This is a genomic window from Pseudarthrobacter sp. CCNWLW207, assembly GCF_037203945.1.
In the GTDB taxonomy this organism is placed as follows: Bacteria; Actinomycetota; Actinomycetes; order Actinomycetales; family Micrococcaceae; genus Arthrobacter.
The window spans coordinates 1-230,686 of record NZ_JBBCBS010000001.1 but is presented as its reverse complement, the minus strand read 5'-3'; the positions used below and the strand labels follow the sequence as shown (position 1 = coordinate 230,686).

The 230,686-nt window shown below is 64.6% G+C and carries 180 protein-coding genes, 2 tRNA genes, 1 pseudogene and 1 riboswitch (1 of these 184 cut by a window edge); of the genes and pseudogenes, 111 read left to right on the top strand and 72 right to left on the bottom strand.

What is annotated here, in order from left to right; all coding sequences use genetic code 11:
• On the bottom strand, positions 1-841 hold the 5' portion of the coding sequence (locus V9L17_RS00915) for an ROK family transcriptional regulator (protein ID WP_337346697.1). It extends 359 nt beyond the left edge of the window; only the first 841 of its 1,200 coding nucleotides appear in the window; its start codon is at positions 839-841; its stop codon lies beyond the left edge, outside the window.
• A gap of 207 nt (positions 842-1,048) precedes the next feature.
• Here V9L17_RS00915 and V9L17_RS00910 point away from each other — a divergent pair, with 207 nt between their 5' ends.
• On the top strand, positions 1,049-1,843 hold the full coding sequence (locus V9L17_RS00910) for a nitrilase-related carbon-nitrogen hydrolase (RefSeq protein WP_337346696.1): 795 nt from the start codon (positions 1,049-1,051) through the stop codon (positions 1,841-1,843).
• Here the strand turns inward: V9L17_RS00910 and V9L17_RS00905 are convergent.
• A complete protein-coding gene (locus V9L17_RS00905) occupies positions 1,822-3,504 on the bottom strand; it encodes a PucR family transcriptional regulator (RefSeq protein ID WP_337346695.1) in 1,683 nt (560 codons plus the stop codon). The genes V9L17_RS00910 and V9L17_RS00905 overlap by 22 nt on opposite strands.
• 111 nt (positions 3,505-3,615) lie before the next feature.
• Here V9L17_RS00905 and V9L17_RS00900 point away from each other — a divergent pair, with 111 nt between their 5' ends.
• Together V9L17_RS00900 and V9L17_RS00895 are read left to right on the top strand one after the other, a co-directional pair.
• Positions 3,616-5,154: an amino acid permease gene (locus tag V9L17_RS00900; protein WP_337346694.1), complete on the top strand. Its 1,539-nt coding sequence runs from the start codon at positions 3,616-3,618 to the stop codon at positions 5,152-5,154.
• Positions 5,151-6,845, top strand: coding sequence for a flavin monoamine oxidase family protein (locus tag V9L17_RS00895; RefSeq protein ID WP_337346693.1), 1,695 nt, complete (start codon positions 5,151-5,153; stop codon positions 6,843-6,845). The genes V9L17_RS00900 and V9L17_RS00895 overlap by 4 nt, the downstream gene beginning before the upstream one ends.
• A gap of 98 nt (positions 6,846-6,943) precedes the next feature.
• Here the strand turns inward: V9L17_RS00895 and V9L17_RS00890 are convergent, their stop codons facing one another.
• The 3 genes from V9L17_RS00890 to purU form a co-directional block, all read right to left on the bottom strand.
• The gene (locus V9L17_RS00890; protein ID WP_337346692.1) at positions 6,944-7,462 is read right to left on the bottom strand and encodes a gamma carbonic anhydrase family protein; all 519 of its coding nucleotides are present in this window, start codon (positions 7,460-7,462) and stop codon (positions 6,944-6,946) included.
• 78 nt (positions 7,463-7,540) lie between these two features.
• A complete protein-coding gene (locus V9L17_RS00885) occupies positions 7,541-8,215 on the bottom strand; it encodes a class I SAM-dependent methyltransferase (RefSeq protein ID WP_337350074.1) in 675 nt (224 codons plus the stop codon).
• A 29-nt stretch (positions 8,216-8,244) separates the two neighbouring features.
• Positions 8,245-9,138: a formyltetrahydrofolate deformylase gene (gene purU / locus V9L17_RS00880; RefSeq protein WP_443197995.1), complete on the bottom strand. Its 894-nt coding sequence runs from the start codon at positions 9,136-9,138 to the stop codon at positions 8,245-8,247.
• Between the two features lie 9 nt (positions 9,139-9,147).
• A riboswitch (ZMP/ZTP riboswitch) is annotated at positions 9,148-9,233 on the top strand.
• A gap of 137 nt (positions 9,234-9,370) precedes the next feature.
• On the opposite strand from purU, the gene glyA reads away from it, so the two are divergent.
• Complete coding sequence (glyA, locus tag V9L17_RS00875; RefSeq protein WP_337350072.1) at positions 9,371-10,669, top strand: serine hydroxymethyltransferase; 1,299 nt, start codon at positions 9,371-9,373, stop codon at positions 10,667-10,669.
• Between the two features lie 8 nt (positions 10,670-10,677).
• Positions 10,678-11,589, top strand: a complete 912-nt coding sequence (locus V9L17_RS00870) for a bifunctional methylenetetrahydrofolate dehydrogenase/methenyltetrahydrofolate cyclohydrolase (RefSeq protein WP_337346688.1) — start codon at positions 10,678-10,680, stop codon at positions 11,587-11,589.
• A gap of 87 nt (positions 11,590-11,676) precedes the next feature.
• Here V9L17_RS00870 and V9L17_RS00865 read toward each other — a convergent pair whose 3' ends face one another.
• Complete coding sequence (locus V9L17_RS00865; RefSeq protein WP_337346687.1) at positions 11,677-12,117, bottom strand: CHRD domain-containing protein; 441 nt, start codon at positions 12,115-12,117, stop codon at positions 11,677-11,679.
• A 225-nt stretch (positions 12,118-12,342) separates the two neighbouring features.
• Here V9L17_RS00865 and V9L17_RS00860 point away from each other — a divergent pair, with 225 nt between their 5' ends.
• From V9L17_RS00860 to V9L17_RS00825, 8 genes are all read left to right on the top strand, one after another.
• A complete protein-coding gene (locus tag V9L17_RS00860; protein ID WP_337346753.1) occupies positions 12,343-13,272 on the top strand; it encodes an ABC transporter ATP-binding protein in 930 nt (309 codons plus the stop codon).
• Positions 13,273-13,291: 19 nt separating this feature from the next.
• Entirely contained in the window at positions 13,292-14,116 is an 825-nt protein-coding gene (locus V9L17_RS00855) for an ABC transporter permease (protein WP_337346752.1), read from the top strand.
• Positions 14,113-14,946 (top strand): ABC transporter permease, encoded by an 834-nt coding sequence (locus tag V9L17_RS00850; RefSeq protein WP_337350071.1) that lies wholly within the window; start codon positions 14,113-14,115, stop codon positions 14,944-14,946. The genes V9L17_RS00855 and V9L17_RS00850 overlap by 4 nt, the downstream gene beginning before the upstream one ends.
• Before the next feature lie 132 nt (positions 14,947-15,078).
• On the top strand, positions 15,079-15,642 hold the full coding sequence (locus V9L17_RS00845; protein WP_337346685.1) for a hypothetical protein: 564 nt from the start codon (positions 15,079-15,081) through the stop codon (positions 15,640-15,642).
• 10 nt (positions 15,643-15,652) lie between these two features.
• The gene (locus V9L17_RS00840) at positions 15,653-16,486 is read left to right on the top strand and encodes an exodeoxyribonuclease III (RefSeq protein ID WP_337350070.1); all 834 of its coding nucleotides are present in this window, start codon (positions 15,653-15,655) and stop codon (positions 16,484-16,486) included.
• Positions 16,487-16,503: 17 nt separating this feature from the next.
• Complete coding sequence (gene trpS, locus V9L17_RS00835) at positions 16,504-17,616, top strand: tryptophan--tRNA ligase (protein WP_337350069.1); 1,113 nt, start codon at positions 16,504-16,506, stop codon at positions 17,614-17,616.
• 4 nt (positions 17,617-17,620) lie between these two features.
• Positions 17,621-18,226 carry a 2'-5' RNA ligase family protein gene (locus V9L17_RS00830; protein ID WP_337346682.1) on the top strand — a complete coding sequence of 202 codons (606 nt, stop codon included), beginning with the start codon at positions 17,621-17,623 and terminating at the stop codon, positions 18,224-18,226.
• Between the two features lie 37 nt (positions 18,227-18,263).
• Positions 18,264-19,319 carry a YihY/virulence factor BrkB family protein gene (locus tag V9L17_RS00825; protein WP_337346681.1) on the top strand — a complete coding sequence of 352 codons (1,056 nt, stop codon included), beginning with the start codon at positions 18,264-18,266 and terminating at the stop codon, positions 19,317-19,319.
• On the opposite strand, the gene V9L17_RS00820 is transcribed toward V9L17_RS00825, so the two are convergent.
• The 5 genes from V9L17_RS00820 to sdhC all read right to left on the bottom strand — a co-directional run bounded on the left by V9L17_RS00820 (position 19,276) and on the right by sdhC (position 23,681).
• Positions 19,276-20,046 carry an alpha/beta hydrolase family protein gene (locus V9L17_RS00820; protein WP_337346680.1) on the bottom strand — a complete coding sequence of 257 codons (771 nt, stop codon included), beginning with the start codon at positions 20,044-20,046 and terminating at the stop codon, positions 19,276-19,278. The genes V9L17_RS00825 and V9L17_RS00820 overlap by 44 nt on opposite strands.
• Before the next feature lie 95 nt (positions 20,047-20,141).
• Complete coding sequence (locus V9L17_RS00815) at positions 20,142-20,924, bottom strand: succinate dehydrogenase iron-sulfur subunit (RefSeq protein ID WP_307051608.1); 783 nt, start codon at positions 20,922-20,924, stop codon at positions 20,142-20,144.
• A 1-nt stretch (position 20,925) separates the two neighbouring features.
• A complete protein-coding gene (sdhA, locus tag V9L17_RS00810) occupies positions 20,926-22,725 on the bottom strand; it encodes a succinate dehydrogenase flavoprotein subunit (RefSeq protein WP_337346679.1) in 1,800 nt (599 codons plus the stop codon).
• A gap of 101 nt (positions 22,726-22,826) precedes the next feature.
• On the bottom strand, positions 22,827-23,297 hold the full coding sequence (locus V9L17_RS00805; protein ID WP_337346678.1) for a succinate dehydrogenase hydrophobic membrane anchor subunit: 471 nt from the start codon (positions 23,295-23,297) through the stop codon (positions 22,827-22,829).
• 3 nt (positions 23,298-23,300) lie between these two features.
• On the bottom strand, positions 23,301-23,681 hold the full coding sequence (gene sdhC, locus V9L17_RS00800; protein WP_082576094.1) for a succinate dehydrogenase, cytochrome b556 subunit: 381 nt from the start codon (positions 23,679-23,681) through the stop codon (positions 23,301-23,303).
• 257 nt (positions 23,682-23,938) lie between these two features.
• Here sdhC and V9L17_RS00795 point away from each other — a divergent pair, with 257 nt between their 5' ends.
• From V9L17_RS00795 to V9L17_RS00680, 24 genes are all read left to right on the top strand, one after another.
• Positions 23,939-25,072 carry a mannose-1-phosphate guanylyltransferase gene (locus V9L17_RS00795; protein ID WP_337346677.1) on the top strand — a complete coding sequence of 378 codons (1,134 nt, stop codon included), beginning with the start codon at positions 23,939-23,941 and terminating at the stop codon, positions 25,070-25,072.
• Positions 25,073-25,161: 89 nt separating this feature from the next.
• On the top strand, positions 25,162-26,370 hold the full coding sequence (locus V9L17_RS00790; RefSeq protein WP_337346676.1) for an amidohydrolase: 1,209 nt from the start codon (positions 25,162-25,164) through the stop codon (positions 26,368-26,370).
• 124 nt (positions 26,371-26,494) lie between these two features.
• The gene (locus V9L17_RS00785) at positions 26,495-26,929 is read left to right on the top strand and encodes a MarR family winged helix-turn-helix transcriptional regulator (RefSeq protein WP_337346675.1); all 435 of its coding nucleotides are present in this window, start codon (positions 26,495-26,497) and stop codon (positions 26,927-26,929) included.
• Positions 26,930-26,972: 43 nt separating this feature from the next.
• A complete protein-coding gene (locus tag V9L17_RS00780; protein ID WP_337346674.1) occupies positions 26,973-27,404 on the top strand; it encodes an organic hydroperoxide resistance protein in 432 nt (143 codons plus the stop codon).
• Positions 27,401-28,423 carry an NADP-dependent oxidoreductase gene (locus V9L17_RS00775; protein ID WP_337350068.1) on the top strand — a complete coding sequence of 341 codons (1,023 nt, stop codon included), beginning with the start codon at positions 27,401-27,403 and terminating at the stop codon, positions 28,421-28,423. Before V9L17_RS00780 ends, V9L17_RS00775 begins: the two co-directional genes overlap by 4 nt.
• 288 nt (positions 28,424-28,711) lie before the next feature.
• Complete coding sequence (locus V9L17_RS00770; RefSeq protein ID WP_337346672.1) at positions 28,712-29,818, top strand: BMP family lipoprotein; 1,107 nt, start codon at positions 28,712-28,714, stop codon at positions 29,816-29,818.
• Positions 29,819-29,996: 178 nt separating this feature from the next.
• Positions 29,997-31,622 (top strand): ABC transporter ATP-binding protein, encoded by a 1,626-nt coding sequence (locus tag V9L17_RS00765; protein WP_337350067.1) that lies wholly within the window; start codon positions 29,997-29,999, stop codon positions 31,620-31,622.
• Positions 31,615-32,988: an ABC transporter permease gene (locus tag V9L17_RS00760; RefSeq protein WP_337350066.1), complete on the top strand. Its 1,374-nt coding sequence runs from the start codon at positions 31,615-31,617 to the stop codon at positions 32,986-32,988. Before V9L17_RS00765 ends, V9L17_RS00760 begins: the two co-directional genes overlap by 8 nt.
• The gene (locus tag V9L17_RS00755) at positions 32,985-34,310 is read left to right on the top strand and encodes an ABC transporter permease (protein ID WP_337350065.1); all 1,326 of its coding nucleotides are present in this window, start codon (positions 32,985-32,987) and stop codon (positions 34,308-34,310) included. Before V9L17_RS00760 ends, V9L17_RS00755 begins: the two co-directional genes overlap by 4 nt.
• 5 nt (positions 34,311-34,315) lie before the next feature.
• On the top strand, positions 34,316-34,735 hold the full coding sequence (locus V9L17_RS00750; protein ID WP_337346668.1) for a cytidine deaminase: 420 nt from the start codon (positions 34,316-34,318) through the stop codon (positions 34,733-34,735).
• Complete coding sequence (locus tag V9L17_RS00745; RefSeq protein WP_337350064.1) at positions 34,732-36,045, top strand: thymidine phosphorylase; 1,314 nt, start codon at positions 34,732-34,734, stop codon at positions 36,043-36,045. The genes V9L17_RS00750 and V9L17_RS00745 overlap by 4 nt, the downstream gene beginning before the upstream one ends.
• 5 nt (positions 36,046-36,050) lie before the next feature.
• A complete protein-coding gene (locus V9L17_RS00740; RefSeq protein WP_337346666.1) occupies positions 36,051-36,710 on the top strand; it encodes a DedA family protein in 660 nt (219 codons plus the stop codon).
• Positions 36,711-36,889: 179 nt separating this feature from the next.
• Entirely contained in the window at positions 36,890-37,618 is a 729-nt protein-coding gene (locus tag V9L17_RS00735; protein ID WP_337350063.1) for a DedA family protein, read from the top strand.
• Between the two features lie 39 nt (positions 37,619-37,657).
• Entirely contained in the window at positions 37,658-38,803 is a 1,146-nt protein-coding gene (locus V9L17_RS00730) for an adenosine deaminase (protein WP_337346664.1), read from the top strand.
• A gap of 61 nt (positions 38,804-38,864) precedes the next feature.
• Complete coding sequence (locus V9L17_RS00725; protein ID WP_337350417.1) at positions 38,865-39,461, top strand: MazG nucleotide pyrophosphohydrolase domain-containing protein; 597 nt, start codon at positions 38,865-38,867, stop codon at positions 39,459-39,461.
• A 130-nt stretch (positions 39,462-39,591) separates the two neighbouring features.
• Positions 39,592-40,872 carry a phosphopyruvate hydratase gene (eno, locus tag V9L17_RS00720; RefSeq protein ID WP_337346663.1) on the top strand — a complete coding sequence of 427 codons (1,281 nt, stop codon included), beginning with the start codon at positions 39,592-39,594 and terminating at the stop codon, positions 40,870-40,872.
• Between the two features lie 156 nt (positions 40,873-41,028).
• Positions 41,029-41,691: an FtsB family cell division protein gene (locus tag V9L17_RS00715; RefSeq protein ID WP_337346662.1), complete on the top strand. Its 663-nt coding sequence runs from the start codon at positions 41,029-41,031 to the stop codon at positions 41,689-41,691.
• A gap of 27 nt (positions 41,692-41,718) precedes the next feature.
• Positions 41,719-42,390: a DUF501 domain-containing protein gene (locus tag V9L17_RS00710; RefSeq protein ID WP_337350062.1), complete on the top strand. Its 672-nt coding sequence runs from the start codon at positions 41,719-41,721 to the stop codon at positions 42,388-42,390.
• Positions 42,387-43,334: a Ppx/GppA phosphatase family protein gene (locus V9L17_RS00705; RefSeq protein WP_337350061.1), complete on the top strand. Its 948-nt coding sequence runs from the start codon at positions 42,387-42,389 to the stop codon at positions 43,332-43,334. Before V9L17_RS00710 ends, V9L17_RS00705 begins: the two co-directional genes overlap by 4 nt.
• A 74-nt stretch (positions 43,335-43,408) precedes the next feature.
• Positions 43,409-44,782 carry a S8 family serine peptidase gene (locus V9L17_RS00700; RefSeq protein ID WP_337350060.1) on the top strand — a complete coding sequence of 458 codons (1,374 nt, stop codon included), beginning with the start codon at positions 43,409-43,411 and terminating at the stop codon, positions 44,780-44,782.
• 49 nt (positions 44,783-44,831) lie between these two features.
• Positions 44,832-46,328 carry an NAD(P)/FAD-dependent oxidoreductase gene (locus tag V9L17_RS00695; RefSeq protein WP_337350059.1) on the top strand — a complete coding sequence of 499 codons (1,497 nt, stop codon included), beginning with the start codon at positions 44,832-44,834 and terminating at the stop codon, positions 46,326-46,328.
• Positions 46,329-46,464: 136 nt separating this feature from the next.
• Positions 46,465-47,409, top strand: coding sequence for an N-acetyltransferase (locus tag V9L17_RS00690; protein ID WP_337350058.1), 945 nt, complete (start codon positions 46,465-46,467; stop codon positions 47,407-47,409).
• Between the two features lie 20 nt (positions 47,410-47,429).
• A tRNA-Leu gene (locus tag V9L17_RS00685) sits at positions 47,430-47,503 on the top strand.
• Positions 47,504-47,727: 224 nt separating this feature from the next.
• Positions 47,728-49,080, top strand: coding sequence for an ABC transporter substrate-binding protein (locus V9L17_RS00680; RefSeq protein ID WP_337346656.1), 1,353 nt, complete (start codon positions 47,728-47,730; stop codon positions 49,078-49,080).
• A gap of 136 nt (positions 49,081-49,216) precedes the next feature.
• Here the strand turns inward: V9L17_RS00680 and V9L17_RS00675 are convergent, their stop codons facing one another.
• The 4 genes from V9L17_RS00675 to V9L17_RS00660 are packed head-to-tail and all read right to left on the bottom strand — an operon-like array spanning position 49,217 to position 53,438.
• On the bottom strand, positions 49,217-49,990 hold the full coding sequence (locus V9L17_RS00675; RefSeq protein WP_337346655.1) for an ABC transporter ATP-binding protein: 774 nt from the start codon (positions 49,988-49,990) through the stop codon (positions 49,217-49,219).
• Positions 49,987-51,102, bottom strand: coding sequence for an ABC transporter ATP-binding protein (locus V9L17_RS00670; protein WP_337350057.1), 1,116 nt, complete (start codon positions 51,100-51,102; stop codon positions 49,987-49,989). Before V9L17_RS00670 ends, V9L17_RS00675 begins: the two co-directional genes overlap by 4 nt.
• A 17-nt stretch (positions 51,103-51,119) precedes the next feature.
• Positions 51,120-52,088 (bottom strand): branched-chain amino acid ABC transporter permease, encoded by a 969-nt coding sequence (locus tag V9L17_RS00665; protein ID WP_337346653.1) that lies wholly within the window; start codon positions 52,086-52,088, stop codon positions 51,120-51,122.
• Positions 52,089-52,097: 9 nt separating this feature from the next.
• A complete protein-coding gene (locus V9L17_RS00660; protein WP_337346652.1) occupies positions 52,098-53,438 on the bottom strand; it encodes a branched-chain amino acid ABC transporter permease in 1,341 nt (446 codons plus the stop codon).
• Positions 53,439-53,882: 444 nt separating this feature from the next.
• On the opposite strand from V9L17_RS00660, the gene V9L17_RS00655 reads away from it, so the two are divergent.
• Positions 53,883-54,803 (top strand): Bax inhibitor-1/YccA family protein, encoded by a 921-nt coding sequence (locus V9L17_RS00655; RefSeq protein WP_337350056.1) that lies wholly within the window; start codon positions 53,883-53,885, stop codon positions 54,801-54,803.
• A 107-nt stretch (positions 54,804-54,910) separates the two neighbouring features.
• On the opposite strand, the gene galK is transcribed toward V9L17_RS00655, so the two are convergent.
• Genes galK through V9L17_RS00640 form a run of 3 tightly spaced genes read right to left on the bottom strand, consistent with a single transcriptional unit; the run spans position 54,911 to position 58,151 of the window.
• Positions 54,911-56,098 (bottom strand): galactokinase, encoded by a 1,188-nt coding sequence (gene galK, locus V9L17_RS00650; protein ID WP_337350055.1) that lies wholly within the window; start codon positions 56,096-56,098, stop codon positions 54,911-54,913.
• Positions 56,095-57,267 (bottom strand): galactose-1-phosphate uridylyltransferase, encoded by a 1,173-nt coding sequence (galT, locus tag V9L17_RS00645; protein WP_337350054.1) that lies wholly within the window; start codon positions 57,265-57,267, stop codon positions 56,095-56,097. Before galT ends, galK begins: the two co-directional genes overlap by 4 nt.
• Positions 57,264-58,151, bottom strand: coding sequence for a DeoR/GlpR family DNA-binding transcription regulator (locus tag V9L17_RS00640; RefSeq protein ID WP_337350053.1), 888 nt, complete (start codon positions 58,149-58,151; stop codon positions 57,264-57,266). The genes galT and V9L17_RS00640 overlap by 4 nt, the downstream gene beginning before the upstream one ends.
• A gap of 137 nt (positions 58,152-58,288) precedes the next feature.
• On the opposite strand from V9L17_RS00640, the gene V9L17_RS00635 reads away from it, so the two are divergent.
• The 4 genes from V9L17_RS00635 to V9L17_RS00620 are packed head-to-tail and all read left to right on the top strand — an operon-like array spanning position 58,289 to position 62,506.
• A complete protein-coding gene (locus V9L17_RS00635; protein ID WP_337350052.1) occupies positions 58,289-59,248 on the top strand; it encodes an aldose 1-epimerase family protein in 960 nt (319 codons plus the stop codon).
• A gap of 39 nt (positions 59,249-59,287) precedes the next feature.
• A complete protein-coding gene (locus V9L17_RS00630) occupies positions 59,288-60,652 on the top strand; it encodes an AI-2E family transporter (RefSeq protein ID WP_337350051.1) in 1,365 nt (454 codons plus the stop codon).
• Between the two features lie 3 nt (positions 60,653-60,655).
• The gene (ilvA, locus tag V9L17_RS00625) at positions 60,656-61,894 is read left to right on the top strand and encodes a threonine ammonia-lyase (protein ID WP_337346645.1); all 1,239 of its coding nucleotides are present in this window, start codon (positions 60,656-60,658) and stop codon (positions 61,892-61,894) included.
• A gap of 6 nt (positions 61,895-61,900) precedes the next feature.
• Positions 61,901-62,506, top strand: coding sequence for a rhomboid family intramembrane serine protease (locus V9L17_RS00620; protein WP_337346644.1), 606 nt, complete (start codon positions 61,901-61,903; stop codon positions 62,504-62,506).
• Positions 62,507-62,571: 65 nt separating this feature from the next.
• On the opposite strand, the gene greA is transcribed toward V9L17_RS00620, so the two are convergent.
• Positions 62,572-63,066 (bottom strand): transcription elongation factor GreA, encoded by a 495-nt coding sequence (gene greA / locus V9L17_RS00615; protein WP_337346643.1) that lies wholly within the window; start codon positions 63,064-63,066, stop codon positions 62,572-62,574.
• A gap of 153 nt (positions 63,067-63,219) precedes the next feature.
• Entirely contained in the window at positions 63,220-63,678 is a 459-nt protein-coding gene (locus V9L17_RS00610) for a DUF4307 domain-containing protein (protein ID WP_337346642.1), read from the bottom strand.
• Positions 63,679-63,787: 109 nt separating this feature from the next.
• Between V9L17_RS00610 and mca the strand changes: the two genes are divergently transcribed.
• Both mca and V9L17_RS00600 read left to right on the top strand, forming a co-directional pair.
• Complete coding sequence (mca, locus tag V9L17_RS00605) at positions 63,788-64,693, top strand: mycothiol conjugate amidase Mca (RefSeq protein WP_337346641.1); 906 nt, start codon at positions 63,788-63,790, stop codon at positions 64,691-64,693.
• A 102-nt stretch (positions 64,694-64,795) separates the two neighbouring features.
• Positions 64,796-65,137: a hypothetical protein gene (locus V9L17_RS00600; RefSeq protein WP_337346640.1), complete on the top strand. Its 342-nt coding sequence runs from the start codon at positions 64,796-64,798 to the stop codon at positions 65,135-65,137.
• Between the two features lie 9 nt (positions 65,138-65,146).
• Here V9L17_RS00600 and trhA read toward each other — a convergent pair whose 3' ends face one another.
• Positions 65,147-65,869: a PAQR family membrane homeostasis protein TrhA gene (gene trhA / locus V9L17_RS00595; RefSeq protein ID WP_443197994.1), complete on the bottom strand. Its 723-nt coding sequence runs from the start codon at positions 65,867-65,869 to the stop codon at positions 65,147-65,149.
• A 152-nt stretch (positions 65,870-66,021) separates the two neighbouring features.
• On the opposite strand from trhA, the gene V9L17_RS00590 reads away from it, so the two are divergent.
• Positions 66,022-66,783, top strand: a complete 762-nt coding sequence (locus tag V9L17_RS00590; RefSeq protein ID WP_337346749.1) for an isoprenyl transferase — start codon at positions 66,022-66,024, stop codon at positions 66,781-66,783.
• Between the two features lie 248 nt (positions 66,784-67,031).
• Positions 67,032-68,462, top strand: a complete 1,431-nt coding sequence (locus V9L17_RS00585) for a PhoH family protein (RefSeq protein ID WP_337350050.1) — start codon at positions 67,032-67,034, stop codon at positions 68,460-68,462.
• Positions 68,463-69,769: 1,307 nt separating this feature from the next.
• Here V9L17_RS00585 and V9L17_RS00580 read toward each other — a convergent pair.
• Positions 69,770-70,417, bottom strand: a complete 648-nt coding sequence (locus V9L17_RS00580) for a GNAT family N-acetyltransferase (RefSeq protein ID WP_337350049.1) — start codon at positions 70,415-70,417, stop codon at positions 69,770-69,772.
• Positions 70,418-70,487: 70 nt separating this feature from the next.
• Positions 70,488-71,282 (bottom strand): hypothetical protein, encoded by a 795-nt coding sequence (locus V9L17_RS00575; RefSeq protein WP_337350048.1) that lies wholly within the window; start codon positions 71,280-71,282, stop codon positions 70,488-70,490.
• Between the two features lie 59 nt (positions 71,283-71,341).
• Between V9L17_RS00575 and V9L17_RS00570 the strand changes: the two genes are divergently transcribed.
• Together V9L17_RS00570 and V9L17_RS00565 are read left to right on the top strand one after the other, a co-directional pair.
• Positions 71,342-71,899, top strand: coding sequence for a prepilin peptidase (locus V9L17_RS00570; RefSeq protein WP_337350047.1), 558 nt, complete (start codon positions 71,342-71,344; stop codon positions 71,897-71,899).
• A gap of 94 nt (positions 71,900-71,993) precedes the next feature.
• Positions 71,994-72,464 (top strand): NUDIX hydrolase, encoded by a 471-nt coding sequence (locus V9L17_RS00565; protein WP_337346635.1) that lies wholly within the window; start codon positions 71,994-71,996, stop codon positions 72,462-72,464.
• Between the two features lie 271 nt (positions 72,465-72,735).
• On the opposite strand, the gene V9L17_RS00560 is transcribed toward V9L17_RS00565, so the two are convergent.
• The 3 genes from V9L17_RS00560 to V9L17_RS00550 all read right to left on the bottom strand — a co-directional run bounded on the left by V9L17_RS00560 (position 72,736) and on the right by V9L17_RS00550 (position 75,548).
• A complete protein-coding gene (locus tag V9L17_RS00560; protein ID WP_337346634.1) occupies positions 72,736-74,157 on the bottom strand; it encodes a class II fumarate hydratase in 1,422 nt (473 codons plus the stop codon).
• Between the two features lie 86 nt (positions 74,158-74,243).
• Positions 74,244-74,858 carry a carbonic anhydrase gene (locus V9L17_RS00555; RefSeq protein WP_337346633.1) on the bottom strand — a complete coding sequence of 205 codons (615 nt, stop codon included), beginning with the start codon at positions 74,856-74,858 and terminating at the stop codon, positions 74,244-74,246.
• Between the two features lie 9 nt (positions 74,859-74,867).
• Positions 74,868-75,548: a DUF4245 domain-containing protein gene (locus tag V9L17_RS00550; protein WP_337350415.1), complete on the bottom strand. Its 681-nt coding sequence runs from the start codon at positions 75,546-75,548 to the stop codon at positions 74,868-74,870.
• Between the two features lie 228 nt (positions 75,549-75,776).
• Between V9L17_RS00550 and glpX the strand changes: the two genes are divergently transcribed.
• A complete protein-coding gene (gene glpX / locus V9L17_RS00545) occupies positions 75,777-76,799 on the top strand; it encodes a class II fructose-bisphosphatase (protein ID WP_337346747.1) in 1,023 nt (340 codons plus the stop codon).
• Between the two features lie 101 nt (positions 76,800-76,900).
• Here glpX and V9L17_RS00540 read toward each other — a convergent pair whose 3' ends face one another.
• From V9L17_RS00540 to V9L17_RS00520, 5 genes are all read right to left on the bottom strand, one after another.
• A complete protein-coding gene (locus tag V9L17_RS00540; RefSeq protein WP_337350046.1) occupies positions 76,901-77,869 on the bottom strand; it encodes a lipid II:glycine glycyltransferase FemX in 969 nt (322 codons plus the stop codon).
• 3 nt (positions 77,870-77,872) lie between these two features.
• A complete protein-coding gene (gene manA / locus V9L17_RS00535; RefSeq protein ID WP_337350045.1) occupies positions 77,873-79,123 on the bottom strand; it encodes a mannose-6-phosphate isomerase, class I in 1,251 nt (416 codons plus the stop codon).
• 63 nt (positions 79,124-79,186) lie between these two features.
• Entirely contained in the window at positions 79,187-80,833 is a 1,647-nt protein-coding gene (locus V9L17_RS00530) for an LCP family protein (protein WP_337350044.1), read from the bottom strand.
• An 11-nt stretch (positions 80,834-80,844) separates the two neighbouring features.
• Positions 80,845-81,432 carry a 5-(carboxyamino)imidazole ribonucleotide mutase gene (gene purE / locus V9L17_RS00525; RefSeq protein WP_337346629.1) on the bottom strand — a complete coding sequence of 196 codons (588 nt, stop codon included), beginning with the start codon at positions 81,430-81,432 and terminating at the stop codon, positions 80,845-80,847.
• Positions 81,429-82,625, bottom strand: coding sequence for a 5-(carboxyamino)imidazole ribonucleotide synthase (locus V9L17_RS00520; RefSeq protein ID WP_337346628.1), 1,197 nt, complete (start codon positions 82,623-82,625; stop codon positions 81,429-81,431). Before V9L17_RS00520 ends, purE begins: the two co-directional genes overlap by 4 nt.
• A 174-nt stretch (positions 82,626-82,799) precedes the next feature.
• Between V9L17_RS00520 and V9L17_RS00515 the strand changes: the two genes are divergently transcribed.
• Positions 82,800-83,372: a GtrA family protein gene (locus V9L17_RS00515; protein WP_337350043.1), complete on the top strand. Its 573-nt coding sequence runs from the start codon at positions 82,800-82,802 to the stop codon at positions 83,370-83,372.
• 43 nt (positions 83,373-83,415) lie between these two features.
• Here V9L17_RS00515 and V9L17_RS00510 read toward each other — a convergent pair whose 3' ends face one another.
• A complete protein-coding gene (locus V9L17_RS00510) occupies positions 83,416-84,111 on the bottom strand; it encodes a TIGR03089 family protein (protein WP_337350042.1) in 696 nt (231 codons plus the stop codon).
• A gap of 410 nt (positions 84,112-84,521) precedes the next feature.
• Here V9L17_RS00510 and V9L17_RS00505 point away from each other — a divergent pair, with 410 nt between their 5' ends.
• The 3 genes from V9L17_RS00505 to V9L17_RS00495 are packed head-to-tail and all read left to right on the top strand — an operon-like array spanning position 84,522 to position 90,020.
• A complete protein-coding gene (locus V9L17_RS00505) occupies positions 84,522-85,067 on the top strand; it encodes a WhiB family transcriptional regulator (protein WP_337350041.1) in 546 nt (181 codons plus the stop codon).
• An 11-nt stretch (positions 85,068-85,078) separates the two neighbouring features.
• Positions 85,079-88,426: a glycosyltransferase family 2 protein gene (locus tag V9L17_RS00500; RefSeq protein WP_337350040.1), complete on the top strand. Its 3,348-nt coding sequence runs from the start codon at positions 85,079-85,081 to the stop codon at positions 88,424-88,426.
• On the top strand, positions 88,419-90,020 hold the full coding sequence (locus V9L17_RS00495; protein ID WP_337350039.1) for a DUF5719 family protein: 1,602 nt from the start codon (positions 88,419-88,421) through the stop codon (positions 90,018-90,020). The genes V9L17_RS00500 and V9L17_RS00495 overlap by 8 nt, the downstream gene beginning before the upstream one ends.
• A 34-nt stretch (positions 90,021-90,054) precedes the next feature.
• Here V9L17_RS00495 and V9L17_RS00490 read toward each other — a convergent pair whose 3' ends face one another.
• Positions 90,055-90,570, bottom strand: a complete 516-nt coding sequence (locus V9L17_RS00490; RefSeq protein WP_337346622.1) for a metallopeptidase family protein — start codon at positions 90,568-90,570, stop codon at positions 90,055-90,057.
• A gap of 117 nt (positions 90,571-90,687) precedes the next feature.
• On the opposite strand from V9L17_RS00490, the gene V9L17_RS00485 reads away from it, so the two are divergent.
• The 4 genes from V9L17_RS00485 (at position 90,688) to V9L17_RS00470 (ending at position 94,255) form a co-directional block, all read left to right on the top strand.
• Complete coding sequence (locus V9L17_RS00485) at positions 90,688-91,077, top strand: DUF3499 domain-containing protein (RefSeq protein WP_337346621.1); 390 nt, start codon at positions 90,688-90,690, stop codon at positions 91,075-91,077.
• Positions 91,078-91,154: 77 nt separating this feature from the next.
• Positions 91,155-91,400: a Trm112 family protein gene (locus V9L17_RS00480; RefSeq protein WP_337346620.1), complete on the top strand. Its 246-nt coding sequence runs from the start codon at positions 91,155-91,157 to the stop codon at positions 91,398-91,400.
• Positions 91,401-91,474: 74 nt separating this feature from the next.
• Complete coding sequence (gene ahcY, locus V9L17_RS00475; RefSeq protein WP_337350038.1) at positions 91,475-92,953, top strand: adenosylhomocysteinase; 1,479 nt, start codon at positions 91,475-91,477, stop codon at positions 92,951-92,953.
• 63 nt (positions 92,954-93,016) lie between these two features.
• Positions 93,017-94,255, top strand: a complete 1,239-nt coding sequence (locus tag V9L17_RS00470) for a L,D-transpeptidase (protein WP_337346618.1) — start codon at positions 93,017-93,019, stop codon at positions 94,253-94,255.
• A 3-nt stretch (positions 94,256-94,258) separates the two neighbouring features.
• Here the strand turns inward: V9L17_RS00470 and V9L17_RS00465 are convergent, their stop codons facing one another.
• A complete protein-coding gene (locus V9L17_RS00465) occupies positions 94,259-95,059 on the bottom strand; it encodes an RDD family protein (protein ID WP_337350414.1) in 801 nt (266 codons plus the stop codon).
• Positions 95,060-95,131: 72 nt separating this feature from the next.
• Between V9L17_RS00465 and V9L17_RS00460 the strand changes: the two genes are divergently transcribed.
• Positions 95,132-96,124, top strand: a complete 993-nt coding sequence (locus tag V9L17_RS00460; RefSeq protein WP_337350037.1) for a stage II sporulation protein M — start codon at positions 95,132-95,134, stop codon at positions 96,122-96,124.
• A gap of 123 nt (positions 96,125-96,247) precedes the next feature.
• Positions 96,248-97,333 (top strand): TIGR01906 family membrane protein, encoded by a 1,086-nt coding sequence (locus V9L17_RS00455; protein ID WP_337350036.1) that lies wholly within the window; start codon positions 96,248-96,250, stop codon positions 97,331-97,333.
• 34 nt (positions 97,334-97,367) lie between these two features.
• Here V9L17_RS00455 and V9L17_RS00450 read toward each other — a convergent pair whose 3' ends face one another.
• Both V9L17_RS00450 and V9L17_RS00445 read right to left on the bottom strand, forming a co-directional pair.
• A complete protein-coding gene (locus V9L17_RS00450; RefSeq protein WP_337346615.1) occupies positions 97,368-99,194 on the bottom strand; it encodes an AMP-dependent synthetase/ligase in 1,827 nt (608 codons plus the stop codon).
• Positions 99,195-99,262: 68 nt separating this feature from the next.
• On the bottom strand, positions 99,263-100,993 hold the full coding sequence (locus tag V9L17_RS00445; protein ID WP_337346614.1) for a dolichyl-phosphate-mannose--protein mannosyltransferase: 1,731 nt from the start codon (positions 100,991-100,993) through the stop codon (positions 99,263-99,265).
• Between the two features lie 46 nt (positions 100,994-101,039).
• Here V9L17_RS00445 and rsmI point away from each other — a divergent pair, with 46 nt between their 5' ends.
• Together rsmI and V9L17_RS00435 are read left to right on the top strand one after the other, a co-directional pair.
• The gene (gene rsmI / locus V9L17_RS00440) at positions 101,040-101,945 is read left to right on the top strand and encodes a 16S rRNA (cytidine(1402)-2'-O)-methyltransferase (protein ID WP_443197935.1); all 906 of its coding nucleotides are present in this window, start codon (positions 101,040-101,042) and stop codon (positions 101,943-101,945) included.
• Between the two features lie 215 nt (positions 101,946-102,160).
• Entirely contained in the window at positions 102,161-103,660 is a 1,500-nt protein-coding gene (locus tag V9L17_RS00435; RefSeq protein WP_337346613.1) for an NAD-dependent succinate-semialdehyde dehydrogenase, read from the top strand.
• Positions 103,661-103,697: 37 nt separating this feature from the next.
• Here V9L17_RS00435 and V9L17_RS00430 read toward each other — a convergent pair whose 3' ends face one another.
• From V9L17_RS00430 to V9L17_RS00420, 3 genes and pseudogenes are all read right to left on the bottom strand, one after another.
• Positions 103,698-106,190, bottom strand: coding sequence for a transglutaminase family protein (locus V9L17_RS00430; protein ID WP_337346612.1), 2,493 nt, complete (start codon positions 106,188-106,190; stop codon positions 103,698-103,700).
• On the bottom strand, positions 106,187-107,692 hold the full coding sequence (locus V9L17_RS00425; RefSeq protein ID WP_337346611.1) for a DUF58 domain-containing protein: 1,506 nt from the start codon (positions 107,690-107,692) through the stop codon (positions 106,187-106,189). Before V9L17_RS00425 ends, V9L17_RS00430 begins: the two co-directional genes overlap by 4 nt.
• A 90-nt stretch (positions 107,693-107,782) precedes the next feature.
• Positions 107,783-108,832, bottom strand: a pseudogene (locus tag V9L17_RS00420) (AAA family ATPase); the annotation flags it as partial.
• Positions 108,833-108,995: 163 nt separating this feature from the next.
• Between V9L17_RS00420 and V9L17_RS00415 the strand changes: the two are divergent.
• The 5 genes from V9L17_RS00415 to V9L17_RS00395 all read left to right on the top strand — a co-directional run bounded on the left by V9L17_RS00415 (position 108,996) and on the right by V9L17_RS00395 (position 115,199).
• Positions 108,996-109,901 (top strand): TatD family hydrolase, encoded by a 906-nt coding sequence (locus V9L17_RS00415; protein WP_337350035.1) that lies wholly within the window; start codon positions 108,996-108,998, stop codon positions 109,899-109,901.
• A 282-nt stretch (positions 109,902-110,183) separates the two neighbouring features.
• Complete coding sequence (locus V9L17_RS00410) at positions 110,184-111,341, top strand: transglycosylase family protein (RefSeq protein WP_337350034.1); 1,158 nt, start codon at positions 110,184-110,186, stop codon at positions 111,339-111,341.
• Positions 111,342-111,503: 162 nt separating this feature from the next.
• Positions 111,504-112,376, top strand: a complete 873-nt coding sequence (rsmA, locus tag V9L17_RS00405; RefSeq protein WP_337346607.1) for a 16S rRNA (adenine(1518)-N(6)/adenine(1519)-N(6))-dimethyltransferase RsmA — start codon at positions 111,504-111,506, stop codon at positions 112,374-112,376.
• Entirely contained in the window at positions 112,373-113,335 is a 963-nt protein-coding gene (locus tag V9L17_RS00400; RefSeq protein ID WP_337346606.1) for a 4-(cytidine 5'-diphospho)-2-C-methyl-D-erythritol kinase, read from the top strand. Before rsmA ends, V9L17_RS00400 begins: the two co-directional genes overlap by 4 nt.
• A 37-nt stretch (positions 113,336-113,372) precedes the next feature.
• Complete coding sequence (locus tag V9L17_RS00395) at positions 113,373-115,199, top strand: ABC-F family ATP-binding cassette domain-containing protein (protein ID WP_337346605.1); 1,827 nt, start codon at positions 113,373-113,375, stop codon at positions 115,197-115,199.
• 314 nt (positions 115,200-115,513) lie between these two features.
• On the opposite strand, the gene V9L17_RS00390 is transcribed toward V9L17_RS00395, so the two are convergent.
• Positions 115,514-116,140, bottom strand: coding sequence for a TetR/AcrR family transcriptional regulator (locus V9L17_RS00390; protein ID WP_337350033.1), 627 nt, complete (start codon positions 116,138-116,140; stop codon positions 115,514-115,516).
• A 124-nt stretch (positions 116,141-116,264) separates the two neighbouring features.
• Here V9L17_RS00390 and V9L17_RS00385 point away from each other — a divergent pair.
• From V9L17_RS00385 to sufU, 9 genes are all read left to right on the top strand, one after another.
• Positions 116,265-116,336 (top strand) — tRNA-Gln (locus V9L17_RS00385).
• 124 nt (positions 116,337-116,460) lie between these two features.
• Positions 116,461-117,942, top strand: coding sequence for a bifunctional UDP-N-acetylglucosamine diphosphorylase/glucosamine-1-phosphate N-acetyltransferase GlmU (glmU, locus tag V9L17_RS00380; protein ID WP_337346603.1), 1,482 nt, complete (start codon positions 116,461-116,463; stop codon positions 117,940-117,942).
• Positions 117,942-118,922 (top strand): ribose-phosphate diphosphokinase, encoded by a 981-nt coding sequence (locus tag V9L17_RS00375; RefSeq protein WP_337346602.1) that lies wholly within the window; start codon positions 117,942-117,944, stop codon positions 118,920-118,922. Before glmU ends, V9L17_RS00375 begins: the two co-directional genes overlap by 1 nt.
• A 283-nt stretch (positions 118,923-119,205) precedes the next feature.
• Complete coding sequence (locus V9L17_RS00370; protein WP_337346601.1) at positions 119,206-119,802, top strand: 50S ribosomal protein L25/general stress protein Ctc; 597 nt, start codon at positions 119,206-119,208, stop codon at positions 119,800-119,802.
• A gap of 76 nt (positions 119,803-119,878) precedes the next feature.
• Positions 119,879-120,469, top strand: a complete 591-nt coding sequence (pth, locus tag V9L17_RS00365) for an aminoacyl-tRNA hydrolase (protein WP_337346600.1) — start codon at positions 119,879-119,881, stop codon at positions 120,467-120,469.
• Between the two features lie 120 nt (positions 120,470-120,589).
• Positions 120,590-123,328 carry a helix-turn-helix transcriptional regulator gene (locus V9L17_RS00360; protein WP_337350032.1) on the top strand — a complete coding sequence of 913 codons (2,739 nt, stop codon included), beginning with the start codon at positions 120,590-120,592 and terminating at the stop codon, positions 123,326-123,328.
• Positions 123,329-123,365: 37 nt separating this feature from the next.
• The gene (locus V9L17_RS00355) at positions 123,366-126,053 is read left to right on the top strand and encodes a LuxR family transcriptional regulator (protein ID WP_337350031.1); all 2,688 of its coding nucleotides are present in this window, start codon (positions 123,366-123,368) and stop codon (positions 126,051-126,053) included.
• A 462-nt stretch (positions 126,054-126,515) separates the two neighbouring features.
• On the top strand, positions 126,516-127,841 hold the full coding sequence (locus V9L17_RS00350; protein ID WP_337350030.1) for a SufS family cysteine desulfurase: 1,326 nt from the start codon (positions 126,516-126,518) through the stop codon (positions 127,839-127,841).
• Positions 127,842-127,865: 24 nt separating this feature from the next.
• Positions 127,866-128,315, top strand: coding sequence for a Fe-S cluster assembly sulfur transfer protein SufU (gene sufU, locus V9L17_RS00345; protein ID WP_337350029.1), 450 nt, complete (start codon positions 127,866-127,868; stop codon positions 128,313-128,315).
• 158 nt (positions 128,316-128,473) lie between these two features.
• On the opposite strand, the gene nhaA is transcribed toward sufU, so the two are convergent.
• Positions 128,474-129,817, bottom strand: a complete 1,344-nt coding sequence (nhaA, locus tag V9L17_RS00340; protein ID WP_337350028.1) for a Na+/H+ antiporter NhaA — start codon at positions 129,815-129,817, stop codon at positions 128,474-128,476.
• A 510-nt stretch (positions 129,818-130,327) separates the two neighbouring features.
• On the opposite strand from nhaA, the gene V9L17_RS00335 reads away from it, so the two are divergent.
• The 8 genes from V9L17_RS00335 (at position 130,328) to V9L17_RS00300 (ending at position 143,948) form a co-directional block, all read left to right on the top strand.
• Positions 130,328-130,789 carry an adenylyltransferase/cytidyltransferase family protein gene (locus V9L17_RS00335; protein ID WP_337350027.1) on the top strand — a complete coding sequence of 154 codons (462 nt, stop codon included), beginning with the start codon at positions 130,328-130,330 and terminating at the stop codon, positions 130,787-130,789.
• Positions 130,786-131,976: a DUF1972 domain-containing protein gene (locus V9L17_RS00330; protein ID WP_337350026.1), complete on the top strand. Its 1,191-nt coding sequence runs from the start codon at positions 130,786-130,788 to the stop codon at positions 131,974-131,976. The genes V9L17_RS00335 and V9L17_RS00330 overlap by 4 nt, the downstream gene beginning before the upstream one ends.
• Positions 131,976-132,818, top strand: coding sequence for a CDP-alcohol phosphatidyltransferase family protein (locus V9L17_RS00325; RefSeq protein ID WP_337350025.1), 843 nt, complete (start codon positions 131,976-131,978; stop codon positions 132,816-132,818). The genes V9L17_RS00330 and V9L17_RS00325 overlap by 1 nt, the downstream gene beginning before the upstream one ends.
• Before the next feature lie 42 nt (positions 132,819-132,860).
• Positions 132,861-133,604, top strand: coding sequence for a hypothetical protein (locus V9L17_RS00320; protein ID WP_337350024.1), 744 nt, complete (start codon positions 132,861-132,863; stop codon positions 133,602-133,604).
• Positions 133,601-134,515 (top strand): hypothetical protein, encoded by a 915-nt coding sequence (locus V9L17_RS00315; protein WP_337350023.1) that lies wholly within the window; start codon positions 133,601-133,603, stop codon positions 134,513-134,515. The genes V9L17_RS00320 and V9L17_RS00315 overlap by 4 nt, the downstream gene beginning before the upstream one ends.
• Before the next feature lie 52 nt (positions 134,516-134,567).
• Complete coding sequence (locus V9L17_RS00310; RefSeq protein WP_337350022.1) at positions 134,568-139,001, top strand: PKD domain-containing protein; 4,434 nt, start codon at positions 134,568-134,570, stop codon at positions 138,999-139,001.
• A 56-nt stretch (positions 139,002-139,057) separates the two neighbouring features.
• Positions 139,058-140,725: a hypothetical protein gene (locus V9L17_RS00305; RefSeq protein ID WP_337350021.1), complete on the top strand. Its 1,668-nt coding sequence runs from the start codon at positions 139,058-139,060 to the stop codon at positions 140,723-140,725.
• 469 nt (positions 140,726-141,194) lie between these two features.
• Positions 141,195-143,948 carry a PKD domain-containing protein gene (locus V9L17_RS00300; RefSeq protein ID WP_337350020.1) on the top strand — a complete coding sequence of 918 codons (2,754 nt, stop codon included), beginning with the start codon at positions 141,195-141,197 and terminating at the stop codon, positions 143,946-143,948.
• A gap of 98 nt (positions 143,949-144,046) precedes the next feature.
• Here the strand turns inward: V9L17_RS00300 and V9L17_RS00295 are convergent, their stop codons facing one another.
• The 4 genes from V9L17_RS00295 to V9L17_RS00280 all read right to left on the bottom strand — a co-directional run bounded on the left by V9L17_RS00295 (position 144,047) and on the right by V9L17_RS00280 (position 149,936).
• On the bottom strand, positions 144,047-145,084 hold the full coding sequence (locus tag V9L17_RS00295) for a hypothetical protein (RefSeq protein ID WP_337346586.1): 1,038 nt from the start codon (positions 145,082-145,084) through the stop codon (positions 144,047-144,049).
• Between the two features lie 96 nt (positions 145,085-145,180).
• The gene (locus V9L17_RS00290; RefSeq protein ID WP_337350019.1) at positions 145,181-146,437 is read right to left on the bottom strand and encodes a hypothetical protein; all 1,257 of its coding nucleotides are present in this window, start codon (positions 146,435-146,437) and stop codon (positions 145,181-145,183) included.
• A gap of 800 nt (positions 146,438-147,237) precedes the next feature.
• Positions 147,238-148,779, bottom strand: a complete 1,542-nt coding sequence (locus V9L17_RS00285; RefSeq protein WP_337350018.1) for a lipopolysaccharide biosynthesis protein — start codon at positions 148,777-148,779, stop codon at positions 147,238-147,240.
• Positions 148,776-149,936 carry a glycosyltransferase gene (locus tag V9L17_RS00280; protein ID WP_337350017.1) on the bottom strand — a complete coding sequence of 387 codons (1,161 nt, stop codon included), beginning with the start codon at positions 149,934-149,936 and terminating at the stop codon, positions 148,776-148,778. The genes V9L17_RS00285 and V9L17_RS00280 overlap by 4 nt, the downstream gene beginning before the upstream one ends.
• 305 nt (positions 149,937-150,241) lie before the next feature.
• Between V9L17_RS00280 and V9L17_RS00275 the strand changes: the two genes are divergently transcribed.
• Genes V9L17_RS00275 through V9L17_RS00265 form a run of 3 tightly spaced genes read left to right on the top strand, consistent with a single transcriptional unit; the run spans position 150,242 to position 154,587 of the window.
• Complete coding sequence (locus V9L17_RS00275) at positions 150,242-151,708, top strand: polysaccharide biosynthesis tyrosine autokinase (RefSeq protein WP_337350016.1); 1,467 nt, start codon at positions 150,242-150,244, stop codon at positions 151,706-151,708.
• Positions 151,709-151,741: 33 nt separating this feature from the next.
• Positions 151,742-153,022, top strand: coding sequence for a hypothetical protein (locus tag V9L17_RS00270; RefSeq protein ID WP_337350015.1), 1,281 nt, complete (start codon positions 151,742-151,744; stop codon positions 153,020-153,022).
• Positions 153,022-154,587 (top strand): glycerophosphodiester phosphodiesterase family protein, encoded by a 1,566-nt coding sequence (locus V9L17_RS00265; protein ID WP_337350014.1) that lies wholly within the window; start codon positions 153,022-153,024, stop codon positions 154,585-154,587. Before V9L17_RS00270 ends, V9L17_RS00265 begins: the two co-directional genes overlap by 1 nt.
• A gap of 169 nt (positions 154,588-154,756) precedes the next feature.
• Here the strand turns inward: V9L17_RS00265 and V9L17_RS00260 are convergent, their stop codons facing one another.
• The 3 genes from V9L17_RS00260 to V9L17_RS00250 are packed head-to-tail and all read right to left on the bottom strand — an operon-like array spanning position 154,757 to position 157,052.
• The gene (locus V9L17_RS00260; protein WP_337346579.1) at positions 154,757-154,978 is read right to left on the bottom strand and encodes an SCO4848 family membrane protein; all 222 of its coding nucleotides are present in this window, start codon (positions 154,976-154,978) and stop codon (positions 154,757-154,759) included.
• Between the two features lie 4 nt (positions 154,979-154,982).
• Complete coding sequence (locus V9L17_RS00255) at positions 154,983-155,480, bottom strand: DUF2505 domain-containing protein (protein WP_337346578.1); 498 nt, start codon at positions 155,478-155,480, stop codon at positions 154,983-154,985.
• A gap of 45 nt (positions 155,481-155,525) precedes the next feature.
• Complete coding sequence (locus V9L17_RS00250) at positions 155,526-157,052, bottom strand: SDR family oxidoreductase (protein WP_337350013.1); 1,527 nt, start codon at positions 157,050-157,052, stop codon at positions 155,526-155,528.
• A gap of 174 nt (positions 157,053-157,226) precedes the next feature.
• On the opposite strand from V9L17_RS00250, the gene mfd reads away from it, so the two are divergent.
• Positions 157,227-160,907, top strand: coding sequence for a transcription-repair coupling factor (gene mfd / locus V9L17_RS00245; RefSeq protein WP_337346576.1), 3,681 nt, complete (start codon positions 157,227-157,229; stop codon positions 160,905-160,907).
• 6 nt (positions 160,908-160,913) lie between these two features.
• The gene (locus V9L17_RS00240; RefSeq protein WP_337346575.1) at positions 160,914-161,735 is read left to right on the top strand and encodes a metal-dependent hydrolase; all 822 of its coding nucleotides are present in this window, start codon (positions 160,914-160,916) and stop codon (positions 161,733-161,735) included.
• Positions 161,736-161,814: 79 nt separating this feature from the next.
• Here the strand turns inward: V9L17_RS00240 and V9L17_RS00235 are convergent, their stop codons facing one another.
• The 6 genes from V9L17_RS00235 to nirB all read right to left on the bottom strand — a co-directional run bounded on the left by V9L17_RS00235 (position 161,815) and on the right by nirB (position 168,830).
• A complete protein-coding gene (locus V9L17_RS00235) occupies positions 161,815-162,060 on the bottom strand; it encodes a hypothetical protein (RefSeq protein ID WP_337350012.1) in 246 nt (81 codons plus the stop codon).
• A gap of 53 nt (positions 162,061-162,113) precedes the next feature.
• Positions 162,114-162,839, bottom strand: coding sequence for a deoxyribose-phosphate aldolase (deoC, locus tag V9L17_RS00230; RefSeq protein ID WP_337346744.1), 726 nt, complete (start codon positions 162,837-162,839; stop codon positions 162,114-162,116).
• An 83-nt stretch (positions 162,840-162,922) separates the two neighbouring features.
• Positions 162,923-163,789 carry an FAD-dependent oxidoreductase gene (locus V9L17_RS00225; RefSeq protein ID WP_337346573.1) on the bottom strand — a complete coding sequence of 289 codons (867 nt, stop codon included), beginning with the start codon at positions 163,787-163,789 and terminating at the stop codon, positions 162,923-162,925.
• A gap of 207 nt (positions 163,790-163,996) precedes the next feature.
• Positions 163,997-165,148 carry a uroporphyrinogen-III synthase gene (locus V9L17_RS00220; RefSeq protein ID WP_337346572.1) on the bottom strand — a complete coding sequence of 384 codons (1,152 nt, stop codon included), beginning with the start codon at positions 165,146-165,148 and terminating at the stop codon, positions 163,997-163,999.
• Between the two features lie 14 nt (positions 165,149-165,162).
• A complete protein-coding gene (cobA, locus tag V9L17_RS00215) occupies positions 165,163-166,197 on the bottom strand; it encodes a uroporphyrinogen-III C-methyltransferase (RefSeq protein ID WP_337350011.1) in 1,035 nt (344 codons plus the stop codon).
• Positions 166,198-166,199: 2 nt separating this feature from the next.
• Positions 166,200-168,830, bottom strand: a complete 2,631-nt coding sequence (gene nirB / locus V9L17_RS00210) for a nitrite reductase large subunit NirB (protein ID WP_337350010.1) — start codon at positions 168,828-168,830, stop codon at positions 166,200-166,202.
• Positions 168,831-169,078: 248 nt separating this feature from the next.
• Between nirB and nirD the strand changes: the two genes are divergently transcribed.
• Positions 169,079-169,450, top strand: coding sequence for a nitrite reductase small subunit NirD (gene nirD, locus V9L17_RS00205; RefSeq protein WP_337346569.1), 372 nt, complete (start codon positions 169,079-169,081; stop codon positions 169,448-169,450).
• A 7-nt stretch (positions 169,451-169,457) separates the two neighbouring features.
• Here nirD and V9L17_RS00200 read toward each other — a convergent pair whose 3' ends face one another.
• On the bottom strand, positions 169,458-171,197 hold the full coding sequence (locus V9L17_RS00200; protein ID WP_337350009.1) for a phospho-sugar mutase: 1,740 nt from the start codon (positions 171,195-171,197) through the stop codon (positions 169,458-169,460).
• Positions 171,198-171,320: 123 nt separating this feature from the next.
• Here V9L17_RS00200 and V9L17_RS00195 point away from each other — a divergent pair, with 123 nt between their 5' ends.
• Entirely contained in the window at positions 171,321-171,830 is a 510-nt protein-coding gene (locus tag V9L17_RS00195; RefSeq protein WP_337350008.1) for an RrF2 family transcriptional regulator, read from the top strand.
• Here the strand turns inward: V9L17_RS00195 and V9L17_RS00190 are convergent.
• The gene (locus V9L17_RS00190; protein WP_337350007.1) at positions 171,814-172,632 is read right to left on the bottom strand and encodes a purine-nucleoside phosphorylase; all 819 of its coding nucleotides are present in this window, start codon (positions 172,630-172,632) and stop codon (positions 171,814-171,816) included. The two genes, V9L17_RS00195 and V9L17_RS00190, sit on opposite strands and share 17 nt — an antisense overlap.
• A gap of 117 nt (positions 172,633-172,749) precedes the next feature.
• Here V9L17_RS00190 and V9L17_RS00185 point away from each other — a divergent pair, with 117 nt between their 5' ends.
• Positions 172,750-174,165, top strand: a complete 1,416-nt coding sequence (locus V9L17_RS00185) for an NAD(P)H-quinone dehydrogenase (RefSeq protein ID WP_337346565.1) — start codon at positions 172,750-172,752, stop codon at positions 174,163-174,165.
• A 31-nt stretch (positions 174,166-174,196) separates the two neighbouring features.
• Here the strand turns inward: V9L17_RS00185 and V9L17_RS00180 are convergent, their stop codons facing one another.
• Positions 174,197-174,616, bottom strand: a complete 420-nt coding sequence (locus V9L17_RS00180; RefSeq protein ID WP_337350006.1) for a hypothetical protein — start codon at positions 174,614-174,616, stop codon at positions 174,197-174,199.
• 197 nt (positions 174,617-174,813) lie between these two features.
• Between V9L17_RS00180 and V9L17_RS00175 the strand changes: the two genes are divergently transcribed.
• Positions 174,814-174,999: a PspC domain-containing protein gene (locus V9L17_RS00175; RefSeq protein ID WP_267278308.1), complete on the top strand. Its 186-nt coding sequence runs from the start codon at positions 174,814-174,816 to the stop codon at positions 174,997-174,999.
• A gap of 68 nt (positions 175,000-175,067) precedes the next feature.
• Here V9L17_RS00175 and V9L17_RS00170 read toward each other — a convergent pair whose 3' ends face one another.
• The 4 genes from V9L17_RS00170 to V9L17_RS00155 form a co-directional block, all read right to left on the bottom strand.
• Entirely contained in the window at positions 175,068-175,400 is a 333-nt protein-coding gene (locus V9L17_RS00170; RefSeq protein ID WP_337350005.1) for a hypothetical protein, read from the bottom strand.
• Positions 175,401-175,619: 219 nt separating this feature from the next.
• Positions 175,620-177,182 carry an FAD-dependent oxidoreductase gene (locus V9L17_RS00165; RefSeq protein ID WP_337350004.1) on the bottom strand — a complete coding sequence of 521 codons (1,563 nt, stop codon included), beginning with the start codon at positions 177,180-177,182 and terminating at the stop codon, positions 175,620-175,622.
• Positions 177,179-179,416: a molybdopterin oxidoreductase family protein gene (locus V9L17_RS00160; RefSeq protein ID WP_337350003.1), complete on the bottom strand. Its 2,238-nt coding sequence runs from the start codon at positions 179,414-179,416 to the stop codon at positions 177,179-177,181. Before V9L17_RS00160 ends, V9L17_RS00165 begins: the two co-directional genes overlap by 4 nt.
• A 1-nt stretch (position 179,417) precedes the next feature.
• Complete coding sequence (locus tag V9L17_RS00155; protein WP_337346560.1) at positions 179,418-180,893, bottom strand: MFS transporter; 1,476 nt, start codon at positions 180,891-180,893, stop codon at positions 179,418-179,420.
• 265 nt (positions 180,894-181,158) lie between these two features.
• Here V9L17_RS00155 and V9L17_RS00150 point away from each other — a divergent pair, with 265 nt between their 5' ends.
• Complete coding sequence (locus V9L17_RS00150) at positions 181,159-182,571, top strand: MFS transporter (protein ID WP_337346559.1); 1,413 nt, start codon at positions 181,159-181,161, stop codon at positions 182,569-182,571.
• Positions 182,572-182,699: 128 nt separating this feature from the next.
• Here the strand turns inward: V9L17_RS00150 and V9L17_RS00145 are convergent, their stop codons facing one another.
• The 7 genes from V9L17_RS00145 to V9L17_RS00115 form a co-directional block, all read right to left on the bottom strand.
• On the bottom strand, positions 182,700-183,431 hold the full coding sequence (locus tag V9L17_RS00145; RefSeq protein WP_337350002.1) for a glutamine amidotransferase: 732 nt from the start codon (positions 183,429-183,431) through the stop codon (positions 182,700-182,702).
• A 64-nt stretch (positions 183,432-183,495) separates the two neighbouring features.
• Entirely contained in the window at positions 183,496-183,948 is a 453-nt protein-coding gene (locus V9L17_RS00140) for a YybH family protein (protein ID WP_337346557.1), read from the bottom strand.
• 20 nt (positions 183,949-183,968) lie between these two features.
• Entirely contained in the window at positions 183,969-185,780 is a 1,812-nt protein-coding gene (locus tag V9L17_RS00135; protein WP_337350001.1) for an acetyl/propionyl/methylcrotonyl-CoA carboxylase subunit alpha, read from the bottom strand.
• A gap of 130 nt (positions 185,781-185,910) precedes the next feature.
• A complete protein-coding gene (locus V9L17_RS00130) occupies positions 185,911-186,558 on the bottom strand; it encodes a Maf family protein (protein WP_337346555.1) in 648 nt (215 codons plus the stop codon).
• Between the two features lie 9 nt (positions 186,559-186,567).
• Positions 186,568-189,093, bottom strand: a complete 2,526-nt coding sequence (locus V9L17_RS00125; protein WP_337350000.1) for an MMPL family transporter — start codon at positions 189,091-189,093, stop codon at positions 186,568-186,570.
• 1 nt (position 189,094) lies between these two features.
• Positions 189,095-189,784 carry a TetR/AcrR family transcriptional regulator gene (locus tag V9L17_RS00120; RefSeq protein ID WP_337346553.1) on the bottom strand — a complete coding sequence of 230 codons (690 nt, stop codon included), beginning with the start codon at positions 189,782-189,784 and terminating at the stop codon, positions 189,095-189,097.
• A gap of 66 nt (positions 189,785-189,850) precedes the next feature.
• Positions 189,851-190,225: a YbjQ family protein gene (locus tag V9L17_RS00115; RefSeq protein WP_337349999.1), complete on the bottom strand. Its 375-nt coding sequence runs from the start codon at positions 190,223-190,225 to the stop codon at positions 189,851-189,853.
• A gap of 164 nt (positions 190,226-190,389) precedes the next feature.
• Here V9L17_RS00115 and V9L17_RS00110 point away from each other — a divergent pair, with 164 nt between their 5' ends.
• The gene (locus V9L17_RS00110; RefSeq protein ID WP_337349998.1) at positions 190,390-190,947 is read left to right on the top strand and encodes a hypothetical protein; all 558 of its coding nucleotides are present in this window, start codon (positions 190,390-190,392) and stop codon (positions 190,945-190,947) included.
• Between the two features lie 83 nt (positions 190,948-191,030).
• On the opposite strand, the gene V9L17_RS00105 is transcribed toward V9L17_RS00110, so the two are convergent.
• The 4 genes from V9L17_RS00105 to V9L17_RS00090 all read right to left on the bottom strand — a co-directional run bounded on the left by V9L17_RS00105 (position 191,031) and on the right by V9L17_RS00090 (position 196,221).
• Complete coding sequence (locus V9L17_RS00105; protein WP_337349997.1) at positions 191,031-192,479, bottom strand: dicarboxylate/amino acid:cation symporter; 1,449 nt, start codon at positions 192,477-192,479, stop codon at positions 191,031-191,033.
• 210 nt (positions 192,480-192,689) lie between these two features.
• Positions 192,690-194,375, bottom strand: a complete 1,686-nt coding sequence (locus V9L17_RS00100) for a DUF885 domain-containing protein (protein ID WP_337349996.1) — start codon at positions 194,373-194,375, stop codon at positions 192,690-192,692.
• A 38-nt stretch (positions 194,376-194,413) separates the two neighbouring features.
• Entirely contained in the window at positions 194,414-194,641 is a 228-nt protein-coding gene (locus tag V9L17_RS00095) for an acyl-CoA carboxylase subunit epsilon (protein WP_337349995.1), read from the bottom strand.
• Positions 194,638-196,221: an acyl-CoA carboxylase subunit beta gene (locus tag V9L17_RS00090; RefSeq protein WP_337346547.1), complete on the bottom strand. Its 1,584-nt coding sequence runs from the start codon at positions 196,219-196,221 to the stop codon at positions 194,638-194,640. The genes V9L17_RS00095 and V9L17_RS00090 overlap by 4 nt, the downstream gene beginning before the upstream one ends.
• Before the next feature lie 207 nt (positions 196,222-196,428).
• Between V9L17_RS00090 and V9L17_RS00085 the strand changes: the two genes are divergently transcribed.
• From V9L17_RS00085 to V9L17_RS00005, 17 genes are all read left to right on the top strand, one after another.
• Positions 196,429-197,316 (top strand): SDR family oxidoreductase, encoded by an 888-nt coding sequence (locus V9L17_RS00085; protein WP_337349994.1) that lies wholly within the window; start codon positions 196,429-196,431, stop codon positions 197,314-197,316.
• Between the two features lie 50 nt (positions 197,317-197,366).
• On the top strand, positions 197,367-198,287 hold the full coding sequence (locus tag V9L17_RS00080; RefSeq protein ID WP_337349993.1) for a biotin--[acetyl-CoA-carboxylase] ligase: 921 nt from the start codon (positions 197,367-197,369) through the stop codon (positions 198,285-198,287).
• Positions 198,280-198,876 (top strand): PH domain-containing protein, encoded by a 597-nt coding sequence (locus V9L17_RS00075; protein ID WP_337349992.1) that lies wholly within the window; start codon positions 198,280-198,282, stop codon positions 198,874-198,876. The genes V9L17_RS00080 and V9L17_RS00075 overlap by 8 nt, the downstream gene beginning before the upstream one ends.
• On the top strand, positions 198,866-199,990 hold the full coding sequence (locus V9L17_RS00070; protein WP_337346543.1) for an adenylate/guanylate cyclase domain-containing protein: 1,125 nt from the start codon (positions 198,866-198,868) through the stop codon (positions 199,988-199,990). Before V9L17_RS00075 ends, V9L17_RS00070 begins: the two co-directional genes overlap by 11 nt.
• A gap of 622 nt (positions 199,991-200,612) precedes the next feature.
• Complete coding sequence (locus tag V9L17_RS00065) at positions 200,613-206,276, top strand: Ig-like domain-containing protein (protein ID WP_337350413.1); 5,664 nt, start codon at positions 200,613-200,615, stop codon at positions 206,274-206,276.
• Between the two features lie 163 nt (positions 206,277-206,439).
• Positions 206,440-212,574, top strand: coding sequence for an Ig-like domain-containing protein (locus V9L17_RS00060; RefSeq protein ID WP_337349991.1), 6,135 nt, complete (start codon positions 206,440-206,442; stop codon positions 212,572-212,574).
• Positions 212,575-212,653: 79 nt separating this feature from the next.
• A complete protein-coding gene (locus V9L17_RS00055; RefSeq protein ID WP_337349143.1) occupies positions 212,654-213,625 on the top strand; it encodes an AAA family ATPase in 972 nt (323 codons plus the stop codon).
• Between the two features lie 49 nt (positions 213,626-213,674).
• Positions 213,675-215,006, top strand: a complete 1,332-nt coding sequence (locus V9L17_RS00050) for a DUF58 domain-containing protein (RefSeq protein ID WP_337349990.1) — start codon at positions 213,675-213,677, stop codon at positions 215,004-215,006.
• The gene (locus V9L17_RS00045; RefSeq protein ID WP_337349989.1) at positions 215,003-217,633 is read left to right on the top strand and encodes a transglutaminase domain-containing protein; all 2,631 of its coding nucleotides are present in this window, start codon (positions 215,003-215,005) and stop codon (positions 217,631-217,633) included. Before V9L17_RS00050 ends, V9L17_RS00045 begins: the two co-directional genes overlap by 4 nt.
• The gene (locus V9L17_RS00040) at positions 217,630-219,321 is read left to right on the top strand and encodes an RDD family protein (RefSeq protein ID WP_337349988.1); all 1,692 of its coding nucleotides are present in this window, start codon (positions 217,630-217,632) and stop codon (positions 219,319-219,321) included. The genes V9L17_RS00045 and V9L17_RS00040 overlap by 4 nt, the downstream gene beginning before the upstream one ends.
• A complete protein-coding gene (locus V9L17_RS00035; RefSeq protein WP_337349987.1) occupies positions 219,318-220,238 on the top strand; it encodes a PP2C family protein-serine/threonine phosphatase in 921 nt (306 codons plus the stop codon). Before V9L17_RS00040 ends, V9L17_RS00035 begins: the two co-directional genes overlap by 4 nt.
• Positions 220,225-222,060: an FHA domain-containing protein gene (locus tag V9L17_RS00030; RefSeq protein WP_337349986.1), complete on the top strand. Its 1,836-nt coding sequence runs from the start codon at positions 220,225-220,227 to the stop codon at positions 222,058-222,060. The genes V9L17_RS00035 and V9L17_RS00030 overlap by 14 nt, the downstream gene beginning before the upstream one ends.
• Positions 222,057-223,934, top strand: a complete 1,878-nt coding sequence (locus V9L17_RS00025; protein WP_337349985.1) for a protein kinase domain-containing protein — start codon at positions 222,057-222,059, stop codon at positions 223,932-223,934. The genes V9L17_RS00030 and V9L17_RS00025 overlap by 4 nt, the downstream gene beginning before the upstream one ends.
• Before the next feature lie 62 nt (positions 223,935-223,996).
• The gene (locus tag V9L17_RS00020; protein WP_337349153.1) at positions 223,997-224,701 is read left to right on the top strand and encodes a hypothetical protein; all 705 of its coding nucleotides are present in this window, start codon (positions 223,997-223,999) and stop codon (positions 224,699-224,701) included.
• A complete protein-coding gene (locus V9L17_RS00015; RefSeq protein WP_337349984.1) occupies positions 224,698-229,143 on the top strand; it encodes an FtsK/SpoIIIE domain-containing protein in 4,446 nt (1,481 codons plus the stop codon). Before V9L17_RS00020 ends, V9L17_RS00015 begins: the two co-directional genes overlap by 4 nt.
• A gap of 155 nt (positions 229,144-229,298) precedes the next feature.
• Positions 229,299-229,871, top strand: coding sequence for a hypothetical protein (locus V9L17_RS00010; protein ID WP_337349983.1), 573 nt, complete (start codon positions 229,299-229,301; stop codon positions 229,869-229,871).
• 369 nt (positions 229,872-230,240) lie between these two features.
• Positions 230,241-230,591: a hypothetical protein gene (locus V9L17_RS00005; RefSeq protein WP_337349982.1), complete on the top strand. Its 351-nt coding sequence runs from the start codon at positions 230,241-230,243 to the stop codon at positions 230,589-230,591.
• Positions 230,592-230,686: the final 95 nt, after the last annotated feature.

The window sequence follows — 230,686 nt, the reverse complement described above, 5'->3', positions numbered from 1 at the left end:
CGATCATGGTGGTGGTGGATGCGATGGTTTCGAGGCATCCGCGGTTCCCGCACCGGCACACGAGGCCCTGCTCATGGATGGTGGCATGGCCGATTTCACCAGTGATTCCGACGTTGCCGTAATAGGGCGCGCCGTTGAGGATCAGGCCCGCACCGATGCCCGATCCGATCTTCAGGAACATCAGGTTTTCGACCCCCGTGTGAGGCCCCCAGGTCACTTCAGACCAGGCGCCGAGATTGGCGTCGTTGTCAACATACACGGGGAATTTCAGGGTGTCCTCGAGGTGCTGGAGAATGTTGATTCCCACCCATTCGGGGAGGATGGCACCCTGCGCCACGGTTCCGGTCCGGCGGTCGATCGGCCCGGGAATTCCGACGCCGGCACCCACGATTGCGCTCCGGTCCACTCCGCTTTCCCGCATCAGTTTTTCAAGGAGGACCACCGCCGCTTGGATGCCTTCCTCGGCCTGGTGGCCGAGTGGCAGCATCACGGATTCCTCCGCGATGACGTGGTAGCTGAGCGATGCCAGGACCACCCTGAGGTGCCGGCGGCCGAAGTCGATTCCGACGGCGACGGCACCGTTGCTGTTCAATCTGACATTCAGCGCCCGGCGCCCGGAACTGGTGATGGGCTCGGTCGATGCCAGCCCCGAATCCTGCATGATTTTGACGATGTTTGAGACGGTGGCCGTGGACAGGCCTGTCTGCCTGGCGAGCTCGGCCTGGGTGGCGGGTCCGCCCATCAGGGTCTCGATGATCCGCTGTTGGTTCAACTGCCTCAGGGCGGATTGGGATCCTGGGTTTTTGGGGTTGCTCCTCGTCGAGCGCGGTGTTGCGGACATGCAAAGAAGATTGCCCTATGGTGACTGTTGTAGTCAAGAAGTTAACGCAAGCGGTCCGCCGGCGGGGCCGCAAGTACGGGACGATCCGCCCGTCCGAAGGCCCCCACCGGTGCAATTGGCCCCAAAGGGCACTGCGGCCGATGGCTAGGCTGGAAAAAGCGGACGCACTCCTTCATGTGGCCGTCCCGATCTTGTGAGGTGGTAAAGGTGCTGCTGGCCCTGATGCAGGCAAACGCCCGCGTACTCGACATTGAGGCAAATTGCGCCGCCCTGGATGCGGCCGCGGCGGAGGCCGCCACGGCCGGCGCAGCCGTGCTGGTGACCCCCGAACTGTTTCCCGTGGGCTACGCGCCGCTGCGGGTTCGTGCGGAGCTGGACCCCGCGAGGCTTCCCGCAATCAAGGAAGTGCTGAGCGGCATCGCGCGGCGGCACGGAATTGCCCTGGTGTACAGCCTGCCGTCAGTTACGGACGAGGGCAGCTGGCACATCACCTCCACACTGCTGGACGCCGCAGGGTCTGAGCTGCTCAGCTACGCCAAGGTGCACCTCTTTGGTGAGGACGAGCGCACGGCGTTCAGCCCGGCGGAGGCGGGTCCCGCCGTCGTGGATTTCAACGGCTTCCAGACCTCCATGGTGATCTGTTACGACGTGGAATTTCCGGAAACGGTCAGGGCTGCCGCGCTGGGTGGGGCAGAGCTGCTCCTGGTGCCTACCGCACTGGCGCACGGCTTCGACACGGTTCCGCAGGTCCTGTTGCGGGCCCGAGCGCTCGAAAGCCAGCTGACCATCGCCTATGCCAACCATTCCGGAACCGAGGAAGGCTGCGACTTCCTCGGCGGCAGCGTCATCGCCGGGCCGGACGGATCGCTGCTGGCCACGGCGGGACCTGAGGCCGGTCTCCTGTATGCCGAAGTGGATCCGGACGCCGCACGGAAAGCCCGCAACGTGGTGCCCTACCTCCGTGAACGCCGACCGGAGCTCTACCGGTCCTGGGGTGTTTGAGGCGTCCCGGCCTCGAGTGCGTCAACGTACTGAAGGGCAATCCAGAGTTCAGCCCGCACCTGGGCGGAGCTAAGGTCCATGGCCAGCAGCTCGGCCAGGGCGTTGATCTGGCGCCGCACACTGTTCCGGTGCAAGCCGAGGACCTTGGCTGTGGCATCCCAGTTGCCGTTTTCACCCAGCCATGACTTCAGGACATTGAGCTGGGAGCTGCGGCGGTCAGGCTCCTGTGCCAGAACCGGTTCCAGCAGCCGTGCGGCGAGCATGCTGCCGGCGCTGCGGCCCAACAGTCCCGTGACTGACCACGTCACCTCATCCACGCGCACGCTTTCTCCGCTGGCCTTGACGCGGGGCCGCACTGACGCGGCACGCTGGTAGGCAGCCGGAAGGCCCGCCATGTCCGTAGGATCGCCCACTACCAGGCGCCAGCCCAGTCCCTCCACCTCATGCATCAGGGCGTCGTCCACTTTGAACCGGGTCACGGCGGCAAATCCGTAGTCCGTCAGCTCCACCATCTTCGTGTCGAACAGCCTTCGCCATTGCAGCAGCTCCCTGACAGGGCCATCCGCCGAAGCCGGCGCTGAGCCGTCCGCCCGCACGCCCTGGATCACGCGGACAGCTCCGGACCTGGTTCCCGAAACGCTCTGCGCCAGGAGGTCCCGCAGTACGTTCAGCTGCCGGGCTGAACCGGCGGTCAGGCTTTCCGGATGCAGCAGCAGGGCTGTTGCCAGCTGGCTGGGAGCGAGCGATCCGCTGGTCCGCTGGCGCACGAGTAGTTCCAGCAGCCCCACCACCGAGGAGACCACGCTGTTCTGCGCCGGTGTCAGTGGCTTGTCCGTCCCCAGGATGAGGGCTCCGAGGGTGGCGTCCTTGGTGCTCCGGAGGGGATGGCCGAAGACGAGGGCCGGACCGTCTGCCGGAAACGAATCCGTCTCTACCCGCGGGCCCGTGCCGGCCAGCAGGCGCTTCAGCAATGGTTGCAGTGCAGAATGTTCGACGGCGGCCGCAGGGCTGGTCCCGCCGGTCCCGGTTGCTGCCGCCCGGGCCCGCACCCGGCCATCGGCCCCGAAAAGCTGGGCCCACACCGGGACCCGTTGGGCCAGTGCAGCAAGGAGTTCATGCTCGGGCCTGGCAGAGAGCACGGCCCGCATCAGTTGCCGGTTGGTGTCAGCCAGTTGACGGAAGACCCGTGCATTTCCGGATTCCAGGAGCTGGGAGAATTCCAGGCCGATGGCAGCGAAGGGTACGCTGCTGGGGATCTGCACCAGGGTGAGCTGGTGCTTTTGGCACGCTGAGCGCACCCGCTCCGGGACGGCGTCGAAATACGGCTCCAGCCCGAACCCCAGGGCTGCGACTCCCGCGGCGACCAGCCGCCGGACGTAGGCTTCCGCACTCTCCTTCGTTCCGCCGTCGTCAAGGAACGGCCGCCCCGCCGTCAGGACGAACTCCCCATCCAGCAAATATGGCGTGGGATCCTCCAGTTCGCTGGGCTCCACCCAGCGCAAAGGCGCACCGCCATTGCCGGCATCGTGAAGGACCGCGAGGTCCGCCGGGAGTGCGGCCAGAAACTCTCCCAGCGTTACGGCATCCAGGCGTTCCGCCGCCTCAGGCTGCACGAACGGACCCCTGGCCACAGTATCCACCGCTTCTTTGGTTTGGTGCATTACGTCTCATGATTGAAAACTATAGGTCACTTTGCACATCCCTGAGATGCGGCTCACACCCCTACGCTGGGTGAGGGAAACCCACCAACTACTCACGAACGGACGTCAACGATGACTGTGCCAACACTCTCCGGACAGGCCACGGGCCGCGCAGCCGGCCGTCCCGGGCTGGGCGCGCAACTGCTGCGCCGGAAACCGATCGGCCAAATGGTCAGTGAAGCCGAAAGTGGCCAGGGCGGACCGAAACTGGTCCGCAGTTTCGGGGTCCTGCAGCTGACCATGATCAGTGTCGGCGCAACCCTGGGAACCGGCATCCTGGTGATCCTGGGCGAATCCGTTCCACTGGCTGGGCCTGCGATCTGGATCTCGTTCGCCATTGCCGGGTTCGCCGCACTCCTCTCCGCCGTCTCATACGCAGAAATGGCCGGCATGGTCCCCGTGGCCGGCTCCAGCTACTCCTACACCTACGCCACCATGGGCGAGGGCATGGCATGGATCTGCGGCTGGTGCCTGGTCCTTGAGTACGCCGTCTCGGTCGCGGCCGTGGCGGTCGGGGCAGGCCAGTACGTGAACGAGACCCTGGCCGTGTTCGGGCAGGTCCTGCCCGACGCCGTTTCCCAGCCCCCGGGCGACGGCGGCCTGGTCAACATCCCTGCCATGGTCATCGTGGTGCTGGCAACCATCCTGCTGGTTCGCGGCGCAAAGGAAAGCGCCTGGATCAACACGTCCATCGTGGTGGTCAAGGTGGGTATCCTCCTCTTCTTCTGCGCCGTGGCCTTCACCGCCTTCAATGCGGGCAACTTCGAACCGCTCCTGCCGATGGGTGCCGCAGGAGTCTCAGCCGCCGCGTCCCGTGTGTTCTTCTCCTACATCGGCTTCGACGCCGCGTCCACCGCCGGCGAGGAGGCCCGGAACCCGAAGCGGGACCTGCCCCGCGCCATCATGCTCTCCATGGTCATCGTCACCACCATCTACGTCCTCGTGGCCGTCGCAGCTATCGGCGCCCGGCCGTGGGGATGGTTCGACGGCACCGAGGCGGCCCTGGTGAAAATCCTGGAGGAAACAACCGGCCAGCCCTGGATCGCACTGGTCTTTGCGGTGGGTGCCGTCCTGGCTATCGCCAGCATCGTCCTGACCGTCCTCTACGGCCAGACACGCATCCTGCTCTCCATGTCACGCGACGGCCTCATCCCGAAGGTGTTCGGCCGCGTCTCCCGCCGGACCGGCACCCCCGCGGCCGGCACGCTCCTGGTGGGCATCGCCGTCGCCCTCACCGCCGGGCTGGTCCCGCTCGGTGCCCTCGCCGACGCCACCAGCATCGGAACACTGTTTGCCTTTGCCCTGGTCAACGTTGCCGTGATCTACCTGCGACGCACCCGGCCCGAACTGGAGCGCACCTTCCGCGTCCCGCTGTTCCCGCTGACCCCGATCCTCGGCGCCCTGATGTGCGCCTACCTCATGGCCAACCTCGGAGCCGACACCTGGGTGACCTTTGGAATCTGGATGCTGGTGGGCGTGGCGGCCTACTTCGGTTACGGCCGCCGGAACTCCAGAGTGGCGGCGCTGAGCCAGGAGGAATACCGTGAGCGAAGCCGCCCGGAATCTTCAACGCTGTCCACCCCCGAACCTAAGAAGGCAGAGCTTTCATGACCGTCGCCACCGAACTCCCGGCCTCTGACCCGTCCAGCACCCAGGCCGGCCCTATCACCATGCTGAACCCGGATTTTCCGTTCAGCTACGACCACTATCTCGCCCACCCCGCAGGCCTCGGCGCGGTTCCGCCGGAGCTCCATGGCACCGAAGTGGCAGTTGTGGGCGCGGGGCTCTCGGGCCTCGTCACTGCCTACGAGCTCATGAAGCTGGGGTTGCGCCCTGTTGTCTACGAAGCGGACAGGATCGGCGGGCGCCTGCGCACAGCCAGCTTCCCGTCCGCCCCGAGCGTGGTGGCCGACCTCGGAGGGATGCGGTTCCCCGTGTCCGGCAAGGCGTTTTACCACTACGTGGACCTGCTGGGGCTGGAAACCCAGGACTTCCCCAACCCGCTGGCGCCCGTCACCTCGAGCACGGTCATCGAACTGGCCGGCCAGAAGCACTACGCCGAGACCGCCCAGGACCTGCCGCCGTTCTTCCGCGAGGTGGCGGATGCCTGGAAGGCCGCGGTAAACGACGGCGCCAAGTTCGTTGAAATGCAGGAAGCCATCCGGGCGCGGGACACCGGCCGGATCAAGGACCTGTGGAACGAGCTGCTGCCGCTCATGGACGAGCAGACCTTCTATGGCTTCATCGCCGGGAGCGAGTCCTTCAAGGAAGCCGGTTTTGCGCACCGTGAAGCCTTTGGCCAGGTGGGCTTCGGCACCGGCGGCTGGGACACAGACTTCCCCAACTCCATCCTGGAAATCCTCCGTGTGGTCTACACGGATGCCGATGACCAGCACCGGCTCATCAGCGGGGGAGCGCAACGGCTGCCCGAGGCACTATGGCAGCACGCGCCGTCGGGCATGGCCCACTGGCCGGACGGCACGTCCTTGGCTTCCCTTCACTCCGGCTCGCCCCGCGGGGCTGTGGGCAGGATCAGCCGCGATTCCGACGGCGGCCTCCGGATCCGGGAGCGCTGGGGCCGGGAGGCCAGCTACCCGGCTGTGGTGACCACGTGCCAGTCCTGGCTGCTCTCCACGCGCATCCACACGGAGGAGGCACTGTTCCCCGCCGAGCTGTGGACCGCGATCGAGCGCTCCCATTACATGCAGTCGTCCAAGACGTTTGTGATGGTGGACCGGCCGTTCTGGAAGGACGTGGATCCGGACACAGGCCGTGAGGTGCTGTCGATGACCCTGACGGACCGGCTGAACAGGGCCACCTACCTCCTGGATGACGGTCCGGACAAGCCAGCCGTGATCCTGCTGTCCTACACCTGGAATGATGACGCGCTGAAATGGCTGGCTCTGGATGCGGACGAGCGCGTTGAACTGATGCTGCATTCACTGGAGCAGATCTACCCGGGAGTGGACATCGCCAGCCACATCGTTGGCCAGCCCATCACGGTTTCCTGGGAGGCCGATCCCAACTTCATGGGTGCCTTCAAAGCAAACCTGCCCGGGCACTACCGTTACCAGCAGCGGCTGTTCACGCATTTCAAGCAGGACAAGCTGCCCGAAAGCCAGCGCGGGATCTTCCTCGCCGGTGACGATGTGTCCTTCACAGCGGGCTGGGCCGAAGGCGCCGTGACCACCGGCTTGAACGCCGTGTGGGGAGTGGTGAACCACTTGGGCGGTTCATCGGCTCCGGGGAACCCGGGTCCGGGTGAGCTCCTGGACGCCATGGGGCCGATCAGCCTGGACTGAGGACGCAGAAACAGCCTGAGGACGCAGAATCGGTGTGGGGACACCCGTTTTTGGGCGTCCCCACACCGATTGCGTGTCCTGGGGCGGGCGGGTGGAGATTAGCCGTGCAGTTCCCGGTGCGCCCGTGCCAGTTCGACGTAGCGGGCGGCGTTTTGCTTCACGCCGTCGAACTCCTCGTCGGTGAGTTCCCGCCGCACCTTGGCGGGAACCCCGGCCACGAGTGACCGCGGCGGCACTACAGTGCCTTCCAGCACGACGGCGCCGGCCGCCACGAGCGAGCCGGTGCCGATCACCGCGCCATTGAGCACGGTTGCCCCCATGCCGATCAGGCAGTCGTCCTCCACGGTGCAGCCATGGACGACGGCGGCGTGCCCCACGCTGACTCCTGCTCCAACGCTGCAAGGAAATCCCGGGTCAGCGTGCAGCACCACGTTGTCCTGAAGGTTACTTCCGGCCCCCACGCTGATGGTTGCGGTGTCCGCCCGGACGGAGACACCGTAGAACGCGCTGGAGTCCTCGGCGAGGGTGGCCTGGCCAATGATCGATGCGGTGGGGGCGATGAAGGCGGAGTCGTGGACGGCCGGTGACGCGCCGGCGAAATCGTATAGGGGAGCCATGGCCCAAGCCTAGGACATCCCCCACCCCAACTAGGTAGCAGCAGATGTCGTTTTCAGCGCTCAAAACGACATCTGCTGCTACTTAGTTGGGGCGGGTGGGGTGCGGAGGATGAGGAACTGGTAGTGCTGCGTCCAGTTCCCCGCGCCGGGGCCGGATTCCTCGCCCGTGCCCTCCGGCCAGGTGACAAAGTCCTCGATGGTTCCGTGCCGTCCGAAAACCTTCCGAACCGTTTCGTCGCTGCGCCGGCTGAAGAACCGCCGGGATTCAAGGTCGTCCTCGGGGTTCAGCACCTCCTCGTCAGCACCGGACCAGAGGCCGACGGCGATCGGAGCGTTGGGTGCCGCGATGCGCACCAGTTCACGCAGGACGCCGTCGATGTCAGCAGCGGGGATGTGCAGGAGCGTGCTCATGGACCAGACAGCAGGAAAGGCGCCATCGGCGAAGGGCAGCCGCCGGGCGCTTGCGACAGAGACGTCCAAGCCTTTGGAGCGGGCCTGACGGACGTGCTCCTCGGCGAGGTCAACACCGGTGTAACGGATACCGGCCTGGACAAATTTCAGGCCGTCCTGGCCTGGGCCAGTGCCGATTTCGAGGACGTCGTGGCGACCTTCGGACTTAAGCAGGCCAATGAATCGTTCGCGTGCCTCCACACGCCGTGGAGACAGGGGATGATCCCAGCCGGACGCGGCACGGCGGTTGTAGAACTCGGCGAGGCGCTGCTCGCTGCCGGGGTCCTCCCTGCCAGGCACCATGGCTGCCTCCGCTCCGCTAGTTTAATCCCCTAGTTAAAGACAACGGTCCTGTTGCCGTCCAGCAGCACCCGGTGCTCAGCATGCCACTGGACTGCCTGGGCCAGCGTGCGGCCTTCGACGTCCCGGCCCATCTGCACGAACTGTTCCGGTGTGCGGGCATGGTCCACCCGGATCACTTCCTGCTCGATGATCGGCCCCTCGTCCAGCGCGGCCGTGACGTAGTGGGCCGTGGCTCCGATCAGCTTCACGCCGCGGGCATGGGCCTGGTGGTATGGCCGCGCGCCCTTGAAGGAGGGCAGGAATGAGTGGTGGATGTTGATAGCCTTGCCGGTCAGTTCGGCACAAAGGTCGTCCGAAAGGATCTGCATGTAGCGGGCCAGCACCGTCAGTTCGATGTCGTGTTCGGCCATGATGGCCCGCAGCTTGTCCTCGGCCTGGGCCTTGGTGTCAGGCGTGACGGGAATGTAGTGGAACGGAATGCCGTAGAACTCGGCCAGCCCGGCGAGGTCCTGGTGGTTTGAGACGATGGCGGGGATGTCGATGGGGAGGGTGCCGGAACGCTGCTGGAAGAGGATGTCGTTGAGGCAGTGGGCTGACGTGCTGGCCATCAGCAGGGTCCGCACCTTCTGGTCCACGGCGTTGAGGCTCCACTGCATCCCGAAAGCCTCGACCACCGGCTCAAGCGCTGACTGGAGCTCGGACTTGGCGGCCGTCGTCGTGACTTCCACCCGCATGAAGAAGTTTCCGGTGGCCGGACTGCCATACTGCTGCGAGTCCGTAATATTGCAGCCTGCCACCAGAAGGGCACCGGCCACGGCGTGCACGATTCCGGGGCGGTCCGGGCAGGACAGGGTTACTACATACGCTTGGTTCAGCTGCTCATTACTCACGCCTACCAGCCTACCCGCGCCCACGTGCTGCATTTGGTAGTCTTGTTCAGTCGCAACTGGCGTTGGGTGGCTAACCACCAGGGAGCGGCAATCACGAAGACCACGGATCGTACGCCTGGGCCGAGGGTCATGTTTTGCCGGACAAGTGCTGCAACCCTGCCGGGAAACAGCACGCACTTTCACGCCCTGTCATCAAGCGGCGGCGGCGTGCGCCAGCCGGTAGCCTGACCTTAGCAGTGCCCGTATCCCTAGCCAGGAGTTTTTCGTGACTACTACCGCCACCACAACAGCCGCAGTCAGCAACCAGTCGCTGGCCGAGCTCGATCCCGAAATCGCCGCAGTCCTCGACCAGGAACTTGGCCGCCAGCGCGGCACCCTGGAAATGATCGCGTCGGAAAACTTCGCCCCGCGCGCCGTGATGGAAGCCCAGGGCTCCGTCCTGACCAACAAGTACGCCGAGGGCTACCCGGGCCGCCGCTACTACGGCGGTTGTGAATACGTGGACGTCGCCGAGCAGTTGGCGATCGACCGCGTCAAGGCACTGTTCGGCGCCGAGTACGCCAATGTCCAGCCGCACTCCGGCGCGCAGGCCAACGCCGCAGCACTCTCCGCCATGATCACCCCCGGTGACAAGATCCTGGGCCTGTCCCTGGCGCACGGCGGCCACCTGACCCACGGCATGAAGCTGAACTTCTCCGGCAAGCTGTACAACGTCGCCGCCTATCAGGTGGAGGAGGACAACTTCCGCGTGGACATGGACAAGCTGCGCGAGCAGGCCATCGCCGAAAAGCCGCAGGTCATCATTGCCGGCTGGTCCGCCTACCCGCGCCACCTGGACTTCGCTGCCTTCCGCTCCATCGCCGATGAAGTGGGTGCGCTGCTCTGGACCGACATGGCACACTTCGCCGGGCTGGTTGCCGCAGGCCTGCACCCTAGCCCGGTGCCTTACTCCGACGTCGTCACTTCCACCGTGCACAAGACGCTCGCCGGTCCCCGCTCCGGCGTGATCCTGGCAAAGCAGGAGTGGGCCAAGAAGCTCAACTCCAACGTCTTCCCGGGCCAGCAGGGCGGTCCGCTCATGCACGTCATCGCTGCCAAGGCCGTCGCCTTCAAGATCGCCGGCACCGAGGAATTCAAAGAGCGCCAGGAGCGCGTCCTTGAAGGCGCCAAGATCATCGCCGACCGCCTCAACCAGGCCGACGTCGCCGAAGCCGGCGTCTCGGTCCTTACTGGCGGCACCGACGTCCACCTGGTCCTCGTTGACCTGCGCAACTCCCAGCTGGACGGCCAGCAGGCCGAGGACCTCCTCCACTCCGTGGGCATCACCGTGAACCGCAACGCCGTTCCGTTCGACCCCCGCCCGCCGATGGTCACCTCCGGGCTGCGCATCGGCACCCCGGCACTGGCCACCCGCGGCTTCGGCGCCGAGGAGTTCACTGAGGTGGCCGAGATCATCGCCACCGCACTGAAGGCCGGCACGGCTACCGACGTCGAGGCCCTGCAGTCCCGCGTGGACAAGCTCGCCGCCGACTTCCCGCTCTACCCGCAGCACGAGCAGTGGTAACCCCGTCCATGGTGCAGACCGCGAAGATCCTTGACGGCAGGGCAGCCGCGTCCGCCATCAAATCCGAGCTGACTGAGCGTGTAGCGGCCCTCAAAGCCCACGGCGTCACTCCAGGCATTGCCACGGTGCTCGTGGGAGCGGACCCGGCCTCGCAGCTGTACGTGTCCATGAAGCACAAGCAGTCTGTGGAAATCGGGATGAACTCGATCCAGCGTGAGCTTCCGGCAGATGCCACCCAGGCGCAGGTCGAGGCCCTCATTGATGATCTCAATGCGGATCCCGCCTGCCACGGTTACATCGTGCAGCTGCCGCTGCCCAAGCACCTGGACACCGACGCCATCCTCGAGCGGATCGACCCCGCCAAGGATGCCGACGGCCTGCACCCGACCAACCTCGGCCGGCTTGTGCTCAACGTCAATGGCGAGATCACTTCGCCGCTGCCGTGCACGCCCCGCGGCGTCATCGAGCTCCTGGAGCGCAACGGCTACAGCCTCGCCGGCAAACACGTGGTGGTGGTGGGCCGCGGCGTTACCATCGGACGCTCAATCGGCCTCCTGCTCACCCGGCGGGCCGTCAACGCCACCGTGACCCTGACGCACACTGGCACCGAGAACCTTTCGGAGCTGCTGCGGCAGGCGGACGTCATTGTGGGTGCGGCGGGTGTCAAGCACATCGTCAAGGCTGCGGACGTGAAGCCGGGAGCGGCCCTGCTCGATGTCGGTGTCACCCGTGAAAGTGACCCTGAGACGGGCAAGAGCAAGGTCCACGGCGATATCGATCCCGCCGCTGCCGAGGTAGCTGGCTGGATTTCTCCGAACCCCGGGGGAGTTGGCCCGATGACCGTCGCGCTGCTGATGACCAACGTAGTGGAAGCCGCCGAACGCCAATTGGCAGCGAAAAGCGGCTCGGGGATCGCCTAGCACCAAGCCAGGACAGCAACCAACAAAGCCCGACGTCGGCACCTTACGCAGGTGCCGACGTCGGGCTTTGTTGTGGAAGCCGCAGCCCTACTTCAGTTGCCCGCGGATCTCGCCGCCCGGGAAGGTAGGTGTGTGGACGTTGACGTAGTAGCTGCGCGGACTGGCCTCAATGGCTGCCAGGAGTGCGGGGTCCGCTGTGGTGCAGGTGTCGACGGTCCAGCTGGTTCCGCTGCCCACAGTCAGCGGTACCACGACGGGACCGGCCACATTCCGGGGTGCCACGTGGATGTGCGCGGCGGTCGCCGGTTCGGAAAGGTTGCGAGCGGTGAGCGTGTAGCAGAGTTCTGAGCCGTCAATGGAGTAGGTGAAGAAGCCGCTGGCGCCGGTGTTGGAGCCGGTGACCTCCTGCTCGGTGTTCAACGGGATGGCCGGAGAGCCGCCGGCCTTTGCGGTGGCAGGGCCGGCGGTTCCTGCCAGGGAAAGGATAGCGGCCGCTACTGCCGCGGTCCGCAGCGCGTGACTTTTCATGATGCGTCCTCAGATAGATGGTTTTGTTCCGGCCCCTAGCGGAAATCACGCTACGCCGGGGTCCCGGTGCGTGCAATAGCTCATTGCCGGGCACGAGGGCGGTGCCGCCGTCGGCCGTTCCGGAACCAAGTGCAAGTCCTCTTTCACATTCCGGGGGGCTCCACTAGTCTGCGGAGGGTGCACAATAAAGCCATCGTGTCCTCCACCGCCCCCGCTGGCCCTCCGATGAAGCAGCAGACAGTTATCGCCGCGGAAAACCTGCGCAAGACCTACGCCGACGTGGCCGCCGTCGACGGAGTTACCTTCAGCGTTCCGGCCGGGGAGTCGTTCGGCCTGCTTGGACCGAATGGGGCGGGGAAATCCACCACCATGAAGATGATCGGCGCGGTCACGCAACGCACCTCCGGCGATCTCAGCATCATGGGACTGGACCCGGACAGCCACGGGCCGGAGGTCCGCGCGCACTTGGGCGTGGTGCCTCAGCAGGACAATTTGGATGAGGAACTGAGGGTCCGGGACAACCTCTTGGTCTACGGCCGCTATTTCGGTCTGCCCATGAGCTACCTCAAGCCGAAGGCCGACGAATTGCTGGAGTTCGCCCAGCTCACCGACAAAGCAAAATCGAAGGTCGATGCCCTGTCCGGCGGGATGAAGCGGCGCCTCACCATCGCCCGCTCCCTCATCAATGAACCGCGCATCCTCCTGCTGGATGAGCCCACCACCGGCCTCGATCCGCAGGCGCGGCACATCCTGTGGGACCGGCTGTTCCGGCTCAAAGAGCAGGGCGTGACCCTGATCCTCACTACGCACTATATGGATGAAGCGGAGCAACTGTGCGACCGGCTCATCGTGGTGGACAAGGGCAGGATCATGGCCGAAGGATCGCCGGCGCAGCTGATCCGGGAGCACTCCACCCGCGAGGTGCTGGAGCTGCGGTTTGGGTCGGAGCGCAATGGCACTATTGGCGGGGAACTGCAGGGGATCGGCGAACGCCTCGAAGCGCTTCCGGACCGGGTGCTCATTTACGCGAACGACGGCGAGGCTGCCCTTGAGCAGGTTTCTTCCCGTGGACTGCGGCCGCTGACATCCCTGGTGCGGCGGTCTTCGCTGGAGGACGTCTTCCTGCGCCTGACCGGCAGGAGCCTCGTTGACTGACGATGCTGCCCTGACCGCCATGGCCCCACGTGCCCATCCGCCCGAGGTATCCGCCGCCCGGGCACGCAGGTGGGGTGCCTTCTACTATGCGGAGCAGGTCCTCCGGGTCATGAAGGGCTACGGCTGGTCCATCCTGATGTATAGCGTGGGGCAGCCGGTGGCCTACCTTTTTGCGATGGGTGTGGGGCTTGCCACCCTGGTGGACGCCGACGATGCAGCCGCCTTCGGCGGAGTCAGCTACCTGGCGTTCATAGCCCCGGCGCTGCTTGTGTCCGCCGCCGTCATGACCGCTGCCAACGAGTTCACCTTCCCCGTGATGGACGGGTTCAAATGGCGCCGGATTTATTACGGCCCGCACGCCTCCCCGTTGACACCGGAGCAGATCGCCGCCGGTCAGATCATCGCCGTTACCCTGAGGCTGCTGCTGCAGTCCGCCATCTACTTCGCCGCCGTGGCATTGTTCGGTGCCTCGCCCTCCGGCTGGGGCTGGGCGGGAATCGTCGTAGCGACTCTGGCCGGACTGTCCTTTGGCCTGCCGCTCATGGCGTATTCGGCATCCATCAAGGAGGACAAAGGGCAGTTCGCCTTGGTGATGCGGTTCATCGTCATGCCGCTGTTCCTCTTCTCCGGAACGTTCTTCCCGCTTGATACGCTGCCGTGGGCCGTCCGGTGGATTGGCTGGATCTCACCCATCTGGCACGGCACCGAACTGGGCAGGGTCTTCAGCTACGGGTACGAGGAACCGCCGGTTCTCACCATGGTCCATATCGTGGTGCTGGTGGTACTCGCAGCGGTGGGCTGGGTCCTTACCAGACGCCAGTTCGTCCAAAGGCTGGGGCAATGAGCATCGTCACCGGCGGCCACAGCGTGGCGGACGCGGCCCGAAACAGGACCTTCGGACCGCTGTATTCACGCAACGCCAAAGCCGTCATTTCGCGCGGGCTGATGGCCACTAAGAGCACCAACTGGCTGGTCATGCTGTCCGGGTTCTTTGAGCCGGTACTGTTCCTGATCTCCATGGGTGTCGGGCTGGGTGCCATTGTGGGTTCAGTGCAGGGACCCGATGGGACCGAGATCAGCTACGCGGCCTACATCGCACCGGCACTGCTGGCCGTCTCCGCCATGAACGGCGCCGTGTACGACTCCACCTGGAACGTCTTTTTCAAGATGAACTTCGCAAAGCTCTACCAAGGCATGCTTTACACGTCATTGGGGCCCTTGGACGTTGCCTTGGGCGAGATCTTCCTGGCCTTGTTGCGCGGCCTGTTGTATGCCACCGGGTTCACAGCCGTGATGGGCCTGATGGGACTGATCACCACTCCCTGGGCCATCCTGATGATTCCGGCCTCAGTGTTGATCGCCTTCGGATTCGCCAGCATGGGGATGGGCATCACCAGTTTCCTGAAGACCTTTCAGCAGATGGACTGGATCAACTTCATCATGCTGCCGATGTTCCTGTTCAGCGCTACGTTCTACCCGCTCAGCGTCTACCCCCAGTACATCCAGTGGCTCATCCAGGCCATGCCCCTTTGGCATGGGGTGGAACTGCTGCGCCAGATCAGCGTCGGAACCTTCACTCCGGCCACCGCCATCCATATCGGCTATTACGTAGCGATGACGGCGCTGGGGATGCTGCTCACCACGGTCCGCCTCCGCAAGCTGTTCCTGAAGTAGGCCTTCCCAACTAGGTAGCAGCAGATGTCGTTATGAGCGCTCAAAACGACATCTGCTGCTACCTAGTTGGGGTGGTGTTCGCCGGGGGTGGAAGGTACCGTAGCCCGCCGCAGCGTTTGAGACAATGTAGGAATGCGATCTCTGGGTAACCCTCACTCTGCGTCCAAACCAGCCAAGGGCGGCTTCTCCATGCTCCGGATCAGTGGGCCGGGAATGATGATTTTTGTCGTCGCCTTTGTGGTCGCGGTCATCTTCGCAGCCAACCAGAACGACGTCGTGGGTTGGGTTGTGGCCATTATCGCCGCCTTCTGGCTCGCATTGGCAGCCTTTGTGGTCTTCAGCATCCAAAAGGCCGCCAAGAAGGCCGGCGCCAAGCTGACGGAAGCCCAGAATGCCTTTAACACTGCAGCTGGCCGCGCGCCGTCGTCGTCCTCTGCGGACCATGGCGGCACCCGCGTGGTCTACGAGCGCTCCGAAGCGGACGAAGTCCGCGACCTCAAGCTTGACCACTCCTTCAAGATCGTCCAGGTTCAGGTCCGGGTGGTGGAGCAGGAGCGCGCCAAGGGTGAGGCCGCCGACCAGGACACCATCCGCCGCGCGCTGGAGACTATCGAAATCACCGCCACAAATGCCCGGGACATGATCCGCTCCTCGGGCGGCACGGAGGACCCGGTCACCGGAACGGTCATCGACTAGAGTGGAGCGGGTGAGCTCGGCATTGAAGAAGGACCACCTTCGCATCGCATCAGTCAACGTTAACGGCCTCCGCGCTGCCTTCAGGAATGGCATGGCGGCGTGGCTGGAGCCCCGCGAGGTGGACATCCTTTGCCTCCAGGAAGTCCGGGCCCCTGACGCGATCGTTCGGGAGCTCCTCGGCGATGGCTGGCACATCCTGCACGCTGAAGCCGAAGCCAAGGGCCGGGCCGGCGTCGCAATCGCCTCCCGCGAAGAGCCGCTGGAGACCCGCAACGGCATCGGGGACGACTACTTCGCCACCGCCGGCCGGTGGGTGGAAGCAGATTTCAGGCTGACCGATACTGCCGGGGAACCGGTGCAGCTGACCGTTGCCAGTGCCTACGTGCACTCCGGTGAAGCCGGAACCCCCAAGCAGGCGGACAAGTACCGTTTCCTGGATGCCATGAGCACGCGCCTGCCGGAACTGACCAAGCACAGCGACCACGGCCTGGTGGTGGGTGACCTGAACGTGGGCCATACGGAATTGGACATCCGTAACTGGAAGGGCAATGTGAAAAAGGCCGGCTTCCTGCCTGAGGAACGCGCGTACTTTGACCGGTTCTTCGGCGAGGACATCGGCTGGAAGGATGTCCACCGGGGCCTGGCCGGCAGTGTGGACGGCCCTTACACGTGGTGGTCGCAGCGGGGTCAGGCCTTTGACAATGACACTGGCTGGCGGATCGACTACCACCTGGCCACCCCGGAACTGGCTGCAGCCGCATTCTCCGCAGTCGTTGACAGGGCGCCGTCATGGGACACCCGTTTCTCTGACCATGCACCGCTGGTAGTGGACTACCGGCTCTAGATTTAAGGCCACAACGAATGACCACCTCTTCAACAGTCACCGGCCCCGCCGCGTCGCCGGCACCTGACGCCGTGACCGCCCACGCGCAAGCTGACCTGCCCGCCACCGGTGTGCGGCACCGCATCCTGTCCGGCATGCAGCCGTCGGCAGATTCGCTGCACCTCGGCAATTATCTCGGCGCCCTCGTTAACTGGGTCCGGATGCAGGACGAATACGACGCCGTCTTCTTCATCCCGGACCTGCACGCGATCACCGTCCCCCAGGATCCCGCCGAGCTGGCACGGCGTACGCGGATCACTGCGGCCCAATACATCGCCGGCGGCGTGGACGTCCACAAGTGCACCCTGTTCGTCCAGTCACAGGTGCCCGAACACGCACAGCTCGCGTGGGTCCTGAATTGCATTACCGGCTTCGGTGAAGCGTCCCGGATGACCCAGTTCAAGGACAAGGCGCAGAAACAGGGCACTGATTTCGCCAGTGTTGGGCTGTTTACCTACCCCATCCTGCAAGCGGCCGACATCCTCCTGTACCAGCCGGAGGGCGTCCCGGTAGGGGAGGACCAGCGCCAGCATGTGGAGCTGAGCCGTGACCTCGCCACACGCTTCAACTCGCGCTTCGGGGAAACGTTCACGGTGCCGCAGCCCTTCATCCAGAAGGAGTCCGCGAAAATCTACGACCTGCAGAACCCCACGGCGAAGATGTCCAAATCCGCCGAATCGCCGGCCGGCCTGATCAACCTCCTTGACGAGCCCAAGATCACGGCTAAGCGCATCAAATCCGCGGTCACGGACACGGAAACGGAAATCCGCTTCGACCGCGAAACCAAGCCTGGCGTCTCCAACCTGCTCACCATCTTCTCCGGGGTGACCGGCCAGAGCGTGGAGCAGCTGGTGGAGAGCTACCAGGGAAAGATGTACGGACACCTCAAAGTGGACCTGGCGGAAGCGGTCGTGGGCCACCTGACCCCCATCCGGGACCGCGCCAACGAGCTCCTGTCGGACCCTGCCGAGCTGGACCGGCTCCTGGCCCATGGCGCAGACAAGGCCCGGGAGATCGCGTCCGTCACTCTCAGCGACGTCTATGCCAAGGTGGGATTCCTTCCCTATGGCGGCGCACCGGGAGTCCGCTAACCCGATGTCGGTCTCAAGCAATGTCAGTGAAGGAATGAGCGTAGGCGTCATTCTGGGATTCCCCCCTGCCATCGCGAAAGAACTTCAACGGTGGCGCGCTTCGTTCGGTGATCCCATGGCGGCGGTGATCCCTGCCCACATCACACTGATCACCACCACGCCCACCCAGGACTGGGAGGCTACGCGGGAGCACGTCCGCGAGGTGGCGCGGAGGCAGGAACCGTTCATGGTGACCATAGCGGGCACCGGCACTTTCCGGCCTGTATCCCCGGTGGTGTACATCAACGTTGAGGACGGATTCGAGTCCTGCGTGGAGCTGCACGAGAAACTCCAGACCGGACCGCTCCAGCGTGACCTGCCGTTCTCGTACCATCCCCACGTGACGATCGCCCACGACGTCGCTCCCGAAAGCCTCGACGAAGCTGAAACGGTCCTGAAGGACTATAGGGCGACGTTCCCTGTGGTTAGCATGGGACTTTACGAGCACGATGCTGACGGCATCTGGCAGCTACGGGAAGAGCTGGACTTTGGGACCGAAACTGACAACGACGCCGGGGCCTGGGCCGCGGACGCAGCCGCCAACTCCGGGGGACCCGCCTCTTCCCACTGAACGCTCGCGCCTGAGGCTTGCCGTCATCCAGAAACGGATGGAATGGGGCAAAGCCAAGAGGTCCGACGGCGGCCCGGTGGCCAGTGCTGTGGCTATGTTCCAGTGGCTTCTGGCGCGGCTTAACGCTTTCCGGCCAATGCGCGCCTGGCAGCACTACAACCTCCAGCACGGCCCGCTGATGAGCGCCGGCATCGGCTTCCGGATGTTCTTCTCCATCACCGGCCTGTTGGCCACTGGCTTTTCGATCGCCGGGCTGGTGCTGCGGGGCCAGCCGGCCCTCCTGGACACGATTATCGCCAGCGTGGCCCAGAGTGCTCCGGGACTGCTTAAAGTGGACGGCGGGGAAGGCCTTGTGGATCCCCGGGACCTGTTGAACCCCGACGGCCTTGGCTGGACCGCGGTGATTGCGGCAGTGGTCACGGTGGTGACGTCGCTGGGCTGGATCGCTGCCCTGCGGGACGGACTCCGCGGCGTATTGCAGCTCCCGCCCCTGAAGGTCAACCCCATTGTCCTCAAACTGCGCGACGCCGGGACCCTCCTCCTCTTGGGTGTCGCCTTGGTCATCAGCGCCGGAGCTTCGCTTGTGTTTGGGACCGCGGCAGGTTGGGTCACGGATTTCCTGCAGTTGGAAGACGCCGTGGCGGGGCCGCTCACTACGGTGATCAAGATCGGCGTTCCGCTGACACTGAACTGGGTTACCGCGGTGATCATGTTCCGCCTTGCCGGAGGACTCAAGCTGTCCAAGCGGGCACTACTGGAGGGCACTATCCTGGCCGGAGTCGGGACGGCCGCGCTGCAGGTCTTCAGCACCGAACTGCTGGCCGGTGCCGGCCGCAATCCCATCCTGGCGCCGTTTGCCATCATTATCGGCCTGCTGATCTGGTTCAACCTGGTCAGTCAGGTCTACCTCGTATGCGCCAGCTGGTCCGCCATCCGCGACGTGGACCTGCGGAGCGTTCCCTCGGAGCACGAGAAAGCCGGGTGGGGCTCGCGCCACGTGCAACCCGGCAAGGTGCCCGTGGTGGGGCGTGCCAAGGACAGGCCGGGCGCTACTTCCCGGCGTCCAGGTACTGGTCGGCCCAGGCAGAAATAATCCTCGCCGCCCGCGCTGCCTGACCCTTGCCGGTGAGCAGGTGGTCGCTGCCCTCGAGGGAGACGAAGTTCCGGGGGTGGCGGGCGGTTTGGAAAATGGAGCTGGCATTCTCGATGCCCACCGTGTTGTCCGTGGGGGAGTGGAGCACCATCAGCGGCTTGTGCAACTGGCGGATGCAGTCCGTGAGGTCGGCGTTTTCCAGGTCCTCCACAAAGTGCTTGCGGATCTCCACGCGCTTCCCACCGAGGTCCACTTCGGCACTGCCCTCGCTGAGGATCTTATCCAGGGCAGCGTCGAAGACGTGCGCCACGTGCTTGGGTGAGAAGGGGGCGCCTACTGTTGCAACGGCGTCGAGCTCTGGAATCTGGCGGGCGGCAGACAGTACGGCGGCCCCGCCGAAGGAGTGGCCTACCAGCAGCGAGATGGCCTTGCCCTCTTCCCGCATGAATTCGGCAGCCTTGACGGTGTCGGCCACCTTATGGCTGAAGGAACCCTCCGACCAGTGGCCGGCGGATTCGCCCAGGCCCAGGTTGTCGAAGCGGAGCATGCCGATGCCTGTGTCAGCCAGGGCCTTGCACATCCGTGAAGCGGACGGGCTATCCTTGCCCAGCGTGAAGCCGTGGGAGAACACGCCCCAGCCGCGCACTGGACCCTCCGGGACGTCGATGATGCCCGACAGGAGTTCCCCGGTGGAACCTGCGAAGCTGACTTTTTCGGAGCGGGACATGGCGTGCCCTTTCGTTATGGCCGTCGTGTGTTAAAACAGACGACGGCGCCATTAACACTTTCAGTGCATGACGCCGTCGTTCGGTAAGACGTGAACTAGATCTTGCGGGAGAGGATTGCCTGCTTGACCTCGGCGATGGCCTGGGTCACCTGGATGCCGCGGGGGCACGCTTCGGAGCAGTTGAAGGTGGTGCGGCAACGCCACACGCCTTCCTTGTCGTTCAGGATCTCCAGGCGCATGTCGCCGGCATCATCACGTGAATCGAAGATGAAGCGGTGGGCGTTCACGATGGCGGCCGGGCCGAAGTACTGCCCGTCCGTCCAGAACACGGGGCACGAGGACGTGCACGCAGCGCAGAGGATGCACTTGGTGGTGTCGTCGAAGCGCTCACGGTCCTCGGCGGACTGCAGCCGTTCCTTGGTGGGCTCGTGGCCCTTGTTGATGAGGAAGGGCATGACTTCACGGAACGACTGGAAGAACGGCTCCATGTCCACGATCAGGTCCTTCTCGACCGGCAGGCCCTTGATCGGCTCAACCGTGATGGGCTTGGACGTGTCCAGGTCCTTCAGGAGTGTCTTGCAGGCGAGGCGGTTGCGGCCGTTGATGCGCATGGCATCGGAGCCGCAGACGCCGTGGGCGCAGGAGCGGCGGAACGAAACGCTGCCGTCGATCTCCCACTTGACCTTGTGCAGGGCATCCAGCACGCGGTCGGTGCCGTACATGGTCACCTTGAAGTCGTCCCATGTGGCGTCCTCGGACACCTCGGGGTTGTAACGGCGCACGCGGAGCGTGACATCGAATGTGGGGATCTCGCCGCCGCCTCCGATGTGGGCGGGCAGTTCGATCTTTGAGGCTGGCTCAGCAAGTTCGGCGGACATCTTAGTACTTCCTCACCATCGGCTCGTAGCGGGTAAAGACAACCGGTTTGGTGGCCAGGCGGATGCCGGCAATTGCTTCTGCAGAGCCGTCGGCCGGGGCGTGGTCGTCCTTGTACGCCATGGAGTGCTTCATGAATTTTTCGTCGTCACGGTCCGGGAAATCCTCGCGGAAGTGTCCACCGCGGGATTCCTCACGATGCAGGGCTGCCACGGTCATGACCTTGGCCAACTCCAGCAGGAAGCCGAGTTCAACGGCTTCCAGAAGGTCCAGGTTGAAGCGCTTGCCCTTGTCCTGGACGCTGATGTTCTTGTAGCGGGCCTCGAAGGACTCGATGTCCCGAAGGACCTGGTTCAGCGTGTCGGCCGTACGGAACACCTGCATGTTGGCGTCCATGGTGTCCTGGAGTTCCTTGCGGATCACGGCCACCTTCTCGTCGCCGTTGCCGTTCCGGGCAATGTCCAGCAGTTCGATGGTGTAAGCCTCGGGATCCTCCGGGAGGTCCACGAAGTCGGCCGTCTTGGCGTATTCAGCCGCCGCAATGCCGGCGCGCTTGCCGAACACGTTGATGTCCAGGAGGGAGTTGGTGCCGAGGCGGTTGGAGCCGTGGACGGAAACGCATGCCACTTCACCGGCGGCGTACAGGCCCGGCACCACGGTGTCATTGTCCTGCAGGACCTCGGTGGTGATGTTCGTGGGGATGCCGCCCATGGCGTAGTGGGCCGTCGGGAACACCGGGACAGGCTCCGTGTAAGGCTCCACGCCCAGATAGGTCCGTGCAAATTCAGTGATGTCCGGGAGTTTGGCATCGATGTGCGCAGGCTCCAGGTGGGTCAGGTCCAGGAGGACGTAGTCCTTGTTCGGACCACAGCCGCGGCCTTCACGGACTTCGTTGGCCATGGAGCGGGCCACGATGTCACGGGGTGCGAGGTCCTTGATGGTGGGGGCGTAGCGCTCCATGAAGCGCTCACCCTCGGAGTTACGAAGGATGGCACCTTCACCGCGGGCTGCCTCGGAAAGCAGGATGCCCAGGCCGGCGAGGCCTGTCGGGTGGAACTGGAAGAACTCCATGTCCTCCAGGGGGATGCCGCGGCGGAACGCGATGCCCATGCCGTCGCCGGTCAGGGTGTGGGCGTTGGAGGTGGTCTTGAAGACTTTGCCAGCACCGCCGGAGGCGAACACCACGGACTTGGCCTGGAATACGTGCAGTTCACCGGAGGCGAGGTCATAGGATACGACGCCGGCAACACGCTTCTGCTTGTACGGCGTGCCGTCCTCGCGGACCGCGTCCTCTTCGACCGTCAGGAGATCCAGGACGTAGTACTCGTTGTAGAACTCCACATTGTGCTTGACGCAGTTTTGGTAGAGAGTCTGCAGGATCATGTGGCCCGTGCGGTCTGCGGCGTAGCAGGCGCGGCGGACCGGTGCCTTGCCGTGGTCGCGGGTGTGGCCGCCGAAGCGGCGCTGGTCGATGCGGCCTTCAGGCGTGCGGTTGAACGGCAGGCCCATTTTCTCAAGGTCCAGCACGGCGTCGATGGCTTCCTTCGCCATGACTTCGGCGGCGTCCTGGTCAACCAGGTAGTCGCCGCCCTTAATGGTGTCGAAGGTGTGCCACTCCCAGTTGTCTTCCTCGACGTTGGCAAGTGCCGCGCACATGCCACCCTGCGCCGCACCGGTGTGCGAGCGGGTGGGGTAGAGCTTGGTCAGTACTGCTGTGCGGGCGCGCTGACCGGATTCGATCGCGGCGCGCATGCCAGCGCCACCGGCACCGACGATGACGACGTCGTACTTATGGACCTGCATACCAGACGCTCTTTCTCTCAAAATTCTGTGTAAAACAACGGGCAGGCGTTGCCTGCTCCGCAAAACGCGGCCCGCGGTTAATCGCGGGCTCCAGATGGTCGCTACGCAGCGGGGCAGAAACCACCCGGCAGCGGCACGCCGTTGACGTCCAACGGGCACGGGTTGAAGGTGAAGATCACCAAGGTGCCGAGGATGATGATGACGGCGGTGGCAGCATAGAGCACTGCCTTGAGCCAGAAGCGGCTGGAGTCCTTCTCGGCGTAGTCGTTAATAATGGTGCGGACGCCGTTGGTGCCGTGCAGCATGGCGAGCCACAGCATGGCCAGGTCCCAGAACTGCCAGAACGGATCGGCCCATTTGCCGGCCACGAAACCGAAGTCGATGGCGTGGATGCCTTCGCCCACGAGCAGGTTCACAAAGAGGTGCCCGAAAATCAGGACAACCAGGACCACGCCTGAGAGCCGCATGAACAGCCAAGCGGCCATCTCGAAGTTCCCCCTCGATGCGCCGCTGCGGCGGTACTGCGGGGCGATCTTGCCGCTGCGCGGACTCTGGATCTGAGTTGCAGTCATGGCTTAGTGACCTCCGAGGGCGAGGGAAAGGTGGCGGATGGAGAAGCCGACCATAACGACTACCCAAAGGGCCAGGACCGTCCACAGCATTTGGCGCTGGTACTTCGCGCCCTTCTTCCAGAAATCGACGGCGATGATCCGCAGGCCGTTAAAGGCGTGGAAGACAATCGCGGCGACAAGGCCCGTTTCACCCAGGGCCATCAGGGGATTCTTGTAGGCACCGATCACAGCCGTGTAGGCCTCGGGGGACACACGCACCAATGAGGTGTCCAGCACATGGACCAACAAGAAGAAAAAGATCACAACACCGGTAATACGGTGTCCTACCCAGGACCACATGCCTTCACGGCCGCGGTACAAGGTGCCAGCTGGTTTTGTCGGCACTGATTAAACCTCCCTGCAACACAGCGGCGCTGGCATGAGATCCACGCGGGGGGAACGCCTGCTGCGAGAGCACTCGTAGCTCAGGCCTAAATCTAGGCTTCGCTCACAGCTTATTCAATTTAGGAACTCCTTGGTGACTCCTGCTGCCGCGGTTTTGCGCCTGTTTTGAGACGAACGCCACATGATCGGGCGGTTCGGGGCGTGCCAGCTGCCCTTTGGGGAGGCCTCCGCGGGCGGGTCCGCTAAAGTAAGCGGTGATGAGTACAAACAAAGTGACAAGCCCGGCTTCACCCCTTAACCGCTTTATTGCGGTGATTCCGGCAGGCGGAGTGGGGACCCGTCTATGGCCCCTGTCACGCGCAGCAGCTCCCAAGTTCCTCCACGACCTCACGGGGTCTGGCAGCACTTTGCTTCGTGCCACGTACGACCGACTAGAGCCCTTGGCGGGCCGGCGGGTCCTCGTGGTCACGGGCACGGCACACCGTGCGGCCGTCTGCCGCCAGTTGCCCGAGGTCCAGGACGCCGACCTCGTGCTCGAAAGCGAGCCGAAGGATTCCGGCGCAGCCATCGGCCTCGCCGCTGCCATCCTGCACGAACGGGACCCGGATACCATCATGGGTTCCTTTGCCGCAGACCAGGTGATCAGCCCGGACCACCTTTTCCAGGAAGCCGTCCGGGAGGCCATCCATACGGCAGCCGCGGGAAAGATCGTGACGATCGGCATTAAGCCGACCCACCCGTCCACCGGTTTCGGCTACATCCGGGCCGGGCAGGAACTCCACATCGAAGGAGCCCCCAGTGCCCAGGCGGTGGTGGAGTTCGTGGAGAAGCCGGACGAGGACGTTGCCCAGCAGTATGTGGACAGCGGCGAGTACGTCTGGAATGCGGGTATGTTCGTGGCTCCCGTTGCCCTGATGCTTAAGCACCTTGAAGCCAACCAACCGGAACTCTTCAAGGGCCTGCAGGAGATTGCCCAGGCGTGGGACACTCCCGAACGGGATGCAGTCACGGCACGGGTCTGGCCCACACTGCCCAAGATCGCCATTGACTACGCGGTGGCCGAACCTGCTGCCGCTGCAGGCGACGTCGCAGTGGTCCCCGGCACTTTCGGCTGGGACGACGTCGGAGACTTCGCATCGGTGGGCCGGCTCAACAGCGCCCGTGAGGTGGATGACGTCACGGTTATTGGCGAGGGAGCCCGCGTCTTCACCGAGAACGCCAGCGGCGTGGTGGTCTCTGACACGAAGCGCGTCATTGCCCTTATCGGCATCAAGGACGTTGTCATCGTTGACACCGGGGACGCCCTTCTGGTGACCACCAAGCAGCACGCCCAGCGGGTCAAGGGTGCTGTTGATGCGCTGAAGGCAAGCGGCGACACCGACGTCCTGTAGTTCAATGGTCCGAGTCGCTCCGGGACGAGTAATCCGTAACGCGCCGCCTGTGATGCCGCTATTCCGTGGACGCTCGCTAGAGTAAATCTGTGCGCAATTACACTACTGAAGCTGAGCCCACCGCGTTGGTGGGGCCATGGCTGGAGCCGCTCCTTCCGGAACTGATCGATTTCCGCCGGGACCTTCACGCGCACCCTGAGCTGTCGTTCAAGGAATTCCGAACCACTGACAGGCTCGTGGAACGGCTTGAGGCTGCCGGCCTGCAACCCAAGCGGCTTGACGGAACCGGGCTGACGGTGGACGTCGGTGAGGGCCCCATTGCCACTGCCCTGCGCGGTGATATCGATGCCCTCCCCATCATCGAAGAGACAGGCCTGCCGTTCGCGTCCAAGAACCACGGCGTGACCCATGCCTGCGGCCATGATGTCCACACCACCACCATGCTGGGCATCGCCTTGGTGCTTGACCGGATGCACCAGGAAGCGCCGCTGGGTGGCACTGTCCGTATTATCTTCCAGCCCGCAGAAGAGACCATGCCCGGCGGTGCGCATTCGTGCATCGAGCAAGGCGTCCTGGACGGCGTCCCGCGGATCCTTGCGCTGCACTGTGACCCGCGTATCGACGTCGGCAAGATCGGAACGCGCATCGGCGCCATCACCTCGGCGTCGGACACCATTCGGATTGAGCTGTCAGGCCGGGGTGGCCACACCTCCCGCCCGCACCTGACCGAAGACCTCGTGTTTGCCCTGTCGCAGATAGCCGTGAACGTTCCGGCCGTGTTGTCCCGCCGCGTGGATGTCCGCAGCGGGGTGTCCGTGGTCTGGGGGCAGATCTCCGCCGGGTCCGCTCCCAACGCCATTCCGGGCAGCGGATACATGGCCGGCACCATGCGCTGCCTGGACCGGGACGCTTGGCACAGCGCCGGGGAACTCCTGGATGAGGTGGTCCACCAAGTGGCCGCGCCGTATGGCGTGGACGTGCGGCTGGAGCACACCAGGGGAGTCCCGCCAGTAGTTAACTCCGAGCACGAAACCGCCCTCATCGAAGCTGCTGCTCGCGCTGAAATCGGCGAAGGCGCGGTAGTGCTGACCCCGCAGTCCATGGGCGGGGAGGACTTCGCCTGGTTCCTGGCAGAACTGCCCGGCGCCATGATGCGGCTTGGCACTAAGACTCCCGGCGGCGAAGAGTACGATCTCCACCGCGGCGATTACATCCTGGACGAGCGGGCCCTCGGCTTCGGCATCCAGGTCCTGACCGCCGCCGCCCTGAGGACCATCCGCGACCTCCGGGCCGTCTGACTCCCTGGCGCGAACTGGCAGCTAACGCCCTTAATTCCACAATTTGGGCGCATTACCTGCGAGTTCGCGCCTTTTCCAATCCGGTAAGTTGTGCACAATTGAATTGTGCACTATCGTTTAGGTCATGACTGAAGCTCCCCGCCTCGACCGCCAGGTGTGCTTTGCCCTCTACGCCGCCTCCCGTGCGGCAACCGCCGTGTACCGGCCCATCCTTGAAGACCTCGGCCTGACCTACCCGCAGTATCTGGTGATGCTGGTCCTGTGGGAATCCGATGCGAAGGGAGTCAAGGAATTGGGGGAGGAGCTGGGGCTCGACTCGGGCACACTGTCGCCGCTGCTCAAGCGCCTGGAAGCGCTGGGCTTCGTGGAGCGGCGCCGATCCGGCGAAGACGAACGCCGTGTAGCCATCCACCTGACCACAGCCGGGCGGGCGCTCAGCAGCAAGGCCAGCGGGATTCCCCAGCATCTTGCCGATGCTGCCGGACTTTCGGACCAAGAACTCGAACAGCTCCGCGCCACTCTCGGCAGGCTCACGGAAGCACTCCACCGCTCGCACTGACCACCACTTTTTCCGCCATCCATATCCAACAGGACGGACACACATGAAGACTCTCTACACGGCCGAGGCCCTGGCTTCCGGCGAAGGCCGGGACGGAAACGCACGCACCAAGGACGGGAAGCTGGATGTCAGCCTGGCGAGCCCCGTGGAACTGGGCGGAGACGGCTTGGGCACCAATCCGGAGCAGCTTTTCGCCGCCGGCTACGCTGCGTGCTTCCATTCGGCACTCCGCCTCGTAGGGCGCAAGGAGCGTGCTGATCTCACCGATTCGGCGGTGGCTGCCAAGATCCACTTCGGGGCACTGGAGGACGGCGTTGGTTACGGCCTCGCCGCGGAACTGGAAATTGCTGTCCCTGCCGTTGACCTCGCCACGGCCGAAAGCCTGGTAGCCAAAGCGCACCAGATCTGCCCCTACTCCAACGCCACCCGCGGAAACATGACGGTGGACATCAAAATCCTGGAGTTCGCAGCATGAGCACAACAACTGCACTACCCACATCCACCCGTGAAATCCACCTGGCATCGCGCCCCGCCGGACGCCCCGTTCCGGAGAACTTCCGCTTGGCCGAGGCGCCGCTGCCGGCGCTCAAGGAGGGCCAAATCCTGGTCCGGAACCTCTACATTTCGGTGGATCCCTACATGCGCGGACGCATGAATGACGTCAAGTCCTACTCCGCGCCTTTCGCACTGGATGCGGCGCTCGACGGCGGTGCCGTTGGTGAGGTCATCGCGTCCAGGGCCGAGGGACGGAAGGTGGGTGACGCCGTCGTCCATCAGCTGGGCTGGCGCGAGTACGCTGTCCTGGACGCAGACAAAACATCTGTTGCCCGCACCGACCTCGCGCCGGCGTCGGCGTTCCTCGGGGCCCTGGGCATGACCGGCCTGACGGCGTATGCCGGACTCCTTAAGGTGGCGGACTTCAAAGCCGGGGATGCCGTGTTCGTTTCCGGTGCCGCTGGTGCTGTGGGGTCGCTCGTGGGTCAGATTGCCAAGGCGATGGGCGCTTCCCGGGTCATCGGCAGTGCGGGAACCCCCGAAAAGGTTGCACGGCTCCTGGAGCTGGGCTTCGATGCTGCGTTCAACTACCACGACGGGCCCGTGCGGGAGCAGCTCGAAATGGCCGCCGGAACTGCAGGCATCGACGTGTATTTCGATAACGTGGGCGGTGAGCACCTGGAGGCAGCGCTGGCGGTCCTGAATGTCGGCGGCCGCGTGGCCATGTGCGGCGCCATCGCCCAGTACAACTCCACCGAGCCCACACCGGCTCCGCGCAACCTCATGCTCGCCATCGGCAAGCAGCTCACCTTGCGCGGGTTCCTGGTGGGCGGACAGCGCCAGCACGGACCGGAGTTCTTCGAGAAGATGTCGGCCTGGCTGGCGGACGGTTCGGTCCGCTACGACGAGACGGTGGTGGACGGACTGGAGAACGCTCCGCGGGCCTTCATGGACCTCCTGGGCGGCGCGAACACCGGGAAGATGCTGGTTCGCCTCTAGCGCCGTCCTCCAGGACAGACGAACACTTGTGGCCCCGTTTCGACGGGGCCACAAGTGTTTCATCCGCCCCATATATGCGTGGTACCTACTGCTTGGTAACAAAATCTCAACAATCTTCGGGATCGGCCCGGGATGTGTTACCGGTAGTGGCGCAGGCCACTAAAGTAGCTTTCATCAGAGCGCTTCGGCGCAGTGCTGCGGACCGTCAGTGAAAACAGAATTTCAGGGTTGAAACAGACACTCATTGAATTCCCGTCGTAGCGCATCTCTCTTCATCCTGGAGGAATCTTGAAGACATCACTGCGTGCACACCTCAAACGCGGTTCAGTCGCAGGCGTGGCCACTGTGGGTGCTACCGCACTCCTCTTGACCGGCTGCGGTGCGCCTCCCGAAGCCGGCAGCCCCACCGCGACGGCCAGTGACTACACCGGCTGCATCGTCTCGGACTCCGGCGGATTCGATGACCAGTCGTTCAACCAGTCCTCGTACGAGGGCTTGAAGAAGGCACAAGCCGATCTGGGCATCAAGATCAACCAGGTCGAGTCCAAGACCAATAACGACTTCGAGCCGAACCTGCGGGCGATGGTTGCAGCCAACTGCGACCTCACCTTGACGGTCGGATTCCTGCTCGGCGATGCCACCAAGGCCCAGGCCGCGGCCAACCCGAACAGCCACTTCGCCATCATCGACTTCGGCTACGACCCGCCCATCAGCAACGTCAAGCCGATCATCTACGACACCGCCCAGGCAGCGTTCCTGTCCGGTTACTTGGCCGCAGGAACCACCAAGACCGGAAGCGTAGCCACTTTCGGGGGCCGGAAGATCCCCACCGTGACCATCTTTATGGACGGCTTTGCCGATGGCGTGAAGTACTACAACGAAAAGAAGGGCGCGGACGTCAAGGTCCTTGGCTGGGACAAAGCCACCCAGGACGGCAGCTTCACCGGCGACTTCGAAAAGCAGGACAAGGGCAAGCAGCTCACCCAGAACTTCCTGGACCAGGGAGCTGACATCGTTATGCCTGTCGCCGGTCCGGTGGGCAAGGGTGCGGGCGCGGCTCTCATGGAGGCGAAGGCTGCGGGCAAGGACGTCAAGCTTATCTGGGTTGACTCCGACGGCTTCCTGACCGCACCGGAATACAAGGACATCATGCTTTCCTCGGTCATGAAGCTGATGGGCGACGCCGTTGAAACCGTGGTTAAGGACGACAAGGACGGTAAGTTCACCAACACCCCCTATGTTGGCACCTTGGCGAACGACGGCGTCCAGCTGGCACCTTTCCACAACTTCGACGCCGAGGTCCCGGCTGAGCTGAAGTCCGAGCTGGACCAGCTCAAGAAGGACATCATCGACGGCAAGCTGAAGGTCGAGTCGGCGGCAAGCCCCAAGGCTTAGCCACCTTCACTGAGCGCCACCCCCGGATGGTCATCGACTGGCCGGGCGGTGGCGCTTTTTGTTGGAGTTCGCTGGTCCGCGAGACCGCCCACGCAGGACTGCACGCACTAGGCTGGTGCTGCAGCCACATATCCCGTCCGGTGGGGATTCACCGGACGCTTCGAGATTGGTCAGAGTTTTGAAACTTGAACTCAGAGGGATCACCAAACGTTTCGGCTCCCTGCTCGCCAACGATCACATCGACGTGGTGGTTGAACCCGGACAGATCCATTGTCTGCTGGGCGAGAACGGGGCCGGCAAGTCCACCCTGATGAATGTGCTGTACGGGCTCTACGAGCCCACCGAGGGCGAAATCCTCATTGACGACAAACCAGTTTCCTTCCGCGGCCCCGGCGACGCCATGGCTGCCGGCATCGGCATGGTGCACCAGCACTTTATGCTCGTTCCTGTCTTCACGGTTGCCGAGAATGTAGCCCTTGGCGCGGAATCCACCAAGGCGGGCGGCTTCCTTAACCTGGACGACACCCGGCGCAAGATCAGGGAGATCTCGGACCGCTACGGATTCGACGTCGACCCCGATGCCCTGGTGGAGGACCTCCCGGTGGGCGTGCAGCAGCGCGTGGAAATCATCAAGGCGCTCGTCCGCGACGCCAGGGTCCTCATCCTCGACGAACCGACGGCGGTGCTGACGCCACAGGACACCGATGAGCTGCTGGACATCATGCGCCAGCTCAAAAGCAGCGGAACCTCGATTGTCTTCATCTCGCACAAACTCCGTGAGGTCAAGGCGGTGTCCGACACCATCACCGTGATCCGGCGCGGCAAAGTTGTGGGCAGCGCTGACCCTGCGGCCCCCACGGCGGAATTGGCATCGATGATGGTCGGCCGGGCTGTCAGCCTCACCCTGGACAAGGCTCCCGCCAAGCCCCAGGAGAAGACCTTCCAGGTCAAGGACCTCACCGTCATTGCCCCGAGTGGCCAACACGTAGTAGACGGCATCAGCTTCGACATCGCCCGGGGCGAGATCCTGGCGCTGGCAGGGGTCCAGGGAAACGGGCAGACGGAACTGACCGAGGCCATCCTTGGCCTGCAAGATCGGGTTCACGGCTCGATCATGCTCGACGGTGAAGAACTCCTGGGCCGCAGCGTCAAAGATGTCCTCAACTCCGGCGTCGGTTTTGTTCCGGAGGACCGCTCGGTGGACGGCCTGATCGGAACGTTCTCCATCGCAGAGAACCTCGTCCTGGACCGTTACGACCAGCCCCCGTTCGCCAAGGGGATCAGCATGAGCCCGGCGAAAGTCCTGGAGAATGCGAAGGCGCGGATTGGCGAGTTCGATGTCCGCACCGAGTCAGGGTCCCTGGCTGCAGGGACGCTGTCCGGAGGCAACCAGCAAAAAGTAGTCATGGCCAGGGAACTCTCCCGGCCCTTGCGATTGTTTATCGCCTCCCAACCCACACGCGGTGTTGACGTTGGTTCGATCGAGTTCCTGCACAAACGGATCGTTGCCGAACGCGACCACGGAACGCCTGTGCTGATCGTTTCCACGGAGCTGGACGAGGTCATGGAACTCGCCGACCGGATTGCGGTCGTTTATAAGGGCAAGCTCGTGGGCATAGTCCCTTCGGGCACAGGCAGGGACGTCCTCGGCCTCATGATGGCCGGGATATCGCCGGAGGACGCTACACCAACGGACACTGCGCTCGCAGGGAAGCTGCCCGCAGAAAACGGGCGCCGGGAAACAGGCACCACTGAGACCCCACCAACCTCCACCGCCAGCGCCGAAGGAGGCGACCATGTCTGAGAAGCACCCCCGCAAACACGCGGCTGACCGGCCTGCTGAGAAACCCCATGAGGACAGTCCCGCTGCCGAGGAAACTGCCGCGGTTGTCGCCCTGGATACTGCCGGGGGAGCCATGGAACCTTCGGCGGTTCCGGCCACGGCGCAGAGCGGCAAGCTGCCTGGCGGTCCCGAGACACTGGCCCGGCGGATCTTCACCGGCAGCGGCATGGTTTCCCTGCTGGCTGTGCTGCTTGCCCTCGTCATCGGCGGCCTGCTGATAGCAAGCACCGATGAGCGGGTGGGCGCGACCTCCACGTACCTGTTTGCCCGCCCCACGGATTTCCTCTCCGCTGTCTGGACCGCGGCCACTGGCTCCTATGTAGCCCTGTTCCAGGGTGCGATCTTCAACCCGATGGCTTCCAGCGTGGCTGTCCAGTTTGCCCCGCTGATGGAGACCCTCACCATTGCGACGCCCTTGATCACCGCTGGCCTGGGTGTAGCCCTGGCATTCCGCGCGGGCCTCTTTAACATCGGTGCCCAAGGCCAGATCGTCATGGCAGGCATCCTTGCCGCGTGGGTTGGCTTCGCGCTGCACCTCCCGGTGGGACTGCACCTGCTGCTGGTCCTCGTAGCCGGCATCGTGGGCGGCGCACTGTGGGGCGGGCTGGTGGGGCTCCTCAAGGCCCGGACAGGCGCCCACGAGGTCATCGTGACCATCATGTTCAACTATGTGGCGCTGTACTTTCTGGGATATCTGCTGAACACGCCGGCCTTCCAGCGACCGGGCGAATCCAACCCCATCTCGCCCATCCTGGACGCCACCGCGGTATACCCTCAAATCCTCGGCTCACAGTACCGGCTGCACCTGGGCTTCATCCTGGCCATCGCCGCAACCATCCTGGTCTGGTGGCTCCTCAACCGTTCCACGGTCGGCTTTGAATTCCGGGCCGTGGGGGCAAACCCCAAGGCGGCCCAGACAGCCGGCATCAACGTGTCGCGCTCCACCATCCTGGTGATGGCAATCGCGGGAGCCCTGGCCGGCATGTCAGGGGTCGCCCAGGTAGCAGGGACGGAAAAGGTCCTGACCGACGGGGTGGCTGCCACTTACGGCTTCGACGCGATCACCGTTGCGCTGCTGGGACGTTCGACGCCGTGGGGCACCTTCGCGGCGGGCTTGCTGTTCGGCGCCTTCCGCGCCGGCGCCGTGCAGATGCAGATCCAGACCGGAACCCCCATCGACATCGTCCTGGTGGTCCAGTCCCTGATCGTCCTCTTCATCGCGGCCCCGCCGCTGGTGCGGGCCGTCTTCGGGCTGAATCCACGGCGCAGGAAGCCGGCTAAAGCCGGCAGGTCCCAGCAGGCAGCAACCACCGGAGGCGCAGCATGAGCACAACAGCAACCTCGCCCCTGCCAGGAAAACGCGAGCCTGGAACCCCGCAGGCCGCCAACCGGTCCCAGGGAGTCTCGGCTAAGCCAGTGACATGGAAGACCCCCGTGATGCTGGCGCTCCTGGCACTCGTCGCCTTTGTCTTCTTTGGCCTCTTGGGACCCAACCAGACTGCCGAGTTTGGCATTTCCACCGGCAGTGACTTCTTCCAGCTACCGGCCCTCGAAGTGCCCGCGTTCCTTGGCGGCTTGGTGCTTTCGGTGATCCTGCTGGGGCTCGCGGCGTATGCGGTCTTCCTCAAAACGAAGGACCAGGCAGCACCGGCCTGGCTGCCCATCACCTTCACCGTACTCTTCGTGGCAGCCTTCCTGATCTGGGTGGTGGGCGGAGCCCGTACGCCCAGCATTTCGCTTGCGGGCCTGATCGCCGGATCCGTCACCCTTGCAGTACCGCTGGTGTTCGGATCCTTGTCGGGGGTCCTGTGCGAACGCGTCGGCGTGGTCAACATAGCAATCGAAGGGCAACTCCTCGGCGGTGCGTTCACGGCCGCCATGGTGGCGACGATGACCAGGAACCCCTTCCTGGGCCTACTGGCCGCAGCAGTGGCGGGTGCCGTCGTCTCCATGGTCCTGGCGCTCTTCAGCATCAAGTACCTGGTCAACCAGATCATTGTGGGTGTTGTCCTCAACGTCCTGGTGTCCGGCCTCACCGGTTTCCTGTTCAGTACCGTCATGCAGGCCAACAAGGCCCAGTTCAATTCGCCCGTGGGCCTGGACAACATCGAAATTCCGGTGCTGTCCGGTATCCCGATCATTGGGCCCATCCTGTTCAAGCAGACGCTGGTGGGCTACCTGATGTACGTCGCGGTCATCGTCGTCTGGCTTGGCCTCTTCAAGACCAAATGGGGGCTAAGGGTCCGTGCCGTGGGCGAACACCCGCAGGCGGCGGACACCCTGGGCATCAAGGTCAACGCCACGCGTTTCTGGAACGTCACCATCGGCGGCGCCATCGCAGGCATCGGCGGATCGTTCTTCACCCTGGTGGCGATCGACAGCTTCACTAAGGAGATCTCCGGCGGTCGCGGATTCATCGCCCTGGCCGCGTTGATCTTTGGCCGGTGGAACCCCATTGGAGCTTTCTTTGCCGCCCTGCTGTTCGGCTTCGCGGACAACCTCCAGAGCATCGTGACTATTATCGGGACCCCCGTGCCCAGCCAGTTCATGGCCATGCTGCCCTACCTGGTGACCGTCTTCGCCGTCGCCGGACTGGTGGGACGTTCCAGGCCGCCGGCGGCCAGCGGCATCCCGTACGTCAAGGGTTGACGGCCATGGAGACCCCTGCGAAGGGCACGAACCCCGTTGACTGGCCGGCGCTTGAAGCGGCCGCAGTAGCCGCCATGCACAACGCCTACGCGCCGTACTCGAAGTTCCATGTCGGGGCCGCGGCCCTTACCGACGACGGACGCATCGTCAGCGGCTGCAACGTGGAGAATGCCAGCTACGGACTGTCACTCTGCGCCGAATGCGCGCTGGTAGGCAACCTGCACATGACGGGAGGCGGTTTGCTCCGCGCCTTCTATTGCGTGGATGCCTCCGGCCACGTGCTGATGCCGTGTGGCCGCTGCCGCCAGTTGCTCTATGAGTTCCGCGCTCCCGGCATGGAGCTGATGACCACCCAAGGCATCAAGACGATGGACCAGGTGCTGCCCGATGCATTTGGCCCCCAAAACCTGGAGGACTGGACGTGACCCAAAGAACTGACGCGTTCGACGCCGTCGACATCATCCGCACCAAGCGGGATAAAGGCGTACTGAGTCCCGAGCAGATCGACTGGACGATCGACGCCTACACCCGCGGTGCAATAGCCGACGAACAGATGGCGGCACTGAACATGGCCATCCTGCTGAACGGCATGAACCGGGCGGAGATATCCCGCTGGACCGCTGCCATGATTGCCTCGGGGGAGCGGATGGACTTCTCCGGCCTGCGGCGGCCCGACGGCGGTGTGAAGGCTACGTCCGACAAGCACTCTACCGGCGGCGTGGGCGACAAGATCACCCTCCCGCTGGCGCCGCTCGTAGCCGTTTTTGGCGTGGCGGTACCACAGCTGTCCGGCCGCGGCCTGGGCCACACTGGCGGCACGCTGGACAAGCTGGAGTCGATTCCCGGCTGGCGGGCAGACCTGAGTAACGACGAGATGATGGCCCAGCTCCAGGATGTAGGCGCCGTGATTTGCGCCGCAGGTGCCGGGCTGGCGCCTGCGGACAAAAAGCTCTACGCCCTCCGCGACGTCACGGGCACCGTCGAAGCCATCCCGCTGATCGCCTCCTCGATCATGAGCAAGAAGATCGCCGAAGGCACGGGCTCGTTGGTCCTCGACGTCAAGGTGGGAAGCGGCGCGTTTATGAAGGACGAGGCCCAAGCCCGGGAACTGGCAGAGACCATGGTGGCCCTCGGGAAGGATGCCGGCGTCAATACCGTGGCGCTGCTCACCAACATGGGCACGCCCCTGGGCCTCACCGCCGGCAACGCCATCGAGGTGGAAGAATCCGTGGAGGTGCTGGCCGGCGGCGGGCCGGAAGACGTCGTCGAACTCACAGTCCGGCTGGCGGAGGAGATGCTGGCTTGCGCCGGCGTCCACGACGCCGACCCCCGGGCCGCGCTGAAGGATGGCCGGGCCATGGACGTCTGGGACCGCATGGTCCAGGCCCAAGGAGGGGATCCCCGGGCCAAGCTGCCGGTGGCCAAGGAATCGGAAGTCATCTACGCACCCGCGGACGGCGTGCTCGTTGAACTCGACGCACTGTCGGTGGGTGTTGCGGCCTGGCGCCTTGGCGCCGGACGTGCCCGCAAGGAGGACCTCGTCCAGGCCGGTGCCGGCGTCCGGATGCATGCCAAGCCGGGAGCCGTGGTGCGCGCAGGCGAACCGCTGATGACGCTGCTCACGGACACTCCGGAGAAGTTCGCGCGCGCCAAGGAAGCACTGGAGCACGCGGTGGTGATCGCTCCGGAGGGTTCCCGTCCGGCCCAACAGCTCATCATCGACCGAATAGCATAGGGACAATGCAGGCCATCAATGATTTCATCCTCGCCGCCGCCGGGCAGCCCTGGGTGCTGTTCCTCGTTCTGGCCTGCTGCGTCATTGATGGTTTCTTTCCCCCGATACCCAGTGAATCCGTAGTGGTGGGACTGGCAGCAGTGGCCGCCACCGCGGATGTCCCCAACCCCTGGCTGCTGATGCTGGTTGCAGGCCTCGGCGCCTTCTCGGGCGACAACATCGCCTACGCCATCGGGCGGAGGGTCGGGACACACCGCTGGTCCTGGATGCGCGGCCCCCGCATGCAAAGCGCCTTCCGCTGGGCAGGTGGGGAACTGCGGAAACGGCCTGCGTCGCTGATCCTGGTAGCCCGGTTCGTGCCGATCGGCCGCGTGGCAGTGAACCTCACCGCCGGCGTGACGCACTATCCGCGGCTGCGGTTCATCAGCCTGACCGTACTCTCGGCTACCCTGTGGGCCAGTTATTCGGTGGGCATCGGGCTGTTCTTCGGGCAGTGGTTCGAGGATAACCACCTGCTGGGCGCCGTCATCGCCATCGTCTGTGCCGTAGCACTCGGCATCGTTGTAGACCTCGTTATCAACCGCATCCGCGGGAGGGTGCCGGTGGTGGAACGGATGAAGGACCCCGAAGCCTCGGCCGACGGCGGGACTCCACCCAAGGACTGACGCGGCACCTTGCCGATATCAGCCCGCAGGACGACGACGGAACGGCCCGCCTGCCGCTAGGTTTGGAAGCGTACTTCCACGGCCGGGACGTAGCGAACGACGCCCTGGCCGTGGGACACTGAAGAGCGATTTCCGTCACTTTTGGCTGCGTCATTTTTTCGTCTAGGAGCAAGACCCGCGTGGAGTTTATCAATGAGGCCGTGCTCCATGCAGCGGGCCAGTGGTGGATTTACCCAGTTCTGCTGGTTTTCTTTTTTGTGGACGGCTTCGCGATGGTGGTCCCCAGTGAGACCCTCATCGTTGCGTTGGCAGCTTTTTCCCGCCACAGTGGGGAGCCCAACCTGTGGATCTTGGGCGTCACCGCACTGATCGGTGCCATCGCGGGGGACAACATGGCTTTCCTCCTGGGCCGCAGGATCGGCCTGGACCGCTGGAAATGGATGCGCCGCCCGAAGGTGCAGAAGGCTTTCGGCTGGGCGAGGTATGAACTCGAAAAGCGCGGGGCGGTCCTCATCTTCACGGCCCGGTACATCCCCTGGGGCCGTGTAGCCGTGAACTATGTGGCCGGGAGCACCGGTTTTGGGCACCGCCGGTTCTTCCTGCTGGATGCCTTCGCCTGCGTTACGTGGGTGGGCTATTCGATCGGCATCGGCCTCCTTGCCAGTTCGTTCCCGTGGCTCCACCACAACCCGCTGCTGAGTGCAGGCATTGCCGTGGTGTTCGCGATCGTCCTGGGCATCGTGATCGACCACGCCCTGCGCTGGTGGCACAAGCACCTTGCCCGCAACGACGCCGAAGTCGTGGATGAATGGCTCGACGGCGGACCGGACGGGGCCCAACCCCTGCCTGCAGGGTCTGCCCCGATCCTGGCCTCCTCGTCCGGGGACCCTGAGCCTGGCACCCAGTAGCGGCTGGCGTTGCGCGTCCGCCGACCCTAAGGTTGGTACGTGACTGAGCCCATTGTTGACGCTGCCCCTGCCATCGATTTCGACCTGAAGAGCCTGCCCAAGGTTTCCCTTCACGATCACCTGGACGGCGGCCTCCGCCCCGCCACCATCATCGAGCTTGCCGAGGCCGTTGGCCACACGCTTCCCTCCGATGACCCTGTGGCACTGGGCCAATGGTTCCGTGAGTCCGCCGACTCCGGCTCGCTGGTCCGCTACCTGGAGACGTTCGACCACACGGTGGCGGTGATGCAGACCAAGGAAGGCCTGTTCCGCGTCGCCAAGGAGTTCGTTGAAGACTTGGCCGACGACGGCGTGGTCTACGGCGAGGTCCGGTGGGCTCCCGAACAGCATCTTCAGAAGGGCCTATCCCTGGACGAAGCGGTAGAGGCTGTGCAGGAAGGCCTCGAAGCGGGCGTCGACGCCGTGGCCGAAACCGGCCGGGAGATCCAGGTTGGCCAGCTGATCACGGCAATGCGGCACGCGGACCGCGGCCAGGAAATTGCCGAGCTCGCTGTGCGCCACCGCAATAAGGGAGCGGTCGGCTTCGACATCGCCGGCGCCGAGGACGGCTTCCTGCCTTCCCGTTTCAAGGACGCGTTCACCTACCTGGCAGAGCACAACTTCCCCGCGACGGTGCACGCCGGCGAGGCCGCCGGACTGGAGAGCATCCAGTCCGCCCTGGTCGATGGCCGGGCTCTGCGCCTTGGCCACGGCGTCCGCATCGCTGAGGACATCATGGTGGAGTTCGACGACGAAGATGACGCTGAGAGCGATGAAGACAGCATCGGCCTGGTCACCCTGGGTGACCTCTCCAGCTGGATCCGGGACCGCGGCATCGCCTTGGAGATCTGCCCCTCCTCCAACCTCCAGACCGGGGCGATTGCCGGCTTCGGCGACGGCATCGAGAGCCACCCGCTGGACATGCTCTACCAGCTCGGGTTCAACGTGACCATCAACACCGACAACCGGCTGATGAGCGGCGTCACCCTGACTGACGAGTTCGAGCTCCTGGTGGAGACCTTCGACTACGACCTCGACGACCTCCTCGAGCTCACCCTCAACGCGGCGGAGGCGTCCTTCCTGCCCCTTGAGGAGAAGGAAGCGCTAGTGGAGTACATCAACGACGCCTACGCAAACCTTGGCTGACCAGACTCCCGTTGAACGGCTGCTGATTGTCATAGCCCAGCTGCGGGAACACTGCCCGTGGATGGGCGCGCTCACCCACAGGTCCCTGGTGGAGTACCTCCTGGAGGAGTCGTTCGAGGTCGCCGAGACCATCGAGACCGGCGCAGACGACTCCGAACTCCAAGGCGAGCTCGGCGATGTGCTGCTCCAGGTGGTGCTGCACGCCCGGCTCGCCCAGGAGCGGGGAAGCTTTTCGTTCGACGACGTTGCCCGCGGGCTGACGGCCAAAATGGTCCGGCGCAACCCGCACGTATTCCGGCCCGACGGCTCCCTGCAGGACAGCTTTCCGGCAACTGTCGAGGAGATTGTGCAGAAATGGGATGCCGTCAAGAGGGCTGAACGGCCAGAACGCAAGGACCCCTTCGAGGGTATTCCGCACGCGCTGCCGGCCTTGGCCAAGGCGCAGAAAGCGCTGGACCGGGCAGCCCGCTCCGGGTCCCCACATGCTCGGTCCCCGGAAGTCGAAACCCCCTCCGTGCAAACAGAAGAGGAGCTGGGCGAGTTGCTGCTCGCCGTTGTCGGCTCCGCACGCAGTCAGGGATTCGACGCCGAACGTGCCCTTCGGGGCGCTGTCCGGCGCTACCAGGCCGCTTATGAGGGCAGCAACGCGCCTTCATGACGTCCGGGGGTTGGATAGGTTTCCGTAACCTCCACCACTCTCGACTACTCTTGTCCCTGACGAGGACGTCGAGTTTTCCGCTAATTTTCCGCTGTCAGACTCCCAGTTATCGCCCATAAGGAGCATATTCATGGCGCTTATCGATGCCATCCACGCCCGCGAGATCCTCGATTCCCGTGGCAACCCGACCGTAGAAGTTGAAGTCCTGCTTTCCGATGGCCAGATCGGCCGCGCGGCAGTTCCCTCCGGTGCCTCCACCGGTGAGCACGAGGCTGTTGAGCTCCGTGACGGAGACAAAGGCCGTTACCTCGGCAAGGGTGTCCAGAAGGCCGTTGACGCCGTTATCGACCAGATCGCTCCGGCCCTGACCGGCTTCGACGCCACTGACCAGCGCAGCATCGACCAGGCCATGATCGACCTGGACGGCACCGCCAACAAGGGCAAGCTGGGCGCCAACGCCATCCTCGGCGTCTCCCTCGCCGTCGCGAACGCAGCTGCAGCCTCCGCTGACCTGCCGCTGTACAAGTACCTGGGCGGTCCGAACGCCCACGTGCTGCCCGTGCCGCTGATGAACATCCTCAACGGTGGCTCACACGCCGACTCCGACGTCGACATCCAGGAATTCATGGTTGTCCCGCTGGGTGCCGAAACCTTCTCCGAGGGGCTCCGCTGGGGCGTTGAGGTCTACCACGCCCTCAAGGCCGTCCTGCAGGAAAAGGGCCTCTCCACCGGCCTCGGCGACGAGGGTGGCTTCGCACCGAACCTGCCGTCCAACCGTGCAGCGCTGGACCTGATCCAGGAAGCCATCAAGAACGCCGGCTACACCCCGGGCCAGGACATCGCCCTGGCACTGGACGTCGCCTCCTCCGAGTTCTTCACCGACGGTGCTTACCAGTTCGAAGGCAAGGCACTGTCCGCCACCGAGATGAGCGCCTACTACGCCGAGCTCGTCGCCGACTACCCGTTGGTTTCCATCGAGGACCCGCTTGACGAGAACGACTGGGAAGGCTGGAAGACCCTCACCGACACCATCGGTGACAAGGTCCAGCTCGTTGGCGATGACCTCTTCGTCACCAACCCGTCCATCCTGCAGCGTGGCATCGACACCAAGACGGCTAACTCGCTGCTGGTGAAGGTCAACCAGATCGGTTCACTGACCGAGACGCTGGACGCCGTCAGCCTGGCCCAGCGCGCCGGTTACACCACCATCACCTCGCACCGCTCCGGCGAGACCGAGGACACCACCATCGCTGACATCTCGGTGGCCACCAATGCAGGCCAGATCAAGACCGGCGCTCCGGCCCGCTCCGAGCGTGTGGCCAAGTACAACCAGCTGCTGCGCATCGAAGAAGAACTCGACGACGCTGCCCGCTACGCCGGCCGCAGCGCGTTCCCGCGTTTCAAGGGCTAGTAGCCGCATAAACAACTGACCGGTGGTTATGGTTGAAAGACCATAGCCACCGGTTTTTGTTTCGCCGGGCTGTCCACCCGGCATAGTTTTGTTCAGCCGCGGGTTGTCCCGCGCAGACAGTTGCTGCCGCAGCAGGCCGCACGTTTCAGGAGTGTCATGGCTACCCGCCGTCCCAAAGTTCCCAGGGCCGCCACTCGGCCGCCAGCCACCACGGAGCCAGCCAAGGAAGCCGCGGGGAAAGCTGAGGTCATCCGGGCCGATTTCGGCGGGACCAAGGACAAAGTGGCCTCTGCCAAAAGCGCCGCCCCAGCAAACAGGGACACTCAGGCGCCGGCGACGAAGACGCGGGGGAGCGGCGTCCACCTTCCTGGCAAAGGCGGAACGCGGAAGGGCGGCCCCGCCAGGGATGCGGCACACGACGACGGCCATCCGGTCCCGGCCAAGGCCTTCTCCGGGCGGATGCTCGCGCTGGCCGTGGTCATGATTGCGATCACCATCATGCTGGCGCCCACGGTGAAGATCTTCTTCGACAAAAGGGCCGAAATCGCCGCCCTGAATGCCGACATTGCGGCCAGCCAGGCACAGCAGGACACCCTCCGGCAACAGGTTTCGCGGTGGCAGGACCCCAACTACGTGAAACAACAGGCCCGCGACCGCATTAACATGGTTATGCCGGGTGAGACCGGCTACTGGGTATTCGGCAGCGACTTGCCGGCCGGTAGCAGCAGCAGCCAGTCCGCTGCTGCAGCACAAGACCCCGCCGATCTGCCGTGGGTGGATTCCCTGTGGGAGTCCATCAGGCGTGCGGCCACAGACTGAACCAATAGAGGAAGGATGGCCGCGCCAGTGGAAGAAAACACGGCAACTGCGCCGGAGAAGTCCCGCCAGCCATCAGCGCACGATCTCGAAGTGCTTAGCCGCCAGCTGGGCAGGCCCGTCCGCGATGTTGTGGAGATCCCGGCGCGCTGCGTCTGCGGGAACCCGCTCGTGGCCGCCACCGCCCCACGGCTGGGCAACGGCACACCGTTCCCCACCACTTTCTACCTGACGCATCCCGTGATCACCTCAGCGGTCTCCCGGCTGGAGGCCGCCGGACTGATGAACGACATGAATGAGCGGCTGGCTGCCGATGAGTCGCTTGCCGCTGCCTACCGGTCGGCGCACGAAGAGTACCTGGTATCCAGGGCCGCAATTGGGGAACGCTCAGGAGTGGGCGCAGTCCCGGAGATTGACGGTATCTCCGCCGGAGGCATGCCCACCCGCGTCAAATGCCTGCACGTCCTCGTGGGGCACTCGCTGGCGGCCGGTCCGGGAGTCAACCCTCTCGGTGATGAGGCCATCGCGGACATTAGCGAATGGTGGACAGCGGACCGTTGCTATTGCGACGGCGCCTGGGACACCGCGGGCGAGGCCCCGGCCAAGGACCTGAGCAGGCACGGACCCCAAGGTCTGCCCGATATCGTTGGCCGTCCCGCACCGGTCCGCAAGTCCGCCAGCACTACGGAGGCAACACCATGAGCCGCGTCGCAGCCATCGACTGCGGGACGAATTCCATCCGCTTGCTGATCGCTGACATCGACCGCAGCAACGGGGACGTGAAACTGACCGATGTGGTCCGCGAGATGCGCGTTGTCCGACTGGGTGAAGGCGTGGACGCCACCGGTGAGCTCGCTCCCGCAGCCCTGGAACGCACCTTCGCGGCCACAGCTGACTATGCCCGGCTGATCCGCGACCACGGCGCCGGGAAAGTCCGCTTCGTCGCCACCTCCGCCAGCCGGGACGCGCGTAACCGCCAGGTCTTTGTGGACGGAATCCGTGACCTCCTCGGAGTCGAACCCGAGGTGATCACCGGCGATGAGGAAGCGGCGCTCTCCTTCGCCGGTGCCAGCAGTGTCCTGCCCATCCTCGACGGGGCCCAGGTATTGGTGGTTGATCTTGGCGGCGGAAGCACCGAATTCGTGCTCGGCACCGCCGACGGCGTCACCGCCGCCAAATCGGTGGATATCGGCTGCGTCAGGCTGACTGAACGCCACCTGAGGGAAGACCCGCCCACTGCTGAACAGATCGTCGCCGCGGAAGCCGACGTTGATGCCGCCATTACCAAGGCGGGACTGGACGTTCCGCTGGAACGTGCCACCGCCGTCGTCGGGGTGGCCGGATCGATCACCACCATCACAGCCCACGCGATGCGCCTGCCGGAATATTCGCCGGACGCGATCCACGGCACCGAACTGCCCATCGACGACATCCGCGGGGCGGCTACCGACCTGTTGGAGATGCCCAGGGCGCAGCGTGCCGCACTGCCGTACATGCATCCGGGCCGGGTGGACGTCATCGGCGCCGGCGGCCTTGTCTGGCGGCGCATCCTGGAACGGCTTCGCGGGCTCAGCGGCGGCCGGATCGTCACGGCCACTGCCAGCGAACACGATATTCTTGACGGTATTGCCCTGAGCATCAGCTGAGCGGCAGCAGCCAGGCAGTGTCAGTCCGACGCAGCCAGCCGCCCGAGTTCATGTCACCGACCATGGGACCCCAAATGACCAGAGCAACAGCCCGGCTCCGCCGGACCGCCTCCGCTCTCCTGGCGATGACCGTGGCAGGAGCCAGCCTGGCTGCAGGACTTGCGGTTGCGCCTGCAGCGCAGGCCGACGCCGAGCGCGACAAACAATACTGGCTGGCCGAGTCCGGCATCACGAAGGCCTGGGAGGTCTCGAAGGGTTCCGGCGTGAAGGTCGCTGTGATCGACAGCGGCGTGGACGGCCAACATCCCGACCTCAAGGGAGCCGTCGCCGGGGGCTACGATGCATCGGGGGCCGGAAATCCGGACGGGCAGAAGAGCATCGGCGCCAAGCCGGAACACGGGACGCTGGTAGCCACGATGCTGGCCGGCCGCGGCCATCAGCCGGCAGGCTCCACCGCCAGTCCAAGCCCTGCCCCCTCCGGTGCCGGACCGGCCGGAATCGTGGGCGTTGCCCCTGAGGCGCAGATCCTGTCAGTGTCCACCTGGCTGGGTTCCGCCAACCCTGCCGGGAAGAGCGATCAGGACCAGATCCCCGAAGCCGTCCGCTGGGCCGTGGACAACGGCGCCAAGGTCATCAATATTTCCCTGGGCAGCACCACGCCCCAGTGGCCACAGAGCTGGGATGCGGCGTTCCTGTATGCGGAGCAGAAGGATGTCGTTATCGTGGCCGCCGCCGGAAACCGGGTGGGCGGTAACCTCCAGGTCGGTGCACCGGCAACTATTCCGGGCGTGCTAACGGTGGCCGGGCTGGACCGCAAGGGTGTGGCAAGCGTCGACTCGTCCTCGCAGGGGATCAGCATCGGTGTGGCGGCCCCGGCGGAAAACCTGCTCGGGGGGATGCCCGGCGGCGGCTACGCCGAATGGGCAGGCACCTCCGGCGCGACTCCCATTGTGGCCGGAGTCGCTGCCCTGATCCGGTCGAAGTGGCCGGAGATGAGCGCAAAACAAGTCATCAACCGGATCGTCACCACCGCGAAGGACGCCGGCGCACCGGGCAAGGACCCGCTGTACGGGTTCGGCGTCCTCAACGCCGAGGCCGCGTTGAAGGATTCAGTTCCCGAAGCCGCCAGCAACCCGCTGGGCTCCATCTCGGACTGGATCCGCGTGCATCGCCGCGGCAACCTGTCAACGCCCGCGCCAGTGCCCACCACCGACGTCCCCAGCGCAGTACCCACCTTGCCCGAGGCCACAGTGCCCGCCGCAGAGGCTCCGTCGCAGCGTGACTCCGCCCTCGGCGCCGCCGTCGTTATTGGGTTCGCCGTTCTTTTTGTGGTCATCATCGCGGCAGCCGCGATCCAGCTGCGGAGGGCCGCCCGCAATCCCCGCCTGGCCCATGAAGAACCCGATACCGGGGTCCTGGACGCCGTCGATTCGGGAGGCAAGCCATAGCCGGGCAGTAGTTAGTGAAGATTTTCACAAAGTACTGTATTCTTAAACCATGGCAACCACCCCAGAGCTCCAGGACCGTCCCAGGGTACTCGTCGTCGGCGGCGGGTACGTCGGCCTGTACGTAGCACTCAAACTGCAGAAGAAGATCGCGAATGCCGGTGGCATCGTCACCCTCGTTGATCCACTGCCCTACATGACCTACCAGCCGTTCCTCCCCGAGGTAGCAGGCGGCAACATCGAAGCCCGCCACGCCGTGGTCTCCCACCGCCAGCACCTCAAGCAGACTGAACTGATCCAGGGCCGCGTCACCTCGATCGACCACGCCAACCGCACCGCCGTTGTGGCTCCCACGGACGGCGGCGAGAACTTCGAGGTTCCCTACTTCGACGTCGTCATGGCCGCAGGCGCCATCACCCGCACCTTCCCCATCAAGGGCCTCGCGGACAAGGGCATCGGCCTGAAGACCATCGAAGAGGCTGTGGCCCTTCGCAACAAGGTGCTGGAGCGCATTGAAGCAGCATCCACCATCACCGATCCCGCAGCACGCGCCAAGGCACTGACCTTCGTGGTGGTGGGCGGCGGCTTTGCCGGTATCGAGTGCATCACCGAGATGGAAGACCTCGCCCGCGCGGCGGTCAGGAACAACCCCCGCATCAAGCAGGAGGAAATCCGCTTCGTCCTGGTCGAGGCCATGGGACGCATCATGCCCGAGGTAACGGCCAAGCAGGCCGAATGGGTTGTGGAGCACCTCCGCAGCCGCGGCATCGAGGTCCTGCTGAACACCTCCCTGGACAATGCCGAGGGCTCCATCAAGCTCATCAACCTCCCGGACAAGACGCCAGCGCAGGACTTCGAAGCAGACACCCTGGTCTGGACTGCCGGCGTGCAGGCCAACCCGATGGTGCGCTCCACCGACTTCCCGCTCGAGCCGCGCGGCCGCGTCCGCACCCTTCCTGACCTGCGCATCGGTGGGGACGAGGGAATCGTCGAGAACGCCTGGGCCGCCGGCGACATCGCAGCCGTACCGGACCTCACGGGCAGTGGCCTGCCGGACGGTACGTGCGTTCCGAACGCCCAGCACGCCCTTCGCCAGGCCAAGCGACTCGCGAAGAACCTGTGGGCTTCCCGCTGGGACAAGCCGCTGAAGGACTACAAGCACAAGAACCTCGGTGCCGTGGCCGGCTTCGGCGAATGGAAGGGTGTTGCGAACATCAACCTCGTCGGCAGCATCGGCCTCAAGGGCGGCCTGGCCTGGCTCGCCCACCGTGGATACCATGGCATGGCAATGCCCACGTTCGAGCGCAAGTTCCGGGTGATCTTCAACTGGATCATCAGCTTCTTCGCGGGCCGCGACACCACGCAGCTGATCGACCTCGACAACCCCCGTGGCGCCTTCGTCGCAGCGGCCACACCGGCCCCCAAACCAGCCGCAGCCCCTGCTGCGCCTGCTGGTTCGGCGGCCGACGCGCCGCTGCCCGGTGCCCCAGGATCTGCGGAGAAGACCAAGGTCGACCCCCAGAAACCAGTCACCGCTGACGCCAAGTAGCTCGCGCGTCCCGGGCCACACGGTCCAACGCCCGACGGCGGCTGTCCCCTGCGAGGGGATGGCCGCCGTTTGCGTTGGTGGGCACTCCCGGAGTGCCCTGGCCGTCCGGACGGTCCGTCCTCATAGACTGGGCACCATGACTGGTGAAATGAACCTCCAGACCCTGTTGGCCTCCCTTCACCCGGTGGTACGCCAGGGGGAGTATGTCTACGTCCTGTGGCCCCACGGCAGGCCACTCGCCGCCGGAATCGAAGCCGCGGTGCGTGAGGCTGAAGGACTCACAGTGGTCCTTCCCCGGGAAGAGGCGGACCGCCTGGGCCTGGCCTATGACTTCGTGGCGGCGTGGATCACCCTGGAGGTGCATTCAGAGCTCGAGGCAGTGGGCCTGACTGCCGCCGTCGGAAAGGCACTGACCGAGGCGCGGATCAGCTGCAACGTGCTCGCCGGGTTCCATCATGACCACCTGCTGGTACCGGTCGCCGACGCGGCCCGTGCTCTCGAAGTCGTGGCCGAGCTGTCTGCAGAGAGCCGCCACCAGCCCAGACCGGAGCTTGTGCTGCGCAACGAAACGGAGGCTGACCGGGCCGCGATCCTGGCATTGACGGCAGAGGCCTTCGCCGTCTCGCCGGCCACCGGCCTGCCTGCGGAGGGAGAACCTGTTGAAGTGGAACTGCTCCGCCAGTTGTTCAAATGCGAGGAGTACCTGCCGGAATTCAGCATTGTGGGCGTCTTGGACGGCGAGGTTGTTGGCCACGTTATCAGTACGCGTGGATGGGTGGCCGGGCATGAGCTGCTGGGGCTCGGGCCGATTGGGGTGACGCCCAGGCTTCAGCGGCACGGCATTGGGAGCGCACTGATGAATGAGACCATCGCGCGGGCCAACGCTGCGGGGGAGAGCGGCATCGCGCTGCTTGGCAGCACCGAGTACTACCCACGCTTCGGCTTTGTGCCGGCTGCTTCCCTCGGTGTCCTGCCTCCCGAAGAGGCTTGGGCGGACAACTTCCAGCTCCTGCCGCTGGCGGTGTGGCCGGGGGGAGTTCATGGCACGTTCCGGTATGCCGCGCCGTTCGACCGGATGTGACGAGATACCATTGACCGGGCGCCCCAGTAGCCCAATTGGCAGAGGCAGCGGACTTAAAATCCGCGTGTTGCGAGTTCGAGTCTCGCCTGGGGCACAACTTCTCCCAATATCGCCGTCATTCTGCGCTGCGTAGCGTGTCTTCCTTGACCTCTGCGGACTGCCCGGTCCGGAGATTTCGCATATGCAACGACTGTTATAAGGATGTGACCTCAGTCACTTATATCCGCCTTGGATATGCACTAGCTTGAAAGTTAAATCAGGAACACCTGATCATCCGCATCAAAGGCCGTTCGCACCTTTCGATCCAGGAGATTGTCAATGATTTCACTTTCCCCGGCGGCACCCCGTATCGCAAAGCTCACAGCGCTTAGCGTCGGCGTCGCCTTTCTGGCTACAGCTTGTGGTGGTACCTCCACGCCGAGCTCGACGGAAACCACCACCGCACCTCAGGGCGCAATCTCTTGCCCGGCGGGTTCCGGTGCTGGCGCCAGCACCTCAGCCGCGGCAGCTCCCACGGGCGCTGTTCCGCCTTCCACAACCACCACGGACGCGCCGTTGAAGCTCGGCTCGCTCTTGCCCACGACCGGCAACCTGGCATACCTTGGCCCACCCGAAATCGCTGGTGTTAACCTCGGCGTTCAGGAGGTCAACGCAGCAGGCGGTGTTCTGGGTAAGCCAGTGGAAGTTATCCATCGTGACTCCGGCGACACCAAAACCGACATCGCCACGCAGTCCACTACGGCGCTGCTTGGTCAGGGAGTCAGCGCGGTTATTGGCGCAGCTTCCTCTTCTGTATCCAAGACCGTGATCGGCCAGATCACCGGGGCCGGCGTGCTCCACTTCTCCCCGGCAAACACCTCGCCGGACTTCACCACCTGGGATGACAAGGGCCTGTACTGGCGCACCGCACCCTCAGACGTGGTGCAGGGCAAGGTCCTGGGCAACTACATCGCTGCCTGTGGAGCACAGACAGTCGGAATGATCGTCCTGAACGACGCCTATGGAACAGGTCTCCAGAAGAACGTCAAGGAGGCCTTCGAAGGTGCTGGCGGCAAGGTCGTTGAAGAGCAGCTGTATAACACCGGCGACTCCCAGTTCAGCGCCCAGGTGGACAAAGTCATTGCTGCCAAGCCGGACGCTATCGCCCTGATCACCTTTGACGAGGCCAAGAGCATCATTCCATTGCTGACGGGCAAGGGGATCAAGCCAACGCAGCTGTTCCTGGTGGACGGCAACACATCCGACTACAGCAAGGACTTCCAGCCCGGCACCTTGAAGGGCGCGCAGGGCACCCAGCCCGGAACGTTCGCCAAGGCGGACTTCAAGAAGTCACTTCAGGCCATCGATCCGGCGCTGAAGGACTACAACTACGCCGGCGAGTCCTACGACGCCGTCAACCTGATTGCCCTGGCCTCGGAAGCGGCTAAGAGCACCAAGGGTGCCGACATTGCCAAGCAACTGAAGGGTGTCTCCGAGGTCGGTGAGAAGTGCAACACCTTCGCTTCGTGCGTCACGTTGCTCCGCAACGGCAAGGATATTGACTACGACGGCCAGTCGGGTCCGGTAACCTTCTCCGATGCCGGTGATCCGACCGAAGCCTACATCGGTATCTACCAGTACGATGACACGAACAAGCCGCAGCCAGTCAAGGAAGAATTCGGCAAGCTGTAAGCCGAGCCTTAACTGACGCTACAACGAAGGCCCCCGTCCACGGACGGGGGCCTTCGTTGTAGCCGGGCTGAGTCGGTCACAAAGAGGAGGGCCCTCGTTCAGAAAGCTCTGAACGAGGGCCCTCCGCTGTGCGGCTTTACTCCACCGTGTCGGCGAGGGTGCCCAGGTAGAGTTGGATGACCTTGGGATCCTTCATGAGCTCCCGTCCAGTGCCCGTGTAGGCATCCCTGCCCTGGTCCAGGACGTAGCCCCGGTCGCAGATCTGAAGGCATCGCCGGGCGTTCTGTTCCACCATAATGACGGAGACGCCTGCCCTGTTGATCTCATGGACCCGCAGGAACGTCTCATCCTGCTTGACGGGGGAGAGGCCGGCGGATGGCTCGTCGAGCAGCAGGACGGCCGGTTCCATCATCAGTGCCCGTCCCATGGCCACCATTTGGCGTTCACCACCGGAGAGGGACCCTGCACGCTGGGCCCGCCGCTTGCCAAGCTCCGGAAACAGGCTGACGACGAACTCAAACCGTTTGGAGAAGTCCTTGGGCCGCTGGAACATCCCCATCTGCATGTTTTCCTCGATGGTGAGGGTGGCAAAGACGTTGTTGTTCTGCGGCACGAAGCCCACGCCCTGGGTGACCAGCTTGTTGGCTTTTAGCCCTGTGATGTCCTTCCCGCGGACAACTACGTTGCCGGAATGGACTTTCACCAAGCCGAACATGGCCTTGAGCAGCGTCGACTTGCCTGCCCCGTTGGGTCCGATGATGCCGATCAGTTCGCCCTTCCGGGCTTCGATGCTGCAACCATTGAGGATGTTCACACCCGGAAGGTAACCGGCCACAAGGTCGGTTACCCTGACGACGACGTCATCCGCCGGCGCTGTCGTGGTGGAAGGGGCAGCGCTGGTGGCACTCATTCTTTGTCCTTGTCTGTGGTGCCAGCTTCTCTCAGGCCGGACTCGGGCGAAAGGGGTTCATCGGCGGCCGGAGCCTGGTGGGCTTCCGGGCTGAGGTCGGGTTGCTTAAGGTCTGCGTCTTTGGCCTCGGTGGTCACTGCATCAACAGCGATGATGCCAGCGTTTTCCGTACCCACAATCGATTCCTCGTCGGCTTCAAGTACTGCTTCGAGTTCCCTGATGCCTTCAGTGTCACCAAGATCGACGTCGTGGTGGGCTCCCAGGTAAGCGTCAATAACAGCAGGGTTCTTCATAACATCGGCAGGGGGACCCTCCGCCACAATCTTCCCCTCGGCCATGACAACAACCCAGTCGGCAATGTGCCTGACCATGTTCATATCGTGTTCCACGAACAACACGGTCATACCTTCAGCCTTGAGGTTCTTGATGTGGTCCAGCAGCGACTGCGTCAAAGCCGGGTTGACGCCGGCCATCGGTTCGTCCAGCATCACCAGCTTGGGCCGGACCATCAGGGCACGCGCCATTTCGAGCAGCTTGCGCTGGCCGCCTGACAGTGAAGCCGCGTAGTCATCTTTCTTGACGTCGAGCTTGAACTTCTCCAGCAGGACGTCCGCCTGGGCCGTAATTTCCTTCTCCCGGCCGCCCCAAATCCCCTTGAACAGTGCCTTCGACAGCCGTTCGCCGGGCTGGCTGGAGCCGCCAAGGCGCATGTTTTCCATAACGGTGAGCTTGCCCATGACCTTGGTGAGCTGGAAAGTGCGCACCATGCCCATGCGGGCCAGCTTGTACGAGGAGACACCCTCGATGTTCTTTCCTTCAAACTGCCATTTGCCGGAGTTGGGCGTATCGAAGCCGGTAAGGAGGTTAAAGAGGGTCGTTTTGCCTGCCCCGTTGGGGCCGATCAGCGCGGTGATTTTGTGCCGTGGGATCTCCAGGTACTGGACGTCGACGGCGTTGATGCCGCCGAAGGTTCGGGTGACGTTCTCGGCCACCACGATGGGGTCCCTCTTCTTGCAGCCCGGGGCGATGTCCCCGGCGGCAATCGGACTGGTGTCAGTCATATAGTCGATGGCTGCGTCGTTGTGTGCTGTGCTGTGTACATTTTCATTCATTGAATGTGCACCGTGACTCATGCGAATGCCAGCTCCTTCTTATTGCCAAAGACGCCCTGCGGCCTGAAGATCATCAACAGCATCAGGGCGATGCCAACAAGGATAAAGCGCAGCTGGCCCGCCTGGACTGTGGTCAGCCAGGTCACCGCGCCGGATTCAATAAGGCCGGACAGGATGCCCTGTGTCAGGGACAAGACCACCCAGAAGATCATGGCGCCGATAACAGGCCCCAGGACGGTGGCCATGCCGCCCAGCAGGAGGCATGTCCAGAGGAAAAACGTCAGCTCGGTGCCATAGTTCGCGGGCTGGACTGCGCCGCGCGGAAGTGTGAACACCATGCCGGCGAGGGCGCCGAGGACACCGCCGATGATCAGCGCCTGCATCTTGTAGGCATAGACGTTCTTGCCAAGGGAACGGACAGCGTTCTCGTCTTCCCGGATGCCCTTGAGCACACGCCCCCAGGGGCTGCGCATCAACAGCCAGATGACAAGGCAGCATACGACCACCAAGGTCCAGGCCACGACCCGGATGAAGAAGTCGCGGTTATTCATGCCCAGGTAGGACCCTTCGGGGAAAGGGTTCATGGAATAGAACCCACCCTCAAAGGCACCCAGGCCGTCTGCCGAACCTGTCACTGCATCCATCTGGTTGGTGGTTACGACGTAGCGGACAATTTCGGCTGCGGCGATAGTAACGATGGCCAAGTAGTCAGCCCTTAGCCGCAGGGTGGGGATCCCCAGCAGCAGGGCAAACAGGCAGGAACTGACGACCGCGATGAGCAGACCAACAAAGAATGGCACCCCGAAAGACAACGTCGAGATGGCAAAGCCATAGGCGCCCACTGCCATGAAGCCGGCCTGCCCAAAGTTCAGCAGGCCGGAGTAGCCGAAGTGAACGGCCAGTCCGAGGGCTGCAAGGGCATAGGCAGCCGTTGTCGGGCTGAATATTTCGCTGGCAGCGCTGGAGAAAACGAATCCGTAGTCCATGGCGGCCTCCTAACCCACACGCTCACGACGGCCCAGGATGCCCTGGGGACGAAACAAGAGGACAACAATCATGATGAACAGTGCTCCCACGAATTTCAGATCGGCGGCGAGGCCGAAGACGGTGGTCAGTTCCACGAAAATACCGACGATGAGTGACCCGATCAGGGCCCCGAATACAGTCCCGAGGCCACCCAGGGTGACGCCGGCGAAGATCAACAGCAGGATTTGCGAGCCCATGTCGAACGTCACGCCGGGCCGGTAGTACGCCCACAGGATGCCGCCAAGCGACGCCAGCATTCCGCCTGCTACCCAGACGATGCGGATCACGGAGTCGACGTCGATGCCCGATGCCGCCGCCAACGCCGGGTTATCTGCCACCGCGCGCGTGGCCTTTCCCAAGCGGGTTTTGAGCAGGATGACGCCGATCAAACCTATGACAATGGCGCTGATGACGAGGGACCACAGGTTATTGGGCGAGATGGACACAGGCCCAAGCTGGATCTCGCTCGACTGGGCGAATGGCAGTTGCTGGGTGGCACCACCGAAGTAGAACTGGATGACATAGCGGGCGGCCAACGCAAGGCCGATGCTGACGATCATCATGGGGACAAGGCCCGTCCCGCGGGCGCGCAGTGGCTTCCACAGGCCTGCGTCCTGGATAAAGCCGGACAGGCCACCGATCAAGAGCGCCAGGATTCCGGCGAGCCAGAAGGGCAAGTTCATCGCGCTGAGGCCAAACATAGCTACGGCGCCCAGCGTGACCATTTCACCGTGGGCAAAGTTCGTCAGGCCTGTAGTACCGAAAATTAGTGATAGTCCCACGGACGCCAACGCCAGCAGGAGGCCGAAGCTCAGGCCAGCCACCAGGCGGTTGAGCAGGTTCTGGGCGAAGTTCTGCTCCTGGACCACAATTCCCTCGCCAAAAGTGAAGATCACCGAGAGATTGGAAGTCTGGCTGAACGAGACGTTGCGGGGGTTCTCCTGGCCCTCGGCCAGCTTGATTCCCTCGGGAAGCGTGGACTCATCCAGCTCTATTTCATAGGTGCCTTGGACGGGCACTCCGATAGTCCACGCGCCATTGGCGCCGGATTTTGTGGTTCCGGTGAAATCTCCGCTTTTGGCAGTGATGGTGACATCTGCGATGGGTGCACGTTCGTCATCCCGAAGGAATCCGCTGATGCTGTTCTGGAATACCGTCGGTGACGGGGATGGTGTCGGTGACGGTGTAGTGGCTTGCGACGCGGGCGCGACGACGAGCAGGATTGTGACAATGGCCGCGAAGATCGCGCCCACAGCCTTGAGCAATCTGCCCCGCCGCTGGTGCAACAGGCCTCTCGGTGTGCTTTTCAAAATAGAAAACCTCCGCTTGGGGGTGGTCTCGGCTGCGCCTTTGCAACCGCTGCGAACGAAGCCGGGCAGACGATGATGCGGTGCTGATATCAGCAATCGCTGCAAATCTGTGATTTTCGTCACCCGGCTTGGCCTTATGTTACAGCGCTGCAGGGGCGAAAAATGCCGCCCGAAGCGGCCTTCGGGTAGCGATCAGATAACAACTGTGTAGCAGGACCTGCCTCTATCGTTAGGCTGACTAAAGAAACTTTTGTTGATCCCCGGTATTTCTTAACATTCGGTCCGCCCTGCCGGGATTGTCGTCACCGGCTTCGGACAACGTCCCATGTCACAGTTAGGTTGCTTCCCTCAAGGGCGGGGAACTTTCGGCGGCGGTGAGGCGTGGAAATTGGTAACGTGAATCATAAGGTTCAGCACCCACCCCTTACTTGGAGGACACCAGCAATGGCACTTGGCGGAAACCCGATCTTCAACGGAAAGAATTTCCGTGAAGCGACGCAGGCGCCGCCTGTCCCGCAGGCGCCTTACGGGCAGGCACCTTACGGCCAGCAGCCCTACGGCCAGCCTTATGGACAGCAGGCGTACGGCCGCGCACCCGGCCAGGTCATGGACGGCCAGGGCGGCTACGCTGCTCAAAACATGACCAACGAGCAGCTGCAGCAGATGTACAACCAGCCGGCCGCGGGTCCCGCGGACACTGGCCGGATGACCTACGACGACGTCATCGTCAAGACGGCCGCCTGCCTTGGAGTGCTTCTCGTCGGCGCAGCGGTGACAATGTTCGTCAGCATGGGCCTCGCGAGCATGCTGATGATCGTTGGTGCCCTCGGCGGCTTCGTTCTGGCACTCGTCAACACCTTCAAGAAGCAGCCGTCACCTGCGCTGATTCTCGCTTATGCCGGCCTTGAGGGACTCTTCCTCGGCGGTCTCACCCGCGTACTGGACACCATGTACCCGGGGGTTGGTCTCCAGGCTGTCATCGGCACCTTGTCCGTCTTCACCGTGACGCTGCTCCTGTTCAAGAGCGGCAAGGTACGGGCCACACCCAAGGCCATGAAGTTCTTCATGATCGCCCTGGTTGGCTACGCACTGTTCTCGCTGGTCAACCTCGTCATGATGATGACCGGTCTGACGACTGAGCCCTTCGGTCTGCGCAGCGGTATCATTGGTGTCGTCATCGGCATCCTGGCCATCGGCCTGGCTGCGTTCTCCCTGGTTATGGACTTCACCAGCATCGAGGCAGGGGTCCAGAGCGGCGCTCCGCAGCGCTTCTCCTGGACGGCAGCGTTCGGCCTCACGGTCACGCTGGTGTGGCTTTACGTGGAAATCATCCGCTTGCTCGCTATCCTCCGGGGCGACGACTAGCACCCAAGCCGGCAGCCGCCGTCGTACGTTAAACCTAAAAGGAGAGGGTCCCCGCCTGGTGCGCATAGCACTGGCGGGGACCCTCTCCTGTTGTGTCTCTGAGCGCCTTACGAAAGGCGCATCGCTCCGGCGGCCGGGGTGACGGTAAAGATGTCGGGAGCCTTGTGCCCGGCCTCGGAAAAGGCGCGTTCGACGGCGGCGCGCACCTGCTGCTCCACCTCTGCCGGGGTGAGGGCAATGGCGGCCCCGCCGAAACCGCCGCCGGTCATCCGGGCTCCGATAGCCCCGTTGGCGCGGGAGATGTCCACAGCCAGATCCAGTTCCGGGCAAGAGATCTCGAAATCGTCCCGCATGGAGGCGTGGCTGGCGTCCAGCAGGGCGCCGATGGAACCCGGGCCCTCGCTGGCCAGCAGCTCGACGGTCTGCAGCACACGGTCGTTCTCGGTGACCACGTGGCGCACGCGCCGGTAGGTGACCTCGTCCAGGAGCCCGGCTGCTTCCTCAAGGTCCGCCACGCGGACGTCCCGGAGCGCTTTGACGCCCAAGACCTGAGCACCCAATTCGCAGGAGGCCCGGCGTGAGGCGTAACCGCCGTCGGCGTGGGAGTGGGAAACCTTGGTGTCGATCACCAGCATCACCAGCCCGGATTGCTCGGCTTCAAAAGGAACCAGCTGGACGCTTTGGTCGCGGCAGTCCAGAAAGACGGCGTGGCCCTTGGATCCGCGCAGGGACGCAGACTGGTCCATGATGCCCGTGGGGGCGCCCACAAAGTCGTTCTCTGCGCGCTGGGTGGCGAGGACCATCTCCTCCGGTTCCAGTCCGGCTCCCGTGATGTCGTTGAGCGCTGAGATGACTGCGCACTCGATCGCGTGCGACGAGGACAGGCCTGCGCCGAGCGGAACGTTGGAATCGAGGAGCAGGTCCAGTCCCGGAACCGCGATGCCGCGCTGCTGAAGGGCCCAGATGACCCCGAGGGGATACTTCGTCCAGCCCTTGGCCGAGGCGGCTGCGATGGTGCCAAGATCGGCATTGACTACGCCCTGGTCACCGTACGTGGACAGGAGCCGGATGGCGCTGTCCGGCCGGACTGCCACGGCCACCCGGGCAGTCTTGTCGATGGCGAACGGAAGCACAAAGCCCTCGTTGTAGTCGGTGTGCTCGCCGATCAGGTTGACGCGGCCCGGCGCCTGCCAGACGCCGTCGGGAAGCCTGCCGAACTCCCGCTCAAAGCGGGCGGCAAGGTCCGCGGCAGTGGGCGGTGCCTGGGTGGTCAGCGGGTCAGGGGCGGCGCTCACGCATGTGCTCCTTCAGGTAGGGCCCCCAGAGGGACGGCGGTAGTGGCTGCGGGCGAGGGGGTGGACTCCGGGACGCTAACGGCGCGGAGCCGCTCCGCCACGCTTTCGGGCGTGGTGTCGTTGATGAACGCGCCCATCGCGGCTTCGGAGCCTGCCAAGTACTTGAGTTTGTCGGCTGCCCTGCGCGGTGACGTCAACTGCAGGTGCAGGTAGCTGGCCGGCCGCAAAAGGTCGTCCAGGGGGGCTTGGTGCCAGGCGGAAATGTACGGGGTGGGCGTGGGGTAGAGGGCGTCGAGCCGTTTGAGCAGGTCCAGGTAAACATGCGCCAGCTCATCCTTTTCCTCGCCGCTCAAAGCTGCCAGGTCGGGTACCTGCCGGTGCGGTACCAGATGGATCTCCAGCGGCCAGCGGGCAGCGAAAGGCACGTAAGCGCTGAAGTTCTCGCCCTCCATCACCATCCTGCTTCCGTCCTCCCGTTCAGCCCGAAGCAGCGACCCGGTGAGGGTCTGCCGGCCGTCGGACCCATCGTAGAACTTGCGTGCCGCCGCGCCCAGGACCCCGGCCCTCGGAGTGATGTACGGGTAGGCATAGATCTGTCCGTGCGGATGGTGGAGGGTGACGCCGATGTCGGCCCCCCGGTTCTCGAACGGGAAAACCTGTTTGATTCCCGCCATCTTGCTGAGCGCCTCAGTTCGGTGCGCCCAGGCCTCCACGACTGTGCGGGCCCGCTCCTCGCCCAACCCGCTGAACGACCCCGTGTGCTCAGGGGTGAAGGACACCACCTCACAGCGTCCATACGCCGGGCCGGTGGTTCCCCATTCCGGGGCGGCCGGTATGGGACCCAGGTCCGGGCCCAGTGACGGGAAGCGGTTTTCAAACACCACCACGTCGTAGTCCGGCGCGGGGATCTCGGAGGGGTTATTCGGTGTGGTGGGGCAGATGGGGCACTGATCTGCCGGGGGCAGGTGCGTACGCGACTGCCGGTGGGCCGCAACGGCGACCCACTCGTCCGTGAGGGCATCGAACCGTACTTCGCCTGGCTCGCCCCGCTCCGGCAGCGGCCGGTGGTCCGTGGTCGTTTCCGCCGTGCGCGGCTTCGGTGTTGCGGCGTCGTCGAAATAGATCAGCTCCCGGCCGTCGGCGAGTTTCGTACTGGTGATACCTGTCATGGGGCTTTTCCTTTGGGTACTGGTGGCTGGTACTGCCGGGGATCAGGGCTGATAACGCTGGCCGGTTCCGCATGGCCGTTACGGCTGTTCGGAAGCCGTACTGTCCGAACCTCGGAAACGGCTTTTCGGAGGGCGGCAAGGGCTCCGGTGGATGCGGCGCGGATTCCGCTGTCGGTGACCAGGATGTGCACCGCGGACAAGGGGCAGATGCCAGCCAGGCCGACGACGCCGTACTTGCTTGAGTCTGCGAGGACCACCAGGCGCGAGGACGCCCTGACCATGGCGGCATTGACCTCGGCTTCGAGAAGGTTGGGCGAGGTGATCCCCGCCTGGAGATCCAGTCCGTGCGCGCCCATAAAACAGAGATCGGCGGCAATGGTGCTGACGGCCTGAACGGTCAGCGGACCAACGAGGGCCTCTGACGGTGTCCGCTCTCCGCCCAGCACGAGGGTCCGGATGCCGCTGTCCTCTCCCGTTCCTTCCCGGGCAGCAAGCGAACTGGCCACCATAACCGAGTTGGTGGCAACGGTGAGATCGAAGTTCCGGGGCAGCATCCTTGCCAGCTCAAACGTTGTGGTTCCGCCCGAAATGAGCAGCGTCATGCCGGGCCGGACCAACTTGAGTGCCTCGGCCGCGATGGCTGCCTTAGCAGGCTGGGCGAGGGCGGACTTGTTGGCGAACCCGGGTTCGAGCGCGCTGAAGCTGTCCGTTCGAGCGGCTCCTCCGTGGACCCGCAGGACCAGGCCGCCGGCATCGAGGGCGTCGATGTCGCGGCGGATGGTCATTTCCGAAACGTCGAAACGTGCGGCGAGGGTGGCCACCCGCACGGTTCCCTCGTTGTGGACCTCTTGGAGGATCAGATGCTGCCGTTGTGCTGCAAGCATCACATCCCCTTCCCGCGTGGCCCGCTCAATGTCATCATCATTGTCGCATATTTAGCTCAAAAAAGAATAGTTTCAAACAAAATATAACATGTGGCGCTGTTGGGACGGCTGGCGCCATGCAATGTACGGTGGTGCCCATGACTTCACCTTCTCTGCCGGAAACCAGCGTCCCTTCCGGCTTCCGGTCCTACGCCAGCGGGCGGCAGTACGAACTCCGGCGGGGGGATGCGCTCGCAGTTGTTACAGAGCTGGCCGCAGGCCTTCGCCTCTACAGCCGGGGCGGCGTGCAACTCACCGAGACTTACGGCGATGCTGAAATTTCTCCCGGTGCGGCAGGTATCACCCTGGCGCCTTGGGCGAACAGGGTGGAGGACGGCGTCTGGTACCTCGATGGCAAGAAGCAGCAACTGGACATCACCGAAGTGTCCCGGAACAACGCCAGCCACGGACTGCTGCGGAACGCCTCCTACAGCTTGGTGGACGAGTCGCAGTTCTCCGTCACCCTCGAAGCGACCGTTTTCCCCCAGCATGGATACCCGTTCCTGCTGCGCCACCGGGTGCAGTATCTGCTGGCGGAGGACCTGGGCCTTGAGGTCCGGCAGACCCTGGTCAACGACTCCAAGGCGCCGGCACCGTTTGTCCTGGGCGCACACCCGTACCTGCGGCTCGGCGATACGGAGCTCGACGACCTGCTACTGACCGTCTCCGCCGACACCCGGCTCGTTGCCGACAAGCGGCTGATTCCGCGCAGCTCTGAACCGGTTGGTGGCGATACGGACCTCCGCTCGGGCCGGCGTGTGGGAAGCCTGGACATCGACGTCGCACTGACGGACATAACGTTCGACGGCGGCACGGCCCGCCATACTCTGTCGGCTCCGGACGGCCGCAGCGTCAGCCTGTGGCAGGACGAGGCATGCGCCTACGTCCATGTGTTCGTCACCACCGAATTTCCCGGCAGGGCGAGGGCGGTGGCCATCGAGCCAATGACGGGACCAGCCAATGCCTTCAACTCCGGGGACGGGCTCCGCTGGCTTTCGCCGGGGGACAGCTTCACCATGACCTGGGGGATCGACGCCACCCTTAACGAAGCCGGGTAGCGGTTTCCCATAAGCCCGCAGCTGGTGAAGTATTAGGCTATGACGCCAGCTGAGGACGCCAAACCGACCGACCCTTCCACCCTCTCGCAACTAAGCGGGCGGGCGGACGACACTGCAGGCCGCGCTGCCCCGCCACTGCGGGTCCTGGCGGACCGTGAACTGGACCGCGACATCCCCTACGGTGTCCGCATCGCGGCGTCATGGGCTTGGCGTCTGGGACTCATCCTGTTGGTGGGAGGCGCCCTGATCTGGCTCCTCAGCCGGATTAGCTTCCTTATCATTCCCGTCATGGTGGCAGCGCTGCTGGCTGGCCTGCTCAGCCCCATCGTGGGCTGGCTCAGGAATCATCGGCTGCCCAACGGCGCCGCCGTGGCGGTCACCGTGCTGGGGTTCCTCGGCCTGATTGGCGGTTCCCTGGCGCTCGTGGGACGGCAGCTTGTTGCGGGTTTCAGCGAGCTGTGGAGCGAGGCGCTGGCCGGGATACAGCAAATCCAGGGCTGGCTGGCGGAAGGGCCGCTTCACTTGTCGGCGGCCCAGATCGACCAGTACCTGCAGGAGGCAACAGCCGCGCTGCAGAACAACAGCAGCAGCATCCTGAGCGGAGCCCTTTCTTTTGGAAGTACAGCAGGGCATTTTGCCGCGGGACTTGTCCTCGCGCTGTTTGTCCTGATTTTCTTCCTCCTGGAAGGTGACCGCATTTGGGCGTTCCTGGTCCGGCTGCTGCCAAAAAAGGCCCGCGCCGCCACGTTCGGGGCAGGCCGCAAGGGCTGGGCATCCATGGTCAGCTACGCCCGCATCCAAATGTTCGTGGCTTTTGTGGACGCCGTGGGAATCGGCGTGGGTGCCGCCATTATCGGAGTCCCACTTGCGCTTCCGCTGGGCGTGCTGGTCTTCATGGGTTCCTTCATCCCCATCGTCGGCGCACTCGTCACCGGGGCTGTGGCTGTGCTGCTGGCGCTCGTGGCAAATGGTTGGGTCAACGCGCTCATCATGTTGGGGATCGTGCTGCTGGTCCAGCAGCTGGAAAGCCACATCCTGCAGCCACTCGTGATGGGAAAGGCAGTCGCGCTGCACCCGGTGGCGGTGATCCTGGCTGTGGCGGCCGGTTCATACCTTGCCGGAATTCCCGGCGCGCTGTTTTCTGTTCCCATCCTCGCTGTAGCAAACTCGGCGATTCGCTACATCGCCGGCAGAACATGGGAACATGAACAGGTGCTGGCTACCCCCGGAGGGCCGGTGATGGTTGGCTCAGGCCAGGATGACACGATTAAGGACGTCAGACTGCCCGGCTGGAAACCCAGGGACAGCAAGGAAGCTGTGACCAGCACAAACGCACACAATCCGGAAACCCCGGCCGGCACCGCAGGCCAGGGCACCGGAGCAGAATCTGCCAAAGGAGAATAGTCCGTGAACATCCTCGAAACCCTTCCCGTGTCGCTGGACGATGTCCTGGAGGCGCAGAAGCTGCTTGAGGGGATTATTGCCCGGACACCAGTGGAGTCGTCGCGGGCCCTCGGCAGCATGGTGGGCGGGGACGTCTTCTTCAAGTGCGAGAACCTGCAGCGGGCAGGATCATTCAAGGTCCGGGGCGCCTATGTCCGGATGGCCCGGCTATCGCCAGAGGAAAAGAAGCGCGGCGTTGTTGCCGCGTCCGCCGGAAACCACGCGCAGGGTGTGGCTGTTGCCGCGAAGAGCCTCGGCATCAAGGCACGCATCTACATGCCCCTGGGCGTGGCCCTTCCCAAACTGGCAGCCACCCGCAGCCATGGAGCGGAGGTGGTCCTCCACGGACACAACGTTGACGAGGCGCTGGCTGAAGCGCAGCGCTACGCCAACGAGTCCGGAACCGTTTTTGTCCACCCCTTTGACAACGTGGACGTGGTGGCCGGCCAAGGCACCATCGGCCTCGAGATACTCGAGCAGATCCCCAATGTCGACACCATCCTGATGGGTGTTGGCGGCGGCGGCCTCCTGGCAGGGGTTGCGGTGGCCGTCAAGGCCCGTGCACGTGAGTTGGGACGGGAAATCCGCATCATCGGCGTCCAGGCGGAGAACGCGGCCGCCTACCCGCCTTCACTCGCCGCAGATGCACTGGTTCCCTTGAAGAAGGTATCAACCATGGCCGACGGCATCGCCGTGGGCCGCCCTGGCCAGCTGCCATTCAGCATCATCCGTGAGCTCGTGGACGATGTTGTTACCGTCAGCGAGGATTCCTTGGCCCGTGCGCTGATCTTCCTGCTGGAACGGGCCAAGCTGGTAGTGGAGCCCGCCGGTGCCGTGGGCGTTGCCGCACTCATGGACGGAAAGATTGAGAATCCCGGCACCACAGCGGTGATCCTGTCCGGCGGCAACATCGATCCCATGCTGATGCTCAAAGTCATCCAGCGTGGCCTGTCCGCCGCCGGGCGCTACATGACCGTGCGCATGATGCTGGATGACCGGCCGGGCTCCCTTGCCACTATTGCCCGGATCATTGCCGAGAACGATGCCAACGTGACTGGGCTGGACCACACAAGGGTGGGCGGTTCCATTAGCATGGGAGACGTGTCCATCACCGTGAATCTTGAAACCAAGGGACATGAGCACTGCGAGCAAGTGCTTGGGGCCCTCCGTGCTGAGGGCTTCCAGCCCATAGTGGTGCACTAGGCAGCCATGCTGGACGCGCTGGGGGACGGGCAGCCGCGGAGCCGGGAAACAACCGCCTCCCGCGCTAAAGGCGGGTTGCTGGTGGTGGGCGGGTTCGCCGTCGTCCTCTTTGTTATCGAGATCGTCAACATGCTCACCCTCCATTCATTGAACAGGACCTTTGGCCTGCGGCCACGGAGCTTGGACGGGCTCCTGGACATCTTCACTTTCCCACTGCTCCATGCGAGCCTGAACCACCTGCTCTCGAACGCCCTGCCTCTGATCATTTTCGGATTTCTGGTGTTCCTGTCCGGGCTCCGGGTGTTCCTGACGGCGCTGGCGTTCAGTTGGCTGGGTTCCGGGCTGACAGTGTGGCTCATCGGTAACGGCGGCGTGACCGTGGGCGCGTCCGGACTGGTCTTTGGACTCTTCGCGTTCCTGCTGGTGCGGGGCTTCTTCAATCACAGTTGGCGCCAAATCCTGCTGGCCGTCGTACTGTTCATGGCCTACGGCAGCCTCCTGCTCGGCGTGCTGCCCTTTGTGGCGGGATACATTTCCTGGCAGGCGCACCTGGGCGGTGCGGTGGGTGGAGTCGCCGCTGCCCTGCTGATGCGGCCCCGGCAAGGGACCTAGGCACCGATCACAGGCACAAAAGAGCCGGCCACCTGCTGGTGGCCGGCTCTTTCCTTCAAAAACTATTACGCGGCGTAAGGCTTGGCAGAGAGGATCTCCACCGTGATGTCCTTGCCGTTAGGCGCCGTGTAGCTCAGGGTGTCGCCCTCTTTGTGGCCAACAATTGCTGCACCCAGCGGTGACTTTTCGCTGAAGACATCAATATCGGAGTCGCCGGCGATTTCGCGGGAGCCGAGCAGGAAGGTCTCTTCGTCACCGGCGATCTTGGCAACAACGATCATGCCGGGTTCGACGATTCCGTCGTCGGCGGGAGCTTCCCCCACATGGGCATCACGCAGCAGCGCCGTGAGCTGGCGGATGCGGGCTTCGATCTTGCCCTGTTCTTCCTTGGCTGCATGGTAGCCGCCGTTTTCCTTCAGGTCACCCTCCTGGCGGGCAGCTTCAATCTTCTGGACAATTTCTGCCCGGCCAGCGCCGGAAAGGTGGTCCAGCTCTGCCTTCAGGCGGTCATAAGCTTCCTGTGTGAGCCAGGCTGCAGGCGCGCTGTTGGTGGTCGACACGGACTTCTCCTCTTCGGTCATACATGCAAAAGACCCCGCCACGGTGGCCACTTGTGGAACTCAGTAACCAGCTCAGCGGGGTAAAGGTATTGCTCCATTGTAGTCAATCCTCTGGACATAACCCAATAAGCAAGCGGCGTAGATCACATTCTGCTAATTGCCGCCGTCCGGAATCCAGCAGCTGTCCACTACTCCGGACACGGACAGTGACTCGGTCTTCACCACGATGCGCTGGGAAATGGTCCGCCCGCCGTCGGCTGTCTGGTCAGCCTCACCGGGCGGGATGTCCACCACTTTCCAACCCACCACGGCAAACTTTGAATCCAATGCTTTGACGGCACATTTCACGGCTGTCCCAGGCTCCCGGGTGACCTGGAAATCCACTTCTGCCTGGGTGGCGTCGGTGGTGCTGTAACCGATGTCCTTGAACGTCACGCTGGAGACGGCTGAGGACGTGGAAACCCAGGCCATGAAGCCGATTCCGCCCGCCAGCGCCCCCGCGCCGATGATTCGCTTCGCCATGGGGGAGAGCCCGCGCTTTTGACGGCCATAACGATTGGCTAGGCTAGTGTCTGCTGGCGCGGAAACGGCGGGCTGATCCTGGGAAGTCACCAGTCCAGTTTAGTGCGGATCCGGGCCCCGGATTTCCGGAACCAGCCAGCCTCACCCCAGTTCAAGCGGCCAGCACAACGGCTACAGAAGATGAAGGAGCCGTCCACCCATGACAGCGTCCAGCTCCACCCCGGCCACGCTCCGCCTGCTCGCCGTCCATGCCCACCCGGATGACGAGTCCAGCAAGGGCGCTGCAACCATGGCCATGTACGCGGCCTCAGGCGTGGACGTCATGGTGGCCACGTGCACGGACGGGTCAAGGGGAGATATCCAGAACCCGGCAGTGGAAGGCGAACCCCACCCGAAAAGGGACATGGCGGGGGCGCGGCGCCTTGAGATGGAGCGCGCGGCCAAGGTACTGGGCATCCGTCAACGTTGGCTGGGTTTCGTGGACTCCGGCCTCCCCGAGGGTGATCCGCTTCCGCCCCTCCCGCCTGGCTCGTTTGCCACGCAACCGTTGGAGCGCGCTGCTGCGCCACTGGTGCGGCTGGTCCGGGAATTCAAGCCCCAGGTAATCATCAGCTACGACGAAAACGGCGGTTATCCCCACCCGGACCACATCATGGCGCACAAGGTGGCTGTGGAAGCCTTCGAAGCTGCCGGTGATCCTGACCGCTACCCGGACACCGGCGAGGCCTGGGTGCCCAGCAAGCTTTACTACGACCGGGCGTTCAGCCCTGAGCGGTTCCGGGCGCTGCATTTTGCCTTGGAGGAAGCTGGCCTGCAGTCTCCCTATGCCGAACGGCTCGCCGCCTGGCTGGAAACGGACGCAGAAGGCCACACTCCGCCGCCTGCAGGACATCCCACCACCACGCAGATTGACTGCGGTGACTACTTCGAAGCCCGCGACGACGCCCTCCGGGCCCACAGGACGCAGGTGGACCCGCTGGGCTTCTTCTTCGCCGTCGCCCCTGAGATGCAGCGACGCGCCTGGCCGTGGGAAGACTACTCGCTGATCCAGTCCCGGATCCCCGCGAAGCTGCCGGAGAAGGATCTTTTCGCGGGGCTAAGATAGAGGCAGCAGGCAATTTCTATGCCGCGTAGAAGAGCGCCCCGCCGTGGCTGGATCCTCAGTCCACGGCCGGACGCCTGTCAGTTTCCATAGAAGGTTTATACCGTGCACCACTTGCTCCTGGCCCTGGCCACCACACCGTCCCCGCTGCCCACACCTTCTTTGCGTGAGGGCGTGTCGGAGGACCAAATCACCCCGGGCCTGTGGGGCTTCATCATGACTGCCTTCTTTGTGCTGGCAACCACCTTGCTCATCGTGGACATGGTGCGCCGTATCCGCCGGGTCCGCTACCGGGCGCAGGTGGAGGAGGAACGCATGGCGGCTGCAGCAGCAGCGGACGTCGACGCTGCCGATGCCCATGACGGTACGGGTACGCCGGATTATGATGCCGAAAGTGAAGGAAACGGGACGGGCGCCGCTCCTGACCGTTCCCAGCCTCGGGATTAGGGCGGGCCGTCAGCCGAGGACGGCGATAGCGATCGCCGCAAAGTGGGAGGCAAAGGCCAGCACGGTGAGGGCGTGGAACAGTTCGTGGAAGCCGAAGTGCTCATAGCTGAAGTTGGGCTTCTTGAGGGCGTAGAAGACGGCACCGGTAATGTACAGGATGCCGCCGACGCAGATCAGGACGGCGGCCGGGACACTGGCGGCGAAGAACTCGGGCAGGTAGAACAGCGCACCGCAGCCCAGGGCGATGTAGATCGGCACGTATAACCAGCGCGGGGCATGCGTCCATAGCAGCCGGAAAAGTACACCCAGGATGGCCCCGGTCCAGATGACCCAAAGCAGCAGCACGGCCTTCGGGCGTTCCAGGAGGGACCATGCCAGCGGCGTGTAGCTGCCCGCGATGACCAGCATGATGTTGGTGTGGTCCAGCCGCTTCAGGACAATCCTTACTCCGGGAGACCAGTTGCCGCGGTGGTAGACGGCGCTGATGCCGAAGAGCAGAACTCCGGTAGCCGCGTAGATGGCGGAGGCGATTCTCAGGTCCGCCGCAGGGGCGAGCAGTACAAGGACAACCCCTGCAATGAGGGCCAGCGGCGCCGTGACGGTGTGGATCCAGCCGCGCCACTTGGGTTTGATCATGAGCAGTTCCGCCAGCCGGACGGCGGCATCATCGACGGGACCCGAATTTCCCTCCGTCCCCTTGCCTGGCTGGCCGTTTGAAGTCTCGCTGTTCATTGCTCCAGAATAACCTACGCTCCAGTAAGTTACCCATCGGTAACATGTGGCATGTCCTCTGCATGGAGTCCCGGCTCCATCCTCCCGCCTGCGGACGGTAGCCTAGGATGTGCAAGGCGTCGTACAGCAAGGGAAGTCAGGTGAGTCTCCGCGTGGAATTGCCCGGGTTCCTCTATGGCTTCTATGAGCGCAGGCTACTTAGGGACCTCGCCGGGGACCGTATCCCGAGGCATATCGGTGTGATGGTGGATGGCAACCGGCGTTGGGCGAAACAGTTCAATGCGCCCACCAGCCAGGGCCACCAGGCAGGAGCGGATAAGATTCACGAGTTCCTCGGCTGGTGCCAGGAACTCGGTGTCAAAGTAGTCACCCTTTACATGCTTTCCACCGACAATATGAGCCGGTCCAGCGAAGAATTGGACCTGCTGATGGGGATTATCGCCAACACCTTGGACCGCCTGGATGAGGACGCGAACATCTCGGTCCATGCGATGGGCGCGCCGGAACTGCTACCTGATTACCTCGCTGAACGGCTAAACAAACTAACAGCACGGACGCCCGTACGTGAAAAGATCCACGTTAACGTGGCAGTGGGTTATGGCGGACGCAGGGAGATTGTGGATGCCGTCCGTGAGTTGCTCCATGATGCAGTTGCGAACGGCGCGGACATCTCGAAGCTGGCCGACAGCCTGAGCGTTGATGACATTTCGCGTTTTCTGTACACCCGCGGCCAGCCCGACCCCGACCTCGTGATCAGGACCTCCGGGGAACAGCGTTTGTCCGGGTTCCTGATGTGGCAGAGCGCCTACAGCGAGTTCTATTTCTGTGAAGCGCTATGGCCGGCCTTCCGAAAAGTGGACTTCCTCCGCGCACTTCGCGACTACGCAGGCAGGCAGCGGCGCTTCGGCACCTGACCGTTGCGGCAGCGGCGCCGTTCACGCGGAATTCACATGGCCGCAACAGGAATCGCCGACGGATGAAGCCGGAAATTACTGGCGATGGAATTACGTTGTAACCATCAGCAGGCAAAACCGCCGGCTGATCGGGGAGGCCAGTACATGGAGCGATGTTTCGCACCGGTTGTATGGGAGGCCGAGTCCGGCCTCCAGGCCGAGCCGCCTCACCAATAACAATTCCGGGCACGCCCGGGGCTGGAGTCGATGTGGCTATTTCTGAACAACTGCCCGAGGTCGTTTTTGATCAGGGACAGAAAGCTACCTCTCGCGCCACGCGAGCAACCTCAACAACCGGTGCAGCAGACGAAAAGCCTGCGGCCGGTTTTGCTGTCTCCGGAAGGGATGCCACCATCAGCAGCTTCGTCATTGACACGTCCGTCCTGCTCTCCGACCCCCGCGCACTGCTGCGTTTCGCTGAGCACGAGGTCATTGTTCCGATCGTGGTCATCAGCGAGCTGGAGGCCAAGCGGCACGATCCCGAACTCGGATACTTTGCCCGCAAAGCCCTACGGCTGCTCGACGACCTCCGCGTCAAACACGGGGGCCTCAGCCGGCCCATTCCGATAGGCGACGACGGCGGGACGCTCATGGTGGAAATGAACCACATTTCCGCTGAGGTGCTTCCCATGGGCTTCCGCAGTGGTGACAACGACAGCAGGATCCTGGCCGTAGCCAAGAACCTCGCCAACGAAGGCCGGAACGTCACGGTGGTCTCAAAGGACCTTCCCATGCGCGTCAAAGCCTCCGCCATGGGGCTGACCGCAGACGAGTACCGCAACGAATTGGTGAAGGACTCCGGCTGGACCGGCGTTGCGGAGGTGGAGGCCAGCGAAGAGGAAATCTCCACCCTGTATGGCCACGAACCCGTCTTCATCCCCGCGGCCGCTGAAATGCCGGTCAACACCGGCCTGGTGCTTCTGTCGAACAGGGGCTCGGCCCTGGGCCGCGTGGGCTCCGACAAACAGGTTCGGCTCGTCAAGGGGGACCGCGACGTCTTCGGGCTCCACGGACGCTCGGCGGAGCAGCGGCTGGCCATCGACATGCTGATGGATCCCGCCGTCGGGATTGTATCCATCGGTGGGCGGGCCGGAACCGGCAAGTCGGCGCTGGCCCTGTGCGCAGGCCTGGAAGCGGTCCTGGAACGACGAGAGCACCGGAAAGTCATTGTGTTCCGGCCTCTCTACGCGGTGGGCGGGCAGGAGCTCGGTTACTTGCCCGGCTCCGAGTCGGAAAAGATGAACCCGTGGGCGCAGGCCGTCTTTGACACCTTGGGCGCTTTGGTCAGCCAGGAAGTCGTGGAAGAGGTCATGGACCGGGGAATGCTGGAAGTCATGCCCCTGACCCACATCCGGGGTCGCTCCCTGCATGACGCCTTCGTGATCGTCGACGAGGCCCAGTCCCTGGAGAAGAACGTGCTCCTCACAGTGATGAGCCGCATCGGCCAGAACTCCAAGATTGTCCTCACCCACGACATCGCCCAGCGCGACAACCTGCGTGTTGGCCGGCACGACGGCATCGCTGCCGTCGTCGAAACCTTGAAAGGCCATCCACTGTTCGGCCACATCACCCTCACCCGCTCCGAACGCTCACCGATCGCAGCCCTGGTCACAGAGCTCCTCGAAGGGGCAGAGATCTAGCCACTAACGGTAAGTGCGGGGCCGTGGTCCAGTTCATCGGGCCACGGCCCTTCTTCGGTCAGCCTTGAGTGATTTTGTTATGGTATGCGCCGGGACCCAAGCCAATGCCTCGCAAAGTCAAAAAGACTCACGAGACCCAATGAAAGGGCAAAAGCCAGTACTACCACCAGTATCTCTCGAACCAGATTTCTGCCAGTCCACCAGTTGTAGTTGGCGATCATCACAACGATGGTCAAGAGCGCCGCCCGTCCAATTTGCGATTTCCGTACTGTTTTGTCTGGGCCTTTCGAGTTTTCCAACATCTACCTCTTCGGGCCCAGTTGAACGATCACCCAACAAAACGGCCCCGACAAGCTCATTTTGGGCCCGTTGTGCAATGGGCTTGAGAAACGGGGGGAAAACAGATCTGATGCATCCCCCCACCAAGGCATATACCCGGCTTTGAGCGTCGGCTTGCTTGCCCTGAAGCGTGCCAAGACGGCAACAAAGGGAGCGAGGGCAATTGGAAGCGCACGGGGATGGATGTCCGTTCGAGCGCCTGCTGCCTGTAGGTCGACGGCGACGGCTTGACTGATGAAGGCGAACTGCATCTTCGGTTCAGCCGGAAAAAGCACTCGCGCCTGATCCGCCAGAGTCATGGTCGGACCTATCGCCCCGAGCTTTGTTTCGACAGTTCTGGGACGATCGCGCTGCCACTGGATGTCCCATTCGACACTGCTAATCCGGGCATACGCCGGTCAACAACAGGGCAATCGTCAATGTCCCGACAAGGGCAATTCTCAAAGTTCTCATTTCTCCGCTCCACTCTATGTTGGAAGGACAGGACGAGAGGCCTCTTCTCGTAGCTGCTTCGGTTACCCTGAGTCCGCTCGATTCTCGAAGCCTAGAGGGTCTCCTCAAGCGCGAGTGGTGTTGTAGGCCAAATTGAGTGGCCGGAACTAGGGAAGTTGAGTGTTTCAAATACTCAGAATGAGTGTTCATCTCAGTTACACAAAGTGGCCTACTTCAACATCAACGGCGTCATTGAAACCCTGAAAGGCCATTTACCGTTCGGCCACATCACCCTCACCCGCTCCGAACGCTCACCGCTCGCTGCCCTGGTAACAGAGCTCCTCCACGGGCCTTTTCCTCGTTCACCCATGAGGCGGCAAGACGACTGGCTCACATCGGCCCCCGGTCCTTCTCGTAGGAGCGCATCGCGGCGCATCGGGCCTTGGAGGTCGCGCCGCGACCGGAGAGGCCCTTTTGCACCGTGTCTAAGCGACGGAGAAGTGCTGGGGGCGGACGAATCCAGCCGCTGCCCGGCACTAACCGATGCCGAGGAACTTTGCGGCGGGCTCGTGGCCCTCTACTTTCAGGGTCCAATCGGGGCGTTTGAAGGTCGCCGGGGTGAGACGGACTTTTTGGACTTCCTCCATTTTGCTGCCCCAGGACATCCGTGCGACGCCGTTGAGTTCGTAGCCGAGCGCGCGGGACACGCCCAGGGAGGCTGCGTTCCAGGCTGCGGCCTCGGACTCTGCCACCTCGGCGTTGAGCCAGTCGAAGGCGTAGAGTGCGACGGCGGCGCGCATCTCCTTGCCGAGCCCGCGCCCGTGGACGGACTGCTTGAGCCAGGAGCCGGTGCTGACGGTCTTGAGGGCGGCGAAGTCCTTGGCGCCGATGTCCTGGCATCCGATGAACTCGCCTTCGTGCCAGATGCCCAGGAGCAAGGTCCAGGACTCTATGGTGGCCTCGCTCCGGCACCGCCAATAGAACTGCGCCATTTTCGGCCCCAGTTCCTCCGCAGGGAGCTCGGCCCAGGGGGTGCTGAACGGATTCCTGCCTGGTTCGTGCACGCCGCTGCGGGCCGCCGCTACCGCGGCTGGAATGTCATCATCCGTGATGGGACGCAACATCAGGCGTGGTGTGCTCAGCGTGAGGCCGAAAAGAGGCCAGAGGGAAGAAAGCGCGGTCATCAGCGAAGCCTAGCCCAAGGCCCGCCGTGGGGCGTGTCAAGCAGTGGCCTGGCGCGGTGTCCCGCCCCGATCAGGCGGAGATATCCCAAGTGATGTGTCGACGGACATCTGTAAGGTTCATGGACTCCGCGAGGAACAGATCATCGAGCATGTACTCGTCAACTGCGATGATCCGAAGCCAGTGCCCGTAGTCAGGGGTGGCGGCTTCCAATGACTGGCTGGACACGCAGACGCCTGTTTCCAGGTCTATCCGCACCCGGTTGCTGCCGGGCATGCACAGCGGTGCGGCAGGATCTGCGGCGTGATAGGCGGCGGATGGGGTGACAATGGCCTCAAGGGCCGCTCGCCCGTCGTGGTCGACCCGGCGTATGTCAGTGACGTCTACGGCGTTACTGCCCGGAAATTCCAGGGGTACCGGGGCGTTGCCTGCCAGCTCAACGGGATCAAGGGCGGCGGAAAAGCGGCCGTTGCCAAAGCCGGGTTCACCGTAGGCGGCCTCCGGCCGGCGCCGCACCAGGCCGCCGTCGTCGTAAACGGGCGCCACGAGGTGCGGCGGCAGGAGCCAGGACTTCCGGGTGGCACTGACGTAGAACCCGTCCTTGGAGTCGTTGATCCCTGTTGTGCTGTGGAGGACCAGTCCGTCGGCGGTCTCGAGGCGAAGGGCACCGGGCCGGCGCAGCCAGGCTCGCACGAACGGCGCCGCAGGGTCCGGGGCCTCGGCAAAGGGCTCGTCCCAGTACTCAAAGCGCAGGCTCTGCCATTTCCAGGGTGAAGACCTGCAGAGGTTCCGGAACACCGTGGTCAGGTCAGCGGGAGAATCGCCGCGGTCCGGATTTGGCCGGCGCCTGGTGTCCCATGTCGACATATCCACAGTTTACGCGTGGGCCCTCCGGCAGGAAGCGAAAATCCAGTAGCATCCGAGGGGTGATCCGACGACTGGACGAACTTTGGGAAGCAGCCCCGCTGGCCTTCTGGCTGGTCCTGGCGGCGTGCGCGTATTTCGTGGTGATGGCGGTACGCCTGACAGTGATCGACGTGCGCCACCATCTGTTGCCTAACCGTATTGTCTTTCCGTCCTATGCCGTGGCAGGCGTCCTTCTGGCCGCGGCTGCGGTGGTCCCCGTAGTCTCCGGTGCCTGGGCGCTGCCGGAAGGGCCCGACGGCGCTGCGGCCTTGTTCGGGCTGCCGGCCCTCCGGATCCTGGCCGGGGGTGCAGTTCTTTGGTGCTTCTATTTTGTGTTGCGGCTGGTCTATCCGCCCGGGATGGGATTCGGAGATGTAAAGCTCGCGGGCGTCCTGGGGATGTACCTGGGGTATCTGGGATGGGCACACATTTTCGCCGGGACTTTTGGGGCGTTCCTGCTGGGCGGACTCTGGAGCCTGGCCCTGCTGGCCGCCCGCCGGGGCACATTGAAATCCTCCATCCCATTCGGCCCGTTCATGCTGGCAGGCGCTGCCGCCGCCATGCTTTTGCCTGCCTGACCCAATCCCGCCTGACCCCGGTTCCGGGTGTCCCACTACACCCAAGCGCCGCAGCCTCCGCCTGCCGCCCGCCGTTGGCCGTTAGGCTGGCAGCATGCCTGCACCTGACTACATCCTCAAGCTCCGCGAGAAGGTCGGCCACGACTCCCTATGGGTACCCGGTGTCCGCGGCGTTGTCCTTGACCACTCCGGCCGTATACTCCTGACCCGGCGTGCCGACAACGGTCACTGGGCGCTCATCAGCGGCATGCTGGATCCAGGCGAACCTCCCGCGAGGGGCCTCGTGCGCGAAATCTTCGAGGAAACCGCAGTGGTGGCGGAAGCCGAGCGGGTTGTCTCGGTGGGCGCTGTCGGCCCATTCACGTATCCGAACGGCGACGTCTGCGAATTCCTGGATGTGGTCTTCCTCTGCCGTTACGTTTCAGGGACGGCACGGGTTAACGATGACGAGTCGCTCGACGTCGGCTGGTTCAGCCCGGCTGACCTGCCAGAGCTGATGCCGGGCCACCTTACGAGCATCCGCCGTGCCCTCTCTCCGACGGAGGCCGCCCACTTCGAGCCTTGACCCGCGCGCAGCCGCGGTCAGCGACGCTGGGAGACCAGTTCGCCGTCGTCGTCCTTGATACCCGCTGTTCACCCTGGCCGCCGACATGCCCGAGGACCTCAACCACGTCGCCCAGGAACTCAACGGACGGCCACGCAAAACGCTCGGCTGGGATACCCCAGCCGAGCGTTTTGCGTGATTCACTCTTGGCAAACTAACCGCCAACGGTGTTGCAACGACCCCTGAATCCGCCAGTCGAGCGGCCGACGTGTTCGTTATGGAGCCGGGGGAGCTATGCCTTGTGCGGCGGGCGCGTCATGGACATAACGTCCAGGGCGGTATCCAGCTGCTCCTCGGTGACCTCGCCGCGCTCCAGGAAGCCCATGGCCACGACGGTCTCGCGGATGGTGAGGCCCTCGGCGACGGCCTTCTTGGCGATCTTCGCTGCGTTCTCGTAGCCGATGTACTTGTTAAGCGGCGTGACGATGGACGGTGATGCCTCTGCGAGGAAGCGTGCGCGCTCAACGTTTGCCGTGATCCCGTCGATCATCTTGTCGGCCATGACGCGGCTGGTGTTGGCCAGCAGGCGGACGGACTCCAGCAGGTTGGCAGCCATGACGGGGATGCCGACGTTCAATTCGAAGGCGCCGTTGGTGCCGGACCACGCGATGGCGGTGTCGTTGCCGATGACCTGCGCGGCAACCATGATGGACGCCTCGCAGATGACCGGGTTGACCTTGCCTGGCATGATCGAGGACCCGGGCTGCAGGTCAGGGATGGCGATTTCGCCCAGGCCGGTGTTGGGGCCGGAGCCCATCCAGCGGAGGTCGTTGTTGATCTTCATGAAGGAGATCGCAATGTTGCGCAGCTGGCTGGATGCTTCGATCAGGCCGTCGCGGTTGGCTTGGGCTTCGAAGTGGTCGCGGGCCTCGGTCAGCGGCAGGCCGGTATCGGTCGCGAGCAGTTCGATGACCCGCTCCGGGAACCCGGCCGGGGTATTGATGCCGGTGCCCACAGCCGTGCCGCCGAGCGGAACTTCAGCCACGCGGGGGAGCGAGGCGTTGATGCGCTCGATGCCGTAGCGGACCTGGGCAGCGTAGCCGCCGAACTCCTGGCCCAGCGTGACCGGGGTGGCGTCCATCAGGTGGGTACGGCCGGACTTGACGACGTCCTTGAACTCCACGGCCTTGCGCTCCAGCGACTCTGCCAGGTAGCCGAGGGCGGGAATGAGGTCGTTGATCAGGGCCGAGGTGGCGGCAACGTGCACGGACGTGGGGAAGACGTCATTGGAGGACTGCGAGGCGTTGACGTGGTCGTTCGGGTGGACGACTTTATCGCTGCCAGCGGCCTTGAGGGCGCGGGTGGCCAGTTCGGCGATGACCTCGTTTGTGTTCATGTTCGAGGAGGTGCCGGAGCCGGTCTGGAAAACGTCGATCGGGAAATCGCCGTCGTACTTGCCGGCAGCTACCTCATCGGCGGCCTCTGCAATCGCCTTGGCCAGCTCGCCGTCGAGCACCCCAAGTTCTGCGTTAGCCTGGGCGGCCGCCTTCTTGACCCGGGCGAGGGCTTCGATGTGGGCGCGTTCCAGGGTCTTGCCGGAGATGGGGAAGTTTTCAACTGCACGCTGCGTCTGTGCACGGTACAGCGCGTTCACGGGGACGCGGACTTCGCCCATCGTGTCGTGTTCAATACGGAATTCTTCAGTGGAAGTCATGGGGCTAGCTTAGGACGCGCAGAGGCCGCATCGAAAACCGTGAACGGCATGCTACGGGTGCAGCGAAACCGCCTCAGGGCGTCCGATCAGAGCTCTCCGATTCCGGAAACAAGGTCCGCGTGGCCATCAGCGAGGCTGTAGGAAAGGCCGATAACCGCTGCCCGGCCGGTCTCGATTGCGTCCGAAATCACACGGGAGCTGTCCACGAGGCGGTGCGAGGTCTGCTTGACGTGCTCCACCACCATGTCGTTGACCTCCGGTTTGTTGTTGCGCAGCGACGTCAGGACGGACGGCGTGATGCGCTCGACGAGGTCCCGGATGAAGCCCACCGGCATCTGGCCGGTTTCGACGGCGGACTTTGTGGCACTGACGGCACCGCAGCTGTCATGTCCCAGCACCACGATCAGCGGCACCCCCAGCACACCGATGCTGTATTCGAGTGAGCCAAGGACGGCGTCGTCAATGACCTGGCCGGCTGTCCGCACCACAAAAACGTCACCGAGTCCGACGTCGAAGATAATTTCGGCCGCGAGGCGGGAGTCGGAGCAGCCGAAGATCACGGCGAACGGATGCTGGTTCTCCACGAGCGAAGACCGCCGGGATGCATCCTGGTTGGGGTGGGAGGATTCGCCGTTGACGAAGCGTTCGTTGCCTTCGCGGAGTCGTCGCCAGGCCAGGGCCGGAGTCAGGTAGGTTGCCACGGCCCTACCTTACGATGTGGGAACCGCAGAGGGTGAAACCGTGACGGCGGGGTTACTTTCCATGGACTTCACGACGGCGTCCGCCAGGACCACAAACTCGTCCAACTTAGCGGGTCCAGTGAGGACAACGGTGGTGCCCCGGTATGTGAGGACCATGCTCCGCTCGCCCTTGCCCGTATCCCGAAGCTCCCACTCCTGGCCGCCTGCGCTGCGGGTTCCCGTGACGGGGGCGTTTCCCGTTTCCTGGAGGAGCCAGGTGGGATTGGCCTGCCGGGTCTGGACCAAGCCGATGAAGGAGTCGTTGGGAGTCAGGAAGCCTACTTCCCAGGTGGGGACGCCGCTGCCACTGCCGGACTCCCAGCGGGCGTAGTTGGACGTGAATGTGTCGCCGGTCTCCGGCGCGACGGGTGTGAATCCTGCCACATCTGTGGCGTTCCGGGCCACCTCGCTGACGTTAATGTCAGGCCGGAAGCCGTCACTTTTCGGAAACGGGTTCATCAGCACGATCGGCAGGAACGCGGCGATACTGACCAGCAGCGCAATGACCATGCCGATCACCGAGGCGTTGGCACGCTTGGCTGCGGCAGCCGGGATAACGGGCTTGACGGGCTGCTGTCCGTCACCCTCCGGGGCTTTGCCGGCGCTCCCGGAACCGGAGGCGTCCTGGCCGGGGCTGGTCTTTTCCTGCATATCACTCACCCCTCTATAGTCGCCCATCCGGGCGTCCAACTCACACTCGAGGCGCTGCTGATGCACTGCCATCCCGGCAGCGCACATTGCGGGGCAGCGTCATGCCACGACTGAGAGGCGGCGCCCCGACTATGATCGGTAGCAGAGGAATCACCGTATCCGCCGGAACAGGCGGAGCGGGTCCAATGATCGCCACTCGAAGAAGAGGTTCACGTGTCACCTTCGCCCATGACCCAGCAGTACTCCACCATTTCGCCGTCCCTGGCTGTGGGGATCGACGAGCCGGACCGCAACCTCGCCCTGGAACTTGTCCGCGTCACCGAGGCCGCGGCTATTGCCGGTGGCCACTGGGTTGGCTTCGGGGACAAGAACAAAGCCGACGGCGCGGCCGTTGACGCCATGCGCTCCTTCCTTCACACGGTCCACTTCAACGGTGTTGTGGTTATCGGCGAAGGCGAGAAGGACGAAGCCCCGATGCTCTTCAACGGAGAGCACGTTGGCGACGGCACCGGCCCTGAATGCGACGTCGCCGTAGACCCCATCGATGGCACGCGCCTGACCGCGCTGGGCATCAACAACGCCCTTGCAGTGCTGGCCGTAGCCGAGCGTGGTTCCATGTTCGACCCCTCCGCCGTGTTCTACATGGAAAAGCTCGTCACCGGCCCGGAGGCCGCTGACATGGTTGACCTGCGGCTGCCGGTCAAGCAGAACCTGCACCTGATCGCCAAGGCAAAGGGCGTGAAGGTCAACCAGCTCAACGTCATGATCCTTGACCGTGACCGCCACCGCCCCCTGGTCGAGGAGATCCGGGAAGCCGGCGCGCGCACCAAGTTCATCATGGACGGCGACGTCGCCGGTGCCATCGCCGCGGCCCGCTCCGGTACCGGCGTTGACGCACTGATGGGCATCGGTGGCACTCCCGAAGGCATCGTTGCTGCTTGTGCCATCAAGTCCCTGGGTGGCGTCATCCAGGGCCGGCTGTGGCCCACCAGCGACGACGAGAAGCAGAAGGCAATCGACGCCGGCCACGACCTGGAGCGCGTGCTTTCCACCAATGACCTCGTGTCCAGTGACAACTGCTACTTCGCGGCCACCGGCATCACGGATGGCGACCTCCTCAAGGGCGTCCGCTACTCCAAGGACAAGGTCCTCACCCAGTCCATCGTGATGCGCTCCAAGTCCGGCACCATCCGCTTCGTTGATGGCGAGCACCAGGCCAGCAAGTGGGAAGGCTACGCCCGCAAGAACTAGGTTCGTCGCCCGCGCCCCAGGGTGAGTGGGCATACAATTGAGGCCCCGGATCCGCTTGGATCCGGGGCCTCAACTGTATGTCCGCGTCGAACTAGAGGGGCTTAGGTCTTGGTTCGGGCCAGGGGGGAGCGGAGCGTCCGGAGCTTGTCCCGCAAGTGCCGCGCCACTTGGTAGGCGTTGTAACGCAGCTTCTTCACCGGGAGGTCCCAGGCGCCGGGATAGGCGATTTCACGGCCACCGAATGACCTTTTGAAGGCGCTGAACCCTGCCCATTTGTGGCCGGGCTGGTCAGCAGGCGCCACGCCCCAGAGGTCGACGTGCTTGAGGCCCCGGTCCTTTGCATCGGCCATTAGGGTCACGAGGAGCGGGATTCCTGCGCTGAGCTTCCGGTGGGTGTCGTCCAGGGCTGCATGGGCGTACGTACGGGTATCCGCGGAATCGTAGGCCAGGGCTGCGGCTATGGGCTCCCCGTGCAGCTCGGCGATGAAGAGGGTGGCGGCGCCCGCCGGCATCAGCGAAGCAGCCACCCGGGTCAGGTAGTCGTCGCTCTGCGGCTTGAATCCGTTGCGCCGCGCCGTCATATGAAGGAACTCCAGCAGGATGCTGATGTCCTTCGGGTCCTGTGACGTCCGGAACGTAACGCCCTTCTTGTGGATGTTCCGGTAGAGGTTCCGGTTCACGGGCTTCATGGCGGCCAGGACGTCCTTGAAGTCACCGTCCAGGTCCACGATCCAGCTGAGTTCAGGCTGCGGGTTGCTTGGTGCGGGCTGGAGGCCCCTGCGTCGGAGTTCGTCCGCTGCCGTGGAAAGGGACAGCCCGGCGGTTACCGGTTCGATCCGGACAAAGACAGCGCCGCAGGAACGGGCCAGCTCCACCAAGGCGGCGAGGGCGGCGTCGAACCCGTCAGTGGAGGATGCAACCGGGCCGTAAGGGGCGTAGAGCACCTTGCCGGCAGGGTTCTTCTCTTCAACGGCCAGGAAGCTCCAACCCGGGCCGGATCGCTGATGGACCGTACGGCCGAGCGAGGACAGGACGTCGGCCCAGGCGGGAGTCTGGAGGAAATACTCCACGGATCAGGCCTTCATGGACGTGGTGACGGCGAAGGCTACTGCCGCCTCCTCGGCCCCGGCAGCCACGTGGACATTAACCGGCGCATCGGCGGCAGCGAGGAATGCACTCCCGCCGCGGGCGAGCTGCAGATCGCCCTTGGGTGAGTCGAGGTACACCGATCCCTCGACCACAATCACCACGGCCGCTCCCGACTGGGCGAGCGGAACGGGCGACGCCCCGGGCACCAGTTCGATCCGCTGCAGCTGGAACTCGCGGAACGGCGGCTGGTACAGCTCCTGGCCGAGTTCGGAAACTTCCGGGTTGAGCATGGGGACCTGGACGGACTTGAACTCAATGGTGCGCAGGAGTTCGGGGACATCAATGAACTTCGGAGTCAATCCGCCACGGAGCACGTTGTCCGAGGAAGCCATGACTTCCACGCCCATGCCATGGAGGTAGGCGTGCACGTTGCCGGCAGGGAGATAGACCGCCTCACCCGGCGCCAGCGAAATCCGGTTCAGAAGCAGCGATATCAGCACACCAGGATCACCCGGGTATTTTTCGTTGAGGCTGACCACCGTCGAGAGCTCGGACTTGTACGGTTCGAGGGAAGCGCCGGAAACGAGCACACCGGCGACCAGCGCCGTGGCCTCGGCAACGTCGGTACCGCCTGCGATCAGGCGCTCGAAGGCCTTCCGGAGGCCCGCACTCTCGTTGGAGTCTCCGAGGTCTTCCACGAGCTCAGACAGCACCCGTGGCTGGTCTGCTTCGACGGCGTCGAACGCGGCGGCCAGGTGCAGCAGGATGTTGCGCGTTTGTGCCGCCGGCCGGAACCCGCACAGCGCCTCGAACGGCGTAAGGGCGAAGACCATCTCGGGCTTGTGGTTGTCATCCCGGTAGTTCCGATGTGCAGCATCGGGTGCAACGCCGTCGGCATTCTCCCGCGCGAAACCCTCCCGCGCCTGTTCGATGCTCGGATGGACCTGCAGCGAGAGGGGCTGCGCCGCCGCGAGGACCTTGGCCAGGAAGGGAAGTCTCGGCCCAAATCCGGCGACCCCTTCAGCCCCAAGAAAATGCTCGGGATCCTCGGAAATCATCTGATCGAGGGGAACCGTTGACCCATCCGGGCGGCGCGCGACGGAAGGGGAATCCGGGTGGGCTCCGATCCAGAGTTCGGCTTCTGGACGGCCGGATTCGGTGCGGCCAAGGAGTCCGGCAATCGCCGTCGTGGATCCCCACGCGTAATCGCGGAGGACGTTCTCAATTTCGTACACAGCCGGTATCCATTTCTTGGTCTTCAGGTCTACGGGGGCATGCGGTCTGCGGGGAGTCGGCGCCTACAAGGGTGCGCAGAGGCCGTTTGAGGCAACGAGCTCACGGAGCGCCTGCTCGTTGCCCTCGCTCTTGAGCTGGTTCAGCATCGCCTCGGTGATCGGCTCACCGTCTGGGGTTGTGGTCACCGGGGTGAAGTCCGACGACGGCGGCGTTGACTGCTGCGCCGGTGCGCCGCCTGCCAGGACGGTGGGTCGCAGCGGGGCGGACGCCTGCAGCCGGCCGCTGGCTGCGGAGTATTGCACCATGCCGTCGACAGGTGCGGCAGCCTGCGGGCCGGATGCGGAAGCGAGCAACTGGTCAACTTTGTCGTGGATGACATCGAAGTCGGGCACGGTGGAAAAAGACGCGTCGAAGTCGGGCGGACCGATGGTGAGCCGCTTGACTTCCTGGCCCTTGGCCTTCATGGCAAGGTCCACAAAACTGCCCAGCTGGGTCGATGAGATGTTTGAGTCCACAACCTTGGTGCCGGCGTTTGCGATGTCCTCGAACTTGGACAGCAGCGTAGCCGGATCCAGTTGCTTCAGCATTGCCTGCTGAACGCATTGCTGGCGCTGGATTCGGGCGTAGTCGTCGACGAATTCGCGGGAGCGTCCGTACCAAAGTGCGTGGTAGCCGTTCAGATGCTGTTCCCCCGCGGGGATCCAACCGAGGGGCATGCCGTGGATGCCGTTTGCCTCGTCGATCATGTCCCCGCTCATAGGGACCCAGCCGCCGGCCTTGATCCTGATACCGCCCATGGCGTCGATCAGCTTGGCGAAGCCTTCCATGTCCACCAATACGTAGGCCTGGACGGTGATGCCGAGCGTGCCTGACACGGCTTCAAGGGTGGCCTGGGCGCCGGGGTCTTCCACACCGGGGTAGAGGTCTGAGTGCTCGTTGGTGACTTCGGTGTTGATGGCGTTGATGAGGCATTCGTCGCCGCAGTCGTAGCCGTCGGGATAGATCTTGCGCATCGGGGAGCCCTCGCTGAACTGGGCGTTCTGAAGGTTGCGCGGTACGGAGATGATGGCAGTCTGGCCAGTCTTGGCATCGACGCTGAGCACTGACAGGCTGTCCGGGCGCCGGCCAGTGCGGTCGTCGCCCGCGTCGCCGCCCATCATCAGGAAGTTGTAGCGGCCTTCCACAGGATCGATGGCCGGGCCGGCCGAGAAGATACTGCCGATGGCGTTGCGGCCTACGTTCAGCAGGTAGGCGGCGTAACCCAGGGATCCGCTGCTCAGGACCAGGGCAAGTACCAAGGCAATTCCGACGGCGGGACGCGCCCCCGGTGCCAGCAGCACGGGGCGGATCAGCCGTAGGGTGTTGATGAAGAGAAGCGCCCACCCGAGGGCAAGGGCCAGCAGGACTACAACGATCAGCAGCGAAGCGAATGGATTGGTGATGATGTTGATGAGCAGCGACCTGTTGAGGACCAGCAGCAGCACGGTGGCAACCAGCAATGCCCATACACAGAGGGTGACCCGCAGCGCTATACGGCCGAGCTTACGGTCGCCTGCCACAATTTGGGCACTGCCCGGGACCAGGAGGGTCATCAGCAGCAGGACAAAGGCCCTTTTGGTTCGGACGGGGGCCGAGGCGTTGGACGGATACCGGACAGGATCAGTCATGACTGTTCCGGCGGAGGGCTGCTGCGTTTCGCTTCTGGACATCTTCGGGTACCTTAGCGGCTGCCCCGGAGGACACCATTGCCGTCGGCGAAGACTTCGCTGACCTTTTGCCGAAGGTTGGCTCCCTTACGCGTGGCAACGTCATTGAGCTCCTGGGCGAAATCCAGGAGGTCGGCGCGGAGGGACGCGGCCAGCTGGTCCGTGCCCGAGGCCAGGATACGAACGGCAAGCAGGCCTGCGTTGCGGGCACCGGCGATGGATACCGTGGCCACGGGAACGCCGGCCGGCATCTGCACGATCGACAGCAGGGAATCCATTCCATCCAGGGTCTTCAGCGGGACGGGGACACCGATGACGGGCAGGGGCGTCACGCTCGCGAGCATGCCGGGGAGGTGTGCGGCGCCACCCGCGCCGGCGATGATGACCCGCAATCCGCGCTCATGGGCGCTCTGGCCATAGCGGATCATCTCAGCAGGCATCCTGTGCGCGGAGACGACGTCAGCTTCAAAAGGTATGCCAAATTCAGCCAACGCGTCAGCGGCGGCTTCCATGACCGGCCAATCCGAGTCCGAGCCCATCACCAGGCCCACAATGGGACTGACTTCGGTGGCGCTGGTCTCTGGTGTGGTTTCAGTGGTCATGCGTTCTCCTCGGAAATCCGTGCTGTTTCTTCGGCCGGAACGCGGCCGTCGCGGATGATTGCGGCCACCCTCGCTGCGCGCTGCCGTACTGAGTCCACCTCATCCGTGGAGGCTCCCGCGAGGTTGACATGGCCGATCTTGCGCCCGGGGCGCACCGACTTGCCATAGCAGTGGACCTTTGCCGCCGGTTCGCTGGCCAAGGCGGCCGGAAAGGCGGAGAAGAGATCCTGGTTGTCTCCGCCGAGGAAGTTCTTCATCACGATGACCGGGCCAAGGACATCGGTGGCGCCCAACGGGAGGTTCAAGACGGCCCGGAGGTGCTGTTCAAACTGGCTGGTCACTGAACCGTCCTGGGTCCAGTGCCCGGTGTTGTGGGGCCTCATGGCCAGTTCGTTGATGAGGAAACCGGCGCCGGATCCCGGCGTTTCGAAAAGCTCTACAGCCATCACACCGGTAACGCCGAGTTCGCCCGCGATGCGCAAGGCCGCTTCTTCGGCCGCAGCCGCGACGTCCAGTGCGATGTCCAGGGCGGGCGCGATGACCTCGTCGCAGACGCCGTCGACCTGAATAGTGTGGGCCACGGGCCACGCGCGGGCTTGGCCATCAGGGGTGCGCGCGACCAGGGCGGACAGCTCACGGCTGAAATCGACCTTGGCTTCGGCCAGTAGCGGGCTCATGGCTTCGAACCACGGAGCGGCATCGGCGGCCTCGTCCGGGGAGTCAATGATCCGCACGCCCTTGCCGTCGTAGCCGCCGCGAGGCATCTTGAGGACTACCGGCCAGCCGATCTCGTCGCCGAAGTCCACCAACCCTGCCACGTCCGTGACAGCGGCCCAGGCCGGGTTCGGAAGCTCAAGCCTGTCGATTGCGGCCCGCATCACCAGCTTGTCCTGCGCATTGACCAGGGCGTCCGGGCCGGGCTGGACGTTGACGCCCGCGGAAATCAGCTCACGGAGGTGGTCCGTGGGCACGTGTTCGTGGTCAAAGGTCATGACATCCAGGCCTTCCGCGAAGTCGAGGAGGGTCTGGAGATCCTTGTAGTCACCTACTGGCGAGGTGGCAACGGCTGAAACTGCTGAAACGTCCTCCGCCTCAGCCAGGACACGGAGTTCAAAGCCTAGGGCGGTGGCGGCTGGGGCCATCATGCGCGCGAGCTGGCCGCCGCCAACCACGCCGATTACTGGAAAAGTCACAAGTGCCAGCCTACAGAAAAGCGCGCCGGATCCCGGCTTCCGGACGGCACGGGAAGCGAATTTAGGGGAATTTGGCCTTCGCGTTCCCCATAGGTGGAGGTGGTGTGGGGCAATTCGGCGCTAAAATAGGCTTTTGGCCGTGTGGCCCACAGTTTCTGACGGCCATGGAGGGTCATGTTTAGTTCACTTGCAGATCGTATCCGGGGGCTCGCCTCGCTGTTTTGGCGTGAAGTGGCCAAGTTCGGTGCGGTGGGCGGTGTGGCCTTTGTCATTGATAACGGACTGACCTACTACCTGATGCACGGTCCGATGACTGACAGCGAAGCCAAAGCGCGCTTCGTAGGCGCAAGCATCGCGACGATTTTCTCCTGGATCGCCAACCGGCTGTGGACTTTCCGGCATCGGCGGCAATCCAACGTTGTCCGCGAGTTCCTGATGTTCATTCTCATCAACGGCATTGGGATTGGGATTTCCACAGGATTTACTGCCCTGGCCAAGTACTCGTTCAATGTGACGGATAAGAACATGCTGTTCGCCGCCGGCGTTGTGGGGATTTTGGTAGCGACGGTTGTCCGCTTCTTCGCCTACCGGTTCCTTGTGTTCAATGAGGAACTGGACCAGGAGCCGGAGTTCTCCCACGACCACGAGCTCATCGAGCTGCACCACCACGAGAAGGCCGCAGCGGCCGCAGCCCAGCGCGGAGAGCACCTGGAGGAAGAAGCTCCCGGGGCTCCCCGGGAGTCCTAGCCGGCCGGGTTTCCGGCGCGGCCAAGATCGGCGCCCGGCAACGCTATTTGCCGCGGATGCGTTCAGCCGCCAGGAGCTTGTCCGTCAGGTCCACGTCCGGATGCGCCAGCAGCACCGACCCGCCACTGTGCCAGGCGCCCAGGGAGTTCGACAAGGCCGCTTCCAGGCCGTCTGCAGCTGCCACCAGCAGGCGGACTCCCTCTTCGTGCGGGGCTGCAAAGCCGGTGAGCAGTCCCTCATGGAGGTGGCGCCGGCCGTCGCTGCCGCGAACGGCGCATCCTGAAGCCGAAGGATCGGTGTGGGCCATAAACACGTCACCATGTGAGCGGACTTCGGAGGCGTAATCGATGAAGCCACCAGGCAGCTCACCCGGCCACCGCATTGCCAGCGCCGGAAGGGCAACGGCAACGACGGCGTCGTACGTGCCGGTTGAATCCGGCCGATCCGTCACAAGGTAGTTGGCTTCACCGCCGTCCAGCACGGTTTCCATTCCGAGCTGCCAGGCGGCAAGGGCCCAAATGACCGACTTCCAGTGTGCCGGAAGGTCAAGGTTCACCCGCATCCCTGGCTCGGCGTCGAGTTCGTCCTGCAGCAGGTTGCTGGTCTTGGCAACCCAGTTATCCAGCACCCGCCCGGAAAGTTCGACCCGCTCTGAGTCCGGTCCGTACCAGGTCAGGCGCGGCGATGTGGAATGTCCGGAGCGCAGGGTTGTCATCAGTTCGATCGCTGGGATGCTCATTGCTACATCTTGGCACGGCAGCCTGAGCCAGTCACCGGCTTCGTGGGCCCCGGACGGGACTCAAGCTGAGCGGCGAACCTGCGCGGAGTCTGTGATTTTACTCACATCAATTTCTCATTTCGCTTGCGTTATTCACGCTCACGCTGTATTTATTGCCCGAATTCCATGGGTTTTGGCAGGAAAGTCGAAGCTCCTTGAGTGACTGGGCTTCCCGGGCGGGCGTGTCGGCAAAAATTCCCGGGCGTGGCGTGACCCGAGTTGTCCGGGATTGTTGATTATTATCCCTCCGCGGCTTGACTCGCCTGTAGTTACACGCGTGTAATTAGATATCGAACGCCATTGCGCGAGTACCGGCACACAACCGAGTGTCCAAGTATCCAGGCAGGGGCAGCAACATCAGGAGGGTCGCCGTGGGGCAAGCAGAGCGTATCCATGAAGATGCAGTCGTCGCCGGTCAGGCGACGGTGAAATACCGTTCACGAGGCGTGCCGAGCGACTGGTACGTGGATCCTGCGGATCCGGACGCCGCTGAGCGTTACAACCGCAACACCAAAGAGTCTTTTGAGGATCAGGCAACTGCATTCCTCGCAGCCCATGAAGCGCTGCTGGACGGCGGACACGACCAGGACGATGACGACCTGGATCCGCCCATGGAACTCCAGGTCCCTGCCGGCGGAAGTACTACGCAGCCGGTATGGATCGGGCTGCCCTTCCAGCAGGACTTCGACGACGAGGGCGAACTGGGCTGGCAGACTGACGCTCTGTGCGCCCAGACGGATCCTGAAGCATTCTTCCCTGAAAAGGGAGGATCGACCCGCGATGCCAAGAAGGTCTGTGGCGCATGCAACGTGCGGTCCCAATGCCTTGAATACGCGCTGGCTAACGACGAACGGTTTGGCATTTGGGGAGGCCTTTCCGAGCGTGAGCGCCGGCGGCTAAGGAAGCGAGCAATCTAATTCTTCAGGAAGTGCATGTCACTGCCGTTGTGGTGTCCCACAACGGCAGTGCCTATCTCCCCAGAACCCTGGCTGCCTTGGCTGACCAGACCCGGCCTGTCGATTCAGCCATTGGTGTCGACACAGGCTCCAGGGACGACTCCGAAACCCTTTTGGCTGGGGCCCTCGGCGAACCCAATGTCATCAACTTTCCGCACTCCAAAACCGGCATGGGCGGCGCCGTCCGTGCCGGACTCGAAGCCCTGTCGCCTTGGGCCGGACATCCCGAAAGCGCGTCCACGGAGTGGATCTGGCTGCTTCACGACGACGCCGCGCCGTGCCCGGAAGCGCTGGCCGAACTGCTGGGCGCAGTCGAACGCGCACCCTCGGTGACGGTCGCCGGCTGCAAACAGCTCGACTGGCACGCCCAGCGCCGGCTGATCGACGTCGGACTTTCCACCAGCAGGTGGGCGGAGCGCCTTACCCTGATCGATGCTGACGAGCTGGACCAAGGCCAATACGATGGCCGCAGCGACACCTTCGCGGTGAACTCAGCCGGGATGCTGGTCCGCCGGGACGTTTGGGAACAGTTGCAGGGATTTGACCCCGCACTGCCAGGCAGCGGTGACGACATCGATTTTTGCTGGCGAAACCGCCTTGCCGGCCACCGGGTGGTGGTGGTCCCTACCGCCAGGATGTTCCATGTGGCCCACAGGCCCCATGCCCTCGGGAACGCTTCCGCCGCCAGGAAAGCACAGGTTCACCTAAGGCTCAAGCACGCACCGCTATGGAAGGTGCCGCTGCACGCGGTTGGCGCGCTCCTTGGGAGCATCTTCAAACTCGTCCTCAGCATCGCGGTCAAGGATCCGGGGTACGGGTTTGCCCAGTTCGCAGCCACCTTGACAGCCTTGGGCCGGCCGGGCGCAGTGGCGAAGGCGCGTCGGGCTGCCGCGCGAACGCGACGCATCCGCCGCTCGGTCGTCAGCAAGCTTCAGACGTCCCGCCGCGAGGTCTGGAGCCACCGCCGCTCCCTCATGGAGGCGCTGGGGTCCGACGCCTCGCCCACGGAAGGCCTCAAAAAGGATCCCCTCGCCGACCAGCCGAGCGGCGATTCAGCAGATGATTTTGCCGCCCTGACCACCAGCGAACGAGGCTGGGTGGGCAGCGGCGCGCTGGCAACGGTATTGATTGCGTCCGTGGCATCTCTGACTGCACTCTCCGGCCTCTTTCGTGCAGAGGCCGTTTCCGGCGGTGCCCTGATACCTGTCTCCTCCACCCTTGGTGAGATCTGGCATCACGCGTCCAGTTGGTGGATCAGCCTGGGCGCCGGTCTGCCAGGCAAGGGTGACCCTTTCGGCTACGTGTTGTGGATCCTCGGCCTGTTGGGCGGCGGCGACGCAAACGGCGCCATGGCATGGCTGCTCCTGCTGGCGGCCCCGCTGGCGGGTCTGACGGCTTGGTTCGCCTCCGGCGCCCTGACGCTCCGACGCAGGTTCCGCCTTGTCGCCGCCCTGTTCTGGGCCGCCGCGCCGGCACTGCAGGTCGCGTTGAACCAGGGCCGGGTTGGCGCCTTGATCGCGCACATCATGATCCCCCTGGTTGTCCTGGCACTGCTGCGCGCCACCGGCACCGCCTTGGGACACGGTCGCTTCCTGCTGCCCTCGCCCGGTGACCGGCGCTTCACCGAGAGGCCGCCGGAGAAGCCGGGAATCAACGGCACGCCGTCCTGGACGGCCGCTGCGGCCGCAGGCCTGGCCCTGGCGGTCGTCGCCGCCTCCGCACCTTCGCTGCTGGCCCCGGCCGCCGTCGTCATTGTCCTGTGCGGGCTCCTGCTGGGCCGTCGCGGCCGCACCGTTTGGTGGGCCCTGCTCCCCAGCGCGGCGCTGTTCATCCCGTTCGCCCTGTCAGTGCTGGACAGGCCGCGCGCACTGCTTGCTGATCCAGGCCTTCCGCTGGGTTTCACGGGCGCCCCCTTGTGGCAGCAAATCCTGGGCCAGCCGATCAGGTTCACCGCCGACGGCGGGCTCTCCGGACTTCCGTTCTTCAGCGGCGCCGTCCCGTGGGCCCTGCTGCTCGCCCTGCTGGTATCCGTGCCCGTGCTGGTCCTCGCGGCTGCGGCGATTCTGGTGCCGGGAAAGCGGAGCCACGCGGCACGTGCCCTCTGGTTGGCCGCACTCATCGTCCTTGCTGCCGGCTGGTTGGCCAGCCACGTCGCCACCGCCGTCAACGCGGACACCTTGGTGACACCCTTCACCGGCCCGTCGGTCTCGGCGGCCGGCTTCGCCTTGCTGGGTGCCGCACTCATCGGCGCCGAACGGCTACTCGATGCCGCGGACGGGGTCTCCGCTGCCACAAGGCCGCGGAGAATCCTCCTTCGTTCTGCCGTCGCGCTGGCCACGGTCCTGCTGCTGGCCGGCCCTTTGGCCGGAATGGCAGCCTGGTCCGCCCAGAACCTGCTCAGGCCAGCCACCGCGGCGGGTCCGCCCCAGGATGCAGCAGGCGAACCGCTCGGCGTTCCCCGGCTGGTGGAAGCCAGCGATCCCCGGACCCTCCCGGCCACCGCAATCGACCGCGGAACAGGCCCGGAGCAGACCCGGACGCTGCTGATCAGCACCTCCGAAGACGGCACATTCAACGCTGCCCTGATGCGCGGTGCCGGCACCACCTTGGACAGCCTGTCCACCATCGCGTCGTCCCGGAACATCCTGGGCGCGCCTGGCATCGAAACAGTGCGCGACGACGACACCGTCACAAGCACACTCCGCGGCGTCGTAGCAACCATCGTGGCCGGAGAAGGAGTCGACCCCCGCCCTGAACTGGAGCAGCTGGGGGTGGGGTTTGTGGTTCTGCGTTCTGTGGATACTGCTGCCCAGCTCACCGCCAGCAGGATGGACGCAGTGCCTGGACTCATCGCCGTCGGACAGACGGACGTCGGGTGGCTCTGGCGGATCACTCCGTTGAACCAGCCCGTCCTGCAGCCGGCGGATGTTGCCCACCGTGCCCGGATCGTTGACAGCAAAGGCGCCGCTATTGCGCTGCTGCCGTCAGGTTTTGACGACGTCGACACGGCAGTCCCGGAGGGAACTGACGGACGGCTGGTGGTACTCGCTGAACGTGCAGATCCCGGGTGGAGCGCCTGGTTGAACGGCCGGAAGCTCACGTCCACCACCTCAGGCTGGGCCCAGGCGTTTACCCTGCCGCCTTCGGCGGGGCAGCTCACCATCCGCTACGAGAACCCCTGGGCACTGTGGTCCGCCATCCTGCAGATCACCGTCATTGGCCTCACTGTCATGCTCGCGATCCCCATGCCGGCCCGCCGGCCCAATACGGGGCTGTCCCGGGATGAAGGCTCCTTGCGTAAGGAACACCAGAATGCATAAGGACAAAACCCCGGAAGGGGGCAACGCGTCCCGCAAGGGCCTCTTGACCGGCCTGGTCTCCTCCGCGGCGATAATTGCCGCCGCCGGGGGAATCATTGCCGCGGGCACGCTTGCTCCCGAACCGGCGGGCAGCCGAAGCCTCCCGGCCGCGCTGGCTGCTGTGCCGGCAGGCTCCAGCGTTGGCGTCTGCCCGGGTCCTGCCCGGCTCCTGGAAGGTACCGAAGCAGGTACCGATCCTCAGTTCAGTCCGAAATCCGCTACAGCACGCAGCGCCGTCTCCGGCGCCGTCATCAGTGCTCCCGGCGGGGTCCTCCCCGGCAGCCGTCTGTCCGCCCTTGACGGGACGGCCGCCGTCGAAATCGCGCGGGACGACGCCCAGGCCGGCGGGGCAGCCGGTCCGCAGGAGCTCAAAGCCGGCGTCATCGAACAACGGGCCGTGGACGCCGCGAGCGTCTTGAGCGCTGATGCCCGCAACGGCCAAAAGGCCTCGGCGGCGGCACTGATGAAGTTCTCGGCAACCGATGGCGATCTCCAGGGTTTCGCTGCTGCCAATTGCCAGCCGCCTTCCAACGACGTATGGCTGGCCGGTGCCAGCACCACGCTGGGGCGCACCTCCGTCCTGACCCTCAGCAATGCCTCGACCACGCCAGCTACCGTAAGCCTGGAGCTGTACGGCACCAAGGGCCAGATCCAGGCGCCAGGAAGCCGCGGCCTGCTGGTGGCACCAGGCAGTACGAGGTCCATCGTCCTGGCAGGACTCGCTCCCGGCGAAGCGCAGCTCAGCGTCCACGTGCGGAGCGCAGGAGGTCCCGTGGCCGCAGCGATCCAGCAGAGCGTACTGAGGGGTCTGACGCCCGGCGGGGTGGATTTCATTTCCCCCGGCGCCGCCCCGGCGGCACGCCAGGTCATGACCGGCATCGACATCCAGGACGCCGGCGCCCTCTCGTCCCTTACCCGCGAAAAGGGCTATGAGGACGCCGGCCCTGCACTGCAAATCACTGTCCCGGGGCAATCAGACGCGGTGGTGGAGATCAAGCTGTTTGGGCGCGACGGCCAGAAAGCGTTGCCGGGCGGGGGAGTGGTTACTGCCAAAGCCGGTTCCGTGACGGAGGTTTCCCTGGCGGGCGTTCCGACAGGCCACTACACCGTGGCCGCCAGCTCCGACGTGTCGTTTGTAGCTGCGACACGGGTGACGCGCGGGCTCAAGGACAACCAGGCGTCCGACGTCGCGTGGGCCGCGGCTGGAATTCGGCTGGGCAGCCAGCACGTGGTGCCGGTGCCCCAGGGCGGCAAACGAATCCTGATTTTTGGCGCCCTGGAGGACCGGGCTTCCATTTCTTACTCAGCCATCACAGCCGACGGCAAGATCCAGGCCGCGTCCACGGCGGACATTGCAGGGGGAACCACCACGTCAATCGATGTCCCCGAGAAGGTCGAAGAATCCACAGTGGTGGGGTATATCGTTTCCGCCTCGGGAGACGCCGCGTACGGGGCGCTGTTGCTGCAGCAGGACGGCCGGGAGGACATTTCTTCGCTTGCCCTCATGCCCGCCGCGTCAGGCCAGGAACAAGTTCCGGTCACGCTCGGGTACTGACGCAACCCCTGCCGGCAGGACCACTGTCCGGTAGTCAGTAACGGCGGCGGTACACCGGGTCGAGGGTTTCCGGCGCCACGCCAAGCATCTCGGCTGTGTGTTCCACAACGACGTCGTGGACCAGGTCCTGGAGCTCTTCCCGGCTGGCGCAGCCCTGTTCCACGACTCGGCGGTACAGGGTGATGATGGGTCCCTCGTCGGCGGTGGCCGGAGTATAGGAACCCATGGGGGCCGCACCGGCGTCGGCAACGAGCTGTTCCAGCTGAGGGGGTATTTCGTCCACGGCAAACCGGACACCGTCCAGGGTTTTGCCCCAGATATCGTGGAGCCGTTGCGCGGAGTCGAGAACCATGTCATCGAACCGGTCTGACCGGGTCCGGTAACCGGGATGGGTGGGCAGCATCAGCTCGCCCCGCAGGCCGCGCCCGTGCCTGTTGCGGCGGCGCATCGCGAAACTCCTGCCCGGGGAGTCCGAACCCGTGTCCCCACTGCGGACACCCGGGTCAGCCAACCGGACCGTAAAGCCTGAATCATGGTTCGATGACTGCATACATTGACTCTAAACCCGGCGGCTCGATTGCGCGACATAAAGTGCCACGGCCGCCATGGCGCGGCGTGCGGGGGCAATGCAGGGAACCGGCGGCGACAGCGAGTAGTCTGGGATGTCGTGGGAGCTATCCGTCAATGTTCAAGATCAGGCTGCCGCCAGTCGGCGGTGGCCACTCTGACGTACGTATACGCAGACTCCACTGCCGTCCTGGGCCCCCTGGCCACGTACGCCGAGCCGCATTGTTACGATTTGTGCGAGCAGCATGCCGGGTCACTGACAGTTCCCCGCGGCTGGGAAGTCCTCCGGCTGGCGATGCCGTCCACACCGCACCAGCCCGGGCCTGATGACCTCCTGGCATTGGCCAATGCCGTCCGGGAAGCCGCAGCCCTCCCACCGCAGGCTCCCGCGTCGCAGGCGCAGCGCCTGACCCACTCAGCACTCGAGGCCCCGGCTGCTGCCGAAGGTGCCCGCCGTGGCCACCTCCGTGTGCTCCGTGAACCGTCCTGACGCCCATCTGGCGGTAGGCTGGAAGCTGCTAATCAGTCAGCCACCGGGGCGAACAGGCCCTCCAGGGAGCATCAAACATGCCAAAGATCAGTCCTGAACTGTTGTCAGTCCTGCGCTGCCCCGTCACCGGGTCGAAGCTGGTCCAGGAAGGCGAGGAACTCGTCTCGACGGCTGCTGGGGACTCCGGCGAAAAGCTCCGCTACGCGATCGAGGACGGCATTCCGCTGCTCCTGCCGCCGGAACTGCTTCAGGCTGCCAACGCCGCCGGCTCGGACCAGCACGACTCCCGGTCTGGTTCGGCCGCCGCTGCCGGCACGCCATAAGCCTTCAGCACCCGCCCCACCCACCGCAGGCGCATTGACGCCGTCGCCCCCATCGGACAGAGCAAAGGATCCCCATGACTTTTGATTACAAGGTTGCCGACATTTCGCTGGCAGAGGCCGGCCGGCACCAGATCCGCCTCGCGGAGCACGAAATGCCCGGGCTCATGTCGCTCCGCGCAGAATTCGGACCCACGCAGCCGCTCAAGGGCGCCAGGATCGCCGGTTCCCTCCACATGACGGTCCAGACTGCCGTGCTGATCGAGACGCTCACGGCCCTGGGCGCGGAGGTCCGCTGGGCTTCCTGCAACATCTTCTCCACCCAGGACGAAGCCGCTGCTGCCGTCGTAGTGGGTAAAGGGACCATTGAGGATCCACAGGGCGTTCCAGTCTTCGCCTGGAAGGGCGAGACCCTTGAAGAATATTGGTGGACTGCCCAGCAGATCCTGACCTGGCCCGGGGCCGACACCGACCCTGACCTCGGGCCGAACATGATCCTCGACGACGGCGGAGACGCCACCATGCTGGTGCACAAGGGTGTCGAATTTGAGGCCCTTGGCGCCGTTCCGGCCGCCGCCGCGGACGAATCCGAAGAAGGCATTGTCTTCCTGGATGTCCTGCGTGCGTCCCTGCAGGAGGATGCGCAAAAGTGGACCCGCATCGGTTCCCGCCTGCGCGGCGTCACCGAGGAAACGACCACTGGCGTGCACCGTCTCTACCAGTTGGCTGAACAGGGCAAGCTGTTGTTCCCGGCCATAAACGTCAACGACTCCGTCACCAAGAGCAAGTTCGATAACAAGTACGGCATCCGCCATTCACTTCCGGACGGCATCAACCGCGCCACGGATGTCCTGATGGGTGGCAAGGTCGCCGTCGTCTGCGGCTATGGCGACGTCGGCAAGGGCGCCGCTGAGGCGTTCCGCGGTCAGGGTTCGCGGGTCATTGTCACGGAGATCGACCCCATCTGCGCGCTCCAGGCTGCCATGGACGGCTACCAGGTGGCAAAGCTGGAGTCCGTGCTGGGCGAAGGCCACATCTTCATCACCACTACCGGTAACAAGGACGTCATCCTGGCCGAGCACATGGCCGGCATGCGCGACAAGGCCATCGTGGGCAACATCGGCCACTTCGACAACGAGATCGACATGGCAGGACTGGCCCGCATCCCCGGCATCAAGAAAGTGGAGATCAAGCCCCAGGTGCATGAGTGGGTCTTCGACGCCGGGACCGCGGAAGAGCGCTCCATCATCGTGCTGTCCGAGGGGCGGCTGCTGAACCTTGGCAATGCCACGGGCCACCCGTCCTTCGTGATGAGCAACTCCTTCGCCAACCAGACGATCGCCCAGATCGAGCTGTGGACCAAGCGCGACCAGCCCGAAGGGGAGCGCGAGTACGTCAACCAGGTGTATGTCCTGCCGAAGATCCTGGACGAAAAGGTTGCCCGCCTCCACCTCGCGGCCCTCGACGTCGAATTGACGGAACTCTCCAAGGAGCAGGCCAGCTACCTTGACCTCGACGTCGCGGGCCCCTATAAGCCAGAGCACTATCGTTACTGAGGCGTGACGCCCCGGGCGCTGGCCGTGCCCGGGGTTGTTACCTGTTACCCATAAGATCGGTATATGGAGCCTGACAATAAGCCGCGCCGTCCCGGAACCGCCAAGAAGATCTTCCTGGTGGCTATGGTGTGCGTCCTGGCCGCTGCCGGTGGGGCGTTCGCCGCGGTAGCGCCGGGCCTGGCCAATGCTTCTTTGGAATCCGAGGCGGGCTCTGCTGTCCGCTCAGCCCCCGGCGTCGCGTCGCCCGTGATTGCTCCGGTGAAGGTGGATGTCGCACCGGCCGACGGCGCCAAACAGGTCAATCCAGCAGCGCCTGTCGCCGTCAAGGTTGGCAATGGGCGGATCGAGAGCGTCACGCTGACCAGCACGGCCGGCCACCCCGTTCAGGGCACCTTTGCTGACGACGGGAGCAGTTGGACCGCCGCCGAACCCCTCAAGTTCAACACCGAGTACAGCTACACCTACGTGGTCACCGACGGGGCCGGGCGCGAAACAAGCACAACGCACTCGTTCAGTACTGTTTCAAGCACGCATGAAGCGGATGCGGCCATCTACCCCCTGGATGGCATGAAGGTCGGTGTGGGCCAGCCCCTCCAGGTCATTTTCAGCGAGCCGGTGGTGAACCGTGCGGACGTCGAAAAGGCCATCAAGATCACCTCCAGCGCCGGCCAGACCGGAGCCTTCCACTGGTTCAGCGACACTATGGTCCGGTACCGGCCGGAGGCCTTCTGGGCGGCCAATTCCACAGTCACCATGGACATGCAGCTCTTCGGCGTTGACCTCGGAAACGGGCAGATCGCCAACTTCAATAAAAAAGTCAAGGTCAACTTCGGCGACAAGCGGGTGGCCATCGCCGACGCCGCCGCGCACACGTTTACCCTGAGCGTCAACGACCAAGTAGTGAAGACGCTGCCGGTCAGCATGGGAGATGAGCGATTCCCCTCCGCCCGCGGCTATGCCGTTCTGATGGAGAAGAACCGGTACGACCACTTCAGGGCAGCGAGCATCGGCCTCAAGCCCGGGGATCCCGCGTACTACGGCGAAGTGGATGTTGAGTACGCAATCCGCCTGACGCTCAGCGGCGCCTACATTCACCAGGCGCTCGAATCAGCATTCCCGTACATCGGAAACAAAAACGTCTCGCATGGCTGCATCGGCTTCGCCCCCGACGGCGCCGCCTGGGTCTTTGACAACATGACCACTGGTGATGTTGTGCAGATCATCAACACCGAAGGGGATTACGCGGCCCACGAAGACGGCTACGGTGACTGGAACATCCCTTGGGCTGAGTACGACAACTGACCGTCACGACCCAAACGGGAGCCGTTCCAGCCGCTCGCCCACTACGGAATTACGACGACGGGCCTCGCCGAGCCGGGACAGCTCCCGGTTGCGGCGCTCGGCAACCACGGCGGCCAGGTACTCGTCAGGGCCGGTTCCCGGCGGCGGGGGAGGTGCCACATGCCGTGCCAGTTCGGTCGCAATCGAGGCGGCCATGCCTGTACGCGACAGTGGTGACATCCGGCCCGCCTGGCGAATGAACTGGGATGCCTGGCGGGCAGTGGCGTCCGGGATGCGGCCGATATCGGCTGCTGCTGCCCAGGCGCGCAGCCGGGGCGGCATATACACCGGGGCGGCCCCTTCAACGGGCACGCGGCTCCGGAGGGCGTACGTTCCCGCCATGATGTCCCCGAGCCGCTTGGACCTGTCATTGAAGAGCGCCACAGCAATGGCAAGACCGCCGAGGGTGAGGTAGATCTCCAGGAAGCCGGTAAGCCCGCGGATGACGGCATGCCGGAAGCGGATGGCGCCGCCATCGTCGCGCACCACGCGCAGACCCGCAGCCAGCTTTCCCAGCGAGAGGCCCCGGCTCAGGGTTTCCACCGCCACCGGGACAATCACAAAGCAGAACACCACGCTGGAGAGCATCAGGGCCCGGGCAGCAGCTTCATCGAGTTCGGCGCTGGCGGCGGCCACGCCGAACAGCATGAGCACCAGCAGGACCACGTTGACCATCACATCCAGCAGCAGCCCCAGCGCACGCGCGGCCAAGGAGGCGGGACGCAGCTCCAGGACAACGGCCTCGCCCGTGACGATAGAGCTCAATGCGGTGTTCCGTTCCACGCGAATTATCCTGCAGACGCTCACAGTCTAATGGCGTGAGGTTAGGCTGTAGCCGTGGATATGGATGCCTTCTCCGCCGTCAACGGGGATACCTGGTCGAGGCTGCACAAGCTTGCCTTCAAACGCCGCCTCAGCGGGGCCGAAGCCGACGAACTTCTGCGCTTGTACCAACTGACTTCCGCGCACCTTTCCCTTATCCGCTCCATCGCCCCTGAAAGTGGGCTTTCGGCGTCACTCTCGGCAACGCTGGCCCAGTCGAGAACTCGCTTCACGGGAGCCCGCTCGAATTTTGCGGCCGATCTGGCCCGCTTCTTTGTAGTCGCACTGCCCGCCGCGCTGTATCGCCTGCGATGGCTGACGGTGGCATGCGGGGCAGCGTTCATCCTGATCGGCGCCGCGTACGCGCTGTGGATTGGGACCTCGCCGGAGGCGCTCCGTGCCGTTGCGTCCGAAGCAGCTGTCCGGCAGTACGTCGAAGAGGACTTCATCGACTACTACTCGGAAAACCCGGCAGCCTCATTCGCCGGTGCCGTTTGGACCAACAACGCCTGGATCAGCGCGCAGGCCGTTGCCTTGGGGATCACAGGGTTTTGGGTGCCCATGATCCTGTTCAGCAACGCCCAGGGCGTTGGCATTGCTGCCGGTATTTTCGCCGCCTCCGGCAAGACCGACGTTTTCTACAGTTACATCCTCCCGCACGGCCTGATGGAACTGACGGCGGTGTTCATCGCCTGCGCCGCGGGGCTTCGGATCTTCTGGGCCATGGTTTCCCCTGGCCGCCGCACTCGCGGCCGTGCCGTCGCGCAGGAGGGCCGGTCCCTGATCACCGTGGCGCTGGGGCTGGTGCTGGTGCTGTTCGTCTCCGGCCTGGTGGAAGGATTCGTGACCCCCAGTCCCTTGCCTGTGTGGGCGAAGATTGGCATTGGGTCCGCGGTACTGGCCGCGTACTGGCTGTATGTACTGGTCTTGGGTCGGCGGGCCTATCTGGCGGGGGCCCGCGGTGACCTTGGCACCGAGGATGCCGGGTACAGCGAAATCGCAGCCTGAATCGATGCCTGCCCGGGGTGGCACCTCGCACTGCCGGAGGACCGGACGGTAGGCTCGTGAAGAGATACTTGTGCTGCCCGGACCCGAGCCGGCTCCACGGACCCCAACGGAAGTGACGCTGCTGTGAATGACAATTCTCCGACCCCTGCCAAACGCAAGGAGCCGCAGCCGGATCCCCTCTTGGACACCTCGGCGGATTCGGATGAGCCCGCCTTTTCGTGGATGAGTGACTCCCCGTCAGGCAGCCCGGACAAGACGGGGCCCTCAAAACGGCCGGACAGCACCGGGCCGTCGAAGAGCGCAGGCAGCAACGGGGAAACTTCCCCGCAGCCCGAAAGCCGGGCTGGCCGCAAGGCAGCCGAGGCCGCCGTCGAACCTGCGGGCGAGCAAGGTCCGCCGCTGTTCAGCGAACCGCTGCCCACCTCAGCCCTTCAGGTCCGTCCGCCACAGGAAGAAGTTGAGCGGCGCAACGCCGAGCGCGAGAGTGCGGCAAAGGCCAAGCCGCTGACGCCGCGTGTGATGCAGGTGCTGCTGGCCATCATGTATCCCGTCATCCTCCTGGTCCTGGGAGTCCGCGCCGTCACCAGCCCCCTGTTCCTCTGGATCGAGTACAACCGCCCCGGATTTCCGGGCGACGGTTACGGCTTCAGCACCGACGACAGAATGACCTACGGCTCCTACGCCGTTGACTATCTCAGCAACTGGTCCGGGCCCCGCTACCTGGGCGAACTCGTCAACCGCAGCGGAGACGAACTCTTCAAGGGCAGCGAGGTCAGCCACATGGCGGACGTGAAACTCGTCATCCTTTCCGCTTTCGGCGCCGGCGCCCTCCTGATCCTCGTCAGCATCATCGCTATCGCCTACCTGCGCCGCCGAAGCACTGGCGGCGTGCGTCGCGGCCTCTTCGCAGGATCAATCCTGACCCTGGTGATCATCCTGGGTCTCGGTGCGCTGGCCGTGCTGGGCTGGCAACAGTTCTTCACCGAATTCCACCGGATCTTCTTCGCCAGCGGGACATGGACCTTTGCGCTGGAGGACACCCTGATCAGGCTGTTCCCGGGCCAGTTCTGGATCGACGCCGGAATCGTGATAGCCGCCCTCGTGCTGCTTGTGGCGCTGGCAACCCTGGTTCTGACGTGGCCTACACGCCGCCGCCGCGGCCTGACCGATGGCGAACAGGAGGCTTCGGCCAAGGCCGAGGCCGTGTAGGGCCGGGCGGCTCCGCCCCCCGGGGGGGGGCAGTTCAGCCGTAAAGCTTGGTGATTTCCGCCTCAAAATCGCGGACGACGGCGGCCCTCTTGAGTTTGAGCGACGGCGTAAGGTGCCCTGAATCGAGGGTGAACTGGGCGTCCAGCACTGCGAAGCTGCGGATGGATTCGGCCTGGGAGACCAGTGCGTTGGCCTGGTCCACTGCTTCCTGGATGGCCGCCCGCACCCGCGGATCAGCCGCGGCTTCGCGCGGGGACAGTGCCGGCAGCTTGTGCAGCGCACACCAGCTCTCCAGGCCTTCCTGATCCAGGGTGACGAGGGCGGAGACGAACGGCTTCCCTTCTCCCACCACCACAGCGTGGCCCACCAGTTGGTGGGCGCGGATCTTTTCCTCGAGGGGACCGGGAACAACGTTCTTCCCGCCGGCAGTGACCAGCATGTCCTTCTTCCGTCCTGTGATGGTCAGGAACCCCTCGGGGTCAAGCCGGCCAAGGTCCCCGGTGCGGAAGAAGCCGTCCACAAAAGCCTCGGCGTTGGCGGCCTCGTTGGCGTGGTAGCCCTTGAAAACGCCGATGCCCTTCACCAGGATCTCGCCATCCTCAGCGACTCGGATGGTCGTGCCGGGAATGGGTATGCCCACGCTGCCCACCCTGGTCATGGTGGGGGTGTTCACCGTGCACGGTGCGGTAGTTTCGGTCAGGCCATACCCCTCCAGGACCGGAATGCCGGCACCACGGAAAAAATGGGCGTCCTCAGCAGCAAGGGGGCTGGCCCCGGAAACGGTGTAGCGGACCTGACCGCCCATGGCTTGGCGGAGTTTGGGGTACAGCAGCCGGTCGAAGAGTGCATGAGCGGTGCGGGACAGGAAACCGGGCCCGCTGCCCTCACCCCGGGCAGCTTCGTCCTGCTCCTTCGAAAAACGGATCGCAGCAGCCGATGCGGTACTGAAGATGCCCGATTTGCCGGCGATGGCGGCCTTTTGGGCGGCGCCGGCCCGGACCTTTTCGAAAATTCGCGGCACCACCAACAAGAACGTCGGCCTGAAGGTGGCCAGGTCCTCCAGTAGCTGCGCTGCGTTGCCTGTGTGCCCCAGCGTGGCCCCGGCACTCAGGCACACCACTTGGACCGCACGTGCAAGCACGTGGGCAAGCGGCAGGAACATCAAGGTTCGGGCGTTCTCCTGTACCAGGAGCTCCGGGAGGAAGGCCACGATGTTCTTAGCCACCAAGGCGAAGTTCCCATGGGTGATTTCACAGCCCTTCGGGTTACCGGTAGTCCCGGACGTGTACACGAGGGACGCGACGTCGTTCAGTGCAGCCGCGGAGCGGTGCCGTTCGAGTTCGGCGTCGGTAACCCCCATGCCGGCAGCGGCGAGGCTCGCGAGATCCGGGGCGACGCCGTCGTGGTCCATTCTCACGACGTTAACCAGACGGTCCTTGAGGAGCTCGGAAGCCGCCAGGACCTTGGCTACCAGCGCAACCTTTCCGTGGTCCTCCGCGAAGACCCTGAGAGCCCCGGAGTCATGCAGGATCCACTCGATCTGGCTTGCCGACGAAGTTTCGTAGATCGGCACCGTGACGCCGCCGGCGAACCAGATGGCGAAGTCCACCAGCGTCCACTCGTAGCGGGTGGCGGACATGACCGCTACGGTGTCGCCAGGCTCCAGCCCGCCGGCGATCAGGCCCTTTGCCAGGGCGCTGACATCCTGGAGGAACTTCTGCGCCGTAATGTCCGTCCAGCCGTTGGGTCCCTTGCGTGCATACAGGGCGTGGGCAGGATTGGCCTGCTGTTCCAGGAGGAGGTCCGTCACATTGCTGGCAGGATCAAGCTCCACGAGCAGTTCTGTGCTGGCTTCTCTCACAGGCGGTCTCCGTTCGGCTGCCATAGCGCTGCGCGGCTGAAATCGTCAGGGTCTTCTGCAATCCTGCCCTAGATCCAGGAAGGCATCCACATCCTGTGGCGCCACTCATGGTACGGAATGACTTCGGCTGTCCACACTGGGTAGAAGAAGGCCGACAACAGCACTACGCCGGCAACAAAGATTGCTACCAGGTAGAGCCCGGAACGACGGCGCCACAGTGGATCCGTATTCCGTCCAAGGACGAGGCCCAGACAATACACCAGTGCCAGCACCAGGAACGGCTCGAAGGAGATGGCGTAGAAGTAGAACATGGTCCGCTCCGGGTACAGGAACCAGGGCAGGTAGCCCGCAGCCACCCCGGCGAGTACGGCCCCGGCACGCCAGTCGCGGCGTCCCGCCCACCAGAAGAGGAGTACTGCCAGCGAGATGGTGGCTCCCCACCATACGAGGGGATTGCCGACGGAGAGGATGGCTGAAGCGCAGTTGGGGACATCGCATCCCGGGGCTCCCTGCTTCGGGGACTCATAGAAGAAGGACGTGGGCCGGCCCATCACCAGCCAGCTCCACGCGCTCGCCTCATAGGGGTGCTCGGAGCCCAGCCCCTGGTGGAACTTGTACGCCTCCAGGTGGTAGTGGGCCAGCGACCGGACAGAGTCAGGCAGCCAACCCCACTCGGTCGAGGGGTTGGACCCGGCCCAGCGACGGAAGTAGGCGTCATCGGAACGGAACCAGCCGGTCCAGGTGGCGGTGTACACGACGGCTGCGACCGGAACCATGCTGGCGAAAGCCGGCAGCCCGTCCTTGATGACGCCCCCGGTGAACCAGCCGCGGATTCCGGCGACCCGCCGGGCGGAGAGGTCCCACACGACAGATAGCAGCCCGAAGCCCGCCAGGAAGAACAACCCGGACCACTTGGTCCCCACCGCAAGGCCCAGGCACACGCCGGCGGCGATCCGCCACCACCGGATGCCCAGCCATGGACCGGCCAGCAGTTGGCCCGGGGAGGGTCTGCCATCCTTCCCGGCCGCGGCCTGCCTGGCGAGTCGCGCCGCCAGCTTGAGGCGGCCGTCGTCGCGGTCCATTAGCAGGGCGCCGAAGGCAGCCAGGACCCAGAACATCAGGAAGATATCCAGCAGCGACGTCCGTGACATCACCAGGTGGTGTCCGTCCACAGCCAGCAGCAGCCCAGCCGCGGCGGACAGGGGCAGGGACCGGAACAGTTTTTGGGCGATGAGGACGAGCAGCAGGATGGAAACGGTACCGGTAAGGGCCGCTGAGAAGCGCCAGCCCAGGGGGTTGTCGGCGCCAAAGAGCCACATGCCGCCGGCGATCATCCATTTGCCCACCGGAGGGTGGACCACATACTCGGGCGTGCCCAGGAGGACGGAAGGGTTCCCGGCATTGAAGGAGTCGTTGGCCTTGTCAGGCCAGCTTCGCTCATAGCCGCTGACGAGCAACGAATAGCCGTCCTTGACGTAGTACGTCTCGTCAAAAACCAGGCTGGGCGGAGTGTCCAGGCGGGTGAACCGGAGTACGCCACCGATGGCCGTCGTCAGCAGCGGCACCAACCAGAACCACAACCGGAGCGAGGGCGGGTAGTCACGCCAGCTGCGGATACCGCCGATCAGCCGCTCTTGGAGTGCTTGGGTGGAAAATGCCACGGCTGGCCGGACGATCCAGGGCTTGCCGGCTGAGGCGACGGCCAGTGCGGCGCTTTCCGGCGGGCCGATGGGCGGGTCCAGCGGGTGGGCCTGACCGGCCTCGGCGGGCCGCGTGGGGGTCTGCGTCACGTGCCCCATGCTACCTTTTGCAGCTTGTGCCGCCGGCCAGCAGTAGGCTGGTGGCGTGGACCCTAACCCCGAAACCCTTCCCGACTCCAACCTGCCTGACGACGCCATGCCTAACGCCGGCACTGCAGGACCGGGAAGGATCGTGCTGGCCGCAACGCCGATTGGCAACTCAGGCGACGCCTCCGCACGGCTTGTCGAACTGCTGGCCACTGCTGACATCGTCGCTGCAGAGGACACCAGGCGGCTCCACCGCCTGGTGCAGAACCTTGGCGTCACGGTGGCAGGCCGCGTCATCAGCTACCACGAGCACAACGAGGCGACGAAGACAGCCGAACTCCTCGACGCCGTCAGGGCCGGCAAAACAATGGTCATGGTCACCGACGCGGGGATGCCGTCTGTTTCGGACCCGGGCTTCCGGCTCGTTGAGGGAGCCGTTGCCGCCGGGCTCACCGTCACTGCCGCCCCGGGCCCGTCAGCGGTGCTGACAGCCCTGGCACTCTCCGGCCTGCCCACCGACAGGTTCTGCTTTGAAGGCTTCCTTCCCCGGAAAGCGGGGGAGCGGGCGTCCAGGTTGGCAGACCTTGCTGCGGAGCGGCGAACCATGGTGTTCTTCGAAGCTCCGCACCGGCTGGAGGTCATGCTCAGGGCGTTGCGGGAGCGGTTCGGCGCCGAGCGCAGGATTGCGGTCTGCCGGGAATTGACCAAGACCTATGAGGAGGTCATCCGGGGAACTGTGGGCGAGCTTCTGCTTTGGGCTGAAGGCAATGAGGTCCGGGGTGAGATCGCAGTGGTGCTGGGCGGAGCGCCTGAGCAGGCGCCGGGAACGCCGGAAGAACATGTAGCGGCCGTCAATGCGCTGGTAGCACAGGGAATCAGGCTTAAGGAAGCCGTTGCTGCGGTGGCCGAAGACGTCCGGGTCAGCAAGCGGGAACTGTACTCCGCCGTTCTGGCGGCGCGCTGAACCGGCCCTGGAGAGACTTTCCAACGGCCGACTGATAGCGCGAAATCGCGCGGGACAGGGCTGTGCACCTGCACAGAGCCGAGCTCATTCTGTAGTGCGTAGAGGCGTAGACCGCCGGTTGCGGCGGCAGTAGTCTGGCAGTTAATCAGCCAACAAGGCGTGCCGCTCGGGCGCCGCTGCACGGCTGGAAAAACCTTACTGACGAGGGAGTCATCGTGACTGTCACTGCACTGCCAGCTGTTACCGCAGAGCGCGAGAGCGAGCTGCTGGCCTCTGTTCCCACCGGCCTGCTTATCAATGGTGAGTGGCGGCCGGCCGCTTCCGGGAAGACGTTCGACGTCGAGGACCCCGCCACGGGCAAGGTGCTGTTGAGCATTGCTGATGCGGGTGCCGAAGACGGCAAGGCTGCCCTGGACGCCGCCGCGGCGGCACAGGAGTCATGGGCGAAGGTCCCGCCGCGGGAACGCGGGGAGATCCTGCGCCGTGCCTTTGATCTGGTGACCGAGCGTGCCGAAGACTTCGCGCTCCTCATGACCATGGAAATGGGCAAGCCGCTGGCCGAAGCCCGCGGCGAAGTGACCTACGGCGCTGAGTTCCTGCGCTGGTTCTCCGAAGAAGCCGTCCGCGCGTTCGGCCGCTACTCGGTCTCCCCAGACGGGAAGTCGCGCCTCCTCGTGACCAAGAAGCCTGTGGGTCCCTGCCTTCTGATTACGCCGTGGAACTTCCCGCTGGCCATGGCCACCCGCAAGATCGCTCCCGCCGTCGCCGCAGGCTGCACCATGGTGCTGAAGTCCGCCAACCTGACACCCCTGACGTCCCAGCTTTTCGCCGCCGTCATGCAGGAAGCCGGCCTGCCCGCCGGCGTCCTGAACGTCATTCCAACCTCCACGGCCGGTGCCACCACCGGCCCGCTGATCAAGGACCAGCGCCTCCGGAAACTTTCCTTCACCGGCTCCACCGAGGTGGGCCGCCGCCTTCTTGCCGACGCGTCCGAAACCGTCCTGCGGACCTCCATGGAGCTCGGCGGCAACGCCCCGTTCGTGGTGTTCGAGGACGCGGACCTGGACGCCGCAGTCGCCGGAGCCATGCTGGCAAAGCTGCGCAACATGGGTGAGGCCTGCACCGCCGCGAACCGTTTCATCGTGCACGAGTCCGTCGCTGACGAGTTCGCGGAGAAGTTCGCCGCCAAGATGTCCGAAATGACCACCGCCCGCGGCACCGAGCCGGACTCAAAGGTGGGTCCGCTGATCGATGCCAAGAGCCGGGACAAGGTCCACGAACTGGTATCCGACGCCGTGTCCTCCGGCGCGAGGGCAGTCTTGGGCGGTGCCCCGGCAGAAGGTCCGGGCTACTTCTACCAGCCCACCATCCTCACTGGAGTCACCGAAGGAACCCGGATCCTGTCCGAGGAAATCTTCGGCCCCGTCGCACCCATCATCACCTTCGGCACCGAAGAGGAAGCCATCCGGCTCGCCAACAACACCGAGTACGGCCTGGTGGCTTACGTCTTCACGAGGGACCTCAACCGCGGCATCCGGATGGGTGAACGCCTTGAAACGGGCATGCTCGGCCTGAACGCCGGCGTGATCTCCAACGCCGCTGCCCCCTTCGGCGGCGTCAAGCAGTCCGGCCTGGGCCGTGAAGGCGGGCTGGAAGGCATCGAGGAATACCTCTACACCCAGTACATCGGCATTGCCGACCCCTACGCAGGCTGAGGCTTCCAAGAAGCCAGGTGCGCATCGGTTGGGGCAACTAGCCTTCGCTGAGGCGCCGGAGGTCGTCGCGCGCCCGTGACCACGAGCGTGCGACGGCCTTTGCCGTCCGTCGGACCTGCCGGCCAAAGAACCGGAACGGCGCCGTCAGCATCCTCCCCCAAAGCGCCATGACCGACGCCGGGAGCCACTCGGCGCGCAGCCTTCTGCCCCGGGTGACGTTGGCCCGCATGGAGCCCTGAAGGGCCACAATCCGGGCGGCGGCCGGCTTGTCCCTGCCCGCCGCGGGGGAATCGCCGGCAGGAGGGCCGTAAGCGCGTCGTTCGAAATCGGCGGTGAGCGAGATGACGGCCTGGTGCGCGGCGTCGTCCATTCCGCCGGGTTCACCGAGCAGAGGCGAGCTGCGGAGCCGGGCCGAATACAACCTGGGCGTCTCACTCGGTCCGGGAGGCAAGCCATAGTCCGTGCCGAGGTCACGGAGCTCGGACCACGCCATGGGGATGGCCGCAGGAGACGGAGGATCAGTGGTTCGCAGCCTGCGGGCCCGGACTCCTAGCCGCACGAGCCTGGGTGAGGACAGCAGGAGGATCAGCACTGCCGATCCTGCCAGGCCCAGCAGCCAAGGCAGAACCTGCGAACCTGCCTCACTGCCCGGGCCGCCGTCACCGGGAACGGGCAATGGTGCCGCGCTGGGCAAAGGCGTGGCTGTCGCACCGTTGGATGGAATAAGGTCGTCATTATTTTCGATGGCTCCCGGGGCGCCTGCTGCCGAGCTTTCGATGGCATACTCGGGGACCACACCACGCGAGGGGGTGGGCTCAAACGGTACCCACCCGAGCCCCTGGAAGTAGAGCTCCGGCCAGGCATGGGCATCACGGGCGTCCACTTCGTACTCGGAAAGTGCTCCTAGTCCGGGGACGTTCACTGTAGCTCCAGTCAGCCGCCCAGGGGCGTAGCCGACGGCGATCCTGCTGGGGATCCCCTCCAACCGGGCCATGACGGCCATAGCGGAGGCGTAGTGGATGCAGTATCCGCTTTTTTGGGTGAGGAAATCGGCGAGCACTGACAGTCCGTTGCCGTCATAGCCGCCTTGGACCGGGGACTGCAGGGAATAAGTGAATTCCGCTGACCGCAGGTATCTCTGGATGGCCATCGCCTTTGCGTAAGCGCTGCCGCCCGATCCGGTGACGGAGTCGGCCGTGGTCCTGACGATGTCAGGAACGTTGCCTGGAACCCGGGTGAAATCCTCCGCAATGCCCTGCACTGCTGCTGAGGACCGGTCGAGCAGACTGGCAGTGAGCCGCGGCGCAGAGGAGACCACGGTGTATTCCTGGCTTCTCGAGTTGGTATCTACCCCTTTGATGCTCAGGGTGGCGGGATCCCAGGACCAGCGCCCGCCCAGCCCCCGGATCGATTCAGGGGCATACGGCACCGGCAGGTATGGGCTCGTGAAGGCGCCCGTTTCCACTGCGGTCACGTAGCGGAGCTGCTCCTCAGCAGGGATCGCGTAGCCAGGCTCGATCGGCCCGGCCACCGGTTGGCGCGATTCCTCACGGTCGTCCGGTCCCCAGGAGTCGCCGTCGAAATTGTCCACCGTGACCGAACGCAGGTAGAGCGGCGTGACGGCGTTCGTAGCGTACGTGATCCGTCCGGTTCCAGCGGGAGTGCGGAGGCTGTTTCCAAGCGTGATCATGGGATTAAGGCCCGTGGACGTGCCCCACGGGTTCACGCGCGACCCTTGCGGGAATGTACCTTGGTCGAAGCCGGGGATCGCCATCGGAATGATCAGCGTGGCCACGAGGGCAACGGATCCGGTGAGTGCGGCCCGCTTCAGATGCCCGGGGTTACGGGCGGTGTCCGCTGGTGTGCCCGCGTCCGGGGCGAACCACTGGCTGCACGCCAGAATCAGCAGGTAGCCGGCCACCGTGGCGCTGAAACTCCACACTCCCACGCTCTGCGGCTTAACCATGGCGGGCACGATCAGGATGGCGAACAGGCCCAGGCCCGTGGTGGCCGGCGTGCCGAGGGGCAACGCCAATGCGTCGATAAGAATGACCATCAGGCCGAGGACCGCGCAGGTCACCATGACGATTCCGGCGTTCGGGGCCACGGGCGCGCTTTCGGCGAGTACCGTCTCGCTGGCACGGCGTATGAACCTGTCAAACTCCTTCATGGTGGCGCCCGACGGGATGATTCCGGCAATGCCTGTGCTGCGGAAGAACGTCAGCGTCAGGATGGCAATGAGCGAAGCGAAGCCGCCGGCGGTGACCAGGAGAGGCTGCGCCCGGGCGGCCCGCAGCGCGGCCATGGTCAGGCAAACCACAAAAACGGTGGTCAGGACCGGCAGATACCACGCCCAGCCCCTCAGGACACCGTTCAGTGACAAGGCCGCGCCGCACACAGACAGCCCTACCGCCCCAGCCATGACCCACGGGTAGGCGCCGACCCGCGCCCTGCCTGGCGCACGGCCGGATGTCTGAGAAATTGCCGGCTCCGCGGTGGAGGAGGTGTGCTTCTCGGGGGCGAGTGTCATCGCGCCACCCCCGCGCCGCGCCGGACATCGGCTGCTGCGGTATCCAGCGCAGCTCCGCCTTGGTCAAAGTGGCTCCATGCTGCAGGCACCGGAACCGCCGGGGACACGGCAACTGCACGCCACCCTCCGCGCCGCAGCTCTTCAAGCTGTTCGTGGAACTCCGACGGCCTTTCGGCGACGATGATGGCGAACGCATTCGCGCCATAGCCTGCGGCCGGGGCCAAGGCATTGGCTTCGGCCATGGACACCCTGCCCAGGAGCGCGATGATAGGACCCCGCATTCGGTGCGCCGAAAGTTTGTCCATGAGTTCGTCGTCGAACGGGGCCGGACCGGAATCCTGCCCAAAGCCATGGTCCCGCCCGATGGCGGCGGCGTCCTTGCGGGGGGCGGCCGCGGGAGCCGGACTCCCACGGCCAGCCTCATTGTGGCCGTGATGGCCGTGATGGCCGTGATGCGGACCGGAGAGCTGGATGGCGGCCAGGCTTTCGGCGATGGACTGCAGCCCACCCGTGCCCACGTACTCCTCCACCTCCGGTTCAGGCGCCGAGGGCGAACGCAGGAAAGCCGGTTCGCCCCGGGCATCGAGCAGCCGCAGCGCATAATTCCGTTCGGCAAGGTGGGTGCTGACGGAGATGGCCGCCACCACTGCCCACTCGAAGGTGCCGCTGGTGAGCATGTCGTGCCCGTCCACGGCAGCGGATCCGCCAAACCCGATCCCGCCGAATCCGGTCCCGGGGCTGCCGGAAAAGGCGACAAACCGCTGGTCCAGGATAATGGTGGCCTCCGGAGTAGTGACCGACTCCTCCTGCCGGACCATCAGTGCTCCGTGCCGGGCAGTCGCCGGCCAATGTACCCGGCGCATGGGGTCGCCGTGCCGGTACTCGCGGGTCATCACGTCATCGTCGCTCGGGTTGGCCCGGATCCGGGTCGCGGTGACGCCGTCGTTCCCGCGAGCCCCAGCGAGTCCCGTGACCGGAAGCTCGACGGCGGCGGGCGTCACCGTGAGGGTGTCGCCGTCGTCGATTGCCTGCCGGTGAAGGGACAGCCCGAACGGGTCAGTGAACTCCGCCGTTACCGGCCCGATGAGAAATTGACCGCGCTGGCTGGAACGCAGGTGGTATTCATACCGGCTGGTGCCACCGGTTGCCGACCGCGCGGGGAATCGGAACGCCGGTGACTCCCCGAACCGCGGGGGCAGCCGCTCCTCCATGATCGCGCGGCCCGTGCCCTGCCCGGTGCGCGCCACAGCCAGCCGGACAGTGGTGGCGGCCGAGGTTTCCACCGGCGAAGGATTAAACTCCCGGTAGACCTGGAATTTGGGCTTGACCAGACGGATTCCGGCCAGCGAGATGAGGGGAAGCACGATCAGCAGGACGCTGAGGCTCAGGAGATCCCGGCGGCCCATGATCTGGGCGGCCAACAGCGACACGGCACCGGCCGCGAGCAGGCCCCAGCCGCGCTGGCTGAACAGGTGGCGGGGCAGTCGGTCCAGCAGTGCCATGGGACTCTGCCTAGTGATTCCTGCGGAGCCGGAGCCCGGTGGCGTGCCCGGCGCCGGCTTGGCCCCGAACCGGGTCGCGGCGTCGGCCAGGTCCTGGCTGACGGGAAGCCTGTTCAGGATGCCGCGGATGACGCTGTGTGGGGTCTCCCCGGCACTGGCGGCCTTGCGGTCCAGGATAATCCGGTGGGCAAGGACAGATTCGGCAACGTTGACCACGTCATCGGGAAGCACAAAATCACGTTCGTCCAGGGCTGCCGTGGCCTTGGCCGCGCGGAGCAGCTGCAGCATCGAGCGAGGACTGGCGCCCAGTCTGAGCAGGGGACTCTCACGGGTGGCCCTGCCCACGGACACGGTGTATTCCTTGACGGCCTGCGATACATAGACCTTCTGGACAGCGGCAATCATCGCCGCGACGTCTGCGGCGGTGACCACGGCCGAGACCTTTGCCAGCGGCGACGTGGCTTGGTGGGTTTCCAGCATTTCGATCTCGGAGTCCTTGTCCGGATAGCCCATGGAGATACGTGCCATAAAGCGGTCCCGCTGCGCTTCCGGCAGGGGATAGGTACCCTCCATCTCGATCGGATTCTGCGTGGCGACCACCATGAACGGCTCATCAAGTTTGTAGGAGTGCCCGTCCACGGTGACCTGGTGCTCCTCCATGCACTCCAAAAGCGCGGACTGTGTCTTGGCCGAGGCCCGGTTGATTTCGTCACCAATGACGATGTTGGCGAACACCGCACCCGGGCGGAATTCGAACAGGCGGGAAGACTGGTTGTAGATGGACACGCCGGTGACGTCGGACGGCAACAGGTCAGGGGTGAACTGGATCCGGCTTACTGTGCAGTCGATGGTCCGTGCGAGGGTCTTGGCGAGCAGCGTCTTGCCGACGCCGGGCACGTCCTCAAGCAGGAGGTGGCCCTGGGCCAGAAGGACGGTCAGGGCCAGCTTTGCGGCCTCAGACTTTCCATCGATGACTGTATTGATCTCGTCCAGGATGCGCCGGCTTGCAGAGTGGAAGGCGGCCGCGTCCATCGCCTGGACCTTGTGGCCGTTCAGCTGCGTGACCGGTTCCGCAATCCCTGCGAAGGTCCGGCCTGCGGTTTCGATCTCATTGACGGCCGTGCGTCGGTGGGAGTCCATCGGCAACCTTTCAGCCCGGTATCGACTGGGACGGGACAGCAAGCCTGCCTTCGCCCGTCGGTGGGCGTTCGCATCTGTTGGTAACAGACTACTAACAGAACTGCCGTGCCTGACAGAGAGTTCCCGTAATTCTCGGTGCATCGGCCGCCGCTAGGCTAGTGGGATGTGCAATTCGCTGATTCCCGCCGCCTACCGTACCGCCGGGACGGACGGTTCAGCCTCGGTTGCGGCTGCTGGCGGGCGGGCCTTTCCGCCGGCGCCCGAGCCACTGCCGGTCCCGGTCATGGACAACCACACCCACCTTGATTTTCCCGACGGCGCGGGGCCAGTGGGGATCTCCGCTGCCTTGGATGCCGCCCAGGCTGTCGGAGTGCAGGGGGCGGTCCAAGTGGGCTGCGACCTCGAATCCTCCCGCTTCACCGTGGAGGCAGTAGGTCAGGACAGCAGGCTGCTGGGTGCTGTGGCACTGCACCCCAATGACGCCCCGGATTACGCCGCCCGCGGCGAGCTGGAGGACGCTTTGGCGGAGATTGAGCGGCTTGCAGCCCATCCCCGCATCCGGGCTATTGGCGAAACCGGGCTGGATTTCTTCCGCACGGAAGGGGAGGGCCTGGTGCATCAGCGCTACTCGTTCAGGCGCCACATAGACATCGCCAAGAGGCTGGGCCTGACCCTCCAGATCCACGACCGCGACGCCCACGATGACGTTGTTAAGGTCCTGCGGGAAGAAGGGGCTCCCGAGCGCGTGGTCTTCCACTGCTTTTCGGGGGACGAGGAGTTGGCCCGAATCTGCAATGCGGAGGGCTGGAACATGTCCTTCGCAGGCACCCTGACCTTCAAGAACGCCCACAATCTTCGGGCGGCGCTCGCAGTGGCCGAACCGGGGCTGGTGCTGGTGGAAACCGATGCGCCCTTCCTCACCCCGCACCCGCACCGTGGCCGGGCAAACGCCAGTTACATGGTGCCGTACACGGTCAGGGCCATGGCTGATGTGACAGGAGCCGACCTTGCGGGGCTTTGTCAGCAGATTAGCGAAAATACCGTGCGGGCTTACGGATCCTGGGACTGAGACCGCGACCATAGACTGAGGACCTGCGAATACCGGGTATGCAAAATTCTTGGCCGCTTTATAACGCTACGGTTACAGTGGGTAACTATTAGCCGGGGTCGGGGAAGGCCTTCGGATAATTCACTTCATCCGCTGCAGGATCATGAACGGCCGTGATGCCGCATGCCTGCCGCGTGGAGTGTGGCGGCGCAAAGGTGCCCGGAGCTGACCTCAGGGGTTCTGCGCCGGGTGTTTTACTGCGTTTTTCCCCGTGCCCGGATGGTCCTAAAGTTACGGGCAATCGTGGTCAAGCTTTTCACATCTGACGGCAAGTTCAGTTTCGTCAAGGTTGGTACCCAGCTGGTGGTGCTTTGCGCGCTCGTGCTCGGGCTCGTCGCCTTTGTCGGAAATAACAAAACAATCACGCTTAATGTCGACGGCAAGGTCAGTTCAGTCCAGACCTTCGGCGGCACAGTGGGCCAGGTTGTCAAAAGCGCAAAACTGGACCTGAAGCCGGCGGACCGGGTATCGCCGTCCGTCGACGAGACCGTTGAAAACGGCACCGTTATCAATGTGAACATGGCCAAGGCCGTGAAAGTCAGCCTCGATGGCTCCGAAAAGACCGTCAGCACCACGTCCCCGGACGTCGCCGGACTCGTGACCGAGCTCGGTGTGGCCAGTTCGTCGTCCGTGTCCGTTCCGAAGGACGCCCAGCTGGCCGTGGACGGATCGTTCGTCTCCATCACAACGCCCAAGAACGTCAGCATCGTTGCCGACGGAAAAGTCACCACGACAACTACCACCGCCTCCACAGTGGAGGCCGTCCTTGAGGATGCAGGCGTGAGCCTGGGCGTGAACGACCGGAGCTCGCAGCCGGGCAACGCCCCCGTGGTAAACAACATGGTGGTCAAGGTTTCCCGAGTGGATACCGGCCAGACGGCGGCAACCACGGAGGACGTCAAGTTCGAGACGATGACCTCCGAAAGCGCCGATATGTTCAAGGGTGAGAAGAAGGTGACCCAGGCTGGCGCCGCCGGAAAGGTTGAGCGGACCTTCAAACTGGTTCTGGTTGATGGCCGCGAGGCGTCCCGCACACTGGTTTCCGAGACGGTGACCGTTCAGCCTGTGACAGAGCAGGTCACGGTGGGCACCAAGGCGAAGCCGGCAGCCACCACCACCGCTGGCACAAACACCGGTGCCGCTGCCCCGGCCATGATGAATGAAGCCATGTGGGACAAGATCGCCCAGTGCGAGTCGGGTGGCAACTGGTCCATCAACACCGGCAACGGCTACTACGGCGGCCTCCAGTTCGACATCCGGACATGGATCGGCTCGGGCGGCGGTGCCTACGCCCCGAACGCCAGCCTGGCCACCAAGGCCCAGCAGATTGACATCGCCAACCGCGTGTACGCACAGCGTGGCCTCCAGCCGTGGGGCTGTGGCTGGGCGGCCACCAGCTAGGACCGTCGCTCCCGATTCACGGGCCAACCCTGCCGTGGCAGCCGACCACAGCCGCGCCGGGCATGACTGAACAATCAACGTAATGGCCGGCCCCGGACTACCGGGGCCGGCCATTACGTTGATTCCGCATGGCGGGTATGGCCGCCGGGATAGGATACCTAGGTGACTGAACCGAGCCCCGCCGCGCCCGCACCCCTCTTCGGTGCCTCCGACATACGCCGGCTGGCGGAAGAGATCGGAATCCGGCCCACAAAGACTCTCGGGCAAAATTTCGTCATCGACGGCAACACCATTCGCAGGATCGTCTCAGTTGCCAATATCGGAGCTGACGAGACGGTCCTGGAGGTGGGTCCTGGGCTCGGCTCCCTGACGCTGGGGCTGCTGGACGCCGCAAAGTCGGTAGTCGCCGTCGAAATTGATCCGGTCCTGGCCGCGAAGCTGCCCCACACCGTTACTGAATGGCGGCCAGGGGCCGTTGACGACTTCCACCTCGTCCAGGCTGACGCGATGAAGGTGACGACGCTGCCCGTGGAACCGACCGCGCTCGTTGCCAACCTTCCCTATAACGTGGCCGTACCAGTGGTCCTCCATCTGCTTCAGCACTTCCCGAGCCTCCAGCACGGCCTCGTGATGGTGCAGGACGAAGTGGCCGACAGGCTCGCGGCAGGACCGGGATCCAAGACGTACGGGGTGCCGTCCGTCAAAGCCGCGTGGTACAGCAGCATGCGCAAGGCCGGGGTGATCGGCATGAACGTGTTCTGGCCTGCACCTAAGATCCACTCCGGGCTAGTGGCCTTCACACGGAGGGAGCCGCCTGCCACCACTGCTACGCGGGAACAAGTCTTCGCTGTGATCGACGCTGCATTTGCGCAGCGTCGCAAGACCCTGCGGGCAGCCTTGGCCGGCTGGGCGGGTGGGGCGGCCGAGGCCGAGCGCTGCCTGGTGGCAGCTGGCGTCGATCCCACGGCCCGGGGCGAAGTCATCGATATCTTAGCCTTCGCAAGGATTGCCGAAGCCCGCGAGGCCACCGCGTGAATGCGCTTGCAGGACGGTTCGCCGCGCGGACCGTCCGCGTTAAAGCCCCGGGGAAGGTCAACGTTTCCCTGGATGTGGGCCCGCTCCGCCCGGACGGTTACCATTCGGTTGCCAGCGTGTACTTGGCGGTCTCTCTTTACGAAGAGGTCTCCGCCACCAGCATGGAGGCCCCGGGCATTACAGTCAGCATCAGCCCGGACAGCACCCTTGACCTCGACGGCGTGGACATCCCGCTGGATGAGAACAACCTCGCCTACAAAGCCGCTGCCATCATGGCCGATGTCTCCGAACACGCCACGGGGGTCCACCTCGAGATCACCAAGCGCGTGCCGGTGGCTGGAGGCATGGGCGGTGGTTCGGCGGATGCTGCCGCGACGTTGCTGGCGTGCGATGCGTTATGGAACAGCGGCCTGTCACGGGAGGAACTGGCCCACTTGGCGGGGGAGTTGGGTGCCGACGTTCCGTTCTCCCTGCTGGGCGGGACGGCCGTGGGCCTGGGCCTGGGCGACGAACTCTCGCCGGCGCTGGCCAAGGCCCAGACCGACTGGGTGCTGGTGGCAGCTGAGTACGGCCTCAGCACCCCGGAGGTATACCGGACCCTGGACAGGCTTCGCGAGGCCGAGGGCGTTGTGGCAGCCGAGCCTGACGGCGTGGATCCCAAGATCCTGCAGGCACTGCGCAGCGGAGACGCCGAAGCGTTGAGCAGGGTGCTGGTGAACGACCTGCAGCGTGCTTCCATTGAACTGGCCCCGGACCTCCGCAGCACGTTGGGCATGGGCGAATCGCTCGGTGCCATCGCCGGCATCGTCTCAGGCTCGGGTCCCACTGTGGCCCTGCTGGCCCACAGCCCGGCGGCGGCCGAAAGCCTCGCGGAGGACCTGCTGCACCACGGTCTTACGGCCTGGGCTGTGCACGGGCCCGTGCCGGGTGCCCGCATCATCTCCGATACCCTCCTTTAAGAGCCCTCTTCGTATTAAGCAGTAGAAAGCAGTTCCCTTGGCACACCTTCTTGGCGGCGAAAACCTCACGGTTTCGTACGCGACGCGCACCGTCCTGGACGGCATCACCCTCGGACTTGAGGAGGGCGACCGGATCGGCATGGTGGGCCGGAACGGCGACGGCAAGTCGACGCTCATGCGCCTGCTGGCTATGCGCTCCACCCCGGATTCCGGCCGCGTGACCAAGCGCAGCGAAGTCAACATCGGATACCTGGACCAGAGTGACGTACTCGACGGCGACCTTACCGTCGGTGCTGCGATCGTTGGCGACCAGGCCGACTACGAATGGGCCCGCAACCCCCAAATCCGCGAGGTCATGGGCGGACTGGTGTCCGACGTCGACTGGCACGCGAACGTCCACGCCCTGTCCGGTGGGCAGAAGCGGCGGGTGGCGCTTGCCAAGCTGTTGATCGAGGACCATGACGTCATCATGCTCGACGAGCCCACCAACCACCTTGACGTCGAAGGCGTCGCGTGGCTGTCCCGGCACCTGAAGACCCGGTGGCGGGCCAACCAGGGCGCCTTCCTCGTGGTCACGCACGACCGCTGGTTCCTCGACGAAGTTTGCACCAAGACCTGGGAAATCCATGACGGCATCATGGACCCGTTCGACGGCGGCTACGCAGCCTACGTCCTGGCCCGCGCCGAGCGTGACCGCTCGGCCACGGTGATGGAAAGCAAGCGCCAGCAACTGGTGAAGAAGGAGCTGGCGTGGCTGAGGCGCGGCGCCCCTGCCCGCACGGCCAAGCCGAAATTCCGGATCGAGGCAGCCAATGCCCTGATCGCCGATGTTCCGGAGCCGCGCGACTCCACGGCACTGAGCAAAATGGCCACGGCCCGCCTGGGCAAGGACGTCCTGGACCTGGAAAACGTGTCGCTGGACTACCTTGGCGGCGACGAAGGGCAGAAGCTCTTCGACAACATCACCCTGCGGCTTGCGCCTGGTGAGCGGCTGGGCCTGGTAGGCGTCAACGGTGCCGGCAAGACCACCCTGCTGAAGCTCCTCAACGGCCAGATCGAGCCGTCCTCCGGCAAGCTGAAGCGCGGCAAGACTGTGGTCACCGCCGTGCTGACCCAGGAAGTCAAAGAACTCGACGACGTCTCGGACCTCCGTGTTATCGAAGTGATCGAGCGCGAGAAACGGTCCTTCAACGTGGGCGGCAAGGAATTCACGGCTGGCCAGCTGGTGGAGCAGCTTGGCTTCACGAAGGAGAAGCAGTGGACTCCGGTGAAGGATCTTTCCGGCGGTGAGCGCCGGCGCCTCCAGCTGCTGCGGCTGCTGGTGGGGGAGCCGAACGTGCTGATGCTCGATGAGCCCACCAACGACCTCGACACGGACACCCTCGCCGCCGTCGAGGACGTCCTGGACGGCTGGCCGGGAACCCTCGTGGTGGTGAGCCACGACCGCTACCTGCTGGAGCGCGTCACCGACCACCAGATGGCACTCCTGGGTGACGGGAAGATCCGCGCCCTGCCGCGTGGCGTGGACCAGTACCTGGAGCTCCGCGAATCAGCGTTGGCCGGATCCACCATCACCGGCGGCGGCAATCCCGTCACCGGTCCGAGCGGCAGCGCAGCTCCCGCATCCTCCGGAGCCTCCGAAGCCGAAAAGCGCGACGCCCGCAAGGCCAAGAACCGGATCGAACGCCAATTGGGCAAGCTCGAACAGCAGGAAAAGAAGCTCCACGACCAGATGGTCAAAAGCACCGCGGAGAACGACTTCGATGCCCTGGGCGAGCAAAACAAGAAGCTCAAGGACCTCGCCGGTGAACGCGAAGCGCTGGAACTCGAATGGTTAGAGGCCTTGGAAGTCCTCGGCGAATAGCCTGTTGGGCGCCACCTTGCCGCCGTGGAACAGCAGGCCGCCCACGCGGAACCTTCTGCAGGTTGGGCGTGGGGGTGCCTGGCGGCTGATCCCCAATGGAACCTTCGGCAATCGCGGGGCAGGGGGTCTTCGTGTAGTCGCGCATCGCGGCGCATCGGGCGCTGGAGGTCGCTCAGCGACCGCAGGTGCCCCTATGCGTTGTGTCTAAGCGACGGCGAAGGGCCACTGCGCCGCCGTGGTGACCACGGACGACGGGGAAGGGCTGTCCGCGCCGCGAAGGCAACCACTGAGGCTTGCAAAGCCGGCCGGAAGACTCAGCCCTCGGACGTCAGCTCCGGTTCCTTCTTGAGGCCTGTGAGGCCGTTCCAGGCGAGGTTGACCAGGTGTGCCGCGACCGTGTGTTTGTCCGGCTGGCGGCTGTCCTGCCACCACTGGCCGGTCATGGCCACCATGCCCACGAGCATCTGCGCGTACATGGCGCCGTCCTCGGCGCTGAAGCCGCGGCGGTCGAATTCGTCGGAAAGAATGTGTTCCACCCGGGCGGTGACGTGGGACAGCAGCGTGGAAAAGGCGCCTTCCGGCTGGGACGGCGGGGCGTCCCGCATCAGGATGCGGAAGCCGTCGGTGCGGTCCTCGATGTAGGTCAGCAGGGCGAGGGCGGCGCGCTCCACCATGATGCGCGGCTTGGCTTCTTCGGTCAGGGCGGTGTTGATCGCGTCGAGCAGGATGCGGAACTCGAAGTCCACTACCTCCGTGTACAGGCCTTCCTTGGAACCGAAGTGTTCATAGATGACCGGTTTGGATACCCCGGCGCAGGCGGCAATCTCCTCAATCGTTGTTCCGTCGAGCCCTCGGATGGCAAAGAGCCCGCGTCCCACCTCGATCAGCTGGCTGCGCCGCTGCAGGCCTGTCATGCGAATCCGAGGAGGGTTGTTGGTCACATTTCCATCATGCCTTACCGTCGGGCAGCGCCTCGATGAGGGCGGATTCTGGCCGATGTCGCATCGGGCCCCGAACCCATGGCAAAATAAATACTTGTGCCCGGGCCTCGTGCCGGCGGCATGGTCCGCTCTGGTGTAATGGCAGCACCCCGGCCTTTGGAGCCGTGGAGTATAGGTTCGAATCCTATGGGCGGAACTGCTGTGCGATGACCGTCCAGTAGGATGAACTCGGTGCCGCACCAGGCCGCCGGCCCGGCCGGCACCGCGGCGGCGCACGGCGCACGCAAGCACCGCGCAAACAAAGCAAGGAGAGCCCGTACGTGATCCCCGAGACTACCGGCCCAGCCGCCGTCATCGTTCTGGCAGCAGGCGCCGGTACCCGGATGAAATCCCGTACCCCCAAGATCCTCCACGAAATTGGCGGCCGCTCCATGGTGGGGCATGCCTTGCTGGCCGCCCGCAGCATCAACCCCCGGCAGCTGGCCCTTGTTGTCCGGCATGAGCGTGACCTCGTGGCCAAGCACCTGGTGGACCTTGACCCGGACGCCGTCATCGTTGACCAGGATGACATTCCGGGCACCGGCCGCGCCGTTGAAGTTGCGCTCCACGCCCTCGACGCACACCAGCCGCTGACCGGCACGGTCGTTGTCACTTACGGGGATGTTCCGCTTTTGACCGGCAGCCTGCTGGCCGAGCTGGTTGCCACCCATGAACGCGAATCCAACGCGGTGACCGTCTTGACGGCTGTGCTGGACGACGCCACCGGCTATGGCCGAATCCTGCGCGGCGACGACGGAACCGTCACCGGCATCCGTGAGCACAAGGATGCTTCCGAAGCAGAGCGCCTCATCCGCGAGGTCAACTCCGGCATTTACGCCTTCGACGCCGGTGTCTTGCGCGACGCGCTGGTGCACGTCACCACCGAGAATTCGCAGGGCGAAAAGTACCTCACTGACGTCCTGGGGCTGGCCAGGCAGTCGGGCGGCCGGGTCGCCGCCGTCGTCACCGAGGACCGCTGGCAGGTTGAGGGTGCCAACGACCGCGTCCAACTGTCGGCGCTCGGGGCAGAACTCAACCGCCGGACAGTCGAGGCCTGGATGCGGGCCGGCGTCACCGTGGTAGACCCCGCCACCACCTGGATCGATTCCACCGTCACACTCGATGAGGACGTCCGGATCCTGCCCAATACGCAACTGCACGGCGCCACCAAGGTGGCCCGCGACGCCGTCGTCGGCCCCGACACCACCCTGACGGACGTTGTGGTGGGTGAAGGAGCAAAGGTGGTCCGCACCCATGGTTCCGGCGCGGTGATTGGAGCGGATGCCGCCGTCGGGCCTTTCACGTATCTCCGTCCCGGCACAGTCCTGGGCGACACCGGCAAAATTGGCGCCTTCTACGAAACGAAGAACGTCACCATCGGCCGCGGCTCCAAACTGTCCCACCTGGGCTATGCCGGCGACGCCGAGATCGGCGAGGACACCAACATCGGTTGCGGCAACATCACGGCCAATTACGACGGCGAGAAGAAGCACCGCACGGTCATCGGCTCCGGCGTCCGCACAGGTTCCAACACAGTGTTTGTGGCCCCCGTCACCGTGGGTGATGGGGCCTACAGCGGTGCCGGCGCCGTGATCCGCAAGGACGTACCGGCCGGCGCGCTGGCAGTGACGCTCGCCGCGCAGCGAAACTCGGAAGGCTGGGTCCTGGCCAACCGGCCCGGCACACGCTCCGCAGAGCTGGCCCAGGCGGCCACCGAAGATTCCTCAAGTACCCAGGCACCTACAGAAGAGGGCAAGCAATAATGAGCGAAATTACGGCGCACGGCGAGAAGAAGCTGGTGCTTGCCGCGGGGCGGGCACATCCCGAGCTTGCCCGGGAGATCGCTAAGGAGCTGGGAACCGAGCTGCTGCCCATCGACGCTTACGACTTCGCCAACGGGGAAATCTACGTGCGCGCCGGTGAGAGCGTCCGCGGCACGGATGCCTTCGTCATCCAGGCGCACCCGGCACCGCTGAACAACCACCTGATGGAGCAGCTGATCATGATTGATTCGCTGAAGCGGGCATCCGCCAAGCGCATCACCGTAGTTTCGCCGTTCTACCCTTACTCCCGGCAGGACAAGAAGGGCCGCGGCCGTGAGCCGATTTCCGCCCGTCTGGTCGCAGATCTGTACAAGACTGCCGGTGCTGACCGCATCATGAGCGTTGACCTGCACACTTCCCAGATCCAGGGATTCTTCGACGGCCCCGTTGACCACCTCATGGCCATCCCGCTGCTCGCTGACTACATCCGCACACGGGTTGCCGCGGATAACATCACGGTCGTCTCCCCGGACACCGGACGCGTCCGGGTGGCCGAGCAGTGGGCGGAGCGCCTCGGTGGCGCCCCGCTGGCCTTCGTGCACAAGAGCCGCGACCTCACCGTTCCAAACCAGGCAGTCTCCAAAACCGTTGTTGGCCAGATCGAAGGCCGCACGTGCGTCCTGATCGACGACATGATCGATACGGGCGGAACCATCTCCGGAGCCGTCCAGGTGCTCAAGAACGCCGGGGCCAAGGATGTCATCATCGCCGCGACCCACGCCGTCTTCTCCGACCCTGCCGCCCGCCGGTTGTCCGAGTCAGGCGCCCGCGAAGTGGTGGTCACCGACACCCTGCCCATCCCTGCCGCCAAGCGCTTCCCCCAGCTGACGGTGCTGTCCATCGCGCCGCTGATTGGACGCGCCATCCGCGAAGTGTTCGACGACGGATCCGTCACGAGCCTGTTCGACGGCAACGCCTGATTCTGGTGATGGGGCCAGCCGTGACCCGGTTGGCCCCATCACCGCCTTGTCCGTATTGTGCCCCGTTTTCAGGAATTGGGCCCGGCGCTGATAAGCTGTTCCACGAAACCTTGGCGAGGGAGAGCACCTGGTTGCCGTTCTGCGGACATCAGATTGCAGGTCTCCGTTATCGACTGGGTCTGAACCTCCCTTCTTGAAGGGCCGCCCGCGGGCCGCCCGGCGTTGAAGGTCGCAACAGACCTCCGCCCTTGCTGAACACCGTTTAGTCTTCAAGGAGAAACACATGTCTGAGCAGAAGCTCGCAGCAGAAGTACGCACTGAATTCGGCAAGGGCTTCGCCCGCCGCGCCCGCATGGCCGGCCAGATCCCGGCTGTCATCTACGGCCACGGTGCAGAGCCGATCCACATCACCCTGCCGGCAAAGGCCACCACCCTGGCCGTCCGCACCGCCAACGCCCTGCTGTCCCTGGACATCAACGGCGAAGGCCACCTGGCACTCGTCAAGGACGTCCAGCGCGACCCCATCAAGCAGATCATCGAGCACATCGACCTGCTGACCGTCCGCAAGGGCGAGAAGGTCACGGTCGACATCCCCGTCCACGTCGTAGGCGAACTTGCCCCGGGCAACGTCTACAACCAGGAACTGACCGTTATCTCCCTCGAAGCCGAGGCAACCCACCTGCCCACCGCCGTCGAGGTGAGCATCGAAGGCCGCAGCGCCGGCGAGCACATCCACGCTTCCGACCTCGTTCTTCCCAAGGGCGCTGTCCTGCTGGCCGATGCTGACGCCCTGGTTGTCAACATCTCCGAAGCCACTGAGGTCACCGAAGAAGAGGCATCCGAAGGCGCCACTGAGGCTTCCTCGGCAGCAGCCGAGTAATTTCGGACCGCAGCAGCAGTGGCCGGATCCCCCACGGGATCCGGCCACTGCCGTTTTACCACCTTAGGATTGACGCATGACTGACACGTGGCTGATCGTTGGCCTCGGGAATCCCGGGACCGAGTACAAAGGCAACAGGCACAACGTAGGCCAGATGGTCCTGGATGAACTAGCCAGCCGGATCGGCGGCAGTTTCAAGACGCACAAGGCCCGGGCCCAGGTACTCGAAGGCCGCCTGGGGATTGGTGGCCCCCGCGTTGTGCTGGCCAAACCCATGAGCTACATGAATGTTTCCGGCGGCCCCGTCGCAGCGCTGGCCAATTTTTACGGCATCGGACCGGACCATGTCGTTGCAGTGCACGACGAGATCGACATCCCCTTTAATACGGTCAAACTGAAGTCCGGCGGTGGGGAAGGCGGGCACAACGGATTGCGCGACATGTCCAAGGCCCTGTCAACCAAGGATTATCTGCGGGTCCGGGTTGGGGTCGGACGGCCTCCCGGGCGGATGGACACCGCCGACTACGTCCTTCGCGACTTCGGCACGGCTGAGCGCAAGGAGCTGCCGTTCCTGCTGGATGAAGCGGCAGACGCCGTGGATGTGCTGGTCAGGGAAGGACTGACCGTGGCGCAGCAAAAGTTCCATCCGGCAAAGTCCCAGTTGTAGCAAAAAAAACTTAATCGCCAGTTAGCTGTCTAGTAGTCAGTACCTCGGGGTAGTCTTCTTCCTAAGCGGGGGAGCGATGGGGCTTTATCTCCGCTAGGGCGGGATCTAGGGGATAAGTTCATGTCAATCGAGCCACTCAGCTGGGGACGTGGGTCAACGCTCAACGACGTTGAGTTGCCCACGGACACGGCTGCACAGTCCGAGCACCAGAGATGGTCCGTCCCTGCCCGGAGTGCCAACCTCGAAGCCGTACGCACAGCGCTGACGAGCAAAGATTCCTATGGCGTGATTATCACCGGTGGCAGGGGAGTGGGGAAATCCTCCCTGGCCAGGACCGCCGTTGCCGAGTTGGGCCCGGATATCTGGGCTCTCCAGCTGCGCAGCGGCCACCCTGCCTCGAAGACCCCCTACGGCTGCCTCTCCTTTTTACTGGCACGGCTTCCCCAGGCCTACATGGGTTCCCCGACTGCCATCCTCCGGGGCATCACGTCCCTGATCAGGAGTGACGCAGCAGGCCGGCCCTGCGTTATCACCCTGGACACGGCGGGGAGCATCGACGACATGAGCGCCGGTGTCCTCCTGAACATCCTCCTGACCGGGACAGCCAGGATCGTCGCCGTGGCCCCGAAGAGCAGTGACCTGCCCGCAGACTTCCATTGGCTGCTCACCGAGCGCCGCCTGACCGAAGTCAGGCTGGACAACCTGAACGAGCTTCAGACCCGCCAGGTGCTGTTGTCTTTGCTGGGCCATCGCGTTTCCGCGTCGCTGGTGAGCATCTACCACAACATGGTGGGCGGCAATCCGCTGTTGTTAAAAGCGCTGGTGACGGAGCAGCAGCTCTCCGGGAACCTGGTGCTTTCAGATTCTGTGTGGACACTGCGGGACAAGGTGGTGCTCGACGGCGCCGCAAGCCTCGACGACATTGTGCGTTCCAGATGGGCGAGGAAGACTCCTGAGACACGGGAGGTCATCGAAATGCTCTCGTGTGCCCGGAGCGTGGAGTTGTCCGCCCTCACATCGATTTTCGGTGCCGGCATCGTCGCTGATATGGAAGACGCGGGCCTCCTGGATATCGATGGCTCGGACAGCCGCTGGGTATCGCTCCGCGAAAAGTACCTTGGCGACGTCGTCCGCTCCTGGCTCAGCATCGCCCGTCGCAGGGAACTCCGCTCCCAGCTCCTGGGCGGCAAGGAACCGGACCCGGGCTCCATGACCGTCGAGGAGCTGATGGCGTTTGCTGCCTGGACCCGGGAATGCGAGGCCGAACTCAGCCCAGCGATGGCCCTGGCTGCCGCCGAAGCGTCCATTCAGCTCTTCGATCCGCATTCCGCCCTCGCCTACGCGGAGACCCTGACCAGGGGTGACCCCCAGTGGGTGCCCGGTCAGCGGCAGAAGGCCGCAGCGTACCTCCTGTTGGACCTCCCGATCCAGGCCATGGCTGCCCTCGACGACATTACGCAGCCGCAGCTGGACAACCTGGATGCGGATGAATACGCCCAGGTTGTGGCCGCTAAGGCCAAAGTCATGGTTTGGCTGCCCGAACACACCGGAAGGGTCCCGGGCCTGCTTGAGGAGGCAAGGACACGGCTGGGCGTAGGCCCGGAACTTGCCAAGGGATGGCCCTCCCCCCTAGCCATTGCCGCCAACCGCATCAGCCTCAGTGAATTCGAATACAAGGCTTTCGTGGGCGACTTCGCGTCCATGGTTCCCGCGCTCGAAGCTGCCTCCGACGCCACCCGCAACCCGGACGTCTCGTTCAGGATGAATGCCTCAATCATCCTAATGACTGCGCTGTCATTGACCGGGCGGGAAATGGACGCCCTCAGCCTGATGCGGACGCTCGGTGGCCAGATTTCGGACGCTGCCCAGATCGTTGGCCTGCGCGAGGAATACACCAGCCGCGCCTACTTTGTCCTGCTGATGGCAGGGCAGTGGCGGCGCTGCATCGACCTCCTGGACCCGCCGGCGGTGAAGGATGCGCACCGTCTCCCGTACCGCAGCGCGGCCACTGAGTTGGCTGCCGGCATCGCGTATGTGTACAGCGGAAGGGGAGCGGCCGCTCTGGACCCGCTGCTCTCCGCTGCGGCCCAGCTCGAACTCCGGCCGCTGCACAGCTCCCTGCGTTCCGCATACGCCGCGACCGCGTTGGCCTACGCCCAGATTGGGACCGCCGGCCAGTCCCGCAGGTACCTGGAGAAGCTCCAGCGTACGGCAGGTCCTTGTGACTTCATGACCGGAAGCATTATCGAATTCTGCTCCGACATGGCCGGCAGGTGGCTGGGGGAGCACGACGCCGCCGCCCGCCTCAAGGAGTCCGCTCGCCGGAACATCGAGGCGGGACGGTTCACCGTTGCCGGGATCAGTCTGCTGGGAGCAACGGTCAATGGCACCGACGCCGACTTCAGGCTCCTGGAACAAGTGGCGGGGCATCGGCAGGGACCGTTGGCGGAAATCTCCCGCCTGATCGCCGTGGGCAGCAGGACGAAGGATGCAAAGACCCTGCTGGCCGGCGGAGAACTCGCGGCAACCCTGGAACTGGACGCCGTGGAAGCACGGTGCATGGCCCTTGCCGTGGACTACGCCCGGCAGGCAGGGGACTCCGTGTCGGCAAGGACTGCGCAGGCACGGCTGGATATACTGGCTGCCACTGTCGCCAACCTTCCGATCGTGCCGAGCACCGGCAGCCCCCTGCTGACAAGCCGGGAGCGCCAAATTGCACGGCTGGCCGGAAGGGGAGCGTCAAACCGGGACATTGCGCTGGAGATGGGTGTCTCGGTCCGTACCGTTGAAGGCCACCTGTACCAGGTCTTCACCAAACTCGGAGTTACTTCCAGGGGTGATCTGACTGGACTCGTCTAATGGCCACGCACCAAGATCAGGCGCATCGTCCCGACTTTTGACGGGACGGCGGGAGCCGCTGGACCGGATCTGCAACATCATCCGCAGCCGCACCAGCCAGGCCGTCTTCCTGATGGCGGGGCCCGGCATCGGCAAGTCCGCGCTGGCCGAAGCCATCACCGAGCGGCTGTCCCCGGAGATGATCGTTCTGCGCATCCACGGCAGTTCATCCCTGTCAGGGGTCCCCTTTGGGGTGCTGACCCCGTACACGGCTGAGCTGACGGCGGAAGATTCAGTCTCCCCGGTGGCTGTCCTTAGGTCCGTGTGGAAATATTTCGAAAAACTCAAGGACGGGAAGGACACTCCGCTGCTGCTGGTGGTTGACGACGCCCATCAGCTCGACGAGGCCAGCGCTGGCATCGTGGCAGATATGATCTCCGCCGGCTGGGCGAGCGTGGTAGCCGCCGGCAGGCCGCGCCCTGGCCTGCCGCAGCCGCTCGACCAGCTCTGGTACGACGGTCTGGCGGACCGGGTGGACCTGCGGCCGCTCAACCGGGAGCAGATCGAAGAAGTCCTGGCGCACGCCCTGGACGGCAGCGTTCCCGCAGGAACGGTTGACTCCATCTGGAACGCCTCAGGCGGCAACCCCCGGATCCTCGATGCCCTGCTCCACGACGCGGCAGAGCAAGGGGTCCTCGCCAAGCGGAACGGAATTTGGATGCTGCTCGGGCCGCTGCCCTCCGAAGGACCCAGGCTTTCGTCCGTGGTTTCCAAGGATCTCCTCCGCCGCCGGCCTGAGGAACAGGAAGCACTGAAGCTGGTCGCCCTGGCCGAGCCCGTGGGCCGCAAGGTGATCGAGGACATCTGTGGAGCCGAGCTGGTCCGTTCATTACTGGACCAGCAGACTGTTGTGGAAAGCAACGGCAGCCCTGCCGTGCTGAGGATGTGGAACGGCCTCATTGGTGACGCGGTCAGGAAAAGCGTGTCCGTCTCACGCAGCCTGCAGCTCCTTGAAAAACTCCGCGCCCAGCAGGACGCGCCGCCTTCCAGTCCTGAAGGCAGGCTGCGGGCCGCCGCATGGGCGCTCGAATGCGGCCTCCGGGTTCCGGACACGGAACTGCTGGAGGCGGCGGGTACGGCTATCGCAGGATACGGGAACGGGAACGCCCGGATGTTGGCCACCAGGGTTCAGGATCCAGTCCTCGCACCACACGCCCGCGCCATTCAGGCAAGGGCCCTGTTCAACGAGGCGCATTATTCCGAGGCAGCCAGCGTGCTGGACCGGTGCTGGCTGGAACTGGCGGACAGTTCCGAGGCGGCCCACGTCCTGCTGCTGCGCATAGCTGCCCATCAGGCCCTTGGACAACCCGTCGCAGCCATCGTCGCCGAATCCCGGGAACTCCTGCGCCAGGCCGGGCTCCTGGAAGAGCCCTCGGCTCCCCATCCGGACGGGGCAGAATCCGGCACGTCCGTGGATTCCACTGCAGCCGCCGGCACGGGGCCCTGGCAGATTCAGATGCTGCGCCTTCTGGAACTGGGCGAAGCGGGGGACTACAACGCCCTGGGGACAGCCGTCCAGGACATCAGGAGCCGCAACCCCACAGAGCCCGTGGACGACGCCCTCCGGGCCATCGGACTGGCGCTTTATTCCCAGGCACTGTCAGTGGCTGGGCGCGGCGTCCAAGGCCTCGATGCCGCTTTGCTGGCCGCCTCTGAACTTCCTGCCCTTCGCGACGGTGTGTTCTTTTTCAACGAGTTTGTCCTGGGTCGCATGGTCATGGGCTACTTGGCCATGGGCGAATGGGAATCCGCCGAACGGGAGCTGGCCAACTACGCGTTGGAACAGGCCGCCGGAGCCCCATGCTTCAGCGGAGCCGTCCAGCTCCTCCGGGGTTACTCGCTGCTGCGGCAGGGCCGGATTGAACGTGCCTACCAGATGCTGCTTCCGGCCGTTGAGGCACTCAGGCTCAATGATCCCCTCCAGCTGTTCCGGTTCGGCTCATCGCTGGGCTTCTACGTGGCTGCAAGGCTCGGAGATGCCGCGCAGGCCAAGCGGTTGGAGCTGGACTATAAGGACTCAACCCCAAGCTCGCCCTCCAACGAGCTCCTTGCCAAAGCCTATGCCGACGCTGCTGCCGAGTACGCCGGCCGTGACGGCAAAGGGCTGGCCTCGATCCACACCTTGGCCACTACTCCGGAAGTCTCGGCCAGGGAGGGGATGCACCTGGAGTTCCTGGCCATCTGCTGGGACCTGGGCGACCACTCCGTCATCCCGCTCGTGCTGGCCCTCGCCGGTAAAGTGGAAGGCCGGTGGGCGGCGGCCATGCTGACGCTGGCCCGGAACTGGGAATCCGCGGACGCCGACGCCCTGATGGAAACCGCCACGAACCTTGAAGCCACTGGATTCGTCAACCTGGCCCGCGAGGCCTATGCCAGGGCAAGCACGCTCCTGGAACAGTCAGGTGAGCGGCGGCGGTCCAGGCAGGCAATCGCCCTTCGGGAGAAATGCGACCACGAACTGGGCGAGCGGTTCCGCGAAGGACACTTCATCGCGGCCGCGCCGGCGGTGCATCTGACCCGGCGCGAACAGGACATCGTGGAGTTGGCGCTGCAGGGCCTCACTGACCGGGAGATCGCCCAGCGGCTGATGGTGTCAGTACGCACGGTGGAAGGCCACCTCTACCGTACCTACGTCAAGCTCGGTGTCCGCAGCCGCGACGAACTTGCCTCGGCCCTGCCAAAGTAGGCGCCGCGACCAAGCCCTGCCCGGACCGCCTTTCCCTGGGACAGCGGTGCTTTCGGCGTGTGGGTGAGTACCTAGGTGGTTTTGTTTACAAATACGCGTAGCGGCAGTGCGTAACCCGTAGTAAGGCCGCTTGAAAGTCGAGTACCCCCTACTCGTGTACTGGGCTGCCTGGCGCGATTAACTAATACAAGCAGGAAGAAGCGGACCGAAAGAAGCCGCAGACTCCGCTGAAGTACTTACTCAGGCCTCCTCGCACTATAACTTCCGGCCCGCAACAGCCGGACTGAGACGGGGCCGGCGACGTCAGAGTCTTCTGAGACCGAGGCTCTCCCCCCAGCCGTCGCCGGCCCTCCACTCTCCGGCTGAAGCCCGGAACGACTGTGGCGGCCACCTTTAGGGGGCCGCCACAGTCGTGCTGTGGGACAATTGAGTGTCATCCATTGACATCTCAAGGAGTGAGTGTTGGCCGTAGTAACAACCCCAGCAACGCTGGAACGGGCTTTGCCGGCCATGGACAACGCCGAAGTGCTTCGGATCCGGAACGACTTCCCGGTGCTTGGGCAGTTGGTGAATGGCCGTCCGCTGGTCTACCTCGATTCCGGTGCTACTTCGCAGAACCCCCTCAGTGTGATTGAGGCAGAGCAGGAATTCTACGAGCAACGGAATGCGGCAGTGCACCGCGGTGCCCACTTCCTTGCCGTTGAAGCTACAGAGGTCTTCGAAGACGCCCGCCAGACTGTGGCCGACTTTATCGGGGCCGACTACTCAGAAACAGTGTGGACGTCCAACGCCACCGAGGGACTCAACCTGGTCAGCTACGCACTGTCCAACGCTGCACTGTGGGCTGCCCAGGGACGCGGGGACGCCCGGCTCAAGGACTTAGGCATAGGGCCGGGTGACCAGATTGTGGTCACCGAAATGGAACACCACGCCAACCTCATCCCTTGGCAGGAGCTTGCCTTCCGGACCGGGGCTACGCTCCGCTATATCCCGATCAACGACGCCGGCAGCCTGCAGATGGACGAGGCTGCCGACATCCTGGGCAGCAGGACCAAAGTCCTTGCCTTCACCCATGCGTCCAATGTGCTTGGAACCATCAACCCCGTCCAGGAACTGGTGGAGCTGGGCCGCAAGGCCGGAGCGCTGGTTGTCCTGGACGCGTGCCAGTCCGCTCCACATCTGCCGCTGGACGTCAAAGCCCTGGACGTTGACTTCGCTGTCTTCTCCGGGCACAAGATGCTTGCACCCACCGGAATCGGTGTGCTGTATGGCAAGCAGGAGATCCTGGACATCCTGCCTCCGTTCCTCACCGGGGGCTCCATGATCACCACGGTGACCATGGACCGGGCGGAGTACTTGCCGGCCCCGCAACGGTTTGAAGCCGGCACTCAGCGCATTTCCCAGGCTGTTGCGTTGGCAGCAGCGGCAAATTACCTCACCGAGACGGGCTTGGAGCGCGTCCACCGCTGGGAATCTGAGCTTGGCCAGCGCATGGTGGCTGGCCTGGAAAACATTCCGGGGATACGCGTCCTTGGCCCTGCTGCGGGTCAGGAGAGGATCGGCCTCGCGGCCTTCGCCGTTGAAGGAGTGCACGCCCACGACGTCGGACAGTTCCTCGATTCGCAGGGCATCGCCGTCCGGGTGGGGCACCACTGTGCCCAGCCGCTGCACCGCCGCCTGGGACTGACCGCAACGACACGGGCCAGCGCCTATCTGTACAACACCACCGACGACGTCGACGCATTCCTGGAATCCGTGGCTGAGGTCCGGTCCTACTTCCGCGTCTAGAACGATCCCCGAAGGTAAACGATCATGAGCCTTGACCAGTTGTACCAGCAGATCATCCTGGACCATTCCAAAGTCCGCCACGGCAGCGGCCTGGCCGGTGCGGCTGCGCCCGAGGGCTCCTCCACTGGGCAGTCACACCAGCTCAACCCCGTCTGCGGCGACGAAGTCACACTTCGGGTTGCAGTGGCAGACGGCAAGGTTGCACAGGTGTCCTGGGACGGCGAGGGCTGCTCCATCTCCATGGCCTCAGCCTCAGTCCTGAGCGAGCTGGCCGAAGGGCTGTCAGTGGCCGAACTCCACACGATCATCGATAACTTCCGCGAAGTCTTGCGGTCCCGCGGAAAGATCCACGCCGATCCTGAGATCCTTGGCGACGCCGCCGCGTTTGAGGGTGTGGCCCGTTACGCAGCCAGGGTCAAGTGCGCCATGATTTCCTGGGTAGCGGCCGAGGACGCCCTGAACCAGGCATCCTGAGCCTGATGCCACCTTCCTGAGTCCCCCGCGGCCGCGTCGGAGTGCTGGTAGCCATGGTGCTGTTCCCGGGCAGCGTCGCACACTTCGTCACGGTCTACGCTTTGGACCCCGACCACGCCATCATCGATGACGCCTCCACATGTGTGGGCCGGATAAGGTCACGGGCGGCGGTCTTCTTCGTAAACGTCCGGGACTCCGTCCCGGTCAGTGTCGACGGCCTCCTCCGCCTCTACGGCACGGTACTGACGGTTCCGGGTGCCCAGGACTGCCGCTGCTAAGAGGGCGGCCAGCAGCGATGCGGCGAGGATCCCCACCTTGGCGTGGTCATCGTGGGCGCTGCCCTGTCCGAAGCTCAGCTCGGCCACGAGCAGCGAAACTGTGAAGCCGATGCCGGCCAAAAGGGACATCCCAAATACATCAATCCACTTCAAGGACCTGTCCAAGGACGCTCTGGTGGCCTTTGTGAGGAGCCATGTGGTGCCCAGGATCCCAATCGGTTTGCCCAACACCAACGCCACGATGATGCCGATGGCTACAGGGTCAGTCAGAGCCGAGATCAGACCATCCCGGCCACCTACGGCGACACCGGCGGAGAAGAAGGCAAAGACCGGGACCGCGATGCCGGCTGAAATCGGCCGGAACCGGTGTTCGAAGATCTCAGAGAGGCCAGGTCCTGCAGCGGGGCCGCCGCTGGCCTGCGACCGGATGACAGGGATGGCGAACCCCAGCAGTACACCGGCGACGGTGGCGTGGATACCGGAGGCGTGCACCAATGCCCAGGTGATCACTCCCAAGGGAAGGAGGATCACCCACGCCGCAGCGGGTCTGGTCCCGAAGAACCGGCGGTACTTCTGGGCCAGGAAGGTGTACACCGCCAGCGGAATGAGGGCAAGCAGCAGCGGCCCGGCCTGGATGTTGCTGGAATAGAACACCGCGATGATGCTGATGGCCAGGAGGTCATCGACCACGGCCAAAGTCAGGAGGAAGATCCGTAGCGCACTGGGCAGGTGCGACCCGATGATCGCCAACACGGCCACGGCGAAGGCGATGTCCGTCGCCGTGGGGATAGCCCAGCCCCGCAGGGTCCCAGGACTGGTCAGGTTGATCAGCGCATAGATGATTGCAGGGACTGCGACGCCTCCAACGGCCGCTGCGATGGGCACCACGGATTTACTGAATTGGCGAAGGTCTCCGGCCACGAACTCACGTTTGAGTTCCAGCCCGACGAGGAAGAAGAAGATCGCCAACAATCCGTCGGCGGCCCACGCCCCCAGGCTGAGTTCCAGGTGCCACGGCTCGAAGCCGATGCGGAAGTCGCGCAAAGCGAAGTAGCTGTCGGAAGCCGGGGAGTTTGCCCAGATCAGGGCAATGACCGCTGCGGCGACCAACAAGATGCCGCCAACGGTTTCCTTCCGCAGGATCTCGCCGATGCGCAGCACTTCGGCGTAGCTTCCTCGTCCCAAAACGGAGGAGCGCTGAGGAGCAGACGGGTTTTTATTCACGAAGGTGTCCTAAACAAGGGGTCGACAAAAATATTGCCGACCAGACTTCCCGGCGCACCTCTGACCAGTCTAGTCGACCCTTCCCTCGCGGCGGGTCAGGGCATGGCCTCATTCAAGTAGCTGCCCCGGATCCACCTGAGTACAAACAGGTAGCCGCCAGTAGTCAAGACAGGTAGCAATTACGGGTGCACCCCATGTGCCAAGGGGCTTGACTTGTACTAATTCCAGGAACCCACCCAGAAGAGGTCTCAGGATGAGCCAGGTCAGGGTATTCGCCGTCCCTAAAAGCGAACACTACCGAAATGCGGGCATTGTTTCGAGCAACAGAACGCCGCGCCTTTTGGCTCACCAACCTGGCTCGTGCGAACTCACACCACTTATTACTCCTGCATCAGGGAGCGCCGGCTCCGCCTACCCTCCGGTCAGAGCCGAAGTCTTGGAACCTCCTGAGACTAAGCCCTCCCACACACCGCTGGCTTAGCCGGCCAAGAAACTGGAAGGAGGCATGGCGTGGGCCTAAGAATCGGCTATGCAGCCGGCGCGTTTGACCTGTTTCACATAGGTCACCTCAATATCCTCAAGCACGCCAAGGCGCAATGCGACTATCTGATCGCCGGCGTCGTCTCCGACGAGATTCTCGAAAGGGCCAAGGGCCACCTCCCGGTGGTGCCGCTTGCCGAGCGGTTGGAGATCGTCAAAAACATCACGTATGTCGACAAGGTGTATGCGGAGCTGATTCCGGACAAGCTCCAGGTGTGGGAAGAACTGAGGTTCACTGTGTTCTTCAAGGGTGATGACTGGCGTGGTACGCCCGAAGGTAAGCGGCTGGAGCGGGCGTTCGGCGAGGTTGGCGTCGAAGTTGTCTACTTCCCCTATACCGTGCACACGTCAAGCTCGGTCCTGCGCACTGCCCTTGAACTTATCAATCACCCGGTCGGCCCGGAAGACCGGATCCACGAGGTACAGCGATGAATGGACTGAGAATCGCGATGGTGGGGACGCGTGGTGTCCCCGCCCATTACGGCGGATTCGAGACAGCCATCGAAGAGATTGGACAGAGACTGTGCGCCCGGGGACACAAGGTGACGGTTTACTGCCGTGACCTTGATGGCAGCGCGGCGCGTGAATCGACGTACCTCGGCATGGACCTGGTCTACTTGCCGGCGATGCATAAGCGAGCACTGGAGACGTTGAGCCATACCGGCCTTTCAGTAATGCACTTGCTGCGTCACCGGCCCGACGCGGCCATTGTCTTCAACGCGGCCAACGCCCCGTACCTTCCCCTCCTCAGGGCTGCCGGCATACCGGTGGCAACGCATGTGGACGGCCTTGAATGGAAACGGGCCAAATGGGGCCGGGGAGGGCAGCGGTACTACCGAAGCGTGGAGGCTTTGGCTGTCCGTTGGTCCGATGCGCTGATCGCGGATGCTGTGGGCATCCAGAACTACTACCGGGACAAGTTCGCCGCCGAGCCCGTCTTTTTGGCGTATGGTGCGCCAATATTGGACAACGCCCCATCGCACAGGCTGGCAGAACTCGGGGTTGAGCCCCGCAGCTATCATCTGGTCGTAGCGCGCTTCGAGCCTGAGAACCACGTCGACCTGATCGTGGAAGGCTACGTCCGCAGCCAGGCGAAGGCACCGTTAATAGTGGTGGGCTCGGCACCGTATTCGGATGAATACACACGCCTGGTTCACCATCTCGGCGACGAACGCGTGCGGTTTGTCGGTGGTGTCTGGGACCAGGAATTACTGGACCAGCTCTACGCGCACTGCCTCGTCTACTGGCACGGCCATTCGGTAGGTGGCACCAACCCCTCTCTTCTCCGTGCGATCGGCTCCGCGGCGGCGACAAATGCGTTCGACGTCGACTTCAACCGCGAGGTGCTTTCGGACTCCGGCCGGTATTTCGTTGGTCCCGACGACGTCACGGCGCTTGCAGAGGAGGCTGAGGTGCAGCTGCCCGCATTGCGGGAGAGGGGCGCGCTGGGGCAGCAGCTCGCCCGGAGGTTCGACTGGGACATGGTCGCGGCGGGATATGAACAGCTGTGCGGGGACCTCGTCCTGGCACACCAGCCTGCTCGTGCCCTGGCACGGCCGGACCGCCAGCGGAGTCCCAAGCACGCCCTCAAGCGGCGTAACACCGTAGGAGCACGCTGATGTCCGGGCAACATGCGAAGGTGGCCGCCGCCGCAGAGCTCATGCCCTACGCAGGCTACCGCGACGCCGTCTCCCGGCTTTCAGGCGCGCAAAAGACGGCGGCGCGGGGTGCGCCGGCCTACTCGAGGTTCGTGAACCGGCGGCTGGGACGGTATTTGGCGGCAGCCGCATTTGGATTGGGACTGACGCCCAATGCTGTGACGGCGATCAGCGCAGTCTTCACCTTCTCCGGCATCGGTCTGCTCGTGGCCTTCCCGCCGTCGTGGGGGCTGGGCATCGCGGTCTCGCTGTGCCTGGTTGTGGGGTACGCCCTGGATTCGGCGGACGGACAGCTCGCACGACTTACAGGCAAGGGCTCGCCTGCCGGTGAGTGGCTGGACCACATGGTGGACTCCGTCAAGACGTCGGTTCTGCCTCTGGCGTTGCTCGTTGCCCTCTACCGTTTCGAAGCAGTGGACCAAAATTGGCTGCTTGTTCCGCTGGGGTCCGCCGTCGTGGCAGCAGTGTTGTTCTTCAGCATGATTCTCACCGAGCAACTGCGCAGGCAACGCGGAGTGGTTTCGCTAGCCAACGATGCGTCAGGACCCTCGTGGCTTCGTTCTGTCCTTGTGGTCCCCATGGACTACGGCGTCCTGTGCCTGAGCTTCTTCGTTTACGGCGCCACCCCACTGTTCATGGCCATTTACACCGCAATTTTCGCCGCAACCGCAGCCTTCCTTGCGATGGCCTCGGTGAAGTGGTTCCGGGAGTTGCAAATCCTCTATGGCACGCCGTCCACTACGCCTCCTGAACGGAACCAGGCCGGAAGCGGCGTAGCGACACTATCTGATCTTGGGGCATAGGACATGAACGAGCCGGGGAACAGCGCAGGAGACCATGGACGAATGAGTCCACGGTGGGTTGGCTTCGCCTTGGTGCTGGCCCTGTTGGCAGCGGCCGGAGCAATCTGGACCTTCACTCAATGGGGGGCATCCGAAATGTCCGCACAAAGCCCAGGTTCGGTGCAGAGCCCGGATTCAGTTGGGCCCTCCGCGAGTCCGACCGAATCGGCAACGCAGACGGCCGGACCTTCCGCCAGTCCTACGACGACCCCTGACCCCGGCAGTTCCTCACCCCAGCCGGAGACCACTGGCCCGGCCACGGCGACGGCTGTTCCGCAGCCCGGCGATCCGGCTCCTGTGGACCGTTCGAACAAGAGCGACGAAGAACTGGCAACCATCGACCAACCCGTGGCACCACCCGTACCGCTGGTCGCCACGAAGGTTGTCAAGTCAGGCGTGTCCGCGACGATTAGCGAACTTGTTGCCGTGGAAGGGGAAGCCATCGGCATCGGCGAGATCGCCGGCCCCGCTATCCGGTTCAAGGTGACCGTGCAGAACGATACTGGCGCCGAGATTTCCTTGGACCCGGCTGTCATCAACGTCAGTTACGGACAAGACGACTCTCCAGCAAGCACGCTGAGCGGCCCCGGTACCGTGCCGTTCCCCGCCAGCGTCGCCCCAGGCACGAGCGCTTCGGGGGTCTTTGTCTTCGGAGTTCCGAAGGATGCCCGGAACCTTGTGAAGATCTACCTTAATCTTGACGCCGCCACCCCGATAGCCGCTTTTGAAGGGCAGGCACCGGCATGAGCGCTCATCCCGTGGCACGGTACGCCGTCAGACGTGCCCGCAAAATGTTCAAGCGGATCCGTGCCTATGGCGGCCTGCTGATTCTTCGGTGCCGAAACCTGCTGGTGCGTGAACCGGTCACGGGCACGGCCGACGTCGTCGTGTCCATGACAAGCTACGGCGCCCGGCTGCGGACGGTGGACATCGCCCTTGAATCGATTGCGAGGGGGACAGTCAAGCCGAAGCGGATGATCCTCTGGTTGGACGATCCGGCGGCATTCGAGCGGCGGACCCCCGCTTTGCTGCGTCTTCAGCGGCGTGGCCTGGAAACCAAGCTGACCAAAAACTTTGGTCCGCACACAAAATACTTTCCGTACGTTGAGTCTTCGGCTGAGTTCGATTGCCCCCTCGCCACAGCCGACGACGACATCATCTATCCGTCACGGTGGCTCCAAACCCTTGTCGAGGCCAACCACGAGCATCCGGATATGGTCCATGGACACTGGGTGCGGATGATCAGCCTCAACGACGGAAGCATCTCCCGTTACAAGGATTGGACGCAACGCCGGGACACTTCCCCCGGCCTCAACAATTTTGCGCTGGGCGTTTCGGGAGTCATCTACCCGCCAGGCATGCTGCGGGAACTCCGGACGCGTGGGGACCAGTTCATGGACTTCTGCCCGGGAGCCGACGACATCTGGCTCCATTGGGTAGCACTTGGGGCAGGCATCCAGACAAGGCAGGTGCGCGAGGTGGCCCGTCACTTCCCAATGATCCCCGGCAGCCAGGCCCACGCCTTGAGCGACGTGAACGTGGGATTACACCGCAACGACGATTGGATCCGGGCTCTGTACTCAACCTCGGACGTAATGGCCCTTATGACTGCCGGCGACGCCGGAACCCTCAAGGATGGAGAGAGCAATGCGAGTTAACGGACAATCGGGGGGCGGGAATCGCATCGTGCCCGAAGCGACGGCGCTACGGATGGTCCGCACAAAGCTGCGCCTCCTAAGATCCTTCCTTGCAGTCTCCCTCAGCGCGGCCCTGGCGATTTCTCTCGGTGTGGTGGGCGGAGCCTTGCCTGCGGCCGCAGACACTGCACCCGCTGCAGGGGTACCTGTCACGGTATCCGCTGACGGACTGCCGACTGCCCAGATCAACGGAGTCGCCTGGACTCAGGTGATCATCGGCAACACGGTCTATGTGGGCGGAAACTTCACGGAGGCCCGGCCAGCCGGAGCGGCACCCGGTACCGGAGGAGTGGTTCGAAACAACATCCTTGCCTACAACCTCACCACGGGTGCGCTGCTGCCGTTCGCTCCCAGCTTCAACGGTGAAGTGACCGCCTTGGCAGCGTCTCCGGATGGAACACGGCTGTACGTCGGCGGAGCCTTCACGTCCATCAACGGCTCCACGGTCTGGCGTGTAGTTGCGTTGAACCCCACCAGTGGAAACCTCATCACAAGTTTCCTGCCGCGGATGTCTGCATCCGTGCGGGCCATCGTGGCGACTCCAACCACCGTCTACCTTGGCGGACTTTTCAACGCGGTTGGCTCGGTCAGCCGCGATCGGCTGGCTGCCGTCTCGGCGTCGAACGGTGCGCTCCTTCCTTGGAATCCGCTCGCCGTCGGCGGCCGGGTAAACGCCCTTGCCTTGTCACCTGACGGAGCGAGCATGGTGGTCGGCGGTGCATTCACCTCGTTGAACGGCTCCACCAATCCGGGTTTCGGTCTGGGCAAGGTGGACACCAACCTTGGCGCAAACCTCCCGTTCCAGATCAACAACGTGGTCCGCAACGGCGGAACAAACGGCTCCATCACAACGTTGGCCTCCGACGGAACCAACGTGTATGGCGGCGGCTACACTTTCGGCCGCACGAGCACCCTCGAAGGCGTGTTCTCCGTCAACTGGTCGGACGACTCCACCAAGTGGATCGAAGACTGCCACGGCGACACTTATTCAGTCTTTCCAATGGATGACGTGGTCTACTTGGCAGGTCACGCCCACTACTGCGGGAACGTCGGAGGATTCCCGCAGGCGGAACCTTGGGAGTTCCAGCGGGGCCTGGCGTTCAGCAAGGCAGCTACCGGGGTCCTGACGCAGGAAACGCATGGGTACACAAACTACGCGGGCACACCTGCGCCCTCGTTGCAGAACTGGTTCCCGTACATGAATTCCGGAACGATCACCGGGCAGGACCAAGGCCCGTGGACGGTCACTGGCAACTCAGACTATGTGGTCATGGCCGGTGAGTTCACCATCGTCAACAACCAACAGCAGCAGGGCCTTGTCCGCTTCGCGAAGAGCAACATCGCTCCCGACCTGAGGGGCCCCCGGGTCGACGGCCTGAACTTCAACCCGACGCTCTCCACGCCGGCTGCCGGCCAGGTCCGCGTCCGCTGGCAGGCAAACTGGGATCAGGATAACGAGAACCTGACCTACGAGGTCCGGCGCAACGGCGCAGTCATCGCCACGATCGACCAGGCTTCCACATTCTGGAACCGCCCCGGCATGACGTTCCTGGACACGGGGCTGGTCCCCGGACAGAGTTACGGATACAGGATCTTCGCCATTGATCCGTTCGGAAACGATGCCCGCAGCGAGACCATCAACATCACAGTGGCCGGCTCAGTTACGCCGCCAGGTTCCTACGCCCAAAGCGTCCTGGCGGACGAGCCGAACAACTACTGGCGGCTCGGCGATCCAAGCGGCACCGCAGGCGTCGATCTCGCAGGCAAGGATGACTTGCTCTTCCGCCCGGGCGTGACCCTGGGTGCGCCGGGCGCGATCGGCGGGGAAACCGATACGGCTGCAACTTTCAACGGCACATTGGATGGGATTGCCGTCGACCGAACACTGGACTTCAGGCCGCAGGTCTTCAGCCAGGAGGCCTGGTTCAAGACCGGATCCATCACTGGCGGCCAGATCTTCGGATATGGCAACACCCAGACCACGGTGTCCACCGATTTCGATCGGGTGCTTTACATGTCCAACCTCGGCAGGCTGTTCTTTGGAGTCCGGCCAAATGGAGTCACACGCCAAACAGTGAGCTCCGTAGCCAGCTACAACGACAACCAATGGCACCACGTAGTGGCCACCCTGGGCAGCAACGGCATGCAGTTGTTTGTCGACGGCGTGCTGGTGGGAAGCCGAACCGACGTCACGTCAGCGTGGCAGTTCGACGGCTTCTGGAGGATCGGCGGGGACAACCTCGGAAGCTGGACCAACCGGCCAACCAACCGGTACTTCAACGGCCAATTGGACGACGTCGCCATCTACCCCTCCGTCCTCCCGCTGTCCCGGATCCAGGCGCATTACGTTGCTTCAGGCCGGAACGTCAACGCTCCGCCGGCCCCGCCAGTGGCAGCATTCACCTCGACTACAGAAGGCTTGACAGCCTCTGTTGACGGCACAACATCCTCCGACGCGAACGGGCCGATCACAGACTACGCCTGGAACTTCGGCGACGGCGGCACAGGCTCCGGCGTCACTGCCCAGCACGTTTACGCTGCAGGAGGGACGTACGACGTTACACTCACCGTGACTGACAACACGGGCCTCACTAATTCGGTGACCCATCCCGTGACGGTGACGGCTCCGCCGCCCAACCAGGTGCCGGTGGCTGACTTCAGCTTCACTGCCAGCAATCTCGCGGCGGCCTTCGACGGCTCAGCCTCGGCAGACGCCGACGGCACCATCGCCGGCTACGCCTGGGACTTCGGCGACGCCACCAGTGCAACGGGCGCGACGGCGAACCACACCTACGCGGCCGAAGGCACCTATGCGGTGAAGCTGACAGTGACGGACGACGACGGTGCCACCGGAACAGTGACCAAGAACGTCACGGTGACGGCACCCCCGGCTAACACAGTCCTGGCCGCCGACGCCTTCGGCCGGACCTCCACGGGTGGTTGGGGCACCGCCGATACTGGCGGGGCCTGGACCATAACCAGTGGAACGTCCAGCTTCGCCGTCAACAATGGCAGCGGAGCAGTCTCGCTGGGTGCGGGCCAGAGCCGAATGGCACTTCTGAAGTCCGTTTCCACCGCGGCCAACGATTCGCGGGTGACCGTGAGCGCCGACAAGCCATCCACCGGCGGAGGCTGGTTTGCCTCCTTGCTTGGACGCAGGCTTGCCGACGACGCCGCCAACACCGACTACCGCGCCAAGATCAAAGTGGCGAGCAACGGTGTGGTGACGCTCTACCTGACCCGCGTGGTCAGCGGAACGGAGACGACACTGGCCCAGGTCAACGTCGCCGGACTCACAGTCGCGGCCAACGATCCGGTCGTCCTGAGGCTACGGCTTGAGGGCACGTCCCCGACGTCCCTTACAGCCAAAGTCTGGCGGGCATCTGCAGCGGAGCCTGCCGCCTGGCAGCTGACGGCAAGTGACAACACGGCAGGCCTACAGGTCGCTGGTGGGACCGGCCTCGTGTCCTACCTGTCCGCCAGTGCAACCAACGCACCCGTCACGCTGCGCTACGACAACCTTAACGTCACCGCGGGCGGCGCCCCGGTGGCAAACGCGGCGCCTATTGCCGCCTTCACGTCCACCACCAGCGGACTGACGGCCAACCTGAACGCCGGAACATCCTCGGATAGCGACGGCACGATCACCAACTACGCCTGGGACTTCGGTGACGGCACCACGGGAAGCGGCGCGACGCCGTCGCACGCCTATGCCGCCGCCAACACCTACCAGGTGACGCTCACGGTGACAGATGACGACGGCGCCACGAACGCCGTGACGCAACCGGTCACTGTGGCTGCTCCGCCGCCGCCAGGCGTCCTGGCAGCAGACGCTTTCGGCAGGACCGTGGCTTCTGGCTGGGGCAGCGCCGACAACGGCGGCGCCTGGACCGTAGGAGGTGGCTCCTACAATGTTGGAAACGGCGTTGGAACCATGCTCTTGGGAGCTCCAAATGCAGGACCTTGGGCAGGCCTGCAGGCCGTCAGTGCAACCGACACCGATGTACGCGTCAAAGTCTCCCAGGACAAGATAGCCACCGGGGGAGGATCGTTTGTCGGCGTGATAGGCCGCAAGGTCGGTACCGGGAACGAGTACCGGGCAAAGCTGCGGATCTTTGCCAACGGGACGACTTCGCTGTATCTGACGAGGCTTTCGGCCGGAGCGGAAACAACCTTGCAGTCGATCTCGATCCCGGGACTCACGCTCGTAGCCAACGATCAGGTACAGATACGGCTCCAGGTCACCGGGACGAATCCAACCACGCTCCGGGCGAAAGTCTGGCGGGACGGAGCCACGGAGCCAGCGGATTGGCAGCTGACGGCGACGGACACAACGGCGGCCCTGCAGGCGGCGGGTTACGTTGGCCTGATGTCCTACTTGTGGGGCACCGCAACCAATGCTCCCGTAGCCGTCCGCTTCGACGACTTTGCCGTGACCACACCGTGAGCCGGCGGAGCCTATGACTGGTTCACAGCCGTCCGCCTAGTGCGGGAAGGAACAGTATGAACCACGTACTAAAAGCACACGTTTCACGAAAGGGCGGCGGCAAGCCGGTCGCCGCCCTCGCAGCTGGTTTTATGCTGCTTGCCGCCTCCATCATCGCTGTGCCCCAAGGTTTTGCCGATACGGCACCGACGAATCCAAACGATCCTAAGACACCGGTAACTGTGTCGGCGGATGCCCTGCCAACAGTCCAGATAGACGGAGTTGTCTGGTCGCAGACGATCATCGGGAACACCGTCTATGCTGTGGGCAAATTCAGCTCTGCCCGTCCGGCCGGTGCAGCACCGGGATCACAGACTGTGCCACGACAGAACATCCTGGCCTACAGCTTGACCACGGGCGCGCTGATTTCGTCCTTTGCCCCGACCCTCAATGCCCAGGGCCTCACGATCACCACTTCGCCGGACAAATCCCGGCTCTATGTCGGTGGCGATTTCACGTCGGTCAGTGGCCAGACCAGAAACCGGGTGGTAGCGCTCAACCCAACCACGGGCGCAGTGCTGAGCGGCTTCGCGCCCAAGGTGAACGGCTCGGTCCGTGCGGTGGTCGCTTCTGCAGACACAGTGTGGGTGGGCGGCCTCTTCACCACAGTCGGCACTGTGGCGCGCAACAGGCTGGCGGCCTTCCGGTCCTCCGATGGATTCATGTTGGCGTGGAACCCTAATGCCAGCGGTGGCCGGGTCAATGCCCTGGTAGTTTCGCCCGATTACAAGCGCGTGGTCGCCGGAGGGGCCTTCACCACGCTGAACGGTTCCTCGAAGCCCGGGTATGGTCTTGGCGCAACGGATGCGGTATCCGGCGGCATCATTGCGACGCCAGTCAACGATGTGGTTCGCAATGCAGGCAGCGGTGCGGCAATTACGTCTCTGTCTACGGATGGCACCAACTGGTACGGCACGGCTTACGACTTCGCCGGCACAGGCCTTTTGGAGGGTGCTTTCTCGGCCAACTGGTCGAATTTGGGACTTAAGTGGCTTGAGGATTGTCATGGAGACTCGTACAGCCTGTTCGCGAACAACACGGCTGCCTACGTCGCAGGGCATCCCCACTATTGCGGAAACCTTGGTGGCTTCCCGGAGACGAGTCCAAGGACATGGCATCGGGCGATTGCGTTCAGCAAGGCAGCTACCAGGACCTTAACGGCGGACACCCAGGGGTACAAGAGCTTTACAGGCCAGCCAGCGCCAGAGTTGCTGACCTGGTTCCCGGACATGGATACGGGCACGGCCACGGGCCAGAACCAAGGTCCTTGGCATGTCACGGGCAACAGCCAGTACATCCTGATGGGAGGGGAATTCAAGACGGTGAACTTCAAAGGCCAGCAAGGTCTTGTGCGTTTTGCCGTTTCTTCGCTTGCGCCCAATAAGGAAGGTCCGAGGTCGTCGGCCGCCGCCACGAACCCGGCCCTGAGCTCGCCCGCCAAGGGCCAGATCAAGGTCCGCTGGCAGTCCAACTGGGACCGGGACAACAGCAACCTCACATACCAGGTTTATCGGGACGGCGTTGTGGTCAACACCCAGGCGAAAGCGACGACATTTTGGAACAGGCCTACTTTGGAGTACTTGGACACGGTGGCCTCCGGGTCTGCGCACAGTTACAGGATTGTGGTCAAGGATCCCTTCGGGAATTCAAAGCCCTCCACAACCGTCAGCTTCACGGCGAAGTGAAGCATGGGAGCTATGTTGTGGGAGTTACCGGCGCGAAGGCCAGCAATGACAATCCTCGCGGAGAAACTCGAAATAAGTCCAACGAAAGCGCTAACCTATATATGACGGAAATCACAGGCGGAAGAGTTCCCACCGCCCGAGTTTCCCGTCGTGTCGCAGCGGGGACGATCTCCAGTTGCCAATAAAAGTGGGCGGCTCAGCGCCCAGGAAACGCACCCGCAATGGTGCGCTTCGATGACGACAGCGTGACTTCCACTGGATGATCCGCTGAAGGCGAGCTTCGAGCTGAAAGGCCACTGAGATGTCATGGCAACCACGAAAGTATGGGCGCCATTGGGCGACTGAGCCGGCGCGGCCCGATACTGACGAATTGAGGCCCCTGCCCCCGGCGGATAGTTCCCCGGGGAGTGCGCCCAAGGGACGGGTACGGGACGTCCGGGTCCATCTGTATCTTCGGATGCTCTGTACGATGGCTGCCTGGATCCTGGCTGTTTCCGGCGTGATGGTGGGTGCGCCTGCCTTCGCTGACTCGGCACCGGTGGACCCCAATGACCCTAAAACACCTGTCACGGTGACGGCGGACAGCCTCCCCACTGCCCAGCACGATGGCGTGGCTTGGCACGCGGTCACGGTCGGTAACACCGTCTATGTGGCTGGAAGGTTCAACAACGCACGACCCTTCGGGGCTGCACCTGGAACGCAGCTGGTTTCGCGGCGCAATATTCTTGCCTTCGACCTGGCGACCGGCCAGCTCAGGACCAGCTTCGCCCCGGTCCTGAATGGCCAGGCTTTGGCCATAACGGCCTCGCCGGACGGCAGCCGCATCTACGTCGGTGGTGACTTCACTACGGTGAACGGAGTAACACGGAACCGAATTGCCGCTTTGGATCCGAACTCCGGAGCACTTATCAGCGGTTTCGCTCCCAATGTGGGCGCAACCGTCCGGGCCGTCGTGGCCAGCGACTCCACGGTCTGGTTCGGCGGCACATTCACAAATGTGGGCTCGGCGTCCCGCAACCGCCTCGCCGCGGTAAACGCCAGCAACGGGGCGTTGCTGTCCTGGGCCCCCAATGCGGCGAACGGCCGCGTCAATGCCTTGGCACTCTCGCCCGAAGAAGAGCGCGTGGTTGTCGGCGGCGCTTTCACTACCCTCAACGGTTCAAACCGACCCGGCTATGGGCTTGGCATGGTCAACGCGACCACCGGTGCGACGCTTGCTATCCAGGCAAACGACATCGTGCGCAATGCCGGTACCGACTCGGCCATCCTTTCCCTGTCCAGCGACGGGACCACTTTCTACGGCACAGGCTATATTTTTGGCACTGGCGGTAACCTCGAGGGCGCCTTTGCAGCCAACTGGTCCGACGCCAGGATTAAATGGATCGAGGACTGTCACGGAGACTCCTACGGTGCGTTCGCCACGAACACTGCCGTGTACGTAGCCGGTCACCCGCATTACTGCGGGAATTTTGGCGGCTTCCCCGAAACCACTCCGCGGACGTGGCACCGGGCTGTGTCCTTCGGCAAAGCGGCGACCGGAACCCTCACGAAGGACATCTACGGCTATCCGTCCTTCACCGGCCAGCCCGCCCCCTCAATGTTGAACTGGTTCCCCGATATGGACACCGGGACGGCCAGCGGACAAAGCCAGGGCCCGTGGGCGGTTACTGGCAATAACAACTACGTCGTGATGGTGGGCGAGTTCAGGAACGTAAACCAGAGCCCGCAGCAGGGCCTGTCACGCTTTGCCGTGAAGGAGATAGCTCCCAACAACCAGGGACCACGGGTTTCCGGCTCCAACTTTGTGCCATCGCTGACCAGCCCTGGGGCGGGCCAGGTTCGGGTTCAATGGCAGTCGAATTGGGACCGCGACAACTCCAACCTGACCTATACGGTCCTCCGAAACGGGTTGCCGGCCTACACGGTCTCACAACTCTCCACGTTCTGGCAGCGGCCCACCCTGACATTCAATGACAGCGGGCTTGCTGGCGGAACGCACAGTTATCGGATCAGGGTTACAGATCCGCTGGGCAACACTGTCACGGGGGACAGCCGGACGATATCCATTGCCGGAACCAGCAATGAGCCGCCCGTGGCCAGCTTCTCCGAGTCCGTCAGCGGACTGACGGTCAGCGTCAACGGCTCCGCCTCCTCCGATCCGGACGGCAGCATCAGCTCATATACCTGGGCCTTCGGAGACGGAGGCACCGCTACGGGCGCCACCGCCAGCCATACCTATGCTGCGTCCGGCACCTACAGCATCAGCCTGACGGTCCGGGATAACAGTGGGGCAAGCAGCAGCACCTCCCGGAATGTCACGGTCAGTTCCGGCGGAAACCAGTCGCCGTCGGCCTCTTTCACCACGTCGGTGAGCGGGCTCAGCGCGGCCGTCAACGGCTCCGCCTCTTCTGACCCCGACGGCAGCATCAGTTCCTACAATTGGGACTTTGACGACGGCGGCACAGCCACCGGCGCGACAGCGCAGCACACCTATGCTGCTGCAGGAACCTACACCATCACGCTGATAGTGACGGACAACGACGGCGCCACAGCGAGCACCACGCGGACTGTCACCGTGAATTCCACTCCAGGCGGGGCGTTGGCCTCCGATGCTTTCGGGCGGACGTTGTCCACTGGTTGGGGCGCGGCCGACGACGGCGGCACTTGGGCGTTGAACGGATCGTCGTCGTACTTCGCGGTGGGAAATGGCCTGGGTGCCATAAACCTGGCCGCAGGCCGGGGACCCTCGGCCTATCTTCCGGGAATATCGGTGACAGCAGCCGACACCTCAGCAACGCTCTCGCTCGACAAGATCGGCAATGGCGGCGGGACGTTCCTCGGAGTGACCGGCAGGCGGGTGGCCAGCAACGAATATCGGGCCAAGATCAAGGTGGAATCCAACGGAGCGGTGACGCTGCAAGTCACCCGGCTGGCGGGTGGCAGTGAAACCACCCTCAGCCAGACCTCGACGGGTTTCTCCATTACGGCGGGGCAGGCAGTCAGGCTGCGTGTCCAGGCGACGGGAACCTCACCTACCACCATCCGGGCCAAGGCCTGGCGTGCAGGAACGGCCGAGCCAGCGGGCTGGATGCTGACCTCGACCGACACAACGGCCGCGCTGCAAAGCGCCGGTTCGGTGGGTCTGTTGGCCTATCTCTCGAGTGCCGCCACGAATGCTCCGGTGATTGCACGGTTCGACGATTTCACTTCGGTGCCCGGCTAAGCCGAAACGCAGAAGCACTCAGGGAACAGGCCGATGGCCCGTTCCCTGAGTGCTTGCAGCAGATCGTCAGGGGGCCGCATTTTCGCGGCACACCTCCGCTAGCTGTCGTAGCGGATGCCCAGGTCCCTTCCTTCTTTGAGGTAGGTGTTGTTGTCTTCCCACCGGTTGTACATGAGACCGGTGACTTTGCTCCTGGAACGGCTGATAACGCGGATGGGGTATTTGGAACCGTTGCCGAAATCGTACTGGTTGCGGCCCAGGAAGTTGCTCTGGACCGTTACCACAATATCGCTGTACTTGCTGCCCACGGCGATATTGATGCTGGTCTGGCCGTCGTCCACCCAGTTCCGCCTGACCAGGACATTAGCGAGTTTGGCGACGTTTTGCTGGAGCATGATACCGATCCCGGCATGCGTTCCGCGGGGGTTCGGTGCGCTGCCTGAACCGGTCACTGCAGAGGCCACCACGGTATTGCCGACGATGGTGATGTTCTCGCCGCCCTGGACCTGGATGCCGTCATTGTGTGTGCCGTCAGAGTGTGCCGGATCGTTGCTCCAGTAAGTGAGCTCATTGATGAAGTTGCCTTCAATGGTGACGTTTGCCTGCACCGGACCGCCCGGACGGTTGAACACGCCAAGGCCATCGTTGGTCCGTTTGATGCGGTTGCGGCGTGCTGTGTACTCGTGGCCCACGATGCCGTCGCGGTAGTAGCTGGGGCGGTCCGGGATGATGGTGCAGTCTTGGACAAGCAGGTTGTAACAGCTACCGCTGTTGGCATCCACGATGCCTGTATTGGAGCCGGGGATATGCTTGCCGCCGCGGAGCCGGCAGTTGCGAATAACGACGTTGCGGGCGCGGACCTTGATGTCGCCGTAGATATCCAGGTTCTCAAGGACCGTGCCGTCGCTGGTAATGATCAGGTCTGTGCCAGCTGTGTTGTGGGGCGTCAGCGCTGTGCCGGTGATGACGCCCGTGTTGGCATCGGTGGGCTTGTATTCGCCGTATATCAAGCCGTCGCGGCTGGTGGCTGCCGTTGCTGGCTGGGCCACCCCATAACCGGCCAGAACGGTACCGAGGGCGCCGGCGAAGCCGAGCCCCAGGGCACGGCGACGGGTAAGAGTGTTCGTTGAGTTCATAACTATTCCTTTTTAAGAACAGGCGGGCAGGCAGGAAGCATCCGTAACGCGGTTGCGCACATCGGCTTGAGACCCCTGGTCCGCGGTGAAGTGGGACTAGCTGTTGTAACGGATGCCGCCGTCGCGGCCTTCAACGAGCAACGCCAGGGTATCCGCCCAGCGGTTGCTATCCAGACCATATACGGTGCTAGCTGAGCGGCTAATGATTCGGATCGGGTATTTTGAACCGTTTCCGAAGTCGTACTGGTTCCGGCCCAGGTTGTTGTTGCGGACCGTTACCGTGATGTCGGCGTATTTGCCGTTGGCGATGTTGATCGAGGTCTGGCCGTCATCTACCCAGTTGTTCTCCACCACGACGTTGGCCAGCTTGGCCACGTTTTGCTGGAGCATGATGCCGATGCCGGCGTGGTCGCCGCGGGGGTTGGGTCCGGAGCCTTCGCCGAGGACGGCGTTGGCTACGACGGTGTTTCCGGCGAGGCGGATGTTCTCGCCGCCTTGGACCTGGATTCCGTCATTGTGGGTGCCGTCGCTGTGTGCGGGGTCGGAGGACCAGTACGTGAGCGAGTGGATGTAGTTGCCTTCGGCGGACACGTTGGCTGCCGCGGGACCTCCCGGCCGGTTGAAAATGCCCAGACCGTCGTTTGTTCGCTGGATGTGATTCCGCAGGGCCTTGTAGTCGTGGCCCACAATCCCGTCACGATAGTAGGAGGGCCGGTCCGGGATGATGGTGTTGTCCTGGACAACCAGGTTGGAGACGGCAGAGCTGTTCGCGTCGATGATGCCCGTATTGCTGCCCGGGATATGGGTGCCGCCGTGCAGACGGCTGTTCTTGATGGTGACATTTGCGGCACGGACCTTGATGTCGCCGTAGATTTCCAGGCCGTCCAGGATGGTGCCGTCCTGGGTGATGACCAGGTCTGCCCCTGAAGTGTTGTGCGGCGTCAGCACGGTGCCGGCAGGTACGCCGGTGGTGTCCGCTGACGGCTGGTAGGTTCCGGTGACGAGACCGGAACGGTCGGCTGCATCAGGCTGTGGCGCCGGAGCGGGTTCAACTTTGCCTTGGGGCATAACGGTCAGGGCGGGCTCGGGCTCTTGAGCCGCCGGAGCAGTTGCTTCAACTGCCGTGCCTGCATCCGGTTCCGGGGCGGCCGGCGTCGCTGGTGCTGCCTTTGCTGACGCGGGAGCGGCGGGGCTGCGGGCCGCCGCCGCGTCAAATTCAGGGTTTGCCAACGAACTGGCGCCCACAAGAGACGGCTGTCCGCAGCCGGTCAGGACGAGCGCTGCCACCGTAAGGACGGCTGCGCTCAGCGAATAACTTCTTCGGGTGCGTATGTTTTGTGTCTGTTTCGCCATAATGCAATAACCTCTACGTCTCGTTCTCCGGGCACGGGGAATCGCACAGGCCAGCGCTATGGGACGGCTAATGCCGAGTCTACCAAGGCGCAAAGCCTAGTTAATTGCTTAATGTGCGGCGCCAACGCAGATGCCGAGGCCTGAGACCTAGGCGGGGGGTAACCCAAACGACAACTGCAGTGACTTTCCCGTTGGCATCCCCGACCACGGCTGATGGGTTTACCGTAGTAGAGTCTGGCTAATGTTGCAAAATGGTAACGGTGATTTCGGGCCTCAAGTGATGCCTTGGGCGCCGATTCGTTTGGCACAAAAGTCGGCGACACGCCGAGGAAAACCCCGGAACTTGGCGAAGTTTGCACTAGGGTGCCGGAGCTGGGAAAGTTGTGAAAAATTTCACTTGCAGCGGTACTGCTATAAACGTAACCGAACGCCCCCGACGCCATGGCGAGACCCCGCGCCGCGGTCTTCAAGCCACTTGCCCGGTGAGCTGACCCGGGCAGCTGAGTTGCCGCGTGAATAGTGTGTCCGAGCCGCCGCTCAGGCCGAATCGTGCGTCGAATTCGAGCGGCATGGCCCTGATCTGCGGTAGATGCAACAGGAGGTTGTTCGTTGCCGCCACGCTCAGGGAATTCCCGTAGCCAATCGCCGGCGCTGGAAGAAGCGTCCGGCGTTGATCGCCAGAAGATCTTTTGGTGCTGCGGGCCGGGGGAGGGCCAGCTTCAGGTCTTCCGCCTGGCGCTATGTCAGGACCGCGATAACAATCCGGCCAGGAGCTGACCCGTCTTTTCCGTCATGCTCAGTCATGGCATTGCTCCATGTGGTTTGGATGTGGCCGGCTTATGTCTGCCCACGAGCGAGGCGGCGTCACGCAGGTACGCCTTCAGCATCCGGCGATGGAAAAGCCACAGGATAGCCACCGCCGAAACGACGAACACTCCCAAGCCTCCGAATATCATTCCCGCAGGCCCCAGGTCCGTGAGCGAGAGTAAGCCGTAGCCCGCGGCACCCCACGCAGCCGCGTGGGCGCCGGGAAAGATGCTGCCAAGTTGTGACCTCGCCGTTACCCCCGTCAGGGACTTCTGGATGCGCAGCAGGACCGGTGTCAGGACAAAGCCGGCAGCCGCATAGCCAACTGCCACCCCCAAGAGCCCGAATTGAAGTCCTATGACGATACCGCCGACCTGAACCACGGCCGCCAGGATCTCGTAGCGGATGATGAGCCGGCCCTGGCCCAGCCCCTTCATGAGGGAGGGCGTGATGTAAAAAACTGTTTCACGTGCCCCGCCGATCGCGAGAACGCTGACCAGCGCCGCGGCAGGCATCCACTCGGGTCCGAGCACAAGGTTCACCAGGACAGGAGCAGCGCAGGCCACGTAGACCATCAGGGGTATGGCGGAGATTGCAAGGATGCGCGTGGCAGCCACCAGCTTCTCGGCTACGAGTGCGGGTTCCTGGGCGGCGCGCGCAAAGGCGGGGAACATCACCCGGTTCACGGTCTGTCCGATGAGCTGTACGGGCATGACGAGGATCCGGTAGGCCATTCCGTAGAGTGACAGCGCGGCTACGCCCAGGAACCTGCCCACCAAAATGCTGTCGAGGTTGCGGGAAAAATAGGCGAGGCAGTCTGTGGCGAAAACACTGGAGCTGAACTTCAGCAGGGGCACCACGGACCGGAAGCTGAAGTTTGGCCGTGGACCCTTACTGGCAATCATCAGCGCAACGCCGCACACGAGGTCAGTGACCACGACTTGGTACACCATCGACCATGGTCCGGCGCCGGCAAAGGCCGCACCGATGCCGGCGGCGCTTCCGGCAGCGGCTGCTGCAATGTCCGAGGCCCCCACGCGATGAAGCTGGAGGTCACGGGACAGCATGGCCCTCGGTGTGATGGCAAGGGCCTTGATGGGGATGGCGAACGCGAGCACCTGCAGGATGGGTTCCAACTCGGACACGCGGAAAAACCCGGAGACCAACGGCGCCGCGAACCACGTTCCGGCACCGAGTAAGGCCGCGATCAGGAGATTCAGCGTGACAGTGGCCCCGGCCAACCGCCGGGTGACCTCGGGCCTTTGGATCAATGCTGCGGACAGCCCCTGGTCCAGGACCAAGGCAACCAGGCTGATGAAAACGGTGGCGCTGGCGATCACGCCGTAACTTTGGGGCCCCAGGATTCGGGCCAGGATTACGGCCGAGAGGATCTGGAATCCCTGTCGGGCAACCACAGCGCCGAAACTCCACCGGACGCTTCGCGCTGTCTTCCGGGCACCGTTGTCCGGCTCTGATTCTGTTGCCGCCGGTGCAGCAGGTCCCTCTGCCTGTGCATCCGGCCTTTTCCCTGTCACGCGGGTCTGCCAGAGGCCTGGGCAAGATAACTGGCCATTACTGCACCAAACCGCTCCGGGCTGTGGCGGGTGGCGGCTTCCCGGGCGTCGGCGATCGCGGCGGCGCGGAAGTCGGGCCAGCCCAGCGAGACTGACCTAAGGGCCGCCGCGAGATCGGCAGATTCCCCGGCGGCCACAAATTGAGCTGATTTGTAGCCAGCCGCCGCCTCCCGCAAGCCGGACGTGTTGCTCACCACCACAGGGCGTGAAGCGAGGACAGCTTCAACCGCAGTGTTCCCGAAGGGTTCATCCAGCCGGGAAGGAACCACGACGACGTCGGAATCGGCAAAGAAGGGCCACACGTCATCCTGGAAGCCGTGGAAAGTCACGTGTTCCGAGGCACCCGCTGCCTGCACCTTTTCTCGGAGCCAGGCCTCGTACGCCTCGTTGCCATGGAATACCGCCCCAACGATCGACAGGTGCGCCGGCACCCCCTGCTGCAGGAGCTGGAGCAGTGCGTCGACGGCGATGTCCACTCCCTTGCGATGGGAGAGCCGCCCGACATAGAGGATCCGCAGTCCGCCGGAGAGCCCGGTCCGGGGCGGGCGGTCCGTTGGTGGCCCAGGCACCCCATTGTTCAAGACGGTGGAACGGCCGCGCAGGATGCCCAGTGAGCTGTCCAAGGTTTCGGTGCTGAACCTGCTGTTGGTCAGGATCCCGCTGGAGAAGATCAGGGGGAAAGCCAAGGCGGCACGTATGGCGCGGGGGGCGTTGGCCTCGGCCTCATGGACGTGGGTGACCACGGGGATGCCGCATAGCCGGCCGACTGCCGTCCACAAGGGAACAGTGATGGTGTTTGCCAGGATGACATCTGGTCGGACACCGCGGATGACCCCGATGCTGCGGAAGAGGCCGTGGACCACGGCTCCGCTGACATTTAGCAGCCCGAGGGGGGAAAGCATGCTCTTGCGCAGGACGGGAGTGGGACAGAGGATGACACGGGCTCCGCGGCGTACAAGCTCAGGAACGAGCAGGCCCGACGACGGCAGGGTCACCACTACCCGCGCGCCGGAGCGCTCCAAGCCCTCGATCGTTTCCAGGAGCACCCGGTCCGAGCCGTAGAGGTCGGCGCTGGGATGCGCCACCAGGACTTTAAGCGATCGCACTGCTTCATTCATTCGCGCCCCAGGGTACGTGGACGGGCCGGGAACAGCCCGGTCTCGAAAGGGGGCCTCGGGACCTTCCGCATAGCGCCTCTGCCCACCTCCGATGAAGCCGCGTTGCCCCGGATTAGGGACAGACTACGGCTGCGCCGACCGTTTGGCTAGGCGCCCGGGGCCCTGACCGGGGACGGCATTGGCGAAACTGGAAAATCCCGCCCCCCAGAAAGCTTCCTACGGGGTGCATTGCGTTCAATAATGGAGCGATAGTCAGGGGACTGACTATACGTACCGTGTTGGTGTGGCACGGCATGGAAGCCGCGATGGGGGTTCCTTTGGATCTGGGAGAGTATGTTCGGGCCATAGCCCGGGGCTGGTGGATAGTCCTGGTATGCGTCGCTGCGGGGTTCGGAGGGGCCACCTATGTCACCTCCAACGCCACGCCGATGTACCAGGGGATGGTCCGCTTCTTCGTGGTGAGCCCGGCTGTCACCGGCCAGTCCGCCCTCCAGTCCTTGGAATTGTCGCGCGGCAAGATGGCCTCCTTTGCCAGCCTGGTCAAGAGCGATTCATTCATCGACAAGGTAGTCCAAGCCAGCGGTAACGGGCTGACCGCCGAGCAGACCGCTGAAAGCATGAGCGCCTCCGCAGACAGTGAAACCCTGATGCTCACCGTGACCGTAACCCAGCCGGATATCGATAAGGCGAGGGCAACCGTGACCGCCGTTGCCGAAAACTTCGGCGCTGCAGTGAATGAGCTCGAAGCCGGCCGGACCCTTCCGGGCGGCGCCACCGTTCTGAACGTCGTTTCGGGCCCGGACGTTCTCCCTGACCCGGTCTCCCCGCGGGTGCCGCTCAACCTCGGACTCGGCGTTCTGCTGGGTTTGGCCGCCGGAATTGTGATCGCTGTCTCGCGCCGGTTGCTGGACAAGTCCCTGAAAACGCCAGAAGAGGTTGAAGTGGCCTCCGGGCTGCCGCTGCTCGCGAGGTTGCCGTACAGCCACGCCACCTCAGGCCGGGCCGCCCTCCTTCTGGGGAAAGGGGCAGGTTCCCTGCTCGACGAGGCAGCACGGAGGCTCCGGACCAACGTTGACCATCTTCCCTCCCTTCCGTCGGCCGAGGTCATCGCTATCACGTCGGCCAGATCCGGCGAGGGAAAAACCACCGTTGCGCTGATGTTGGCCAAAGCATGGGCGGAAGCCGGAGAGCGGGTACTCCTCGTCGAAGCACACCTCCGCCAGCCGGGACTGGCCGCCGACATCAGCCTGGGAAAAAGCATTGGCTTGTCCGATGTCCTTGCCGGGCACCTGCACGTCAGCAACGCCATCCAGCACACCTCGGTAGACGGACTTCACGCCCTCGCGGCCGGCACAATACCGGCCAACCCCACAGAACTGCTCCGGGGTCCTGCGCTTTATGAGGTGCTTGAAGAAATGCGCACCCAGTACACGCGGGTCATTGTGGACGCACCAGCCCTGCGGCCGTTCAGCGACGCTGCCCTGATCGGAGCCGTGGTTGATGGCACTTTGTTGGTGGTCCGCCATGGCCGGGTGTCGGCCGAATTGCTCAAGGCCGCCCTCAAAAACCTTGAGGCTGTCAACACGCAGGCAACGGGTGTTGTGCTCAACGCGCTGCCCGGCCGCTTGGCGGAGGAACGTCGCAGGTTCATTGGGAGGTTCGTGCGCCGTATGAGGGTTCGGCGCTCACGGCGGCGTTCCCGAGCGGCGCAGTGGATGCCGGTCAGCCTGTCCGCGGGGGAGCCTGTCAAGCCCGTGACCCGCCGGAGGTAAACGGTGCAGTTGGCGCTTTGGATTGGACTGTGCGTGGCCGCGTCCGTCCTTCTGCGCTCCCGGCCGCGGGTGCTGCTGGCAGCGGTGCTCACGCTTTGGTTTCTGGTCCCGGCAGTGGGAAATTCCGTGGTGACCGGTGAAGCTGGCGGTGCATTGGGCTTCCACGCAGCGTCCTGGCTGGTGATCGCAGTTCTGGCCGGGCAACTCCTTCACGATCCGTGGAGCATTAAGGACGCCCTGGCCCGCCACTTTTTCGTCTTCCTGGTCCTTGCCTTGGTGATTGTGGCAGCGTTCCTTGCCTCCAGGACCTCGTCAGAGGGCGGAGGCATGCTGCTGCTGGTGGACCAGATCCTGGCCCCGGTGCTCTTTTTTCTTCTCCTCATTGCGAACAGTGTCCGCCATCCCGGGCTGATAAAGATGCTTCGATCCCTCCTGCTTTTGCTGGTGGCTGTAGTCTGCGCTATCGCGGTGGCGCAATGGCTCAACGGTGAGGCCCTGTTCTACGGCTCCGGGTTCCGGACGCAGTACTGGTTCAATCCGGAAACCCAGCGGTGGATGGGCACGCTGGACCAGCCCCTCGCCCTCTCCCTGGTGGTCTGCGTGGCTGCGCCCCTGGTTGCCGGGCTGAAACGCAATTCCGTCCAAGCGGTCCTCCTGGTGCTGATGATTGTTGGGGTCCTCATCACTCAGTCGAGGGTGGGTCTGGCCGTAGTGGGCGTGTCCGTCGTCCTTGTGGTGTTCTTCGCTGACCGCAAGCCGTGGGTCAAAGCAATCATGCTGGCGTTCCTTGCAGGTGTTGCGATGGTCGTCATGTCGTCGCCGCTGGTGGTAGGTGTCTCCGAAAGGCTGGCTGATGACACCGGGTCTGCCCAGGCCCGGGCCTTGGCACTGGAATACTTCCTCAGCCGCTGGGCTGACTACGCCGTGGCAGGCCAAGGCATCGGGTCGAGCTACCGCGTGGCAGTCCAGGCCGGCCTGGAGACGAGCTTCGAGAATCCTATCCTCATGTACAGCATCGACTTTGGCATCTTCTTCGCCGTCCTCTATTTCGGCCTGATGCTGGTGCTGCTGTTGCGGAACTCGGCGTGGCACGAATACCGGGGCCTGACCTTAGCAGGGCTCTTTGCAGTCGTGATTCCGCAGACCTACAGCTCCCTTGCCACCCGTTCCGTTGCAGGAATTGTTGTTTGGACCATTCTCGCAATGGTGGTCATTGCCGGCGACGAACAGAGGGCGCTGCGGCGAGCAAGGCGGGCGGAACTGGCCGCCGCTGTGGGCCAGGCCAGGGCGCCCGCCGTACCAATGGGCCGCTAATGAAAGCGTGGGCAGGCACCGAATCCGGGCCTAAGATCGGACGTCGGGGCTTCCTGGGGCTCGTGGCCGCCGCAGGCGTGCTGAACGGTACCGGCTGCGGCGAAACCTGTCCCCAGTCCCCTGTCGGCCAGGCGGCGAGGCCAGTGCCCAACCATGTGTCGGCGTCGGAAGCAACTGCCTCGTTGATCGAAGAAGGGGCATTGGCCGCAGCGGGCGACGTTGGACCGTTCACCATGGCGGGGCTGCTCGCTGCCCCGAGTTTTTTCGTGGCGCACAGGGGATCGGGGGATAACTGGCCGGAGCACACGATGCTTGCCTACACCAAAGCGGCCGCTGCCGGCTTGAAGGCATTGGAGGTTTCGGTGGTATCGACAGGGGACGGCGTGCTGGTGTGCCATCACGATCTCAACACTGAGCGGCTGACCGGGACAGACCTCATTATCGCGCGGGCTAGTTATGCTGCGCTGGAATCGTTGCGGAACGATGCCCGTGCCTGGCTGGGACCGGCCGCACCCCTGGAACCGATACCGCTGTTGGAAGATGTACTCCGGACTTTCCTTCCGTCGAGGGTCATTTTCCTCGAAGACAAGCAGGGCACGAATGCCGATGAACTCCTGGAGCTCCTTGAGGCCTATCCCGGGGCCAGGGATCGTGTGGTCTGGAAGCAGCCGGCTTCGTCACCGGGGCACGCCCTGGCCAGGTCCCGGGGCTACACCACGTGGGGATACGTGACCGCGCCGGACTACGACAATCTCGCTGCCCTGATTCCCCGGGTTGACCTTCTGGGCGTTCACAATTCGGCCCCCTCCGCCGTTGTGCGGGAACTCGTGGCCTCAGGTAAGCCCGTTGCCGCCTGGGAAGTCCGGCGCCGCAGTGACCATGCACGGCTCAAAGCGCTGGGGGTCCGGGGCTTCGTATGTTCGAACGTCGTGCACGTCCTGCACCTTGAAGAACGGCGAGCTGAGGATGGCTTTGACACCGGGCTGCGGTACGCCGGGGACCTGCCCCAGGAGGCAGAAGGGGACTGGCAAGGACAGCCGGCACTCCAGCAGGCTGCTGTCCGAATCTCAAGCGAGGAGCCGGCGTCGTACTTGATGGGGTCGATGGGCGGGCTGTCGGGCCCGCGACGTGAGCTCGCCTTCGAACTGCGCTGGCAGGAGGGCCTTCCCGCCGGGAAGGGCAGCGCCGGGGTGGCCTTTGGCCAGGATGATGATGCGCCGTACCGCCCGGACGCTGCGGTTTCAGGCTACGAGCTGGAGTTCGGCGCGGACGGCAGGCTGACCCTCAGCCGGAGGGACAAGGGGGCGGGACCGGTAGTGCTGGCCGAAGCAAAGGGCGCGCCACCGGGTGCGGGGGAGTGGACGCGGCTGGTACTGACTGTGACACCTCAAAGGGTCATCGCCCGGCGGCCGGACCAGCAAGGGGCCGACGCCGAAACGGATGACACGGCGTACGGCGGAGGGTGGTTTTCGCTGCTGAAGAATTACGACGCCGGCCCTGCCGTCGAGTTCCGGAATGTTACTTTTCGGGAGGCCGCTGCAGCGGACGCTTGCGAGCCACGTTGACGGGATTAGGGCCGGCCCCGTCCCCGGTACGTCCAGCCCCCAAGCAGCCACAGCCTATGACCGAGATCCGCACAGCTCCACCTTCCCTGGCCCTCTCGTGTTCACAGGGTAAGCGCAGGAAGCCGGACCGGAACAGAGACCGTTAGCCCCAGCGCGGGCGGGAAAGGAGCTAGCCGAACAGCCCCATGATCCCAATGATGGCCGTGGCAGCCCCCAGCACCATGGAGATGCTGACGAGCACCAGGTGGACGTTGAGGAACTTCGTGGCCTTGCCTGCGGCGTCCCGCGCCCGGGGATCCTTCATCACCCGGCGCAGGAACTGCGGCCAGACCACCAGTGACCAGACGCCGGAGATGACCAGCAGGACGGCCGCGAAGACGGGGAGCTGCATTACCTTAGTGGCTTTCCAGCCAGGCCTGGGCCTGCTGCGACTGGATGTTCAGGGCCTTGGCCACCATGGGCTCGGCCGCATCGGCGATCTTGCCGCCCAGGAACGGAACGGACGAGGTCACGTTGCCTTCCAGTTCCACGCGGGTGCTGCCGCCCTCAGCAACGAGACGCTGGACCGCCGTCACGTCAAGGGGAGCGCCTGCGATCTTCAAGGTGATGTTGCTCTGGCGGGAACCGTCTGCCGCCGGGGCGTCCCAGTTTTCCACCTGCGTGACCGTGAGCTTGTCACCAACGAACTTGCGGGCGATCTCCGGCAGGCGGGTAGTGGGCAGTGTGCGGACCGAAGTGGTGCTGAAAGCTCCGGCGGTGTCGCCGTCCACCGCGAACGACTCCAGCGTGCCGCCAACGTATTCGCTCGTGTGCCGCTGGAAGTCCTCGTTGATGAAAACAGCAGCAACGGTGTCGACGGCGTGCGGAAGGGTGGTGGATGCACTCAGTGCCATGGGTCCTCCAGGATTGGGGTCAGAACGCTTTTTGCTCCCCACATCCTACGGGGAGTGCCTGCTGTTCCTCGAACCGGCCTCCGCACTGGCAAGTTTCTGGGCGGCGGCTGTGATATTGCGCGACATCGCCGGAAAGATGAGGCTGTGGAAGGGCAGCACGGCCAGCCAGTAAAGCCTTCCGCTCAGCCCCTTCGGGAAGAAAATAGCCCTCTGCCGGTAGCGGCTGCCGGCGCCGTCGGGCTCAACGGACAGTTCAAGCCAGGCGCGTCCGGGGGCGCGCATCTCCGCCCTGAGCCGTAACATTTTTCCGCGGTCGATCCGTTCCACCCGCCACCAGTCCACGACTTCGCCTGATGCGAGGTTGCCGGGGTGCCGGCGTCCGCGCAGGAGCCCCGCGCCGCCGGTGAGCTTGTCCAGCCAGCCCCGCACCTGCCACGCCAGCGGGAGGGAATACCAACCGTTCCGGCCGCCGATTCCCTCGATGATGGTCCACACATGAGCAGGATCGACGTCCCCATGGAACGTCCGCTCGTCGACGAACACCGTGTGGCCGGCCCAGTCCGGATCGCTGGGCAGGGGATCGGCGTCGGCCCCTGCATTGGCCCAGGTTGTCTCCACCTGGCCGTCGCGCTCCTTGCCGAGGGCCAGGGCCACTGCACGCCGGTACGGAGTCAGGCCGCCCTCCGGAACGGGAATAAAGGAATCAATATCGTGCTCCCTGGACACTGCGTCGTGCTGCAGCGACTGGACGAGTGGCAGCGACATGGACAGCGGGATGGGGGTGGTCAGGGCCACCCACATGCCGGCGAGCTTGGGAGCGGGAATGGGCAGGGCCAACACCACTCGGTGCGGCAGGCCGGTTTCGGCGGCGTATTCCTTCATCATGCCCGCGTAGCTCAGTACCTGCCGGCAGCCGATATCGAACGTGCGGTTGATCGTCCCCTGCAGGGATGCGGCGGCCACGAGGTAGTACAGCACGTCCCGGACGGCGATGGCTTCGATCCTGTTGCGGACCCAGCTGGGGGCCGGCATCAGGGGGAGGGCTTCGGACAGGTGCCGGATCATCTCGAATGAGGCGGATCCAGAACCAATCACCACGCCGGCCTGGAAGACTACTGCATCCACGGGGCTGTCCAGGAACACCTTCCCCACGGCTTCCCGGGAACGCATATGGGTGGACAGCTCCACATTGGACGGGTGGAGGCCGCCCAGGTAAACGATCCGGCTGACCCCTGCCTCAGCGGCCGCGTACGCGGCGGTCTCAGCCATGGCCTTTTCCTTGGGCTCAAAGCCTGCGCCGGCAGCCATTGAGTGGACGAGGTAGTACAGCACGTCGACGCCGCCCAGCGCCGCCCGTATCGCACCGGCGTCGTCAAGGCTGCTTTGGACCACCTCCACTTCATCCAGCCACGGGACGCCGGCGATCTTGGCCGGCGTCCGGACCAGCACCTTCACGGTGTGGCCCGCTTCAAGAAGCCGGGGGACCAGGCGGCCGCCGATATAGCCTGTGGCGCCCGTTACCAGGACCGTGCGGTCTTCGGTGGGCTGTGATGGATCGGTAGTGCCCGTCATGCAGACTCCTTCTTCTCACAAAACCATTCGGAGCGGCAGGCTGTCCGGACGGCCGTGGGTCCTGAAAGCTTAGTGTGGTTCACGGGGGGTAGGCTGGAACTACCCGGGATTCGAAGCGAATTTCGGGTTTTCGCGTTGCCTGCGATCCCCTTGAACACCACAGGAGTTTCTGCCATGAGCCCGAGCGCCTCCCGCACTGGTACCTCCCATCCCGGTCCGTCGCTTGATGGACTGCGCCGTGTCCTGGCCGAAGACCAGACCTTCGCCCGGGTCAGGGCCGAGGCTGCAAGGGGATTTGAGGTACGTGGCCAGGACTACCAGATCAGCGCACCGGCGGGCCTGCGTGCGGTCCTGCTGGCAGAAATGGCAGACGGCCTGGCCGCCGCGGGCACGGCAGAAGAAACGTCCGACGGCGGGGTCCCGGCCGTGGTGTTGGCAGTCACCGCGACGGGACGCGAAGCCGAGGATCTGACAGCCGCCCTGCGCGCGTACCTCCCCGCCGACTCGGTGGCTGAGTTCCCCAGCTGGGAAACCCTGCCACACGAGCGGCTCTCGCCCCGTTCAGACACCGTGGGCCGGCGGCTCTCCGTCCTGCGCAGGCTGGCGCACCCGGAAACTTCGACGGCGGGGCCCCTGCGTGTTGTGGTGGCACCGGTCCGCGCGGTGGTCCAGCCCATCGTGGCCGGATTGGGTGACCTGGTTCCGGTCACCTTGGAAGTGGGCCAGGAAAGGCCGTTCTCCGATGTGGTGCGGAGCCTCGCCGACGCCGCGTACGCCCGCGTGGACATGGTCACGCACCGTGGCGAGTTCGCCGTCCGCGGCGGCATCATCGATGTTTTCCCGCCCACGGAGGACCACCCCATCAGGGTGGAGTTCTTCGGCGACGAGGTGGACCAGATGCGATGGTTCGCCGTCGCAGACCAGCGCTCGCTGTCCTCGCCCGGCCTGCACCACCCCACCGCCCTGCACGCCCCGCCCTGCCGCGAAATCCTCATCACGCCCTCGGTGATGTCGCGGGCGGCCACCCTCAAGCAGCAACTGCCGGCCGCCGCTGACATGCTGGAGAAAATTGCCGGCGGGATCACGGTCGAGGGCATGGAATCCCTGGCGCCGGTACTCGTGGATGCGATGGTCCCCTTTGTGGAGCAGCTGCCTGCCGGTTCCATCTCCGTGGTGATCGAACCGGAAAAGGTCCGCACCCGTGCGCATGATCTTGCCGCCACCAACGAGGAGTTCCTCGAAGCCGCCTGGTCCACGGCGTCCGATGGAGGCACGGCGCCACTGGATCTGAGCTCACAGGCGTCTGCAGCCCTGCACTCCGCCAGCTTCCGCTCCCTGACGGACACCCGCAGTTCCGCCCTGGACCACGAGGTCTCCTGGTGGTCCATTACGTCCCTTGCCACAGACGAGGAACTGCTGCCGGAAATCGACGTCCTGAACCTCCACGCACGCGAACCCCGCGGGTACCAGGGTGACGTTGCGGAGATGATGGACTTCATCGGCTCGCACGTCCGGGACCAGTGGCGCATTGTGGTGGCCACCGAAGGACCCGGACCTGCCCAGCGCCTTGCGGAACTGTTCCACGACGCCGACATCCCTTGTGCCAGGGTGGACACCCTTGACCAGGAACCTCAGGCGGGCATCATCGAGGTGACCACGGCCGCCGTCGGACGCGGTTTTGTCCTGGACAGCCTCAAGCTGGGCCTGCTGACCGAGGCCGACCTGCTGGGACGCACCTCCGCCGGCTCCACCAAGGACATGCGGCGCATGCCGTCCAAACGCCGGAACGCCGTGGACCCGCTGCAGCTGTTGGGCGGCGACCACGTGGTGCACGAACAGCACGGGATCGGCCGTTTTGTGGAGCTGATCCAGCGCAAGGTTGCGGGCGGCGGAGACGGGGTACGCGAGTACCTGGTCCTGGAATACGCCCCGTCCAAGCGCGGCGCTCCCGGGGACCGGCTGTTTGTGCCCACCGACCAGCTGGACCAGGTGACCCGCTATGTCGGCGGCGATACCCCTGTGCTGAGCAAGATGGGTGGCTCGGACTGGGCCAGCACCAAGTCCAAGGCCCGTAAAGCGGTCAAGGAGATCGCCGGCGAGCTGATCCGGCTGTACTCCGCGCGGATGGCCTCCCGCGGCCACGCCTTCGGGCCGGACACGCCCTGGCAGCGGGAACTGGAGGAAGCCTTCCCCTATGTCGAGACGCCGGACCAGCTGACCACCATCAACGAGGTCAAGGCGGACATGGAGCGGGAGATCCCCATGGACCGACTGGTGTCCGGAGATGTCGGCTACGGCAAGACGGAGATTGCCGTGCGCGCGGCGTTCAAGGCGGTCCAGGACGGGAAACAGGTAGCCGTCCTGGTGCCCACCACCCTGCTGGCGCAGCAGCACTACGAGACCTTCACCGAGCGGTTCTCGGGATTCCCCTTGCGGGTTAAGGCACTGTCGCGGTTCCAGGGGGCCAAGGAATCCAAGGAGACCGTGGAGGGCGTCAAGAGCGGATCCGTGGACGTCGTCATCGGCACGCACCGGCTGCTGTCCAAGGACTTCGCGTTCAAGGACCTCGGCCTGGTGATCGTGGACGAGGAGCAGCGCTTCGGGGTGGAGCACAAGGAAGCGCTGAAGAAGATGCGCACCAATGTGGACGTCCTGGCCATGAGCGCCACGCCGATCCCGCGCACACTGGAGATGTCGCTGACGGGCATCCGGGAAACGTCCACCCTGGCCACCCCGCCGGAGGAGCGCCATCCCGTGCTTACCTACGTTGGTCCTTACACGGACAAGCAGACCTCGGCAGCCATCCGCCGCGAACTGATGCGTGAGGGCCAGGTGTTCCTGGTGCACAACCGCGTGTCCACCATCGAACGGACTGCTGCGAAAGTCCGTGAGCTGGTTCCGGAAGCCCGGGTGGAGGTCGCGCACGGGCAGATGTCCGAGAGCCGGCTCGAGCAGATCATCGTGGACTTCTGGGAGAAGCGGTTCGATGTGCTGGTGTGCACCACCATCATCGAAACCGGCTTGGATATCTCCAACGCCAACACCCTCATCGTCGATGGCGCCGACAAGTACGGCCTCTCCCAGCTGCACCAGCTCCGTGGCCGTGTGGGCCGTGGCCGGGAACGCGCGTACGCCTACTTCCTGTATCCGTCCGAGAAGCCGCTGGGTGAGGTCGCCCTGGAGCGCCTGAAGGCAGTAGCTACTCACAATGAGCTCGGTGCCGGCATGCAGCTGGCCATGAAGGATCTGGAGATCCGCGGTGCCGGCAACCTCCTGGGCGGCGAGCAGTCCGGACATATCCAAGGCGTGGGCTTCGACCTCTACATCCGTCTAGTGGGTGAGGCAGTGGCCGACTTCCGCGGCGACGCCGAGGAGAAGGCCGCCGAGATGAAGATCGAACTGCCGGTGAACGCCCACCTGCCTCACGACTACGTACCGGGGGAGCGGCTGCGTCTGGAAGCGTACCGGAAACTGGCCTCCGCCATCACCAACGAGGCCATTGAGGAGGTCCACGCAGAGCTGGTGGACCGCTATGGGGAGCCCCCGCTGCCCGTCAAGAACCTCATAGCTGTTGCCCGCTTCCGCGTGGGCGCCCGCGAAGCCGGACTCTCCGACGTAGCCCTGCAGGGTAACTTCATCAAGTTCTCTCCGGCGCAGTTGCCGGAGTCAAAGGTGATGCGCCTCGCCAGGATGTACCCCGGCTCGCAGCCCAAGCCTGCGCTGGACGCCGTCCTCATCCCGAAGCCTAAGACCGCGAAGATCGGCGGCAGGGACCTGCAGGACGCGGAAATCCTGGAATGGGCCAACGGTGTCATCCGCAACATCTTCTCGGACGCCCCGCTGGCGGTGGGTTGAGTTTTGATGGGAGGACATCACGCCGCGTCGGGAGCCGCGGCGTGGGTAGCTATTGCTTCGACCGGGCCCTACACCCTCGGCTGGTATCCGCTTGACGCCACTGGCATCCTGATAGGTGGCATGGCGACGGCGGGGACCGCGCTGGTGTGCGACTGGGACCACCGGCACAGTACGGTAGCCAACTCATTGCCACCGCTATCGAACGTGATTGCCGTGGGCATTGAGAACGCCAGCGGGGGCCACAGGCAGGGCACGCACTCGGTGCTGGGGGCGGCATTTTTCGTGCTGCTGGCCATGGTGGCCGGCCAGTTCCAGCTGCAGACGGACTGGGGACTGCTGTCCGTGGGCGCCGGCCTGCTGTGCATGTTCATGATTAACATCGCGGCCAAGGCACTGAAGCTGTTCCCCAAGTCCGGTTTCCTCAGCAACTGGGTGTTCGCCCTGACCATGGCCGGGCTTGTCACGTGGTTCGCCCCGGACCAGTGGACCTGGTTGCCTGTGTCGATGCTGACCGGGGTGGTGGTCCATATCGTGGGTGACATGATCACAACGGGCGGCGTCCCACTTCTCTGGCCGATAGTTATCAAGCCACCCAAGTTCCTGCGGAAACTGCCCGTGATCAACGATGTCTGGAGAGCGAACGGCGCCTTTTCCCTGCCACTGTTGGGCCGTGCCGGGTCCAAGCGGGAATGGCTGGTGCTCATACCGGTGAGCGCCTACGCCATGGTGGGCATGTGCGTGGCAGCTTGGGTTTTGGCGAAATCACACTTCCCCGCTGCCCTGTCACTCGGAACGGGCCTGTTCAGCCGCCTTTTCGGCGCGACCTGAGACGACCTCTTAAAAGGCTGGGGCCCCGGAAAATCCGGGGCCCCAGCCTGTGTGTTTTAGCGGATGTTTTAGCGGATGCTTAGTGCTCGCCGGCTGAATCGGAGCGGCCGGTGATGGTCTGCGGGATCCAGAACGCGAGGCCGAAGAGGCCCAGGCAGACGGCCATCGGCCACGGGTTGCCAAGCGTCAGGAATGAGAGCGAGTAGATGGCGCCCAGGAAGAGCGCCATCATGACAGCAAACAGGACGATGCTGGTGACGAGGCTGTTCTCGTTTTCCGGGGTCTGGACAGTGTTGACACTGGACGCTGTGGTCTTGCTGGACATTCATTCCTCCTTGGCCCCGCGGGGCTCAAATTGTGGCGGCTTCCGGATCCGTGTCAGTAGCCAGATGAACCCTGTTCACCCTTGACGATCGCAATTCCGGAGCTGGCACCAATACGTGTTGCACCTGCAGCAATCATAGCCTGAGCGTCGGCGAGGGACCGTACGCCGCCAGAGGCCTTGACGCCCAGTTCCGGGCCAACAGTCCGGCGCATCAAGGCGACGTCCTCGGCGGTGGCTCCGCCACCGTTGAAGCCAGTGGACGTCTTGACGAAGTCAGCGCCGGCCTCCACTGCAGCCTCGCAGGCGAGGACCTTCTGGGCATCGTTGAGGAGGGCCGTTTCGATGATGACCTTCAGGATGGCGCCGCTGGCGTGCACCGCCTGGGCAACTGAGGCGATGTCCTCCACCAGGGCGCCCTTGTCGCCGGCCCGGGCAGCGGCGATGTTGATGACCATGTCGACCTCGTCGGCGCCGTCCAGGACGGCGCCACGGGCTTCAAAGGTCTTGACGTCGGTGGGAGTGGCTCCCAGCGGGAACCCGACCACTGAGCAGGCCAGGACGCCGGATCCCTTGAGCGCCGTCTTGACCGTTTTCACCCAGATGGGGTTGACGCAGACGGATTTGAACCCATACTCGGCGGCTTCGGCGCAGACCTTGAGGATGTCCGCCTCGCTGGCCTCGGGCTTGAGCAGGGTGTGGTCGATGAAGGAAGCGATGTTGCCCTGCGACTGCTCCGTGCCGGCTGACGTCTGCGCGGCGGGAGTGGCTTCGTTGCTCATCATGATGGTCCTTTCCGGGGCCTCGTGGGCCGCAACATGCCACGGTGTCCATGGCTCTTCCGGTGACCATCTTGCCACAGGCGTCAGGCGGCCACCGGAACCCGGTCTTCCGCTGCTACAGCCGTCATAAGCTGCATGGCGCACGCTCCGGCGGCCGAAGCCGCGGCAACCAGCAAGCCCAGCCGCACGCCGTCGAACGCTGCGGCATCGCCGATGGCCCAGACGCCGGGAACTGAGGTCCTGAACTCCTTGTTGATGGCGATTCCGCCGTTGGGAGCGGTGGCGAGTCCGGCGCTGGCGGCGAGGCCGTCGCGGGAGACCCGTTCTTCGGCCAGGACCACGAGGTCACCGTTCATGCTGCTGCCGTCCGCAAAGACGATCCCGGCCGCTGTCAGCCCGGTGCCGGCGCGATCGATGGAGTGCACCACGGCGGTGGGCCGGACTGTGGTGCGGATGGGCCTGACGCCCCGGGCACGCAGCACGGCTTCAGCCTGTCCGGCTGCGGCGCCGGTGCCTACCAGGATCCCGAGTGGCCGCCTGCCCAGCTCCCGAGTGACTTCGTTGACGGCGTCGCCGATCCGGGCGGCGTCGTCAATTGTGGAGTAGCTCAGGCAGCGGCCGGCTCCTGCAACCGGAGATGAGACCGGGGCCGATCCGGTGGCGATGACCAGCTCGTCGTAGCTGAATTCCATTCCGTCCGCAGTTGTGACTGTGCGGTTGTCCGGGTCGATGAAGCTGGCGGGCTGACCGAAGCGGACCGAGACCTGGGGCAGTTCTGCAAGATCCAGGAGCTCCGCCGGAGCGTCGTCCCGGTTGCTTAGCACGGTGATGGTTCCGCGGAACCTGGCACCGTCCAACTGGCGGACCAGCGCCTGCGCGGCGGGGCCGGCACCGGCGATGACGATGCGCGGGGCCGGGGAGACGGTGGTGGACGGTGCCGGAGCGGACATGTGCTGGCCCTTTCGCTGGCGGCCGCAGAGCGGCCGGGGAATTCGTTGATGAATCCCAGCGTAGGCGGCCGGCTTTTCCAGCGTGTTTCCCCGCTGTTGCCGTCCTGGGAGTGCTTTTTCGCCAACGTTTACCGCCCGGTAACAGAACCCGTGACGCACCTCTCACCATGGTCCCGATTGACACAAACGGGGCCGGAGCCCGCGCCGTTAGACGCGGATCCGGTAGCCCCTCTTGACCACCGTTTCCACCAGGCGGCCATCCGGCAACGAGGACCGAAGGCGGCTGACTGTCATGTCCAGGGCGTGGACTGAGCCCCTGAGCTCAAGCAGCTCCGAGAGCGATTCGCGGGACAGCACGGCCCCGCCGGCACCGAGCAGCGCGCGCAGCAGCAGCAGTGGCGCGGGGGCCAGCTCAACCTGCTGCCCGTCGATCCGCAGGCTGCGGCCGCGCAACTCGATATTCCCTGACCTCGTGTCCAGGCGGCGCACATGGTTAAGGGCGAGATGCTCGCACACCAGCCTGATGAGGGCGCCCATCCGGAACCGCTCCGGGATCAGCGGGGTCACCCCGGCGTCGAGCAGGGGCTGCGCGGTGACGGGTCCGACCACAGCGGTAGTCACGTTGGTTTTCAGGCTTTCGATCAGCTGCTTGTAGACACCCATCTCATGGGCGGTGCTCCACATGGCATCCACTGCGGGCGCGCTGGTAAACGTCAGGACGTCCAGGTTGCCGCTGCATGCAGCCTCGATGAGCCGGGGGAGTTTGTCCTCGCCGTCGGGCTTGACCCAGCGGTAGGGCGTCACGGTCAGGACGGTGGCGCCGGACATGCGGAGCCGCTCCAGCTGCCGGACATCCGTGTAGCCGTGCAGCTGGACGGCCACAGTCTTGCCACGCACGCCTTCGGCCAGCAGCATGTCCACCAGCGTTGCGGTGGTTTCGTCGCTGCTGATTCCGACGTCGGCAAGGCCGGCCGCGCGGACGGCGCCCCGGGCTTTGGGTCCACGGACGAACATTCGGCAGGCTGCAAGGGTGTCCAGCAGGTCCTCGCCGATGCCAAAGGAGTCGGCAGCCTCGCACCAGCGCCGCATGCCGTAGGCAGTGGTGGCGATGCAGAGATCCGGGCGTGCGGCAATGATGGCTTTGGTGTCCTCAATGAGGCGGAAGTCCTCCTGCACGGGGGCGATCTTCAGTGCCGGTGCGTGCAGGACTTCAGCGCCGCGGCGTTCGAGGGCCTCGATGAGGTCCCGGGAGCGCCGGTGCGAGGTTACTCCAATGCGGAAACCCTCCAACGGGGAGTCCGCCGCCTCCTGCCCGGAGGTTTCTTCAACCTGGGGTTCTGCGGGTGCCAGTGCGTTCATGGGGTTCAATCCTTTCATGAACCGAGCAGCGAGGCCGCCAGCCTGTCCAGGTCGGCGGCGGCCTCGGCATGCCCACGGTTGGCCTCAGCCACGCGAACCACCTCGCCGATGACAAGCACGGCGGGGTTGCTGCAGCCGGCAGCAGCGGAGGTGATGGTTCCCAGGTCCGCGATGGTGGTCCGCTGCCCGGGGCGGTAACCGCGTTCGACGACGGCCATGGGCATGTCCGGACGCATCCCGGCTTTGCGGAGTCCGGCGGCGAGCTGGTGCAGCGTTCCGATGCCCATCAGCACCACAATGGTCCCGCCAAGTCCGGCGAGGTGCTTGTGTTCCTTCTCCGTCAGCGGCGCGTGGCCGGAGACGACGGTGAACATGTGGCTGACTTCGCGGTGGGTCACCGGGATTCCGGCAGCAGCCGGGACGGAGATGGCGCTGGTGACGCCGGAGATGACGCGGACCTTGACGCCGGCCGCGACGCAGGCGGCGACTTCCTCGCCGCCGCGGCCGAAGACGTATGGATCGCCGCCCTTGAGACGGACCACGTTGTTTCCGGCGAGGGCGCTTTCCACCATCAGCTTTTCGATATCGGACTGGCCCACCTTGTGGTGGCCCGGCTTCTTCCCAACATCGACCAGTTCGGCCGACGTCATGGACGGCAGTTCCTGGTAGGGAGCCAGCCTGTCGTAGAACACCACATCCGCGTCGCGGAGGGCCTTCGTGGCGGCGACAGTCAGCAGCTCGGTGGTTCCAGGTCCGCCACCGACCAGGGTGACATGGCCCACGGGGCCAGCAGGCGGTTCTGCTGCGACCGGGATGCCGGTTGCGCGGCACCGCTCGAGCAGGGCATCCCAGCCGGGCTGGCCGTCTTCGACTGCTGCGACCAGGAATGGACGCTCGGGCAGCGGGCCGTCATGCCCGGCACCCTGGGGGGTGCTGAGGCGGTAGACGACGGCGCCGGCGGCCTCGTAGCGGCGGACCGCCTGGCGTGCGGCGTGGTCCGAGCCGGTGACCAGGACTTCGCGGCCGGTGAGATCAATGCTGAGCTGCATGCCTATACCTCGTTCTCGTCGCGGGGCCTCATGGGGATGGAAGCTCCAATGAGGACTTTCCCCTTTTCTTCCGGGGTGGCCGGGCGCATCTGGCCGCGCTCGTCCGAAACAAAGGTGATGGAGTCGTCCTTCTGGTCCGGGGCGTTGACGAAGGAGCGGAACCGGCGCAGGCGCTCGGGGTCCTTCAGGGTGTCGGCCCACTCGTCGACGTAGGTGTCGACATGCTTGGCCATGGCGGCCTCGAGGTCCTCGGCGATGCCCAGGGTGTCCTTGACCACCACGTCCTCCACGTGCTTGATGCCGCCGTCGAGCTCCTCCTGCCAGCGCGCGGTGCGCTGCAGGCGGTCTGCGGTGCGGATGTAGTACATGAAGTAGCGGTCGATGTACTTGATCAGGGTCTCGTCGTCGAGGTCCTTGGCCAGGAGCTGGGCGTGGGCCGGGGTAGCACCGCCGTTGCCGCCGACGTACAGGTTCCAGCCGTCGGCGGTGGCGATCACGCCAACATCCTTGCCGCGGGCTTCGGCGCATTCGCGGGCACACCCGGAGACGCCCATCTTCAGCTTGTGCGGGCTGCGGAGGCCGCGGTAGCGGAGCTCGAGCTGGATGGCCATGGCCACCGAGTCCTGGACGCCGAAGCGGCACCAGGTGGAACCGACGCAGGACTTCACCGTGCGCAGGCTCTTGCCGTAGGCCTGGCCGGACTCGAAGCCGGCGTCCACCAGTTCCTTCCAGATTTCCGGGAGCTCTTCGAGGCGGGCACCGAACATGTCGATGCGCTGGCCGCCGGTGATCTTGGTGTACAGGTTGTACTTCTCGGCTACCGCTGCGATGACGCCGAGCTTCTTCGGGGTGATTTCGCCGCCGGCGATGCGGGGGACCACCGAGTAGGTGCCGTCCTTCTGCATGTTGGCCAGGGCGCGGTCGTTGGTGTCCTGCAGGGTACCGCGGCCGGCGTCCAGCACGTAGGCGCTGTTCTGGCTGGCGAGGATGTTGGCGATGGTCGGCTTGCAGATGTCGCAGCCAGCACCGGTGCCGTACTTGGCCATGATCTCTTCGAAGGAGGTCAGTTCCAGGACGCGGATGGCGTCGAAGAGTTCCTGGCGGGACAGCTCGATGTGCTCGCAGAGGGCCTTGGAGACCTCGACGCCGGACTTGGTGAGCTCGGTTTCCAGCAGCTTCTTAAGCATCGGGACACAGGAGCCACAGCTGGTTCCGGCACGCGTGCAGCCCTTGAGTTCGCCGAGTTCCTGGACCGGGGCGTTGCCTTCGCAGGCGCCGCAGCCGTTGACGGTGTCGCGGATTGTTCCGGCGGACACGTTGTTGCACGAGCACAGGATGGCGTCGTCCGGCAGTTCGGTGTCCGGGGCGTCGCCGCCGCCAGCGGCCGAGAGGTACGCGCCGGGCTCGGCGCTCAGTTCCCGGCCCAGGAGCGGACGCAGGCTGGTGTAGGGGGTAGCGTCGCCCACGAAGATGCCGCCCAGGAGGGTCTTGGCATCGTCCGTGGTGACAATCTTCTGGTAGACGCCGCGGGCCGGGTCGGCGTAGACGATTTCAAGGGCGTGCTCGGTCTTGGCGAACGCGTCACCGAAGCTGGCGACGTCGACGCCGGACAGCTTGAGCTTGGTGGCGGTGTCGAAGCCCGGGAAAGTGGCTTCTCCGCCGTGCAGGCGGTCCGCGACGATCTCGGCCATGGTGTTGGCGGGGGCAACCAGGCCCAGGCACATGCCGCCGAAGTTGGCCACTTCACCGATGGCCCAGATTCCGTCGATCTCGGTTGCGCAGTAGTCGTTGATGACCACGCCGCCGCGCTGGCCCAGCGAGAAGACCTGCTCCTCTCCTTCGGCCGCGCGGAAGAGTTCGTCGCGCGGCCGGACGCCGATCGCGACGATCACAAGGTCAGCATCGATGACGCGGCCGTCAGCCATGAGGACACCGGTGACCTGGCCGTCGTCGTCGGAGAGCACCTCAGAAGGGAACACGCCGCCGTGCACTTCGAAGCCCTTGGACTTAATAAGCCGGCCCATGGCCTGGCCCGCGCCTTCATCCAACTGTGTAGCCATCAGCCACTGCGAACCGTCGATGACGATCGGGTTGGCGCCCAACTGCTCCGTGCCGGCTGCAGACTCGAGCCCGAGGAGGCCGCCACCGATGGTGACCGCGTTAACCTTGCGGCCGAGCTTCTCGGTGAGTTCGGCAATGGCCTTGTTGATGGCCCAGACGTCCTCGAGCGTGCGGTAGACGTGTGTGTGCTCGGCACCGGGGATCGGCAGGCGGGCGGCATTCGAGCCCGTGGCAACCACGAGGTCGTCATATTCAAAGACGTTTCCGGCCGCGGTTTCCACGGACTTGGCTTCGTGGTTGATTTTGACGACGCGCTCGCCGGTCCTCAGGGACATGGCCTCGTGGTCCCACATGCTCGCCTCGCCGAGGGTGAGGTCGTAGTCCATTTCCGTCAGGGCCTTGCTGAGCGCCACGCGGTCGTAGGGGAGGTGGGCTTCCTCAGTGAGGACCGTGACGTGCCAGCCTTCGAGGCCGCGGGCATGCATTGCGTCCGCAAAACGGTGGGCCGCCGGGCCGCCGCCGGCGACGACGATGCGGCGCGGAGTCTCTGTGCTTGAAGTCTGTTCGGTCACTGTGGGCCTTTCGCATGGGCCGCAGACGGTGCTCTGCAGCTTGTCCATCCAGACTAGGCAGCCGCAGTTTCGCTTCAGTTTCCCAATTGTTTCGTGAACTTAACTTCTGCATCACGAACGCATTTCCGGCCGGGTGAGGTCTCTTTTACGCGCCGGACACATTCAGCGCATGCCCATGAAACACCGGACGCCTAGCTTGTTAGTACGGCCATACAGGTGGCCAAGCAAGCACAGGGAGAGGAGCCGACATGACGGCAACACTGGAACTTGGGGCACTCGCCACAGAAACTGACACCGCCACAGGCTGGCACCGCGTCTGCGCCGTGGAAGAACTGGAGCTGTCCTGGGGCGAGGCCGCACTCATTGCAGGCCGCCAGGTAGCCCTCTTCCGGACCGGCCCCAGCGAGATTTTCGCGGTAGCCCACGAGGACCCCGCCACCGGCGCCCATGTCATGGCCCGAGGCATCCTCGGCTCCCGCGGTACGCGCCCCACCATTGCCTCGCCGCTGCACAAAGAGGTCTACGACCTGGAAACGGGCGAATGCTTCGGTACGGCTGAGCTGCGGCTGGACACCTTCAACACCCGCATCATCGACGGTTTCATCGAAATCGAGCTCTAAGCTCCCGCTAAAGGCCGAGGGCCTCCCGCACGTCGCCGAGCACCTGGTCCAGGGCGGCGCGTGCGGCTTGGCGTGCCTCGGGGAGTTCCGCTGCGGACTCCACATTCTTGATCACTTCCAGGTAGCACTTGAGCTTCGGCTCAGTGCCGCTGGGGCGGATGATCACCCGGGTCTGGTCCCGGGTCAGGTACAAAAGACCGTCCGTGGGCGGCAGGTGTTCGCTGCCTTCGGCGAGGTCCACGAACGTTTCCACGGCGGAGGAACCGAACGAATCAGGCGGGCTGACCCGGAGCCGGTTCATCATGGCATCCAACAGGCCAAGGTCCGCTACCCTGATGCTCAGCTGGTCGCTGGCGTGCAGGCCGTGCTGAAGGTAAAGCTCATCAAGGGTGTCGAAGACTGTTTTGCCGGCTGCCTTGGCGGCAGCAGCGAGCTCCGCGATCAGCACGGCAGCTGAGATGCCGTCCTTGTCACGGACCAGGTCCGGGGCCACGCAGTAGCCCAGGGCTTCTTCGTAGCCGTAAAGCAGACCGGGCACACGGGAAATCCACTTGAATCCCGTCAGCGTTTCCTCGTGTGCATACCCGGCCGCGGCGGCGATGCGTGCGAGCAGCCGTGAGGAAACAACGGAATTGGCGAGAACGCCGTCGGGCTTTTCCTCGCCACTGGCCGCAAGCCGCGTCACGATGTGCGCGCCCAGGAGTGCCCCCACCTCATCACCGCGCAGCATACGCCAGGCATCCGTGTCAGGATCCTTGGCGGCGACTGCCGCCCGGTCCGCGTCGGGATCGTTGGCCAGGACAATATCAGCATCAACACGCACAGCCGTTTCCAGGGCCAGGTCCAGGGCGCCTGGCTCTTCCGGATTCGGGAAACTCACCGTGGGAAACTCCGGGTCCGGGGCAGCCTGTTCAGCCACCAGGGTGACGTCGGCAAAGCCAACTTCGCTCAGCACAGCCACCGCCGTTTCCCCGCCGACGCCGTGCATGGGCGTCAGGACGATCCGCAGGTCACGGGACGGAAAGCGTGCCGGATCGGCGAGTGCCGCGGCAGCGCGCTGATAGTCGGCGGCGATGGACGGATCCAATACAGTCCAGCCGCCAGCTGCGAGGGGGATGGAGTCCAATGGGCCCACAGCATTGATCCGCGCTGCGATTCCGGCGTCGTACGGAGCCACGATCTGGGCACCCCGTCCGCTTTCTTCCACGGCATGGCGGCCCAGGTAGACCTTGTAGCCGTTGTCCTGGGGCGGGTTGTGGCTGGCAGTGACCATCACGCCGCCGTCGCAATCCAGCGCCCTCACGGCATAAGCCAGCAGCGGTGTGGGAAGTGCGGAGGGCATCAGGAAGGTCTCAAATCCTGCGGCGGTAAAGATCGCCGCAGTTTCCTTGGCGAAGATATCGGAGTTGTGGCGGGCATCAAAACCGACGACGGCGCGCGGCCGGGTGCCCGGTGAAGCGGCACTGACCGCGTCGCTGAGGAAAGAAGCCAGGCCTGCCGCTGCACGGCGCACCACCACACGGTTCATCCGGTTGGGCCCGGGGCCAAGAGCCGCGCGAAGGCCAGCGGTGCCGAACTGCAGGGTGCCGTTGAAGCTGTCAGTGAGTTCCTGACGGGCAGCGCCAACACCGTCTTCCGCCTGCCGGACCAGTTCAGCGAGTGCGGCGGAAGTTTCGGAATCCGGATCCTGGGCGGCCCAGTCACGGGCTTGGCTGAAGAGGCGGGAGTCGGCATCGGTGGACGTCATGGGCATAACGCTATCGTCATTGCTCCGAAGAAAAGTCCCCGAACACCCCTTCCCGCACAGCGGAGCACGACGAGTGCCCGATTTCCTTGACAGAAAATTTTCTGGACAAGTAGTGTCTCGAATATGAAGATGGGGCAGGGCGTGGAGTGGGCGTTGCACAGTTGCGTCAACATGTCCTGGACCCCGATGGGGGAGGCAGTGAGCAGTGCGCGCCTGGCCGAGTTCTACAAATTACCCGCTGCCTACCTGAACAAACAGCTCCAGGCCCTTGTCCGGGCAGGCATCCTGGCATCGGTGTCAGGTCCGAGGGGCGGCTTCCAGCTGGCCCGCCGCCCGGACCGGATCTCCGTCCTGGACGTGGTCCTGGCCATCGAAGGGGACGAGCATACCTTCAGGTGCGAAGGCATCCTCAAGGACGCACCCGGCGGCGACATGGACGCTGACTATGCGCGGACGTGCCTGATTTCGCAGACCATGCGGCATGCTGAGGTCACTTGGCGTACCGAGCTTTCCCGGCAATCTGTCGCCGGGATAGCCCAAGCCATCGAACGCCGGTTTCCGGACGCCAGGCAGGAAACGGTCAGCAGGCTGACCGGAAACCCGCACGTGACACCCTTTACAACCGGGCGATGATCTCCGCGAGGAGCTTGGAGATCCGCGGTCCGGCGGCTTGACCGGACTCGATGACTTCCTGGTGGCTGAGCGGGACCGGGCTGATGCCGGCCGCGAGGTTGGTGACCAGTGAGATGCCGAAGACCTCCATGCCCGCATGGCGGCCGGCGATGGCTTCCAGTGCCGTGGACATGCCCACCAGGTCCGCACCGATCCGTTTGGCGTACTGCACCTCTGCCGGGGTTTCATAGTGTGGTCCCGTGAACTGCGCGTAGACGCCCTCTTCCAGCGAGGAGTCGACCTCGCGGGCCAGCCCGCGGATGCGCGAGGAGTAAAGATCTGTCAGGTCAACGAAGGTGGCCCCCTCCAGCGGGGAAGCCGCGGTGAGGTTTATGTGATCTTTGATGAGGACCGGGGTGCCCGGAATCCAGCTTTCATTGAGGCCACCGCACCCGTTGGTGAGGACCAGGGTCCCGCAGCCGGCGGCGGCAGCCGTGCGGACGCCGTGGACTACGGCACGGACACCTTTACCCTCATAAAAATGCGTGCGGGCGCCGAGGACCAGGGCCCGTTTGCCTTCCCTGGTGAGCACCGAACGGATGGTTCCCACGTGGCCTTCCACCGCCGGGGCATGGAAACCGGGGACCTCGTCCGCGGCCAGCGTGGCAGTGGTGGCGCCGATCAGGTCAGCGGCTTCAGCCCACCCTGACCCGAGGACCAGAGCGACGTCGTGGCGCTCCACGCCGGTTTCGGCGGCGATGTAGTCTGCGGCGGCGCGGGCGGCGGCAAAGGGGTCAGTGTTCAAGAAGTCTGTATTACTCACTGGTACAAGTTATCGTGCCGCTGCCCCTGTGCACAGCATCACGACTGCCCGTGATCCGCACCATGGGCAAGCCTGATTATTGGTGGTGCGGGGCCGCATGCGCGAGAATGGTTGTTTGTGACTACGCACCCTGATTTCAGCTCACCCCGGATCGCAATCCTAGGAGGTGGCCCGGGCGGATACGAAGCCGCTATGGTGGCTGCCTCGCTGGGCGCGCAGGTCACCATCATCGAACGCGCCGGCCTGGGCGGCTCTGCGGTGCTCACCGACGTCGTGCCTTCCAAGACGCTGATCGCCACCGCTGACCTGATGACCCGCGTCGGCGAGGCGGGGGAGCTGGGAGTGAAGTTCGACGTCGATGGCGGCGATTTTGTGCCGGTGATGCGGGCGGACCTCAAGCACATCAACGACCGCCTGCTGGGCCTCGCCCGCCAGCAGTCCCGGGACATCTCGTCCGGACTGGAACACCAGAACGTCCGCATCCTGCTGGGCTCCGGCAAGCTCGTGGACAACCACACGATTGAAGTCCTGACCGCGGACGGCACCGAAATTGTGGAAGCGGACACCATTCTGCTGACCGTGGGAGCGCATCCCCGGGAACTGCCCACTGCCCGGCCGGACGGGGAACGCATCCTGAACTGGGCCCAGATCTATAACCTCGATGAGCTTCCGGAGGAACTCATCGTAGTGGGCTCCGGCGTGACTGGTGCTGAATTCGCCTCCGCCTACAACGGCCTTGGTTCCAAGGTCACCCTCATTTCCAGCCGCGACCGCGTACTTCCGGGTTCCGACACCGACGCCGCCGAGGTGCTGGAGGAAGTCTTCGAGCGCCGCGGCGTCCGGGTCCTGTCCCGTGCGCGCGCAGAGAGCGTGGAACGGACCGACGACGGTGTGGTGGTCACCCTGGGTGATGGCTCCAAGGTCACCGGCAGCCACTGCCTCGTCTGTGTTGGCTCGATTCCCAACACCGCCGGTATCGGCCTCGAAGAAGCCGGCGTGGCGCTCACCGAAAGCGGCCACATCAAGGTCGACGGCGTTTCCCGCACCACTGCTCCGAACATCTACGCCGCGGGCGACTGCACCGGCGTCCTGGCGCTGGCCTCCGTGGCCGCGATGCAGGGCAGGATCGCGATCGCCCATTTCCTCGGCGACAGCGTGACGCCGATCAAGCTGCACCAGGTGGCGTCCAACATCTTTACATCGCCGGAGATCGCCTCGGTGGGCGTTTCCGAGGACGAAATCCAGTCCGGCAAATACCAAGGCGACATCGTCAAACTGTCGCTCAAGAGCAACGCCCGGGCCAAGATGCGCAACCACAAGGACGGCTTCGTCAAGATCTTCGCGCGCAAGGGCTCCGGGACCGTGATCGGTGGCGTTGTGGTGGGACCGAACGCGTCCGAACTGATCTTCGCCATCTCCATCGCGGTGAAGCAGAAGCTCCACGTCGACGACGTCGCCAGCACGTTTACGGTGTACCCGTCACTCAGCGGATCGATTTCGGAAGCAGCGCGGCGCCTGCACGTCCACATGTAGGGACGCCTGCCTGTTGTGGGCTGGGGGCAATTCAGGCCCGCAACCTGACATCCTTCCATATCTCCACCGTGGGACAGGCTGTGGGATCGGTTTCGCCTGCCTCGCAAAGGTAGATGATCGCCCGCAACTGGGCCTTCCCGGTGGTGAACAGGCCGGTCATCCCCGAAACGAATTGTGTTTCGCGGGTGCCACAGGGTGCGGGGAGGAAGATTGGTTCATCGTTGAATCCGACCGTTTCACCTTGGAAGACCTGGAATATCTGGAACATGTAGGTCTTGTCAGGGTCACACCTCACCGTTAGTTCGACGCTGACAATGTTGTTCTCCAGCGTGGCCGAAACCTGTGTCAGGGAGACAGGTTTGGGGGCGGCGCTGGCGGGGGCGGCGGTGAGTCCGAAAAGCGCCATCAGAAGGGCCACCACCATGACCGTCAGGCGCGAAGTGAATTTCATATCCTGCTCCAAGGGATGTGTACCGCGATGTTAGGGGTCCCCCCGGGCTCATTCGGATCACAGATGCTGAAGGCGCATCCTGATCGAAACGTATGCCCCCACAGCCCCGAAGTCAACGGAACATCGTGACCCAAAAGACGCCGCAGCGGACCGCACCAGGGCTGGTGGGAGTACGGGGATCGCGGTAGCGTGGCGGCATGACTACAGCTTTGGTACGGCCGCGCAGCGGGAAAATCATCGGCGGCGTCTGCGCTGCCTTGGCAGCCCGGTTCGGGCTTCCCAAGTTCCTGGTGAGGCTCGGCTTTGTGATCTTTGGCCTCGTGGGGATCGGCGAGCTGGTCTACATCGCCTTGTGGATCATGATTCCTAAAGCCCCGGCGTAGCACGTGCCTTAGACTGCGGTTGGCCCCGCTACCGGGGCCAACCTGTTGTCTTGCGGGCTGTCGGCCAATTACGGGGCTGGCGGCTCGAAGGCTTCCGGGTAAGGCATGAGATGGCCATTGCACGCCATGCCAGGGTGTTCATGGATGGACTTGAAGAATGCAGGGTCAAAGTCGGGCAGCTTAATAATCTGGCCGTAGGACTGGACCTGTCCGCCTTCAATGGGATCGTCCGGCTCGTCGTTCAGTCCGGAGAACGAGCAGATTGAATTGGCGTGGTCTGGGCCCATTTCCACCTGGCCGCGGGGAGCATCATCCGGTCGTGCAGCAGAAACGGGACCGGCGCTCAGCCCCACCAACGCCAACGTACAGACCGCAGCACCAAGCAGTGATTTCTTATGCATTGCGTTACCTCAGTTCCTCGAAGTGATGACTCTTCTTGGTGGCAGACGCTGCAGATTGGTGCAAACCATGACACTGCCCAGCGCAGGGTCTGCTACCTACGGGCCGGATGTGGCCCACGGAGACGATCCTAGTGTCGTTCTAAAGACGATGGAAGAACCTGCATCCAAGCATGTGGAAAGCCGCAGGCCGACTCTCAACTGGGCAGACCACCGATTATTTCAGGCGGCGGGAGCCGCCTGGAAGTGTTTTTCGATGAGCCCCTTGATGTCCTCGTGGCAGCCGCCGCAGCCGGTCCCGGCCCTCGTTGCCTTGGACACTTCGGCCACAGTTGAGCAGCCGTCCTCCACGGCACCCTGGATCTTGGCCCCGCTGACTCCGGCGCAACGGCATACGGTGCCCGCCGGATCCGCCGGGCCGGTCGCGGCCAGCTGGTCAGGTCCGTCCAGGCGCAGCAGCAGTGAACGGTCCGCCGGCAGCTCGGAGCCGCGCTCGAACAGCCCCACCAGCTCAGCGGCGGTCCGCGGCATGCCGACCGCCACAAGGCCTTCCAGCACCCCGCCGCGGGTGGTCATCTTGACGTAGCGGCCGTGCTCGGGATCCGCCCACTGAGCGATCTGCAGGCGCGCTCGGCCGTTCACCGCTCCGGCGGTGAGGGCTTCCTCGTCCCACGGTTCAGCACTGTTGTTGCCCGCCACGGCCATATTCATGCCGCGGGCCTTGAGGACCACGACGCCGGCCAGTTCCTGGGGCAGCTCCTGCAGCCCGTCAGCCACTTCCTGCGTGCCAGTGGCCAGCAGGGTGAGGTATTCGGCCAGCCATTCCGCCTGCCGCCAGCCCGGGCCTACCAGGCCGGACGGGCCCTTGGCAGTGCGGCATTCGGCGCAGGTGGGATCGGGGCAACGGACTTCGGCGCAGTCGCCGATCGCAAAGATGTGGGGCTCGTGGTGGGCGCGGAGCCGGTGGTCCACCAGGATTCCGGTTCCGGTGGACAGGCCGCAGCCTTCGGCAAGTTCTGTCCGGGGCCGCACGCCGCACGAGATGACCAGGAGGTCGCCGTCGATCGCGGAACCGTCGTCCAGCAGCAGTGCCGAGAAGCCGCCGTCGGGAGCGTTGTGCTCCACACCCGTGGACCGGGCATTGCCGGCCATCCGGACACCGCACTGGCGAAGGCTGGCCGCGAGGACCGCTCCGCCGCCACGGTCGATGTTTCGTCCCAGGGGATGCGGTCCGTTGTGCACCACAGTCACGGTGGCGCCTTCCTCGGCTGCTGCCAGGGCTGTTTCAAGGCCCAGTACACCGCCGCCCAGCACCACTACGCGCTTGCCGCCGTCCACCGCCTGGCGAAGCACTTCGGCATCCCGCAGGTCCCGTAGTGCCGTAACCCCGGCCGGGAGCACGGGGGAGGTGGGGTCCGGGTTGATACCAATGAGGTTGGGAATGACAGGACGCGAGCCGGTGGCGAAGACCAAGCGCTCGTAGTGGATGGCGCTGCCGTTAGTGAGGATTACCTGCTGCCGGGCGCGGTCAACGCGGCGGACCCGCACGCCGAGGCGGACGTCCACTCCCTCGGCGGCCAAGGCCTGCGCGTCCGAGAGCGCCAACGCATCGGCGGTGGTGCGTCCGACCCCGAGGTCAGCGACCAGGACGCGGTTGTAGGCTGCTTCGGTTTCCTCGCCCACTACGGTCAGGCTGACATGTCCGTCGCGGACCGCCGGCATCAGTTCATCGATCAGGCGAGCGGCCACCGGGCCAAAACCGACAATGACAATCTGCTCACTCATGAGGCCTCCGTCGTCTGCAGAACATTGTTCTGGGGCTGGTTCGCGGCCTGGTCGGCGGCCAGCCGGACCCAGACCTTGTTGAACTTGAATTCGGGCATCCCGGAGATGGGGTCCGTGGCGGCTTCCGTCAGCCGGTTGGCGCTTTCGAGCTCGGGGAAGTGGAACGGCAGGAACACTGTTTCGGGGCGGATCGCCGTACTGAGTTCGGCCCGGCAAACCACTTGGCCGCGTTCGTTGGCTACCGACACGAAGGACCCCTCGGCGATGCCCATTGAAGCGGCGGCGGCAGGATGGATCTGCACTTTCGCCTCCGGCTGGCTCGCCAGCAGTTCCGATACCCTGCGGGTCTGGGCCCCGGACTGGTAGTGCTCCAGGAGGCGCCCGGTGATGAGGGTCATGGTTTTGGCTGCCGGGTCTCTGCCGTCCCCCGTGGGGGGAACGGGGGTACGACGACGGCGGGGCGCCACCGGGGTCATGACCGCCTTGCCGTCCGGGTGCGCGAAAGCGTCAAGGAAGAGCCGTGGCGTGCCGGTGCTGCCTGCGGGGTATGGCCAGTAGGCGGCTTCGCCGCGGTCCAGCATTGCGTAGTCGATGCCGGAGTAGTCGGCAAGGCCGCCGGCGGAAGCCAACCGGAGCTCCTCGAACACCGTCTCGGGGTCCTCGCTGTAGGTGGAGGGAGCCTCAAGGGCTTCCGCCAGGCGCGCCATGATCCAGAGTTCGCTGCGGGCACCGGCGGGCGGCTGCAGGGCGCGGCGGCGGCGGAGCACGCGTCCTTCGAGGTTGGTCAGAGTGCCTTCCTCCTCGGCCCACTGCAGGACCGGCAGGATGAGGTCGGCCTCGGCTGCGGTCTCGGACATAAAGAAGTCGCAGACCACCAGGAAATCCAGGCTGCGCAGCCCTGCGATGACCGAGTTCGCATCAGGGGAGGCGACAGCGATGTTGGAGGCGTGCACCAAAAGGCAGCGGACGCCGTCGGGCTGTCCAAGTGACTTGAGCAGCTGGACGGCGGGGAGGCCGGGCCCGGGAATGGTCTCTTCCGGGACACCCCAGACGCCGGCCACGTGGGCGCGGGCTGCGGGGTCGGTGATCTTCCGGTAGCCGGGGAGCTGGTCGGCCTTCTGGCCGTGTTCCCTGCCGCCCTGGCCGTTGCCCTGGCCGGTGAGGGTGCCGTAGCCGCTGCGGAGCGATCCGGGCAGGCCCAGGAGAAGGCTTAGGTTGATCGCGGCGGTGGCGGTGTCGGTGCCGTCCACGTGCTGTTCCACGCCGCGGCCGGTGAGGATGTAGCTGCCGCCCTTGCGGGCGCCATCGGCGAGCCTGCGGGCGGTTTCGCGGATGAGCTCCGCCGGGACGCCGGTGATCGACTGGACGCGTTCGGGCCAGTATGCGTTGACGCTGCGGACCACGGCGTCGTAGCCGGAGGTGCGCTCCGCGATGAAGGCGGCGTCGGCCAGGCCCTCGTGGATGACCACGTGCGAGAGCCCCAGCAGGAGGGTCAGGTCGGTGCCCGGCAGGGGCTGCAGGTGAAGGCCACCGCCGTCGGCCGTGAATTTAGCCGTCGCGGAACGGCGGGGGTCAACGATGACCAGCCCGCCGGCGTCGCGGACGCCCTTGAGGTGCTGGACGAACGGCGGCATTGTTTCGGCAACGTTGGAGCCCAGCATCATGATGGTGCTGGCGTTGTCCAGGTCTTCGAGCGGGAACGGGAGTCCGCGGTCGACGCCGAAGGCACGCATCCCTGCGGCCGCGGCGGAGGACATGCAGAAACGGCCGTTGTAGTCGATGCGGGAGGTGCCAAGGGCCAGGCGGGCAAACTTGCCCAGCATGTAGGCCTTCTCATTGGTAAGGCCGCCGCCACCGAAGACGCCGACGGCGTCCTTCCCGTAGCGGGCTTGGGTTTCCTTCACGGCCGTGGTCACCAGGCGCAGTGCCTGGTCCCAGCCGATGGGACGGTGGATCCCGTCGTCGCCCTTGAGGAGCGGTTCGGTAACGCGTCCGGGGTGGTTCAGGAGCGTGGCGGAGGTCCAGCCCTTGCGGCACAGGCCTCCCCGATTGGTGGGGAAATCCCGCCCGCTGACTTCCAGCACAGGAGCTGTCGCAGCAGCCGCGGCAGCGGCCTGGGCGGGCACGGGGACTGACCCCGGCTCGGAAGCCGGGGTCAGTTCCGCTGGAGACTTGAGCGTCATGGCGCACTGCAGGGCGCAGTAAGGGCAGTGCGTGTCGGCGCTTTTGGTCATGTTAGACGTGTCCCATCGCATTTCGGTTGGCGTTGCGGATGTAGAAGGCCCAGCAGACAACCAGCATCACAGCGTAGGCCCCGACGAAACCGTAGAAGGCGGGCGTGTAGGAACCGCTGGCGGAGTTGGAGGCGTTCAGTACCTGCGGGATAACGAACCCGCCGTAAGCGCCGATGGCCGAGATCAGGCCGAGGGCAGAGGATGCCAGGCGCTGCGTCTCCACGGTACTGGCTCCTGCCTTCGCGGCCCTGCTGGAGGTGGCGAAGATGATGGGGATCATCCGGTAGGTTGCACCGTTTCCGAATCCGCTGGCGGTGAAGAGCATCAGGAACAGGACCAGGAAGAGCCAGAAGTTCTTCAGGGGAAGGGTCCAGATCATGGTGAGGGTGATCGCTGCCATGGAGGCGAAAGCGGCCACGGTCATCCGGGCGCCGCCCATGCGGTCAGCCATGCGTCCGCCGTAGGGGCGGGCGAGGGAACCGACCAGCGGGCCAAGGAAGGCCAGGGAGAGCGCCACGGTGCCGACTCCGATGGAGGAGAAAGCCGGGAAGTAGTCCTTGATGAGCTTCGGGAACACACCGGCGAAGCCGATGAAGGAACCGAAGGTGCCGATGTACAGCAGTGCCATGATCCACAGGTGCGGTTCCTTGAGCGCTGCGACCGAGCCGGCCACGTCTCCCTTGGCGCTGGTGAGGTTGTCCATGTACTTCCAGGCGCCGAACGCGGCGATCAGGATGAACGGGACCCACATCCAGCCGGCCATCGGCAGGTTCACGCTGCCCACGGCGAGCAGGGTGATCGCGATCGGGACGGCGAGCTGTGCGACGGCGGCACCCATGTTGCCGCCGGCAGCGTTCAGGCCCAGTGCCCAGCCCTTTTCACGGGCCGGGTAGAAGAACGTGATGTTGGCCATGGAGCTGGCGAAGTTGCCGCCGCCGAAGCCGGCGAGTGCTGCCACGAGGAGCATGACGCCGAACGGGGTTTCGGGGTTGGAGACGCAGAGTCCCAAGCCGATGGCGGGAATGAGGAGGAGAAGGGCGGACACGATGGTCCAGTTCCGGCCGCCGAAGCGGGGGACCATAAAGGTGTAGGGGATGCGGAGCGTGGCGCCTACCAGGCTGGGCATCGAAATGAGCCAGAAGATTTCCGACGTGGTGAAGGTGAACCCTGCTGCGGGGAGCTGGACCACCACGATGGACCAGAGTTGCCAGACGACAAAACCGAGGAATTCAGCGAAGATGGACCAGTTCAGGTTCCTGCGGGCGATGGCGCGGCCACCGGACTCCCACTGCTCCTTGTTCTCGGCGTTCCAGTTGGCGATCCAGCGGCCGGGGCGGTATTCAAGGGCGGGTGCGTCAGTAGTACGGGTGGAGCCGGGCTGTGCGCTGGCGGATGAAGACACGCCTTCGTGCAACGGGTTGGTGTCTACATCTACGGAATTGCCGGTGCCGGCATCTGCGCTGCGATCAACAGTCACGGTGTACCTCCTCTTGGGGGATGTTGTCCTTCCAAGGTAGAGACGGCTCGTTTCATGGACGGTCGCCGTTTGTTAACGCGCTGTGACATTTGCCTATCTGGCCGCTTTAGGGGGCGTGAGGCCCGGAAAAATGAGACACTTTCCAAGTGTCCGCATACTGGACCTTTTGTCCATTGACTGGACGAGCGGAACTAATATTGAACTCTAACTACTGCACGCCGGGCCTCTCCCCACGTCCGGCCGGTTCTGACGAAAGTGTTCATACATGTCATCAACTGAAACCTCGATGGGTCCCGAATCTGCCAAGGCGGTGAACTCGCGCGGTCGGGTGATCGTAGCCAGCCTGATCGGCACCACCGTTGAGTTCTACGACTTCTACGTTTACGCCACCGCCGCGGTACTCGTATTCCCCGCGCTGTTCTTCCCCAACCAGAACGAAACAACGCAGCTTCTGAGCTCGTTCGCAGTATTCGGCGTCGCGTTCATCGCCCGCCCGCTGGGATCGGTCGTTTTTGGCCACTTCGGCGACAAGTTTGGCCGCAAGGGCACGCTGGTCGCGTCCTTGCTGACCATGGGCATCGCCACGTTCCTGATCGGCTGCCTGCCGACGGCGCTCGTTCCGGGCTGGGGATTCTGGGCCCCGGCCCTCCTCGTGGTCATGCGCTTTGCCCAGGGCCTTGCCCTCGGCGGCGAATGGAGCGGCGCGGCACTGCTTGCCACGGAAAATGCCCCCGCCAACAAGCGCGCCATCTACGGCACGTTCCCGCAGCTGGGCGCGCCCATCGGCTTCATCATCGCCAATGTGATCTTCCTCGTCTTCAGCTACGCCCTGACGCCTGCCGACTTCCTGGCCTGGGGCTGGCGTGTGCCCTTCCTGCTGAGCGCCGTTATGGTCATCATCGGCCTCTACGTCCGCCTCAAGCTGATCGAAACTCCCGCCTTCACCAAGGTGATCGAATCCAACGAGGTAGCCAAGCTGCCGATCGGCCGCGTCTTCAAGACCAGCTGGCGTCCGCTGATCCTCGGCACGTTCATCATGCTCGCCACGTACGTGCTGTTCTACCTGATGACCACCTTCACCCTGACCTACGGCACACGTCCGGCCACGCTTGACGCCGCCAAGGCCGCCGCCGAGAAGGCCGGCAAGCCCATGACGGAAGCCGCAGCAGCTGCCTTCGTCCCGGGCCTGGGCTACACCCGCAACGACTTCCTCTGGATGCTGATCGCCGGCGTCGTGTTCTTCGGTATCTTCACCTTGGTCTCCGGCCCGCTGGCAGAAAAATACGGCCGGCGCAAGATGCTGCTTGCCGTGACCGGTGGAATCTTCGTCTTCGGGCTCCTGTTCGTCCCGCTCTTCAGCGGCGGGTTTGTGGGCACCATGGCCTTGCTGGTCATCGGCTTCTCCCTGATGGGGCTGACCTTCGGTCCCATGGGTGCCTTGCTGCCGGAACTGTTCCCCACGAACGTTCGCTACACCGGCTCGGCCGTCAGCTACAACGTCTCCAGCATCCTGGGTGCGGCGGTGGCTCCCTTCATCGCCGTCGCACTCTGGGAGCAGGCGGACGGCAGCCCCGTGCTGGTGGGTGTCTACCTGACCTCCATGGCAGTGCTGACGCTCATCGCGCTGTTCGTAAGCCGGGAAACCCGGGACCTGGACTACGAGAACAACGTGGCCTGACTTCCAGCCCGCTTGGCGCCGTAAATGCCCGGCGTGCTCCTTGCTTTTGCTGGGAGCACGCCGGGCATTTCTGTGTCCCGGAACAGTGCAACTGGGCAGGAACGACGGCGGAAGTCCGGTTGCCGCTGTCAGTTACCGTAACGGGCCACGAAGTTCTTCAGGATGTTCATGGGTTCGGTCGCCGTAAAACGGCGGGCGTTGGCCATCAGTTCCTCAGCCGACTCGGGCGGGAAGTATCCGGCGTGGCGGTAAATGTCGATCCGGGTGACCAGGCCCTCGGCGTCCAGCTCGGGGTGGAACTGCGTGGCGTAGAGGTTTTCCTTGATCCGGAACATGTGCACCGGGCAGGCCTGGGAAGAAGCCAGCAGGACGGCGTGGGCGGGCAGCGAGGAACAGGCCTCCTTGTGCCCGGTGAAGGCGATAAACCGGGCGGGCATTCCGCGAAGGAGAGGATCAGCCAGCCCCGCATCGGTGAGTTCTATTTCCACCGCGCCGAGGGGTTCGCCGAAGGTCCTGTCGATCACGGCGCCCTGGTGTCTCCCCAGCGTCCCGACGCCGTAACAGGCACCGAGGAACGGGAAATCCTGTTCCACTATCCGGTCCAGCAATCCCGCCAGCTCCCGCTCCACGCGGTGTTGCGTGGCGCTTTTGTGCTCACTGGGATCGCTGGACGTGAACGGACTCCCGCCGACGATTACCGCGGAGTAGTCCGCCAGGTCCAGTTCCGGCAGGGGTGCCGCCTCCAGCCTGATCCGCCGCAGCTGCCCGGGAGCCAGCCCGCCGTACCTCAGGTACGCCGCATATTCGTTGTCCGCAGCAGCGTCTTCGGCCCGGGAGGCAAGCAGCAGGAAAGGCTTCACACGCTAAGTGTGCCCGTGGCACCTGCCGGAATCCAGAGGGGCGCGCCGCCGTCAGTGCCCGCCGTCAGTGCCCGGCAGTCCGGTCCGCCGGCTGGGCCAGTGATCGGCGGGACTGTGGCCGGGCGGCAGGGTCGGCGTGCCGGTGGACGAGCTTCCAGTAGCCTTCTTCCCGGCGGAAGACGCTGGTCACCCGGAGCGCGAACTCCTCCGCGACGGCGGCGCCGTCCAAGCGGGCCCGGAAGTGTTCTGTCTCCACGAGGAAGGCGGTGTCGCGGGCGGTGTAGGACGTAATGGTGTCGAACCCCAGCATCTCGCCGTCCTGGAATTGCCGGGAGGCCTGGTCCAGCCGCGCTTCCACCTGGGCCCAGCCGCGGGCAATGCCGCCGAACGGGTTGGCCAGCGTCACGTCCTCCAACCGCGAGTAGAGATCCTTGACGGGCCCGGCGTTTCCCCGCGTGATTTCCGGAACCGCGAGGTGGTAGCGGTCTACTTCTTCTTCAAAACTCGGTGCAAGCATGGGTGCGCCTCCGGCGGTGACTAGTCTTCGATCGTGGCGATGACGGCACCAGCCGACACCGTCTCGCCTGCTGTGGCGCTGAGTCCTGTGATGGTTCCGGAGCGGTGCGCGGTAAGCGGCTGCTCCATCTTCATCGCCTCAAGCACAACAACCAGGTCGCCTTCAGCCACGATGTCGCCGTTGCTGACTGCCACCTTGACGATGGTGCCCTGCATGGGGGAGGCAAGTCCGTTGCCCGAAGCAGCGGCCGCCGCACCGCCTGAACGGGAACGCTTTTTGGACTTCGCGGGCTTGGCTCCGGCAGAGCCGGATCCGAGGGAGCCGAGGGAGGCGGGAAGCACTACCTCGAGGCGCTTGCCGCCTACTTCAACCACCACGCGCTGGCGTTCGCCGGCGTCGTCGGCCTGGGCCTCGGTGCCGGTAGGCGTCCATGCCGGGATTTCACTGACGAAGTCGGTCTCGATCCAGCGCGTGTGGACCTTGAAGGGGCCTTCCGCCGGGGCGAAATCCGGGTTGGTGACCACGGCCAGGTCGAAGGGGATAACGGTGGGAATCCCTTCGACCACCATCTCCTCAAGAGCACGCCGGGAACGCTGCAGCGCCTGGGTGCGGGTGGCTCCGGTGACGATCAGCTTGGACAACATCGAGTCGAAGTTGCCGCTGATGACGTCGCCCTGCTCAACACCGGAGTCAATGCGGATGCCGGGGCCCGTGGGATTCTTCAGGGTGGTGATGGTGCCGGGCGCCGGCATGAAGTTGCGGCCCGGATCCTCGCCGGTGATGCGGAATTCGATCGAGTGCCCGCGCACTTCGGGATCCCCGTAGCCAAGTTCCTCCCCGCGTGCCAGCCGGAACTGTTCGCGGACGAGGTCGATTCCGGTGACTTCCTCGGAAACGCAGTGCTCGACCTGGAGACGGGTGTTGACCTCAAGGAAGGAGATGGTGCCATCCTGGCCCACCAGGAATTCGCAGGTACCAGCGCCGAGGTAACCGGCTTCCTTCAGGATCGCCTTGGAAGATTCATAGAGCCTGCGGTTCTGCTCCTCGGTGAGGAACGGGGCCGGGGCTTCTTCCACGAGTTTCTGGTTGCGGCGCTGCAGCGAGCAGTCGCGGGTGGACACCACAACGACGTTGCCGTGGGCATCCGCCAGGCACTGCGTCTCGACGTGGCGCGGGGCGTCCAGGAACCGTTCGATGAAGCACTCACCACGGCCAAAGGCGGCAGTGGCCTCCCGCACGGCGGATTCGAACAGTTCGGGGATTTCCTCGCGGGTGCGGGCCACCTTGATGCCCCTGCCGCCGCCGCCGAAAGCGGCCTTGATGGCGACCGGCAGGCCGAACTTGTCAACGAATTCAAGGATTTCCTCGGCCGATTCCACCGGATCAGCGGTGCCGGGCACCTGGGGTGCGCCGACCTTTTCAGCGATGTGGCGGGCCTGCACCTTGTCACCCAAGGCGGAGATGGCGTCCGGGGAAGGGCCAATCCAGGTGATGCCGGCTTCGATGACCTTCGCGGCGAACTGGGCGTTCTCCGCGAGGAAGCCATAGCCGGGGTGGATGGCGTCCGCGCCGGACTGGCGGGCGACGTCAATGATCTTGTCCATCACCAGGTAGGACTCGGCGGCGGTGTTTCCACCGAGCGAGTAGGCCTCATCGGCAAGCCGCACGTGCAGGGCATCCCGGTCAGGATCGGCATAGACAGCCACAGAGGCGATGCCTTCATCTCGTGCTGCGCGAATGATCCGCACGGCTATTTCGCCACGGTTGGCGATCAGCACCTTAGTGAGGTTCGACTGCACGGGACTTGCGGACTGCTCCAACTTTGCTGACAAGGCGTCTCCTTCTTTCCTTCAGGGAGCCTAGCGCGATTTTGTGGGGTCCGCCGATATTACTTGCGGAATCCGCGCGTAAACGGGCAGAGCTTTGTAGGGAAGCTACAACTCTCCGGCAAATTGGGTCCCTTTATTCCGTTGGCCAAAGCTCCGTGATGCGCACGTTGGCCTGTGCCAGGAGGTTCCGGAGGGTGGAAACGGACAGCCCGACGACGGCGTGCGGGTCTCCGTCCACCTTCCGGATGAACGCCCCGCCCAGGCCATCGATGGTGAACGAGCCGGCGCAGTGCAGCGGCTCCCCGGTGGCGATGTAGGCGTCAATCTCCTCCGGCTCCATCTCCATGAAGTGGACTTCGGCTGACGCGACCGCTCCGAGGGTGGCGCCGGATCCGGGGTCTGTTGTGCCGTCGTCGGGGGCGGTGTCCCGGCAGTCCACCAGCCAGTGCCCCGTGTGCAGCACCCCACTGTTTCCGCTCATCCGGAGCATCCGCTCGCGGGCGACGCCGGCGGTGTACGGCTTGCCGTGCGCCTCGCCGTCGAACTCGAAGACGGAGTCGCAGCCCAGTACCAGCGTGCCGTCCGCTTCAGGCAGCGCGGCCACGGCCTCTGCCTTGGCCCGCGCCAGCAGCAGGGCGGTATCGTGCGGATCCGTGACGCCGTAGCGGGCCTGGACTGCGTCCTCGTCCACGTCGGACACCAGCACCGTGTGCTGGATGCCTGCCTCGGCGAGGAGTTTGGTGCGGGCGGGGGACTGGGAAGCAAGAATGAGGCGGGTCACCATTTCAGCCTAATGGACAGGCTGGCCGGCCCTGGCCGGGCCGCTTTCCAGGCGTTCCAGCTTGGCGCCCTCCACGTCCACGTCCGGCAGGATCCGCTCGAGCCATCCCGGCAGCCACCAGGTTTTTTCGCCCAGCAGGTACATCACCGCCGGGACGATGGTCATGCGCACCACAAAGGCATCCAGCAGCACGCCGAAGGCCATCGCGAAGCCCAGCGGCCGGACCATGGTCAGGTGGCTGAAGATGAAGCCTGCGAAGACGCTGACCATGATGATTGCTGCGGCGGTGACCACGGCTGCGGCGTGGCTGAACCCGATCCGGACGGCGTGCTTGGCAGAGGCACCGTGCATATAGGCCTCGCGCATGCCGGAGGCGATGAACACCTGGTAGTCCATGGCCAGGCCGAACAGTACGCCGATGAGGATGATGGGCAGGAAACTGAGCACGGCACCGGGGTTGGCGACGTCGAACACGCTTCCCAGCCACCCCCACTGGTACACCGCGACCACCAGGCCGAAGGCGGCGGCCAGGGAGAGCAGGAACCCGCCGGTGGCGAGGAGGGGAACCACGATGGAGCGGAATACCAGCAGCAGGAGGATCAGGGAAAGCCCGACGACGATGGCCAGGTATGGCGGCAGCGCTTCACCGAGTTTGGTGGAGACGTCGATGTTGCCGGCGGTTTGCCCCGTGAGGCCGATGGTGACCCCCGTTTCAGACTTGATCTCCTCACCCCGTTCCCGCAGTTCGCTCACTACCTGAACGGTGCCCGCTTTGGCAGGACCCTCTTCCGGAATGACCTGGAAGACGGCGGTCCGGCGGTCCTCGCTGAGCGCCACCGGAACGGCTGCCACAACGTTGTCCACTCCGCGGATCAGGTCAGCGACGTCGTATTGCAGGGACTGGGCTTGGGTTTCGTCCAGGCCCGCCGGGAATTCGCCCACCACCACAATGGGTCCAGTGACACCTTCACCAAAACTGCGTGCCGTCAGGTCATAGGCGCGGTAGGCCTCGGAGTCGACCGGCTCGGACCCGCCGTCCGGCAGGGCGAGTTGCAGTTGGGTGGCGGGCAGCGCCAGGGCACCGAGCAGGAGCACGCCAGCCACCAGTGCCACCACGGGATGCCTGGTGACGAGTCCGCCCCAGCCACGGGTGCTCTTTTGCTCGTCCCTGGCTTTGTCTGCCAGTTCATGGCCTGCCTCCGCGTTGTGGGCGTCGGCTTTTGCCCATGCCCGCTTGGAGATGATGCGCCGGCCAATCAGCGAAAGCATTGCCGGGGTCAGGGTGAGGGCCACGAGGACGGCTACCGCAACAGTGCCGGCCGCTGCCAGGCCCATCACGCTCAGGAAGGGGAGCCCGGGAACCACCAGGGCGGCCAGGGCGATGATCACGGTGAGGCCGGCGAAGAGGACGGCATTGCCTGAGGTTCCGGTGGCACGGGCCACGGACTCTTCGGGCTCCATCCCGGACCGGAGCTGGGTTCGGTGGCGGTTGACGATGAACAGGGAGTAATCGATGCCGACGGCCAGCCCCAGCATCAGCGCGAGCATGGGGGAGATGGAGCTCATCTCGAACATTCCGGACAGGGCAAACGTGATGCCGACGCCGACGCCCACCCCGATGATGGCCATCAGCAGTGGAAGGCCGGCGGCGATGAGGGTGCCCAGCATCAGGACCAGGACGAGCGCGGCCACGGCGACGCCAATAATTTCGGCGGCGCCGAAGAGTTCCGAGATATCCTCGGTGATTTCCTTGCTGGCCAACGCGGTGACGCCGGCGGCAGAGGTCTCGTGGGCGATGTCCTGGACCTGCTGGCGCACGGCCGGGGTCAGGCCGTTGATGGAGGAATTGAACTGGACCTGGGCCACAGCGGCCTGGCCGTCAGAAGACACAAAGCGGAGGCCAGCGGAGGCCTCCGCCTGGCGCTTGCCAAGGTCCAGCTTGGCCTTGGCGGCAGCAAGCTCCTGCGTGCCGGCGTCGAGCTGGGCCTGGCCTTGTGCCATTGCAGCTTTCTGCTGTCCCAGTTGAGCCTCGATCACGGGGGCCGGTGCCCCCGCTGCCGTGAGTTGCTCCTCCGCTGCGGCAAGCTGCGCCTTGCCCGCTTCCAGCTGGCTGCGGGAGGCGTCCAGGCGGGCCTGGCCCTCGGCGACCTGTTGCTCACCCGCTGTGATGGCCGCTGCTGCCTGGTCCACCTGGTCCTGGGTAGCGAACGGGTCCACTGTGGCTTTGACATCAGGCAGTGTTTCAAGCTTTTTCAGCGCTTCCGTCACAGCGGCGCGGCTCTCGGCCGTGAAGCCGCCCGCGGGTGCTTCGAAAACAATGCTGGCTGAGCCGCCTGATGCCGACGGCAGGTCCTGTCGGAGCTTATCGGCGATCCGCTGGGTTTCGGTACCTGGGATCTGGAAGTTGTTGGATAGGGTGCCGTGGAACGCAGCGGCGGACCCGCCGACTGCCACCAGGACCGCGAGCCAGAGCGAGATGACCAGCCAGCGGTGACGGTAGGAGAACTTGCCGAGCCGGTAGAGCAACAAGGCCATGTCAGAGCCGATCTTTGAGGAGGGTGGGGGAGGAAGAGCGTGCCTGGTTGTCGAAGCCTGCGCCAAGGTGGCCGATGGCATCGATGAGCAGTTGGCGGAGAACGGAAAGGGAGGCTGGGGACAGATCAGCGCCGCACTGGGCGAACCAGACGTCCATCGCAGCCTTGCCGCAGGAGATGACGGAGCCGGCGAGGGCCCGGAGGTAGAGTTCGTCGATGGCCGCCCCGGGCGTCTTGGCCACCCGTTCCTTGGCAGCGGTGATGATCTGCTCTGTGCAGTGATCCCAGGCCTCAAGCTCGGAGCGGACCAGCAAGGAGTTCTGCTGAGTCAGGGTGAAAAGCTCTGCCATGGGGGCGACAGTCATGGGGTCGGCCAGCTGCATGAGCGCTACGCGGGCAGACTCGAGAATGGGCTCCCCGGCGGGGCGCAGCCGGAACTGCTGGAGGGCGTGGTCCAGGAAACCGTTGGTCACCGAAGCCAGGGCCGCCTCGGTGCTGCTGAAGTAGTTGAAGAAGGTGCGCCGCGATATTCCAGCGGCCTCGGCGATGTCCTCAACCGTGAAGTTGCCCGGCCCGCGGCTCCGAAGCAGTTTCAATGCGGCATCGGTGATGGCCTGGCGGGTGGCGGCCTTGTTCTGTTCGCGGCGGGAGGGCGCGGGCGCTGGCCCATCAGTCAGGGAAGAATGGCTCACGTGATTACACTATGTGCAAGTTTGCACTCTGCGCAAGTTGTTGGTTTGGCGGAGACCCGCTGAGCGCTAGCCGGTCTTCGTGAGCTGGATGGACTGGCCAGTAGCCCCCTGCTGGCCCTCCGCGAGCGGGATCGCAAAGACGGCGGTTCCATACGCGCAGACTTCAGTCCAGTTCGTGCCCATCTCGGAGGTGTCAAAGCGCATGGCCACAATGGCGTTGGCGCCGCGCTGCTGGGCCTCCGCCACCATTCGCGCCATGACCTCCTGACGGCTTTCGTACAATGCCCGCGTCATTTCGGGCAGTTCGCCGCCGCCGAGGGAACGGAGGCCGGCCAGCATTTGCGAGCCGATGTCCCGGGAGCGGACGGTCAGCCCCATCACCTCGCCGAACACGGCATCGATCCTGTGGCCCGGAATGTCATTGGTTGTCACGATCAGCATGCTGCCGAGCCTACTCAATTCCGGCCGGGCGTCGGGGGACCTTTCACAGCAGATTGATAGGTTCCCGACAGCTGCATCCGAACCTTGCGCCGGACACTGGGATTATCTCGCAGGAGACACATCACAAGGAGCCGTCACCGGACGGCAGATCCAGGAGACAGTCAATGTCACGCAGAAAGAGAATTGCCCTTGGCCTTTCGGCCACGGCCCTTGCCGTCGGAGCCGGAATCGGTGTTGCCGGCATGGCGTCGGCAACTACCACGCCCACACCTACGCCCAGCGCCAGTTCCAGCGCCTCACCGGACAGCACGTCGCCCATGGATGGTAAAGGGCGGCACGGCGGCCGCGGAGGCGAGCGCGGAGTAGCGCAGGCCTCCGCGCTCGCGGAAAAACTCGGCGTCGAGGAAGCCAAAGTCACCGAAGCGCTGCAGGCTTTCCGCGAAGCCAACAAACCCACCTCGCCCCCGGCTGACGGCGAAAAACCGGACGCAGCGGCCCGGGAGGCGGCGCTCGCAAAGTCCCTGGCGGAATCTTTGGGGATTGAGGAGGCCAAGGTCACCGCCGCCCTTGAGGAGCTGCGCACCGAGGCCCGGGCCGAGAAGGCCGCTGCGCTCAAGACCAGGCTGGACAAAGCCGTTTCGGACGGCATCCTGACTCAGGAAGAGGCCGATGCGGTCACCAAAGCCGTGGAGAAAGGTGTGATCGGAGGAGGCGGCCGCTAGGAACCGGAGTCCCCGGGCCTTAACGGGGGAAGTCCCCGGGAGAATCCCGGGGACTTCCTCTTCAGGCTATGACTGGTGCATCGTTACGCCTTGGCGTCGGCCAGTTCCCGCCCTGTTGCACCGGAAGAAGCTCCCGTGTCCGACGCGGACGGATCTGCGGCGGGCTCGGCGTCGTCATCAATAAACGGGGTGCCGTTGCGCGGCGCGTTGTAGAGGGCTTCATCCAGGATGCCCTGGCGCTTGGCCACAATGGTGGGGACCAGTGCCTGGCCCGCAACGTTAACCGCCGTGCGGCCCATGTCCAGGATCGGGTCGATGGCCAGGAGAAGTCCGACGCCGGCCAAAGGCAGTCCCAGCGTGGACAGCGTCAGGGTGAGCATCACCACGGCGCCGGTGGTGCCCGCTGTTGCAGCTGAACCAAGTACGGAGACGAGTGCGATCAGCAGGTATTGGCTGAAGTCCAGCTGGACGCCGAAGAACTGGGCCACGAAGATCGCGGAGATGGCCGGATAGATAGCGGCGCAACCGTCCATTTTGGTAGTGGCGCCGAGGGGTACGGCGAAGGAAGCGTACGCCCGGGGCACGCCCAGGCTGCGTTCGGTGACGCGCTGGGTCAGTGGCAGCGTGCCCACCGAGGAACGGGACACGAAAGCCAACTGGACGGCAGGCCACACTCCGGAGAAGTACTGCTTGATGGAGAGGCCGTGCGCGCGGACCAGCACCGGGTAGACCACGAACAGTACGAGGGCCAGGCCAACGTAGATGGCGAACGTGAACTTGCCCAGTGAGCCGATGGTGTCCCAGCCGTACACGGCCACGGCGTTGCCGATCAGGCCTACGGTGCCCAGCGGCGCGATGCGGATGATCCACCACAGCACCTTCTGAATGACTGCCAGGGCTGAGGCATTGAGGTTGAGGAACGGCTCGGCGGCTTTGCCTACCTTCAGGGCAGCAACGCCGACGGCGATGGCGATCACCAGGATCTGCAGGACGTTGAAGCTGACGGCGGTGGTGACCGCACCTGATTCCGCAACGGTGGAGCTCGCACCCAGGCCCAGGAAGTTCTTCGGGAACAGGCCCACCAGGAAGGACCACCAGTCACCGGACTTACCGCTGTACTTGGCTTCCTCGGTGATGCCGGTGTTGGCACCGGGCTGCAGCAGGACGCCCAGGCCGATGCCGATCAGCACCGCGATCAGTGATGTGATGGCAAACCACAGCAGGGTGTTCCATGCCAGCTTGGCGGCGTTAGAGACCTGGCGGAGGTTGGAGATGGAGCTGACCACGGCCGTGAAGATCAGCGGCACCACTGCCGTCTGCAGCAGGGAAACATAGCTGGAGCCGATGGTCTGCAGCGTGGCGCCCAGGCCGTTGGGGCTGGTTTTGGTGCTGCCGGTGTACTTGGCCAGCAGGCCGAGGCCCAGGCCCACGATAAGGGCGGCGATGATCTGGAAGCCGAACGAGCCAGCCCATTTGGGCAGCTGGAAGCCGGTCTTTCCTGTGGATTCGGGGGTGCGGGTTTGAGTGCTCACCCGAATACGCTAGGCCGGTCCCACATAGCACGACGAACGGATGTTGAGAAATATTACGCCGCCACTTCACCCTCCAGCGGATAAAATCCCCTGAAATCCGGCGTCACATCAGGTAATTATGAAGTTATTCCCGTCCAGAGTGTGGCAAAAGTCTCGCCATCGGAGCGAGCTTAAGCCGCTGGAAGGTGAGGTTCAATTTCACGCCCGGGCTTAGGAGAGCAGCGCCCGCCGGAGGGTATCGAGTCCCACAGAGCCTACGTTCAGCGCCCGCGTATGGAATTCTTTCAGGTCAAAGCCTGGCCGTGCTTCGAGTTCCGCGCGGATCTGTTCCCACAGCCGCTGCCCCACCTTGTAGGAGGGAGCCTGGCCCGGCCAGCCGAGGTAGCGGGTAAATTCAAACTTCAGTTGCCCCTCGCTGATGGGCAGGTTTTTCTTCAGGAAGTCGTAGCCCGCCTCCGGGGTCCAGGTGCCGGTACCCCACCGCTCCGGAACGGCGAGCTCCAGGTGGACGCCGATGTCGAAGACCACCCGGGCGGCGCGCATCCGCTGCATGTCCAGCATGCCCATGTGGTCACCGGGATCGGACAGGTAGCCGAGTTCCTGCATGAGCTTCTCTGCATACAGCGCCCAGCCTTCACCGTGGCCGGACGTCCAGCACACGTTGCGGCGCCAGTTGTTCAGGAGCTCGCGGCGGTAGGTTGCGGTGGCCACCTGCAGGTGGTGGCCCGGGACTCCTTCGTGGAAGACAGTGGTGGTCTCCGCCCAGGTGGTGAAAGTGTCTTCACCTGCCGGTACGGACCACCACATCCGGCCGGGGCGGCTGAAGTCATCGGACGGTCCGGTGTAGTAAATGCCACCTTCGTCGGTCGGGGCGATGAGGCACTCAAGCTTCTTCATCACGTCCGGGATCTCGAAGTGCACACCGGCCAGGTCCTTGATGGCCTTGTCGGAGAGTTCCTGCATCCAGGCCTTCAGGGCATCGGTGCCTTTGATTTGGCGCGCGGGATCGTTGTTGAGGATTTCCTTGGCTTCGGCGATGCTGGCCGCGGCCTTGATGGTTTCGGCCACTTGTTCCTGCTCGGCAATCAGGCGGTCCAGTTCCTGGACGCCCCAGGCGTACGTTTCTTCAAGGTCAACGGTGGCGCCCAGGAAGGAACGCGAGGCCAGCGCGTAGCGTTCCCTTCCCACGGCATCCTTCTGCGGGGCTGAGGGAAGCAACTCCGTGCGGAGGAATTCGGCGAGGCGGCTATAGGCGCTGCGGGCTGCGGCAGCACCGGCGTCGAGCCTTTCCTGCACTGCCGCCTCCAGCGGCCCGTCGGCAATCTTGGCCTCCGCAGCCAACTTGGCAAAGAAGCCGTCCTCGGCGGCGTACTTCGTGGTTTGCTCGATGACGATGCTGACCTGGCGTTGCGCCGAAACCCTCCCTGCATCACGGGCCTGGCGGAGGGAAGCGATGTAGCCGTCGATGGCATCGGGAACGTTCAGGGCACGGCCCGCGATGTGCTCCCAGTCCTGCGCAGTGGCCGTGGGCATGAGGTCGAAGATGGCGCGGATGTCCTGCGCCGGGGAGGCAATGTTGTTCAGTTCGGCTTCGTCCCAGCCTGACTCACGGATTTCCAGCTGCAGTCCCAGCCGCTCGCGCATGGCATCCAGCGTTACGGCGTCCACGTCGTCCTGGGCTTCCAGCCCTTCCAGAGCGTCGAGCGTCTTCCTCGCTTCGGCGGCAAACTCCGCAATGCCGGCGGGGGAGTAGTCCTGGTATTCCGTCTCGTGTCCCGGCAGGCCCAGGGTGGTGGCGAAGGACGGATTCAATCGGATGAGCGTGTCGGTGTACTCATCCGCTACGGCGTCGATGGCTGTGCGTGGACGGGCGGCGGGCGCGGTTTCAGTAGTCACTCCACGAGACTAACGGTGCCCCTGGCGGTTAGGGAATGTTAGCCGCGGCTCCGCTTCCAGGCGCCCGGGCCGGGTGTGGGTGCCAGCCGCAGCTGCTGCCGGCGCACCCAATGCCGGACGGTGGGTCTGCGGACCTCAGCGGTCTCCTGGCTTTGGAGGGAAAGCACGACGGCGGTCAGCGCGGCGAGCTCCTCGGCCGACGGTTGGCCCTTCACCACGGAAATCAGGGCGTCCGGCGTCTCTGCAACCGGGCTGTCCGCGGTCACAGCGGGATGTTCCCGTGCTTTTTGGTGGGCAGGCTGGCACGTTTGTCGCGGAGCGCCCGCAGGCCCCTGATGATCTGCGGCCGGGTTTCGGACGGCGCGATGACCGCGTCCACGTACCCAAGCTCCGCGGCCTGGTAAGGGTTCAGGAGCTCCTCCTCGTACTGGCGGATGACCTCGGCGCGCCGGGCTTCAACGTCTCCGCCGGCCTCGGCAACGGAAGCGAGATCGCGGCGGTAAAGGATGTTGACGGCACCCTGGGCTCCCATGACGCCGATCTGGGCGGTCGGCCAGGCCAGGTTGAGGTCTGCCCCAAGCTTCTTGGAACCCATCACGATGTACGCGCCGCCGTACGCTTTGCGCGTAATGACGGTCAGCTTGGGGACGGTGGCCTCGGCGTAGGCGTAGAGGAGCTTGGCGCCGCGGCGGATGATGCCTTGGAATTCCTGGTCCTTCCCGGGAAGGAAACCCGGAACGTCAACCAGCGTGATGATGGGGATGTTGAAGGCGTCACAGTGGCGGACAAAGCGGGCAGCCTTCTCAGATGCCGCGATGTCCAGCGTGCCGGCGAACTGCAGGGGCTGGTTGGCCACGATCCCCACAGTGTGCCCTTCGACGCGGCCGTAACCGATCATCACATTGGGGGCGTAGAGCGCCTGCATCTCGAGGAAATGTGCGTCGTCAACGATCTGCTCGATGACGGTGCGCATGTCGTAGGGCTGGTTCGCGGAATCGGGGATGAGCGCATCCAGGGCGAGGTCGTCGTCGTCGACATCCAGCTCCTGCTGGTGCTCCAGGACCGGGGCCTCCGACAGGTTGTTTGACGGCAGGAAGTCCAGGAGCTCGCGGACGAATTCGATGGCATCTGCTTCGTCGGAGGCCAGGTACGTGGAGGTTCCCGTGGTGGCGTTGTGCTGCCGGGCACCGCCCAGGGTTTCCATATCCACGTCCTCGCCGGTGACGGTCTTGATGACGTCGGGGCCGGTGATGAACATGTGGGAGGTCTTGTCCACCATGACCACGTAGTCGGTCAGTGCCGGGGAGTAGGCCGCTCCGCCGGCGGAGGGGCCCATGATGAGGGAGATCTGCGGGACCACGCCGGAGGCATGGACGTTGTTGCGGAAGATGTCCGCGAACATGGCAAGCGACGCGACACCTTCCTGGATGCGGGCGCCGCCGCCGTCGAGGATTCCCACTACGGGGCAGCCGTTGCGCAGCGCGAACTCCTGGACCTTGACAATCTTCTCGCCGTTGACCTGGCTGAGGGATCCGCCGTAGACGGAGAAGTCCTGGCTATAGACGGCCACGGGGCGGCCATCGACGGTGCCGTACCCGGATACCAGGCCGTCACCGAGCGGCTTCTTCTTTTCCATGCCAAAAGCAGTGGAGCGGTGCACGGCGAGCGCATCGAATTCGATGAACGATCCCTCATCGACGAGCAGTTCAATCCGTTCGCGCGCGGTGTTCTTGCCGCGGGCGTGCTGCTTCTCTATGGCTTCGGGGCCGGAGGGCTGTTCTGCACGGGCCTGGCGGTCGCGGAAGTCGGCGATCTTTCCCGCTGTCGTTGTCAGATCGTGGCTCATGAAGTGTCTCCGGCTCTGTAGCTGATGGTGGCTGGTCCTGGGATGCTGCGGCGCATTAAGTAGCTTCCGCACAAAAATAGGACCCTGCTGGCTAGTCTAGTGACGCTATTCGTCGGGACCGCTGTAGAAAACCTACAATTTTCTGCGCTCGAGTGACGCCGACACGCTTGTTACTCGCCAGTAACATACGTGGGTTACAGTGGAGCCATGACTTCGAGCAATGATGCTTCGGGTGCCGCTGCAGTGCCGTACCAGGCCGCCGGTTCCCTACAGGGCCGGACCCTGCTGATCTCGGGAGGCAGCCGCGGGATCGGGCTGGCCATAGCTACCCGGGCCGCGCAGGACGGCGCCAATATTGTACTGATGGCCAAGACCGGCAAGCCGCACGCGAAGCTGGCAGGGACCGTTTATACCGCCGCGGAACAGATCGAGGCAGCGGGCGGCCAGGCATTGCCTCTGGTGGGTGATGTGCGCAACGACGACGACGTTGCCGGCGCCGTTGCAGCAGCAGTGGAAATGTTCGGGGGCATCGACGCCGTCATCAACAACGCCTCAGCCATTGACCTGTCCCGGACTGACGAAGTGGACATGAAGCGCTACGACCTCATGCAGGACATTAACGTCAGGGGCACCTTCCTGCTGTCCAAGCTGGCGCTTCCGGCCCTGCGGAAGTCGGAGGCCGGTCAGATCCTGACGCTATCCCCGCCGCTGAACCTGGACCCGAAGTGGGCCGGGAAACACCTGGCCTACACCATGGCCAAATATGGCATGAGCCTGACCACTCTGGGGCTGGCGGAGGAACTCAAGGCGGACGGGATCAACGTCAACTCCCTTTGGCCGTGCACCCTGATTGATACCGCTGCTATCCGCAACATGCCCGGCGGGTCCAGCATGGTCCAGGCCGCCAGGGGCCCCCAGATCATGGCCGACGCCGCGCACGCCGTCCTAACCGGCGGCGTCCTGGCTGCCGGGGGGCCATCCACCGGCAACTTCTACACTGACGAGCAGGTGCTCGCCGCAGCCGGGGTGACGGACTTCCGGCCCTACAGCCTGGGCGCAGACGAAGACCGGTTGGTTCCTGACATCTTCCTCTGAACCTGATGGTCGCGGGAGCCCGCGGGTGGGCAAGTCGATAGGATTCAAGCATGGATGACGCACACGCCCCGGGCATACCGTTGAACCGCGGAGCCTTGGCAGACCAGGATTTTCTGTCCGCCACAGGCATCGCGAAGCTCGTGGTGGTGGACTCCACCGGTTCCACCAACGCCGACCTCCTGCGGTCTGTCGCTGTGGAGCCGAAGTCCTGGCCGGATCTTTCTGTCCTGACTGCTGAGTACCAGACAGCAGCCCGGGGCCGCCTTGACCGCCGGTGGGAGGCCCCTCCCTTAAGTTCCGTATCTGTCTCGATCGTGCTCAGGCCCGTCAACGCCGAGGGGCGGCCGCTGCCGGCGCAGTGTTACTCCTGGTTATCCCTGCTGGCCGCCTTGGCGCTGCGGGAAACTCTGTTGGAGACTGCCGGCATCCCTGCGGAGCTCAAGTGGCCCAACGACGTCCTGGTACGCGGCCGGAAAATCGCCGGAATCCTCGCCCAGCTTGGCCCCATGGTGGAGGGCTCCGCGCCGCCGGTCATCCTGGGCACCGGCCTGAACGTCAGCCTCAGTTCCGCCGAACTTCCCGTCCCTACGGCCACCTCGGTAGCACTGGAGCAGCCCGTGACGGTGGACAGGACGCTGCTGCTCAAGAGCTATCTCTCCCATTTCGCCGTGCTCTACCGCAGTTTCTGCAACGCCGACGGCGATCCCGCCGCCGGGATGGCCGGCGGCCCGTCACTGCACAAACGGGTGGAAGCCGTCCTGGTGACCCTGGGCAAGCAGGTCAAAGCCCAGTTGCCCGGTGACCACGAGATCATCGGGCACGCAACGCGTTTGGACGATTACGGCTCCCTGCTGGTTGTCGACGGTGCCGCTCATGAACATGTGGTGACAGCCGGCGACGTCGTGCACCTCCGCCCCTGGACCCCGCCGGGCCAAGCGCCGCGGCAAGGGACCGAAAGCGGTTATGCGTAGAAACCTCGTGCCGGGTGAACAGGTGATAGTTACCACGCGCCCCCAGCCGAGGAAGCTGATTGTGCCAGCCGCAGCCTTCATCGCTGCTCCCGCGGCGGCGGCGTTCGCCAGCGCCTGGATCATCCGGGGGGAAGCGGAACGGCTGGTCCCCGCGCTCTCCCGGGAATGGTCTCCCTGGCTGGTCACAGGATGCATCCTCGGCGCCGCATGGATATGGTTGGCCTATTGCCTCCCACGCCTGCTGAAATGGCAGGGGACCCGTTACACACTCACCAGCCGCAGGATAGTTGCCAGATACGGCATGCTGAAGCGGCGGGACCAGCAGGTGAACCTGGCAGCGGTCCGCAACCTGATGCTTACCCAGACAATGGGGCAGCGCATATTGCGGTCAGGGAATATATCCTTGGAAACCGGATACCAGGGGATAGTCACAGTTGTTGATGTGCCGGAAGTTGCCAGATTCCGGGACTTTATCCTGGATGCCATCGACGAGTTGCCCGGGGACGTGGAATTTGGGGCAGCCGACCCTGCGGAGGAACGCGGGACGCTGCCATGGGAGTTGAGAGAAGGTGGGACAGATGAACGATGACGAGCAGCAGGAGCAGCCGGCTCCTGGTGTCGACGCCCGGCCTGCCATCGTGCACCCCGCCACCGGAACCCTTTCCGCGGAACGATTGGCTGCCAAGGCACTTGAAGCCCGGCTCCTGGGTGGCGACCGCAAACTGCGGCGCCGCGAAGTCGCAGCCGGCGCAGGGCTGTCCCTCCTCTCGGCACGCAAACTGTGGCGGGCGCTCGGCTTTCCGAATTTCGGCGATGAGGACGTGGCGTTCACGGAACGCGACCAGGCAGCCCTGTCCACCGTGGTGGACCTGGTCCGCACCGGGAAGCTGACCGAAGAGGCAGCGATCTCCGTGACCCGCGCCATTGGGCAGATGACCGACCGGATGGTGGTCTGGCAGATCGAAGCCCTGGTCGAGGACATGGTCCATGAACAGGGAGTCACCGATGCGGTGGCACGCAAGAGGCTGGTGAACGAACTTCCGGCGCTGGTGGACGCCCTTGAGGAGATGCTGGTCTATAGCTGGCGGCGCCAACTCAATGCCGGTGTCCAGCGGCTCGCCGTTCGGGCTGAAGCCGGCCTGCAGGCCAGCGAGGAGGGCCGCGAAGGCGACGAGGATGACGCTCCGCTGCCTCTGGCACGCGCCGTCGGATTCGCTGACCTGGTGTCCTACACCAGCCTGTCACGGCGCATGAATGAGAAGACCCTCGCCAGGCTGGTCCAGAGGTTCGAGAACAAATGCGCTGAAATCATCTCCGTAGGCGGTGGCCGCCTGGTCAAGACCGTCGGCGACGAAGTGCTCTACATTGCCGAGACTCCCGCCGCCGGGGCCGAGATCTCCCTTGCCCTCGCCCAGGCATTCACCGAGGACGAGATCCTGCCCGAGGCCCGCGTGGCGATGGTCTGGGGCCGGATCCTGTCCCGGCTCGGAGACATCTATGGCCCTACCGTGAATCTTGCCGCCCGGCTCACCACTCTGGCGGACCCGGGAACCGTGCTGGTGGATTCCATGACAGCCTCCGCCCTGGACCAGGACGAGCGTTTCGTCTTGCTCCCGCAGCCAGCCGAAAACGTCCGCGGCTTCGGGGAAATCCACCCCGTCCGCCTTGCCAGGGGACTGGGCAAGGGCCTGGTCCTGGACTGAGCCTGAAACCGGAAGCAGCGATTTTATCCATTTGATGGCGAATAGCGCTATAGTCGTGAATGCCCGGCGATAGCTGGCCGGAGACCGGCCCTGCCGGAGGCTTACCTGGGGGAACCGAACCGTGAATTTTCGCCGATCTGCGCGCGCTGCGGGAGCGACAGCAGCCGGACCGCGCATCCGCCCGCCCCGCTGGTTTGCAGCTACCGCTTTTAGTGTCGCCGCTGTGGTGTTGGTCACGGGTGCGGTGTTGTATCCGGGGTTTAAGACCACTGAGGTGGAGTTGAACGACGGCGGTGTGTGGGTGGTGTCGAAGTCGAAGAATGCTGTGGGGCGGTTGAATTATCCGTCGCGGGTTCTGGATGGTGCGGTGACTCCGGCGAGTACGACGTTTGATATTTTGCAGCATGCCGGGGATGTGTTTGTCGATGATGAGACGGGTTCGACGCTGAATCAGGTTTCTCCTGCGAATATGCGCCTGGGTGGGGATAAGCAGTTGCCGGGTTCGGCCGATGTGAGTTTCGGTTCCGCTGTCATCTCTGTTACGGATGCGGCGAAGGGCAAGGTTTGGGCGGTGTCACCGTCCACCGTGAACGGGTTTGATGAGGAATCGTCGGAGCCGGTGATGGTGGGTTCCGAGGGGTTGGTGTCCGCTGTGGGCGCTGATGACCGGATTTATTCTGCGGATCCGAAGACTGGCACGGTTACTGTCACGGCCGTGGATGTTAACGGTGAGGTGACGTCGTCGGAGTCCGGCACGTGGGGTGAGCTGAAGGGTTCCGGTGATCTGCAGATCACGGTGGTGGGGGACAAGCCGGTGGTGTTGGATGCTGCGGCGGGGAAGCTGTTCCTGCCGGGCGGGAAGCGGCTGCAGTTGGAGAACGCGCGGGATGCGAAGTTGCAGCAGGGCGGTCCGGGCAGTGATTTTGTGGCGATTGCGACGCAGAAGGCGTTGTTGAAGCAGCCTTTGGATGGTTCCACGGCGAAGACGGTGACTTTCGATGGTGAGGGTGTGCCGGCGGCGCCGGTGCAGCTGGGTGGTTGTGTGCATGCGGCGTGGTCGGGCGCGAACAAGTACGTGCGGGACTGCACTAACGATGCTGATGACAAGAATGTGGATGTGCCCAAGGCGAGTGCGTCGCCGTCGTATGTTTTCCGGGTGAACCGGGGCCTGGTGGTCCTGAACGATGTGAACTCCGGGAATGTGTGGCTGGTGAACCAGAACATGCAGCTCGTGAACAACTGGGACGACGTCATTCCGCCACAACAGACGTCCGACGACGCCGACAAGGACTCCGCGGACGAAGTCCAGCAGACGGTATTGCCGGACCGGACCAAACCCAACAGCGCGCCGGTCGCCAAGCCGGATACTTTTGGGATACGCGCGGGAAGGACCGCGATCCTCCCGGTGCTGGACAATGACACCGACCCCGACGGCGACATCCTCACGGTCCGTGCCCCGGAACCGATCAAATCCGGGCTCCTCGCCCCAATCTACGGCTCTACCGGCTTCCAGGTCAGTGTCCCGGCAGAGAAGACCGGCTCCGAGACCTTCAAATACAACGTCGATGACGGCCGTGGCCTCACCGCCTCTTCCGACATCACCCTCAATATCATCCCGCCGGGGGAGAACTCCGCCCCGCGGCAAAAACCGAACAGGAACACCACGCTCGTGGTGCAGGCCGGCAAAATCGTCAGCCAGAACATCCTCACCGACTGGACCGACCCCGACGGCGACGACCTCTACGTAGTCAGTGCCACCGGAAGCGACCCCCGCGACCAGGTCAAAGCCCGGCCCGACGGACTGCTCACCTTCCAGGACGCCGGTACGGAGCCGGGCCGTAAGGTGGTCACCCTCACGGTGTCCGACGGCCAGTCGACCGCCGAGGGCAAAGTAACAGTGGACGTGCGCGCGCCGGGTGCGTTGCCGCCCATCGCCAACGCAGACCACGTCGTCGCCGTCGCCGGTGTGGACACTGTCATCGCACCGCTGAAGAACGACTCCGATCCGCAGGGCGGTGCGCTTCGTCTCGCCCAGATCACGCCGGACGGCAACTCCACAGCCACCATGGGCGCGGACCAGCAGACCTTCACCTTCAACTCCACGGCCCAGGGCGCACACTACGTGTCCTACCTCGTGACCAACGGTCCGGCCAGTGCCCAGCAGCTGGTTCGCGTGGACGTGGTTTCCGGAGACGGCGATGGCGCCCCCGTCGCCGTGCGGGACACGGCCCTGCTGCCCAGCGGCGGCACTGTTCTGGTGGATGTCCTTGGCAACGACTCGGACCCCTCCGGCGGCGTGCTTGTGGTCCAGTCCGTCACGGCGGCCGACGGCCTGCCGGTCAGCGTCTCGGTGGTGGATCATTCCGTTGTCAGGATCACCGATATACGGGCGCAGGGCCAGCTCAACGTCAAATACACGATCTCCAACGGCAAGTCCTCCGCCAGCGGGGACATCGCGGTCCTGGTAGTGCCCGCGCCGGCCAAGCTCCAGGCCCCCCAGGCCAAACCGGACGAAGTGTCAGTCCGGGTCGGCGACGTCGTCACCATTCCCGTCCTTGAGAACGACACCGACCCCAACGGCGGGAAGCTCACGCTTGAGCCGGAGCTGGCCCAAAAGCCGGACGACGCCGACGGCCGCATCTTCCGCGCGGGCAACGCATTGCGTTTTATCGCCGGAGACGTGCCCAAGACCGTCTACGCGATCTACAAGGTCACCAACGAATCCGGACAGTCGGACTCCCAACAGGTCACTATCCGCGTCCGCGCCCGCGATGACGAACGCAACACCCGCCCCGAACCCAAAAACCTCACGGCGCGCGTGGTGTCGGGGATGGTGGTGCGAATCCCCGTGCCCCTGGACGGCATCGACGCCGATGGCGACTCCGTGCAGCTGATCGGGGTGGATAAGGCCCCCGCGATGGGAACGGCTGTAGTCAAGGACGGCTACCTTGAGTTCACAGCGATCGGAACAGCCGCCGGGACCGACACGTTCACCTACCGCGTCCGGGACCGGATTGGCGCCGAGAACACCGGCACGGTGATTGTCGGGGTTGCTCCGCCGGAGCCCAACAACCAGAAACCCATCGCCATGGATGACTCCGTGGAAGTGCGGCCCGGACGCAAGATCGCCGTGGACGCCCTTAGTAACGACTCAGATCCGGATGGTGACCCGCTCGGGTTGGTCTCCGACGCCTTCGAGGCCCGGCCCGAGCTCCGCGTCGAAACGGCCGCCGGCGGCAGGGTACTGCTGACCGCGCCGGGCGCCGCCGGCAACGAGAGCGTAGGCTACAAGATCCAGGACGACAAGAAGGCCCAGGGCAGTGCCGTCATCAGGGTCAGGGTGAGCCCCGACGCCACCCTCAAAACCCCGACTGCCAAGGACGACGTCGTCACACCCGCCGAGACGCTGGGGAAATCCGCCGTCGACGTTCCTGTCCTGAAAAACGACTCCGACCCCGACGGCGTGGCCTCCGAACTCACGATCACGCTGCCGGACGGAAACCCGAACGCCCGGGTCGGCGGCGACGGCAACGTGGTGGTCAGCCTGGCACCGGTGGACCAGCTGGTCCCGTACACCGTCACCGACGTCGATGGCCAGAATGCTACCGCTGTCGTCTGGGTGCCCGGGCAGGGTGAAGAGCACCCTACCCTGGCCCGCGCCGACGTCGTGGAAGTGATGGCCGGCAAGGAAATCACGCTTGACCTGAGCGAGTACGTCCGGGTTCGGGACGGCCGCGCTCCACAGATCACCCAGGCGGACAAGGTCCGGGTCCAGGGCGCCGACACCCAGAATGTCATCGGTGGTAATGCCAGGACACTGCGCTACGCGGCACTCAAGGACTACGTCGGTCCCGGTTCCCTCACCTTCGAAGTGACGGACGGCTCCGGTCCGGAAGATCCGCAGGGCCTGAAATCCACGCTGACCATCATCACCAAGGTCATTCCGGACCCGAACGCCAACCACGAGCCCACCTTCAGCGGAAGCGACCTCGAAGTGCCGAAGGCCGAAACAGCCAGCTTGGACTTGGGCAATTTGGCCAGGGATGTGGACGCCGGGGACCAGGAAAAGCTCGCATTCGAGTTGGACGGGACCACGCCCGAAGGGTTCACAGCCACGATTGATGGGCAGACGCTCAACGTCCGCTCCGAGGCCGGGATGGCCGCGGGCCGCAAGGGGACCATCCCGCTGAAAGTCACCGACGGACGCTCCGGAGCTGTCAAGGCGTCAGTGACGGCCACCGTCGTGGCATCAAACCGGCCGCTTGCCACCGCCAACGAGGACGTCGTCGACCAAGCCAACGCGGGCCGGGCCGAGACTATTAACGTCCTCGCCAACGACTTCAATCCGTTTAGCGACACGCCGCTCAAGGTTGTCTCAGTCGGTGTCGAAACCGGATCCGCTGCCGGCCAACCCGTCATCAACGGGGATTCTGTCACGGTGACGCCGGCTGAAGGATCCAAGGGCGTCATGGTGCTGCGGTACACGGTCTCGGACAAAACCGAGGATCCGTCCCGCCAGGTGAACGGCCGGGTCCGCATCACAGTCCGGGACAAACCGGATGCCCCCTCGGCCCCCACAGCAACCGACGTACGGAGCCGGACCGCAGTGCTCAAGTGGGCCCCGCCGTCGGATAACGGCGCCACGATCACCGGCTATAAGGTCCGCTCCAACAACGGGTTCGAACAACAGTGCGCCACCACAACGTGCACACTCAGCGGACTGACCAACGACGTGAAGTACGTGTTCAGCGTGACGGCAACCAACGAGGTGGGGGACTCCCCGGCGTCCGCGCAGTCGAACGAAATCCGGCCCGACGAAAAGCCGTCGCCGCCCGAGGCGCCCACCGTCAAGGCGGGCGACAGGAACATGGTCATCAACTGGGCACCGGCCAAGACCGAGGGTTCCGCCGTCAAGAGCTACAACCTCGAGATCTCCCCGTCGCCGGCCAGCGGGATCGCCGTCAAGAACGGTGTGACCGGCCTGACGTACACCTGGCCCGGCCTGACCAACGGAGTCCGCTACAAAGTGCGCGCGCAGGCCGTCAACGAGCTCGGTCCGTCCGACTGGGGCATCTACTCCTCCGAAGACAACCCGGCCGGAGTCCCAGCCGCACCAGCCGCACCGACGTCAGCCGTGGCTTCTGCAGTAGGAACCACCAACCAGCTCCGGGTGAACTGGACGGAACCCGATACCAACGGGGACGCGATCAGGAATTACTACGTCACGATGAGCGGAGGCGGCGGAGCGCCGCAGACCCAGACCATCGCGGGTACGGTACGGACGGCCAATTTCACGGCAAACAACTCCGAAGCTGAGTACACGTTCACTGTCCAGGCCGAAAACAAGGCAGGAAAGGGTGCCGTCAGTCCGCCATCGGCACCCCGGCGCGCCACCGGCAAACTCGGCCAGGTCTCAGGCGTTACGGTCGCCGCCGCGGACACCGGAGGAGCCGGGCGGAAAGTGACTATCAACTTCAAGGAACTGACCGCCGCGGAACGCAACGGCTCGTCCGCGGATGAGGTCAGCTACAGCTACAACGCCAGCACCGGCCAAAGCGGCCCGATCGCCCGCGGCCAAACGGTGGGCGGCTTTGCCAACGGCACCCAGACCACGATCACGGTGATCGCGCACTCCACGGTTGCGCCGAGCTCCAATGGCAGCACCGGGGCCTCGACCACCCCCTTTGGGTCACCCGGGACGCCGTCGGCATCCGGGCAGAACGGTGCCATGAACCAGAAATCGCTGACCCTGAACTGGTCCTCACCGTCCACCACCACCAATGACGTAGTTAGTACCCGGATCAGCATCGACGGCGGCGGCTGGGAGAACGTGGCCCCGTCCGGCAGCAGGGTCATCAACACGGGAGGATTCAGTGAGTCGCATCGCATCGACGTGAAAACCATCAACTCGCTGGGCACTGAAAGCGGTGTGGTGTCCGCGTCCGCGTCCTCGGGTGCGCAAGGCGAATGGATCACCACCGTCGTCAAGGGCACGGACCTGGTGCGCACCTGCACGTTCGAGTATGGCAAGGCCAGCTACCGGCCAAGTCCGTACTTCGACTGCCAAGGTGTCAACAAGGGCGATACCCCGCCGTGGTTTTACGTCAACAGCGGCGAGCGGATCGTGGTCCACTGCTACGTCATGATGAATGACCACTGGACCAACACCCCGGATCAGCCGTTCTACCGGATTGAACCCGGCTCCAACCGAAACGTCGGTTATTACATGGTCGCGGGACACTCACAGCTCGGTCAGCCTTACTCCCACGGGATCCCGCGATGCTGAGGGATGTTGGGAGCGGATGCGGCAGCGAATCGGTTGGGGAGGGCTCCCCATCGCGGCTGCTCCGAAGCTTGGGTAGGCTGACGCGGGGAACAGAGAGCCCGATACCGGGTCTTTGGACAGGATGGCCTGGGGGCCGCCACAAAATTGAGGGAAAAGTAACGCTGTGACAACTCTGCTGGGGAAGCTTGGGCTGAAAAGGCGCCACAACAAACTCACGAAACGCAACAAGCGGCTGATCACCGGTACCGCCTTTAGTGCTGCGGTAGTGGTGTTGGTCACGGGTGCGGTGTTGTATCCGGGGTTTAAGACCACTGAGGTGGAGTTGAACGACGGCGGTGTGTGGGTGGTGTCGAAGTCGAAGAATGCTGTGGGGCGGTTGAATTATCCGTCGCGGGTTCTTGATGGTGCGGTGACTCCGGCGAGTACGACGTTTGATATTTTGCAGCATGCCGGGGATGTGTTTGTGGATGATGAGACTGGTTCGACGCTGAATCAGGTTTCTCCTGCGAATATGCGCCTGGGTGGGGATAAGCAGTTGCCGGGTTCGGCCGATGTGAGTTTCGGTTCCGCTGTCATCTCTGTTACGGATGCGGCGAAGGGCAAGGTTTGGGCGGTGTCACCGTCCACCGTGAACGGGTTTGATGAGGAATCGTCGGAGCCGGTGATGGTGGGTTCCGAGGGGTTGGTGTCCGCTGTGGGCGCTGATGACCGGATTTATTCTGCGGATCCGAAGACTGGCACGGTCACTGTCACGGCCGTGGATGTTAACGGTGAGGTGACGTCGTCGGAGTCCGGCACGTGGGGTGAGCTTAAGGGTTCCGGTGATCTGCAGATCACGGTGGTGGGGGACAAGCCGGTGGTGTTGGATGCTGCGGCGGGGAAGCTGTTCCTGCCGGGCGGGAAGCGGCTGCAGTTGGAGAACGCGCGGGATGCGAAGTTGCAGCAGGGCGGTCCGGGCAGTGATTTTGTGGCGATTTCGACGCAGAAGGCGTTGTTGAAGCAGCCTTTGGATGGTTCTACGGCGAAGACGGTGACTTTCGATGGTGAGGGTGTGCCGGCGGCGCCGGTGCAGCTGGGCGGTTGTGTGCATGCGGCGTGGTCGGGTGCGAACAAGTACGTGCGGGACTGCACTAACGATGCTGATGACAAGAATGTGGATGTGCCCAAGGCGAGTGCGTCGCCGTCGTATGTTTTCCGGGTGAACCGGGGCCTGGTGGTCCTGAACGATGTGAACTCCGGGAATGTGTGGCTGGTGAACCAGAACATGCAGCTCGTGAACAACTGGGACGACGTGGTGCCGCCGAAGAACGAATCGGACGAGCAGGACCAGGAATCGGCCGACAACAACACCATCAATGTCCTGCCCGACCGCACCAAACCCAACCGACCGCCGGAAACGAAACCGGATACTGTGGGCGTCCGCCCCGGACGCACCACCGTCCTCAGCGTCCTGGATAACGATTCCGATCCCGACGGCGACGTCCTGACCGCCGCCGTCGGCAACGCCGGACCCAAGGCAGGAAGCCTCGAAAGCATCTACGGCGGCACAGCCTTCCAAATCTCGGTACCGGCGGACGCAAAGCCGGGCACCGAAACGTTCGACTATAACGCCGCTGACGGCCGTGGCCTGTCCGCGGGCGGCCAGGTGACGCTGAGCGTAGTGGGCCCGGAAGAAAACCGGCCACCCCTGTTCAAGCGCGGCGGCGACGCCACCACCATGCTGGTGGAACAGGGCAAGACCGTCAGCCAGAACATCCTCACGGACTGGATGGACCCCGACGGCGACGACCTGGTCCTGATGGACGCCAAAGCCGACAACGACCAGGACCAGGTCAAAGTCCGCCGCGACGGCCTGCTGACTTTCCAGGATTCCGGCGCCACCGCAGGCAAGAAGAACGTCACCGTAACCATCTGGGATGGCCGCGCCACGGTCACCGGAAAAGTCGTGGTCAACGTCCAGCCGCCCGGCGCCCTGGCACCTGTAGTCAATGCCGACCACGTGACGGCGGTGGTGGGTCAGGACTTGGTGATCGCGCCCCTGAAGAACGACGTCGACCCCAACGGAGGTGCCCTGCGGCTGGCCCAGGTGGAAGCCAACGGGCCGGCCGAACTCGGTCCTGTGACCGACGGCGGGACCTTCACTTTCAAGAGCACCACCCCGGGTCCGGTCTACCTGACCTATATCGCGAGCAACGGGCCGCAGAGCAGCCAGGGCCTGATCCGCGTTGACGTGGAATCCGGGAAGGATACCGGCGACCCCGTTGCCGTGCATGACGTTGCCCTGATGCCCACCGGCGGCAGCGTCCTCCTTGACCCGCTGGCCAATGACTCCGACCCCTCCGGCGGAGTCCTGGTCCTGCAGTCCGTTCAGCTGCCGGACAACATCACCGCGTCCGTGAGCGTGATCGACCACAGCGTCCTTCGGATCACCGACGTCCTGGGCACCAAGGAACCGTTTCTGTTCGAATACACGATGTCCAACGGCCGCAAGTCTGCCACCGGCAGCGTCTCAGTGGTCCCGGTGCCCGCCCCCGCCGTCGTCGAAGCACCGCAGCCGAAGCCGGACGAAGTGAACGTCCGCGTCAACGACGTCGTGACCATTCCCGTCCTGGACAACGACACCCACCCGCAGGGTGAAAAGCTGACCGTTGACCCTGTGCTGCCGCAGAACGTGGATGAGCTGGACGGTAAGGGCTTCGTCTCAGAGAACACGCTCCGGTTCATCGCCGGGTCCCAGCCCAAGACGGTCCGGGCCATCTACAACGCGGTGGATCCGCAGGGACAGAAAAGCGCGGCCGCAGTGACCATCCACATCCTTCCGTTGGAGGGGTCGGAGAACTCCCGCCCGCAACCCCGGAACCTGACCGCACGTGTGGTCGCCGCGGGTACGGTGCGCATCCCGGTCCCGCTGGACGGCATTGACCCTGACGGCGACTCCGTGCAGCTGACCGGCATCGACAGCACGCCCGCCATGGGAACCGCCACCGTGGGCAGCAACTTCATCGACTTCATCGCCGCCGGAGACGGCGCGGGAACCGATACCTTCCGCTACAAGGTGGTGGACCGCCAAGGCGCCGTCAATACAGGGACCGTGACAGTTGGGATCGCCCCGCGCGGCGAGACCAACCAGAACCCCACGCCCGTGGACGACGAAATCAAGGTCCGTCCCGGACGCCAGATCGCCGTCGACGCCACGGGCAACGACACCGATCCCGACGGCGACCTCATCCGCATCCTTACCGACGGCATCGAAGCTGACGACGCCCTCCAGGCCACCGTCAGCAAATCCAGCGGCCGCATCATCCTGCTGGCTCCCGGGGCCGAGGGGACGGTCAATGTGCGGTACACCATCGCCGATGACCGCGACGCCAAGGCGCAGGCCACCATCCGCGTGGTGGTGGACAACGAAGTACCCCTGCAGGCACCCATCGCCCGCGACGACAGGGTCACCTCCGCCCAGACCATGGGCAAGACGGCCGTGGACGTTCCGGTCCTGAAAAACGACGAAGACCCCGACGGCGTGGGCGAAAACCTCAAAATCAGCACGGAGGCCACCACCGCCCGTCCCGGCGCCGACGGCAACATGCGTGTTGACCTGACTGAACAGCCGCAGCTGATTCCCTACACCGTGGAGGACGTGGACGGCCAGAAGTCCACCGCCATCATCTGGGTGCCGGGAATCGGACAGCAGGTGCCGACGCTCGCCAAGGACGAGGTGATTGAGGTCATCGCCGGCCAGTCCGCCACTGTGAACCTGAACGAGTGGGTCAAAGTCCGGGAAGGCCGCTCCCCGCGCCTGACCCAGACCGACCGGATCAAGCTCATCGGTGCAGATGGCGGCGATCCCACAGCCGGCAGCGCCACGTCGCTCAAATACACCGCGGGTACCGATTACGTCGGGCCGGGATCGCTCAGCTTCGAGGTGACTGACGGCACTGGACCGGACGATCCCGAGGGCCTGAAATCCACCCTCAGCATCCGCACCAAGGTCCTGCCCGATCCGAACCGGAACAACCCGCCCACCCTGCTGGGCGCCACTGTCGAGGTCCCCAAGGGCGAGACTGCGGAGCTGGATCTGAGCCGGCTGACGTCGGATCCGGACCGGGACGACGTGGACAACATGAAATACGAACTTGTCGGGGGGAGCCCCGCCAGCTTCAACGCCAGGATAGACGGAAAGACGCTCAAAACGTCCGTGGATGGTTCAACAACGACCGGCACCACGGGCGCAGTCCAGGTCAAGGCCAAGGACTCCCGCGGCCTTGAGGCAACTGCGACCTACCAACTGGCAGTGACGGCTTCCAACAGGCCCAAACCGGTGGCGAACGATGACGTGGAGCCCAATGCGGCGGCCGGGAAGCCCGTCACTGTAAAAGCCCTGGCCAACGACTCCAACCCGTTCCCCGAAACGGCTCTGAAGATCGTCGCGGCCGGTGCCGAAACCGGAAGTGGCAACGTAGAAGTATCCGGCGATGCAGTGGTGGTGACACCGGCTCCGGGATTCTCCGGGTCCATGGTGGTGTCCTACACAGTTGCCGACAAAACTGAGGAATCTTCACGGCGGGCAACGGCCCGCATCCGCCTGACCGTGAAGGACAAGCCGCTTGCACCCACCACACCGCAGGCCCAGAGCGTGGGGGACCAGACGGCCCTGCTGAACTGGTCCGCCCCGGCAGACCGCGGGTCACCCATCACCAAGTACACGGTGTACGGTGAGTCCGGCTTCAGGCAGGATTGCCCCGCCAACACGTGCACCCTGAACGGGCTGGTCAACAACACGAAGTACCACTTCGAGGTGACGGCCACTAACGAATTCGGTGAGTCGGACCGCTCCCCGGCGTCCGCTGAGGTCCGTCCCGACGTCAAGCCCGACACCCCGCTGGCGCCCACCCTGAACTTCGGCGACAAGCAGCTCTCCGTGAACTGGGTGGCACCGGCCAGCAAGGGCTCCCCGGTCAAGTCCTATGACCTGGAGATCTCGCCCGCCCCACCCGGCCAGAACGCCCAGATCCAGAACCTGACCGCGGTCAGCTACGTCTGGAAGGGACTGCAAAACGGCGTCTCGTACAAGGTCCGGGTGCTGGCCCGCAATGATGCGAAGGATCCGTCCGAGTGGAGTCCGTACTCAGCCGCCGAAGTGCCTGCCGGCCCGCCGGCCACCCCTGCAGCTCCGACCGCTTCGCAGGCCGGCTCCGTGGGGCCACAGAGCCAGCTGAAGGTCAGTTGGACTGCGCCGAACAACAACGGTGACGCCGTATCCTCGTATACCCTCACTACCCTTCGGGGCGGGGCAGTAGTGGCCTCCCAAGCAGTGACGGGAGGAACTACGCAGAACGTCACGGTGGACAACTCCGAGGCCAACTACACCTTTACCGTCTCGGCCACCAACAAGGCCGGCACCAGCGGGACCAGCAGCCCGTCCGCCCAGATCCGGGCGGCTGGCAAGCCTGACCCGGTCAGCGGCGGCACAGTGGCTGACACGGGTACCAGCGGCCAGCTCAAGGTGACGTTCACCCCGCTGACCCAGGCCCAGCGGAACGGCTCCACCGAAGGTGAAATCCAGTACACGTACAACGCGGACGGCAGGTCGGGAACCATCCCCGCCGGTGGTGGAACCATCAACGGGATGACCAACGGCCGGGACATCACGGTCACCATCATCGCCACCTCCACCAAGAACAACGTTTCCAGCGATGCCAAGAACATCGGCTCCGGCAACCCCTACGGCCCGCCGAATGCCCCCAACGTGGACGGACGGACGTCGGCCCAGGGAGACGGCGACGTTCACTGGACCTGGAACAACCCGACAACTAACGGCCGCCCGCTTGATCACTTTGAGATCAGCTACGAAGGGGGAGCATGGATCAACGTCGGTTTGGCAAACCGCTTCGACCGGTCCGCCGGCGGCTGGGACCAGGTCCGGACGCTGAAGGTCCGTGCGGTTACTGCGGCGGTGGGTCCGGCAGGCCAGGCGAATTCGCGTTCCGGAACGGACCCCACGCCCCCGCCACCCTCGTCGTGGAGTATCACCGCGAGTCCCGTTCGCAGTTGCACCGAACCACGCAAGGGGACGGACAGCTTCCGCGCCGGCAACCCGTCCTCGTGCGTGGGTGAAGGCAAATGGCTCGACGCCGGTGCCGCCGCGCAATCCGACCGCTACCAGGTCTGGTACAAGACGTCCAACAATCCCACGGGCATCTGGTACCACCTCACCAGCGGCATGGCGGCCGGCAACTGGCTCCGTTGCGACACATCGAACCTTGGCTGCAACCCGCCGAACGGGATGCCAAACCGCTAGTCAGTTACCACCAAAGCAACTGTTGGGTCCGGACTCCTCGGGTCCGGCCAAACCTTGACCAAGACAAAGGAAAAATTCCATGACAATGACCACCGAGCAGGCCGAATGGTTTGCAGGCACCTTCGAAAAGCTCGTTGCCAATGTCGGACAGGCGGTGCTGGGCAAGGAACATGTCATCCGGCTGACCTTCACGGCGATGCTCGCCGAGGGCCACGTGCTCTTCGAGGACGCGCCGGGCACCGGCAAGACCTCGCTGGCGCGCGCCTTGGCAGCCACAGTGCAGGGATCCAACAACCGCATCCAGTTCACCCCTGACCTGCTGCCGTCCGACGTAACCGGTGTGACCATCTACGACCAGAAGACGCAGAAGTTCGAGTTCCACAAGGGACCCATTTTCAACAACATCGTCCTGGCCGACGAGATCAACCGTGCCTCGCCAAAGACCCAATCGGCGCTGCTGGAAGTCATGGAAGAATCCAGGGTCACCGTGGACGGCGTCACCTACGAGGCTGGCCGGCCGTTCATGGTCATGGCCACGCAGAACCCCATCGAGCAGGCCGGCACCTACCGGCTGCCCGAGGCGCAGCTGGACCGCTTCCTGATCAAGACCTCCATCGGCTACCCGGACCACGCCTCGACCGTCAAGCTGCTCGGCGGCGCCAACTTGAAGGACCGCTCCAAGGAGATCACCGCCGTGATCACCACCCAGGCCGTGGCGGACATGGCAGACCTCGCGGCCACCGTCCATGTGGACACCGCCGTGCTCGAGTACATTTCCCGGCTCTGCGAAGAGACCCGCAACGCGCCCGAGACCCGGCTGGGGGTCTCCGTCCGTGGAGCCATCGCCATGGTCCGCGCCGCAAAGGTCTGGGCTGCGGGCCAAGGGCGGAACTTCGTCCTCCCGGACGACGTCAAGGAACTCGCCGCCGTGGTGTGGACGCACCGGTTCGTGATGGATCCCGAGGCTGAATTCTCCGGCGCCACGCCTGAGGCAGTCCTGGCCCGGGTCCTGTCCGACGTTGCAGCCCCGCAGCAGCGCGCCACCGCCTGACGGTTCCAGGACCTCCCGACCACCACCCAGCGCAAACGAAGGCACCACTATGTCCAGCAGCACTCCGTTGATCCGGCTTGCTGACCGTCTCCGGCAACTTTTCCACCGGAACGGCAAGCCCACTCGGCTGCACCCCCCGGCTTTTTGGGCCGAGGCCACCAGCACGGCCGGCCTGGCCCTTGCACCGGCCTGGCAGAAGGTCCGGGGCCTTTGGCTCCGGTACGTGTGGCCGGTGCTGTCCGTCGTGAGCATCCTGGGCTGGTCTGTGCTCGCCGCCGCCATCCTGCTATGGGCCACCGGCCAGTCGTTCGGCTGGCAGGAAGCCAAAGCGGCGGCCATCGCTGCGTTTGTACTCTTTGCGATCGCGGTCGGCTTTATCCTGGGCCGGTCATCCTACGGCGTGGTCCTGGACCTCGCCCGTACCCGCGTCGCCGTTGGCGACAGCGCCGTGGGGAGCATCGCGGTCTCCAACACCTCCGCCCGCCCGCTCCTGCCGGCCGCCCTCGAACTGCCTGTCGGTGCCGCTACCGCCGTCTTCCATCTTCCGCGAATGAAGCCCCAGCAGGTCCACGAGGACCTCTTCACCATTCCCACCGCCCGCCGCGCCGTCATCGTGGTGGGTCCGGTCCGCTCCGTCCGTGCCGACCCTCTGCACCTGCTGCGCCGCCAGGTGCTGTGGACCGAACCGGAGGACCTTTACGTCCATCCCCGGACCGTTGCCCTCGCTGGTTCGGCCGCGGGCTTCATCCGCGACCTTGAAGGCATGCCCACCACGGACCTTTCCAGCGCAGACGTGTCCTTCCACGCCCTGCGGGACTACGTGCCGGGGGATGACCGCCGGCACATCCATTGGAAGACCACTGCGCGGACCAACAAGCTGATGGTGCGCCAGTTCGAGGAAACCCGGCGCGCCCACCTCGCCATTTCTCTGTCCATCAACACGGACGAGTATGCCTCGGAACAGGAATTCGAGATGGCCATCTCTGCCGCCGCCTCGATCGGCCGCCAGGCCATCCGGGAGCAGCGGGAGCTGGACGTCCTGACCCAGAAGGGTCCACTGCGCTGCGAAACCGGGCGCAACATGCTGGACGACATGACCAGGATCGTCGGGGCACCCATGCGCCGCACCGCCGTCGACCTCGCCCGGTCCCTGGCCGACACGGTCCCCAACGCCTCTGTGGTGTTCTTTGTGGTGGGCAGCAACGTCACGCCCACCCAGCTTCGTTCCGCTGCCGCCTCGGTCGCTCCCGGCGTCCGCAGCCTCGCCGTGCGGCTCCAGACCGGAGCGGCGCCGTCGCGGGCCAACATCGCCGACCTGACGGTGCTGACCCTGGGCGACCTCGCCGACCTCGCCATCGTCCTGAGAAAGGCGGCCGCATGAGCTCCGCATCCGACCTCCGCCCCCGGGCATCCCGGCAGAAAAAGCGCCAGCAGCAAGAGCATGAGTCAGCATTCGCGGATGGCCAGCCTGCGTGGCATTTTATGGTCGACGCCGGTGCGCTCACCATCCTGCTCGGGCTCGGCGTGCTGGGATTCAGCCTCAGCTTCGGCGGGGACGCCTACTATCTCATCTCCGGGTTCGGCGGCATCATCCTCGGTCTCGCCCTCGCCGCCGCCAACGCCCACCTGCGGCTTGGCCTGCTGATCACCTCCGCCCTGGCGCTGGGCGCCTACCTGGTGCTGGGAACCGTGCTTGCCGTGCCGGACGCAGCCATCGCGGGCTTCGTCCCCAGCCTGGACTCCCTCCGAACGCTGCTCCTGGGGGTGGTGTTCGCCTGGAAGGACATGCTGACCGTCGGTGTGCCGGTGGGAACCGCTGGGGGAGTCCTCATTGTTCCGTTCCTCAGTTCCCTTCTCACCGCGCTGGTGGCAGGAATCCTCACTTGGCGGGCCAAGGCTCCTTATTGGCCGCTGCTGCCTGTGCTTGCCCTCTTTGTCACGGGCATTGCATTCAGCACCAACGCCGCATTCCTGACGGTGGAGCGGGGCATTGGCCTGACGGTCATTGCGATCGCCTGGGCCACGTTCCGCCGTGATGCACTGCGCCGAAGCGACACCCGGAAAGTGTCCGTCAACCGCCCCCAAAGCGACGCCGGCACTGCCCAGCGCGCCAGGATCCGCAGGCTCGGCACCGCCGCTGCCGTCATCGCCGCAAGCATGACCATCACCGCCGTCGCGGCCCCGTTGGTCACGGCGAGCGACGACAGGAAAGTGCTGCGCAACGTGGTGGTCCCGCCATTTGACCCCAAGGACTACATCACGCCACTGGCAAGCTTCCGGACCTTCGTCAAGGACAAGAAGGACGACACGCTGTTTGTGGTCAAGGGCCTGCCGCGGGACGGACGGGTGCGGCTGGGGGCGCTGGACGCGTTCAACGGCACCAACTACAACATGGACCCCAACGGTTCCGGCAATTTCAGCAAGGTGGGGGATACCAAATCCATCAACACCCTGGCCGATACTTCCAGTGTTGTGCCTACCAATGACTACGCCATTGACATCACCATCGAGGACTACCAAGGCTTTTTCGTCCCGGGGGGCCGAAAGACCACGGGGCTGAGCTTTGACCAAAGTGCGTCAGGGGCCGCTTCGGGCCTGTACTTCAACTCGGGCACGGACACCGCAGTGACCACCAAGGGCCTCTCGAAGGGTGACTCCTACAGTGTCCAGGTGTCCGATCCGGTCAAGCTGGAGCATGGCCAGCTGACCCAGTACGACTTTGCCAAAGTCACCCTGCCTGACGCTTTGGAGGTGCCGCCGGTCGTCGGCTCGCAGGCCAACGACCTCTCGGCCGACGCGCCCACCGCCATCGACCGCGTCCGCCAGATCGAGGCCCACTTCCAGAAGACCGGCGCTTTCAGCAACGGGCTGGTCACCGAAGGGCAACTGCCCAGCGTCTCCGGGCACAGCTCGTCCCGGATCAGGAACCTCCTGACGGCCAAGCAAATGCTCGGCGACGACGAACAGTATGCCGTGGCGATGTCGCTGATGCTCCGCCACTTGGGGATCCCCTCACGCGTGGTCATGGGCTTCTACCCCGATCCGACCAGCCCGGAGAACGGCGCCGGCGAAGTGAAGATCACCGGCAAGGACGTCCACGCCTGGGTGGAGGTGGCCTTCGACCGCGTGGGTTGGGTCAGCTTTGACCCGACACCGCCCAAGGACAACATCCCCATCCCGCCGGACCCGGAAAACAAATCCAAACCCAAGCCACAGGTGCTTCAGCCGCCCCCGCCCCCGCAGGAGCCCGCAGACCTGCCGCCGGACTCCTCCCCGGATGCGCTGGATGCGGACCAGAAGAAGAACAACCCCTGGCTGTTCTGGGGCGCGCTCCTTGGCGCCCTCGGGGTTGCCCTGATTCCCTTGTCGATCCTTGCGTTGCCGCTGCTGATCATCGCCCTGCTCAAATCACGACGACGGAAGTCCCGGTTCACCGAAGGCCACCCGGCGCAGCGCGTCGGCGGGGGCTGGAACGAGGTGCTGAGCCTCGCCACGGACATGGGGGCGGGAATCGACACCCGCGCCACGCGGCGGGAAAGCGCTGCGGTAGTGGCGGAAGCTTTCCCCTCGACCGGGACCACAACAACGATGCTGGCCCGCCGTGCGGACGCGTCAATCTTTGGCGCCGGGCAGCCGAGCGAGGAAGAGGTCAAGGAATACTGGACCATCGTGGACGGCTCCCTCAAGGAAATGACCGCGACCGTGGGCTTCTGGCGCCGGCAGCGGGCCAGGTTCTCACCCAGGTCCCTGCTGGCGGACGGGCGGGCAGCCCTCAAGCTGCGCAGCACCGGCCGGGGGCTGGCGTCGCTGCGGCGGCCAGGCGACGCCGCAAAACAGCCCGGCGACGTCAAGCAGCCCGGCGCCGCACCGCAGGCTGGCTCAGCTGTGCCGCAGTCGGCCGAAGGTAGGGTGGAGAGCGGTCCGGCGGCAACCCCCGCAGGCCCCTCCGAACCTGATGAGTCCACTGTTCTGAGGAACCCTGGCAGGAAGAACCACACCGAACCATGACGCAAGACTCCGAGCGCTGCCAGCGCTGCCAGCAGCTGATCCGCGCCGGTGCCACGTTCTGTACCGCCTGCGGAGCCCCTTTGCCCAACAGGGCTGCCCGGAATGCCCGCTACGTGGACCACGCCCAGCAGGCGTTGATGGAACGTGCGGCTGAGCATGCCGCCGCGATTCCCGGTACTATCCCGGTAGTACAACGGGTCCCGGTTGACAGCGGTCCCGGAATGGCACAGGCCGTCCACGGTCAAGGGGGAGGAACGGGCATGGCAGTAAATCTTGGGCTTGTTCCGGCTGCGTCGGGAAAGCGTCTCGGGGCTGCCGTGCTGGACTGGCTCGCTCCGCTGGTGGTCCTGGGAGTGACATTTGCCATTGGCTTCGCCGGGGTGACGCGCACCCAAAGCGGTGGATTCATCATTTATGACACGGGATCGCTGGTCCTGTTCGGCGGCATTGGCCTCGGGCTGACGCTCGTCTATATTGTCGTCCTGCTGGGTCTGGAAGGCCGGTCCGGAATCACGATCGGCAACCGGCTCATGGGCATCCGCAGCGCCGACAACGACGGCTATGCGCCGGGCGGGGGAGCGGTTTTCCTCCGCGGGCTTGTCACTGGAGCGGGCATCCTGTTGGCCGTCGTTGCGGCGGCTGCGCTGGTCATTTTCAAGTGGTTCGACGCGGCACTCTTCATCCTGGCGCCGCTGGTCCTGGCCGGTGCCGCGTGGGCGGTACTCGTGGTGGTCTCGAACTCCTGGGACAAGAACGGCAAGCTCCGGGGCTGGCACGACTCCGCCGCGAAAACCCTCGTCTTTGACGTCAAGGCCGGACGGAACCCCATTGCCACGGGCGGGATCCAAGGACCCTATAGTTTCGCGCCGCTGGACCTGCCGCCCGTGCAGCAGGTCGCGTCGCCCGTGGCCGGAGCAGCCAAAGCCCCGCAGGTCATCAACGCCCAGGCGCCCCTGAACCCCAACCAGTGGCAGCCGCCGGCAGGGCAACCTGCCAGCCAAGCACCACGCGCCGCCGTACACCCGGAGCCTGCACCAATGGCCCAGGCCGTTCCGCCCGCCCCGGCCACCCCTCAGGGGCCGGCAGCCCAGCCAGCCGCGCAGCTGCCTTACGCCGCTCCCCAGGCGTTCGCTCCGCAGCCTTTCACGCCGCCCGCACCAGCACCCGCAGCCGCACCCGTGCCGCCTGGCACTCATCGCACAGCGGGCACGCCGGGCCAACCCGCCGCGCCGATTCCCCCCGCCCATCCGGCTCCGAGGGAACACAGTGCCCCAGGCCAGGCTCCCGCAGCAGCCCACCCCGACGACGACCACGACCGCACGCAGATGCGCGGGGGATTCCGTGAGGCGGCGCCCGTGGCCGTCCTGCGGATCAGGCTCGACGACGGCCGGGACTTCCAGCTTGACCGGAACGTCCTGGTAGGCCGCAACCCCGTGGGGCAGGCGGGCGAGCAGCAGGCCCAGTTGCTGGCCGTGGACGACCCCGGCCGATCAATTTCGAAAACGCATCTTCACGTCCTCTCGGATGGCGCGGGCGTGTGGGTGACGGATCGGAACTCCACGAACGGGAGCGCCGTCACCACTCCGGACGGCCTGCGCACCCCACTCAAGCCGGGCGTGCCCGCCTTTGTCAGCCCGGGATCCACTGTCCACTTTGGTGACCGCTCCTTCCACCTAGGACAGGCATGAATTCCCAAGCCGCCAGTGTTCCCGCCGCCGCAGACCACGACTCCGGGCTGAGCCTGAGCTACGGCTACGGCACAGACCGTGGGCTGCGGCGCGAGCTCAATGAAGACTCCTTCATTGCTTCGGACCCGGTTTTTGCCGTGGCTGACGGAATGGGCGGCCATGAAGCCGGCGAGATCGCCAGCGGCATGTGCGTCCGCGCCCTGGCGGCCATGCCGCAACTGGCCACGGGAGAGCGGAGCGTCACCGCCGCAGTTATCCAGCAATACCTGATGAAGGCCGACGACTCCATCCGCGAGGCCACCGGGGCCCGGGCCGGCACAACGCTGACCGGGGTTGTGGTGGTGGAGCAGATGGGCATGCCTTATTGGCTGGTCATGAACATCGGCGATTCCCGGACCTACCGGCTGAGCCAGGGCCAGTTTGCCCAGGTCAGCGTGGACCACTCCGAGGTCCAGGAACTTGTCGATGCCGGCGAAATCACGCCGGAGGAAGCAACTGTCCACCCTCGCCGCCATGTTGTGACCCGGGCCCTCGGTACCGGGGACGAGACCGAAGCCGACTACTGGCTGCTCCCGGTGGAGGAGGGCGACCGGATCCTGGTCTGCTCGGACGGGCTGAATGCCGAACTCACGGACGAGCACATGTTCCGGATCCTCAGTACCGTGGGCCATCCGCAGGACGCGGTGGATGCGCTGATCCAGGCCGCTCTCCGGAACGGAGGCAGGGACAACGTTACTGTCATCGTGGTGGACGCCAGGAATGTCATGAACGACGGCGGCATCGCCACTACGGCGCCTCGGCCCGGTTCGGACGCGGAGGACGAGATCACCCTGCCGCGGTCCCAGGTTGTGGACGCCGCACGGCCGGAAACGTCAGGCGAGGACGAAAGCGAGGAGCCAGGCGATGACCGGGAATAACTATGTGCCAGGCACATGGCACGGCATTGTCCGGTCCCGCACGGCCGTCCTTCTGGGACCCGATACGCCCCCTCAGCTGGTCCACTCCCTGTGGGACCTGCTGGAAAGCGGACCTGAGGTCCATGAGCTGCTCCACGCCGTCACCAGCAGCTTCGGCGTGTCGCTGGCCCAGATACCGCCGTTCGGAATCGTGGATTTCAACGACTCCCTGCGGGTTTTCCTGCGCGGAGACATTGACCTGACAGTGCAGCTGCCCACCGGACCGGTGGAGCTTCATGGGCGTGACGTGACGACGTGGGCCGAACGGCATCTCGCGGCCCCCGAGTGGTACAGCATCAGCGTTCCTGGTGTTGACGTTCCGGGCAGTGAAACCACGGGTCCTGCGCTGCCCCTTCAGGAGGGCGTGGTCCTCCTGCAGGCGTTGACCGTTGACTTGGACGGCAGCGCTGAAGCGGCTGTCCCAACACCGCTTGTATCCGCGGTACCAGTTGCGGCCGGACCAGTTGCGGCCGCACCCGTTCCTATCGCTGTGGTGCCTGCAGGCGCGGTGCCGGCAACTGTGCCAGCGGTGGCGGCCACAGAGCCTGGCGCTATGGTGGCACTGGACCCTGAGGAAGCCGTGTTTGAGAAACCCGCGGCCCCGGCCGGGGCTGTGGCCCAGTCCGTGCCGGATGCCACGTTTGCCGCTGATGCCCCGGAGCACGGCGCATCGGCCGAAACCGTCATCGGTGTCATGGATGAAGACTTCGAAGACCTTCCCGCCGAACATCCTGATTCCGGGCCGGCGGAGGATGTTGTCCTTCAAACCGGGGATGCGGCTTCCTTGGTGGAGGAAGAGCCGGCGCCGGACCCGGCCCCGGCCTCCGAACAGACCAGCACGTACGACCACCTCTGGGAGCGCACTGTGGTCCGCAGCATAGAAGACGCTGCTGTCCGTGACGATCCCGACGGTCTGCTGTCCGAGCCCCCTGCACAGCAGACATCCGCGGCTGCGGACGCTGCGGAGACGCCCTCGGCTGCGGACCCCGCGGAGACACCCGCCGCGGGGAACATGCTGTCGACTGAGGCACCAGCACCAGCACCAGCACCAGCACCAGCACCGGCACCCTCCGGCGGACTGATCGATTCAGTTCCTTGGAACACTGGCGGGGGAATGTCCTCACAGCCCGGGCCGGGCAGTGATGACCGAGGTGGCCGTGGTGACGGTGGCCGAGGTGAGGCAGCCCGTGGTGAGGCAGCCCGTGGTGAGGCAGTCCGCGACGATGGTGACCACGACGGCCAGACGATCATGAAGAGCGATCTGGCCGGGATGGCCGTGCATCCCGCGCCCGCCGTCGCCGACACGGAGGCCGCGGGATCCGCCGGCCCCATGGTCCTTGCGCGTGTCTGCGGGCAGGGCCATGCGAATCCGCCGACGCACGCCCAGTGTGCGGTCTGCGGGCAGCCCCTGCCGTCGGATGCTGTCCAGGTTTCCCGGCCCCGGCTTGGCCGCATGCGGGTCTCCAGCGGCGAGCTTGTGGACCTTGACCAGTCTCTGGTGATCGGCCGCCAGCCGTCGGTCTCGCGCGTCCAGGGCGGCGTGATGCCGCGCCTGGTGCAGGTTGCCAGCCCCAGCGGCGACATCTCCCGCTCGCATGTCCAGGTCCGCCTCGAGGGCTGGCATGTGATGCTGTGCGACCTGAAAGCAACGAACGGCACCGTCCTCGTCCGGGAAGGCCAGCAGCCAAGGCGCCTGGCCCAGAACGAAATGGCCATCCTGCTTGATGGCGACATCGCAGAACTGGGCGACGGCATTTCGCTTCGCTTTGAGGAGATTCTTTGAGTTCCAAACGGCCCGTAGCGCCGCCACCCCACATTCCGGGGTTTTCCTACATCAGCCTGTTGGGGTCAGGCGGCTTCTCAGACGTTTACCTTTACGAACAGGACCGGCCCCGCCGCAGGGTGGCGGTCAAAGTCCTGCTTTCGGACCTGAAGACCGAAGGCGCGCGCCGACGGTTTGAGTCCGAGGCAAACCTCATGGCCCAACTGTCCTCGCACCCCTACATCGTGACCATTTACGAGGCCGAGGTCACCGACGCCGGACACTCCTACCTGGCCATGGAGTACTGCTCCCGGCCCAGCCTGGACGTGCGGTACCGGAGGCAGCGCTTCAGCGTCGATGAGGTCCTTGCCGTGGGCATCCAGGTGGCCTCCGCCGTCGAAACCGCGCACCGTGCCGGTATTGCCCACCGGGACATCAAACCCGCCAACATCCTGGTGACCGACTACAACCGTCCAGCACTCACGGACTTCGGAATATCCGGAACCCTGGGCGGGTCCGACGCCGACGACGACGCCGGAATGTCCATCCCGTGGTCCCCGCCGGAGCAGTTCACAGACGGCGGAACCGACGGCGTAATGGTTGATGTTTGGGCCCTCGGCGCCACGCTGTATACATTGCTTGCCGGCAGGTCGCCGTTCGTGATGCCCGGGGCGGACAACTCACAGCGGGAGCTCATTTCACGCATCTCCACCATGTCGCTGCCACGCCTTGGCCGGGCGGACGTTCCGGAATCACTGGAGCTCGCACTGTCCACGGCCATGGCCAAATCCCCCGCGTCCCGCTATTCCTCCGCCCACGCGTTTGCCCTTGCCCTGCAGCGGATCCAGGCCGAACTGAACCTGTCAGTCACGCCGTTCGAAGTGCTGGAAGAGCCGCACCCCGAAGAAAGCCATCCGGACGACGGATACGAAGAAACCCGTGTACGGAGCATCGCGGCCATCGACCCGGAACGGACAGGCAGCGCCCCCACTTTCCCGGCACGAACCCGGCCGCAGGGCCCAGGCAACGTCCCGCCGCCGTCGTTTCCGCCTGCCGGCGGTCCGTCCACGCCCGCACCGTCACCAACCCGGGCCTCGCCCGCGACCCAGCCGTCAGCGCTGCAGCCTGCTCCATCGCAACCGACGGACGGGCACGGCGCACCTGTTCAGCCGCAGGTCCCCGGCAATCTCTTTGCCGGCCCTGGGACAGGCCCGCAGACCGGCAGCCAGCCTGCCGCCGAGTGGGCACACGCCACCATGCTGCGCGGCGGCGCAACCGACTACGGGACAGCCGTGGGGGCCGCTGACGCCACCGTCCAGCGTCCGGCACTGCTCCCGCGAGGACCGGAAGGTAACGATCAGCAGCCGGGCACGGGTTCGTCCGGCAGCCGCGAACCTGAGCTTGACGCAACCGTCACCCGGGCGGTCCGCAGCGAGGAGCCCGTCACGGAGTCTCGCCCGGACCACGGAAAAAGGAATCTGTGGCTCGCCTTGACGGGTGCCGCGGTACTGGTCCTTGCGGTGGTTGTGGGGATTGTCCTGGCTACAACGGCGCCCCCTCCCAAGGTTGAAGACACCGAGCAGGCCAGCACGCCGCCGCCCGACGCCCTGGACAATGGGTCAGTGCCGGACGTCGCCGGCCTGTCCGGATTCCGGGACAGCAGCGGCAAGGTGACTTTCACCTGGGAGAATCCGCAGCCCAAGCCCGGTGACACGTACAAATGGCGCGTGTACACGTTGGGTGAGAGCGGCTCCGAATACCAGTCCACCGATGGATTCAGTGCGCAGGTTGCGGCCAATCCCAACGAACCGACCTGCCTCCAGGTGATGATCGTCCGCAGCGACGGGGCGTTCTCACCGCTTGAGGACGACTCCATAGCCTGTGTCCGCGAATGAGCACGGCACGGCAGACCGAAAAACTTGGCGATACTGGCATTGCCCTTGAGGAGGCACGGAAAATGGGGGATCTGGCAATAGATTTCTGTGGCGAATGGTACGAACCCTCGGACGAGGATGTTTTCAACATCGGCCGCGAAGGCGACCTTGAGGTTGATGACAACCCGTACCTGCACCGGCAGTTCCTGCAGGTGGCCCGCTATGACGGGATCTGGTGGCTCAGCAACGTGGGCAGCATGCTCTCAGCCACCGTTGCAGACGGCTCCGGCGGAATGCAGGCGTGGCTTTCGCCTGGCGCGCGCATACCCTTGGTCTTCAGCCACACCAACATCATCTTCACGGCCGGCCCCACCACCTACGAATTCGCCGTCCACCTCAAGACGCCTTCGTTCCGGCAGGAAGCGCGGGACGACGACAGCAACGGAGACACTACGATCGGCCCGGTGGTCTTCACCGACTCCCAGAAGGCCCTCATCGTTGCCCTCGCCGAGCCGATGCTCCGCCGCGAGGGGACAGGCTTCAGCGCCATTCCGTCGTCGGCGGCCGCGGCCAAAACGCTTGGCTGGGCGCTGACCCGGTTCAACCGGAAGCTGGACAACGTCTGCGACAAGCTGGATCGGGTTGGCGTTGTGGGGCTGCGCGGCGGCGGCGGAAAACTCGCCACCAACCGGCGTGCCAGGCTTGTGGAGCATGCCGTGACATCCCATCTGGTCACCCCCGAAGACCTCTATCTGCTGGAAAAAATGAGGGGCGTGGACGAAGGATGAGAATCCGCCTGACACTCCGCCGGGATCCGGCGGAGACAAAGGACCTCGCGGTCACCGTGGACGGCCTGGCGACCGTGGCGGACATCGCCACCCAGCTCTGGGCTGCCGACCCCGACCGGAAAGGGACTCCGGCACCGGAGAACCTCTCGCTCCGGATCGATGAGGCCTTTGTGGCCGGCGGGATGCGCGGCAACATCCTGACCCGCACGGACAACCTCCTCGAATCCGGCCTGCGGCCTGGTTCCGTGGTGTCCCTGACGCAGGTCAGTGAACAGTTCGATGTCCCCGGCGCCAACCGGGGCCCGGCAGCCGCCACTTTGCGGATCCTTTCAGGTCCTGACGTCGGCCAGGAGTTTTCGCTTCCCTCCGGTACCAGCTACATCGGCCGCGACAGGGACGTGGACATCCGCCTTTCGGACCCGCTCACTTCCAAGCGCCATGCCCGCATCACCGTGGGCGAGAGCATCGAGATCGTTGACACCAACTCGGCCAACGGCCTCCTGATGGACGGCCTGCCCGTCACCCGGGCAACGCTTAATTCCTCCGACACGGTGACCCTGGGCGATACCACCGTGACGGTGGTGCCGCTGGGCCGCAACCATGCGGCAGCACCGACGTCGCCCCTTGTCGATTTCAACCGGTCCCCGCGGGTAGTCCCGCGCTTCGACGCGCCGAAACGTGTCCTGCCCGCCGGGCCCAAGCGGCCGGACCACCAGCCCTTCCCGTACATCATGCTGGTGGCGCCACTCATCATGGGCGGGGTCCTGTTCGCCGTCACCGGGAACATGCTCTCCGTCATTTTCATGGCCATGATGCCGCTGTTCATCGTGGGTCACTACGTGGACCAAAAAATGCAGACCAGACGGCAGCAAAAGGAACAGCTCAAGCATTTCCGGGCCTCCATGGCCGCATTCCGGCAGGACATCACCGAGCTGCAGCATGTGGAACGCGCCGTCCGCCTGCAGGAAGCGCCCTCTGTCAGCGACACCGTGGACTCGATCTACAAGCTGGGCCCGCTGCTCTGGACCCACCGGCCCGAGCACAAGGGCTTCCTCGGCCTGCGGTTCGGACTGGGCACGGCGCCGTCGCGCATTACGTTCGAGGAGCCGGCCGAGAACGGCACGGAAGTCGAATACATGCGGGAGATCCAGGACTGCATCAAGCAGTTCAGGGACATTAAAGGCGTGCCCGTCGTTTCGCAGCTGCGGACCGCGGGGTCATTCGGCGTGGCAGGTGCCCGCGGCCTGGTCGACGACGTCGCCCGCGGCATGGTCCTGCAGCTGGTGGGCCTCCACTCGCCCGCGGAAGCAGTTGTCACTGCCATCACCTCAGCGCAGTCCAGGGAACGGTGGAACTGGCTGCAATGGCTGCCCCACGTCGGTTCGGGCCACAGCCCGCTCAGTGGCGACCACCTGGCCGCTGGCTCGGCCAGCGGTTCCTCCCTCCTGGCCCGCCTGGAAGACCTGCTCGACGCCCGGGAAGCCGCGGCCGGTCGGTCAGGCCCGGACCTGCGCCCGGACATCGACCCCGCCAAGGACGAAATCCCGGGGCCGATGCTGCCGGCCGTGCTGGTCATCGTGGAGGACGACGCCCCCGTTGACCGCGGCCGCCTGACCCGCCTCGCGGAACGTGGTCCGGATTCAGGCGTCCACGTCATGTGGGTGGCTACCGACATCCAGGCCCTTCCCGCCGCCTGCCGCGACTTCATGGTGGTGGACGGCGACCACGGCACCACCACAGGCCAGGTCCGGCTGGGCCGCCACAGCTACCCGGTGAGCTGCGAAAGCCTGGACGCCGAACTTGCCGGCCAGCTGGCCCGGATGCTTTCCCCGGTGGTGGACGTGGGCAAGCCCATGAGCGATGACTCCGACCTGCCGCGTGCCGTCTCCTATGCCACCCTCATTGGCAAGGACTTCCTGGACAGCCCCCAGGCTGTGGCCGAACGGTGGACCGAGAACAACTCCGTCCACGCTACGGCAGTCGCCAACCGCAAGGACAACGGGACGCTCCGCGCGCTCGTTGGGTCCAAGGGCGTCGAACCCCTCTACCTTGACCTCAAGAATGAGGGCCCGCACGCCCTGGTGGGTGGCACCACCGGTGCCGGAAAGTCCGAGTTCCTGCAGTCCTGGGTGATGGGCATGGCCGCGGCCTACAGCCCGGACAGGGTGAGCTTCCTCTTTGTGGACTACAAGGGCGGCGCGGCGTTCGCCGACTGCCTGCACCTGCCGCACACCGTGGGCCTGGTCACGGACCTCTCCCAGCACCTGGTGCGCCGCGCCCTGACCTCCCTCCGGGCCGAACTGCACTACCGCGAACACCTCCTGAACCGGAAGAAGGCCAAGGACCTCCTGGCCCTCCAGCGTGAAGCCGACCCCGAAGCCCCGCCGTACCTGATCATCATCGTGGACGAGTTCGCCGCGCTGGCCACCGAAGTTCCCGAGTTCGTTGACGGCGTGGTGGACGTTGCCGCCCGCGGGCGGTCGCTCGGCCTGCACCTGATCCTGGCCACACAGCGTCCTGCCGGCGTGATCAAGGACAGCCTGCGCGCCAACACCAACCTCCGCGTGGCCCTGCGCATGGCGGACGAGGACGACGCCACCGATATCCTCGGTGTGCCCGATGCCGCCTACTTCGACCCGTCGATCCCCGGCCGTGGCGCCGCCAAGACCGGCCCCGGCCGGATCCAGGGATTCCAAACCGGCTACGCGGGCGGCTGGACCACCGAAAAACCGCAGCGGCCCCAGATCGACATCGTGGAGATGGCCTTCGGATCCGGACCCGCCTGGGATGTTCCCGCCCCGGAAAAACCGGTCCAGGAAGAACCCGCCGGCCCCAACGACATCGCCCGGATGACGGCGAACATTGTCAGGGCGGCCGACTCGTTGGCCATCCGTCCGCCACGCAAGCCCTGGCTGGACGAACTGGCGAAGACGTACGACTTCTCCAAGCTGCCGAATCCCAGGACGGACGAGCGGCTGCTGCTCGGCGTCGCGGACGACCCCGCCCGCCAGGACCAGCCCACGGTGTTCTACGAACCCGACAAAGACGGCAACATGGCCATCTACGGCACCGGTGGCTCAGGTAAGTCCGCGGCGCTGCGCGGAATCGCCATCGCCGCAGCCGTCACGCCGCGCGGCGGGCCGGTCCACGTCTACGGCATCGATTGCGGATCCTCGGGACTCAAGATGCTCGAAGAGCTGCCGCACGTGGGCGAGGTCATCGGCGGGGACGACGTGGAACGAGTCGGCCGCCTGTTGCGCCTGCTCCGGGACATCGCCGACGAACGTTCCGCCCGGTTTGCCGAAGTCAGGGCCTCCACCATTGTGGAGTACCGGAAACTGGCCAACCGGCCGGATGAGAAGCGGATTTTCGTACTCGTGGACGGCATGACATCGTTCCGCGAAACGTACGAATACAGCCGCCTCTCCGCGTTGTGGGACATTTTCCTCCAGCTGGCCACCGACGGCCGTCCCCTCGGCATCCACCTGATAGTTACCGGTGACCGTCCCAACGCTGTGCCGGCGTCGTTGTTGGCCTCCATCCAGCGCCGGCTGGTCCTGCGCCTGTCCTCTGAAGACGACTACCTGTCCATGGACGTCCCCAAGGACGTCCTGAGCAGCACCTCCCCTCCGGGTCGGGGCTTGCTGGGCGGCCACGAAGTCCAGCTTGCAGTGCTGGGAGGCGACTCCAACCTTGCCCTGCAGGCCAGGGAAGTGCACAAACTCAGCGAGGCCATGCTGCGGCAGGGGCTGGACAGGGCGCCCCGGATCCAGCGGCTCCCGGACCAGGTGGACCTGGACGTGCTGCCGGCCGGCAGCCCGGACCTTCCGGTCATCGGTGTCGACGACGAAACGCTGCAGCCCGCCGAAATCATGGCCAAGGGTCCGCTGCTGCTGGCCGGCCCTCCCGGCTCAGGACGGACCGTTGCCCTCGTAACGATGGCGTACGCCCTCCGGCGCTCCAACCCGGACACGGAACTGGTGTACATCGGATCCCGCCGCTCTGCAGTCGCCTCGCTCCCCATCTGGAACCGGTCGATCGTGGGGCCGGACGACCTCGCCGACATCGTTGAGGACCTGACCGGGCACTCCTCCGGAAACCCTGGCAAGCTTGCCATCTTCATCGAGGGCCTGACCGAGTTCACCGACACGGTCGCCGAATCCGGGGTGGCGCAGCTCGTGACGGCGTCCATCAAGGCCGACCAGTGGGTCATCGGAGAGTCTGAAACCTCCACCTGGTCCTCGGCCTGGTCGCTGTCGCAGCCGTTCAAATCAGGGCGCAGGGGATTGCTCGTCAACCCCGGCGATATTGAGGGTGACAGCCTGCTGAACACTTCGCTGGGCCGGGTCAGTCCGGAGTTCATTCCGGGCCGCGGCTACATTGTGGGGCGCGGCAAGGCACGCAAGCTCCAGATCGCCCTGCCGCCGGAAAACAGGGACTAGAGCGTGGGCCAGACAGACGGCAAAGAGCGGGACGTTAAGCACGGGGGATTTAGGGCTTAACCGCGTGTTGTAGGAGACTCCAGGGAGCAGTTGTAGCAGACTGCCGGGAAACCAGTGATGCGCGGAGGGGGCCGCGCGCTGTCGAAAAGGTATCAATGAAACAAAAACCGTCCGCGCTCAGAGTTGTATCGGCGACGGCGGCCGCTTCGGTTTTGGCGCTTTCGATCGGCCTCTGGGTGGTGGCGCCTGCGAACGCGCAAACTTCCGAACCAACACCCACGTGCGGACTGATCTGCCTTCCGGGTCTGTCTGAACCTGACCCGAGGGATCCGCGCACTCCCCGCCCCAAACCCACCTCGGAAGAACCCACTGCTCCGCCGGCCCCCGCACCTCCCGCACCTCCCGCGCCGCCGTCCGCGGAACCCGCCCCCGCGCCGGTTTCCACCCTGGCCCCGGAGCCGACTGAGCCGGCCGGGCAAGCGTCCAGTGACGCGGCCACCAGTGCCCAGAGCGCCACGCCGTCCGCTGCCCTGCCCTCCACTGAATCGAACTGGAACAAACCGATCACCAAGTCCACCAAACCAACCCAGGCTGCAGCCGTCTCCAACGGCGACGGCCCCGGCTTCGGGGACCCGGGGCTGCTGACCATCTTGGTCGGCGTGCTGCTGGTGGGCCTGGGCGGCCTGGCCTTCGCCTGGTGGGGTCGGAACCGGGCCTCTGCCCATTGAGCAATGGGGGGACTGAGGCTCCTTATACGTTGGGCGCCGTGAATCCGGGGGATTTGCGGCCCCGCGGCGTGTTGTAGCAGACTACCGGGAACACTAATTGCCGCGGAGGGGGAGCCGCGCGCTGTCGAAAAGGTAACCATGATCCGATCCTCCCCAGTGCCGCGCGCTGTCCCCGCGACCATTGCTGCCGTTGGCATGGCGCTGGCGGTCGGCCTTGGTGCGGTGGGGGCTGCGCACGCGGAATCCCCGACGGCGGAACCCGCCCCGACCGTTTGCGAGTCGTGTGAGCAACCTACAACCGGGCCGGGGGAAGACCAAGGCAAGCCGGATCCCAAGCCCACGCAGGAGCCCCCGGTCCCGACTCAGCCGGTGGATCCCGCCCCAGCCCCACCCGCCAAACAGGTGCCCGCAGCGCCGGCGCCCGAACCGGAGCCCACCCTCGCGCCCGAGCCCAGTGCAACGGCCGAAGAGACAGAGACAGCAGAGCCAACCGTTGCGTCCCCCAGCCCCACGCCGTCGACGGCAACCCCGTCGACCGAATCCAACTGGAACAAGCCCATCACGAAGTCGGCAAGGCCCACCCACGCTGCTGCGGTATCGGACAGCGATGGCCCCGGCTTCGGCTCGGGGCTTCTGCCGATCATGGCCGGCGTACTGCTTGTGGCGCTGGGCGGGGTCTCCTTCGCCTGGTGGAGCCGAAACCGTCTCTCGGCCCACTAGCCGTGTGGCTGACCCCTTCCCATCCTGGTTGCGGTCTTCCGCCGATGGGCAGTGGTGCATGGGCAGCGGTCCCCATCGACAGTGTTTTGGGGCCG

Coding starts and splice junctions, on each gene's coding strand:
- V9L17_RS00905 (WP_337346695.1), bottom strand. CDS start 3,504: ATGCACCAAACCAAAGAAGCGGTGGATACTGTGGCCAGGGGTCCGTTC.
- V9L17_RS00900 (WP_337346694.1), top strand. CDS start 3,616: ATGACTGTGCCAACACTCTCCGGACAGGCCACGGGCCGCGCAGCCGGC.
- V9L17_RS00895 (WP_337346693.1), top strand. CDS start 5,151: ATGACCGTCGCCACCGAACTCCCGGCCTCTGACCCGTCCAGCACCCAG.
- V9L17_RS00890 (WP_337346692.1), bottom strand. CDS start 7,462: ATGGCTCCCCTATACGATTTCGCCGGCGCGTCACCGGCCGTCCACGAC.
- V9L17_RS00885 (WP_337350074.1), bottom strand. CDS start 8,215: ATGGTGCCTGGCAGGGAGGACCCCGGCAGCGAGCAGCGCCTCGCCGAG.
- purU (WP_443197995.1), bottom strand. CDS start 9,138: ATGCAGCACGTGGGCGCGGGTAGGCTGGTAGGCGTGAGTAATGAGCAG.
- V9L17_RS00870 (WP_337346688.1), top strand. CDS start 10,678: ATGGTGCAGACCGCGAAGATCCTTGACGGCAGGGCAGCCGCGTCCGCC.
- V9L17_RS00865 (WP_337346687.1), bottom strand. CDS start 12,117: ATGAAAAGTCACGCGCTGCGGACCGCGGCAGTAGCGGCCGCTATCCTT.
- V9L17_RS00860 (WP_337346753.1), top strand. CDS start 12,343: ATGAAGCAGCAGACAGTTATCGCCGCGGAAAACCTGCGCAAGACCTAC.
- V9L17_RS00855 (WP_337346752.1), top strand. CDS start 13,292: ATGGCCCCACGTGCCCATCCGCCCGAGGTATCCGCCGCCCGGGCACGC.
- V9L17_RS00850 (WP_337350071.1), top strand. CDS start 14,113: ATGAGCATCGTCACCGGCGGCCACAGCGTGGCGGACGCGGCCCGAAAC.
- V9L17_RS00845 (WP_337346685.1), top strand. CDS start 15,079: ATGCGATCTCTGGGTAACCCTCACTCTGCGTCCAAACCAGCCAAGGGC.
- trpS (WP_337350069.1), top strand. CDS start 16,504: ATGACCACCTCTTCAACAGTCACCGGCCCCGCCGCGTCGCCGGCACCT.
- V9L17_RS00830 (WP_337346682.1), top strand. CDS start 17,621: ATGTCGGTCTCAAGCAATGTCAGTGAAGGAATGAGCGTAGGCGTCATT.
- V9L17_RS00825 (WP_337346681.1), top strand. CDS start 18,264: ATGGAATGGGGCAAAGCCAAGAGGTCCGACGGCGGCCCGGTGGCCAGT.
- V9L17_RS00820 (WP_337346680.1), bottom strand. CDS start 20,046: ATGTCCCGCTCCGAAAAAGTCAGCTTCGCAGGTTCCACCGGGGAACTC.
- V9L17_RS00815 (WP_307051608.1), bottom strand. CDS start 20,924: ATGTCCGCCGAACTTGCTGAGCCAGCCTCAAAGATCGAACTGCCCGCC.
- sdhA (WP_337346679.1), bottom strand. CDS start 22,725: ATGCAGGTCCATAAGTACGACGTCGTCATCGTCGGTGCCGGTGGCGCT.
- V9L17_RS00805 (WP_337346678.1), bottom strand. CDS start 23,297: ATGACTGCAACTCAGATCCAGAGTCCGCGCAGCGGCAAGATCGCCCCG.
- V9L17_RS00795 (WP_337346677.1), top strand. CDS start 23,939: ATGAGTACAAACAAAGTGACAAGCCCGGCTTCACCCCTTAACCGCTTT.
- V9L17_RS00785 (WP_337346675.1), top strand. CDS start 26,495: ATGACTGAAGCTCCCCGCCTCGACCGCCAGGTGTGCTTTGCCCTCTAC.
- V9L17_RS00780 (WP_337346674.1), top strand. CDS start 26,973: ATGAAGACTCTCTACACGGCCGAGGCCCTGGCTTCCGGCGAAGGCCGG.
- V9L17_RS00775 (WP_337350068.1), top strand. CDS start 27,401: ATGAGCACAACAACTGCACTACCCACATCCACCCGTGAAATCCACCTG.
- V9L17_RS00760 (WP_337350066.1), top strand. CDS start 31,615: ATGTCTGAGAAGCACCCCCGCAAACACGCGGCTGACCGGCCTGCTGAG.
- V9L17_RS00755 (WP_337350065.1), top strand. CDS start 32,985: ATGAGCACAACAGCAACCTCGCCCCTGCCAGGAAAACGCGAGCCTGGA.
- V9L17_RS00750 (WP_337346668.1), top strand. CDS start 34,316: ATGGAGACCCCTGCGAAGGGCACGAACCCCGTTGACTGGCCGGCGCTT.
- V9L17_RS00740 (WP_337346666.1), top strand. CDS start 36,051: ATGCAGGCCATCAATGATTTCATCCTCGCCGCCGCCGGGCAGCCCTGG.
- V9L17_RS00725 (WP_337350417.1), top strand. CDS start 38,865: ATGGGCGCGCTCACCCACAGGTCCCTGGTGGAGTACCTCCTGGAGGAG.
- eno (WP_337346663.1), top strand. CDS start 39,592: ATGGCGCTTATCGATGCCATCCACGCCCGCGAGATCCTCGATTCCCGT.
- V9L17_RS00715 (WP_337346662.1), top strand. CDS start 41,029: ATGGCTACCCGCCGTCCCAAAGTTCCCAGGGCCGCCACTCGGCCGCCA.
- V9L17_RS00705 (WP_337350061.1), top strand. CDS start 42,387: ATGAGCCGCGTCGCAGCCATCGACTGCGGGACGAATTCCATCCGCTTG.
- V9L17_RS00700 (WP_337350060.1), top strand. CDS start 43,409: ATGACCAGAGCAACAGCCCGGCTCCGCCGGACCGCCTCCGCTCTCCTG.
- V9L17_RS00695 (WP_337350059.1), top strand. CDS start 44,832: ATGGCAACCACCCCAGAGCTCCAGGACCGTCCCAGGGTACTCGTCGTC.
- V9L17_RS00690 (WP_337350058.1), top strand. CDS start 46,465: ATGACTGGTGAAATGAACCTCCAGACCCTGTTGGCCTCCCTTCACCCG.
- V9L17_RS00680 (WP_337346656.1), top strand. CDS start 47,728: ATGATTTCACTTTCCCCGGCGGCACCCCGTATCGCAAAGCTCACAGCG.
- V9L17_RS00675 (WP_337346655.1), bottom strand. CDS start 49,990: ATGAGTGCCACCAGCGCTGCCCCTTCCACCACGACAGCGCCGGCGGAT.
- V9L17_RS00670 (WP_337350057.1), bottom strand. CDS start 51,102: ATGAATGAAAATGTACACAGCACAGCACACAACGACGCAGCCATCGAC.
- V9L17_RS00665 (WP_337346653.1), bottom strand. CDS start 52,088: ATGGACTACGGATTCGTTTTCTCCAGCGCTGCCAGCGAAATATTCAGC.
- V9L17_RS00655 (WP_337350056.1), top strand. CDS start 53,883: ATGGCACTTGGCGGAAACCCGATCTTCAACGGAAAGAATTTCCGTGAA.
- galT (WP_337350054.1), bottom strand. CDS start 57,267: ATGACAGGTATCACCAGTACGAAACTCGCCGACGGCCGGGAGCTGATC.
- V9L17_RS00640 (WP_337350053.1), bottom strand. CDS start 58,151: ATGCTTGCAGCACAACGGCAGCATCTGATCCTCCAAGAGGTCCACAAC.
- V9L17_RS00635 (WP_337350052.1), top strand. CDS start 58,289: ATGACTTCACCTTCTCTGCCGGAAACCAGCGTCCCTTCCGGCTTCCGG.
- V9L17_RS00630 (WP_337350051.1), top strand. CDS start 59,288: ATGACGCCAGCTGAGGACGCCAAACCGACCGACCCTTCCACCCTCTCG.
- V9L17_RS00620 (WP_337346644.1), top strand. CDS start 61,901: ATGCTGGACGCGCTGGGGGACGGGCAGCCGCGGAGCCGGGAAACAACC.
- mca (WP_337346641.1), top strand. CDS start 63,788: ATGACAGCGTCCAGCTCCACCCCGGCCACGCTCCGCCTGCTCGCCGTC.
- trhA (WP_443197994.1), bottom strand. CDS start 65,869: ATGAACAGCGAGACTTCAAACGGCCAGCCAGGCAAGGGGACGGAGGGA.
- V9L17_RS00580 (WP_337350049.1), bottom strand. CDS start 70,417: ATGACCGCGCTTTCTTCCCTCTGGCCTCTTTTCGGCCTCACGCTGAGC.
- V9L17_RS00575 (WP_337350048.1), bottom strand. CDS start 71,282: ATGTCGACATGGGACACCAGGCGCCGGCCAAATCCGGACCGCGGCGAT.
- V9L17_RS00565 (WP_337346635.1), top strand. CDS start 71,994: ATGCCTGCACCTGACTACATCCTCAAGCTCCGCGAGAAGGTCGGCCAC.
- V9L17_RS00560 (WP_337346634.1), bottom strand. CDS start 74,157: ATGACTTCCACTGAAGAATTCCGTATTGAACACGACACGATGGGCGAA.
- V9L17_RS00550 (WP_337350415.1), bottom strand. CDS start 75,548: ATGCAGGAAAAGACCAGCCCCGGCCAGGACGCCTCCGGTTCCGGGAGC.
- glpX (WP_337346747.1), top strand. CDS start 75,777: ATGACCCAGCAGTACTCCACCATTTCGCCGTCCCTGGCTGTGGGGATC.
- V9L17_RS00530 (WP_337350044.1), bottom strand. CDS start 80,833: ATGTCCAGAAGCGAAACGCAGCAGCCCTCCGCCGGAACAGTCATGACT.
- purE (WP_337346629.1), bottom strand. CDS start 81,432: ATGACCACTGAAACCACACCAGAGACCAGCGCCACCGAAGTCAGTCCC.
- V9L17_RS00515 (WP_337350043.1), top strand. CDS start 82,800: ATGTTTAGTTCACTTGCAGATCGTATCCGGGGGCTCGCCTCGCTGTTT.
- V9L17_RS00510 (WP_337350042.1), bottom strand. CDS start 84,111: ATGAGCATCCCAGCGATCGAACTGATGACAACCCTGCGCTCCGGACAT.
- V9L17_RS00495 (WP_337350039.1), top strand. CDS start 88,419: ATGCATAAGGACAAAACCCCGGAAGGGGGCAACGCGTCCCGCAAGGGC.
- V9L17_RS00490 (WP_337346622.1), bottom strand. CDS start 90,570: ATGCAGTCATCGAACCATGATTCAGGCTTTACGGTCCGGTTGGCTGAC.
- V9L17_RS00480 (WP_337346620.1), top strand. CDS start 91,155: ATGCCAAAGATCAGTCCTGAACTGTTGTCAGTCCTGCGCTGCCCCGTC.
- ahcY (WP_337350038.1), top strand. CDS start 91,475: ATGACTTTTGATTACAAGGTTGCCGACATTTCGCTGGCAGAGGCCGGC.
- V9L17_RS00470 (WP_337346618.1), top strand. CDS start 93,017: ATGGAGCCTGACAATAAGCCGCGCCGTCCCGGAACCGCCAAGAAGATC.
- V9L17_RS00445 (WP_337346614.1), bottom strand. CDS start 100,993: ATGGGGCACGTGACGCAGACCCCCACGCGGCCCGCCGAGGCCGGTCAG.
- V9L17_RS00430 (WP_337346612.1), bottom strand. CDS start 106,190: ATGACACTCGCCCCCGAGAAGCACACCTCCTCCACCGCGGAGCCGGCA.
- V9L17_RS00425 (WP_337346611.1), bottom strand. CDS start 107,692: ATGGCACTGCTGGACCGACTGCCCCGCCACCTGTTCAGCCAGCGCGGC.
- V9L17_RS00415 (WP_337350035.1), top strand. CDS start 108,996: ATGTGCAATTCGCTGATTCCCGCCGCCTACCGTACCGCCGGGACGGAC.
- V9L17_RS00375 (WP_337346602.1), top strand. CDS start 117,942: ATGAGCGAAATTACGGCGCACGGCGAGAAGAAGCTGGTGCTTGCCGCG.
- V9L17_RS00370 (WP_337346601.1), top strand. CDS start 119,206: ATGTCTGAGCAGAAGCTCGCAGCAGAAGTACGCACTGAATTCGGCAAG.
- pth (WP_337346600.1), top strand. CDS start 119,879: ATGACTGACACGTGGCTGATCGTTGGCCTCGGGAATCCCGGGACCGAG.
- V9L17_RS00360 (WP_337350032.1), top strand. CDS start 120,590: ATGTCAATCGAGCCACTCAGCTGGGGACGTGGGTCAACGCTCAACGAC.
- sufU (WP_337350029.1), top strand. CDS start 127,866: ATGAGCCTTGACCAGTTGTACCAGCAGATCATCCTGGACCATTCCAAA.
- V9L17_RS00330 (WP_337350026.1), top strand. CDS start 130,786: ATGAATGGACTGAGAATCGCGATGGTGGGGACGCGTGGTGTCCCCGCC.
- V9L17_RS00325 (WP_337350025.1), top strand. CDS start 131,976: ATGTCCGGGCAACATGCGAAGGTGGCCGCCGCCGCAGAGCTCATGCCC.
- V9L17_RS00320 (WP_337350024.1), top strand. CDS start 132,861: ATGAGTCCACGGTGGGTTGGCTTCGCCTTGGTGCTGGCCCTGTTGGCA.
- V9L17_RS00315 (WP_337350023.1), top strand. CDS start 133,601: ATGAGCGCTCATCCCGTGGCACGGTACGCCGTCAGACGTGCCCGCAAA.
- V9L17_RS00310 (WP_337350022.1), top strand. CDS start 134,568: ATGGTCCGCACAAAGCTGCGCCTCCTAAGATCCTTCCTTGCAGTCTCC.
- V9L17_RS00305 (WP_337350021.1), top strand. CDS start 139,058: ATGAACCACGTACTAAAAGCACACGTTTCACGAAAGGGCGGCGGCAAG.
- V9L17_RS00300 (WP_337350020.1), top strand. CDS start 141,195: ATGGCTGCCTGGATCCTGGCTGTTTCCGGCGTGATGGTGGGTGCGCCT.
- V9L17_RS00295 (WP_337346586.1), bottom strand. CDS start 145,084: ATGAACTCAACGAACACTCTTACCCGTCGCCGTGCCCTGGGGCTCGGC.
- V9L17_RS00290 (WP_337350019.1), bottom strand. CDS start 146,437: ATGGCGAAACAGACACAAAACATACGCACCCGAAGAAGTTATTCGCTG.
- V9L17_RS00280 (WP_337350017.1), bottom strand. CDS start 149,936: ATGAATGAAGCAGTGCGATCGCTTAAAGTCCTGGTGGCGCATCCCAGC.
- V9L17_RS00275 (WP_337350016.1), top strand. CDS start 150,242: ATGGGGGTTCCTTTGGATCTGGGAGAGTATGTTCGGGCCATAGCCCGG.
- V9L17_RS00265 (WP_337350014.1), top strand. CDS start 153,022: ATGAAAGCGTGGGCAGGCACCGAATCCGGGCCTAAGATCGGACGTCGG.
- V9L17_RS00260 (WP_337346579.1), bottom strand. CDS start 154,978: ATGCAGCTCCCCGTCTTCGCGGCCGTCCTGCTGGTCATCTCCGGCGTC.
- V9L17_RS00255 (WP_337346578.1), bottom strand. CDS start 155,480: ATGGCACTGAGTGCATCCACCACCCTTCCGCACGCCGTCGACACCGTT.
- V9L17_RS00250 (WP_337350013.1), bottom strand. CDS start 157,052: ATGACGGGCACTACCGATCCATCACAGCCCACCGAAGACCGCACGGTC.
- mfd (WP_337346576.1), top strand. CDS start 157,227: ATGAGCCCGAGCGCCTCCCGCACTGGTACCTCCCATCCCGGTCCGTCG.
- V9L17_RS00240 (WP_337346575.1), top strand. CDS start 160,914: ATGGGAGGACATCACGCCGCGTCGGGAGCCGCGGCGTGGGTAGCTATT.
- V9L17_RS00235 (WP_337350012.1), bottom strand. CDS start 162,060: ATGTCCAGCAAGACCACAGCGTCCAGTGTCAACACTGTCCAGACCCCG.
- deoC (WP_337346744.1), bottom strand. CDS start 162,839: ATGAGCAACGAAGCCACTCCCGCCGCGCAGACGTCAGCCGGCACGGAG.
- V9L17_RS00225 (WP_337346573.1), bottom strand. CDS start 163,789: ATGTCCGCTCCGGCACCGTCCACCACCGTCTCCCCGGCCCCGCGCATC.
- V9L17_RS00220 (WP_337346572.1), bottom strand. CDS start 165,148: ATGAACGCACTGGCACCCGCAGAACCCCAGGTTGAAGAAACCTCCGGG.
- cobA (WP_337350011.1), bottom strand. CDS start 166,197: ATGCAGCTCAGCATTGATCTCACCGGCCGCGAAGTCCTGGTCACCGGC.
- nirD (WP_337346569.1), top strand. CDS start 169,079: ATGACGGCAACACTGGAACTTGGGGCACTCGCCACAGAAACTGACACC.
- V9L17_RS00200 (WP_337350009.1), bottom strand. CDS start 171,197: ATGACGTCCACCGATGCCGACTCCCGCCTCTTCAGCCAAGCCCGTGAC.
- V9L17_RS00195 (WP_337350008.1), top strand. CDS start 171,321: ATGAAGATGGGGCAGGGCGTGGAGTGGGCGTTGCACAGTTGCGTCAAC.
- V9L17_RS00180 (WP_337350006.1), bottom strand. CDS start 174,616: ATGAAATTCACTTCGCGCCTGACGGTCATGGTGGTGGCCCTTCTGATG.
- V9L17_RS00175 (WP_267278308.1), top strand. CDS start 174,814: ATGACTACAGCTTTGGTACGGCCGCGCAGCGGGAAAATCATCGGCGGC.
- V9L17_RS00170 (WP_337350005.1), bottom strand. CDS start 175,400: ATGCATAAGAAATCACTGCTTGGTGCTGCGGTCTGTACGTTGGCGTTG.
- V9L17_RS00165 (WP_337350004.1), bottom strand. CDS start 177,182: ATGAGTGAGCAGATTGTCATTGTCGGTTTTGGCCCGGTGGCCGCTCGC.
- V9L17_RS00160 (WP_337350003.1), bottom strand. CDS start 179,416: ATGACCAAAAGCGCCGACACGCACTGCCCTTACTGCGCCCTGCAGTGC.
- V9L17_RS00150 (WP_337346559.1), top strand. CDS start 181,159: ATGTCATCAACTGAAACCTCGATGGGTCCCGAATCTGCCAAGGCGGTG.
- V9L17_RS00140 (WP_337346557.1), bottom strand. CDS start 183,948: ATGCTTGCACCGAGTTTTGAAGAAGAAGTAGACCGCTACCACCTCGCG.
- V9L17_RS00125 (WP_337350000.1), bottom strand. CDS start 189,093: ATGGCCTTGTTGCTCTACCGGCTCGGCAAGTTCTCCTACCGTCACCGC.
- V9L17_RS00115 (WP_337349999.1), bottom strand. CDS start 190,225: ATGCTGATCGTGACAACCAATGACATTCCGGGCCACAGGATCGATGCC.
- V9L17_RS00110 (WP_337349998.1), top strand. CDS start 190,390: ATGTCACGCAGAAAGAGAATTGCCCTTGGCCTTTCGGCCACGGCCCTT.
- V9L17_RS00090 (WP_337346547.1), bottom strand. CDS start 196,221: ATGAGCCACGATCTGACAACGACAGCGGGAAAGATCGCCGACTTCCGC.
- V9L17_RS00085 (WP_337349994.1), top strand. CDS start 196,429: ATGACTTCGAGCAATGATGCTTCGGGTGCCGCTGCAGTGCCGTACCAG.
- V9L17_RS00080 (WP_337349993.1), top strand. CDS start 197,367: ATGGATGACGCACACGCCCCGGGCATACCGTTGAACCGCGGAGCCTTG.
- V9L17_RS00075 (WP_337349992.1), top strand. CDS start 198,280: ATGCGTAGAAACCTCGTGCCGGGTGAACAGGTGATAGTTACCACGCGC.
- V9L17_RS00070 (WP_337346543.1), top strand. CDS start 198,866: ATGAACGATGACGAGCAGCAGGAGCAGCCGGCTCCTGGTGTCGACGCC.
- V9L17_RS00065 (WP_337350413.1), top strand. CDS start 200,613: ATGGTGGGTTCCGAGGGGTTGGTGTCCGCTGTGGGCGCTGATGACCGG.
- V9L17_RS00055 (WP_337349143.1), top strand. CDS start 212,654: ATGACAATGACCACCGAGCAGGCCGAATGGTTTGCAGGCACCTTCGAA.
- V9L17_RS00050 (WP_337349990.1), top strand. CDS start 213,675: ATGTCCAGCAGCACTCCGTTGATCCGGCTTGCTGACCGTCTCCGGCAA.
- V9L17_RS00045 (WP_337349989.1), top strand. CDS start 215,003: ATGAGCTCCGCATCCGACCTCCGCCCCCGGGCATCCCGGCAGAAAAAG.
- V9L17_RS00040 (WP_337349988.1), top strand. CDS start 217,630: ATGACGCAAGACTCCGAGCGCTGCCAGCGCTGCCAGCAGCTGATCCGC.
- V9L17_RS00035 (WP_337349987.1), top strand. CDS start 219,318: ATGAATTCCCAAGCCGCCAGTGTTCCCGCCGCCGCAGACCACGACTCC.
- V9L17_RS00030 (WP_337349986.1), top strand. CDS start 220,225: ATGACCGGGAATAACTATGTGCCAGGCACATGGCACGGCATTGTCCGG.
- V9L17_RS00020 (WP_337349153.1), top strand. CDS start 223,997: ATGGGGGATCTGGCAATAGATTTCTGTGGCGAATGGTACGAACCCTCG.
- V9L17_RS00015 (WP_337349984.1), top strand. CDS start 224,698: ATGAGAATCCGCCTGACACTCCGCCGGGATCCGGCGGAGACAAAGGAC.
- V9L17_RS00010 (WP_337349983.1), top strand. CDS start 229,299: ATGAAACAAAAACCGTCCGCGCTCAGAGTTGTATCGGCGACGGCGGCC.